This window comes from Halomonas elongata DSM 2581, assembly GCF_000196875.2.
In the GTDB taxonomy this organism is placed as follows: Bacteria; Pseudomonadota; Gammaproteobacteria; order Pseudomonadales; family Halomonadaceae; genus Halomonas; species Halomonas elongata.
On record NC_014532.2, the window covers coordinates 3,707,104 to 3,932,633 of the forward strand.

226 protein-coding genes, 1 other RNA gene, 1 pseudogene and 1 riboswitch (2 of these 229 only partly in view) are annotated in these 225,530 nt (G+C 64.3%); of the genes and pseudogenes, 103 read left to right on the plus strand and 125 right to left on the minus strand.

Features of this window, described 5'->3' with window-relative positions; genetic code table 11:
* The 3 genes in view from HELO_RS17310 to HELO_RS17320 are tightly spaced (at most 1 nt apart) and all read left to right on the plus strand, a layout consistent with a single transcriptional unit that may run on beyond the window.
* Positions 1-936, plus strand: the 3' portion of a protein-coding gene (locus tag HELO_RS17310; RefSeq protein ID WP_013333908.1) for an ABC transporter substrate-binding protein. The gene continues 192 nt to the left of window position 1, outside the view; the window shows 936 of its 1,128 coding nt (coding positions 193-1,128); its start codon lies beyond the left edge, outside the window; its stop codon occupies positions 934-936.
* 1 nt (position 937) lies between these two features.
* Positions 938-2,023: a FecCD family ABC transporter permease gene (locus HELO_RS17315; RefSeq protein ID WP_013333909.1), complete on the plus strand. Its 1,086-nt coding sequence runs from the start codon at positions 938-940 to the stop codon at positions 2,021-2,023.
* Positions 2,017-2,766 carry an ABC transporter ATP-binding protein gene (locus HELO_RS17320; RefSeq protein WP_013333910.1) on the plus strand — a complete coding sequence of 250 codons (750 nt, stop codon included), beginning with the start codon at positions 2,017-2,019 and terminating at the stop codon, positions 2,764-2,766. Before HELO_RS17315 ends, HELO_RS17320 begins: the two co-directional genes overlap by 7 nt.
* Here the strand turns inward: HELO_RS17320 and HELO_RS17325 are convergent.
* The 5 genes from HELO_RS17325 to grpE form a co-directional block, all read right to left on the minus strand.
* Complete coding sequence (locus tag HELO_RS17325) at positions 2,744-3,643, minus strand: DMT family transporter (RefSeq protein WP_041602242.1); 900 nt, start codon at positions 3,641-3,643, stop codon at positions 2,744-2,746. The genes HELO_RS17320 and HELO_RS17325 overlap by 23 nt on opposite strands.
* Positions 3,640-4,272 carry a LysE family translocator gene (locus HELO_RS17330; protein ID WP_041602243.1) on the minus strand — a complete coding sequence of 211 codons (633 nt, stop codon included), beginning with the start codon at positions 4,270-4,272 and terminating at the stop codon, positions 3,640-3,642. Before HELO_RS17330 ends, HELO_RS17325 begins: the two co-directional genes overlap by 4 nt.
* A gap of 157 nt (positions 4,273-4,429) precedes the next feature.
* Positions 4,430-5,569, minus strand: coding sequence for a molecular chaperone DnaJ (gene dnaJ / locus HELO_RS17335; RefSeq protein ID WP_013333912.1), 1,140 nt, complete (start codon positions 5,567-5,569; stop codon positions 4,430-4,432).
* A gap of 91 nt (positions 5,570-5,660) precedes the next feature.
* A complete protein-coding gene (gene dnaK / locus HELO_RS17340) occupies positions 5,661-7,595 on the minus strand; it encodes a molecular chaperone DnaK (protein WP_013333913.1) in 1,935 nt (644 codons plus the stop codon).
* 127 nt (positions 7,596-7,722) lie between these two features.
* Entirely contained in the window at positions 7,723-8,352 is a 630-nt protein-coding gene (gene grpE / locus HELO_RS17345) for a nucleotide exchange factor GrpE (protein WP_041602244.1), read from the minus strand.
* Positions 8,353-8,574: 222 nt separating this feature from the next.
* On the opposite strand from grpE, the gene recN reads away from it, so the two are divergent.
* A complete protein-coding gene (recN, locus tag HELO_RS17350) occupies positions 8,575-10,248 on the plus strand; it encodes a DNA repair protein RecN (RefSeq protein WP_013333915.1) in 1,674 nt (557 codons plus the stop codon).
* Positions 10,249-10,326: 78 nt separating this feature from the next.
* Here recN and fur read toward each other — a convergent pair whose 3' ends face one another.
* Positions 10,327-10,773: a ferric iron uptake transcriptional regulator gene (gene fur / locus HELO_RS17355; RefSeq protein ID WP_013333916.1), complete on the minus strand. Its 447-nt coding sequence runs from the start codon at positions 10,771-10,773 to the stop codon at positions 10,327-10,329.
* 72 nt (positions 10,774-10,845) lie between these two features.
* On the opposite strand from fur, the gene HELO_RS17360 reads away from it, so the two are divergent.
* The gene (locus tag HELO_RS17360; protein WP_049786311.1) at positions 10,846-11,265 is read left to right on the plus strand and encodes an outer membrane protein assembly factor BamE; all 420 of its coding nucleotides are present in this window, start codon (positions 10,846-10,848) and stop codon (positions 11,263-11,265) included.
* A gap of 7 nt (positions 11,266-11,272) precedes the next feature.
* Here HELO_RS17360 and HELO_RS17365 read toward each other — a convergent pair whose 3' ends face one another.
* Positions 11,273-11,566: an RnfH family protein gene (locus HELO_RS17365; protein WP_013333918.1), complete on the minus strand. Its 294-nt coding sequence runs from the start codon at positions 11,564-11,566 to the stop codon at positions 11,273-11,275.
* Positions 11,567-11,576: 10 nt separating this feature from the next.
* Entirely contained in the window at positions 11,577-12,011 is a 435-nt protein-coding gene (locus HELO_RS17370; RefSeq protein ID WP_013333919.1) for a type II toxin-antitoxin system RatA family toxin, read from the minus strand.
* Positions 12,012-12,140: 129 nt separating this feature from the next.
* Here HELO_RS17370 and smpB point away from each other — a divergent pair, with 129 nt between their 5' ends.
* The 5 genes from smpB (at position 12,141) to HELO_RS17400 (ending at position 14,868) form a co-directional block, all read left to right on the plus strand.
* Positions 12,141-12,632, plus strand: coding sequence for an SsrA-binding protein SmpB (gene smpB / locus HELO_RS17375; protein WP_013333920.1), 492 nt, complete (start codon positions 12,141-12,143; stop codon positions 12,630-12,632).
* Between the two features lie 43 nt (positions 12,633-12,675).
* Positions 12,676-13,054: a transfer-messenger RNA gene (gene ssrA, locus HELO_RS17380) on the plus strand.
* Positions 13,055-13,219: 165 nt separating this feature from the next.
* Positions 13,220-13,450: a DUF1654 domain-containing protein gene (locus HELO_RS17385; RefSeq protein WP_041602246.1), complete on the plus strand. Its 231-nt coding sequence runs from the start codon at positions 13,220-13,222 to the stop codon at positions 13,448-13,450.
* A 519-nt stretch (positions 13,451-13,969) separates the two neighbouring features.
* A complete protein-coding gene (locus HELO_RS17395) occupies positions 13,970-14,152 on the plus strand; it encodes a type II toxin-antitoxin system HicA family toxin (protein ID WP_041602248.1) in 183 nt (60 codons plus the stop codon).
* Between the two features lie 38 nt (positions 14,153-14,190).
* Entirely contained in the window at positions 14,191-14,868 is a 678-nt protein-coding gene (locus HELO_RS17400) for a type II toxin-antitoxin system HicB family antitoxin (protein ID WP_013333921.1), read from the plus strand.
* An 88-nt stretch (positions 14,869-14,956) separates the two neighbouring features.
* Here HELO_RS17400 and HELO_RS17405 read toward each other — a convergent pair whose 3' ends face one another.
* The 24 genes from HELO_RS17405 to HELO_RS17520 form a co-directional block, all read right to left on the minus strand.
* Positions 14,957-15,376: a hypothetical protein gene (locus HELO_RS17405; protein WP_013333922.1), complete on the minus strand. Its 420-nt coding sequence runs from the start codon at positions 15,374-15,376 to the stop codon at positions 14,957-14,959.
* The gene (locus HELO_RS17410; RefSeq protein WP_013333923.1) at positions 15,373-17,172 is read right to left on the minus strand and encodes a phage head spike fiber domain-containing protein; all 1,800 of its coding nucleotides are present in this window, start codon (positions 17,170-17,172) and stop codon (positions 15,373-15,375) included. The genes HELO_RS17405 and HELO_RS17410 overlap by 4 nt, the downstream gene beginning before the upstream one ends.
* Complete coding sequence (locus HELO_RS17415) at positions 17,172-18,029, minus strand: hypothetical protein (RefSeq protein ID WP_013333924.1); 858 nt, start codon at positions 18,027-18,029, stop codon at positions 17,172-17,174. Before HELO_RS17415 ends, HELO_RS17410 begins: the two co-directional genes overlap by 1 nt.
* Before the next feature lie 16 nt (positions 18,030-18,045).
* Complete coding sequence (locus HELO_RS17420; RefSeq protein WP_013333925.1) at positions 18,046-19,497, minus strand: hypothetical protein; 1,452 nt, start codon at positions 19,495-19,497, stop codon at positions 18,046-18,048.
* A gap of 6 nt (positions 19,498-19,503) precedes the next feature.
* The gene (locus HELO_RS17425; protein WP_013333926.1) at positions 19,504-19,794 is read right to left on the minus strand and encodes a hypothetical protein; all 291 of its coding nucleotides are present in this window, start codon (positions 19,792-19,794) and stop codon (positions 19,504-19,506) included.
* Entirely contained in the window at positions 19,791-26,915 is a 7,125-nt protein-coding gene (locus HELO_RS17430) for an EF-hand domain-containing protein (protein WP_013333927.1), read from the minus strand. Before HELO_RS17430 ends, HELO_RS17425 begins: the two co-directional genes overlap by 4 nt.
* Positions 26,916-27,008: 93 nt before the next feature.
* Positions 27,009-27,515, minus strand: coding sequence for a hypothetical protein (locus HELO_RS17435; RefSeq protein WP_157953434.1), 507 nt, complete (start codon positions 27,513-27,515; stop codon positions 27,009-27,011).
* A 194-nt stretch (positions 27,516-27,709) separates the two neighbouring features.
* Positions 27,710-28,204 (minus strand): hypothetical protein, encoded by a 495-nt coding sequence (locus HELO_RS17440; protein ID WP_157953435.1) that lies wholly within the window; start codon positions 28,202-28,204, stop codon positions 27,710-27,712.
* 53 nt (positions 28,205-28,257) lie between these two features.
* A complete protein-coding gene (locus HELO_RS17445; RefSeq protein ID WP_041602714.1) occupies positions 28,258-28,767 on the minus strand; it encodes a KilA-N domain-containing protein in 510 nt (169 codons plus the stop codon).
* Positions 28,768-28,971: 204 nt separating this feature from the next.
* Entirely contained in the window at positions 28,972-29,283 is a 312-nt protein-coding gene (locus HELO_RS17450) for a DUF1799 domain-containing protein (protein ID WP_013333930.1), read from the minus strand.
* Positions 29,284-29,339: 56 nt separating this feature from the next.
* A complete protein-coding gene (locus HELO_RS17455; RefSeq protein ID WP_013333931.1) occupies positions 29,340-29,681 on the minus strand; it encodes a hypothetical protein in 342 nt (113 codons plus the stop codon).
* An 85-nt stretch (positions 29,682-29,766) separates the two neighbouring features.
* On the minus strand, positions 29,767-30,714 hold the full coding sequence (locus HELO_RS17460) for a phage tail tube protein (protein WP_013333932.1): 948 nt from the start codon (positions 30,712-30,714) through the stop codon (positions 29,767-29,769).
* Complete coding sequence (locus HELO_RS17465; protein ID WP_013333933.1) at positions 30,707-30,892, minus strand: hypothetical protein; 186 nt, start codon at positions 30,890-30,892, stop codon at positions 30,707-30,709. The genes HELO_RS17460 and HELO_RS17465 overlap by 8 nt, the downstream gene beginning before the upstream one ends.
* A gap of 61 nt (positions 30,893-30,953) precedes the next feature.
* Positions 30,954-31,352: a phage tail terminator protein gene (locus tag HELO_RS17470; RefSeq protein ID WP_013333934.1), complete on the minus strand. Its 399-nt coding sequence runs from the start codon at positions 31,350-31,352 to the stop codon at positions 30,954-30,956.
* Positions 31,349-31,960, minus strand: a complete 612-nt coding sequence (locus HELO_RS17475) for a hypothetical protein (RefSeq protein ID WP_013333935.1) — start codon at positions 31,958-31,960, stop codon at positions 31,349-31,351. Before HELO_RS17475 ends, HELO_RS17470 begins: the two co-directional genes overlap by 4 nt.
* 11 nt (positions 31,961-31,971) lie before the next feature.
* Complete coding sequence (locus HELO_RS17480; protein WP_013333936.1) at positions 31,972-32,271, minus strand: head-tail joining protein; 300 nt, start codon at positions 32,269-32,271, stop codon at positions 31,972-31,974.
* Between the two features lie 2 nt (positions 32,272-32,273).
* Positions 32,274-32,546, minus strand: a complete 273-nt coding sequence (locus HELO_RS17485) for a hypothetical protein (protein WP_041602251.1) — start codon at positions 32,544-32,546, stop codon at positions 32,274-32,276.
* A gap of 57 nt (positions 32,547-32,603) precedes the next feature.
* Positions 32,604-33,635, minus strand: a complete 1,032-nt coding sequence (locus HELO_RS17490; RefSeq protein WP_013333937.1) for a major capsid protein — start codon at positions 33,633-33,635, stop codon at positions 32,604-32,606.
* 63 nt (positions 33,636-33,698) lie between these two features.
* On the minus strand, positions 33,699-34,052 hold the full coding sequence (locus tag HELO_RS17495; protein ID WP_013333938.1) for a head decoration protein: 354 nt from the start codon (positions 34,050-34,052) through the stop codon (positions 33,699-33,701).
* 35 nt (positions 34,053-34,087) lie between these two features.
* A complete protein-coding gene (locus HELO_RS17500) occupies positions 34,088-35,311 on the minus strand; it encodes a S49 family peptidase (RefSeq protein WP_013333939.1) in 1,224 nt (407 codons plus the stop codon).
* A 37-nt stretch (positions 35,312-35,348) separates the two neighbouring features.
* A complete protein-coding gene (locus tag HELO_RS17505; protein WP_013333940.1) occupies positions 35,349-37,004 on the minus strand; it encodes a phage portal protein in 1,656 nt (551 codons plus the stop codon).
* 2 nt (positions 37,005-37,006) lie between these two features.
* Positions 37,007-37,231 carry a hypothetical protein gene (locus tag HELO_RS17510; RefSeq protein ID WP_013333941.1) on the minus strand — a complete coding sequence of 75 codons (225 nt, stop codon included), beginning with the start codon at positions 37,229-37,231 and terminating at the stop codon, positions 37,007-37,009.
* Positions 37,228-39,204, minus strand: a complete 1,977-nt coding sequence (locus tag HELO_RS17515) for a phage terminase large subunit family protein (RefSeq protein ID WP_013333942.1) — start codon at positions 39,202-39,204, stop codon at positions 37,228-37,230. The genes HELO_RS17510 and HELO_RS17515 overlap by 4 nt, the downstream gene beginning before the upstream one ends.
* Complete coding sequence (locus HELO_RS17520; RefSeq protein ID WP_013333943.1) at positions 39,161-39,754, minus strand: terminase small subunit; 594 nt, start codon at positions 39,752-39,754, stop codon at positions 39,161-39,163. The genes HELO_RS17515 and HELO_RS17520 overlap by 44 nt, the downstream gene beginning before the upstream one ends.
* A 204-nt stretch (positions 39,755-39,958) precedes the next feature.
* Between HELO_RS17520 and HELO_RS17525 the strand changes: the two genes are divergently transcribed.
* On the plus strand, positions 39,959-40,729 hold the full coding sequence (locus tag HELO_RS17525) for a hypothetical protein (protein WP_041602252.1): 771 nt from the start codon (positions 39,959-39,961) through the stop codon (positions 40,727-40,729).
* A gap of 98 nt (positions 40,730-40,827) precedes the next feature.
* On the opposite strand, the gene HELO_RS17530 is transcribed toward HELO_RS17525, so the two are convergent.
* The 7 genes from HELO_RS17530 to HELO_RS17560 all read right to left on the minus strand — a co-directional run bounded on the left by HELO_RS17530 (position 40,828) and on the right by HELO_RS17560 (position 45,986).
* A complete protein-coding gene (locus HELO_RS17530) occupies positions 40,828-41,313 on the minus strand; it encodes a hypothetical protein (protein ID WP_013333944.1) in 486 nt (161 codons plus the stop codon).
* A complete protein-coding gene (locus tag HELO_RS19240) occupies positions 41,310-41,639 on the minus strand; it encodes a phage holin, lambda family (RefSeq protein ID WP_041602253.1) in 330 nt (109 codons plus the stop codon). The genes HELO_RS17530 and HELO_RS19240 overlap by 4 nt, the downstream gene beginning before the upstream one ends.
* Before the next feature lie 52 nt (positions 41,640-41,691).
* The gene (locus tag HELO_RS17540; protein WP_013333946.1) at positions 41,692-42,270 is read right to left on the minus strand and encodes an N-acetylmuramoyl-L-alanine amidase; all 579 of its coding nucleotides are present in this window, start codon (positions 42,268-42,270) and stop codon (positions 41,692-41,694) included.
* Between the two features lie 266 nt (positions 42,271-42,536).
* Positions 42,537-42,917: a hypothetical protein gene (locus tag HELO_RS17545; RefSeq protein ID WP_013333947.1), complete on the minus strand. Its 381-nt coding sequence runs from the start codon at positions 42,915-42,917 to the stop codon at positions 42,537-42,539.
* Between the two features lie 274 nt (positions 42,918-43,191).
* Positions 43,192-44,649, minus strand: a complete 1,458-nt coding sequence (locus HELO_RS17550) for a primase-helicase family protein (RefSeq protein WP_013333948.1) — start codon at positions 44,647-44,649, stop codon at positions 43,192-43,194.
* A complete protein-coding gene (locus tag HELO_RS17555; RefSeq protein ID WP_013333949.1) occupies positions 44,649-45,686 on the minus strand; it encodes a PriCT-2 domain-containing protein in 1,038 nt (345 codons plus the stop codon). The genes HELO_RS17550 and HELO_RS17555 overlap by 1 nt, the downstream gene beginning before the upstream one ends.
* Positions 45,687-45,725: 39 nt before the next feature.
* Positions 45,726-45,986, minus strand: a complete 261-nt coding sequence (locus HELO_RS17560) for a hypothetical protein (protein WP_041602254.1) — start codon at positions 45,984-45,986, stop codon at positions 45,726-45,728.
* Between the two features lie 37 nt (positions 45,987-46,023).
* On the opposite strand from HELO_RS17560, the gene HELO_RS17565 reads away from it, so the two are divergent.
* A complete protein-coding gene (locus HELO_RS17565; RefSeq protein WP_013333950.1) occupies positions 46,024-46,350 on the plus strand; it encodes a hypothetical protein in 327 nt (108 codons plus the stop codon).
* A 2-nt stretch (positions 46,351-46,352) separates the two neighbouring features.
* Here HELO_RS17565 and HELO_RS17570 read toward each other — a convergent pair whose 3' ends face one another.
* From HELO_RS17570 to HELO_RS19245, 3 genes are all read right to left on the minus strand, one after another.
* Positions 46,353-46,565 (minus strand): TraR/DksA C4-type zinc finger protein, encoded by a 213-nt coding sequence (locus tag HELO_RS17570; protein WP_049786255.1) that lies wholly within the window; start codon positions 46,563-46,565, stop codon positions 46,353-46,355.
* Positions 46,558-47,061, minus strand: coding sequence for a phage regulatory CII family protein (locus tag HELO_RS17575; RefSeq protein WP_013333951.1), 504 nt, complete (start codon positions 47,059-47,061; stop codon positions 46,558-46,560). The genes HELO_RS17570 and HELO_RS17575 overlap by 8 nt, the downstream gene beginning before the upstream one ends.
* A 173-nt stretch (positions 47,062-47,234) precedes the next feature.
* Complete coding sequence (locus tag HELO_RS19245; protein ID WP_157953436.1) at positions 47,235-47,486, minus strand: hypothetical protein; 252 nt, start codon at positions 47,484-47,486, stop codon at positions 47,235-47,237.
* An 88-nt stretch (positions 47,487-47,574) separates the two neighbouring features.
* Between HELO_RS19245 and HELO_RS17580 the strand changes: the two genes are divergently transcribed.
* The 15 genes from HELO_RS17580 (at position 47,575) to HELO_RS17655 (ending at position 56,813) form a co-directional block, all read left to right on the plus strand.
* Positions 47,575-48,204: a LexA family protein gene (locus HELO_RS17580; RefSeq protein WP_041602256.1), complete on the plus strand. Its 630-nt coding sequence runs from the start codon at positions 47,575-47,577 to the stop codon at positions 48,202-48,204.
* Positions 48,205-48,220: 16 nt separating this feature from the next.
* Entirely contained in the window at positions 48,221-49,117 is an 897-nt protein-coding gene (locus HELO_RS17585; protein WP_041602257.1) for an SDH family Clp fold serine proteinase, read from the plus strand.
* A gap of 315 nt (positions 49,118-49,432) precedes the next feature.
* Positions 49,433-49,618: a hypothetical protein gene (locus HELO_RS17595; RefSeq protein ID WP_041602259.1), complete on the plus strand. Its 186-nt coding sequence runs from the start codon at positions 49,433-49,435 to the stop codon at positions 49,616-49,618.
* Entirely contained in the window at positions 49,615-49,872 is a 258-nt protein-coding gene (locus HELO_RS17600; protein WP_013333952.1) for a hypothetical protein, read from the plus strand. The genes HELO_RS17595 and HELO_RS17600 overlap by 4 nt, the downstream gene beginning before the upstream one ends.
* A complete protein-coding gene (locus HELO_RS17605; RefSeq protein ID WP_013333953.1) occupies positions 49,869-50,210 on the plus strand; it encodes a hypothetical protein in 342 nt (113 codons plus the stop codon). Before HELO_RS17600 ends, HELO_RS17605 begins: the two co-directional genes overlap by 4 nt.
* A gap of 3 nt (positions 50,211-50,213) precedes the next feature.
* Positions 50,214-50,399 carry a hypothetical protein gene (locus HELO_RS17610; protein ID WP_013333954.1) on the plus strand — a complete coding sequence of 62 codons (186 nt, stop codon included), beginning with the start codon at positions 50,214-50,216 and terminating at the stop codon, positions 50,397-50,399.
* A complete protein-coding gene (locus HELO_RS17615) occupies positions 50,396-50,689 on the plus strand; it encodes a phage antirepressor KilAC domain-containing protein (protein ID WP_013333955.1) in 294 nt (97 codons plus the stop codon). The genes HELO_RS17610 and HELO_RS17615 overlap by 4 nt, the downstream gene beginning before the upstream one ends.
* The gene (locus HELO_RS17620) at positions 50,676-51,071 is read left to right on the plus strand and encodes a pyocin activator PrtN family protein (RefSeq protein WP_013333956.1); all 396 of its coding nucleotides are present in this window, start codon (positions 50,676-50,678) and stop codon (positions 51,069-51,071) included. The genes HELO_RS17615 and HELO_RS17620 overlap by 14 nt, the downstream gene beginning before the upstream one ends.
* 43 nt (positions 51,072-51,114) lie before the next feature.
* Positions 51,115-51,468 carry a hypothetical protein gene (locus HELO_RS17625; RefSeq protein WP_013333957.1) on the plus strand — a complete coding sequence of 118 codons (354 nt, stop codon included), beginning with the start codon at positions 51,115-51,117 and terminating at the stop codon, positions 51,466-51,468.
* Between the two features lie 48 nt (positions 51,469-51,516).
* Entirely contained in the window at positions 51,517-52,323 is an 807-nt protein-coding gene (locus HELO_RS17630) for a YfdQ family protein (RefSeq protein ID WP_013333958.1), read from the plus strand.
* Between the two features lie 74 nt (positions 52,324-52,397).
* On the plus strand, positions 52,398-53,150 hold the full coding sequence (locus HELO_RS19305) for a hypothetical protein (protein ID WP_013333959.1): 753 nt from the start codon (positions 52,398-52,400) through the stop codon (positions 53,148-53,150).
* Positions 53,147-53,533: a hypothetical protein gene (locus tag HELO_RS17640; RefSeq protein ID WP_049786256.1), complete on the plus strand. Its 387-nt coding sequence runs from the start codon at positions 53,147-53,149 to the stop codon at positions 53,531-53,533. The genes HELO_RS19305 and HELO_RS17640 overlap by 4 nt, the downstream gene beginning before the upstream one ends.
* Positions 53,530-55,266 carry a DNA cytosine methyltransferase gene (locus HELO_RS17645; protein WP_109637550.1) on the plus strand — a complete coding sequence of 579 codons (1,737 nt, stop codon included), beginning with the start codon at positions 53,530-53,532 and terminating at the stop codon, positions 55,264-55,266. The genes HELO_RS17640 and HELO_RS17645 overlap by 4 nt, the downstream gene beginning before the upstream one ends.
* On the plus strand, positions 55,263-55,472 hold the full coding sequence (locus HELO_RS17650) for a hypothetical protein (protein ID WP_041602263.1): 210 nt from the start codon (positions 55,263-55,265) through the stop codon (positions 55,470-55,472). Before HELO_RS17645 ends, HELO_RS17650 begins: the two co-directional genes overlap by 4 nt.
* 150 nt (positions 55,473-55,622) lie before the next feature.
* The gene (locus tag HELO_RS17655; protein WP_013333961.1) at positions 55,623-56,813 is read left to right on the plus strand and encodes a site-specific integrase; all 1,191 of its coding nucleotides are present in this window, start codon (positions 55,623-55,625) and stop codon (positions 56,811-56,813) included.
* Here HELO_RS17655 and HELO_RS17660 read toward each other — a convergent pair.
* Entirely contained in the window at positions 56,779-57,582 is an 804-nt protein-coding gene (locus HELO_RS17660; protein WP_109637552.1) for an NYN domain-containing protein, read from the minus strand. The two genes, HELO_RS17655 and HELO_RS17660, sit on opposite strands and share 35 nt — an antisense overlap.
* Positions 57,583-57,946: 364 nt before the next feature.
* On the opposite strand from HELO_RS17660, the gene HELO_RS17665 reads away from it, so the two are divergent.
* A complete protein-coding gene (locus HELO_RS17665) occupies positions 57,947-58,393 on the plus strand; it encodes a universal stress protein (RefSeq protein ID WP_013333962.1) in 447 nt (148 codons plus the stop codon).
* Between the two features lie 100 nt (positions 58,394-58,493).
* Here HELO_RS17665 and HELO_RS17670 read toward each other — a convergent pair whose 3' ends face one another.
* Positions 58,494-59,432 carry a LysR family transcriptional regulator gene (locus tag HELO_RS17670; RefSeq protein ID WP_013333963.1) on the minus strand — a complete coding sequence of 313 codons (939 nt, stop codon included), beginning with the start codon at positions 59,430-59,432 and terminating at the stop codon, positions 58,494-58,496.
* A gap of 260 nt (positions 59,433-59,692) precedes the next feature.
* Here HELO_RS17670 and rhmD point away from each other — a divergent pair, with 260 nt between their 5' ends.
* The 9 genes from rhmD to HELO_RS17715 all read left to right on the plus strand — a co-directional run bounded on the left by rhmD (position 59,693) and on the right by HELO_RS17715 (position 68,516).
* Positions 59,693-60,877 carry an L-rhamnonate dehydratase gene (rhmD, locus tag HELO_RS17675; RefSeq protein WP_013333964.1) on the plus strand — a complete coding sequence of 395 codons (1,185 nt, stop codon included), beginning with the start codon at positions 59,693-59,695 and terminating at the stop codon, positions 60,875-60,877.
* Positions 60,878-60,909: 32 nt separating this feature from the next.
* The gene (rhaM, locus tag HELO_RS17680; RefSeq protein ID WP_013333965.1) at positions 60,910-61,233 is read left to right on the plus strand and encodes an L-rhamnose mutarotase; all 324 of its coding nucleotides are present in this window, start codon (positions 60,910-60,912) and stop codon (positions 61,231-61,233) included.
* Positions 61,234-61,238: 5 nt separating this feature from the next.
* Complete coding sequence (locus HELO_RS17685; protein ID WP_013333966.1) at positions 61,239-62,138, plus strand: amidohydrolase family protein; 900 nt, start codon at positions 61,239-61,241, stop codon at positions 62,136-62,138.
* A 32-nt stretch (positions 62,139-62,170) separates the two neighbouring features.
* A complete protein-coding gene (locus tag HELO_RS17690) occupies positions 62,171-62,941 on the plus strand; it encodes an SDR family NAD(P)-dependent oxidoreductase (RefSeq protein ID WP_013333967.1) in 771 nt (256 codons plus the stop codon).
* A gap of 9 nt (positions 62,942-62,950) precedes the next feature.
* A complete protein-coding gene (locus tag HELO_RS17695; RefSeq protein WP_013333968.1) occupies positions 62,951-63,748 on the plus strand; it encodes an HpcH/HpaI aldolase family protein in 798 nt (265 codons plus the stop codon).
* Between the two features lie 60 nt (positions 63,749-63,808).
* Positions 63,809-65,248 (plus strand): aldehyde dehydrogenase, encoded by a 1,440-nt coding sequence (aldA, locus tag HELO_RS17700; protein ID WP_013333969.1) that lies wholly within the window; start codon positions 63,809-63,811, stop codon positions 65,246-65,248.
* Between the two features lie 36 nt (positions 65,249-65,284).
* Complete coding sequence (locus HELO_RS17705) at positions 65,285-66,799, plus strand: purine-cytosine permease family protein (RefSeq protein WP_013333970.1); 1,515 nt, start codon at positions 65,285-65,287, stop codon at positions 66,797-66,799.
* 5 nt (positions 66,800-66,804) lie between these two features.
* Positions 66,805-67,005 carry a hypothetical protein gene (locus tag HELO_RS17710; protein ID WP_041602264.1) on the plus strand — a complete coding sequence of 67 codons (201 nt, stop codon included), beginning with the start codon at positions 66,805-66,807 and terminating at the stop codon, positions 67,003-67,005.
* A gap of 152 nt (positions 67,006-67,157) precedes the next feature.
* Positions 67,158-68,516 carry a GntP family permease gene (locus HELO_RS17715; RefSeq protein WP_041602265.1) on the plus strand — a complete coding sequence of 453 codons (1,359 nt, stop codon included), beginning with the start codon at positions 67,158-67,160 and terminating at the stop codon, positions 68,514-68,516.
* Here the strand turns inward: HELO_RS17715 and HELO_RS17720 are convergent.
* Positions 68,503-71,784 (minus strand): FAD-binding and (Fe-S)-binding domain-containing protein, encoded by a 3,282-nt coding sequence (locus HELO_RS17720; protein ID WP_013333972.1) that lies wholly within the window; start codon positions 71,782-71,784, stop codon positions 68,503-68,505. The two genes, HELO_RS17715 and HELO_RS17720, sit on opposite strands and share 14 nt — an antisense overlap.
* Positions 71,785-72,016: 232 nt before the next feature.
* Positions 72,017-72,268 (minus strand): hypothetical protein, encoded by a 252-nt coding sequence (locus HELO_RS17725; RefSeq protein WP_013333973.1) that lies wholly within the window; start codon positions 72,266-72,268, stop codon positions 72,017-72,019.
* Between the two features lie 100 nt (positions 72,269-72,368).
* Here HELO_RS17725 and HELO_RS17730 point away from each other — a divergent pair, with 100 nt between their 5' ends.
* Positions 72,369-73,187, plus strand: coding sequence for an AraC family transcriptional regulator (locus tag HELO_RS17730; protein ID WP_013333974.1), 819 nt, complete (start codon positions 72,369-72,371; stop codon positions 73,185-73,187).
* Positions 73,188-73,200: 13 nt separating this feature from the next.
* On the opposite strand, the gene HELO_RS17735 is transcribed toward HELO_RS17730, so the two are convergent.
* Positions 73,201-73,530 (minus strand): DUF952 domain-containing protein, encoded by a 330-nt coding sequence (locus HELO_RS17735; protein WP_013333975.1) that lies wholly within the window; start codon positions 73,528-73,530, stop codon positions 73,201-73,203.
* 78 nt (positions 73,531-73,608) lie between these two features.
* On the opposite strand from HELO_RS17735, the gene HELO_RS17740 reads away from it, so the two are divergent.
* From HELO_RS17740 to HELO_RS17765, 6 genes are all read left to right on the plus strand, one after another.
* The gene (locus HELO_RS17740; protein WP_013333976.1) at positions 73,609-74,547 is read left to right on the plus strand and encodes a LysR family transcriptional regulator; all 939 of its coding nucleotides are present in this window, start codon (positions 73,609-73,611) and stop codon (positions 74,545-74,547) included.
* Between the two features lie 109 nt (positions 74,548-74,656).
* Complete coding sequence (locus HELO_RS17745) at positions 74,657-75,700, plus strand: TRAP transporter substrate-binding protein (protein WP_013333977.1); 1,044 nt, start codon at positions 74,657-74,659, stop codon at positions 75,698-75,700.
* A gap of 54 nt (positions 75,701-75,754) precedes the next feature.
* Positions 75,755-76,246, plus strand: coding sequence for a TRAP transporter small permease (locus HELO_RS17750; RefSeq protein WP_013333978.1), 492 nt, complete (start codon positions 75,755-75,757; stop codon positions 76,244-76,246).
* Positions 76,246-77,523, plus strand: a complete 1,278-nt coding sequence (locus HELO_RS17755; RefSeq protein WP_041602730.1) for a TRAP transporter large permease — start codon at positions 76,246-76,248, stop codon at positions 77,521-77,523. The genes HELO_RS17750 and HELO_RS17755 overlap by 1 nt, the downstream gene beginning before the upstream one ends.
* Before the next feature lie 4 nt (positions 77,524-77,527).
* Positions 77,528-78,292, plus strand: coding sequence for a M15 family metallopeptidase (locus HELO_RS17760; protein ID WP_013333980.1), 765 nt, complete (start codon positions 77,528-77,530; stop codon positions 78,290-78,292).
* Between the two features lie 91 nt (positions 78,293-78,383).
* Complete coding sequence (locus HELO_RS17765; RefSeq protein ID WP_193875073.1) at positions 78,384-78,989, plus strand: type 1 periplasmic-binding domain-containing protein; 606 nt, start codon at positions 78,384-78,386, stop codon at positions 78,987-78,989.
* On the opposite strand, the gene HELO_RS17770 is transcribed toward HELO_RS17765, so the two are convergent.
* The 11 genes from HELO_RS17770 to HELO_RS17820 all read right to left on the minus strand — a co-directional run bounded on the left by HELO_RS17770 (position 78,973) and on the right by HELO_RS17820 (position 93,436).
* Positions 78,973-80,781, minus strand: coding sequence for a TRAP transporter permease (locus HELO_RS17770; protein WP_041602266.1), 1,809 nt, complete (start codon positions 80,779-80,781; stop codon positions 78,973-78,975). The two genes, HELO_RS17765 and HELO_RS17770, sit on opposite strands and share 17 nt — an antisense overlap.
* A 120-nt stretch (positions 80,782-80,901) precedes the next feature.
* Positions 80,902-81,852 (minus strand): TAXI family TRAP transporter solute-binding subunit, encoded by a 951-nt coding sequence (locus tag HELO_RS17775; protein ID WP_013333982.1) that lies wholly within the window; start codon positions 81,850-81,852, stop codon positions 80,902-80,904.
* Between the two features lie 159 nt (positions 81,853-82,011).
* Positions 82,012-83,142, minus strand: coding sequence for a Gfo/Idh/MocA family protein (locus HELO_RS17780; protein ID WP_013333983.1), 1,131 nt, complete (start codon positions 83,140-83,142; stop codon positions 82,012-82,014).
* A 72-nt stretch (positions 83,143-83,214) separates the two neighbouring features.
* Entirely contained in the window at positions 83,215-84,717 is a 1,503-nt protein-coding gene (locus HELO_RS17785; protein ID WP_013333984.1) for a CoA-acylating methylmalonate-semialdehyde dehydrogenase, read from the minus strand.
* A 54-nt stretch (positions 84,718-84,771) separates the two neighbouring features.
* Positions 84,772-85,674 (minus strand): myo-inosose-2 dehydratase, encoded by a 903-nt coding sequence (gene iolE, locus HELO_RS17790; protein ID WP_013333985.1) that lies wholly within the window; start codon positions 85,672-85,674, stop codon positions 84,772-84,774.
* A gap of 89 nt (positions 85,675-85,763) precedes the next feature.
* Positions 85,764-87,611 (minus strand): 3D-(3,5/4)-trihydroxycyclohexane-1,2-dione acylhydrolase (decyclizing), encoded by a 1,848-nt coding sequence (gene iolD / locus HELO_RS17795; RefSeq protein ID WP_013333986.1) that lies wholly within the window; start codon positions 87,609-87,611, stop codon positions 85,764-85,766.
* Position 87,612: 1 nt separating this feature from the next.
* The gene (locus tag HELO_RS17800; protein WP_013333987.1) at positions 87,613-89,559 is read right to left on the minus strand and encodes a bifunctional 5-dehydro-2-deoxygluconokinase/5-dehydro-2-deoxyphosphogluconate aldolase; all 1,947 of its coding nucleotides are present in this window, start codon (positions 89,557-89,559) and stop codon (positions 87,613-87,615) included.
* A 96-nt stretch (positions 89,560-89,655) separates the two neighbouring features.
* Positions 89,656-90,453 carry a TIM barrel protein gene (locus tag HELO_RS17805; RefSeq protein WP_013333988.1) on the minus strand — a complete coding sequence of 266 codons (798 nt, stop codon included), beginning with the start codon at positions 90,451-90,453 and terminating at the stop codon, positions 89,656-89,658.
* Between the two features lie 14 nt (positions 90,454-90,467).
* Positions 90,468-91,319, minus strand: coding sequence for an ATP-binding cassette domain-containing protein (locus HELO_RS17810; RefSeq protein WP_013333989.1), 852 nt, complete (start codon positions 91,317-91,319; stop codon positions 90,468-90,470).
* Between the two features lies 1 nt (position 91,320).
* A complete protein-coding gene (locus HELO_RS17815) occupies positions 91,321-92,445 on the minus strand; it encodes an ABC transporter permease (RefSeq protein ID WP_013333990.1) in 1,125 nt (374 codons plus the stop codon).
* 52 nt (positions 92,446-92,497) lie between these two features.
* On the minus strand, positions 92,498-93,436 hold the full coding sequence (locus tag HELO_RS17820) for a sugar ABC transporter substrate-binding protein (protein ID WP_013333991.1): 939 nt from the start codon (positions 93,434-93,436) through the stop codon (positions 92,498-92,500).
* 206 nt (positions 93,437-93,642) lie between these two features.
* Between HELO_RS17820 and HELO_RS17825 the strand changes: the two genes are divergently transcribed.
* Genes HELO_RS17825 through iolB form a run of 3 tightly spaced genes read left to right on the plus strand, consistent with a single transcriptional unit; the run spans position 93,643 to position 96,378 of the window.
* On the plus strand, positions 93,643-94,506 hold the full coding sequence (locus HELO_RS17825) for a MurR/RpiR family transcriptional regulator (protein ID WP_013333992.1): 864 nt from the start codon (positions 93,643-93,645) through the stop codon (positions 94,504-94,506).
* A gap of 44 nt (positions 94,507-94,550) precedes the next feature.
* Positions 94,551-95,546 (plus strand): inositol 2-dehydrogenase, encoded by a 996-nt coding sequence (gene iolG / locus HELO_RS17830; protein ID WP_013333993.1) that lies wholly within the window; start codon positions 94,551-94,553, stop codon positions 95,544-95,546.
* A gap of 28 nt (positions 95,547-95,574) precedes the next feature.
* Positions 95,575-96,378, plus strand: coding sequence for a 5-deoxy-glucuronate isomerase (gene iolB, locus HELO_RS17835; RefSeq protein WP_041602734.1), 804 nt, complete (start codon positions 95,575-95,577; stop codon positions 96,376-96,378).
* Between the two features lie 84 nt (positions 96,379-96,462).
* Here the strand turns inward: iolB and HELO_RS17840 are convergent, their stop codons facing one another.
* Together HELO_RS17840 and gap are read right to left on the minus strand one after the other, a co-directional pair.
* Positions 96,463-97,224, minus strand: a complete 762-nt coding sequence (locus HELO_RS17840; protein ID WP_013333995.1) for a sulfite exporter TauE/SafE family protein — start codon at positions 97,222-97,224, stop codon at positions 96,463-96,465.
* A 57-nt stretch (positions 97,225-97,281) separates the two neighbouring features.
* Positions 97,282-98,304: a type I glyceraldehyde-3-phosphate dehydrogenase gene (gap, locus tag HELO_RS17845; RefSeq protein ID WP_013333996.1), complete on the minus strand. Its 1,023-nt coding sequence runs from the start codon at positions 98,302-98,304 to the stop codon at positions 97,282-97,284.
* Between the two features lie 374 nt (positions 98,305-98,678).
* Here gap and pyk point away from each other — a divergent pair, with 374 nt between their 5' ends.
* The 3 genes from pyk to pgi are packed head-to-tail and all read left to right on the plus strand — an operon-like array spanning position 98,679 to position 102,333.
* Entirely contained in the window at positions 98,679-100,145 is a 1,467-nt protein-coding gene (pyk, locus tag HELO_RS17850) for a pyruvate kinase (protein WP_013333997.1), read from the plus strand.
* Complete coding sequence (locus HELO_RS17855) at positions 100,138-100,614, plus strand: methylglyoxal synthase (protein WP_013333998.1); 477 nt, start codon at positions 100,138-100,140, stop codon at positions 100,612-100,614. The genes pyk and HELO_RS17855 overlap by 8 nt, the downstream gene beginning before the upstream one ends.
* Before the next feature lie 54 nt (positions 100,615-100,668).
* Positions 100,669-102,333, plus strand: coding sequence for a glucose-6-phosphate isomerase (gene pgi / locus HELO_RS17860; RefSeq protein ID WP_013333999.1), 1,665 nt, complete (start codon positions 100,669-100,671; stop codon positions 102,331-102,333).
* Positions 102,334-102,372: 39 nt separating this feature from the next.
* On the opposite strand, the gene HELO_RS17865 is transcribed toward pgi, so the two are convergent.
* Entirely contained in the window at positions 102,373-102,759 is a 387-nt protein-coding gene (locus HELO_RS17865) for a fluoride efflux transporter FluC (protein WP_013334000.1), read from the minus strand.
* Positions 102,756-103,142 carry a fluoride efflux transporter FluC gene (locus HELO_RS17870; RefSeq protein ID WP_013334001.1) on the minus strand — a complete coding sequence of 129 codons (387 nt, stop codon included), beginning with the start codon at positions 103,140-103,142 and terminating at the stop codon, positions 102,756-102,758. The genes HELO_RS17865 and HELO_RS17870 overlap by 4 nt, the downstream gene beginning before the upstream one ends.
* A 231-nt stretch (positions 103,143-103,373) precedes the next feature.
* Here HELO_RS17870 and HELO_RS17875 point away from each other — a divergent pair, with 231 nt between their 5' ends.
* Entirely contained in the window at positions 103,374-105,716 is a 2,343-nt protein-coding gene (locus HELO_RS17875; RefSeq protein ID WP_013334002.1) for a mechanosensitive ion channel domain-containing protein, read from the plus strand.
* A 77-nt stretch (positions 105,717-105,793) separates the two neighbouring features.
* On the opposite strand, the gene HELO_RS17880 is transcribed toward HELO_RS17875, so the two are convergent.
* From HELO_RS17880 to hemC, 7 genes are all read right to left on the minus strand, one after another.
* Positions 105,794-107,200: an efflux transporter outer membrane subunit gene (locus tag HELO_RS17880; RefSeq protein WP_013334003.1), complete on the minus strand. Its 1,407-nt coding sequence runs from the start codon at positions 107,198-107,200 to the stop codon at positions 105,794-105,796.
* A complete protein-coding gene (locus HELO_RS17885) occupies positions 107,193-109,127 on the minus strand; it encodes a MacB family efflux pump subunit (protein ID WP_013334004.1) in 1,935 nt (644 codons plus the stop codon). The genes HELO_RS17880 and HELO_RS17885 overlap by 8 nt, the downstream gene beginning before the upstream one ends.
* Positions 109,127-110,284 (minus strand): efflux RND transporter periplasmic adaptor subunit, encoded by a 1,158-nt coding sequence (locus HELO_RS17890; protein ID WP_013334005.1) that lies wholly within the window; start codon positions 110,282-110,284, stop codon positions 109,127-109,129. Before HELO_RS17890 ends, HELO_RS17885 begins: the two co-directional genes overlap by 1 nt.
* A gap of 209 nt (positions 110,285-110,493) precedes the next feature.
* On the minus strand, positions 110,494-111,747 hold the full coding sequence (locus HELO_RS17895; RefSeq protein ID WP_013334006.1) for a heme biosynthesis HemY N-terminal domain-containing protein: 1,254 nt from the start codon (positions 111,745-111,747) through the stop codon (positions 110,494-110,496).
* Positions 111,744-113,297, minus strand: coding sequence for a uroporphyrinogen-III C-methyltransferase (locus tag HELO_RS17900; protein ID WP_013334007.1), 1,554 nt, complete (start codon positions 113,295-113,297; stop codon positions 111,744-111,746). The genes HELO_RS17895 and HELO_RS17900 overlap by 4 nt, the downstream gene beginning before the upstream one ends.
* Positions 113,298-113,303: 6 nt before the next feature.
* Positions 113,304-114,095 carry a uroporphyrinogen-III synthase gene (locus HELO_RS17905; RefSeq protein ID WP_013334008.1) on the minus strand — a complete coding sequence of 264 codons (792 nt, stop codon included), beginning with the start codon at positions 114,093-114,095 and terminating at the stop codon, positions 113,304-113,306.
* Positions 114,095-115,027 (minus strand): hydroxymethylbilane synthase, encoded by a 933-nt coding sequence (gene hemC, locus HELO_RS17910; RefSeq protein ID WP_225884526.1) that lies wholly within the window; start codon positions 115,025-115,027, stop codon positions 114,095-114,097. The genes HELO_RS17905 and hemC overlap by 1 nt, the downstream gene beginning before the upstream one ends.
* Positions 115,028-115,282: 255 nt before the next feature.
* Here hemC and argH point away from each other — a divergent pair, with 255 nt between their 5' ends.
* From argH to HELO_RS17945, 7 genes and pseudogenes are all read left to right on the plus strand, one after another.
* Positions 115,283-116,701: an argininosuccinate lyase gene (gene argH / locus HELO_RS17915; protein ID WP_013334010.1), complete on the plus strand. Its 1,419-nt coding sequence runs from the start codon at positions 115,283-115,285 to the stop codon at positions 116,699-116,701.
* A pseudogene (lptM, locus tag HELO_RS19475) lies at positions 116,701-116,805 on the plus strand (LPS translocon maturation chaperone LptM); the annotation flags it as partial. The gene argH and the pseudogene lptM, both read left to right, overlap by 1 nt.
* Before the next feature lie 83 nt (positions 116,806-116,888).
* Positions 116,889-118,178: a diaminopimelate decarboxylase gene (gene lysA, locus HELO_RS17925; RefSeq protein ID WP_013334012.1), complete on the plus strand. Its 1,290-nt coding sequence runs from the start codon at positions 116,889-116,891 to the stop codon at positions 118,176-118,178.
* Positions 118,178-119,011, plus strand: a complete 834-nt coding sequence (gene dapF, locus HELO_RS17930) for a diaminopimelate epimerase (RefSeq protein ID WP_013334013.1) — start codon at positions 118,178-118,180, stop codon at positions 119,009-119,011. The genes lysA and dapF overlap by 1 nt, the downstream gene beginning before the upstream one ends.
* A gap of 37 nt (positions 119,012-119,048) precedes the next feature.
* Positions 119,049-119,768 (plus strand): DUF484 family protein, encoded by a 720-nt coding sequence (locus HELO_RS17935; RefSeq protein WP_013334014.1) that lies wholly within the window; start codon positions 119,049-119,051, stop codon positions 119,766-119,768.
* Positions 119,761-120,687 carry a tyrosine recombinase XerC gene (locus HELO_RS17940; protein ID WP_013334015.1) on the plus strand — a complete coding sequence of 309 codons (927 nt, stop codon included), beginning with the start codon at positions 119,761-119,763 and terminating at the stop codon, positions 120,685-120,687. Before HELO_RS17935 ends, HELO_RS17940 begins: the two co-directional genes overlap by 8 nt.
* Positions 120,684-121,436 (plus strand): HAD family hydrolase, encoded by a 753-nt coding sequence (locus tag HELO_RS17945; protein ID WP_041602267.1) that lies wholly within the window; start codon positions 120,684-120,686, stop codon positions 121,434-121,436. Before HELO_RS17940 ends, HELO_RS17945 begins: the two co-directional genes overlap by 4 nt.
* A 182-nt stretch (positions 121,437-121,618) precedes the next feature.
* Here HELO_RS17945 and yihA read toward each other — a convergent pair whose 3' ends face one another.
* On the minus strand, positions 121,619-122,239 hold the full coding sequence (gene yihA / locus HELO_RS17950) for a ribosome biogenesis GTP-binding protein YihA/YsxC (protein WP_013334016.1): 621 nt from the start codon (positions 122,237-122,239) through the stop codon (positions 121,619-121,621).
* 228 nt (positions 122,240-122,467) lie between these two features.
* On the opposite strand from yihA, the gene HELO_RS17955 reads away from it, so the two are divergent.
* From HELO_RS17955 to HELO_RS18000, 10 genes are all read left to right on the plus strand, one after another.
* A complete protein-coding gene (locus HELO_RS17955; protein WP_013334017.1) occupies positions 122,468-123,088 on the plus strand; it encodes a c-type cytochrome in 621 nt (206 codons plus the stop codon).
* A gap of 125 nt (positions 123,089-123,213) precedes the next feature.
* Entirely contained in the window at positions 123,214-123,846 is a 633-nt protein-coding gene (locus HELO_RS17960; RefSeq protein WP_013334018.1) for a thiol:disulfide interchange protein DsbA/DsbL, read from the plus strand.
* A 1-nt stretch (position 123,847) separates the two neighbouring features.
* Entirely contained in the window at positions 123,848-124,669 is an 822-nt protein-coding gene (locus HELO_RS17965; RefSeq protein WP_013334019.1) for an endonuclease/exonuclease/phosphatase family protein, read from the plus strand.
* 165 nt (positions 124,670-124,834) lie between these two features.
* Positions 124,835-125,395 (plus strand): TRAP transporter small permease subunit, encoded by a 561-nt coding sequence (locus HELO_RS17970; RefSeq protein ID WP_013334020.1) that lies wholly within the window; start codon positions 124,835-124,837, stop codon positions 125,393-125,395.
* A complete protein-coding gene (locus tag HELO_RS17975; RefSeq protein ID WP_013334021.1) occupies positions 125,395-126,798 on the plus strand; it encodes a TRAP transporter large permease in 1,404 nt (467 codons plus the stop codon). The genes HELO_RS17970 and HELO_RS17975 overlap by 1 nt, the downstream gene beginning before the upstream one ends.
* 189 nt (positions 126,799-126,987) lie before the next feature.
* Entirely contained in the window at positions 126,988-128,052 is a 1,065-nt protein-coding gene (locus HELO_RS17980) for a TRAP transporter substrate-binding protein (RefSeq protein WP_396251063.1), read from the plus strand.
* 122 nt (positions 128,053-128,174) lie between these two features.
* Positions 128,175-129,005 carry a bifunctional hydroxymethylpyrimidine kinase/phosphomethylpyrimidine kinase gene (gene thiD, locus HELO_RS17985; RefSeq protein ID WP_013334023.1) on the plus strand — a complete coding sequence of 277 codons (831 nt, stop codon included), beginning with the start codon at positions 128,175-128,177 and terminating at the stop codon, positions 129,003-129,005.
* Positions 129,006-129,077: 72 nt separating this feature from the next.
* Positions 129,078-129,923 carry a universal stress protein gene (locus HELO_RS17990; protein ID WP_013334024.1) on the plus strand — a complete coding sequence of 282 codons (846 nt, stop codon included), beginning with the start codon at positions 129,078-129,080 and terminating at the stop codon, positions 129,921-129,923.
* A gap of 95 nt (positions 129,924-130,018) precedes the next feature.
* Positions 130,019-130,459, plus strand: coding sequence for a D-aminoacyl-tRNA deacylase (dtd, locus tag HELO_RS17995; protein ID WP_013334025.1), 441 nt, complete (start codon positions 130,019-130,021; stop codon positions 130,457-130,459).
* A 263-nt stretch (positions 130,460-130,722) separates the two neighbouring features.
* Positions 130,723-132,138: a uracil-xanthine permease family protein gene (locus HELO_RS18000; RefSeq protein WP_013334026.1), complete on the plus strand. Its 1,416-nt coding sequence runs from the start codon at positions 130,723-130,725 to the stop codon at positions 132,136-132,138.
* A 20-nt stretch (positions 132,139-132,158) separates the two neighbouring features.
* On the opposite strand, the gene HELO_RS18005 is transcribed toward HELO_RS18000, so the two are convergent.
* Positions 132,159-134,102 carry an ATP-binding cassette domain-containing protein gene (locus tag HELO_RS18005; RefSeq protein ID WP_013334027.1) on the minus strand — a complete coding sequence of 648 codons (1,944 nt, stop codon included), beginning with the start codon at positions 134,100-134,102 and terminating at the stop codon, positions 132,159-132,161.
* A 54-nt stretch (positions 134,103-134,156) separates the two neighbouring features.
* On the opposite strand from HELO_RS18005, the gene HELO_RS18010 reads away from it, so the two are divergent.
* The 6 genes from HELO_RS18010 (at position 134,157) to HELO_RS18035 (ending at position 139,359) form a co-directional block, all read left to right on the plus strand.
* On the plus strand, positions 134,157-134,675 hold the full coding sequence (locus tag HELO_RS18010; RefSeq protein WP_109637722.1) for a TIGR02444 family protein: 519 nt from the start codon (positions 134,157-134,159) through the stop codon (positions 134,673-134,675).
* Between the two features lie 114 nt (positions 134,676-134,789).
* A complete protein-coding gene (locus HELO_RS18015; protein WP_013334028.1) occupies positions 134,790-135,815 on the plus strand; it encodes a TRAP transporter substrate-binding protein in 1,026 nt (341 codons plus the stop codon).
* 287 nt (positions 135,816-136,102) lie between these two features.
* Positions 136,103-136,684 (plus strand): TRAP transporter small permease, encoded by a 582-nt coding sequence (locus tag HELO_RS18020; protein WP_013334029.1) that lies wholly within the window; start codon positions 136,103-136,105, stop codon positions 136,682-136,684.
* A 30-nt stretch (positions 136,685-136,714) separates the two neighbouring features.
* Positions 136,715-137,998, plus strand: coding sequence for a TRAP transporter large permease (locus tag HELO_RS18025; protein ID WP_013334030.1), 1,284 nt, complete (start codon positions 136,715-136,717; stop codon positions 137,996-137,998).
* A 32-nt stretch (positions 137,999-138,030) separates the two neighbouring features.
* Complete coding sequence (locus tag HELO_RS18030; RefSeq protein ID WP_013334031.1) at positions 138,031-138,474, plus strand: universal stress protein; 444 nt, start codon at positions 138,031-138,033, stop codon at positions 138,472-138,474.
* A 132-nt stretch (positions 138,475-138,606) separates the two neighbouring features.
* The gene (locus HELO_RS18035) at positions 138,607-139,359 is read left to right on the plus strand and encodes an FKBP-type peptidyl-prolyl cis-trans isomerase (protein ID WP_049786258.1); all 753 of its coding nucleotides are present in this window, start codon (positions 138,607-138,609) and stop codon (positions 139,357-139,359) included.
* 73 nt (positions 139,360-139,432) lie between these two features.
* On the opposite strand, the gene HELO_RS18040 is transcribed toward HELO_RS18035, so the two are convergent.
* The gene (locus tag HELO_RS18040) at positions 139,433-140,029 is read right to left on the minus strand and encodes an SCO family protein (RefSeq protein WP_013334033.1); all 597 of its coding nucleotides are present in this window, start codon (positions 140,027-140,029) and stop codon (positions 139,433-139,435) included.
* A 177-nt stretch (positions 140,030-140,206) separates the two neighbouring features.
* Between HELO_RS18040 and HELO_RS18045 the strand changes: the two genes are divergently transcribed.
* Complete coding sequence (locus HELO_RS18045; RefSeq protein ID WP_013334034.1) at positions 140,207-141,121, plus strand: AEC family transporter; 915 nt, start codon at positions 140,207-140,209, stop codon at positions 141,119-141,121.
* Positions 141,122-141,369: 248 nt separating this feature from the next.
* Here HELO_RS18045 and HELO_RS18050 read toward each other — a convergent pair whose 3' ends face one another.
* A complete protein-coding gene (locus tag HELO_RS18050) occupies positions 141,370-142,254 on the minus strand; it encodes a LysR substrate-binding domain-containing protein (protein WP_013334035.1) in 885 nt (294 codons plus the stop codon).
* Between the two features lie 110 nt (positions 142,255-142,364).
* On the opposite strand from HELO_RS18050, the gene HELO_RS18055 reads away from it, so the two are divergent.
* Positions 142,365-143,492, plus strand: a complete 1,128-nt coding sequence (locus HELO_RS18055) for a DMT family transporter (RefSeq protein WP_223248567.1) — start codon at positions 142,365-142,367, stop codon at positions 143,490-143,492.
* Here HELO_RS18055 and trmB read toward each other — a convergent pair.
* From trmB to thiS, 3 genes are all read right to left on the minus strand, one after another.
* Complete coding sequence (gene trmB, locus HELO_RS18060; protein ID WP_013334037.1) at positions 143,416-144,147, minus strand: tRNA (guanosine(46)-N7)-methyltransferase TrmB; 732 nt, start codon at positions 144,145-144,147, stop codon at positions 143,416-143,418. The two genes, HELO_RS18055 and trmB, sit on opposite strands and share 77 nt — an antisense overlap.
* Positions 144,148-144,231: 84 nt before the next feature.
* On the minus strand, positions 144,232-145,029 hold the full coding sequence (locus HELO_RS18065) for a thiazole synthase (RefSeq protein ID WP_013334038.1): 798 nt from the start codon (positions 145,027-145,029) through the stop codon (positions 144,232-144,234).
* Positions 145,030-145,194: 165 nt separating this feature from the next.
* Complete coding sequence (gene thiS / locus HELO_RS18070; RefSeq protein WP_013334039.1) at positions 145,195-145,395, minus strand: sulfur carrier protein ThiS; 201 nt, start codon at positions 145,393-145,395, stop codon at positions 145,195-145,197.
* Between the two features lie 101 nt (positions 145,396-145,496).
* Between thiS and HELO_RS18075 the strand changes: the two genes are divergently transcribed.
* Positions 145,497-145,880, plus strand: coding sequence for a DUF423 domain-containing protein (locus HELO_RS18075; protein ID WP_013334040.1), 384 nt, complete (start codon positions 145,497-145,499; stop codon positions 145,878-145,880).
* Positions 145,881-145,897: 17 nt separating this feature from the next.
* Here the strand turns inward: HELO_RS18075 and HELO_RS18080 are convergent, their stop codons facing one another.
* Positions 145,898-146,311 (minus strand): PaaI family thioesterase, encoded by a 414-nt coding sequence (locus HELO_RS18080; RefSeq protein WP_013334041.1) that lies wholly within the window; start codon positions 146,309-146,311, stop codon positions 145,898-145,900.
* Between the two features lie 107 nt (positions 146,312-146,418).
* The gene (locus tag HELO_RS18085; RefSeq protein WP_013334042.1) at positions 146,419-148,593 is read right to left on the minus strand and encodes a malate synthase G; all 2,175 of its coding nucleotides are present in this window, start codon (positions 148,591-148,593) and stop codon (positions 146,419-146,421) included.
* A gap of 239 nt (positions 148,594-148,832) precedes the next feature.
* Between HELO_RS18085 and HELO_RS18090 the strand changes: the two genes are divergently transcribed.
* From HELO_RS18090 to HELO_RS18100, 3 genes are all read left to right on the plus strand, one after another.
* Positions 148,833-149,813 carry an alpha/beta hydrolase gene (locus tag HELO_RS18090; protein WP_013334043.1) on the plus strand — a complete coding sequence of 327 codons (981 nt, stop codon included), beginning with the start codon at positions 148,833-148,835 and terminating at the stop codon, positions 149,811-149,813.
* Positions 149,810-150,292: a hypothetical protein gene (locus tag HELO_RS18095; RefSeq protein ID WP_041602269.1), complete on the plus strand. Its 483-nt coding sequence runs from the start codon at positions 149,810-149,812 to the stop codon at positions 150,290-150,292. Before HELO_RS18090 ends, HELO_RS18095 begins: the two co-directional genes overlap by 4 nt.
* A gap of 575 nt (positions 150,293-150,867) precedes the next feature.
* Positions 150,868-151,737, plus strand: a complete 870-nt coding sequence (locus HELO_RS18100) for a WYL domain-containing transcriptional regulator (protein ID WP_013334044.1) — start codon at positions 150,868-150,870, stop codon at positions 151,735-151,737.
* 33 nt (positions 151,738-151,770) lie between these two features.
* On the opposite strand, the gene HELO_RS18105 is transcribed toward HELO_RS18100, so the two are convergent.
* Entirely contained in the window at positions 151,771-152,322 is a 552-nt protein-coding gene (locus HELO_RS18105; protein ID WP_013334045.1) for a porin family protein, read from the minus strand.
* A gap of 128 nt (positions 152,323-152,450) precedes the next feature.
* Positions 152,451-154,511, minus strand: coding sequence for a choline BCCT transporter BetT (gene betT, locus HELO_RS18110; protein ID WP_013334046.1), 2,061 nt, complete (start codon positions 154,509-154,511; stop codon positions 152,451-152,453).
* Between the two features lie 272 nt (positions 154,512-154,783).
* Here betT and HELO_RS19300 point away from each other — a divergent pair, with 272 nt between their 5' ends.
* From HELO_RS19300 to HELO_RS18145, 7 genes are all read left to right on the plus strand, one after another.
* Positions 154,784-154,933, plus strand: a complete 150-nt coding sequence (locus HELO_RS19300; RefSeq protein WP_174208846.1) for a hypothetical protein — start codon at positions 154,784-154,786, stop codon at positions 154,931-154,933.
* On the plus strand, positions 154,933-155,667 hold the full coding sequence (locus HELO_RS18120) for a metal ABC transporter ATP-binding protein (protein ID WP_013334047.1): 735 nt from the start codon (positions 154,933-154,935) through the stop codon (positions 155,665-155,667). Before HELO_RS19300 ends, HELO_RS18120 begins: the two co-directional genes overlap by 1 nt.
* Positions 155,651-156,541: a metal ABC transporter permease gene (locus HELO_RS18125; protein WP_013334048.1), complete on the plus strand. Its 891-nt coding sequence runs from the start codon at positions 155,651-155,653 to the stop codon at positions 156,539-156,541. Before HELO_RS18120 ends, HELO_RS18125 begins: the two co-directional genes overlap by 17 nt.
* 20 nt (positions 156,542-156,561) lie before the next feature.
* On the plus strand, positions 156,562-157,668 hold the full coding sequence (locus HELO_RS18130) for a metal ABC transporter solute-binding protein, Zn/Mn family (RefSeq protein ID WP_013334049.1): 1,107 nt from the start codon (positions 156,562-156,564) through the stop codon (positions 157,666-157,668).
* Between the two features lie 15 nt (positions 157,669-157,683).
* Entirely contained in the window at positions 157,684-158,601 is a 918-nt protein-coding gene (locus HELO_RS18135) for a LysR family transcriptional regulator (protein WP_013334050.1), read from the plus strand.
* An 81-nt stretch (positions 158,602-158,682) separates the two neighbouring features.
* The gene (locus tag HELO_RS18140) at positions 158,683-159,066 is read left to right on the plus strand and encodes a DoxX family protein (RefSeq protein WP_013334051.1); all 384 of its coding nucleotides are present in this window, start codon (positions 158,683-158,685) and stop codon (positions 159,064-159,066) included.
* Between the two features lie 54 nt (positions 159,067-159,120).
* Positions 159,121-159,858, plus strand: coding sequence for a dioxygenase family protein (locus HELO_RS18145; RefSeq protein ID WP_013334052.1), 738 nt, complete (start codon positions 159,121-159,123; stop codon positions 159,856-159,858).
* A gap of 84 nt (positions 159,859-159,942) precedes the next feature.
* Here the strand turns inward: HELO_RS18145 and gloA are convergent, their stop codons facing one another.
* Positions 159,943-160,476, minus strand: coding sequence for a lactoylglutathione lyase (gloA, locus tag HELO_RS18150; RefSeq protein ID WP_041602271.1), 534 nt, complete (start codon positions 160,474-160,476; stop codon positions 159,943-159,945).
* A gap of 141 nt (positions 160,477-160,617) precedes the next feature.
* On the opposite strand from gloA, the gene HELO_RS18155 reads away from it, so the two are divergent.
* From HELO_RS18155 to thiE, 5 genes are all read left to right on the plus strand, one after another.
* The gene (locus tag HELO_RS18155; RefSeq protein ID WP_041602272.1) at positions 160,618-160,962 is read left to right on the plus strand and encodes a hypothetical protein; all 345 of its coding nucleotides are present in this window, start codon (positions 160,618-160,620) and stop codon (positions 160,960-160,962) included.
* A gap of 71 nt (positions 160,963-161,033) precedes the next feature.
* The gene (locus HELO_RS18160) at positions 161,034-161,537 is read left to right on the plus strand and encodes a C40 family peptidase (RefSeq protein ID WP_013334054.1); all 504 of its coding nucleotides are present in this window, start codon (positions 161,034-161,036) and stop codon (positions 161,535-161,537) included.
* Positions 161,538-161,815: 278 nt separating this feature from the next.
* Positions 161,816-162,454: a peroxiredoxin gene (locus tag HELO_RS18165; protein ID WP_041602273.1), complete on the plus strand. Its 639-nt coding sequence runs from the start codon at positions 161,816-161,818 to the stop codon at positions 162,452-162,454.
* Between the two features lie 74 nt (positions 162,455-162,528).
* A riboswitch (TPP riboswitch) is annotated at positions 162,529-162,629 on the plus strand.
* 33 nt (positions 162,630-162,662) lie between these two features.
* Complete coding sequence (gene thiM, locus HELO_RS18170) at positions 162,663-163,469, plus strand: hydroxyethylthiazole kinase (protein WP_013334056.1); 807 nt, start codon at positions 162,663-162,665, stop codon at positions 163,467-163,469.
* Positions 163,459-164,088: a thiamine phosphate synthase gene (thiE, locus tag HELO_RS18175; RefSeq protein ID WP_013334057.1), complete on the plus strand. Its 630-nt coding sequence runs from the start codon at positions 163,459-163,461 to the stop codon at positions 164,086-164,088. Before thiM ends, thiE begins: the two co-directional genes overlap by 11 nt.
* Positions 164,089-164,104: 16 nt before the next feature.
* On the opposite strand, the gene HELO_RS18180 is transcribed toward thiE, so the two are convergent.
* The 6 genes from HELO_RS18180 to HELO_RS18205 form a co-directional block, all read right to left on the minus strand.
* Positions 164,105-164,980, minus strand: a complete 876-nt coding sequence (locus HELO_RS18180) for a DMT family transporter (RefSeq protein WP_013334058.1) — start codon at positions 164,978-164,980, stop codon at positions 164,105-164,107.
* 155 nt (positions 164,981-165,135) lie between these two features.
* Entirely contained in the window at positions 165,136-166,569 is a 1,434-nt protein-coding gene (locus tag HELO_RS18185) for a serine hydrolase (RefSeq protein ID WP_321465414.1), read from the minus strand.
* A gap of 149 nt (positions 166,570-166,718) precedes the next feature.
* Positions 166,719-167,486: a sulfite exporter TauE/SafE family protein gene (locus HELO_RS18190; protein ID WP_013334060.1), complete on the minus strand. Its 768-nt coding sequence runs from the start codon at positions 167,484-167,486 to the stop codon at positions 166,719-166,721.
* A 115-nt stretch (positions 167,487-167,601) separates the two neighbouring features.
* Positions 167,602-168,675 (minus strand): proline racemase family protein, encoded by a 1,074-nt coding sequence (locus tag HELO_RS18195; RefSeq protein WP_013334061.1) that lies wholly within the window; start codon positions 168,673-168,675, stop codon positions 167,602-167,604.
* 45 nt (positions 168,676-168,720) lie between these two features.
* Positions 168,721-170,076, minus strand: coding sequence for a 2-oxoadipate dioxygenase/decarboxylase HglS (hglS, locus tag HELO_RS18200; RefSeq protein ID WP_013334062.1), 1,356 nt, complete (start codon positions 170,074-170,076; stop codon positions 168,721-168,723).
* An 85-nt stretch (positions 170,077-170,161) separates the two neighbouring features.
* Positions 170,162-171,415 (minus strand): 2-aminoadipate transaminase, encoded by a 1,254-nt coding sequence (locus HELO_RS18205; RefSeq protein WP_013334063.1) that lies wholly within the window; start codon positions 171,413-171,415, stop codon positions 170,162-170,164.
* 200 nt (positions 171,416-171,615) lie between these two features.
* Here HELO_RS18205 and HELO_RS18210 point away from each other — a divergent pair, with 200 nt between their 5' ends.
* Positions 171,616-172,530: a LysR substrate-binding domain-containing protein gene (locus HELO_RS18210; RefSeq protein WP_013334064.1), complete on the plus strand. Its 915-nt coding sequence runs from the start codon at positions 171,616-171,618 to the stop codon at positions 172,528-172,530.
* On the opposite strand, the gene HELO_RS18215 is transcribed toward HELO_RS18210, so the two are convergent.
* Positions 172,527-173,429 carry a LysR family transcriptional regulator gene (locus HELO_RS18215; protein WP_013334065.1) on the minus strand — a complete coding sequence of 301 codons (903 nt, stop codon included), beginning with the start codon at positions 173,427-173,429 and terminating at the stop codon, positions 172,527-172,529. The two genes, HELO_RS18210 and HELO_RS18215, sit on opposite strands and share 4 nt — an antisense overlap.
* Before the next feature lie 184 nt (positions 173,430-173,613).
* On the opposite strand from HELO_RS18215, the gene amaB reads away from it, so the two are divergent.
* The 4 genes from amaB (at position 173,614) to amaA (ending at position 178,245) form a co-directional block, all read left to right on the plus strand.
* Positions 173,614-175,107: an L-piperidine-6-carboxylate dehydrogenase gene (gene amaB, locus HELO_RS18220; protein ID WP_013334066.1), complete on the plus strand. Its 1,494-nt coding sequence runs from the start codon at positions 173,614-173,616 to the stop codon at positions 175,105-175,107.
* A gap of 104 nt (positions 175,108-175,211) precedes the next feature.
* On the plus strand, positions 175,212-176,663 hold the full coding sequence (locus tag HELO_RS18225; protein ID WP_109637554.1) for a sodium-dependent transporter: 1,452 nt from the start codon (positions 175,212-175,214) through the stop codon (positions 176,661-176,663).
* A complete protein-coding gene (locus HELO_RS18230; protein ID WP_013334068.1) occupies positions 176,660-176,968 on the plus strand; it encodes a hypothetical protein in 309 nt (102 codons plus the stop codon). The genes HELO_RS18225 and HELO_RS18230 overlap by 4 nt, the downstream gene beginning before the upstream one ends.
* The gene (amaA, locus tag HELO_RS18235; protein ID WP_013334069.1) at positions 176,965-178,245 is read left to right on the plus strand and encodes an L-pipecolate oxidase; all 1,281 of its coding nucleotides are present in this window, start codon (positions 176,965-176,967) and stop codon (positions 178,243-178,245) included. The genes HELO_RS18230 and amaA overlap by 4 nt, the downstream gene beginning before the upstream one ends.
* A 45-nt stretch (positions 178,246-178,290) precedes the next feature.
* Here the strand turns inward: amaA and HELO_RS18240 are convergent, their stop codons facing one another.
* The 6 genes from HELO_RS18240 to HELO_RS18265 all read right to left on the minus strand — a co-directional run bounded on the left by HELO_RS18240 (position 178,291) and on the right by HELO_RS18265 (position 184,918).
* The gene (locus HELO_RS18240; protein ID WP_013334070.1) at positions 178,291-179,064 is read right to left on the minus strand and encodes an amino acid ABC transporter ATP-binding protein; all 774 of its coding nucleotides are present in this window, start codon (positions 179,062-179,064) and stop codon (positions 178,291-178,293) included.
* Positions 179,065-179,094: 30 nt separating this feature from the next.
* Positions 179,095-180,189, minus strand: a complete 1,095-nt coding sequence (locus tag HELO_RS18245; RefSeq protein ID WP_013334071.1) for an amino acid ABC transporter permease — start codon at positions 180,187-180,189, stop codon at positions 179,095-179,097.
* Between the two features lies 1 nt (position 180,190).
* Positions 180,191-181,369 (minus strand): amino acid ABC transporter permease, encoded by a 1,179-nt coding sequence (locus tag HELO_RS18250; protein WP_013334072.1) that lies wholly within the window; start codon positions 181,367-181,369, stop codon positions 180,191-180,193.
* Between the two features lie 197 nt (positions 181,370-181,566).
* Positions 181,567-182,595 carry an amino acid ABC transporter substrate-binding protein gene (locus tag HELO_RS18255; protein WP_013334073.1) on the minus strand — a complete coding sequence of 343 codons (1,029 nt, stop codon included), beginning with the start codon at positions 182,593-182,595 and terminating at the stop codon, positions 181,567-181,569.
* Between the two features lie 95 nt (positions 182,596-182,690).
* Complete coding sequence (locus HELO_RS18260) at positions 182,691-184,190, minus strand: sensor histidine kinase (protein ID WP_013334074.1); 1,500 nt, start codon at positions 184,188-184,190, stop codon at positions 182,691-182,693.
* On the minus strand, positions 184,187-184,918 hold the full coding sequence (locus HELO_RS18265; protein WP_041602275.1) for a response regulator transcription factor: 732 nt from the start codon (positions 184,916-184,918) through the stop codon (positions 184,187-184,189). The genes HELO_RS18260 and HELO_RS18265 overlap by 4 nt, the downstream gene beginning before the upstream one ends.
* A 176-nt stretch (positions 184,919-185,094) precedes the next feature.
* On the opposite strand from HELO_RS18265, the gene HELO_RS18270 reads away from it, so the two are divergent.
* From HELO_RS18270 to HELO_RS18280, 3 genes are all read left to right on the plus strand, one after another.
* Positions 185,095-185,382 carry a hypothetical protein gene (locus HELO_RS18270; protein WP_013334076.1) on the plus strand — a complete coding sequence of 96 codons (288 nt, stop codon included), beginning with the start codon at positions 185,095-185,097 and terminating at the stop codon, positions 185,380-185,382.
* Between the two features lie 81 nt (positions 185,383-185,463).
* Positions 185,464-186,306, plus strand: a complete 843-nt coding sequence (locus HELO_RS18275) for a cytochrome b/b6 domain-containing protein (protein ID WP_013334077.1) — start codon at positions 185,464-185,466, stop codon at positions 186,304-186,306.
* Positions 186,287-187,060 carry a molybdopterin-binding protein gene (locus HELO_RS18280; RefSeq protein ID WP_013334078.1) on the plus strand — a complete coding sequence of 258 codons (774 nt, stop codon included), beginning with the start codon at positions 186,287-186,289 and terminating at the stop codon, positions 187,058-187,060. Before HELO_RS18275 ends, HELO_RS18280 begins: the two co-directional genes overlap by 20 nt.
* 37 nt (positions 187,061-187,097) lie before the next feature.
* On the opposite strand, the gene HELO_RS18285 is transcribed toward HELO_RS18280, so the two are convergent.
* Positions 187,098-187,979: a LysR family transcriptional regulator gene (locus HELO_RS18285; RefSeq protein ID WP_013334079.1), complete on the minus strand. Its 882-nt coding sequence runs from the start codon at positions 187,977-187,979 to the stop codon at positions 187,098-187,100.
* A 116-nt stretch (positions 187,980-188,095) separates the two neighbouring features.
* Here HELO_RS18285 and trpB point away from each other — a divergent pair, with 116 nt between their 5' ends.
* The 3 genes from trpB (at position 188,096) to HELO_RS18300 (ending at position 190,823) form a co-directional block, all read left to right on the plus strand.
* Positions 188,096-189,328 carry a tryptophan synthase subunit beta gene (trpB, locus tag HELO_RS18290; RefSeq protein WP_013334080.1) on the plus strand — a complete coding sequence of 411 codons (1,233 nt, stop codon included), beginning with the start codon at positions 188,096-188,098 and terminating at the stop codon, positions 189,326-189,328.
* Positions 189,325-190,146, plus strand: a complete 822-nt coding sequence (gene trpA, locus HELO_RS18295) for a tryptophan synthase subunit alpha (protein WP_013334081.1) — start codon at positions 189,325-189,327, stop codon at positions 190,144-190,146. Before trpB ends, trpA begins: the two co-directional genes overlap by 4 nt.
* 62 nt (positions 190,147-190,208) lie before the next feature.
* Entirely contained in the window at positions 190,209-190,823 is a 615-nt protein-coding gene (locus HELO_RS18300) for a hypothetical protein (RefSeq protein ID WP_013334082.1), read from the plus strand.
* A 15-nt stretch (positions 190,824-190,838) separates the two neighbouring features.
* Here the strand turns inward: HELO_RS18300 and ahpF are convergent, their stop codons facing one another.
* The 30 genes from ahpF to HELO_RS18450 all read right to left on the minus strand — a co-directional run.
* On the minus strand, positions 190,839-192,395 hold the full coding sequence (gene ahpF, locus HELO_RS18305) for an alkyl hydroperoxide reductase subunit F (protein WP_013334083.1): 1,557 nt from the start codon (positions 192,393-192,395) through the stop codon (positions 190,839-190,841).
* Positions 192,396-192,534: 139 nt separating this feature from the next.
* Entirely contained in the window at positions 192,535-193,098 is a 564-nt protein-coding gene (ahpC, locus tag HELO_RS18310; RefSeq protein ID WP_013334084.1) for an alkyl hydroperoxide reductase subunit C, read from the minus strand.
* Between the two features lie 129 nt (positions 193,099-193,227).
* Complete coding sequence (locus HELO_RS18315; protein ID WP_013334085.1) at positions 193,228-193,935, minus strand: RNA polymerase sigma factor FliA; 708 nt, start codon at positions 193,933-193,935, stop codon at positions 193,228-193,230.
* Between the two features lie 25 nt (positions 193,936-193,960).
* Positions 193,961-194,359, minus strand: coding sequence for a flagellar protein FlhE (locus HELO_RS18320; protein WP_013334086.1), 399 nt, complete (start codon positions 194,357-194,359; stop codon positions 193,961-193,963).
* A gap of 3 nt (positions 194,360-194,362) precedes the next feature.
* Positions 194,363-196,444, minus strand: a complete 2,082-nt coding sequence (gene flhA / locus HELO_RS18325; protein WP_013334087.1) for a flagellar biosynthesis protein FlhA — start codon at positions 196,442-196,444, stop codon at positions 194,363-194,365.
* Positions 196,441-197,607 carry a flagellar biosynthesis protein FlhB gene (gene flhB, locus HELO_RS18330; protein WP_013334088.1) on the minus strand — a complete coding sequence of 389 codons (1,167 nt, stop codon included), beginning with the start codon at positions 197,605-197,607 and terminating at the stop codon, positions 196,441-196,443. Before flhB ends, flhA begins: the two co-directional genes overlap by 4 nt.
* Positions 197,608-197,753: 146 nt before the next feature.
* On the minus strand, positions 197,754-198,443 hold the full coding sequence (gene cheZ / locus HELO_RS18335; RefSeq protein WP_013334089.1) for a protein phosphatase CheZ: 690 nt from the start codon (positions 198,441-198,443) through the stop codon (positions 197,754-197,756).
* 40 nt (positions 198,444-198,483) lie between these two features.
* Positions 198,484-198,873: a chemotaxis response regulator CheY gene (gene cheY / locus HELO_RS18340; protein WP_041602277.1), complete on the minus strand. Its 390-nt coding sequence runs from the start codon at positions 198,871-198,873 to the stop codon at positions 198,484-198,486.
* 109 nt (positions 198,874-198,982) lie between these two features.
* The gene (locus HELO_RS18345) at positions 198,983-200,044 is read right to left on the minus strand and encodes a protein-glutamate methylesterase/protein-glutamine glutaminase (RefSeq protein ID WP_013334090.1); all 1,062 of its coding nucleotides are present in this window, start codon (positions 200,042-200,044) and stop codon (positions 198,983-198,985) included.
* 105 nt (positions 200,045-200,149) lie between these two features.
* Entirely contained in the window at positions 200,150-201,013 is an 864-nt protein-coding gene (locus HELO_RS18350; RefSeq protein ID WP_013334091.1) for a CheR family methyltransferase, read from the minus strand.
* Positions 201,010-203,187 carry a methyl-accepting chemotaxis protein gene (locus HELO_RS19430; RefSeq protein ID WP_013334092.1) on the minus strand — a complete coding sequence of 726 codons (2,178 nt, stop codon included), beginning with the start codon at positions 203,185-203,187 and terminating at the stop codon, positions 201,010-201,012. Before HELO_RS19430 ends, HELO_RS18350 begins: the two co-directional genes overlap by 4 nt.
* An 84-nt stretch (positions 203,188-203,271) precedes the next feature.
* Positions 203,272-205,017 carry a methyl-accepting chemotaxis protein gene (locus HELO_RS18360; protein ID WP_013334093.1) on the minus strand — a complete coding sequence of 582 codons (1,746 nt, stop codon included), beginning with the start codon at positions 205,015-205,017 and terminating at the stop codon, positions 203,272-203,274.
* 72 nt (positions 205,018-205,089) lie between these two features.
* Positions 205,090-206,712: a methyl-accepting chemotaxis protein gene (locus HELO_RS18365; RefSeq protein WP_013334094.1), complete on the minus strand. Its 1,623-nt coding sequence runs from the start codon at positions 206,710-206,712 to the stop codon at positions 205,090-205,092.
* Between the two features lie 36 nt (positions 206,713-206,748).
* Entirely contained in the window at positions 206,749-207,246 is a 498-nt protein-coding gene (gene cheW, locus HELO_RS18370; RefSeq protein ID WP_013334095.1) for a chemotaxis protein CheW, read from the minus strand.
* Positions 207,243-209,384, minus strand: coding sequence for a chemotaxis protein CheA (gene cheA / locus HELO_RS18375; RefSeq protein ID WP_013334096.1), 2,142 nt, complete (start codon positions 209,382-209,384; stop codon positions 207,243-207,245). Before cheA ends, cheW begins: the two co-directional genes overlap by 4 nt.
* A gap of 32 nt (positions 209,385-209,416) precedes the next feature.
* Positions 209,417-210,370, minus strand: a complete 954-nt coding sequence (motB, locus tag HELO_RS18380) for a flagellar motor protein MotB (protein ID WP_013334097.1) — start codon at positions 210,368-210,370, stop codon at positions 209,417-209,419.
* The gene (gene motA, locus HELO_RS18385; protein WP_013334098.1) at positions 210,367-211,239 is read right to left on the minus strand and encodes a flagellar motor stator protein MotA; all 873 of its coding nucleotides are present in this window, start codon (positions 211,237-211,239) and stop codon (positions 210,367-210,369) included. The genes motB and motA overlap by 4 nt, the downstream gene beginning before the upstream one ends.
* A 123-nt stretch (positions 211,240-211,362) precedes the next feature.
* Positions 211,363-211,941: a flagellar transcriptional regulator FlhC gene (flhC, locus tag HELO_RS18390; RefSeq protein ID WP_013334099.1), complete on the minus strand. Its 579-nt coding sequence runs from the start codon at positions 211,939-211,941 to the stop codon at positions 211,363-211,365.
* The gene (flhD, locus tag HELO_RS18395; protein WP_223248583.1) at positions 211,931-212,287 is read right to left on the minus strand and encodes a flagellar transcriptional regulator FlhD; all 357 of its coding nucleotides are present in this window, start codon (positions 212,285-212,287) and stop codon (positions 211,931-211,933) included. The genes flhC and flhD overlap by 11 nt, the downstream gene beginning before the upstream one ends.
* 299 nt (positions 212,288-212,586) lie before the next feature.
* Positions 212,587-212,859: an EscU/YscU/HrcU family type III secretion system export apparatus switch protein gene (locus tag HELO_RS18400; RefSeq protein ID WP_013334100.1), complete on the minus strand. Its 273-nt coding sequence runs from the start codon at positions 212,857-212,859 to the stop codon at positions 212,587-212,589.
* The gene (gene fliK, locus HELO_RS18405) at positions 212,856-213,890 is read right to left on the minus strand and encodes a flagellar hook-length control protein FliK (RefSeq protein WP_013334101.1); all 1,035 of its coding nucleotides are present in this window, start codon (positions 213,888-213,890) and stop codon (positions 212,856-212,858) included. The genes HELO_RS18400 and fliK overlap by 4 nt, the downstream gene beginning before the upstream one ends.
* Complete coding sequence (locus HELO_RS18410) at positions 213,887-214,285, minus strand: flagellar protein FliT (RefSeq protein ID WP_013334102.1); 399 nt, start codon at positions 214,283-214,285, stop codon at positions 213,887-213,889. The genes fliK and HELO_RS18410 overlap by 4 nt, the downstream gene beginning before the upstream one ends.
* Positions 214,286-214,287: 2 nt before the next feature.
* Entirely contained in the window at positions 214,288-214,686 is a 399-nt protein-coding gene (gene fliS / locus HELO_RS18415; protein WP_013334103.1) for a flagellar export chaperone FliS, read from the minus strand.
* Between the two features lie 306 nt (positions 214,687-214,992).
* Positions 214,993-215,229, minus strand: coding sequence for a DUF2835 domain-containing protein (locus tag HELO_RS18420; RefSeq protein ID WP_041602278.1), 237 nt, complete (start codon positions 215,227-215,229; stop codon positions 214,993-214,995).
* Between the two features lie 26 nt (positions 215,230-215,255).
* Positions 215,256-219,311 carry an O-linked N-acetylglucosamine transferase family protein gene (locus tag HELO_RS18425; RefSeq protein ID WP_013334105.1) on the minus strand — a complete coding sequence of 1,352 codons (4,056 nt, stop codon included), beginning with the start codon at positions 219,309-219,311 and terminating at the stop codon, positions 215,256-215,258.
* Positions 219,312-219,442: 131 nt separating this feature from the next.
* Positions 219,443-220,393 (minus strand): flagellin N-terminal helical domain-containing protein, encoded by a 951-nt coding sequence (locus HELO_RS18430; RefSeq protein WP_013334106.1) that lies wholly within the window; start codon positions 220,391-220,393, stop codon positions 219,443-219,445.
* Between the two features lie 147 nt (positions 220,394-220,540).
* Positions 220,541-221,434, minus strand: a complete 894-nt coding sequence (locus HELO_RS18435) for a flagellin N-terminal helical domain-containing protein (protein WP_013334107.1) — start codon at positions 221,432-221,434, stop codon at positions 220,541-220,543.
* 254 nt (positions 221,435-221,688) lie between these two features.
* Positions 221,689-223,053 carry a flagellar filament capping protein FliD gene (fliD, locus tag HELO_RS18440; RefSeq protein ID WP_041602279.1) on the minus strand — a complete coding sequence of 455 codons (1,365 nt, stop codon included), beginning with the start codon at positions 223,051-223,053 and terminating at the stop codon, positions 221,689-221,691.
* Positions 223,054-223,177: 124 nt separating this feature from the next.
* Positions 223,178-224,539, minus strand: coding sequence for a flagellar filament capping protein FliD (gene fliD, locus HELO_RS18445; RefSeq protein ID WP_013334109.1), 1,362 nt, complete (start codon positions 224,537-224,539; stop codon positions 223,178-223,180).
* A gap of 107 nt (positions 224,540-224,646) precedes the next feature.
* Positions 224,647-225,530 carry the end of a methyl-accepting chemotaxis protein gene (locus HELO_RS18450; protein WP_013334110.1) on the minus strand. It continues 991 nt past the right edge of the window, so 884 of the gene's 1,875 nt are visible here — the last part of the coding sequence; its start codon lies off the right edge, out of view; the stop codon is at positions 224,647-224,649.

Below are 225,530 nucleotides of genomic sequence, written 5' to 3' on the forward strand. Positions count from 1 at the left end.
TTCGCGCACGTCGTCGGCTGGCGCGAGGACTTCTCCCAGGCCGATCCGGACAACTATGCCCGCTATGCCGCCAAGTTCCCCGAACTGAAAGACATTCCGACCTTCGGTGGCTTCAAGGACGGCACCTTCGATGTCGAACAGGCCGCCGCGCTCGAACCGGACGTCGTGCTGATGAACCTCGAGGCCAAGGCCGCCACCGAGGACGCCGCCTATGACGACAAGCTCGCCGAGCTGGGCATTCCCATCCTTTACGTCGACTTCCGCGAGGCACCGCTCGAGCACACCATCCCGTCCATGCGACTGATGGGCAAACTGCTGGGCAAGCAAGAGGCCGCCGAAGATTTCATCGACTTCGCCGAGGCGCAGATGGCTCGCGTCACCGACACCATCGAGAGCGCCGCCCCCGAGCGCCCGCGCGTCTTCGTCGACCGCGCCGGCGGCTATTCCGAAGACTGCTGCATGAGCTTCGGCCCCGGCAACTTCGGCGAATACGTCGAACTCGCCGGCGGCACCAACATCGCCAAGGACATCATTCCGAACACCTTCGGCTCACTGAACCCCGAACAGATCATCGCCGCCAATCCGCAGCAGGTCGTGGTGACCGGCGGCAACTGGGATGCCTACGTGCCCGGCGGCGACTGGGTCGGCGTGGGCCCCGGTGCCGACATGACGACCGCTCGCGCCAAGCTCGAGGCGCTGACCGAACGCACCGCCATGACCGGCATCGAGGCCGTCGAGAATGACGACGTCCACGCCATCTGGCACCAGTTCTACAACAGTCCCTACTATTTCGTCGCCGTCCAGCGGCTGGCCAAGTGGTTCCACCCAGCGCTGTTCGCCGACCTCGACCCCGGAGCAACGATGAAAGAGCTGCACGACCGCTTCCTGCCGGTGGACTACGAGCCGGGTTACTGGGTCTCGCTGAAGGAACACTGAGATGCACGCCTCGCCTCCCGACCAGGCCGCTGCCGCGTCGCCCACCACGCTCCAGGGCCGCGGCTTCTACCGTCGACTGGTGATACGTCGCCAGTTGACCCTCGCCGCCCTGACGCTGGCGCTGTGCCTGAGCCTGTGCATCGACCTCGCCCTGGGGCCGGCCCGCTTCGGCCTGGGCGAGGTGATCGCCGCCCTGCTCGACCCGGCATCCGCCAGCCAGCAGGTTCGGGTGATCCTCTGGGATATCCGCATGCCGGTGGCGCTGATGGCGCTGGTGGTCGGTGCCAGCCTGTCGGTGGCCGGCGCCCAGATGCAGACCATCCTCAGCAATCCCCTGGCCAGCCCCTTCACGCTTGGCATCTCCGCCGGGGCCAGCTTCGGCGCCGCCCTGGCACTGGCCTTCGGCGTGGTGATCGTGCCCGCCGCGGTCGAGTACGTGATCCCCATCAACGCCTTCGTCATGGCCATGCTGACGGCCTTCGCGATTCATGCACTGAGCCTCAAGCGCGGCGTGACCATCGAGACCATCGTGCTGCTGGGCATCGCCATGGTGTTCATCTTCAATTCGCTGATGGCGCTGATCCAGTTCTTCGCCAGCCAGCAAGCGGTGGCCGCGGTGGTCTTCTGGACCATGGGCAGCCTGACCAAGGCCACCTGGCCCAAGCTAGGCATCGCCGCCGGCGTACTGGCGGTGGTGCTGCCGCTGCTCGCCCGCCACGGCTGGGCACTCACCGCCATGCGGCTGGGCGACGCCAAGGCCGAGAGCCTGGGCGTCAAGCCCCGGGCGCTGCGCCTGGAAGTGCTGGTACTGGTCTCGCTGCTCGCCGCCATCGCCGTGGCCTTCGTCGGCACCATCGGCTTCATCGGCCTGGTCGGGCCACATATCGCCCGCCTGCTGATGGGCGAGGATCAGCGCTTCTTCCTGCCCGGCGCGGCACTGTGCGGCGCCCTGATCCTCTCCGTCGGCTCGGTGCTGTCGAAGATCATCCTGCCCGGGACCATCATCCCCATCGGGATCATCACCTCGCTGGTGGGCATTCCGTTCTTCCTGTTCCTCGTCCTCAACCACAAGAAGTCCGCATGGTAACGCTCACGCTCGACCGCCTGACGGCCCACTACGGCCGCCGCCAGATCCTTTCCGAGATCACCACGCCGCCGCTCGAGGGCGGCCGGGTCGTCGCCCTACTCGGCCCCAACGCCGCCGGCAAGTCCACGCTCTTTCGGCGCATCCTCGGGCTGATCGGCGGCGGTGGCAGCGCGCGCATCGACGGCACCACCCGCGAGCGGCCGCTGGCTTACATGCCACAGGACACCGGCGCGAATGCCGTGCTGAGCGTCTACGAATCGGTGCTGCTGGCCCGCATGCAGGGGCGCAGCCTGAAGGTGCAGGACGAGGACCTCGCCGAAGTCGACCGCGCCCTGCGCGAGCTGGGCATCAGCGAGCTGGGAGAGCGCGACATCGGTGACTTGAGCGGCGGCCAGCGCCAACTGGTGGGAGCGGCCCAGGCACTGGTCCAGGACCCCGAGATTCTGCTGCTCGACGAGCCTACCTCGGCGCTGGACCTGCATCGCCAGATTCAGCTGTTGTCGATCCTGCAGCGACTCGCCCGGGAACGCCACATGCTGATCCTCGCCGCCCTGCACGATCTCGGCCAGGCACTGCGCTTCACGGACGAAGCCATCATGCTGGAGAACGGCCGACTGATCGCCTGCGGCCCGACCGGCGAGGTCGTCACCCCCGAGCTGCTGCGCCGGGTCTATCGCGTGGAGACCCGCATCGAAGCCTGCTCGAGAGGACAGCCCCAGCTCATCGTCGAAGCCGCCACCTGAACCGGCGCCCCTCCAGGGCCGCCAGCCCGGCGCCGCCCAGCACCAGGGGCAGCGCGACCAGAAATCCCGGCGACAGGGGCAGCCCGAAGATCAACAGGTCGGCCAGCACCGGCCAGATCAGCGCGACATACTCGAAGGGGGCCAGGCGCGACACCTCGGCAAAGCGCAGCGCCAGTGTCATGCAGATATGCGCCGCCCCGCCGAAAAGGCCGGCCAGGATCAACAGCGACAGCGTCGTCCCCGACACCCCGACCCAGCCCAGCGGCCAGGTCGCCAACCCCGCCAGGGCAGTGACCAGCACGAAATAGAAAGCGATGGAGGCCGGCGTCTCGGTACGCGAGATGCGCCGTACCGTGACCAGCGCGCCCGCCGTCAGCAGGGCGGCCAGAATGCCCAGGCCATATCCCGGGAGACGCCCTGCCTGCTCTCCGTTGCCCAGATCGGGTACCACCAAGGCCGCCACGCCGCCCAGCACCAGAGCCAGGGCCGCCGCCCGATGCCGGGTGAAACGCTCCCCCAGCAGGAACACGCCACCCACCGCCATGGCCACCGGCGCCAGTTGCGCCAGCAGCGTGGCCTCGGCCACCGGCAGCCTGGCCACCGCGGCGAAGGAGGCGAACATCGCCGCCGCCCCCAGTCCCGAGCGCAACAGGTGCCCGGCGGGACGCCGCGTCGCCAGGGCACGGGGAAACTCATGCCGCCAGATCATGAATATCACGATGGGCAGCAGCGCGAACGCCGAACGGAAGAACACGGTCTGCCCCAGCGGCACCTCCGTGCTCACCACCTTGACGCACACCATCATCCCCGTGAACAGCACACCGGAGCAAAGCCTGAGAAGAATGCCGGCCAGCGGCCGATCCATGGCGTCGGTCATGAAATTCCCTGTCGATAGACCTGTGTCAGGCCATGCGCCCCCAGGCTGGCCAGCAGCCCACCGCCCAGGCGCTGGGCGAGGCGCGTCGAGCCCCGCGGCCCCTGCAACCAGCGACGCAAGGGCGCGGCCAGCATCACCACGACCACGTCGGCCGAGGAGAACAGGAAGTTGGCAGCGATGCCCAGCCACAGCAGCTGCCAGCCCATGGCCATGCCGGCCTCCGGCTGCGCGAACTGCGGCAGGAAGGCCACGAAGAACAGTGCCGTCTTCGGGTTGAGTATCTCGACCAGCATGCTGTCGACCATCACGCGACGGGCACCCTTGCCCGTGCCGTCCGTCGTCTCGGGCGAGCCGATGCCGCGCCGCCACAGGCGCATGCCGACCCACAACAGATAACAGCCGCCGATGATCTTCATCGCCACATAAGCGGGCGGTACCGCGGCAAACAGTGCCGCCAGGCCCAGCGCCGCGGCGATCACATGCACATAGCAACCGAGGTGCACGCCCAGTACCGCACAGAACCCCGCACGTCGACCCCGCCCCAACGTCTGAGCGGCGGTATACAGCATGGCGGGACCGGGCAGATAGGCGAAGCCCAGGGCGGCGATCACGAAGGCGAGCCATTCCATGGCGGGAATTCCTCATCGGCAGGGCGACCCACTACAGTAGAGCGCCGAACACGCAAAGAAAAGCCCCCGCCGCAGAAACGGCGAGGGCGACGGGACGCCTCTCAGCACCGGCGCTTCAACACCAGTGTTTCGACATCAGTGCTTCAACGCCCCGGGTTCAGGGCTTCATATCCTCGAAGAACTTCTTCACCCCGTCGAAGAAGCTGCTCTTCTTCGGCGAGTGATGGCTGTTGCTGCCGTCCAGGCTTTCCTGGAACTTGCGCAGCAGATCCTTCTGTTCTTCGCTGAGCTTCACCGGCGTCTCGACCACTACCTTGCACAGCAGGTCGCCGGCGGGACCGCCACGCACCGGCTTCACACCCTTGCCCTTGAGACGGAACATCTTGCCCGTCTGGGTCTCGGGTGGAATCTTGAGCTTCACCCGACCATCCAGGGTCGGCACTTCCAGCTCGCCGCCGAGGGTGGCGTCGACGAAGTTGATCGGCACCTCGCACTGCAGGTGACGGCCTTCACGCTCGAAGATATGGTGCGGCTTGATCGCCACCTGGACGTACAGGTCGCCGGGCGGCCCGCCGTTGATGCCCGCCTCGCCCTCGGCGTTGAGGCGAATGCGATCGCCGGTATCGACACCGGCCGGAATCTTCACCGACAGGGTGCGCGTCTCGCGCTGCCGGCCTTCGCCGTTGCACTTGTGGCACGGCACCTTGATGTGCTGGCCGCTGCCGTGACAGGTCGGGCAGGTCTGCTGCACGGCGAAGAAGCCTTGCTGCATGCGTACCTGACCGTGGCCGTGACAGGTCGGGCAGGTCTCCTTGCTGGAGCCCGGCTCGGCGCCATCGCCGTCGCAACGCTCGCACTCGATGTGGCGAGGCACGCGGATATCCACGCTGGTGCCCGCCACGGCGCTCTCGAGATCCAGCTCGAGGTTGTAGCGCAGGTCGCTGCCGCGCTGCGGGGCATTCGGGTTGCGACGCGCCCCGCCGCCACCGAAGATGTCGCCGAAGACATCGCCGAAGATATCGCTGAAGCCGCCGGCGCCCGCACCGCCGAAGCCGCCGCCTCCGGCCTGGCCGTCGACGCCGGCATGGCCGAACTGGTCGTAGGCCGCACGCTTCTCGCTATCGGTCAGGACCTCATAGGCCTCGGAAACCTCGCGGAACTTCTCCGCCGAGGTCTCATCGTCCGGGTTACGGTCCGGATGATATTTCTGTGCCAGGCGCCGATAGGCCTTCTTGATCTCTTTCTGATCGGCCCCACGCTCGATGCCCAGCACCTCGTAATAGTCACGCTTGGACATGTGTCTGTCCGCCTCCGTAGCGACGCTGCGGAAACGCCAACGCGGGAGTCGCCTCCCGCGCTGGCGTCAGCCGTGATTCAGACGTCGTGGTTTACTGCTTCTTCTGGTCGTCGTTGACTTCCTCGTACTCGGCGTCGACCACGTCGTCTTCCGTCTTCTTCTGGCCCTCGGCCTGCTCGCCGGCGTCGGCGCCCGCGGCGTCCTCGGCCTGCTCGGCGTACATCTTCTGGGCCAGGTTGCCGGACGCCTCGGTCAGGGCATCGAGCTTGGCCTGGATATCCTCCTGGTCGTCGCCCTTGGCCGCTTCCTCGAGCTCGCTGGCGGCGTTCTCGATGGCCTGCTTCTCTTCATCGGTCGCCTTGTCGCCGGCTTCCTCGAGGGTCTTGCGGGCGGCGTGAACCATGCCGTCGGCCTGGTTGCGCAGTGCCACCAGCTCCTCGAACTTCTTGTCCTCGTCGGCATGGGCCTCGGCATCCCGGACCATCTGCTCGACTTCTTCCTCGGACAGGCCGCTGGAAGCCTTGATGACGATCGACTGCTCCTTGCCGGTGGCCTTGTCCTTGGCGGACACGTTGAGGATGCCGTTGGCGTCCAGGTCGAAGGCGACCTCGATCTGCGGCACGCCACGCGGCGCCGGCGGAATGTCGGCCAGGTCGAAGCGACCCAGGGACTTGTTGCCGCTGGACTGCTTGCGCTCACCCTGCAGCACGTGAATGGTCACGGCCGTCTGGTTGTCGTCCGCGGTCGAGAAGGTCTGGGTCTTCTTGGTCGGGATCGTGGTGTTCTTCTCGATCAGCGGCGTCATCACGCCACCCAGGGTCTCGATGCCCAGGGTCAGCGGAGTGACGTCGAGCAGCAGCACATCCTTGACGTCACCGCCCAGCACGCCGCCCTGGATCGCGGCGCCCACGGCCACGGCCTCATCCGGGTTGACGTCCTTGCGGGCGTCCTTGCCGAAGAATTCGGCAACCTTGGCCTGGACCAGCGGCATGCGGGTCTGGCCGCCCACCAGGATGACATCGTCGATGTCGGAAGCGGACAGGTCGGCATCGGCCAGCGCGGTCTTGCACGGCTTCAGCGAGCGTGCCACCAGCTCTTCCACCAGCGACTCGAGCTTGGCCCGGGTCACCTTGACGTTGAGGTGCTTGGGACCGGTGTTGTCGGCGGTGATGTAGGGCAGGTTGACCTCGGTCTGCTGCGCGCTGGACAGCTCGATCTTGGCCTTCTCGGCGGCTTCCTTGAGGCGCTGCATGGCCAGGTTGTCGCCAGACAGGTCGATGCCGCTGTCGGACTTGAACTGGTCGACCAGATAGTTGATCAGCGCCAGGTCGAAGTCCTCGCCGCCCAGGAAGGTGTCGCCGTTGGTGGCCAGCACCTCGAACTGGGTCTCGCCGTCCACGTCGGCCACCTCGATGATCGAGATGTCGAAGGTACCGCCGCCCAGGTCATAGACCGCGATGGTCTTGTCACCACGGGACTTGTCCATGCCATAGGCCAGCGCGGCCGCCGTCGGCTCGTTGATGATGCGCTTGACCTCGAGACCGGCGATGCGGCCGGCATCCTTGGTGGCCTGACGCTGGCTGTCGTTGAAGTAGGCCGGCACGGTGATGACTGCCTCGGTGACGGTCTCACCCAAGTAGTCCTCGGCGGTCTTCTTCATCTTCTTCAGCACTTCGGCGCTGACCTGGGGCGGCGCCAGCTTGTTGCCCTTGACCTCGACCCAGGCGTCGCCGTTGTCGGCCTCGGTGATGGTGTAGGGCACCATCTTGATGTCCTTCTGGACGACATCGTCCTTGAAGCGACGGCCGATCAGGCGCTTGATGGCGTAAAGCGTGTTCTGGGGATTGGTGACCGCCTGGCGCTTGGCCGCCTGCCCCACCAGCGTCTCACCGTCGTCGGTGTAGGCGATGATGGACGGGGTCGTGCGCGCGCCTTCGGCGTTCTCGATCACCTTGGCGTCGTCGCCGTCGAGCACGGCCACGCAAGAATTGGTGGTCCCCAGGTCAATACCGATGATGCGTCCCATAGGAAATCCTCGAAATATCGATGTTGCAGATTCGTTCATGTGCGCGGCGTTTGCCGCGGGGTTGCCGTCTATCTGGGGGCCCTCGGCGCCTTTTCAAGGGCTTCGGGCCGCTTTTCGGCACGAAATGTCACTCGCTGGACTGACTGACCACCACCATTGCCGGGCGGACCAGACGACCATTGAGCAGGTAGCCTTTCTGGATCACTTCCATCACGGAGTTGGGCTCCAGCTCGGCGTTGGGCACCATGGTCACGGCCTCGTGATACTGCGGATCGAAGGGCTCGCCAGTCGGATCGACCACTTCGACGCCGAACTTGCCCAGCACATCGAGCTGCAGCTTCAGCGTCATCGACACCCCTTCGCGATGGGTCTCGCTCGCGCCTTCCTGCATGGCATCGAGCGCCTTCTCGAGGCTGTCGACCACGGGCAGCAGCTCCTTGACGAACTTCTCCAGCGCGAACTTGCGAGCCTTCTCGGCTTCCTGCTCGGCGCGCCGGCGCACGTTCTGCGCCTCGGCGGCAGCCCGTAGCGACTGATCCTTGGCATCGGCCAGGCTCTGCTCGAGCTCCTCGACCTTGGCGGCCAGGACCTCGGCCTCCGGATTGTCCGTCGACTCGCGCTCTTCCTGCGTCTGCTCGGCGTTCTCGATGGCGTCCTCGAGCTCACCTTCCACGGACTCCGGCTCCACCTGGGCGTCGGCTTCCTCCTGTTGACGAGAAAGCTCGTCGTCCAGCGGTGTCTGCGGATCTTTGGCCATGCGTGCCTCCTGAAATGACAGCCGGCGGCCCTGGGCCGCCTGAAGACATGTTGTCGGGATGAATCGTCGTTGCGAGGTATATGGGGCTGACCTCGCGGAACTCAAGGCATCGAAATACGTGGATTGCAGCCGTGCGTTGTTCCGGGACATGAACTACTGTATAAACGCACAAGGCAATGGATGAATAACCAGTAGATTCAGACAAGCCCCGGGGGAAGCATCATGCTGACAGAGCTCGCCATTCGCGATTTCGCCATCGTCGATCACCTGGCGCTCGAGCTGGAAGGCGGCATGACCGCCATCACCGGCGAGACCGGGGCCGGCAAATCCATCCTGCTCGGCGCCCTCGGCCTGTGCCTCGGCGAGCGAGCCGATGCCGGCAGCGTCCGCCATGGCTGCGAGCGCGCCGATCTCTCCGCCCGTTTCGATATCGCCGAGCTGCCGGCCGCCCGGACCTGGCTCGACGAACGCGAGCTGCCCAGCGACGACTGCCTGTTGCGCCGCGTGGTGACCCGATCCGGCCGTTCCAAGGCCTGGATCAATGGCCAACCCGCCACGGTGGCGGATCTCAAGGCATTGGGCGACCACCTGATCGAGATCCATGGCCAGCACGCCCACCAGGGCCTGCTGCGAGAGGAAACCCACCTGCATCTGCTCGACGACTTCGCCGATCACGACGAGGCGGTGCGCGACATGGCGGCGACCTTTCACGCCTGGCGCGAGAGCCATCAGCGTCTCAAGCGGCTCTCGGAGGACAACGACGAGATCCGCGCCCGCCTCCAGCTATTGCGTTATCAGGTCGAGGAACTCGACCAACTGGCCCTGGCCGAAGGCGAGCTCGAGGGCCTGGAGTCGGAACAGGAGACACTGGCACACGCCGAGGAACGCCTGCGCGAGGCCCAGTTCGCCGCCCAATGCTGCGACGGCGACGAAGGCGGCGCCCTGCCGCTGCTCCACCAGGCGGTGAACCGGCTGTCGGCACTACCCGGCAGCGAGCGCAGCGCCCTGGCCGATGCCCTGAGCATGCTCGGCGACGCCTGCATCCAGGTGGAAGAGGCCGGGCGCGAACTCAATCATTTCGCCGCCGGCGTGGAGCTGGATCCCGAGCGCCTGGCCTGGGTCGAGGAGCGCCTCGGCGAGGTGCATCGCATCGCCCGCAAGCATCAGGTAGCGCCCCATGAACTGGTCTCGCTGCACCAGCACCTCACCGAGGAACTGGCCGAACTGGAAGGTGGCGACGGCGACCTCGACGCCTTGGCCGCCGAAGTCGAGAACCTGAAACAGGCCTGGCGGCAACGGGCCGAAGCGGTGAGCGCCACGCGCCGCAAGGCCGCCCAACGCTTCGGCAAGGCAGTGCAGGAACAATTGGCCTTTCTGGCCATGGGCAAGGCCTCTTTCGATGTCGAGCTGACACCCCGCGACACCCCGTCTCCCGAGGGGCTAGAGCGCGCCCGCTTCACGATCAGCGCCAACCCCGGTCAGCCCGCGCGCCCCTTGACCAAGGTCGCCTCCGGCGGTGAACTCTCCCGGATCAGCCTGGCCATTCAGGTGGTCGCCGCCCAGCACTCCACCATACCGAGCCTGGTCTTCGACGAGGTCGATGTCGGCATCTCCGGGGCCACCGCCGAGGTCGTCGGCCAGCTCCTGCGACGCCTGGGCAAGGGAGGCCAGGTGATGACCGTGACCCACCTGCCCCAGGTCGCCGCCCAGGCCCATCAGCATCTGCATATCGCCAAGCAGGCCGAAGACGAGACCACCCTGACGCACATGGCGCTGCTCGACGAAGCCGGTCGGGTCGGCGAGCTGGCCCGAATGCTGGGCGGCATGAAGCTGACCGACCAGACCCTGGCACACGCCCGCGAGATGCTCGACGCCAGTCAGCGCGCCCATCACTGAGCTTGCACGCACGACGACGCCCCGACCTGTCAGGTCGGGGCGTCGTCTTTGTCCGCTGCGCTCATCGAGCCAGCGCGTTCACTTCTTGCCGGACGGTTCCTGGCGCGTCACCCGGGATCCCTTCGGGCGCACATAGAGCACCAGGGCGTGATCCACGAGTTCGTACCCGTGCTCCTCGGCGATTTCCTGCTGACGACGTTCGATGGTGTCATCGAAGAACTCGATGATCTCGCCGCTGTCCAGGCACACCATGTGATCATGGTGCTCTTCCTGGGTCAGCTCGAAGACGGCATGACCGCCATCGAAGTTGTGACGAGTCACCAGACCGGCGGTCTCGAACTGTGTCAGCACGCGATAGACGGTGGCCAGGCCCACGTCCTCGCCCGCTTCGAGCAGGGTCTTGTAGACATCCTCGGCGCTCAGGTGATGTTGTCCCGTTGCGTTCTCGAGAATGTGCAGTATCTTGACGCGCGGCAGGGTCACTTTCAGACCGGCCTTGCGTAATTCATGGTTCTGGTCGGCCATGGTTGCTCTTCGCAGTATCAGGTAGGGTCGGGTATGATCGACCAAAACCACGATAGTGAAGAACAGGCGCAAATGCAAAAGCTGACTCGCACCGTCACCCTAACCGTCGCCCTGACCCTCGTCAGTGGCTGCAGCTATTTCGGCGTGTACAAGCGCGACCTGGCCCAGGGCAACCTGGTGACCTCCGCCATGGCCGAACAGCTGCAACCCGGCATGACCCGCCAGCAGGTGGTCAATCTGATGGGCAGCCCGATGCTCGAGGCTCCCTTCGACGCCCAGCAGTGGGATTATGTCTATCGCCTGGACAAGGCCTACGGCGGCGTCGAGCAACGGCGCCTCACTCTGACCTTCCAGGGCAACCGCCTGGCGGACATCGACCGGCATGGCGATTTCTCGCGTCCACCCTCGGTCGCCGACGAGCGCGGCATCGGCCCGACGGACTCCACCAACGCACGGGGTAACCTGCTCAACGCTCGCCCCGACGACGAATGACCCGCTCTCAGCCCCGCTTGTCCGCGGCGCGGGACGCCCGTGCCGCCTTGGGATCGATGCGCAGAGGACGGTAGACTTCCACCCGTTCGCCCTCTTGCAATATGTGCCGCTCCGGATCGCGCAATGCCTTGCCGAAGATGCCGAGCGCGGCATTCTCGAAGGTCTCGGGCGGCACATCGGGGAAATAGTGTGCCAGATCGGCCTGGCGCACTGCCTCGCGAGCATGAGTGCCCGCGGGTAGCGTCAACGAGACGATGCGTTGCCTGTTCGGCAACGCAAAGGCCACTTCGACGTGGACCATGCCCTGCTCTTCAGCGTCCATAGAGCTCATCGGCGCGGCGTGTGAAGGCTTCCACCAGTTGGCCTGCCACCTGCTGGAACAGCTTGCCGAACGCCATGCCCAGCAGGCGGTTGGCGAATTCGAATTCCATCTCCAGGCTGACCTTGCAGGTATCCTCGCCCATGGGCATGAACAGCCAGCGCCCACGCAGGCGCTTGAAGGGGCCGTTGACCAGCGACAGGTCGATGCGCTCGGGCTCCTGCAGATCGTTGCGCGTGGTGAAGCTCTGCTCGATACCGGCACGACCCAGCGTCATTTCGCCGACCAGATGCTCGGCGTCCCGTTCAAGCAACCGCGCACGCCGACAGCCCGGCAGGAACTCCGGATAACGTTCGAAATCGTTGACCAGATCGAACATCTGCTGGGGGGTGTGCCGCACCAGGGCGGAACGATTAACCGTTGGCATTGACCTCTCCGCTGACTTCAAGGGGCCCAAGGCGTATCATGAGCGGTTGTTTCAGGCCTTGAATGGTATCACGCTTCCCCCCATATCGGAGGGGCAGGCCATCATCGGCAAGACAGAATATGAGGTTCCATGGCCAACAAGAAAGGTAAGGGCAAGGGTCCAGGCAGCAACGCCATCGCCTTGAACAAGAAGGCGCGCTTCGAGTACCACATCGACGAGACCTTCGAGGCCGGCCTGGCACTGGCCGGCTGGGAGGTGAAGAGCCTGCGCGCCGGCAAGGCACAGCTCACCGACACCTACATCCTGGTCAAGAACGGGGAGGCCTGGCTGCTGGGCAGCCACATCACCCCGCTCAACACCGTCAGCACCCACGAGGTGGCCGACCCGACCCGGACCCGCAAGCTGTTGCTGCATCGCAAGGAGATCGCCAGGATCTTCTCGCGGACCCAGGACAAGGGGCACACCTGCGTGCCACTCAAGCTGTACTGGAAAGGCAGCAAGGTGAAGTGCGAGCTGGCGCTGGTGACCGGCAAGAAGCTCCACGACAAGCGGGCCACCGAGAAGGACCGCGACTGGCAGCGGCAGAAGGGCCGCATCCTGCGTGAGCACAACAAGACATAACGCTGTCACAGCCATAGCCACTCTGTTAGAATGGCGACGTTACGGGGGCGACATGGCTTCGACGCCGATGACAAACCCTGAGGTGCATGCCGAGAGCGTGATGTATCTCGTAAATCCAACATCACGATTAAATAGTCGCAAACGACGACAACTACGCTCAGGGCGCGCTGGCAGCGTAAAAACTGCTAGCTTCTAGTCCTACCCGGCGGTGATGTGCCCATTCATCACCAAAGGGCACGAGCTCAGACTGATGGGATCGCGGTTGGCTTCGTCCTCGCGTCAACCGTTAAACCTTAGAGGAATCGCGTTTCTGGATCCTGGCCGTCGGAGCCAGAAGCGTTAAAGCAAAAGACGGAACTAAGCATGTAGAGCCGATGGGCGAGTGTCGGCGGACGCGGGTTCGATTCCCGCCGCCTCCACCACTCAAGCAATGAAAACAGCCACTTACGAGTGGCTGTTTTTGTTTTTTGGGCCTGAATATGCCTGATTTGGGCATGGTGTGGTCAGCTTTTTGGTCAACATTTGCCATCCCTTTTATCCTTGTTGATACTGTACACATAAACAGTAATCGACAGGGAGGCCCTGCCATGGCCAAGAAGCACCGCCCCACCTCATACGAACTCCTCGGCCAGCGCGTAAAGCAAATCATCGCGGCAGCTACCTGGCGCGAGCAGCGCCAGGTACACCTACAGCCAGCCGAGGGCGATAGCCCTGATGACTGGGATCGCCTGATCGATGAGATCAGCGAGAACGAGAACGTCGACGTGACCCGCACCGACGAGGGTTGGCTGGTCAGCTGGGTGCCTGTCGGAGCGTAACGTGGCCACAAGGCACCAGATCACCCAGTGGCGGAAGCGGCTCGAGCGACGCGGCTGGATCGGTCTGCGCCGGGCAAAGCCCTCTACGGGCGAGTGGATCGAGTTTCACGTCATATGGCGTGGCCGGCTCTACAGTGGCCGGTGCCGGCTGTCGGACCATGACCAGGCCGACTATTGGCGAGTGGGATCGATGACATATCTGCTATACCGGCAGCAGGGCATCATCGACGGGGTCTGGCGGCGGTGCCAGCCAGGTAAGACGGGGATGGTCCGGCGGTAGTGGAGGTGACGCGACATGCCGTCCTTGGCGGCGGCGCACTCCGTGTGCGTCGCATGCTGTGGGCGTCACCACATGGCAAGCATAGCCCATCCCCGGCGGGCTGCTGTGCGACATGAACGACTCGGCACGTGCGAAATCCCCCGCACGCACCCACCATAGAGTTACTGGGGTTATTTTTTCTTGACCATCGCTTCTAATGGGGTTACTATAACCCCATCAACGCAGCAAAGGAGCCGGAGGTGAAAAGCAGTGAACTGATCAAGGAGCTTGAAGCGGATGGATGGCAGCTAGATCGCATCAAGGGCAGTCACCACCACTTCAGACACCCCTCCAAGCCCGGCACCATCACGGTGCCTCATCCAAAGAAGGATCTGAAAAAGGGCTTAGTACAAGGGATCAGAAAGCAAGCCGGCCTCAAGTGAGGCCGGTCACCTCCGGCACTTCACACAGGAGCGACGACATGTACTACCCCATTGCTATCGAGATCGCTGACGAACAGCACGCCTACAGCGTCGTGGTTCCCGATCTGCCGGGCTGCTTCTCCGCCGGCGACACCTTCGACGAGGCGGTCGCCAATGCGCGCGAGGCCATCGAGGGGCATCTGGAAAGCCTGTCCGATCACGGTGATCCAATCCCTAAGACCACTACCATCGAGCAGCATCTGGAGAATCCAGACTATAAAGGTTGGGTATGGGCGACTGTTGAGGTCGATATAACGCCCTACCTGGGCAAGAGCCACAAGATCAATGTCACACTTCCGGAACTATTGATCAAGCGCATCGACACCGCAGTAGCAAAACAGGGCGATGTGTATCAGAGCCGGTCGGGATTTCTGTCCCGCGCCGCGCAATACGAATTGGAGCGCATTACTAATAAGGAGCGAAACATGAACGCCGAGCAAGCACGCCAACAGGCCGAAGCCGCTGACCCGAACCACGAAAATATCGTGAAGCGATTGACGTCAGAAATTAATGCCCAATCCAAGATGGGGCGTCGAAGCGCTTCATCACATTTTCAGACCGACATCTTTAGCCAAGAAGATATTGATACAGCAATCGCCGAACTTGAAAATCTAGGGTATAAAGTCAAATCGGAAAAAATTAACCCCAAATTCTATGTCATCACAGCTGAATGGTGACTCTTTGGAGGAATGAGAAAAGGGGCCACCGCGCCCCTTCTAACAACAATTAACAACAATGCTCCTTCAAAGTTAGATCCAACTCCCGTCACGCCCCCGCCACGACCCCGAACCTATCTGGTGGCGTGACCGTGATCACGCCACCCTGCCCGTCGTCGACCTCCCGGGGCGTTCTGTCGTAGACGCTGTCGTACTTGGCCAACTTGTCCGGGTCGTCGAACACCTGGCCATAGACCGCATCCGCCGTGCCCCGGCCGGTGAACTCGGCTTCCCCGAGGATCTCGATGCCCGGGATCCCTCGCCACTGCGCGGCCTGTGCCTCGCGGAATCGCGCATAGGCCAGCACCGCGCTGCCGTTCTGGACCGACTTGGTTCTCGCGAACCCGTCGATCACCGGCGGCAGCCTGATCTCACCCTGGTCGGTCTGCCGGAGCAGTTCCGGGTGGTTCAGCGAGAGGTACTGTGCCAGTGCGGGGTAGTCCGCCACATACAGAATCGCGTCGATCATTGCAGGGCCTCCAGCTCATCGAGGGGCATGTAATAGGGGTAATAGCGCAGCCGGCGGAGATAGCCATTCAGCACGCCTGACCAGCCCGTATGCTGGGTACCCAATGTCAGGCGATTGATCGTCAGCCGCTTGTCACTCATGATGCCAATATTGCGTGTATCCTCACCCCGGTTGATCGCCATCACGAAGCGGCCTTGTTCTTCGTAAGCCAACGCGTAGGTAGTGGTCTCTGGATAAAGCCTCGGGGAGAAGCTGTGACCGGCGAACGAATTACCGTCGGGAGACGCTACATAGACCTGGCCGCGCTTGGAGATGACCATGCGCTCATCTTGTGAACCGGCCCCCAGAGTCACGATATTGTCGTCATCCGCCCCGCCGCCTTTCATCGCGGCATCAACGAATACCGAGCACTGCCGCCGGTTCTCCCAGCCGTCGGCATAGACATGCACGGCGTCAGCCTCGCGGGCTGCCGATGCCCCCTCGGTCCAGATCGGCGAGGTCGCACTGCCTCGCACCTCAAACTGCCCCCAGTAGAGATCCATGCCACTGGTTTCATCACCGGCAAAGTCCAGGTTGCCGTCATTGTCCTTGAGGAAGATGTGCACCCAGGAGCCATCACTGGTGGCCACCCCAGTGATTTCCACGCGATAGAACCCGTCAGGGAGCGGCAGTACCTTGATCTCCACGGTACTGCTCGCCGTCCAGGTGACCTCACCGGTGGTGCCATCGATCGAAGCCCCGACATCACCGCCATAACCGTTCACCCTGACGTCGAACAGGCTGTAGCCCTGCGGCTTGAAGAAGAAGGCGTACGTAACCTCCTGGCCCTCGTTGTCGATCGGGTTGTTCTGGCGCACGAAGTGGCGCCCCGTCGTCGCGTCCGGCACCACCCGCTGAGGCATGCCGATCCCTCCAGGGAAGGGATCGCCGTCACCGGGAAACAACATGGCCCCGGGATTGGCATCCCAGCGGTTGCACTCCGCGATCTCGTTGGTCGAGTGCGGCTCGTTGAGCACCCCCAGCGGCGCTCCAGTGACCGGATCATACTCATACGCCAGCGTATCGACCGGTACCTCCACCAATTTTCCCTTCGCGTCCCACACCCACTTGGGCGAGGCGCGCAGTACGGTGATGACCTCGCTATCGGAGAGCGCGTGCTGCACACCGTCCATGGGCGAGTCGGTCCAGCCGTACGCCTGCAGCAGGAAATCGGCATGCAGCGACTGGCCCAGGTCGCCCTGGCGCTGCAGGGAGCGCGACAGGCGCACCTGGTCACGCATCCGTGCGTCGACACCGGCCCGGGTGTAGTACTCAGCGATCAGCGTGGCGCTGCCGCTGTCGTTGCGGTAGACATCAATGCGCCGGGCCTCGGGTGCGGCGATGACGCGGAAATAATCGCCATCGCTGGTGGCCCCCAGCCCCGATCCAACGCCCGTGTATGTCGCCGTGGCCTGGGCCACGGCATCGGCCATATTGGTGGCCGTGTCCGCGTAAGCCGAGGCAAGGGACGCTTTCTCCGTCGTCGTCGTCACTGCCGCCTGAATGGTGTCCTGGTCGACATGCACCTCGTTTTTGGCCTGTTCGGCGGCCGCCGCATCATTCGCGGCACTCGAGGCGGAGCTGCTCGCGGCATCCGCCTGGGACTTGGCATAGGCGGCCATGTCGATGGTGCCTGCCATCGCGGGCAGCAGCCGGGTGCGGTGCCCGCCGTTGGCCATGCCGGTATCGGGGTCGGCGTCATCGGTATAGGTCTTGCCGTCGCCGCCGTATTCCGTGGGATAGGTGACCGATGTCATTACAGGATCTCCAGCAAGGAAAGCGAACCACTGTGGGTGGCGTGGTAGGGATGCGAGAGCGCGTCGATCTGCTGCTGCCGCGCCAGAAAGGTGCGTGCGAAATTCTCCGGTGATGGATGCGAGGAAAACGCATAGAGGATCTCGCCGGCGATGCCCTCTGTGCGCTGCAGGCTGTACAGCCGCGTGAACGCCTCCTGCTCGCTCAGGTAATCCAGGGAGAACGTCGCCGTGCGCCGGCGCCGCTTGAGATCGAAATACTCGGTGCGGTCCCCGGCCTCGGTGATCTCGGTGGTGTCGTCGTAGCCATGGGTGATGCCGTACGAGATGTTGAACTCGGGCTGCCAGGCATCGCCGATGAACAGCCGCCCGATCTCGATGTAGCCGTCGGGGTTGGCCGGATCGTCGAATGCGACCCGGATATAGGAGGTCACCTGGACCTCGTCGATGAAAACGGTGAGCAGCGGGGTGAAGGCCGCATCGGCTTCGATCGTGCCGGCCCAGAAATTGTCGTATTCCCACTCGAGTTCGGCGGTGGCGTAGACCGCCGGCCAGACATTCTGCGGGCCGCTATCCCAGGTCACCGTGCCATTCGGTCCGGAGCCGATGATGACGCGATACTGGGCCGAGGCACTCAGGTTATGCGCGGCGAGGGCCACCACCCCGACCGGTCGCGGTGTTCCCAGCTCGATGTCGATGACACCCCCGGCATCGTTCAGCCGGGCCTTCTCCGCGAGCTCGCGGCGCTGAACCAGCGACAGCGGCTGTTCTTCGGACCAGTATGATGAAGACGTGCTCAGGGTGGCGTCGTCGATCAGGTTGGGCCAACACAGAACGATCTTGTTCGGGTCAAGCGGCATGCGTCCTCCTGTCACGTCAGCCCCACAACTCCAAGGTGATACGCCCGGTGCGGGCATTCAGTTCTCGACCGATGATGCGCATGTCACGCCCCTGGCCGTAGCCGAGGCGGGGCGTCGTCACGGTCACGGTGTCGCCAATGGCCCGTTGCCGGGACTGGGCCAGACGCCCCTCGAGCGTGACGCGATCACGCCGCACGCTGAGCAGGTCGGCCAGGCGGTCGGCGACGGCCTGGGCATCCGCGCGCGAGCGCAGGTCGGTCTCGATCGTCAGTTCATCGGCCAGGGGATGGTGGTCCCGGGTGGTCTGGCGCTCGGCCTGGGCATCGCGATACTGCCGGGCGAGGCGCGCCCGGCGGGCATCGCTCACGCTGGCGGCCACGTCGGTCTGGGTCGTCTCGAGGCGATCCGCGCGCACCGTCACCCGCCAAACCGGCAGGCCGTTGTCGCCGGCCCCGGCCGAGGACCGGCCCAGCGAGGTGATCTGGTGATCGGCCAGGGTGGCCACGGGGGTAGCGGGGGCCTGCAGCAGGTGGGCACGCAGCGTGCCCCCTGGCGTCAACCGCCACCAGCCACCCACCGAGACCGCCAGGCGGTCGAGGAGCGCGGCTGTATTGACGGCGTCGGCGATATAGAGGCCCACGGTGCCGACGCCATCCAGGTTGGTGGCATCGCCGGCGTCCAGGGTCTCGCCCGCCTCGGCGGCGATGTCGGCCACCACCGCCCCGGCACCGGTCGACGCCGAGGCCGCATCCACGGTGACCTGCCCCTCCGGCGAGGTGCCCAGTCGCACATAGCCCTCGAAGGCCCGGAACTCACCGGCGGCCGGCGCCGTGGTCTGCAGCGCATCGAGATCCGCGTAGGCCCCGCCGTCGGTGAGTGAAGCACCCTTGTCATAGACGGCCGACACCGCGCAGTCGGCACGGCTGCTGACCTGGTAAATCAGCTTGGCCGAGTTGACCAGCACCGGCTCGGCATTGCGCACATCGCCGTAGACGCGCGGTTTGACCTGGCCGGCGATGTCGTCCTCGGTGCCCTCGAGGCCATCGGGCAGCACGTTGTCGCCGGCGTAGGTCTCATGCGGGTGCGGTGTCTGCAGCAGCGTGCCCGGCTCGCGCAGGCGTACCGAGACCTCGCCCCGGCTGAACGACAGCCCGGCAACGGTGCCGCGCCAGGCTTCCAGGACGTTGCCCGAATCGACCCGTGACAGCACGGCCTCTCGACCGTCCACGGCATAGTCCGCGAGATAATCGAGACCGCCGTCGGCATTGATCAGCGTGGTCTCGCCGATGCCGCTTCGTTTGATGCTGACCAGGTCACCGGCATACATGCCCTCACGGTAGAGGCCCGGCTGGCGGATGCGGGGTGTCCATAGCTGTGCGGTGGGGGCGCTGTAGGCGCCGTCGGAAAACCGCAGCGTTACGGCGTCACCGGCGGCGTCCCGGGCCTCGATCGTCAGTAACCAGGTCATCGCAACCTACATCCCCAGCCAATACGCGAGCGCCGCCACGGCAATGGCGGGCACGATGATGTCGAGTGCAGAATCTCGCGACCAGCCGCGGATGATCGGCTCCCAAGGCTTGACCGGGAGCGACTCTCCCCATTCCCACCCGCGCCGGATGCCGAGCTTGTACTCGTGCTGCGATAGCTCGCGGCCCAGGTAGAACGCTACCGCCAATGCACCGGCGGCGGCGTAACCGATGAGTTGGCCGACGGCAAGCTGGATCGCGATGGCGATGAGGGCATGAGAAAGAGCTGTCTTGATCATCGCTGGGCCTCCAGGCGCTGGCGGTCGTCGATCGCGTCATTGGTCTCGGCAATGCGGGCGGTGTTGCGGTCCACCCGTTTGAAGCCCTCCTGGGAGACGGCAACGCCTGCGGCGGCGTGCTCGTTGTTCTCACCCATCAAACGGTTCAGGTCCTTGCGTAGCTGACGGTTTTCACGCAGCACGTCCCGCAGCGTCTCGGCGATGTCGTCACGACCCAGCAGCGGCAGTTCGGGGATCGGGGGCGTGTCATACAACCGAATACCCAGACCCTCGGGGCCGTTAGCCAGTGGCATGACAGCCTCGGGGCCCGCCTCGCCCATCACGCCCATGTTGAACATCGTGGGCTGATCGACGACGGAGTTGGTGAACACACCGCCCTTGGCGAAGAAGCGCTTGGGTCCGGCGAAGTCCCGGTCCAGCTCCTTGGCGACGCGAATCAGATCGGCATCGGCAATCGGCGTGGTCAGGATGTTGCCGGTCCAGCGATCCCAGTCGTAATCCAGCGTGCCGCGCCAGATCTTCCAGCTGCCGGCATAGTCCGAATAGCGGGTGAAGAAGCTGCGGGCGCGTTCGATGTCCGAGAGCCCCTTCAGCTCTTCCCGAACGCCAGCGAAGTCGGGACGGTCGATACTCCCCGAGTAGTCGTCGCCGGTGATCCCGGCGGCCTGGTCCATCATCTCGTGGTAGCGCGACTGCTTGCGCAGCGACAACGCCGCCGTCTTGGCGAAATCGAGCTCGCCGGCGTTGTACCAGCCCTTGTCACGACGGTCCTTCATGTCATCGAGTGCGGACTGGTATTCCTTCCACGACAGGATGTTGTCGTTGCCCGCCTGATCCATGATGTTGCCGACGATCACGTCGGAGCGCTTGGCGGTGATGCCGTCGAGATTGTCGAAGAGCGTCTTGTCCTGGGCCTGCTGCTCGAGCTGATTGGCCCGATCCAGGTAACTGGCGGCCGCACGCTCTTTCTCCAGGCGCTTCTCCTGACGCTCCTTCGCCTCGCGCCGCTCGCGCTCGATGCGATTCTGCTCTTCCTGCGCCACCCCCAAGGCATTGATGGAATCCCGCAGGCTCACCATCGTCGAGTTCATGTCGACGAACTGATCCGTGGTCCGGGTCATCTCCCCGACCAGGTTGTTCAACTTCTCGAGCTGATTCAGCGATTGCTGCTCGATCGAGGCCGTGTTGTCGCCGACCTCGTCGGTCGAGCCCTTCATCGCCTCCAGCCGCGAGATGGTGCCGTCGCCATTCTTGTCGAGCTGCGCGAAAATTCGCTTGAGCTGCTCATCCGAGGCCATGCCGGCAAAGCTCTTGCCGAACTCGTCATAGTCGATGAGCCCGTCGAGCGACCTATCGATGGTATCGAACATCGGCGAGAGCGCATTGCCGATGCCGGATGCCAGACCATCCAGGCGCTCGCTGGCCATCTCCTGGGCGCTGATGATGCCGTCGCTGTTCTTGTCCAGGCGTGTGATCAGCCGGTCGATCTCGGCATTGGAGGCGATCGGCGACAACGCCTCACGCACCTGGTCGTGGGTCAGTTGGCTGTTGCGCGTCCACTTGATCTGGTTGCGGGTCCATTTCAGCTGGTTGCTCAGGACCTGGGACAGCTCCGACGTGCTGGCATCGCTGGCCAGCTCGGTGGCATCAATGATCCCGTCAGCGTTCTTGTCAGCCCGCCGGATCATCTGGTTGATGCGGTCGTTCGAGGCCTTGCCCTTCAGGGCATCGCGCACCTGGTTGGCCGTGAGCTGACTGTTGCGGGTCCACTTGATCTGGTCACGCGTCCAGCCCAGTTGCTTGGCCAGCACTCCGGAGAGCTCGGAAGTGGTGACGTCACTGGCCAGCTCGGCGGCATCGATGATGCCGTCGGCGTTCTTGTCGGCCCGACGGATCAACTGGTTGATGCGCTCGTTCGACGCCTTGCCCTTCAGAGCATCACGCACCTGATCGGCAGTGAGTTGGCTGTTGCGGGTCCATTTGATCTGATTGCGCGTCCAGCCCAGCTGCTTGGCCAACACCGACGAGAGCTCGGAGGTGGTGACGTCGCTGGCCAACTCGGCGGCATCGATGATGCCGTCGGCATTCTTGTCGGCCCGACGGATCAACTGGTTGATGCGATCGTTCGACGCCTTGCCCTTCAGGGCATCGCGCACCTGGTCGGCAGTGAGCTGCTGGTTACGCGTCCACTTGAACTGGTTGCGCAGCACATTGGCCAGCCGGCTGTCGGTCGGCATGCTCTCGATGACCACCGACTCGAGGCCGCTGATCACCCCATCGGCGTTGACGTCCATCGAGCGCATCAGCGCCTTGAGCTGGGCGTCGGTGGCCATCCCCGACAGCCCATCCTTGAGCTCGGCGAAGGTCAGGTTGTCATCGAGGTTGGCATCCAACTGGTCAAACGAGCCGGACAGCGAGGCCGCAATGCCATCGGCCAGGCCACCCAAGCGGGCATTGCCCACCTCCTGGGCGGTGATGATGCCGTCACCGTTGGTGTCCAGGCGACGGATCAACTGGCTGATCGACTCGTCGCTGGCGATCGGACGCAGCGCCTCCCGCACCTGGTCATGGGTCAGCTGCTGATTGCGGGTCCACTTGAGCTGGTTTCGCAGCACATTGGCCAGCCGGCTGTCGGTCGGCATGCTCTCGATGACCACCGACTCGAGGCCGCTGATCACGCCATCGGCATTGACGTCCATCGAGCGCATCAGCGCCTTGAGCTGGGCGTCGGTGGCCATCCCCGACAGGCCATCCTTGAGCTCATCGAAGGTCAGGTTGTCGTCGAGGTTGGCATCCAACTGGTCGAACGAGCCGGACAGCGAAGCGGCGATACCGTCGGCCAGGCCACCGAGCCGGCTACTGGTCAGCTCCTGGGCCGACAGCAGCCCATCGCCGTTGGTGTCGACACGTCTGATGAGCTGGTTGATGCGCTTGTCGGAGGCGATGGGCCGCAGCGCCTGTCGCACCTGTGCGGCGGTCAGCGCCTTGTCACCGTTCGCCTGCAGCTGTTGGCGTAGCGCATTGGCGAGCGTGGCGTCAGTCGGCATCGATTTGATGATGACCGATTCCAGGCCGGACATGACGCCGTCGCCGTTGAGGTCGACGACGCGCATGACGGCATCGAGCTGAGCGTCCGTCGCTTTGCCGGCCATGACGGTCGCGAGCTGCTCACGGGTCAGCACGTCACCGATGCCGCGCGTCAGATCGTCAAACGAGCTAGCGAGTGCCCCGGCGATGTTGCTCGGCGTGTCGCTGCGCAGTACGTCAGCCAGTTCAGACGTGATGCCGGCGGTCTGCTCGATCAGCGCCTGCTTGATCTCGTCGGCGATGTATTCCTCGGCCGACAACTGATCGGGCAGCGTGCCGAGCTGTCGCTCGATGCGGTCGATCAGCGAGGTGGTATCGCCACCGCTGGCGGACCACTGTTTCTGTGCCGCGATGAAGCGGTCGGCATACTGCGTGATGTTCTGCAAGGCCGTGCGATCGCCACCCCGAGCAGCCTCGAGCTGCTCACGATAGGCCTCACCGGCGGCGGCCAGCTGATCGGCCGGCGAGCCCATGCCTGCGTCGGTCGATTGGTTGCGGTCGATCCAACCGGTGATGTTCTCCAGCGTCGAGCCGAGCCAGGACTGGGCATCCGCGAGGGCCTGGGCATATTCCTTCCCGGCCTGGGCCGCTTCCTCCTGCGCCTTGGCCTCATCCTGTAGGGCCCAGATGCGCTCCTGGAACGGACGCAGGGACTCGTCGATGGTGGCCAGTTCGCGCTCGCGCTGCAGTGCCAGGGCCTCTTCGCTCTTGCCGGCCATCTCGAGCAACGTGATGCGCTGGTCGAATGACTGTTTGTCGAACGTCTCCCAAGCGGACTTCACGTCGTCTTTGAGACCGGAGATCTTGTCGGCGAGATCGGTGGTCTCGTCATTCACCGACGAGGCGGATTCACGCAGACGATCGAAGCTATCCACGAGCTGCATCAGCTGCACATAGTTCTCGCGCCCGGCTTCGGTGTTGAGGTTCTGCGCCTCAACAAGCTGTCGGAAGCCCTCGCGGGAAGTCGGCAGCGACATGCCCATGGCGTTGAGCTGCTGCGTTACGTCAGAGCGCAGCTGGTTCAGACGCTCTTCTTCGCTGTACAGCGTCTGATAGTAGTTCTGCTGCAGGCTCGACAGGTTCTGGACGCCACCCGCTGCCTCGGCCAGTGACGCCGCCGCCTCATAGGCCGAGGCCGTCGTGTCGTTGAACCGCAGATCCAGGCGCTCGGATGCGTCGCTGAGGAAGGTGAACGCCTGCCGGGCGGCGATGCCCTTCTCGAGAACCTGGTCGATGCTGCCATCGAGCCCCTGCATGAATTCGGCGAACTCCGCGTCGAGCGCGCCGAAGGCGTCGTCATAGCGGGAGGTCAGGCGGTCGACGACGTCACCGGGATTGCTGGTCTCGCCATAGTGCCCCTGGATGCCATGGCGGTTCGATGCCATCACCGCGTCGCGCATGGCCGCCAGCTGCTCGGGCGTCTCCGCCAGTGATGCAACAGCGGTGTCCAGTTGCGCGATGCTCTCGACCAGCTGTTTAGCCTCGTCGATGTCCCACAGGTCGGCGACCTCATGCGACCCCTCATCCTGGAAGCCAACAGCCCCCAGTCCACCCTGGGCGACGATGCCGTGATCCCACGTATGGGCGCTCTCGTCACGACCACGGACCATAGCGAGGTCGAGGTCACTGCCACCACTCCCGAACAGGGAGTCCACCACCGAGCCGAGGGCCGAGCCAAGGCCGGCGCCGATCGGCCCCCCGAAGTAGGTGCCGATGGCGGAACCCGCCATCTGCCCCCAGTTGGAGTTGGCTTGCTTGTCCGTGAGGGCACCACTGACAGCATCCCCGACTTCACTGCCGATCATTGAGGCGCCGAGCGACATCAGGCCAGTGGAGCCGCCGAAATTGGACAGGGACCCGCCCATAAAGCCGGACTGGCCAATGCCGCTCGTCGCACTACCTGCCCAGCCGCCGGCATAGGCAGTATTGCTCGCCCCCGTCCACGCGACGCTGCTGAACCCGTCAACGACTCCGCTGTAGACCTGCTTGCCGATGCTTGCGATGTTGCCGAAACCACCACCGCCACCAGCGGTTGATGCGCCCTGACCACCAATGCCGATCTGGGCACCGATGGAGGTGGTGATCTGCCGCGTGGTATAGGCGTGGATGACCTCGGCCAGCGTATCCAGCGCCAGGTTCTTGAAGCTGTCGAAAGCGCCTTCGGAGCCATCGAGGAACGACCGCCACATGTCCACGGCGGCATCGTCCATACGCTCGATGCCACGCTCGAACGCCGTGGCCATGGGATCGACAGAGTCCTCGACCTTCTCCATGGCTTTGCTGCCATCGAAGCCGTACACCTCGGCGGCACTGCCGGCGTTGCGGTACTGGTTCTGGAGCCGACTCAGGGACTCTTCTAGCCACTGGTTGCTCTTACCCTCGCGCTCGGCGTACTGAGTCAGCAGCTCCTTCTGCTCGGCATACTCACGCTGGCTGGCCAAGACGGGGTACAGCTCATCCAGGAGCGACTTGGCGGCTTCCTTTTGTTTTTCGAGTTTCTTTGCCGCATCTTCGGATGCGTCGCCGATATTGGTTAAGACGGGCGGTGTTCTTTCACCTGTAGAGTTGAGGTGTTCAAGGCGATCTCGGACGAGGCCGATGGCTTCTTCGACATTCGCCATCTCTTGGCGAGATTCCTTAGCACCTTCACCAATCTCTTGGATCTTTTCAACTTGTCCTGATACATCGGCCCCAAGAAAACCACCATGGCCAGTATCGTTCTTGCCAACTTCGAGATAAGCCTGTCCGGTTTCCTCAGCTGAGGCTTTGAGGTCAGCAAGTCGATTATTGAGCTCGGTGAGCTTCTTCTCTGCTGCGGCCTTGTTCAGGTCATTGAGCTTCCCAGTCAATTGATGAACCGCTTCAGAAGAAGCATCCGCTCGAGGAATCGTCAGGCCCAACTCTTCACGGAAGGTATAGATACCACCAGCCGCCAGTAGCGCCGCTCCAGCCGGGCCACCGATCAGGGCGAGACTGCTCCGAAGCGCCCTGCCAGCCGCAGCCGTGGCCGCGATACGCCCTTGGGTTACAACCAGCGCTTGATTCAGGCGGCCGCTCGCTCCGACCGCCATGGCGAAGCCTTGGGCGATATTGCGACCTGCTGCCAGTCCCAGGGGGCCAATTTTGGATAGAGGCTTTCGCAAGCGGACAGCCAAGTAGACACTGCCCAACATGGTGATGGTCTGTCCGATGCCTTCGAGCACCTCATCAGCCCCACCCACCTCATCGATGAACTCAGTCAGGCTACGGGTAGAATCCGCGAGACCAGGCCCGAGGTCAGCAATCAGGGTGTTCGACAGCCCTTGGGCCACGCCCTGCAGTTGATCCATGGCTTCGGCGGCTTCAACAGCACGCCGTACCTCAATATCATCCATGGCGATGCCCAAGGCGTCTGCCATGTCAGAAGCTTCTCGCAGACCCTGCGCTCCATTGGCAAGCAGCGGCTGCAGGCGAACCATCTCATCGGCCAGGCTCTCAAAATAGAAGGACCGCTGGCTGGGATCCTCAATTTCGTTGATGGCATCGGCAATGCGCAGAATCTGCTTATCCGGACTGAGTGCCTGCAGCTCACGGATATTGAGGTTGAGGTTCTCGAACAGGTCTTTGGCTTCACCGCCTCCCGTAGCCGCGAAATCGCCTAGTTTATCGCTGACGTCCTTGAAGATGTCGCCGATCTTGTCGGCTTCGAGCCCCACAGAGCGACCGGCAAACTGCCATTCCTGGAGCGTCTTGGTGTTGACCTGCAACGAGTTAGCCAGAGCATCCGTATTACGGATCATCACCGCTTGCTGCGCCAGATTATTAGCAGCAAAGGCACCGGCAATAGCGGTACCCACCCCTAGGGCATGCTGCTTCAGAAACTCGAGCTCACGGGCGGTTTGACGGGTCTCATGGCCATAAGAGCGCGCACGCTTGGAACCCGATTCAAAATCCCTGTTGAGATTTCGGATTTCTGACGAGGTCGCACGCACGGCACGCACACCACCATCGGCGTTACCGGTGATGATCAACCCTGTCTTGAAGTTCTTGTCCACGGCTCACCTAATTTCAGGCACAAAAAAACCCGCTCGAAGCGGGGCTTTTAGAAATAAACTATTTCAACAGATGTCAATTACATCCTGTATAAGCTACTCGACAATCTTAGGTCTTATTACACGCCACCCCTTTTCCTCACAAAGAAGGTGCAGCTTCCCTTCCCGGGACACCTTAGAAAATCCATCCTCATTCATTTTGTCATGCAAAAAATCCCAATCCGCAGTTGTTTCCAACTGGGTAATCTCGCCATCTTTCGCAAGCCTTGTAGCCACAGACATTGCATCAGGATAAGTCGATTCAATATCAATTTTAGCCACACCACTACTTACTTCTACAGACGAAAAAGCAAACTCAAAATTATTCTCCCAAAACTCTTGATAAGTAGAAGAAGTAGAGTGCTCATCAATGTACCCAGCCACAAACTGGCCTTTGTCACCTCGAACGCTACTTGCAGTTAGCTCATACAGCTTACCGGCGTCTTGCTGCAGATGAGCCATCATAAACTTCGTTGCCACGTCATCAGGATTCCCACACTCACCTGAAGCCTGTGCTAACACAGGTAAGAATAAAGATGTTACGAGTGGCACCATTATTTTCATTACCCCCCCTACATGCTTTGCTATGTTTCGCGACATCCCATTAGTCAACTCGACAATAGCTCAAGGGGCATTAAGCTTCTACCCGCCGCATGTCCACAGCGCCCGGCGAAAACAGGCGCACCATCTGATCCCCAGAGGGCGTGATCAAATTGACCATCCCCATCCTGGGGGGACCGGCAAGCCGACCAAAAGGATCAGTTTTCGAAAGGCGCTGGGTCGAGCACCTTCATGACCATAGTGCTCATTGCTTCGTAAACCTCCTGGCGCGAACCGTCTTTGAACACCCGAGCTTCTATAAAGCCGGCCGCTGGGTCGTGGTACGCGCCGAACGTGTAGTGGTAGCTATCGCCGCTTCGCTCCAGGATGGCCTTGAGAGCCACCCAACTGCCATTGATGGCGTTATCTGACTCGCGAATCATGATGCCGATGCAAGTCGAAAACACGGCGTCGCGCATCAGCCAGGCTTCCTGAGACTCCATAGGCTCAAATGTATCGGTAGCCGTGACCCGGCCGGTCGACACCATCGGGCAGGCCTTGCCCGCCACACTGGCGCGCTGGTCGGTCAGCCCAAGATGGGCAGCATATCCCTTGACCGTTTCCAGCAGCTCCCTCTCGAGCTCGGCGTAGTACTCGTGCTGCGCGCTCTGATAGCGCTTTAATGCGTCCTGCATGTCAGCGTAGGTTGCCATGGCCGTTATCTCCGTATGGGGATAGATTGGGCTCATGCTAGATCGACCTCCTTTCATTGGTCCAGCGCCAGCGTCATTTGCAGCTGCTCGCGCAGGCTCTCCACCTTCTGCACCAGCGGTGGTTTCACCCATCGATGTTGCGCCAGCTCGCGACCCGCCGTACTCCCGCGGCGATCCTGCTGCTGTAGGTCGTAGACCGCGACGTCGAACTGGTGCCGGAGGCTGCCCTGTCCGCGCAGTACGTCATCGATGTGCATGTCGCACCAGACGGCGAAGTCGTCATCGAGCCAGCGACCGAACGCCACGGCTAGCTTGGGATGAAGCCATGTGCCCTGATCAGGTCCGCCCTTCTTGGTGATCACCAGACCGATGTCCGATTTTCCGACATCGCCTATTCCAAGCGCCTTGGCGAGCGCCGCCATATAGCTCTTGGTGGTTGGAAGCTCAAGCCATTTCGCCGGGCGCTTCCCGAAGCGCTTGGCAATATCAGTGGCATTGATCCATCCGTCAGTGCTGAAGCGCACCGGCCTACCTTGGTACTTGAAGGGAATGATGTTGCTCATGGCGTCGTCCTTCTGGTGATGAGCCCAGAGTTCACACGGGTACAGGCAGACCATGGAGCTCGACACCACTGCCGACCCCAATGGACTCATCCCGCAAGGGCTCCATGGATATGGCGCCGTGTGAAAGGCGCCCACAAAAAGCCCTGGCACAGGCCAGGGCGATAAAGATCGACTGCCCAACCGGGTCGAGCAGAGCGAAGGTGGTTACGTATTCAGCACCTCCAGGGCCCCGGCCTCGAGGTACTGGATCTGATCCATCAAACGTTCCTGCTCATCGACGTCGAGCCGGGCAAAGCGCGGGTGGCCATAAAGTGCCGGATAGTCGATACCCTGGTACTGGGCACCATCCTTTCGGACAATCACGCGCCACTGCGTCTGGCAGCGCAGGAACGCCTGCAGGGCCTCCCAGTGTTCCTCCCATACTTCATAGGGCTGTGCTGCTTCCTGCTGGTCCTCCTCGAGGCCACGGGGCGTGAATCCCAGCGCTTCGGCGTCCGCCTTGCGGGTATCCTCCACGCGCCCCACACCGGCATGCGTCTTGCCGCCGGCCGCCCACCAGCGACCGGCGCCCTTCAGTTTTTTGCGGCGGCCTCTGCGTGGCCGTTCTGGGCAGCGAACCAGCTCATCACCAGCGGCCGGCGCACGTAGGGGATCTCGAGCAGTTCATTGATCAACTCGGGAGTGAAGGCGCGCTCGTTGCCCGAGGCATCGCCGATGCCTTTCAGACCACGCAGGTCCTGGTGCACAAGGGCGTCGTCGTCGAGATCGCCCTGGCGCTGCTGTTCCATGATCTCGCGGGTCTTGCTGACCGGGTGCAGGCACCAGGTGGCCTGGAACGTGGTGGGTTCATCGTCACCGGGCACGTGGACGGTGACGGGAACGGTGATCTCGGGAATGGCCTTGGGTACGAACATGAGCAGAAATCCTTGTGAAGGGTATAGAAACAAGCGCGCCGCCCGGTGGGCGGCGACTTGAGAGATGGCGCTACTGGCGCCGTTGTTACTTGAACGTCAGGGTGAAGTCATCATCACCCGCGCTGGACGGCAGGAGCCGCAGGTTGATGTCGTAGTGCATGATGCCCTGGTTGTCCGTGGGCGAGATGCTGGCGAGCTGTACCTGGCTGCTCTGGATCTCGACGATGTTGCCGGCGGTCTTGCCGTGGGTGAACACGACCGGCACCAGGGTGACGCCGTTGTGACTCTCGACGGCGGCGAAATAGTCCTTGGTGGCCAGATCCGGCGCCTCGATGTTGGTCGAGCCAGTGACCTGGCGGTCGGAGATCTGCACCGACTCGCAGTTGACCAGGTTGCGATACTCGACCGTGTTGCCGAGATCCAGCGAGAGGCTCGACATGCAGGCCCTGTGGCCATCGATGCTCGCCACGGTGTTCTGCTTGTTGACCGGCAGCTCCTTGGCCTGCACGGCTTGGGTGGCCACACTGGCATCCCCTGCCGGTTCAGGTTTCTGGTAGAGGCCAGTGAACTGGAACTCGATGTACGGCAGGCCCTGGCTGTCGGTGGTCAGCGAGGCCGTCCCGCGCGCGCCAGTGATGTGCTGCATCTGGCCATCTTCCATCCACCACAGCTCGAGCGACTCGTGGCCCTCGCTGGCCGGCTGATAGACCACATCGGTATCGACGTTCACGGTCTCGCTCAAGCCACAGGCTCGCAGCAGAATACCGAACGACGGCACCTCGCCCGCGGTGCCAGAGCCAGATAGCGGCACGCGAATCGTGCGCTCGACATAAGGGCCGGTATTCACCTGCTCGAATGCGCCGAGGCCTTCACGCATGCGTTCGCGATCCACGGTGTTGCCAGCGTAGGGGTTGCCGCCATCGAGCGTTACCACCTCGAGGATGGTGGCCCCCGTCATGTCGGCACTGGGCTCGCCATACGCCGACTCGATCTGGGCCACGGCATAGCGTCGCCGCCACTTCTTGTTAGCCATCGTCCTGCTCCTTCACGTTATCGGATTGCGTGGGCTTGGGATCGGGCGCCGGCTTGGTGGCAGCCTTGGTCGCCTTGGGTGCCGGGGCCTTCGGCTTGGGGTCGGGCGCTGGCTTGGTGCGATGCACAAGCACCCGCTTGCCGTCACGGATCTCGTAACGGCCGCCGTGATTGACCATGGGGTCCTCCAGACATGAAAAGGCCCGCTCGAGGCGGGCCGTTGTGGATGAGCTGTGGGCGTCAGCCGCGCAGCCAGGTGTCGACGTTCCAGAATTCGCGCCACCAGATGAGCTCACCGCGGATGTCGGTGGTCTGGCCGCCGCGATACGCCACGGGTTCGTGTTCCTCGGTCGGCTCCCAGCCCATCAGCGCAGACCGCAGGGCCTGTCGCTGAGGCCGGAAATCGGCACGCTTGGTGACGAGCCAGATGCCATAGCTCAGGGTGATGCGCTGCGTGGGTCGAATGGTTTCCGGCTCGCTGGCGGCGCCATCTTCTGCCAGGTAGATAGCTGCCGCCGGCGTTTGGGCGTCGAAGTTATCGATCGGCTCGGCGAACCAGGCCTCTTCGACAGTCGCCAGCCCAGGGCACTGGTCGCGCACCCGCTGGAGCATGGCGTCGATGATGTCGGGATCGTTCATGACTGCCCCATCTTCTTGCTGAGGAGATAATCCAGGCGCCCGCTGAACTCCTTGGGTAGCTCACGCCTCACCAGGTCTTGCGCGCCCTCGATGGTTGCGGGATGGGCCACCATACCCGGCACTGACGGTCCATACTGGATGCGCGGCTGGCTGGCGTTATCGCCCTGATCAGCACGACGTAATATGTGATTCTTGGCTTGCCAGCCACCGGGGACGATCTGCCTACCCTTATCCTTGCGCACACGGACCGTCACGCCACGCCGACGTGCCAGCTTCCCCTTGCGTGGCCCGCTCTGCACCGTTCGGCGCGGGTTGACCGACACCCAGCGTTGCTTGGGGCTGAACTGCTCTAGTGGTAACCGCTTGCCGGTGTACAGCAACGCGCGAGTCGGGTCCCGGCGAACACGATGGATCTTGAGGTGGCCCTTGATCTCCCGAGCCTTGATCGCATAGGTGCTACGCAAGTCCTTCGATATATAGGTGGCTGCGCGACTGGCCATGCGGTCGGTAGACCAGATCAGCGCCTTCTCGACGCTCTGGGCGCCCTCTTTCCCGAAGCGCTTCTTGAGGCCCTGGAAGTCGCGGATGTCGTACTTGAGGTCCAGCATGTCCTCTCCTATCAGGACACCCAGAGGCGACGCTCGTGGCCGTCGTCCTCGAGCACTTCCTGGACAGTCCAGACGCGGTCAGAGGCAACATCGATCTGATCCCCCTGCCGGGACTCCGGGACGTCGGCAATCATGACGCTGATCGTGGTAACCCGCATGGGCAATTGATCCTTGTCGTAGACCTGCCAGTCGCGATCAATCACGACCAGGATGCCAGTGGCGGACGACGCGCCCTGGTAATCCGCCACGTCACCGGCATCCTGGTAGATACCACCCAGGTCCATGCGGACCTCGTCATCGAAGCGGCTCATGGTCAGCTGCCGAGATTCTGGTCGCCAGATCCTTCACCGCCCTGGCCGCCGTCACCTTGCTGGCCACTGCCGGCGGGCGGCGCTTCGCTGCCACTACCCGAAGAGGCGGCCCGGCCACTGCCCTTGCGGCTGCCTTCCACCTCAACGAGCACACCTCGGGACACGAGTCGGTCGCGCTCGGCCGCATTACTAGGTTTGTACTCCTCGCCCTCCCGGGCGATGACCTTGTTACCGTTCTGGATTTCGCCGCGGGCGACAACATATTGCTTGGCCATGAGGGCCTCCTGTCGAATCGATGGGAAAACACATCACCCCGCCGCAGCGGGGTGAGATCAGGCCACAGTGGCGAAGACGAAAGCGTCCGGCTCGTGGTAGCCCGGCAACGGCGCAGACTGCATCGACAGGAAGCGCACGCCCTCATCGTCCTCGATCCAGCTCTTGGGATAACGATCAACATCGAACAGCGCGCCTTCGATCGCCCGCACGTCCTGGATCGCGCCATAGAGCATGGAACAACGACTGGTGGTCGGGCCGACAACAAGCCCACCCGCCGGAATCATTGGCTGCTCGACTCCATTGTCATCGAGGTACCATTCCTCGTAGGTGTAGAGGTCGATGCCGGGATCGCGCAGATAGCCCAGATAAGTCACACCGTCAGGCAGTTCCTCGGGGCGAATCATGCCCAGGTCGATACGACGCGTATCGAGCTTCTTCCGGAAGTCCTCGTTGTCGAGCATGGCGTCAGCCGCCTCCACACTGAGCACCGCCGCGGCACCGGTGCGGCCGCTGTCCTTGGCAATGAGGCGCTTGTACTTGCGCAGGTTGCCAATCGGATCGCCGCCGGCGTCCGTCCAGGGAGTTGCCTCGGTGATGATGTGGCTGGCGTCCATCTGGAAATCGACGACATCGTCGACACCATCCCCCACCACGTTCACCTGGCCGCTGGTCAGGGCTTGGGCCACCATCCATTCTTCGCGGCGACTGATCTGGTCGTCCAGTTCGTCGAAGTCACGCGCCATTTGCTCACCGGCACGCTGCAGAGGCGTGCGCGCAGAATAGAGGGCCTCCCCCGGTGACCGCTGGTTGAGCAGCAGGCCTGCCGTGGTTTCGAGCTTGGGTTTCACATAGGACGGCGTGTAGGAACGCATCACGCTCCCGGCGCGGTCCACGATGTGGCCCGGTCGATTAGGACGAACGAAGGGCGCCATCTTGCGCTTGCCCTTGATAATGTCGATGTCGACATGCTGGGTCGTGAAGTTGCGCGAGGCGGCACCGAAGAACAGCGTGGTGAGGAAGCGTCGGGAGCGCTTCATCTTCTCCACGGCCTCCAGCATCGTGCGGGTATCAAACAGGTCTACAGACATGAGAGGTTTCCTCGTCGGAAATGTCAGGGAGACAAAGGCTGAGACAGGCCTTGGCCGAGCCGATTAGTCGACGAACAGAGAAAGGGGGCGCAGAGCCTCGCGCACGCTGGCGATGGTGTGGCCGGTACCGATCGTCAGCTTCTCGCCACGGAGGTCCCCGCTGATCTGTACCTCGGCCTCGACGGCACCGCCAGAAGCATCGACGTCGTCGAATAGCACGACGGAGGGCGATTCACTGCCGTCACCGGCAGCCGACGCCGAGAGCTTGTACTCGTTGCTCGCCGTTACTTTTCCGAGTACGGCACCGGCCGGCTGCACCTGGCCGGCTTCGATGGTTACGGTCATGTAGCGACGCGGGAAATTGCCACCGCTGATGCCGTTACGGTCGGGATGATTGGTCTGGGTCATGCCGGGCATGGTCAGGATCCTCTATCGTGATGGGACTGGGCGCCTTAGTCCTTCCAGGCGCCGGTGATGGCAGAGACCGCGGACTTCCGCTCTTCGCCCTCTTTGTCATCCGCGGGAGGCTGGGCGGTGCTGGTCTGCGTACCGTCGGCAGCGATGTCGGACAGAGAAAGGCCCCGGTCCTGAGCGGCTCGGAACAACTTGAGGCCGGTCGCTTCCACGCTCGCGCCTTCATCGATGGCCGCCGCCACCTCCTTCTCGAAGCCCGGCGAAGCCAGTTCGAGAATGCCCTTACAGCGCGCACGCTCGGCCTCGGTGGCCTCGGTCTTGAGCTTGTCGGTATCGACCGCTTCGGGCTCGGCGATCTTGATCGACTTCGGGTCGGTGCCGGCCTCGATCGCAGCCTGCAGCTCGGCCGTGGTCTTAACAGTGGTCATGATGGTGCTCCTCGGTTGGCTGCTGGCGGATGTGCCGGCCAGCTCGGCGATGACGGATTCCAGGGAGCCAAGGCGGTCGGCCATGCCGGCCTCCACGGCGAGGGCGCCAGTGGCGACGCCTCCCTGACGGAACCGATCGTTGACCTCATCGCGTGGGAGGTCCCGGTTGCGGGCGACCTTGTCCAGGAACACGGCGGCCAACTCGTCGGTGCGCGCCTGCAACTGGGCACGGCCGGCCTCAGTCTCGGGGTCGGGCCGTTTGTTGGGTGCGTTGCTGGAAACGATCTCGTAGCTCTTCTCGCCAGGACGGTCCTCGCGCTTGCGCAGGCTGAGCACCACGCCAACGCTGCCCAGCTGGGCGGTGTCGTCGACGATCACCTCGTCGGCAGCACTGCCAACCCAGTAGAGCGCACTGGCCATCTGGCCGCCGGCATAGGCTTTGATCGGCTTCTGCCCTCGGGCGTTGTAGATCAGGTCGCTCAGTTCGTTGATGCCGGTCGCCTCACCGCCAGGACTGTCGATGTTGAGCACGATGCCCTGGATGCTCGGATCATCGAGTGCGGTCTGGATGTCCTTGACCAGCATCTCGGTGCTGACAGCGCCGCTGATCTCAGTGAACAGGTTGGCGTATCGGAACACCGGGCCTGTGATCGGGATCACGGCCACGCCATCGCGCACCGTCACATTGCGGGTGTTGTCCAGAGGTCGACCGAGGCGTGCCTCCAGGGCCTCGACATCACCCTGGCGATCGGCGACGGCAAGTAGGGTGTCCAGCGCCTCGGCGGTCATCAGCCAGGTACGACTGGCCGCCAGCTCGAAGGCGGTGCGGGGCATGGGCGTCTCCTACGAAAAGACCCGCCGAAGTGGCGGGTCAGTCGGTGTCATCATTCTCTCGATTGGGATCCGGCGGCTCAGGATCATGCACCTTGCCGCCGACATAGATCGGCACGCCGTTCTCCCGCTTCCAGCGGATCTCCCGGGCGCGGTCCTGGGCGACGTCGTGCCAGTCTTCACCGTGAAACGCCATGGTTTCCAGGTGCTCATTACTGGTGCCATTGGCGATACGTTCGGTTGCTGCCCTGGCGTCGACCTGCTCATTGAGCGAGCCCAGTGGCTCACCAATCCACAGCGCACGCACGTAGGCACGGCGCTTGGCTGGGTCGCGATAACCAGGCGCCTTGATGCGTCCGCTGGCCACCAGTTCATCCACCACCAGTTCATAGGCCGGCTGGCAGAACTGCACGGTCAGGTGGTGCCGGCGCTGCTTGATGAACTTCCAGAGCTGGTTGAAAGCAGCCCGAGCCGCGGTGTAACTAGTACTGAAGTGCATCATCAGCACTTCGGACGGCTGCTCCAGGGCGGCGCCAATCTCCTTGACGATGGCCATGAAGAACGGGTCGAACTGTGCGTTCGGCCGGTTTGGGCTGATCGATACCGGCTCTGCGCCTTCCTCGAGATCCCAGACGGCCCCCTCGCCCAGGGTCAGGTTGTCACCGTCGGATGTGTCGTCTTGATTCGAGGTGACGACCGGACGCTCGGGTTTGCTCGGGTCGTCACTCTGCTCATCCCACATCGTGGCACCGCCGAGACTCTGGTCACCCTCGGAAGCGTCGTGCTTGATAGCTACGGTGAACATCGCACTGATCACCGCCGCCGTCAGTTCCGCCTGGCTGAAGCGCTCGAGTTTCTGCAGTGCCTCGAGGATCGGGGCCAGATACGGAACACCACGTACCTGGCCCGGACGCCCCTTTTCGTTCATCAGGTGCAAGATGCGCCGACGCCCGGTGCGTTCACCGAATACCGGCACCCATGTCCAGTCCTGATCGGTGGTGTGGTCGCTGGGGTAACCGTCACAGATCCTGACGGCTGTCGGCCGACCGACCGAGTCAACGCGTATGCCGTCCACTTCATTGCGACGCTCCGGACCAGTGAGCGGCGACCCCACTCTTTCCGCCTCGACCAGCTGCAGCTTGGTACCGAAGAGCCCGCCGATTTGGCGCACATTGGGCGTCAGGCCAAAGACGTCGCCGCTGACCAGGGCGCTGATGAATGCCAGGCGTTGGAGCATGTAGAAATCCTGCCCAGCCTCGGCATCGCACTCAGCAGGATCCTCGGCCCACAGGCGAAAGCCCCGGGCCAACTCGTCGTTAAGCTGTGCGGTCTCTTCCTCGGTGAGCCCCAGGGCCTGGCCGTCGACATTCGGCCGGACGGTCAGGCCCATACCGACCACATTGGTGGCTGCGCGGTTGATGGCCGCACGCCCCAGCATGTGATTGCGGTAGGCATCACGGGAGCGACTGATCAGCGTTTCACGCTCGCCCGTCGGGGTATCCTGGCGCGGACTTCCGAGCCCCGGCAACCAGCTCATCATCGAGCGGAGCATGCGACTCGCGCCACGGTGTCGGGTTTCGCTGCCAGTGTTGGCACGAGGTGTCGGTGCCGTTTCAGCTAGTCGCCGCACCTCGTCACGAGCAGCCTGTTCACGCACATCGTTCAGGCTGCGCGACGGAAACAGTGACTTCAGCATGATCAAAACCCGATATAACGAACACGGCTACGACCACCCTTGCCACGGGCAGCAGCCTGTTCCTGGTTAGCGAGCTTGGCGTAGCGCTTTTCCATGTCGTACAGGGTGCTGAGGGTGGCGCGGGTATACTGCTTGTTCCCCAGCATCCAGCTCTGCGAACCGGCCAGGATCTGGTCGATGGCCTCGCGTACCTTGCGCAGGCGCTCGGTATAGGTCTCGGTGCTCATGCGCTGTGGTTCCTGTTCATTCGCCGCCGCCGCCGGCGACCAGACACACCGACCGGGGCCGCAGTCCCAGCCGGGGCATCAAAGAGTGTTGGTTGCGTCAGAGTCTGTTCGAGCGCATCCCAGTCACGCTCGCGCATCACGTGCGTCCGGCTGGAGCGTGCCGCGTGGAGCGCATAAACCTCGCAGTCCAGCGCCTCGTTGTGGACGCCGGATTTTTTCTGCCATACGCGCTTCCGCGGATTGCGTGGATGTGGCGCCTTGACCTCGGCGGTCAGCTGCTGCCAGTAATCGGCGCGAACGCTTCGGTACCAGTGCATCCGTCCAGGGCCTGAGCCATGCAAATGGATGCGGGCCTCGAGGATGAGGTCCTTGGCCTTGTGCGTACCGACGATGAACGGGCGAAGCCCGAACTTGTCGGCTTTGGTGTTGGCCCGGTTGGTGTCGTCGGAGATCTTCGGTCGACTGAAAATCTCGCGATTCTCACTGTTCACCGAGGCTCCCTTGACGGCCATGACCCCATGCCGCTGACGCGCGCGGACGTAGTGGTAGACGGAGTCACTGGTCTGCCCATCCGAGCTGTCGACGCCCACGGCCGCGACACGCAACGTGGCGCCGCTGTCGTGCTCGAACCCGGTAGTCAGCAGGCTGTCCAGCTCATTCCAGACCGGGTCGGCCTTGTCGATGGGATTGCCATAGAGCTCACCCCAGTAGACCAGCCAGCTCTCCTCGCCGCGTCCCCAAGCGCGAATGATCACCGCCAGACGATCGTGTTGGACGTCGACTCCGGCCGTGAGCAGCAACCCTCCACGCGGGACCGTCTTCTCGGCGTAGTCTTCGGCCCGATCCTGCAGCTCGTCGACCTCGGGCGTGTCCCCCTTGAACTCGTAGGGCAAGCCCATCGAGCTGTTGGTGAACACGATCAAGTCGCTGAAGTCGCCCTCGTCCGCCGCGTGCTTGGCCGACAGCCACTTCTCCATGAGTCGCGCGAAACGCGAGTCCGGGAAGGTACTGAGCAACTCATTCATGTAATAGCCGGCAATGCCCCGAAACTGGGCCATGGCCACCCATTCCCCGCGGCGCAGATTGGCGTTTTTCTGCTGATCGTTCCATTCGCCGCCGCAATGCGGGCACGCGTAGATGGTGCGCTCCGGTTGATAACTGCCGTACACCGGGTGCCGTTGGTCCGGGTCCGTCGGGCAGACCAGGTTGTCGAACGACAGTTCGTGGTGTTCGCCACAGTGATGGCACGGCACCATGCAGCGGCGTTGATCGCTATGCTGCATCTCGGCTTCGATCGACGAGATGCCGGCGATGGTCGGCGTGCCTCCGATGATGTACTTCTTCCGGCCTCGACCGTAGGTTTTCCCCCGTTCCTTGAGTAGCAGAATCGAGTCGCCTTGCCCTTTCAGGTTGAGGTTGCAGTCATCTGGCTCTTCGACGAAGCCTCGAGGACTCGGCGTCGACTTCACCGATGCCGGCGAGTTCGAGCCGACCAGCTTCAGAAAGCCGCCAGGGAACCGCTTGAACTGCTGGCGTTGCTGTAACTTGCGCGAACGCAGGTCGATCTTGTTGCGTAGCCGAGGTGTGGCCTCGACCATGGGTTCGAATTTCTCGGCGACGTATTCCTTGGCCGCCCCATCCTTGGGGAACAACCCGATAACCGGTGAAGGGTCGACGTCGATCCAGCGCCCCAGCGCATTACCCAGCACGCCGGATGTCCATGCCACCTGGGCTGATTTCTGGCAGCACACCTCTTCGACATTCGGGTCGTCCAGCGCTTCGAGCGGACCACCTGGGAGTGCCAACGCCGGCGTCACGTGGATGCTGTACTTGCCAGGCCTGGCCGTCTCGACCTCGCTCATCCAGCGATGCTTGTTCGCCCACTCCAGGGTGGTGATGTTCTCGGGCGGGGCAAACTGCCGAGCCAGATTACGAGTCCAGCGCTTCGCGTTCCTCTTCAAGCGTGCTCGCATCTTCGTCTCCAGACGGTTCGCCTGGCTCGATGTCATCGCTTGGGTCATAGTGGCTCAGTGTCGTCAGAGCGGCTTCGACGTGACGACGGATGATCGACACGTCGACCTCGTCGCCCATGATGGCGGTCAGTTCCGCCGCCAGTGCGTCGGGCATGTTGAACAGCATCTCGGCGCGCGCGGCCTCGACCATGGCGGCGTACTCAACATCCAGGTCTTCCGGCATGACCAGAACGGCATCTTCCTTGAGCATGTCGCGTTCGAGCTGGTCGCCACGCAAACGGTCCAGTCGATCCTTGGCCGACTCTCGGCTCGCCTCGGCCGCCCGAGCCAGCATCCACTCAATGGCCTCCCCGACGCTGTACCGGTTGCTACCGCCACGACCGGCAGAGTGCAGCACCGGCATCCCGTCCTTCTGCCAGTCGGTCAGCGACCGCTCGGAGATTCCGAGTATCTCGGCCAGGTTTCGCTTGTTGGCTTCATCGGGATAGCCAGCTTCACGCCAGTTGGTCATCGCCTGGCAGCAAGCCTGGAGCAGTTCCGATGCCGTCATGGGAGATCAACTCGCTGAAAAGTAAGGAAGCCTTGGCGAAAATTCAGCTGCACGAATTCTGCGCTGCTGCGGCCCCGTATAGGCCTGTCCCCTTCCCGGGAGGACCCGTGCCACGATCCGCGCCCGATGAGAGACCGCGCTCGACCCTGCAGCCAGCTGTAGATACGATTAGTTATCATCCATACGCTACGGAAGGCGCAACCTATGCAAGACGGCAACAAATTCGATCCCAGATCCTGGGTACTCTCCAATCTCAGCCTGATCGAACGAGCCTGGGAAGCCCAGTGGGCACTACGGCTGACTCAGGCCGTACTGTTCTTCGATATCGCGATGCGCCTAACCGGTTCACCCGGACTAGTGGACTGGAACTCATCTACACAGACCATCACAGGTCATCTCGGCTTCATCCTAATTACCTTCGCAGCCTTCACTCTCAGCATGTCCATCGTTGTTCCGATCACGATGCCAATCCTCGAGCTACTGCTTTTGATCCCAGGTATCAAATGGCTCTTCACCACCGATGATGAGACATACCATCGACCGGGACGGCCTTACCGATGTGTATCAATCAGCGATCTAGAGAACGAAGCCGGTCGCCGAAATGATCCAGCACTGTATGAGTTGGCCGAAGCGGAAAGCGAAAAACGCACATCACAATCCAGAGCTCAGTTCGGGTTGATAGTAACCCTGACCGGGACGCTGGTACTGACAACCCTTAACGCGTTTCCCTTCCTTATCACTATTCCAGGAGGCACGATCCTCAATGAGATGATGAATTACCTCGGTTATTACAAGGCCGGTTTCGTGATAGGAATTCTCATCGCTAGCATGCTTGGCATAATACTCAACACAATGATTAATCAACATCGCCAGCACTGGGTTCGACATCCGCAATTACATAAAGAACTTGAGGCTAAACGACGAGCCGAACTCGGGGAAGGACTTGCCTTCCGCAACCGATTCACCGAGCAATGAACCAGGGAACAACACGTTATTCTCTCTCAAGCTCGACACCCACCAACTCCACCACGGCAGCGCGGTCCGCGTTGGCCCGCCGCCGCAATGACTCATAGTCAGCGAGTAGCTGCAGCAGATCCCGATTGTGGGTCATCTCCGACCGGCTCGGGGCCGGCAGTGGCTCCACCAGATGCGGCGGCACCTCCGGCGTCACTATCACCGGAACCTTCACCGTCTTCGGCTGGGAGCCGGCGCAGCCACTCACGAGCAGCAGAAGGCACGAACTGATCAGCCCAATCAGCAGTCTCGGCATCGGTACGCTCCAGGTCTCGGGCTGCCTGCCGCATGAGGTCGACGATCTCGCCCTCACGCTGCAGCCGTTCATCGCGATCTCGCAGGGCAGCGGTCATCTGTTCCATCTGCCGCTTCTGCCACTGCTGGTGAGCCAGCAGGATCTCCGCCCGCTCCTGGGCGCGGGTCAGCTGCGCCTCGGTCTCGCTGAGTTGCGCGGCATACTGCCGGGCCTGCATGCCGGCATAGACCGCCACGCCGATCAGCACACCCAGCAGCCAAGGCGTGGCGCTACGGAGCAACGCAATCATTTGCGCCCCCGGAGCAAGAGCGTCTCGAGGATTGTCGCCGCATGGCCCCGAATCCACTCGGTACCGAGGAAGCCGACTGCTGCCCCAACGGTAACGGCCAGCTTCTGGTTCAACCCGAAATACTCCAGCACCGGCACCAGGGCCAGCGTCAGGCAGCCGCACAGCACGGCTTCGAGGATCGACTTGATGGGCTTGCCGCCGCCCTGCAGGCCACGCACCAAAGCCACAATGCACGCCATGCCGGCGGCATAGATCTGCGGCCAAACACTCGCCAACAGCCCGATCAGGGCCTGCCAGTTGTTGGGGTCCTTATCGGGGCCAGGCATATCGCCTCTCATACGTTTCATGGGCACCTCGCGGGCGACCCTGCGTCGTGGGTTATCTCTTATCGTCTCGAGCGTGCTCGGCGATGACCCGAGCCAGCCGGTCAGCCAACACCTCGCGATGCAGCATGTACTGTTGGAGATCGCCGGCGTTGGTGAGGAAGAACAGCTCGTGGATGATGCCGCCACCATCGCTGACGAAGGCCAGTCGGTGGTGCTGGCCGGCGTCCTCCGGCTTTGTTCCACGGCTGGCAATGCCGAGGACCGCAGCCGTTACCTCACAGAGCCGGCCTGCCAACGGATACGCCGAGCGACGCGACAGCGTCTCGGTACCGGTGGCCGCCGGGGTCGCGGCATTGCAGTGGAACTCGATGGCAATGTCAGCGCCGGCGGCGATCTTGACCGCCTCGCGCAACGGCAGGTTATCGCCGGCATCGCCATCGGTAAGATGCCGGATGCCCTGGCGGGCCAGCGCCTGGCTCAACAGGTCGCGGAACTCCAGGACGATCTCCGCCTCGGTCACGCCGCGGGCAACGGCACCGGGATCGGTGTCACTATGGCCCGCACTGATCATCACGGTATGCGCCTGCGGCGCCGTTTTCGGTACAGCCGCAACCTCAGTGACCCAGCCCATGCAACACCTCCAGATAAGTGCCGCCCGAAGGCGGCGCCGCCCACCACGGCGGGAGTAACTCGGTGCGTCAGAGGCGCCCAAACGAAAGCGCCCCAGCGCGAGGCCGGGGCGAATGCAGGGTGCTTCAGGTGAGAGAGACCAATCAGGCGCAACTATCTGACGGTAGCTATATGGTGGGCGACGAGTGCGGTGGCAACAAGCGGGTGGTAATGCCAACGCCGCAATACGCAGGGAGAACGACCGCAGGTCGCCTTAATACGATGTGTTCATGCGCGGGTTTGCTTCCTCAGTTGATCGCCCAGCACCGACTGCAACGCTTCATGCAGGCGGTCCAGCCGGTCATAGTACGTCCGGCGAGCGATCCCAAGCCGACGCGCCTTCTCATCGCTGTACCCATTCCAACGGTAGTGCTCATGGGCCAGCACCTGGTGGCGGTCATCGAGCTGCTGGAGGGCCTGTTCGATCTGCCACGCCAACTCGTCCATCTCGCCCAGGTTGAGCGGGTCGCGGCTGCCCTTCGGGCCGCTCGAGCGTGGCGGAATGCCCCCGAACTCGACCATCTTGCCAATAGGCGAGCACTGGCGCATACCCTGCCCTCGATGCTGGTCGGCCCAGTGCTTCAGCAGCTCGTCCATTCTCGCAATCATGTGGTGTGCTCCTTTCGTGGTGGTCAGGCCTGGTGGGCGGCCTCTGTCGGAACGTCTGACGGTCTGTCGGAATATCTGTCTGATTAATTTCCTATTATCTTTCAGATAGTTACTTCATTATTCAGACAGTCAGACAGAATATATAAGGGGTTAGTCGTGTGCGTACGCGCGCGCATGGGCTACTGGGAAAATCAGCGTCGGACTGTCGGAAACCGCGTGGTTGAGGCAATCCTGCGTCTGAAAGTCCGTCTGATGGTCTGTCTGACTGTCGGACTCACTGGCGAGCGCCCTCGTCGGATTTCAGCTCGAGCTTGAAACGGAAGGTCCTCGCCTGCTCGGCCGCATGGTCAGGCCAGCCTGCCTTGCCAATCCGGTCAGCCTGCTCAGGGGGCACGAACAGCCGAGTCGTCTTGAACTCACCGTTCGTCGCTGGGTATCGAATGTCTCGTCGATCGCGCATCAGATCTCGAGCCACTTCATCGCAGAACCATCGCTGCTTGGTCTTGAACTCATTGGTATTCTCGCACCATCGCAGGAAGGCCTTCCACAGGTCGGCCACCGCCACCACCCCATAGGGCAGCCCCAGGTCACCCGCTCGCCACTCATGGACGAAGAACCGTGCAGGTGACAAGCTCGAATCGATCAGGCGCTGCTTGGCGTCCGACAACGGCGGCTTGGTATGCGGCTTGTAGTCGGCCAGGTCGAGGTCCAGAAGGTAGCGGTAGAAGCATTCCACGCCGCCCTGGTCGATCTCCTCGGCCAAGGCCTCGAAGTACTCCGGTGGCGGCACGTCCTCCACATGGAGCACGAAGTAGCGTCGGTCGCCCAGGTCCAGCTCCAGAGGGACGGTCGAGTTGGAGAGGAACACGAAGTTCACATGGTTGCGCTCGCTGCGCAGAGGCATGTTCTTCTCGTTGATCTGCAACTCCTCCCCGGTCACCACATGCTTGAGCACGCCCTTGTAGTGGGCCTTCTCCGCCCGGCTGACCACCTCCTCGGCCAGGGCGAACAGTCGGCGCGACTGCCAGCCCGTGAACTGGCTCTCCAACTGGGCCTGGCCGATCGTGATGCCGTACTCGCCATAGATGCGCTTGAGGATGCCCTCGAACAGCAGCGACTTACCGGTGCCCTCCGAGCCGTGAACCAGTACCGCCGTGGCCATCTTCGTACCCGGTTTCTGCAGCGGCAGGGCCATCCACTTCAGCAGCCAGAAGAACTCCTCTTGCCGGTACCCGCAAAGCCGCCACACATGGCCGAGGATCCGCTCGCAGCCTGCCCGGCCCCTGGCGTCTGGCTCCATCTTGAAGCCATCGTAGAGGTTCACCGACAGCCGTGGGTCCACCGTCTCGGCGGGATCGAACACCACCTCCTCGGCGATCATCCGCCACGGGTGGTCCTGCCACTCCTTGAATGTCTCGCGACCGACTGCCTCTCGAACGTGCGGCACGCGGATCAACTTCCGCCGCAGCCCATCCCATATCAGGTCGGTGCCATAGATCAGCCGGAAGTGGTTGAGCATGTCCTCCTTGCGGACACGAACTCCATAGGGGCTATCCTCCCCTTCCCCCTCCGGCGGGTGTGGGAGCGCGCTGGGGTCATCCTCAACCTGGTCACCGCACGCCCGGGAGGGGGCCACGGGGAGGGCCGCATCATTGGCTGCCTGGAGAGACGCATTGATCCTGTCACGCACGGCATCCAGCCCTTGCGCGACATGCAGGTCATTAAAATCCATCAGGCTGCCTCCGTGCGCTCAGTCGTCGGGAACACCGCCACGGCACCCAGCGCCTCGGCCACCTGCTCGGCCTTGCGCCGGCCGGGATTGTTGGCCACCTCCGGGTCATCATCCCCGCAGATCACCAGTTGAGCATCCGGGTACAGATTGCGCAGCAGCGCCGCCACCCGAGCCAGGTTGCCGGCATCCAGTGCCACGGCCACCGGCCAGCCCATCGCCGCGTGAATGCTCGCCGCTGTGGCATAACCTTCGGCCACACCGATCAATGGCGCGCCCTCCGGCTCGCCGAGCATGTGCCATAGCCCAGCCTTGCGGCCGTACTTAGGGAACAACTTGGTGCCGTTTTCCTTGATGACCTGCAGCGAGTGCACCGTCCCCTCGACATCGCGCAGCGGGATGATCAGGTCGCTCTGCTGGATGCGCAGGAACGACACGTGATCCGGCCGAGGCTTGGGCAGCTCATCGAAGAAGCGCTTCACTTCCTCGCCGGCCCATACGTTGGTCATCTGAGCCCGGTCGTCGATGCTGATCACCAGCGCGCAGCGCGGGAACCACACGCCGTGCGCCCCCACCTGCTTGTGCTCTAGGTAGGGCGAACGTCCCTGGTCGCGGCAGTGGTGCTGCAGCACATGCCGGCAGGCCATGCCCACCGCCCGCTGCATCGCCGCCCGGCGTTCTTCGTCGGCCTCGATCTCGGCCTCGCGCGCCTTGCGCCGTTCCTCCGCTTCGGCCTTGAGCCGCCGGCGATCCTCGGCACTCATCTCGCGGCGCTCACGCTGCCAACCACCGGCCTGCGCGAGTTTTATGATGGTCCCCAGGCGCACATGGCCGGGTGTCAGGCTGCGCCATACGCTCTTCGCATCCGCTGCCTTGTAGCTCTCCGCCTGCTGACTCCACTCGTCCCAGGCCGCGAAACCGTCGTCGCCATATTCCGTCTTGCAGGCGTTGCCCACATTGACCCAGGTCTCACGATCGTCAGCAGGGATGTACTGCAGGGCCAGGCGGAGCTCGTCGAATGTCAGGGGATCATGCTGCATGGCGCACCTCCTGGCCCATCAAACGATACCCATCTTGCGCTACGCAGCCGGCCGGACCTTCGCCACCATGTCCTTCGCCGCATCGACGTGCAGCCACGTCGCCTCGCCATCTTCCACGACAGTGGTTTCGGCATTGGTCAACACCAGGCACCCACCTGGAATGCTGTCCAGATCCGCGACCGATGGCGATCGACCGTCCCACTCGCCGACGACATAGCTCAAGCGATAAAGACGGGTCAGCGGCTCCACCAGCCTGGATTTGCCCGATCCTTGTTCGCCATACACAATCAGAACGCTCATCGCTATTACCTCCATCGCTCATCGAAAGGAGACCGGCATGCTGGCCGATACTCTGCGTCAAACTCACTTCCCCTACTGCATGCAGCGCCAAGGAGATGGCCGTTACGTCATCACCAACCGCAACTACAAGCCGCTTGGCTTCATGACCGGACAGTTCGTCAGCTACGAGGACCACCCGATCAGCGTCAGCGTCAAGAACCTGACGCCCGAGGTTGCCAGCCAGCTCGACCATCGCGGCCGCGACAACCTGGACGCCATCTACCTCTACGGCGACGGCAACAACCCGGAGCTGGGCAATGCAGAGGCACAGGCGTACTTCGAGCGACTGGGCATCCTGATGTCGCTGGAAATTGAAGAAGACTGAATTCATCGACGCCCCTCCCTGATGGTCTGGCAGGCAACGCACGTCGCCACGCCCGGCAGCCGTTCACGACGGGCGGCGGGGATTTCCTCGCCGCAGTCCTCGCATTCGGTCGGGCCCTGCTGCGTGGCAACCTGAGCGGCTGCCGCCTGGCGGGCGGCCAGCGCCTGATCCATCCGCCAATCGATGTAATCCTGGGCAATATCGGCTTTATCCATCGTCTTCATCCCCCACGTTGACCGCCGCCGCTTCCAGGGCCAGCACCGCCTGCATCAGCTGGCGAGCCCTCTTGCGCAGCTCGGCGCGCTCACGGTCGTCGACGATCCCGTCTCGTGTCGTCTCGCACACGCTGCCGAGCATCTCGCCCAGCTGGTCGTGCAGCACGCCAATCAACTGGATCAGGTCGAAAGACGACTCGCCATGGCAATCATCGGGGCGGATCCAGATCGCGCCCCCAGCCACTTCGCCGACGGAGTCGAGGATTCGATCATCCTGGGTAGCTCCGAGCACAGCCTCGAACGAATCCAGGTCGATCCGGTGCGGCTCATGGGTGGGGCTCAAGCGATGCTGCAGGGTGGTGGGATTAAGGCCAAACAGCGCGGCAATGGCCTTGGCACCGCCGGGATACTCCCGCGCGGCATGGTAGAGAGACAGGTTGAGCGGTAGAACCTCGCGCTGGGCGCGATCTACCGACGAGGGCCAGCGTTTCGACATGGCGTTACTCCCGTATCGTTGCCATGCGCCACGCTTGCCAATGCGTTATCATGCCAAGCGTGCCACATGTGGTGTGCGCACACGCAGAGAGGGCCTGTGGTGGGCATAACCTCTCTGCACCCGCCGGGGAGACGTCTGTGGTGGGCAGATCCCCGGCACCCGCAGGCCGCCGTTTAGGCGGCCTGTTCTTTAAGCTCTTCTGGCGGTACGCCGTAATGGCGAAGCACGTCCAGAAGAGAGACGCGCCCTTCACTAGCTGCAGCCAGACGGCGCATATATCGAAGTGACGCCGGCTTACGAGCGCACAACACATGCACCCGCAAGTAACCAACAGTGGTCCCTGCCCGTTCAGCAAACTGCTCAAGCGGGAGGGAGCCATCAGCCAAGGGCTGATCCAACTCGCGCAGGTATTCGGCAAGTTTCATTGCGGCCTCTCAAATACCAACATGGTATTAACAAACCAATACCTAGATACTCGTTTACCATACGGGTAATGTCAAGGATGCTTTGCGCATGGACATTACGACGACCCGCCGCCAGCGCGTGCAAGCCATCATCAAGGAGCGCAATCTTACCTTGAAGGCCTTCGCTGACCTCATCGACCGCAGCCAAGGCCAGGTCAGCGCCATAGCAGGCGCTTCAGCTCACAAAGGGATAGGCAACAGCCTAGCCCGGCATATTGAGCTATGCCTGAACTTGCCCAACGGCTTCCTCGATCACCCCCTGCACGACGAGAACGCCTCCGTTGTAACTACAACAACGAGACGCCTTCCCGTTCTTGGGCAGGCATCAGCCGGGAGGGTCATGGAGAATATTCAAGAAGCAGAAATCGCTGAGTATGTGCTAGCACCAGGCCCGACCGGGCCAAATGCATTTGCCCTCAGAATCGAGGGTATCAGCATGGAACCTCGATTCAGAGAGGGCGATAAGATCGTAATTGACCCGGATCTGGAGTGGAAAAGCGGCGATTTCGTCTATGCCATGAAACAAGAAGAAAACAGCGGGACGTTCAAGCAACTTCGTTGCGAAGGTGAACACATGTACCTTTGCGCAACAAATGAAAGTTTCGAGCCTCGCTACACTAGGATAAATGGAGAGTGGACAATCGTAGGGAAGGCCCGATGGAGGGTCGAAGATCTATAAAAACAAGGGGATAAAAATGAGGGGAATCGATACCCACATCAAAGAAGTCCTTGACGACACCGCCCAAAGAATAGAGGAATCACCGGAACTAAATTGTGCTGTTATTGCCTATGTCGGCCCAATTCATCCACAAATCATAGACACCTTCATAAGCAAAATAGAGCAGGTAAGACATAGGATCGATCAGCAGGAAGGTCACCCTAATCCACGTCGCCTAGCAATCATGTTAACTACTGGCGGCGGCGTAGTTGAAGTGATTGAAAAGATGGTGCAGGTAACTAGGCGCCACTTTGACGAAGTCTTTTTCATTGTCCCCATGCAGGCTATGTCTGCTGGTACTATATGGTGTATGTCTGGGGACAAGATTTTTATGGATTACACATCATCATTGGGCCCTATCGACCCACAGGTTCAAAACCCAGAGGGACAATTCGTCCCAGCTCTAGGGTATATCGATAAAGTCAATGAGATCATTGATAAGCCACAAGGAACAATCAGTGACGCCGAGGCCATGATGATCAACAGGCTTGACCTTGCCACACTGCGAAGGTACGAGCAGGCTCGAGACCTCTCTATTACCCTTTTAAAAGAATGGCTTGTACAATACAAATTCAAGGACTGGACACATCATCGCACCCACAACCAAGGTAAGCCCGTCACCCATGATGAAAAGATCGAGCGAGCGAGCCAGATAGCTCAGGATCTAAGCAATAATAATATATGGCATTCACATGGACGAATGATCAGTATTGACACATTACGTGACAAGCTCCATCTTGAGATCGAAGACTACACGGACCATACTAACCTGCGCGAGCACCTCAAGAGCTACGCGGGCTTGCTTGTTGAATACATAAACAATACAAATCAAGCATTTATCGTACACTCCACCACTGCAGGAGCCTCGTCATGAAGACTCTCGATGAAAGGGTCTATGAACGGATGAACCAAGAGATGGACTCTAGGGGCGAGCAGAATGCACGCAGAATCAGCCAATTGGGGGAACGGTTCGCTCGAATGGAGCAACAAGGACTCGTCACAAAAGACCGTTACGAAGCTAGCACTCCCACGGCCTTGACCCCCATGACACGCACCTGAGAGCTCAGGTCACAAAAGTGCGGCTATTAGGGCCGCATTTTTTTACCTCCAAATAATACCCAAAAGGTATTGACAAAATACCATTTAGGTACGAACCTTTTGCCATACCCGCCCACCACGGAGTATGGCAATGCACACCACGACCACCACCCCTTGCCGGGTGTACTTGCACCCGGCCGCGGTCTTCGGACCCATCTCCCTGCGTGCCATCGAGCACGTCACCGGCCGTAAAGCCGTCATCGACGACACCGGCTGGAAAGTCCAACTGATCCCACGCGCGGCACACGCCCAGCAGAAGCAGGGAGGTGCCGCATGATGACCACATCCCAGGAACGCGCCCTGCGTCGCCTGCTCAAGGTCGGCGGCAAGCAACAGTTCGCCGGTTTCCTCGCCCCGATCACGGTCCACGTCGAGCGCGCCGATCCGGCCGGTACCGGCAAGGATGTGGCCCAGGCCAGCATCACCGAAGGCGATTTCCTCGTCTGCCGCTTCCACCGCTGGAGCGCCCGCGACCTCTATCCGCTGCTCGCCGACCGGCTCGACGACCGAGTCATGGGAGGTGCGGCATGAGCATGACGTCCCTCGGCACACCGATAACGTCCGGCGTCACCAGCAGCCTGCAGGATTCAGGCCTGACAATCGCCCACCGGGTGGCCATTGCTCGCATCCAGGACCTCGCGCTCGATGTCAGCCTGCAGACCGACCATCACGTGGTCGCCATGTACTACGGCAACACCCACGAATTCAACGTGGCGGTGTTCTCCGACGCCCGACGCGAGGATGGCACCTACCACACCATCTATCGCGAGTTCGTCTATCTGCCGCCTCGGGCGCGCCAGGCCGATGGTGACGCCCTGAAGAGGCTCGGGCTCATCGTCGTCCACCTGCAGGAGCTGCTGGCCAGGTGACCTATGACCCGATTTACAGATCCAGCCGCTGCCATCGCTGAGGCGGAGTTTCTCGCCGCACAGACCGACCAGCCCCAGGCCATCGTCCGCGATGGGGATGGGATGCAGGTGATGGGCTACAACGATGCCTGGCTCCAACGCCTGGATGTCATCGAGACCGTGACCCCGACATGGGAGGACATCGAATGACCCGCTACACCCTCAAACAAGCCGCCGCCCTGCTCGGCACCGGCCGCACCACCCTGTGCCGCGAGCTGCGCGAGATGGGCATGCTCGACAGCCACAACCTCGGCACCCGGCAGCACACCAGCGCCGGTCGCCTGATCGTCGAGCTGCGCACCTACGAACATGTCGGCCTGGGCCAGCCCCGGCCCTACGGCAAGACGTTCGTGACTGAGCGCGGGCTGCTCTATATCGCCAACCGCCTGGGCCGCGATGTCGTCACCCACCGGGAGGCCGCCAACGATGCGCAGGCCTGAGTCGACGAGCATGCCGGCCTGGCTCGATGACGCCGAGCCGGTCAGTACCGCCGCCCTGCTCTACCGCGAGTTCGGCGACGTGCTGATTCCCATCGAGGCCGTGCGGCAGCGCTATTTCCGCAATCGCAAGGCTGAACGTTTCCGCCGCGCCCTGCGCGAGGGGGAGATCCCTCTCCCTGTAGTGAAGCTGGACAGCAGTTACAAGGGGCAGGGCTTTATCTGCCTCTACCAGCTGGCCGCCTACATCGAGCACCAAGCCCGCCAGGCAGCCGCCCGGCGCGAGGTCATGATCACCACCTCGGACAGCGACCGTCGCCTGCGCGACCGCCTGATCGACGCGGTACCACTCACCGATTCCCGTCCGGCAACCGCCGGGGAATGACCGGCCCAAAGGGCCAACCACCACCACGAAGAGGACGCACACCATGGCAGACCAACCCACCACCGACATCAACGCCCTGCTCGACGACCTCGATGCCGGCGTATTCCGCGAGAAGCTGGGCCGCGCCCTGACTGACGTCGCCGCCGGCGTCGTCCAGCACGGCAAGGCCGGCGACGTGACGATCAAGCTCTCGCTGAAACAGATCGCCGACAGCCGCCAGGTCAACTGCGACCACAAGCTGACCTACACCCAACCCACGGCCAAGGGCAAGAAGAGCGAGGAGAACACCACCTCCACCCCGCTCTATGTCGGTCGCGGCGGCACGCTGAGCCTGTTTCCCGAGGAACAGGGCAAGTTCGATTTCGCCCAGCCGCAGGGCACCACCCAGGGCGCGTAAGCGCCCTATTCCACCACCAACCAACGCACACCACATAGGAACTGACACATGGAAGCTCAAGCACTCGAAAGAATCGTCGCCCTCGCCCACGCCAGCCAGATCGGCAACCCGGGCACCGACGTGCCGACCATGCTCGTGCCGAACGGCTACTCGCTGGAATCCCTCGAGGCATTCCAGGACCATCCCACCCACTTCCGAGGCACCTATTCGACAAGTTCGATCGAGGACTACGCCGCCTACGTCAATCACGAAGTCGGCGCCCAGGTGTTCGTCGACACCGACGATATGGACGCCGAGGCGTTTTTCGACCTGGGCGATGCCGACAGCCCCGGCCACGGCAAGCACCGCGCCCGACTGAAACTCCAACGGACCGCGCCGTATACCGCCTGCCTGCAGGCACACGACCGCGCCTTTGGACAGAAAGAACTCGCTCACTGGATCGAGGACTGGCACGCCCACATCACCGGCGAGAGCACCTCGGGCAAGGATCTGACACCCAAGCAGTTGGCCACCATGGTCCGTCGCATCGAGGTGGAGGCCAGCAGCGAGCGCACCCACGAAGAAGGCGATTGGAACACGCAAAGCTCCGGCCTCGACGCCCTAGACGCCCGCACCGGCGAAGACACCCCGGCGTTCATCCGCTTCGCCTGCATGCCCTATGAAGGCTTGAGCTTGCGCACCTTCGACCTGCGCATGTCGATCCTCACCGACGACAGCAAGCCGCGCCTCAAGCTGCGCATCACCGGCCTCGAGGGCATCCAGGAAGAGATCGCCAAGGAGTTCAAGCAGGTGCTCGAGCAACAGATCGACCTGGGCGCGACCCGCGTGTTGCTCGGCAACTTCCGCAAGGGCTAAGCCCGAACCCACCAACACCCCGCCGCTGCCCACCACGGCGGCGGGGCTGACCACCACGCACGGGAGCACACCACATGCACAATCACCAGCTACTCGACCACCCGCTGTTCGAGGAACAGCCACTGCGCGACATCCTCGAACCCTTCGGCTTCGAAGTCAGCATCAAGCTGACCGAACCCCCTATCGATCCGGTCTACGACGTTCCCGAGGCCATCGACGCTTATGCGAACGATCCCACCGCCTACATCGACCGGCTCACCTTCGAACACCCCAGTGGATTCACCGAGATTGACCGGAGCGAAAACGACGACGGCGACATCTACAGCGTGGCCGTGCGCGCCAAGACGGTATTCGCCCAACTGCTGCTCTGCGCCGACTCGAGCTTTGCACAGGAAATGAGGCCTCACGCTCGCTCCTATGCCGACGTCTATCGCGAGCGCATGCGGCAGCTCTCGACCGAGAGCTGGTCACGGGAGCATGACGATACCCACGATGGCGGCGAGCTATCCGCAGCAGCCGGCTGCTACGCCTTTGCTGCGTGCCGACAACTGATCGGCGTGGACGTTGATGGCGCGCGGCAAAGCTGGCCATGGGAGGCGCATTGGTGGAAACCCTCCGATGGCCCTCGCCGCAACCTGGTCAAAGCCGGCGCCCTGATCCTCGCCGAGATCGAACGCCTCGACCGCGCCGCCGAACTGCCGGTAGATGAATCCTGCAGTGCATGTGGCTCAGTACCGGGCCAGTTCCATAGCCCTGAATGCCCAGCGACCAACGCGTTCACTGCCGGCCGCATCCCGAATGACGAGGGTCAGGGAGGTGAGGCATGAGTGTCCAGATAACCTTGCGTAACACTCATCAACTCACTCTCGACGACCTGGTGGGCTTGGTGCCGACTAGCCCTGCAGCCGTGGAGCTGGCTGAGCTACGCGCCCGACCGCTGCCCTGCACCGTGGAATCATTCACGGCTTTGGACTCAATGGCTGAGGGCACGGCTTTGGTGCCTCGCGAAATCACCGCTGAGACCGGGCATAAAGCAGGGATGATTGGCGACTTCCACGAGACCATCACGCTGGAGTGCCTGCCCTGCGAGGGAGAGGGATGCGAATCCTGCCATGGCCCTGGCCAGCACCGGTGCCACATACCGGTCAGCTGGTCCACCATCAAGGCGATCCACCGCAAAGTGGTCGAGATCGCGGAGGGCTGCCAATGACCACCAACCCTCCCTCCGATCTCGCCTGGCGCACCCAGTTCGCCCTCGAATTCGAGGGCGAGATCAACGTCGACCTGTTCGCCGGCGGCGGTGGTGCCTCCACCGGCCTAGAGATGGGCCTCAATCGACCGGTACACGTGGCCATCAACCATGATGCCGACGCAATCAGCATGCACCAGGCCAACCACCCGGGTGCAGACCACTACTTGAGCGACGTCTACGAGGTCGACCCGCTCGCAGCATGCCAGGGCCGACCGGTCGGCCATTTCCACGCCAGCCCCGACTGCACACATTTCACCCAGGCGAGCGGTGGCCAGCCCCGCAAGCAAGCGATTCGCTCACTCAGCTGGGTGGTGCACAAGTGGGCCGGCAAGATTCGGCCACGGGTCATTACCTTGGAGAATGTCGAACAGATCCTCCAGTGGTCCCCGTTGGTCGCCAAGCGCTGCAAACAGACTGGCCGTGTCGTGAAGATCGATAGGACTGTCGCCGCTCCAGGAGAGCGAGTCCCGCTCGAGGAACAGTTCCTGGTACCGGATCGCCGGCGGCGCGGCCACAACTGGCAGCATTTCGTGGCTGGCCTGCGCCGCCTCGGCTATGCCGTGCAGTGGCGCACCTTGCGTGCATGCGACTACGGCGCGCCCACCACCCGCGAGCGCCTGTTTCTGATCGCTCGTTGCGACGGCCGCCCGATCGTCTGGCCCGAGCCTACCCATCACAAGCACCCCAAGCGCGGGCAGAAGCGTTGGCGGGCGGCTGCCGAGTGCATTGACTGGTCGATCCCTACTCGCTCGATCTTCGACCGGCCCCGCCCGCTAGCAGACAACACCCTGCGGCGTATCGCCAAGGGCATCCAGAAGTTTGTGATCGACAGCGGCGACCCTCTCATCGTGCCGATCGCCAACTACGGCGGTACCGCCGACGCCGTCCATCCGATCGACGAACCTCTGCGTACCGTCACCGCCTCACCCAAGGGCGGCGCATTTGCCCTGGCCAGCGCGACCCTGGTGCAAACCGGCTATGGCGAACGGCCCGGCCAGTCACCCCGAGCACTGGACATTCGCCAGCCCCTCGGCACAGTGGTCGCCGGCGGCGGCAAACACGCCCTCGTCACCGCCTTCATGGCCCAGATGAACGGCGGCTTCTACGACGGCGCCGGCCGCGACCTACGCGACCCGCTCAGCACTATCACCGGACGTGGCACCCAGCAGCAGCTGGTCACCGCCCACCTCGCCACTCTGCGCCGCAACTCCCACGGCGCCGACATCCGCGGGCCGCTGACCACCATCGCCGCCCAGGGCGGCCACCACGCCTTGGTCGAGTGCCGTCTCTCACCCGATGACGAGGCCGGAGCGCTGCGCGTCGCCGCGTTCCTGATCAACTACTACGGCAAGGGTCAGCCGCGCGACCTGCGCGAACCGCTCGACACCATTACCACGCGGGACCGCCTGGCCCTGGTGACCGTCACGATCCAAGGCACACCCTATGTGATCGTCGACATCGCCCTGCGCATGCTCAAGCCGCGCGAGCTCTACCGTGCCCAGGGCTTCCCCGACAGCTACATCATCGACCGTGGCCACGATGGTCGCCGCTTCACCCTCACAGCTCAGACCCGCATGTGCGGCAACAGCGTCAGCCCATTGCCCATGGCCGCCATCGCCCGGGCGAATCGGGTGGATCACCCCGCAGTCAGCCGCCGGGCGGCCAACGACGAGACACGGGAGGCATCATGATTCTGTACGCACTCGGATTCGCCTCGGGCGTGATCTCCACACTTGTTTTCGTAGCAATCCTCATCGCCAAGGGTGCGAAGGACCTGAACCATCGGGGCGAGGACGCGCATTCCTACGATCCCGAAGCTGGCATTAACCAGCGCGAGGTGCCAAGCCAAACGACATCCAAGGTGGTACCACAGGAGGATCGCAATGCTCCCCGTTGACCACGTCACAATCGAGCGATTCGCCGAGTTGACTGGCTACACGGCTGGGGCAGTGCGCTCGAAGATCCGCGACGGAAAATGGCGCGAAGGCCATGAATTCATCAAGGCCCCGGACGGCCGGGTGCTCATATCACTGGAGGGATACGCACGGTGGGTAACCAGCGGAGCAACCACGAAGGGGTCCGGATCGCTTCGGCCAGCACTATCGAGATCGACTTCTACTACCAGGGAGTCCGCTGCCGCGAACGCCTCAAGCTCCAGCCCACCCCCGCTAACCTGAAGAAAGCGGCGCGCCACCGCGCCGCCGTCATCGACGCGATCGAGGCCGGCCACTTCGACTACCAGGTGACATTCCCGCGCAGCAAGAACGCCCGCAAGTTCCTGCGCGGGGATCGACTGGACCACTACCTGCGCAGCTGGCTCGACGCCAAGAAACCGACGCTCAAGGCCAGCACCTACCGCGACTACCGCAAGACGATCGAGGGCCAACTGATCCCCGAGTTCGGCCACCTGCTACTGGCCGAGTTGAAGCGTGGCCACGTCCGCGACTGGGCGGCGACGCTCGCCTGCTCGAACAAGCGCATCGCCAACCTGGTCAGCCCGCTGCGTGCCGCCCTCGACGACGCCATGCACGACGAGCTGATCCACGCCAACCCACTGGCCGGCTGGCACTACCGAAAGCAGGAGGACCCACGGGAACGCGACGAACTCGACCCCTTCACCGCCGACGAGCAAGCCGCGATCCTTGCCGCCTGCCCGGACGCCGGCCAGCCGCTGCTGCAGTTCGCATTCTGGACCGGACTGCGCACCTCGGAGCTGGTCGCCCTGGAGTGGGGCGACATTGACTGGCGTCGCAAGCGACTCAAGGTCAGCCGTGCCATTACCCAGGCCTCCAAGGGCCAGGCCGAAGGCCCGAAGACCACCGCCGGCGCACGCACCATCGACCTGCTACCTCGAGCGATCGAGGCCCTCAAGGCCCAGAAAGCGCAGAGTTACTTGCACCCAAGCAGCCGCGTATTCCTCAATCCGCGCACCGGCGACCCATGGACCGGCGACCAGGCCATACGCAAGACCTTGTGGGCCCACGCCCTCAAGCGTGCCGGCGTGCGGTACCGCCGCCCATACCAGACCCGGCACACCTACGCATCGATGATGGTAAGCGCCGGCGAGCCACTCGCCTGGGTATCGCGACAAATGGGCCACACCAGCGTCGTCACCACCGCGCGGATCTACGCGCAGTGGATCCCTAATGCGCATGGCGCCGCTGGAGCCAAAGCAGACGAACTGTATGGGGAAAACCGTATGGCTATGCCTTACGTCGTGAGTGCTTACTTTTCCTAGGAGGCTTATTTGGTGCCTCGTGCTTCCACCAAGATGGGCGTTTCGTAGGCTCAACCCCAGAAATTTTACTAATCTCAGCGACAACGTCAAAGGATCTTACATTGTCTACGTGCTCTTTTAACCCGGCAGTGCAATTTTGCCACATAGGATCAAGAACAAAGTCTATACCATGAGTTCTGGCAAGCTTTGCCGCAGGAACAAAGTCGGAGTCCCCAGCCACCAAGACAATAACATCAGCATGGCCACCTAGTGCTATGGTGGTTATGTCCATCCCGAGTTTAAGGTCAACAGCTTTTTGAGAGAATTGGTAATGAAAATCTTCATTCCCAAGATCCTCCCATCTTCGGCGACCTTTCAGAAGATCCTGCAGAACATCAGCATTCAACTGCCACCCAGCCCCGTCTGAGAGCTCTCCCATTCGCAGAGCTACTTTCCGCATCGACCGCAGCTTTTCATGAAATTCTTGACGAAGCACATAAGGCGGGTGCTTCTTGAAATTTTTTGTTCCTGGAGTCTTGTTCCCAGGCTCTGGCAAAGGATACCTTTTCTGTTCCAAGAAGGGTGGACAATCGTAAAAGTATGTTCTGTAGAGCTCGCGTTGAGGCGTTTTTTGGGTTGATTCAGAAATGTGTTTTATAGTGGCTGAATGAACTAGCTTGCTCAGATGCTCTGAATTCAGAATGAGGGCATCCCCAAAAAACTTTCTAACAAAGTGTTCAACCCGCTGAATGAAAAATCCCCCATCAATCAGAACAGCCGTGCGCTTCATTGACCCACCAAAGAATGAATAGATAACAAAAAGGCCCAGGACAGCTGATCAGGACTTAAAATCTCCTGTGAGCTGTGCTGAGCCGGTATAGACAAACACTAGCTTTGCTCAAACATTTTGTCAACCACTGGCTTCGCCATTCTCGCAACAGAGGGAACGCCATAGTCAATATTTGGTCACACATCAATATAACCCATTGATTTTTTTGCATATACTGCGGGTTCGATTCCCGCCGCCTCCACCAGACACCCCGCAAAAACAGCCACCTACGGGTGGCTGTTTTTGTTTTAGTAATTCCCCTGACGAGACGCGCGACTCCCTCCTAAACTGAAGTGGACATGATCACCGAACGAAGGAGTTCGCCATGTTTCAGTCAATCCTGGTGCCCCTGGATGGATCAGAACACTCCCAGATGGCATTGCGTGTTGCCTGCCAGCTAACCCCGCAAACGGGGGCGCGCGTCATTCTCCTGCACGTTCCCGAACCGCTGGAGCACGAGCCGCTACTGGTCTGGGGCATTGGCGCCGTCCCCATGGGCTCTACCATGGAAGAGCGGGAAAAGGTCGGACAGTCGTTGCTCGACAAGGCCGTCGAAGAGGCCCGTTCCTATGGGCTGGATCCGGATGCCATCACGACCAAGCTCGCCCAAGGTGACCCTCGACAGCTGATCCTGGCCACGGCCAAGGAACAGAATGTCGACGCCATCGTCATGGGTAGCCGAGGCCTGAGCGAGCTCAAGGGGTTGATCGTCGGCAGCATTGCCCACCGCGTCAGCCACGCCGCGGATTGCCGGGTGATCACCGTCTACTGAATCATCAGCCACGGAGCCGGAAAAGCACGAACGCTTTTCCGGCGGCTGCCGCCGCGCTTCCCCTGCCCCGCGCACTCGACAAGCGCCGCGTAGACGCGGCTCACTCCCCGGCGATATCGCGCAGGATGGCGCACAAGTGGCGGACGGGCTCGCTGAGTGCCTCGTTCTTGCGCGTCAGGATACCGAACGGGGAGAGTGTCTTGCCGACCGAGATCGGCAGCGCCTTGATCAGCCCGATTTCGAGATAGTCGCGCAACACCGATTCGGGCATCACCAGCACGCCATCGCTGCGCTTGACCAACTGCAAGGCCGCAAAGATCGACCCGCATTCGATGATATCGCGCGGCGACATCAGGCCCGCCAGCTCGAACTCCTTCTCCAGAACCTGTCGCGCCGGACTCTCCAGCGGCTGCAGGATCCAGGGCCAGGCTTCCAGCAGCGTCGCCAGCGACAACGATGCCTCATCGGCCAGGGGATGGTCGCGACGCACCACGGCCAGCATCGTCTCGTTGCCCAGTGACTCGAAGTCGAACTGGTTATGCTGGAGCGCGGTCACGTAGCGAGCGATGGCGATATCGATCTTGTTCTGGGCCAGCAGCTCCACGAGCTGATCGCTGGTCTCGCCCAGCAATCGTACCTGCAGCAGCGGACGCTGACGCTTCATTTCGATCACTGCCTCCGCCACCAGATCGGGCGCCGCTCCCATGATCGCCCCCAGTACCAGTTGGCCTTGATCGCCCAGTTGATGCCGATGCAGGGACTCGGCGCAGCGGTCCAGGCGGTTCAGCGCGCCATGGGCGAACTCGATCAGCACCTCTCCCAGGCGCGTCGGCTGTACACCGCGCGTGGTGCGCTCGAAGAGCCGGCATTCGAAGGTCGCCTCGATTTCACGCAGCATGCGCGTCGCCGCCGGCTGCGACATGTTCAGAGCCCTCGCCACCTGGTGCAGGTTGCGATGCTCATCGAGTAACGCGATCAACAGCAAGTGCTTGTAACGCAGCCGGTTGAGCAGCGCCGCGTGACGCATCGACTCCGACATGACACCTCTCTTTATTCCTGACACCCGAGCCCACGATAACGGGAAGCTATTTCGTTACGCCCCATTCGACATTGGTCTAATCAAGCTCCATCCCTCCAGTTTCAAGGACTCCCCGAAGAGCCCATGAAGCCTCGTCTCCACGAAAACTGATAATGAAAAAGTATCACACGGGACGAGCTCTGCATTAGCCAGCCGCCGCTATCGCGCGTATCTATTTCCCCACACCTTTTTCATTCGTCATCCATTGAAGGGACAGCATCATGCCGATGCCCACCATCAAGCACATCCGTGCCTATACCGTCCGCGGCGGCGGCGCCGACTACCACGACCAGGGCGACGGCCACTGGATCGATGGCCAGATATCGACGCCGATGAGCAAGTACCCCGAGTACCGCATGACGCGCAAGAGCTTCGGGCTGAATGTGCTCGGCACCCTGGTGGTCGAGGTCGAGGCCAGCGACGGGACCACCGGCTTCGCGGTGACCACCGCCGGCGAGATCGGCGCCTTCATCGTCGAGAAGCACCTGGCACGCTTCGTCGAGGGCCAGCGCGTCACCGACATCGAGCGCATCTGGGACCAGATGTTCAATGCGACCCTCTTCTACGGTCGCAAGGGCGTGGTGCTCAACACCATCTCCGGCGTCGACCTCGCGCTCTGGGACCTGCTGGGCAAGATCCGCCAGGAGCCGGTTCACGCCATGCTCGGCGGCCCGGTACGTGACGAGCTGACCTTCTACGCGACCGGAGCACGACCCGACCTGGCCAAGCAGATGGGGTTCATCGGCGGCAAGATGCCACTCAAGCACGGGCCGGCCGAAGGCGATGCCGGGCTCGAGAAGAACCTCGCCCAGCTCTCCGACATGCGCGAGCGCGTCGGCAACGACTTCTGGCTGATGTTCGACTGCTGGATGAGCCTCGACGTCAACTACGCCACGCGTCTCGCCCAAGGGGCCCGCGAGTTCGATCTCAAGTGGATCGAAGAGGCCCTGCCACCCGACGACTACTGGGGCTACGCCGAACTCAAGCGCAACGTGCCGACCGGCATGCTGGTCAACACCGGCGAACACGAGGCGACCCGCTGGGGCTTTCGCATGCTGATGGAGATGGCGTGCTGCGACGTCATCCAGCCCGACGTCGGCTGGTGCGGAGGCGTTACCGAGCTGATCAAGATCTCGGCGCTTGCCGATGCCCACAACAAGCTGGTGGTGCCGCACGGCTCCTCGGTCTACAGCTACCACTTCGTCGTCACGCGCCACAACAGCCCGTTCGCCGAGTTCCTGATGATGGCGCCCGAGGCCGATGAAGTGGTGCCGATGTTCAACCCGCTGCTGCTCGACGAGCCGGTGCCGGAAAACGGCCGCATGCGCACCTCCCGGCTCGACGCCCCCGGCTTCGGCGTACGCCTGAATCCTGAGAGCCAGCTGGCACGTCCCTACGAGCACTGATCACGACAGACATCGACCGGAGCGCCAACGACATGCCGATCCGAGCCCTTCGCATGACCCTGCACCCCGGCCAGGAAGCCGAGTATCGGCGGCGTCACGCGGCCATCTGGCCGGAGTTGGTCACGGCACTGCGCGAAGCGGGGATCGAGGAATACCGCATCTTCCTCGATCCCGAATCACGCCATCTCTTCGCCATCATGACGCTGGCCGACGATCACCGGGTCGACGACCTGCCGTCACTGCCGGTGATGCAGCGCTGGTGGCACGCCATGGCCGATATCATGGACACCGAACCGGACGCCTCGCCGCAGAGCGTGGCGCTGGATGAAGTGTTCACGATGCTTCCCGAGGAATGACGACCATGCAAGTGATCGATGCCCACGTGCATTTCTGGCAGCTCGAGCAGGGCAACCAACCCTGGCTCGAGCGGCCGTCCCCCAACCTGCTCGGCGACTACAGCCCCATGGCCCACGATGTCGGCCCGGCCGAGTTGCGGCGCCAGCGCGGCGACATCGAGCTGCTCGGCGCCGTCCACGTCGAGGCCGACGCCGTCGACCCGGTCCAGGAGACGCGCTGGCTGGCAACGCTCGACGACGCAGGACATCCGCCGCTGCCTTCGGCGCTGGTCATCGGTGCCGATCTCTCCGCGCCCGAGGCCGCGCGAACGCTCGAGGAACAACTCGAGCACAGCGAGAAGGTGCGCGGCGTACGCCAGATCCTCAACGTGCACGAGGACCCGCATTTCGACTATGTGGGACGGCATTACATGAGCGAGCCGGCCTGGCGAGACAACTTTCGCCTGCTGGCACGCCACGACCTCTCGTTCGATCTGCAGATCTACCCGTCCCAGATGGCACAGGCCGCGGCTCTGGCGGCGGAGCATCCCGACACCCGGTTTCTGCTCAACCACGCGGGCATGTATGTCGACCGCCAGGGTGTCAAGGGATGGCGCGCCTGGCGCGATGGCCTGCGTGAACTGGCCGCACGGGACAACGTCGCCGTCAAGCTGAGTGGTTTCGGCATGCTCGACCATCACTGGACGGTCGGCAGCATCCGGCCACTGATCCTCGAAGCGATCGACGCGTTCGGCGTGGAGCGCAGCCTGTTCGCCTCCAACTTCCCGGTGGACGGGCTCTACGCTCGCTACGCCGACATCTGGCACGCCTACGCCGAGATCGTCGCCGATGCCTCGCCCGATGAGCGTCGGGCCCTGTTCGTCGACAACGCCCGACGCCTGTACCGCCTGGCGCCTCATACCTGACATCGCCGAATTCCCGACCCCTGGAGCCCTCCATGCTTCTCAACGACAAGACCGTCATCATCACCGGCGCCTCGCGCGGCATCGGCCGCGCCGCCGCCCTGGAATGCGCCCGCCAGGGCGCCAATCTGGTCATCGGCTACAGCGGCAGCGAAAGCAGCCGGCCACTGGTCGACGAACTGATCGGGGAGATCCGTTCGCTCGGGCGTGATGCTACCTCGGTGGGCGCCCCCGCCGGCGACCCGGATACCGGCGACAAGCTGGTCGATGCTGCCGTCAGCCACTTCGGCAGCGTCGACGTGTTCGTCAACAACGCCGGCATCTGCCCGTTCCACGGCTTCCTGGACATGCCCCGGGACACCTACCTGGAAACCGTCAACACCAACCTCAATGGTGCCTATTTCGCCGTACAGGCCGCCGCCAGGCGCATGAAGGAACAAGGCAACGGCGGCGCGATCATCGCGGTGAGCTCGATCAGTGCGCTGGTCGGCGGCGCCATGCAGACCCACTACACACCGACCAAGGCCGGGCTGCTCTCGCTGATGCAGTCCTGCGCCGTTGCCCTCGGCCCCTACGGTATCCGCTGCAATGCCCTGCTGCCGGGCACCATCGAGACCGACATCAACAAGGACGATCTGGCCGACCAGGAAAAGCGCGACTACATGATCGGCCGCACGCCGCTGGGCCGACTGGGACGCCCGGAAGACATGGCCGGCCCGATCGCCTTCCTCGCCTCCGACATGGCGGCCTACGTCACCGGCGCCTCGCTGCTGGTCGACGGCGGCATGTTCGTCAACCTGCAGTAGGAGACCGGCATGCAACTTCCGCGCAATCCCTTCAAGCACGCCCTCGATGGCCAGACACGCTATGGCTGCTGGGCCGGTTTCGGCACCGCCTATGCCGCCGAGATCCTCGCCACCACCGGTTTCGACTGGCTGCTGATCGATGGCGAGCACGCCCCCAACCCGGTGCCGGCCGTACTCGGCCAGCTCCAGGCCGTGGCGCCCTATGACAGCGCCCCGGTGGTACGTGCCGTCAATCACGATCCCGCCCTGATCAAGCGGCTGCTCGACATCGGCACCCAGACCCTGATGGTGCCGATGGTGGATACCGCCGAACAGGCCGAAGCCCTGGTGCGCGCCACGCGCTTCCCACCGCATGGCATCCGCGGCGTGGGCGGCGGCCTGACCCGCGCGACACGCTGGGACGCCGTACCCGACTACATCGAAACCGCTCACCACGAGCTGTGCCTGATCGTTCAGGTCGAGTCACCGCAGGGCATCGACAATGTCGAGGCCATCGCTGCCGTGGAGGGCGTCGATGCTGTGTTCATCGGCCCTGCCGACCTCTCCACCGGACTCGGCCATATCGGCAATCCCGGTCACCCCGAGGTACAGGCGATGATCCGCCGCGCCTTCGATGCCGCCCAGGCGGCCGGCAAGGCCACCGGCATCCTCGCACCCGCCGAGCAGGACGCCCGGCGCTATGCCGAGTGGGGCTTCGACTTCATCGCCGTGGGCATCGACATCAGCCTGCTGCGCCAGGCCGCCCTGCAGACCCTGGAGCGCTACAAGCCCGGCGAGTCCCGGGCGACACCTTCCGCCACGTACTGAACCGCAACGCCAACGACACACGCGACAACGGCATAACACCACAACGAGAGGAGTCGATTCATGGCCAGCGATATCCAGACCCACCAGAACTACATCAACGGAGCCTTCGTCCCCGCCCGCGAACACCTCGAGGTACGCAACCCAGCCAACGGGCAGTTGCTCTCGCGGGCGCCGGAATCCTCAGCGGACGACGTCGAGCGCGCCCTGGACGCCGCCCGCGCCGCCCAGAAGCCCTGGTCACGCCTGCCCGCCGTGGAGCGCGCCGCCTACCTGCAGCGCCTCGCCGACGAAATACGCCGCGAGGCCAAGTCCCTGGCGCGGATCATCACCGAAGAACAGGGCAAGGTCTCCGGCCTGGCCGAAGTGGAGGTCAACTTCACCGCGGACTATCTCGACTACATGGCCGGCTGGGCACGACGCATCGAGGGCGAGATCATCGAAAGCGACCGTCCCGGCGAGAACATCTTCCTGTTCCGCAAGCCGCTGGGCGTGGTCGCCGGCATCCTGCCGTGGAACTTCCCGTTCTTTCTGATCGCTCGCAAGATGGCCCCGGCACTGGTCACCGGCAACACCGTGGTGATCAAGCCCAGCGAGGAGACACCCAACAACTGCTTCGCCTTCACGCGCCTGCTCGACCGGATTGGCCTTCCCGAGGGCGTGTTCAACGTGGTCAGCGGCAGCGGCGCCAGTACCGGCAACGCCCTGACGGCGAGTTCGCGGGTCGACATGATCAGCTTCACCGGCAGCGTCGAGACCGGCTCGCGCATCATGCGCGGCGCCGCCGACAACATCACCAAGCTCAACCTGGAACTGGGCGGCAAGGCGCCGGCCATCGTCCTCGACGACGCCGATATCGACCTGGCCGTGCAATCGATCCGCGCCTCTCGAATCATCAACACCGGCCAGGTGTGCAACTGCGCCGAACGCATCTACGTGCAGCGCGGCGTGGCCGACGAGTTCACCGACAAGCTGGCCCGTGCCATGGCCGAGACCACCTACGGCGATCCGCTGGCGCAGCCGGACATCGAGATGGGGCCGCTGATCAACCAGCAGGGGCTGGACAAGGTCGCCGCCATGGTCGAACGCGCCTCCCGGGACGGCGCCGAGACGATCACCGGCGGGCGCGTCGCCGATCTCGGCCAGGGCTTCCACTACCAGCCCACGGTGCTGGCCGGCTGCCACGGTGACATGGAAATCATGCGCCGGGAGATCTTCGGCCCGGTACTGCCGATCCAGATCGTCGACGACCTCGATGAGGCGATCCAGCTCGCCAACGACTCCGACTACGGCCTGACCTCCTCGGTCTATACCCGCAGCCTCGCCCGCGCCATGCACGCCTGTCGCGAGATCGATTACGGCGAGACCTACATCAACCGCGAGAACTTCGAGGCGATGCAGGGCTTCCATGCCGGTACCCGGAAGTCGGGCATCGGAGGGGCCGACGGCAAGCACGGCCTCTATGAGTACACCCACAGCCACGTGGTCTACCTCGAGACCTGAGCCCCGACACCTCAATAACAACAGGAGGGACTCGCCATGGGCGCGACATCCCATGAAACACCGGCCGCCTCGGCCCCGCGCAGCGAGTACGAGCGCCAGCCCGTCCCCGACGAGGCACGCCTGGGATTCAAGAGCTTTCTCGGCATGTATGCCGGCGAACACACCGCCGGCACCGAGCTGATGATCGGCCCGCTGTTCGTCCTGGCGGGCGTGTCGGCCTTCGACGTGGTGGTCGGCCTGCTGATCGGCAATGCACTGGCGGTACTGAGCTGGCTGTTCCTCACGGCCCCGATCGGAACCCGGGCACGGCTGACGCTCTATTACCATCTCGAGAAGATCGCCGGGCGCTACACGGTCATCCTCTACAACCTGGCCAACGGCCTGGCGTTCTGCTTCCTCGCCGGCGCCATGATCACCGTCTCCGCCACCGCCGTGGGCGTCTGGTTCGGCTTCCCGCTGCCGACCCTGGCGGACATGACGCCGAACAGCATCGGCTGGGTACTCAGCGTGCTCGGCGTCGGCATCATGATCACCATCGTGGCGGCCTATGGCTACCGTTTCGTGTCCTGGTTCGCCAACATCGCCGCCCCCTGGATGGTCCTGATCTTCCTGGGCTTCGGTATCGTCTCGCTGAAGTGGTTCATCGACGCCACGGGGACGACCGTCGCCTCGGCCGGCGATCTGTGGCAACTGGCCGAAACGGCGATCTGGACCGGTGTGCACGTGCCCGGACAACCGGACTTCACCATCTGGCATGTCATCTTCTTCGCCTGGTTCGCCAACATGGCCATGCACATCGGCATGTCCGACCTGTCGGTACTGCGTTTCGCGCGCAAGAGCTGGTACAGCATCGCCGCGGCGGCGGGGATGTATGTCGGCCACTTCATGGCCTGGCTGGCGGCCTCCATGCTGTTCGCCTTCCAGATGTACGACGCCGGCCTGAGCAGCGAGGCTGCCGTGGTCGCCGCCGCGGAGGCCGGTCGGATACCGGATCCGCTCCCCGGCCCCCTGGCCGATCAGGCACTCGGCGTGGCGGGCCTGATCTGCGTGATCATCGCCGGCTGGACCACCGCCAATCCGACCATCTACCGCGCCGGGCTTGCCTTCCAGGCCGTCATCCCTCGGGTCTCGCGGTTTCATGTCACGATCGGCACGGGGCTGCTGACCACCTTCGTGGCGATGTTCCCCGGCGTGGCGATGCAGCTGCTGGGCTTCGTCGCCCTGTACGGCCTGCTGCTGATGCCGATCGGCGCGGTGATCGTCATCGACTACTGGCTGCTTCCGAAACTCGGCCTGAAGAGTTTCTACGCCGAATACGCGGGGCATCGACTGACCATCCCGGCACTGGGTACCTGGCTGGTCACCCTGGCGATCTGCCTGATGCTGGTGAGGCTTGCCGACATCGAGATCTTCTTCGTGGCCCTGCCTGGCTGGTTCATCGCCGCCGCCCTGTTCACCGGGCTGAGCTACCTGGCGCAACGGCATCGAACTGAGGCCGCCATGACCACGGCGACCGTCCCGGGCAGTTCGGCCACCACCACGAGGGAGTAACCGCCATGCGCACGATCCTCAAGACCCTCTCGCTGTCGATGCTCGTCCTGACGGTGCTGCTTCCGAGCCTGTACCTGTTCGATGTCCTCGGCGAGATCGCGATGAAGTGGGCGCTGCTGCTCGTCACGCTCGTCTGGTTTGCCGTCACGCCCCTGTGGATGGGGCGTCGACAACCAGCATCCCAGCGCGGGCACCGCGGCTCATGACCCGCTGACCGATGCGGGCGGCTCGGTCTCGGCAATCGCGCCGAGGCTCGAGTTCGCCGCTCCCCCAAGCATTCCCTCACGACATGGAGACCGGTCGCCCCGGTCTTCACGGGCAGGCTCATTCCAACAACGACCACGCGAGAGTTCACGCCATGGAAATTCTGCACCTTGCGATCGCCATATCGCTCATTCTGCTCCTGATTCTCTACGCCAAGCTGAACCCCGCCATCAGCCTGATCATCGGCAGTCTCTATCTCGGCCTTGCCATGGGACTCGGCATGACCGGCACCGTGGACGCCATCAGCGGCGGTTTCGGCGATATCATGGCCGGCATCGGCCTGCCCATCGGCTTTGGCGTCATCATCGGCCAATTGATGAGCGACTCCGGGGCCGCCCACAAGATCGCCCACACCCTGGTGAAGAGTGCGCCACGCGGTGCAGGGCTCTATGCCCTTGGGCTGACCGGTTTCCTGCTCTCGATCCCGGTCTTTTTCGACGTGACCTTCGTGATTCTCGTGCCGCTGGGCGTGGCGCTGGCCAAGACGCTCGGTCGGCCACTGCCCTATGCCATCGGGGCTCTGGTCATCGGGGCCGCCACCTCGCACACCATCGTGCCACCGACCCCCAACCCGCTGGCGGCGGCCACCATTCTGGACTTCGATATCGGCGTTATGACCTTCGCCGGCCTGGGCGTCGGCCTGATCACCGCGCTGGTGGTGATGAAGCTCTACTTCCTGATTCTCGACAGGGGCATCTGGAACGCCCGCACGGACGAACTGGGCGTCGCCACGGTCGGTGGCAGCGACTCGACAGCACCGGCCGATTTCGACCGGATCCCGCTCTGGCAGGCCCTGTTGCCGATCGCCCTGCCGATCCTGCTGATCCTCAGCGGCACCCTCTATGATTACTGCCAGCAGCTGGGGGTGCTGGCCGGCAGCGAGCTCCCCGCCTTCGTGGCCTTCATCAGTGATCGGATCGTCGCGTTGATGGCCGGTGCCCTGGCCGCCTATGCCGTGGCCTCGCGCAGCATGAACCGTGACGAGCGTGACACCGCCGCCGCCACTGGCCTGCAGACCGCCGGCATGGTCCTCCTGGTCACCGGTGCCGGCGGTTCGCTGGGCAGCGTGATCGAGGCCACCCAGATCGGCCAGACGCTGGTCGACAGCGTCTTCCGCGAAACCCAGTCACCGCTCAGCATGATTCTGCTCACCTATGGCCTGGCGGCCATCTTCCGTATCGCCCAGGGCTCGGGGACCGTCGCCGGCATCACCGCCATGACGATCATGGCCGGTGCTGCCTCCACCGGCGTGGTCGACCCGATCTGGATCGCCCTGGCAGCCCTGTCGGGCGGCATCAGCATCGGGCACGTCAACGACAGCGGCTTCTGGATCACGACACAACTCGCCGGCTTCAGTGTTCGGGGCGGGTTCAAGACCTACACGCTCGGCGAAGCCATGGTGTCACTGATGATTCTGGGACTGACGCTGATCGGTGCCTTCATCTGGGGGTAGGCCTTCTTCGCAACTCGCCCAGCAGCGCCTGCAGCGGGTGCGGCAGGGCCTGATCGGAGAGGCGCCGGACCTGGCTGCGGCAGGAGTAGCCGGTCGCCAGCAGGCGGCCGGCATTGGCGTCGTCCTCGACGACCTTCTGCCAGGATTGGCTGTAGATGGTCTTCGAGGTGTCGAGGTTGCGCGCCTCGTGACCATAGGTGCCGGACATGCCACAGCAGCCGGTACTGACCGGCTCCAGCGCCAGGCCGAAGGCGGCAAACACCTGCTGCCAGGCGCCGGGCGAGCCCGGTGCAGTGGTCTTCTCGGTGCAGTGGGCAAGAAGCTTGTAGGCCGTCGGCGTGTCGCCGTCCCGACGTGCCGGGGCGAGGCGCGGGGCCAGGGTCACCAGCCACTCCTGCAGCATCAATACCTCGGGCACGGCATCCGGGCCCAGCGCCTGCACGTATTCCTGGCGATAGGTCAGGGTCATGGCCGGGTCGATACCCACCAGAGGGACGCCGAACTCGGCCAGCGTCTTCAGTCGACCGGCCTGCTTCTCGGCGGTTCGCTCGAAGGCGCCCAGGAAGCCCTGGACATTGAGCGGCTTGCCATTGGGGGCAAAGGGCGCGACGAACACCTTGATGTCGAGACGGCTGAGCAGTTCGACGACATCCATCACCAGCCTGGCCTCGAAGTAGCTGGTGAAGGCGTCCTGGACGAGCACCACACTGCGGGCCCGCTGGGCCTCGGTGAGCAGCCCGAGCGAGGTGGGCGTCGCCTCGGCCACGCCCCAGGCAGCGAGCTGTCGCTTGAGACTGGCGCGGGACAGCCGCGGGCTGTCGACCATGCCGATGGGCCCGGCCAGCAGGCGGTCCACCAGTCGGCTGCCCAGGGCGGCGTTGTAGAGCGGCGCGACCCGGGAGAGCGTCGGCACCATGAACTCCAGCCCGCCGATCAGATAGTCGCGTAGCGGCCGCAGATAGCGACCGTGGTAGACCTCCAGAAAGCGCGACCGGGAGTCGGGCACGTTGACCTTGACCGGGCACTGGCCGGCGCAGGACTTGCAGGCCAGGCAGCCGGCCATGGCGTCGTAGACCTCGTGGGAGAAATCATCTTCCCGGCTGCGACGCAGGGTGTTGAAGGTGCGCTGCGGCAGGTCGCGGACGAAGCCCCAGGCGCCTTCGGCCTTCTTCCTGCGGGACTCTTCCACTAGATCGACGCCGGCCCCGCCCTGCAGGCGCAGCCACTCGCGGATCAGGCTGGCACGCCCCTTGGGCGAGTGGCGGCGATCGCGGGTGGCCTTCCACGACGGGCACATGGCGTCATCGGGATCATAGTTGTAGCAGGCGCCGTTGCCGTTGCAATAGACGGTGGCCGCATGAGCCTGCCAGGCCCCTTCATCGATGGTGCGGTCATGCTGGCCGCGGGTGGGCACGCCATCGATGGCCAGGAGTCCGGGATCGAGCAGCTTGACCGGCTGCGCCTCGCTGGCCTCCGACGCGGCGATACTTTCCGTGCCAGTATCGGGGCCAGGACTGCGCGAAGGCGCTGTGAACCCCTCCCTGGGCGCTACATTTGCCATCCCTGGCAAATGACCTTCGCTACGACCCGCCCCCGATACCCCACTTCCGGAGAAGGGCTGGTCGGGTGTGTCGCCGCCGGGCGTCGCGATCTTGCCCGGGTTGAGCTGGTTGTGCGGATCGAAGGCAGCCTTGACCCGTTGCAGACTGGGATAGAGGGCGCCGAAGAATGTCGGCGCGTACTCCGAGCGCACGCCCTTGCCGTGCTCGCCCCACAGTAGACCATGGTACTTGTGGGTCAGCTCGGCGACCTCGTCGGACACCTCGCGGATCAAGCGCTCCTGCTCTGGATCCTTCATGTCGATGGCCGGACGCACGTGGAGCACCCCGGCGTCGACATGACCGAACATGCCGTACTGCAGGCCGCGAGCGTCGAGGGCGGCACGAAACTCACCGATGAAGTCCGCCAGGTGTTCCGGCGGCACCGCAGTATCCTCGACGAAGGGAATCGGGCGCTTTTCCCCCTTGGCGTTGCCGAGCAGGCCCACGGCGCGCTTGCGCATGCCGTAGACCCGCTTGATGGCGTCGCGGCCGGAGGCCAGGGTGTAGCCCAGCCGCTCGACGCCGGCATCTTCCTCGAGATGACGGCAGAAGGCCGCGACCCGCTCATTCAGTCGTTCGGGGTCGTCGTCGTTGAACTCCACCAGGTTGATGCCACGCACCGGCGTCTCGCCCGACGGAAAGAACTCGGCCACGCTGTCCCAGATGAAGTCGTCCATGGCCAGCAACAGCACGGTGTCGTCCACCGTCTCGATGGAAGTCGGCGAGGCATCGCTGGCCATTAGTGCCTTGGCGTCGCGCAAGGCATCCATGAAGCCGGCATAGCGTACGTTGACCAGCGTCGAATGCGCCGGGATCGGCAGCACCTTGAGCACCGCCTCGCTGGTGAAGGCCAGCGAGCCCTCGGCACCGCACAGCAGGCTGTTCATATCGAGGCGGCCCTGATCATCGCGCAGGTGCGCCAGGTCGTAGCCGGTCAGGCAGCGATTGAGGGGCGGAAAGGTGTCGCGAATCCGCTCGGCCTGGGTGTCGATGATCTCGCGGGCGGTGCGATAGGCCCGGCCGGTGGCATCATCGCGCGCGCACAGCGACTCGAGCTCGCCATCGCTCACCGGGCGACTCACCAGGCGCTCGCCGCCCAGCAGCAGGCTGTCGAGCTCCAGCACATGATCGCGTGTCTTGCCGTACTCGCAACTGCCCTGGCCGCTGGCGTCGGTGGCGATCATGCCGCCGATGGTCGCCCGGTTGGACGTGGAAAGTTCCGGGGCAAAGAACAGCCCGTGGGGCTTGAGCGCCGCGTTGAGCTGGTCCTTGACCACCCCGGCCTGGACTCGCACCCGGCGGTTCTCCACATCGATGTCGAGGATGCGGTTCATGTGCCGGGAAACATCCACCACCAGGCCGTCGGTGAGCGACTGGCCATTGGTGCCAGTACCGCCACCGCGAGGCGCCAGCACCACCCGACGATGCTCCACCTGACCGGCGAGGTGAGCGATGCGTTGGAGATCCTCGCCGTGGCGAGGATAGAGCACCGCCTGGGGCAGGCGCTGGTAGATGGAATTGTCGGTGGCCAGCACCGTGCGATCGGCATAGTCAGGGGCGATCTCGCCCTCGAAACCGGACGACTTGAGGGCTTCGAGGAAGCGCAGGTAGTCGGTCCCCAGCTCCGGAAGGATGGACGAATCGGCGGTATCCAGTCGTGCAATCATGTGTCAGGGCGTTCTCTGAAAAATGAGAGAAGACGGTATGGCGACATTGCCCGGGGAATTGCCAGGCATCATCTCTCAGCACCGGTATGCTACCGATTGTACATGCAGAGGGAGCTGATGATGAGCAGCATGCATGGTCCGCCAGCTCGGGCCGCAAGGGGAGCACCGGTGCGCGCATGACATGCCCGATGCTCTTACCTCGGCCACAAGGTCCGATCGCCCCGGGGCAGGCTCAGCCGGCGTCGAGGAGTCTCTGCAGTGCGGGGTCGCGAACGGCCAGCACCTCGAACAGCCCGAGTGCCCGCAATGCGGGAAATGCCTCCAGAATGTCGCGCTCCGCTGTCGCGCGCTCAGCGGGTGGCGTCGCCGGATCGCTCCAGTGCTTGGCATTGGCCAGGAAGGCCCCGACGCTGCCCTTGCGGATGACGGTGCCATCCTTTTCGATCTGATGCATGTCGTCGGGAAGAATGTCTTCGGCTCGCATGGTCGTTCCTCCTGTCGTGTCGTGGAGATGTCACGTTACTTGAACCCATGCGGCCTTATTGCGTTATATAAGCCAACATATAGCGCATTGGTGCCAACTCATGCCGAGCCCTCTGATTCCTTCCACCCTGGCGGCCTCTCCCGACGGCCCTTCGGTCATCGCCGTCATGCTGCGCTCCGACGCTCTGCGGGTGACGCAGCGCCACCGCCACGCACGCGGACAATTGCTCGGCTCCTCGAACGGTCTGGTATCGGTCGAAACCGACCGGGGGCAATGGGTCGTGCCGGCCACCCACGCCGTATGGGTGCCTCCCGGCATCGTGCACGGCCTGAGGTCACATGGGCCCTTCGCCGGATGGAGCGCCTATGTGGCGCCTGCGTCCTGCACCGCTCTGCCGGACCGGCCGTGCATTCTCCCCGTCTCGGGCCTGCTCCGTGAGGTGGTGGCACGCCTGGCGCAGGTCTCGGATCACCGGCTGACGGCGGCACAACAGCGACTGGCCGAAGTGCTGGTGGATGAAATCGGCACGGCACCTCACGATGCCCTGGGACTGCCGATGCCGACGGATCCACGCGTACGGAAGGTGGCAAGAGCCTTGTCGGAATGCCCCGACGACTCCCGCCGTCTCGAGGAATGGGCCGCCTGGGTGGACATCGCCCCACGCACGCTGTCGCGACGCTTCGTCAAGGAGACGGGCTTCACCTTGACCGAGTGGCGCCAGCGAGTTCGGCTGCTGCGCGCGATGGAGCTTCTGGCGGCAGGATACTCGGTGACACGGGTTGCCCTGGAGCTGGGCTATGACAATACCAGCGCCTTCATCGCCCTGTTCCGGCGGCGACTCGGGACCACACCAGGGCAGTTTGCCTCGACCGGTCGCTTGCCGGCCCCCGGCCAGGGCGACAGCGCCATGCGTTCTTGATGCGGGCGCAGGATCAGCGTTCCAGCAACCCCGCCTCGACGCGACGCACCGCCACCACCGCCTCGGTCGGCAGGCCCTCGATACGCGCCAGGGGCCTCGGCCAGGGCTCCTCGTCGGTCGGCTCGCGCCATTCGATGTGCTCGGCGAAGCCGCTCGGGTCCACTTCGAGTATCAACGGCCGCTCCTCCCTGGCGAAATAGCGGCGCGCCGTATAGGCCACGGCCGCGGCAACATTCAGGTGCACGCCGTCGGCCCGGTGGTCATTGCCACAACGCGACACCACGCCGGAGCGACATGCCGCTTCCCAGGTCGCCTCCGGTAACACGCGATACAATGGCTCCATACCCGCCTCCCTGACCCATGGCTTTCGCCTTGAGCGTAGCGGGTGGCGCTACCATCCACCAGATGTCATGGAGTCCCGATGCTCAACCAGCGTGCCCTGGCCTATCTCAGCGAGGTGATTCGCCGCGGCTCCCTGCGCGGCGCGGCCACGCATCTGCATGTGGATGTCTCGGCCATCAGCCGGCGGATCAAGCTGCTCGAGGAAACGCTCGATGTCGCCCTGCTCGAACGGCATGCCGGCGGCGTCAAACCCACCGAGGCGGGACGCCTGCTGGTCGATCACCATCATGCCCAGCGCAGCGCCGAAGATGCCGTGATCTCCCGGCTTCGTGCCTTGCAGCAACTGGTCAGCGGCCAGGTACGTATCGCGGTGGGCGAGGGCTTCATCGCCGACTTGATCGACGCACCGCTGCAGACCTTCATGACCGCCTACCCCGGCATCGACATCGCCGTGGAAATGGCCGGCGTCAACGAGGCCATGGCGCTGGTCAAGGCCCGCGAGGTGGATCTCGCCCTCCTCTATGCGCCGCCCATCGATCCTCAGTTGCATTGCCATGTGGAGACCCGCCAACCACTGGACCTGATCGTACCGACGGGCCACCCGCTGGCCGATCGCACCACACCAGTCTCGTTGCACGAATTCGCCGACTGGCCCCTGGCCCTGATGGACAATCCCTTCGGCATGCGCCAGATGGTCAACGCCGTGGCTCACCAGGAGCGACTTCACCTGCACGCCCGGCTGCACACCAACTCGGTGGCGGTACTCAAGAACTTCGTCCGCTCGGGCATCGGCGTGACCTTCATGCCGGAGCTGACCGTGGCCGAGGAAATCCAGCAAGGTGACATCGCCGTGCTGCCGCTGGCCCACAAGGTACTGAACGATGCCCGGGCGCAGATCGTCAGCCGCGCCGATCGTGAATTGACCGTGGCCGGCCGCGCCTGTCTGGACCATCTGAGACACGGCATGCGCTTCTTCCAGGACGATGCCCCCAGGTTGCTGAACCTGGCGTTGTCATAAAGGCAACGCCAATGGGTTTGAATAGTCAACGAGACAACGCCTAGTCTCATTTCATGCCGGTCGTTCATCGACACGCGCTATCCCAACAACAACCCCGCTGGAGAATCCCATGGCTGTCTTCCGTCCCACTGCCTTGCGCCCCGCGTCGCTCTTCGCCGCCTGCCTGCTGGGCGCCGCCACCCTGAGCGGTAGCGTCCAGGCCGCCACCACCGTCAATCTCGGCTACAACGGCGCCCCGGATCCCGAGAAGAACGCGGTGCATGTCTTCGCCACCGACCTAAAGAAACGGGTCGAAGAGAAGACCGACGGCGAGATCGAGATCAAGCTCTACCCGAACAGCATGCTCGGCGAGGAACAGGAGCGCATGGAGCAGGTCATGAGCTCGCCCGGGCTCAACATCGCCTCCTTCGCCGGCATGTCGCCGGTCGTGCCCGAAATCTACGTCAGCGCCATCCCCTTCCTGTTCGACGATTTCGACGCTGCCCGCCAGTTCTTCGATGAAGGCGAGTACTGGCAGGCGGTGGAGAACGATCTGCGCGAGCGGGCCGGCCTGGAACTCCTCGCGGTGGTCGAGGAAGGCGGCTTTCTGGCCTTCACCAACGACAAGCGTCCCATCGCCTCGCCGGATGACTTCGAGGGCCTGCGCTTCCGTGCCATGGATCCGAGCCAGGTGGCGCTCTACGAGGCCTTCGGGGCTTCCGGCACGCCGATTCCCTGGACCGAGGTCTACATGGCCTTGAAGACCGGCGTGGCCGACGGTCAGATGAATCCGCCGATGTACATCATTCTCGGCAGCCTCCATGAAGTGCAGGATTACCTGACCCTGGCCAACATCCAGTATTCGGACCAGTTCCTGGTCGGCAACGCCGCCATGATCGAAGGCTGGGACGAAGAAATGCGCAATGCCTTCCAGGAAGCCGTGACCGAGGCCAACCAGAAGGCCCGCGAACACAACGAGGCCAAGGTCGACGAGCGCATCGCCTTCCTCGAGGAACAGGGCATGGAGGTCATTCGTCCCGACGAGGAGCAGTTGGCCGCCTTCCGCGAGCAGGGGCAACCGGCCTATCTCGACTGGCTGAAGCAGCAGGACATCGAGCCCCGCTACATCGACATGGCGCTCGAGGACGCCGGCCTGAACCCGCAAAGCGAATGACGCCTCACTCCGGCCCGGGCGTGCACCGCCCGGGCCTGTCGCACGGAATCCCCTATGCTCCCGCACCTATCCCGACTGCCGGACCTGACCCGGCGGGCCGCCCTGACGCTGGCCGGCAGCCTGCTGCTCATCGACCTTCTGGCGATGCTGTATGGCGTCTTCATGCGCTATCTGGCCGGCGGCGCCCCGATCTGGACCGATGAACTGGCCCGTTACCTGATCATCGGTGCCGTCATGCTGGCGGCCGGCGCCGTCTGGGTCGAGGGTGGCCACATGCGCGTGGCACTCATCGAGAGACTGCTGCCACGCCCCCTGTGTCGACTCCTCAACCTCTATCAATGGCTGCTGACCCTGACGCTGGCCGTGGCCGGCGCGATCTTCAGCTATCGCTATGCGCAATCGGTGTCGATGTTCACCAGCCAGGGGCTCGGCATCAGCCGCACCATCCCGGTGATGGCCCTGCCGACCGGCTTCGCCCTGCTGGCCTGGCAGGCCCTGTGGCATGGCCCGGCACCGCTGCCGACGCTGGAGGAGCCGTCATCATGATGACCTTGACCATGTTCGCGGTCTTCCTGGCGCACGTCCTGCTCGGCCTGCCCCTGTTCATCGCGCTGCTGACCACCGCCGCGGTCGGCTTTCTGTTCGTCGACCCGGCGATGATCCCGCGCATGATGCCCCAGCAGTTCTTCGGCGGCATCAACGCCTTCTCGCTGATGGCCATTCCGCTGTTCATTCTCGCCGGCAACTTGATGAACACCAGCCGCCTCACTGATCGGCTGATGACCCTGGCCCGGCTGCTGGTCGGCCACCTGCGCGGCGGCATGGGCCACGTCAACGTGGTCTCCAGCGTGTTCTTCGCCGGCGTCAACGGCTCGGCGGTGGCCGATACCTCGGCGCTGGGGTCGCTGCTGGTGCCTCCCATGCGCAAGGAGGGCTATTCCACCGCCTTCGCCGCCGGCCTCACCGCAGGCAGTTCATTGATCGGCCCGATCATTCCTCCCAGCATCTTCATGATCCTCTACGCCTCGCTGACCAACACCTCGGTCGGCGATCTCTTCCTGGCCGGTGTGATCCCCGGCCTGCTGCTGGGCGCCGCTTTCATGGCCATGAATGCCTGGTACGCCCGACGCCGCGGGCTCGAGAAGCGAGGCAGCTGGCCCGGCGGCGCCGAGCTGGGACGTGCCACCCTGGGCGCCCTGCCGGCCCTGATCGCGCCTTTCATCATCGTCGCCGGCATCGTCATGGGCCTGGTCACGCCCACCGAATCCGGCGCGCTCACCGCACTCTACGTGGCACTCTACGGCCTGGCGATGGGCAATCTCGGGCCACGCGACTTCTGGCGCGCCATCGTCGAGACCACGCGTCTGACCGGTGCCATCTTCATCATCATGGCCGCCTCGGCCACGGTCAGCTGGCTGCTCTCCTACGCCCAGGTGCCGAGCCAGTTCGTCGAGCTGCTGACGCCCTACATCGAACAGCCCGTGCTGATCCTGCTGCTGCTAAGCGCCATCACCTTCGTCACCGGCATGTTCATGGAAGAGGTCTCGGCCCTGATGCTGCTCACGCCCATCTTCGCGCCGGTGGCGATGATGGCGGGCATCGACCCCGTTCACCTGGGCATCATCATCACTCTCAACATCACCATCGCCCTGATCACGCCCCCCATGGGAGCCTGCGTGTTCGTGGCAGCGGCGGTCAGCCGGCTGGAGATCACCGCCCTGTTCCGCACCATCTGGCCCTTCGTGGTCACCGCCCTGCTGGTGCTGGCAGCCCTGATCCTGTTCCCCCCACTCACCCTGTGGCTCCCGACGATCCTTGGATGATCCCATGACCCGACCCGAGCACGACGCCTCCCTCGCCGACACGCCGATTCCCCATCGGGCCGAACCCGATTGGGCGGCGGTCGGCCGGCTGCCGATCGACGGCAGCAATGAACCCCTGGTGCCGATGAGCCTGGCACCGCCACCGATCAAGGTCTTCCCGGCCTACGCGCGTATGGGCATCCCCGGCGCGGTCGACGAATGCTATGTTCGCGAGGGCGTCTATCGGCGCCTGCTGGCGGTGGCTCGCTCCCTGCCCGAGGGCTTGAGCCTGCTGGTGCTGGATGGCTGGCGGCCCTGGCGGGTCCAGCAGTACCTGTTCGAGACCCTGCAGGCCACCATCCAGGCCAATCATCCCGAGTTCGACGACCAGCAGTTGCTGGTGCGTACCCGCGAGTTCGTCGCTCAGCCCAGCACCGACCCGTCGTCTCCCAGCCCGCATCTGACCGGAGGCGCCGTGGACGTGACCCTGTGCGATGCCGACGGCCTGCCGCTGGACATGGGCACGCTGTTCGACGAGGCCGTCCCCGCCTCCCATGCCGATGCGCTGGAGGGAGATCCAGGGCGGGACGATGCCAGGCGCCAAGCCCGGGACAACCGCCGCCTGCTCTATCACGCCATGCACGCCGAGGGCTTTACCAACCTGCCCAGCGAATGGTGGCATTTCGATCTCGGCGACCAGCTATGGGCCCACTACGAGGGGCACGCCAGCGCGCGTTACGGCCCGGCGGAACTGGATACCATCGAGAATCGCTGGCGACGTCAGCTCTGATGATCCACCGGGGACGGACACCGTCGACGAGGGGCTATACTGGCAGCCTCCACAACGGCACCACGACACCGAGACTGACCCCGAGAGCCTCATGATGCGATTCGCCACCCTCGGCCCCGACGACAGCAATCACGCCCTGATCTTGCGCCGCTACCTCGCGGAACGCGGCCTGGAGCACGCATCGATCACGCTGGTCGACGACTTCCCCTCGGCTTTTGAATCCCTGGTGGCCCGGCGGCTCGACTATGTGCTGCAGGTCACGGCCCACCCTGCTCACGCCGACTGCGTGGGCCGCTACATGCACCGTGCCTTTCCGGTCGACAGCTTCATCGCCGCCAGTCGACCGCTGGCCATCGTGGCACGCCGGGATCGCCCCCACCCGCGTTCGCTGGCATTACAGCCTGCGACTCGACACTACACCGACCTCGCCGACTGGCCGGAACAGCGCGAGATGCCGACCATCGTGGCCGTGGCCGAGGCGGTTCTCGACGGCGAGGTGGATGCCGGTCTCATGGCCGAGGAAATGATCGAGCAGCATGCCGACAGACTGCGCCTGATCAGGCCGCTGGGTGCCGCCCTGGACACCTGGGTGCTGTTCGGCCACCGCCCGCTCGACCGAGGCCCCATGCTATGGCCCGAGGCCCCGATCACCGAGCGTTTTCGCGACGCCTGCCGAGCGCCTAGCCCAGGAAGATGACCGCCAGGCCGGCGCCCACCAGCACGAGGCGCCAGACGGACGAGCGGCGCGCGATCAGCCCATAGGAGATCGCCAGCAGCCCCACTCCGACCAGGCCGGTCTCGGCCAGCGCTCGCCAGGGCGCATCCGCCAGATGGATGATGCCGGGCCTTGCGACCATCGCCAGCGGAATCAGGTACAGCCCGACCCCCAGCGACATCGCGCGCAGGGCGACCTTGATCCAGCTTTCGCCGGCCATGCCGGCAGCGATGAAGACACCGCCGCAGACCGGCGGCGTGATGGTCGAGAGCAGGGCATACCAGAACACGAACAGGTGGGCGAGCAAGGGCGGCAATCCCAGTTCGGTCAATGCCGGCCCGGCCACCGATACGCAGATCACATAGGCCGCGGTGGTGGGCACCTCCATGCCCAGCACCAGGCATGCCAGGGCAGTGAGCAGCAACGCCGGCCACAGGGCGCCCCCGGAAAGCGAGAGGATCGCCGAGGTGACCTTGACGCCCAGCCCGGTCATCGCCAGCACCCCAATGACCAGCGACGCGCAGATGATGATCGCGCCGATGGTCGCCACCTGGCGCCCGGCGAGCACCATGGCCTCGGCCAGTCGCGTGAACAGGCCGCGCCATGACGGCACCAGGCGTGAATCCAGCCACAGCAGCGCCGCCCCGACGAAGATCGCCAGGCTGGCGGCATACTGGGGCGTGTTGCCGGCATGGAAGATCCGCTCGAGCAGCACCGCAAACGGCACGGCGAAGAACAGCCCCGTCATCCACACCTCGCGCAAGGCGGGCCGGTCCTCGTCCGCCACCGGGCGAAGGTCATGGCGCGTGGCATAGGCGTTGATGCCCATCCACACCGTGGCGAAATAGAGCAGCGCCGGCAGCATGGCGGCGGCCATGATGTCGGTATAGGGCGTGCCGGTGAGTTCCACCATCACGAAGGCACCGGCCCCCATCAACGGCGGCATGATCTGCCCACCCGAGGACGCCACCGCCTCGACGGCGGCAGCCAGCGCCCGTGGATAGCCCAGGCGCGTCATGGAAGGGATGGTGATCGCCCCGGTGGAGGCCACATTGGCCGACGCCGACCCCGAGATGGAACCCATCAACGCCGAGGACACCACCGAGACCTTGGCCCCGCCACCGGTCAAGCGGCCGGCGACCAGGCCCGCCAGGTTCATGAAGCCCTTGCCGGCCTCGCCGGCATTGAGGACCGCCCCGAAGATCACGAAGATAGCCACCACCCCGACGCTGACGCCGGTCAGCTTGCCCCAGAGGCCACCCTCGGCGATGGTCAGCGAACCGACCAGGCTGGCCGCCGGCAGCCCCGGATGCCCGAACTCCCCCGGCACATACTGGCCGAAGAAGGCATAGAGCAGGGCTACCGCCGCCACCAGCGGCAATGGCCAGCCGATCGCCCGACGCGCGGTCTCCAGGGCCAGCACGATCAGAAAGCCCCCGATGACCATCTGCAACGGCGTATCGATGAAACCGTACTGCCCGGACAAGGCCTGCTCGTTGACGGCGATCCAGACACAGGCCGCCACGCCGAGCAGGGTAAGCGCCCAACCGCTCCAGCGCTGCCAGGGCGTGCGCGCGGCGAACACCAGCACCCAGGGCAGGATCAGAGCCATGTGCAGCGGACGACTCACCAGTGCCGGAGTCAGCCCGTAGAAGATCAGGCCGAGGTGGAAGACGACCGAGAGCGCACCCAGCCCGACCCAGGGAAGGCGGACACCGGGACTACCGGACGCTGCCGCCTCGGCGGCATGAGATGATGAAGAAGTGGAAGACATGAGGCGTTCAGGACAAGGGATCAATGGGCGGGGTGGAACGCGAGGCGCACGGGACCGTGCCGGCATTCATGCAGCGTTTCCAGAAACGCCGCATGAACCGGGCTCGGGCAAGCACCACGCTCAGGGAACCTCGATACCGGCTTCCTCATAGTAACGCCGCGCGCCGGGATGCAACTCACCCCGCATGTTGGCGAGCATCGAGGGCGACACGCTGCGCCACCAGGGCGAGCTCTCGGCCATGGCCTCGCGTCGTTCCCAGAATGTCTTCGTCAGGGTATAGGCGGTGTCATCGTCCATACCGGTGGTCGTGTAGGCGGCCACCGGCAGCGATGTCGTCATCACCGGTTCGTCGATGCCCGCGTAGGTGCCAGCCGGAATCTTCTGCGGCGTCGCGCCGGTCTCGGCGATCTGCTCCTCGGTCATCGACACCAGCCCCACCGGCATGCTGGCTGCGGTCTCGATCACATTGGGCGCGGGGAAGGAACCGGCTGTGGCGAAGGCATCGATCTGGCCGTTCTTGAGTGCGTCCGGTGCACTGCCCACATCGGCATCGTCGACCTCGACCTCATCGGTGAGACCGAACAGCTCGAGATAGCGCGCGGCCTCACGGGCCCCGAAGGACCCCTGACCGATCAGCAGGTGCTTACCCGCCAGTTCCTCCAGACGCAGAGTGTCCTGTTCCCCGGCCACCACCAGGTGCATGGTCAGCGAGGGGATCGGGAAGAGCCCGCGGATCTCCTGGAAGCGTGGATGCCGACGCTCGGCAAAGGGCCCCTCGCCGGCCACCGCCTTGGCCGCCAGCGAGGGCGGCGTGGTGAACACATAGTTGCCCTGGCGAGCCATCACCTCCATGACGTTCTGGACCGATCCCTGGCTCTCCTCCAGGGTCAGGGTCATGGCACCGTCGGTGCCGGCCTTGATGGCCTCGGACAGTTCCACTCCCATCTGATAGTAGGCCGTGCCGGCGGAGGCAGACTTGTAGGTGATGCGCGTGTCGGCCGACGCCGTCAGAGAGGCGGCGCCCAGCCAGAGGGCGGCGAGCGCCGCGAGAAACCGCGGGAAATGACGCATGAATGTCTCCAGCTGCATGTCGAGCACCGGGCCAGTGCCTCGTTATTGATCGCCCGCAGCCTGCCGCCACGGGCATTGGAAATGCCCGCTCGCCAGCATATTCGACATGACGCAAGGACGCCATGCGACCGCTGCCCTCGAGATGCGTCTGAACAGTGCCTAGCCGGAAACGGATACCCAATTGCCCTCGAGATGCGAACGCTCGATGGCCTCGATCAGGCGATTGACCCGTGCCGCTTCCCGAAAATTCGGGTAGAGGGGCCTGTCGCCCACGATGCCTTCCACCAGGTCGCGAATCTCGATGATCTTCTGGTCGTTGTAGCCCAGACCATGCCCTGGAGCGGGGCTGAAGGCCGCGTAATCCGGGTGTTCAGGACCGATCAGCAGTGTGCTGAAACCACGACGTCCTTCGGGCCCCGTGTGTTTATAGAGCTGCAGCTCACTCATGCGCTCCTGGTCGAAGATGATCGAGCCCCTGGTACCGGTGAGGGTATAGGCCAATCCCATCTTGCGCCCGGTAGCCACCCGCGATGTTTCCAGGTTGCCGATCAGGCCACCATCGAAACGTAACAGCGCCTGGGCCTGGTCGTCGTTCTCGACCTCTTCCATACCACCGCCACCGTCGGGCAACGCTCGCTGGGGGATCACCGTCTGCAGCTGGCCACATACCTCACCGATGCGTTGACCGGTGAGATATTCCGCCATGTTGAGGATATGTGAGCCCAGATCCCCCAGGGCGCCAGCCCCGGCGGTGGCGCGCCGGGTGTGCCAGTCATGGGGCTTGGTCGGATCGGCCAGGTAATCCTCGTTGTGGCGGCCCCGGAAATGAACCAGTTCACCGATCTCACCGCTCTGCACGATCTCTCGGGCCAGTTGGGTGGCCGAATTGCGGATATAGTTGAAGCCCACCAGGGTCTTCACACCGGCGGCCTCCGCGGCCTCGACCATCGCCTGGGCATCGACAGCGGAGAGTGCCAGCGGCTTCTCGGCGTAGACATGCTTGCCCGCAGCAATGGCGGCCAGGGCCATCTCCTTGTGCAGAAAATTGGGTGCGCAGATATCCACCACATCCACATCCGGATCCTCCACCAGGGCCTTCCAGTCTCCGGTGGAGCGAGCGAATCCCAGTTCCCGCGCCTTGCGGACTGCCTGTTCGTCATCGACCTCGGCGAGCAGTTCACAGACCGGGAAGGCTGGCAGGGAAAAGACGGTGGGCGCCGCTTTCAGAGCGATAGCATGGGCCTTGCCCATGAAGCCGGTGCCGATCAAGCCGAACTTGAGGTCTGCCATCCTGTCATCCTCACATGATATGGCGACGCCGGGCTTCCCGGCCCGGCGGCCTGGGGTTGGGAGTGGCGTACTTCAGAGCGTCGGCATGGTGAAGTGATTGGTCTCCTCGCGAATGCCACTCGGCCAGCGCTGGGTGATGGTCTTCATGCGCGTATAGAAACGCACGCCATCGGGGCCGTGCATGTGCAGCGGACCGAACAACGAGCGCTTCCAGCCGCCGAAGCTGTGGAAGGCCATCGGCACCGGGATCGGCACGTTGACGCCTACCATGCCCACCTGGATCTGCTCGCAGTACTGGCGGGCAGCATCGCCGTCGCGAGTGAAGATGGCGGTGCCATTGCCGAACTCATGGTCGTTGATCATCGACACGGCCTCGTCGAAACTCGCCGCCCGGGCGATGGCCAGCACCGGCCCGAAGATCTCCTCGCTGTGGATGCGCATGCCAGGCTTGACGTGGTCGAAAAGCGAGCCGCCCACGAAGAAGCCATCACCGGCCCCTTCGATCGCCGTCTCGCGACCGTCGACCACCAGTTCGGCCCCCTCATCCACACCGGCCTGGATATAGCCCTTGACCTTCTCCAGGTGCTCCCTGGTGACCAGCGGGCCCATGTCGTTGTCCGGGCCATCGACGAGACCCGGCCCGACACTCAGCTTGTCGAGCTCGGCGACCAGCTTGTCGCGCAGGCGTTGCGCGGTCTCCTCGCCCACCGGCACGGCCACCGAGATCGCCATGCAACGCTCTCCGGCGGAGCCATAGGCAGCCCCCATCAGCGCGCCGACGGCCTGATCCAGGTCGGCATCGGGCATGATCACCATGTGGTTCTTGGCGCCGCCCAAGGCCTGGACCCGCTTACCATGTGCGGATGCCGTGGCGTAGATGGTTTCGGCGATCGGCGTCGAACCGACGAAGCTCACCGCCTGGACGCGCTCGTCGGTGAGCAGTACGTCCACCGACTCCTTGTCACCATTGACCACGTTGAACACGCCGTCGGGCAAGCCAGCCTCGGTGAGCAGCTCGGCCAGACGCATCGGCGTGGAGGGATCCTTCTCGGAGGGCTTCATCACGAAGGTGTTGCCGCAGGCCAGCGCGATGGGGAACATCCACATCGGCACCATGGCCGGGAAGTTGAACGGCGAGATGCCGGCACAGACGCCCAGCGGCTGCATCATGGAGTAGCTGTCCACCCCGGTGCCCACGTTCATGGAATGCTCGCCTTTCTGCAGGTGCGGGATGCCGCAGGCGAACTCCACCACTTCCAGGCCGCGGGTCACTTCGCCCTTGGCATCGGAGAACACCTTGCCGTGCTCGCTGGAGATCAACCGCGCCAGCTCGTCGGCATGTTCCTCGACCAGCGCCTTGAAGCGGAACAGGATGCGCGCACGCTTGAGCGGCGTGATCTTCGACCAGGTCGCGAAGGCCTCGTCGGCAGCACGTACCGCCCCGCGAGTCTCGTCGGCGGAGGCGAGGGCTACCTGGGCACTCTGCTCGCCGGTGGCGGGGTTGTAGACCGGAGCGAAGCGCTCGCTGCGCCCGTCGACGCTGCAACCATTGATGTAGTGGTGAATCTGGTTCATGACGTTACCTTCTGACGGATGCGTTATGCCGCGGGGCGCAGCGCGCCCGCACGCTCATTTCTCGATGGTGAAACCGGCCCCTTCGGCCAGGGCATGCAGATTGTTGTAGCCCAGGCGAGCATAGGTCAGCGGATGGGCCACCTCGGGATCCTGTTCGGCTTCGACTACCAACCAGCCCCGGTAGCCGCTCTCGCGGAGATGCTCGAGGGTGGGCAGGAAGTCGATGTCACCATCGCCCGGCACGGTGAACAGACCATCGAGCACCCCGTCCAGAAAGCTCTTGTCACGATTGCGCAGTGCCTCGCGGACCGAAAAGCGCATATCCTTGCAGTGCACGTGCCGAATTCGCGAGGCGTGCCGACGGGCGATGGCCAAGGGGTCACCATTGGCACCCACCAGGTGGCCGAAGTCGAGCAGCAGTCCCACCGAGTCGCGAGTGCAGTCCATCAACCGCTCGACGTCGGCCTGACTTTCCACCACTGTGCCCAGATGATGGTGATAGGCCAGATGCACGCCCTGCTCCTTGAGATAGTCACCGACCACGTTCAGCCCCTCGGTGAGGCGCTGCCAGTCGGCGTCGCCGAGATGCGGCCGACGGGACAGCGGGATGTCCCGATCGCCATGGATGCACTGAGTCACCTCGCAGAACACCATGACCGTAGCGCCGCAGGCCTTGAGCAATTCGAGATGGTCCCTGACCGCCTCGATCTCCTCCTCCGGGCTACGCTCCAGCAGCCGACTGGAGTACCAGCCGGAAACCAGCGACAGATCATGCTCTCCCAGCACCCTGGAAAGGGCGTCCGGGGTCCGCGGGAACTTGTGGCCCAGCTCGAAGCCGCTGAAGCCTGCCTCGCGTCCCTCCGAGAGACAGGTCTCGAGCGGCGTATCCCCGCCCAGGCTCGGCAGGTCGTCGTTGGTCCAGGTCAGGGGATTGATCCCCAGGCGTACGATGGGCATGTATGAACTCCTTCATCGGGCAGGCCACACGGCCCGCCCTCCCTTTTCGAGTAAGCGGAAAAGTCGACGAACCATCAGGCAGTCGGCAATCAGCGGTGCTGGCGTCGCTTGGCCTCGCGATAACTTGCATAGGCCTCGTTGACTGGCTCGCGCGCCGAGACTTCGGGAACTGCCACCTCCCACCAGGCGCCGCCTTCTGAAGTGCTGGGCAAGGGATCGGTGTCCAGAGCAATGACGTAGGTGGTATCGGCCTGACGGGCACGTACCAGCGCGTCTTCCAAGGCCTGGATGCCGCGCACGCTCTCGGCCTCGCAGCCCAGCGCACGGGCATGGGCGGCGAAATCTGTCTTGGGCGCGCCGCCCTCGATAGTCAGGCAATCGTCGAGCAGGTTGTTGAAACCGGCGCCGCCAGTGCCCCGTTGCAAGCGGTTGATACAGCCAAAGCCTCGGTTGTCGAGCACGACCACGACCAGCTTTTGACCCAGCATCACCGAGGTGGCGAGCTCCGAGTTGTGCATCAGGTAAGAGCCGTCCCCCACCATCACGAACACCTCTCGATCGGGACGAGCCATCTTGACTCCCAGGCCACCCGCAATCTCATAGCCCATGCAGGAATAGCCGTACTCCACGTGATAGCTGCCGGGACCGGCGCACCGCCACAGCTTGTGCAGTTCACCCGGCAGACCGCCGGCGGCGCAGACGACAGTACCGTCCTCACCAGCCTGCCGGTTCACGGCGCCGATCACCTGGGCATCGGTGGGTAACTCAGCCCCCTCATCGGCGGTAACACGCGCCACCACCTCAGCCCATTCGCGCTTGAGGTTATCGGCCCTTTCCTGCCAGGCAGCGGAGAGTCGCCAGTCCGCCAAGCCGGTGTCCAGCGCCTCCAGCCCGTCGAAAGCATCGCCGGTCAACGGCAGGGCATGATGTTTCTGGCTATCGAAGCGCCCCACGTTCAGGGCCACCAGGGTCAGATCATCGCGTTCGAAGAGTGCCCGCGAACCGGTGGTGAAGTCCTGCAGGCGGGTACCCACGGCCAGGATCAGGTCTGCCTCCCTGGCCAGATGATTGGCAGCCTCGCTTCCGGTGACGCCGATGGCTCCCACCGCACAGGGATGAGTATCGGGCAAAGCGCCCTTGCCGGCCTGGGTCTCGGCCACCGGCACGCCATGCGTCCGGGCGAACTCGCTGAGGCGCTCGCAGGCGCCAGCGTAGTGCACCCCTCCACCGGCGATGATCAGCGGCCGCTCGGAGCGGGCCAGAGCGACGATGGCCGCTTCCAGCTCGCGGGGATCCGGCTGGGGGCGACGAATACGGTGCACACGCGGCGCAAAGAAGCTCTCGGGGTAGTCGTAGGCAAAGGTCTGGACATCCTGGGGCAACGCCAGGGTCGCCGGACCGCAGTGTTCCGGATCAAGCAGCGTGGCAATGGCCTGGGGCAGGCTGGTCAGCAGTTGCTCCGGACGGGTGATGCGGTCGAAGTAGCGCGACACCGGACGGAAACAGTCGTTGACCGTGATGGTGGGATCACCGAAATGCTCTACCTGTTGCAGTACCGGGTCAGGATCACGGCTGGCGAACGTATCTCCCGGCAGCAACAGGATCGGCAGCCGATTGGCATGGGCCAGGGCGGCGGCAGTGACCATGTTGGTAGCCCCGGGGCCAATGGAACTGGTAGCTGCCATCATGCGGCGGCGGCCGTTGGCCTTGGCGAAAGCGATGGCCGCATGCGCCATGGTCTGTTCATTGTGGGCGCGATACGTGGGGAGTTCCTCGCGGGCATGATAGAGCGCCTCGCCCAGGCCAGCTACGTTGCCGTGACCGAAGATACCGAACACTCCCTCGAACAATGCCACCTCACGGCCTTCGCATTCGATGCGTTGGGCCGCCAGGTACTTGACCAGGGCCTGGGCCATGGTGAGTCGAATGGTGTTCATGTCAGGCTTCCTCCACTCTGGACGTGACGCTGTGCAGACGCCGCCATTCCTCGATCAATTCGGCGTAGTTGTCGGCGACCCGGTCGATCAGCCGGGCGTCGTCGATGGCGCCGGCCAGCCATTCGCGGCTGGGGCCGGCAAACAGGGTTCGCCCCACGGTGAAGCCCTTGCACCGGTCGTTACGGGCGGCGGCCGCGAAACCACGCTTCATGTCGTCCATCGGGGCATCCAGGCCCAGCAACACCACACCACGGCAATAGGGGTCCTTGTCGTCGATGGCCCGGCTGACCGCGTCCCAGGCGGTATCAGACATGGATGGCAGCTTCCACCAATCGGGGCGGATTCCCAGGTTGTAGAGCCGCTGCAGGCTACGCGGCAGAGTGGTGTCGTCCACTGCCATGCCGGCCGGCGGGATCACCTCGATCAGCAGCTCCAGGCCATTGGCGCAAGCCGCCTGATGGAGTTGACGCAACCGAGCTTCCTGTTCCAGACGCAACGGCATCGGGTCATCCGGGTGGTAGAACACCAGACACTTGATGATGTGCTCGCGTGGCCAATGCCGCAGGCGGCTGCCCAGGTCGTCGCCATGCTGGAAACGTAGCGGTCGGGAACTCGGCAATTCCACCGGACGGCCGATCCACCAGCCCTTGCCCGTGGCGTCGTTGAGGGCGTCCTGACCGAAGACGTCATCGACCAGGATCGCCGGCTTGTCGAGCCCGGTACGCCGCGCGCCCTCTTCGGCGGCCCGCACCAGCAGCTGCTTGAGCGCCGGGATGCGCGCCGGGTCGGCCTTGACGTCACGGGCCATGTCAGTCAGCTGGCGGCGATGATCGAAGGCCAGGCCGCAGACCTGGGGCCAGTCGGCGGGCGTGCGGGTGGTGACCCGGTGCAGATGATTGAGGCGTTCGTCCTGGTCGGGCCGAGGCACCGTGTCGCGACGGCTCAGGTAGTCGAACAATTCCTCCTCGGTGGGCATGGCCGGGGCACAGCCATGGCGCGAGACCACCAGGGCGCCGCAGGCGTTGGCGTAGGAGGCGCTGGTCTCCCAGCTTTCTCCCCTCAACCAGCCCCTGAGCAACCCGCTCATGAAGGCGTCGCCGGCGCCCAGCACGTTGAGCACCTCGACTTTGACCCCTTCCACCAGGATGCCATCCTCGATCCGGTCAGGAATCTCATCCTCGAAGACCACGCAGCCCAGAGCGCCGAGCTTGCACACCAGGGTCGCATCAGTGATCCGGCGTATCGCGCGTAGCGACTCGAGGGTGTCGGTGCTGCCGCCGGCGATATGGAACTCCTCCTCGGTGCCGACGATCAGGTCGAAGTCGGAAAGCCAGGCCTGGAGATCGGTGGTCACCTTGTCGTCGGCGATAAAGCGCGTTTCGCCGTCGCCGGGGGAAGTCAGGCCCCACAGCACCGGCCGGTAATCGATATCCAGCACCCGCTTGACGCCATGATCGGCGGCAGCGTCGAGCGCCTTGCGGCAGGCCCGGGCGGGAGTGTCGGCGGACAGGTGGGTGCCGGTGATGGCCAGCGCCTTGGCACGGGCAATGAAGGCCGGATCGATGGCCTCATGATCGATGGCCATGTCGGCACAGTCGCGACGGTAAAACAGTAGCGGGAAGCTGTCGCGATCCTTGAGCGCCAGCAACACCAGGCCGGTGTGGCGCTCCGGGTCGGTCTGCAGGGCGCTGGTATCGACACCCACGCGTTCGAGTTCCTCGCGCACGAAGTTGCCCATCTGCTCATTGCCGACTCGAGACAGCATGGCCGACTCGAGGCCCAGGCGAGCGGTTCCATAAGCCATGTTGCCGGAGCTGCCACCGAGATACTTGGCGAAGCTCGAGACGTCTTCCAGACGGCTGCCGACCTGCTCCGAATAGAGATCAACGGCGACGCGGCCAAGGCAAATCAGATCCAGCGGTCTGTTGTCGGGTTTCATCTCTTGCATAGCGTTTCTCCGCATCGCTTGTCGTATCATGCTCCGACGTGGCCGGGAGGCCTGGCCCACCATCGTCCGGACGTCACGACGCTATCCAGTCAGGGATTAAAGGGTGAAAGCATCCCTGAAACGTCGCAGGGCCTGCTCATCGTCTCCGGAGGCCCAGCTCTCCAGACCCACCGTGCCCCGATAGCCGATTTCCTGCAGTGCACGGGCAATGGCCGGATAGTGGATCTCACCGCTGCCGGGTTCACGACGTCCCGGAACATCGGCAACCTGAACCTCGCCGATATAGGGGGCACAGCGGTGCACCAGCTCGACCAGGTTTCCCTCGCCGATCTGGGCGTGATAGAGATCGAGCATGATGCGTATCTCCGGGCGATCGACACTCTCCACCAATGCCAGCACGTCCTCGACACGGGCAAAGGGCACTCCGGGGTGATCGACCTCGGTATTGAGGTTTTCCAGCACGAACATCACGCCATGTTGCTGGCCGAGATCCGCCAGTCGATGCAACGTATCCGCCGCTCTTATCCACATGGGTCCGGTCATCTCGGCCCCCGGCTGGACCGGCAAGCCCTGACCATCGAGGCCTGTGCCGTGCAGGTTGAGTCGAGGGATCCCCAGTTGCTTGGCCACGGCAACCGACTCTCGGGCCGTTGCCACCAGCCGATCGGCACCCTCCTGGTCCGCCAGGGTGCCCTCGAGATAGCCGGTCATGGAGGAGAACGTCGCTCCGGTAGCTGCCAGCGACTTGATGTCGTGGCGACTCCAGTCCCAGATCTCTACCTGGAAGCCCAGGGCATCGATCCGAGCGACCCTTTCAGTGATCGGCAGGTCGCGAAACAGCATCTCGGCGCAGGCAGCCAGGGTGAAGGGGAGCGTGTCTTGGCATGAGTTCATGGCTGTCGCGCCCCTCACTGGCCGGCAGCAAGACGAGGCCGGACACCGGATGTATCGGCGTCGGCCCGCTCGGTGTCGCTGCGCTGGAACTCGGCCAGCTCGGCGTCCAGACTCTCCAGCTCAGCACCACCGGCCATCATGTTGAGCACTTCCTCTCGGGTGATGTCTTCCTTGCGGAAGGTGCCGAGACTGCCGCCACGCTTGAGTAGGATGAAGGCGTCCGCTACCGGATAGGCGTGATGAACGTTGTGGGTGATGAAGATCACCGCCAGGCCGTCGGCCCGCGCCTTGGCGATGTAGCGCAATACCACCGACGCCTGCTTGACCCCCAGCGCCGAGGTCGGCTCGTCGAGAATCAACACCTTGGCCCCGAAGTAGACTGCGCGAGCGATCGCCACGCACTGTCGCTCACCACCGGAGAGCGTGCCTACCGGCTGGCTGGGGTCTCGCACATCGATGCCGATCTTGCCCATCTCCTGCTTGGCGATACGGTCGGCCAGTTTCCAGTCGATGCGCTTGAGAGGTCCCCAGCCCACAGTGGGCTCGCGACCCATGAAGAAATTGCGAGTGATCGACATCAACGGGATCATCGCCAGGTCCTGGAAGACGGTGGCAATGCCGGCATCCAGGGCATAGGCCGGCGACTTGAAGCGAGCCGGCTCGCCATTCAGGCGTATCTCGCCGTGGGTCGGCCGATGGACTCCCGACAACGTCTTGATCAGGGTCGACTTGCCGGCACCATTGTCGCCCAGCAGGCACATGACTTCGCCGGAATGGACTTGTACCGAGATATCGCTCAGGGCGATGACACTGCCGAAGTGCTTGCTGACGTTGCACATCTCGATCATGGGCGTACGTTCGCTCATCTCACTTGGCCTCCATCGCCTTCTTGCGCATGAAATTGTTGAAGAGCACGGCTACCAGCAGCATCACGCCCAGGAACACCTGGAACCAGTCGGTATTGACGCCGGTGTAGAAAATGCCCATCTGCACCAGGCCGAAGATCAGAGCACCGAGTGCCGCACCGATGGCCGAGCCGTAACCGCCGGTGAGCAACGCCCCACCGATGACGACCGCGATGATCGCTTCCAACTCCTTGAGCAAGCCGCGAATGGTGTCCGCCGAACCGGTATCCATCACCTGGAGGCAGGCGAAGACAGTTGCGGATAAGGCAGTGAACATGAACAGCGAGATCTTGACGCGGTGGACCGGCACACCGGAGTTGCGCGCCGCATTGGCATCCCCCCCGCTGGCGAATATCCAGTTTCCGTAAGGAGTGCAGAGCAACACCCAGGTCGCCAAGGCAGTGAGGGCCAGCCACCAGACGATGGAAACCGGGATGCCGGTCACCACCGGGTTGCCGGCAAAGTTGGTGGCGATCCAGCCCTGCGAGGCCATCCAGGAGAAGAGCCCGGTCGCAACCTCTCCCGAAAAGAGAGCCGCAAACCAGTCACCCGGAATATGGTCGTGGATCCCGCCGATCTGGGTACGACCAGTCAGCAGGCGGCTGATCCCGATCGCCAGGCCCCGCAGGATGAACAGGAACCCCAGGGTCACGATGAACGAAGGCAATCCCGTCTTGTTGACCAGGTTGCCATTGATCCAGCCCACCAGAGCCGCACAGGAGAAAGCCAGTATGATGGCCGCCCACAGGGGCCAGCCGTATTCCACGGCAGGGATGGCGATGAGAATGCCGGCCAGACCGATCATCGAGCCAATGGAAAGATCGAACTCGCCACCGATCATCAGCAAGGCGGCAGCGGTGGCGATGATCCCCAGTTGAGCCGCCACTTCGAGGAAATTGACGATGCCCGCCGGCGTGAACATGCCAGTGCCACTGGCAGCCACGATAAAGAAAGCGAGCACCAGGACAGTACCAGCCAGGGCGCCCAACTCAGGACGGCTCAACGCCCTCTTCCAGAACGACACCTTCTGGATACGCTCATCCTGCGGTGCCACCGCGTCGGTTTGTGGGGATGCATTGGACTTCATGATGGTCGACTCCCGGAGCCCGCCGGGCGGGCCCTTGCATGCATGATGATGTTCAGCGGATTCCCTGCTCGCTCAGTTCGAGGACCTGGGCGGCATTGTCCGGAGTGACGAAACCGGGACCGGTAGGAACGTCGCCGGCCGGCAGCAAGCCATTCCTGGCGAACTGATCGAGGAACATCACCGGCAGGTAGCCTTGCAGGTATTGTTGCTGGTCGATGGCAAAATCCAGCTCTTCAGCCTCGAGAGCCTCGAGGATGCCGGGCGAGAGATCGAAAGTACCAAGCGTGAACATGTCGGTGGCACCTTGCTCGCGCATGGCCTGAATCATGGGTTCGGCAGCCAGTGCCCCCAGCGTCAGGATGCCGCGCACATCGCTGTGCTCGTTGAGATAGGCGACGATGGCATTGCGGATCGACGTCGGATCATAGGTAGTGGCCAACTGCTCGGCATTGCCGTCAAACCCCTCGAGGAAGCCGTCGCAACGCTGGTCGAGGCCCTGGTTACCCTGCTCGTGGTTGACACAAACCGCCTTCTCGACGCCCATCTCCTGCATTCGCTCGGCGGCCTGTTTACCTGCTTCATACTCGCTCTGGCCGACATGCAGACGGCTCCCATACTTCTGCGCGACATCGCCACCGGAGTTGATGGTGATCACTGGAATGCCGTTGTCGGAGGCCTCCTGGACGATGCCTCCCAGCGCATCTTCATCGGTGAAGGAGACAATCAGGCCATCCGGGGCGGAGGCCACCGCCGCCTCGACCAGTTGCTGCATCTTGGCCATGTCGAAGGTAGACGGTGCGCGATACTCCAACTCCGCTCCTACCGTGTCAGCAGCCGCCTCGGCCCCGTTCTTGACTACGGACCAGAAGGGGTCGGAGGGAACGCCATGGGTCACCATGACGAAGCGGTTCTCTTCTTGTGCCTGTACCGTGCCGGCCATGAGCGCCACCGCGGTGGTCGAGGCCAGCAGCCAATGTGATAGACGTGCCATGGATGAAATTCCTCTCTCGATTATCGTTGTGTGGGAGCTACATCTGCGCAATGACGACATGGAATATAGATTCCATTTAAGAGAATTATCAAACTTAATATTCTATACTTTGGTATAAATAGAACATTTATTCCATTTAACCTAGACTGCCCCGAGACGAACGCACCGGAAGTCAACGCCATTGCGGCGAAGACGAGGAACCTCACATGAATCAGACACCCCAGGATTTCGAGGAGTTGGAAACCCGCATAACGGCCGACTACCCGGCTCTGAGCCGCCGTTTGCAACAGACCGCACGTTTCCTGCTCGACCACCCCCAGGAGGTGGCCTTCGCTACCGTCGCCCAGCTTGCCGAACAGGCCGACGTGACACCCTCGACCCTGATCCGCTTTGCCAACAGTTTCGGGTTCACCGGCTTCTCCGAGATGCAACGACTGTTTCGCTCGCGGCTGGTGGACGAGTTGCCCAACTACAACGAGCGTATCCACGCCGTGCGTTCTGCCACCGGCGAGACCCCGGACAGCACCCAGTTGCTCTGGGAATTTGCCGACGCCAATCGCGAGGTACTGGAACAACTGCCGAGTCGCATTGACCCGCGCCACCTGGAGCGCGCCCTGGACATCTTCGAGCAAGCTAGTGCCATCCACGTGATGGGGGCGCGGCGCAGTTTCGTGGTGGCCAGCTACATGACTTATGCGCTGCATCACATCGACAAGCGCACCTTCCTGGTCAATGGCCTGGGTGGAATGTATGGCGAACAACTCAAGGCCATTGGCGATGACGATGCCTTGCTGGTGGTGAGCTTCTCGCCCTATGCCCAGGAAACACGTGAAATGGCAGACGAGGCCCGCAAGCGCGGTGTCCCGCTGGTGGTGATCACCGACTCCAATCTCAGTCCCCTGGCCCGCATCGCCGACGTCTCGCTGGTGGTGCACGAAGCAGAGGTCAAGAGCTTCCGCGGCCTGACCGCATCACTGTGCCTGACCCAGACCCTGGCCATCTCACTGGGCATGCGCCAGGACAAGGCCAGGGATCACCCCTCGTCTGACAGCGATGCGGGGCAAGTGTGATCGGACAGCACACGACCATTCACCGATAACGAGAGGACACCGCCATGAGACTCGCCCTGATCGGCGCCGGGCGCATCGGCAAGGTTCATGCCCGTGCCATCGACGAGCACCCCGAGGTCACCCTGGCCGCCGTGGCTGACTTCCATGCTCCGGCTGCCGAGGCCCTGGCCGCCGAGTACGGCGCCCGGACGCTCGATGCCGATACCGTCTTCGAAGATGACGAGATCGATGCCGTACTGATCGCCTCGAGCACACCGACCCATGCCGACTATCTGGAACGCGCAGCTCGCGCCGGCAAGGCCGTGCTCTGCGAGAAGCCCATCGCTCTCGACCTGGCCCGCACCGTCGAGGCACTCCGGGTGCTGGAGTCGCATCCGGTGACCTGCGCCCTGGGGTTCAATCGTCGTCATGACCCACAGTTCGCCGCCCTAAAGCGCGCCGTGATGGAAGGCCGGATCGGTAATCTCGAGACACTCACCATCATCAGCCGTGACCCGGCACCGCCACCCACCGAATACATCGGCGCCTCTGGCGGCATATTCCGTGACATGACAATCCATGACTTCGACATGGCCCGCTGGCTGCTGAATGAACCCATTGCCGAGGTTCACGCCGAGGGAAGTTGCCTGATCGACCCCGGCATCGGCGCAGCCGGCGACGTGGATACCGCCATGGTCACCCTGATCACCAACAGCGGCCGGCTCTGCCATATCAGCAATTCGCGACGCGCCTGCTACGGCTACGACCAGCGTATCGAGGCCTTCGGCAGCGCCGGCATGCTCCAGGCTCAGAACGAGAGCGACACCCGACTGCGCTTCACCGGCGAGCCCGGCCAGGTGGAAGGCAAGCCCAAGTGGTTCTTTCTGGAACGCTATGCCGAGGCCTATCGCCACGAGATCGACGATTTCGTCGACGCCTGGAAACAACAACGCGCCCCGTTAGCAGGTGCCGACGACGGTCTCCAGGCACTACGCCTGGCCGAAGCAGCCGAACGCTCGCGCCACGAGGGCCGTCGCATCACGCTTGACGAGATCGACTGAGAGCCACGACGACTCGAGGAGAGTAATGATGACTTCGCTACTGGTTCGCCCTGACGAGCCCGATACCCAGGGCAAGGTCCTGGAGGTCACGCCGGCATCCGCCGGTTGGGATCATGTCGGCTTTCGCGTGCACAAACTGACTCAAGGACAGCAGATCGAAGGCAACACCGGCGATCGCGAGCACTGCCTGGTGCTGCTCTCCGGCCGGGCCACCGTGACCAGCGACGAACACCGCTGGGAGGATATCGGTGAGCGCATGGATATCTTCGAGAAGGTACCGCCTTACGCCGTCTATCTTCCCGATGGCGCGGACTTCAGCGTGGAAGCCACCACCGACATGGAATTGGCAGTATGCAGCGCTCCCGGGCACGGCAACCATGAACCACGGTTGATCGCCCCCGACCAGATCAAGCAAAGCACCCGTGGCGGCGGCACCAACACCCGCCACATCCAGGACATTCTTCCGGAGACCGAACCGGCCGACAGCCTGCTGGTGGTGGAGGTCTACACCCCGGCGGGCAACTGGTCCAGCTACCCACCCCACAAACACGATGTGGATAACCTGCCGGAAGAGTCGATTCTCGAGGAGACCTATTACCACCGCCTCAATCCTTCCCAGGGTTTCGCCTTCCAGCGTGTCTATACCGACGACCGCTCGCTGGACGAAACCATGGCGGTGGAAAACGGCAGCTGCGTGATGGTGCCCCGTGGCTATCACCCGGTGGGCGCGCCCCATGGTTACGAACTCTATTACCTCAATGTGATGGCCGGTCCCAAGCGACAGTGGAAGTTCCAGAACGACCCGGCTCACGACTGGATCGTCAGGCAGTAGGCACTCACTCGCGTCCTGTCCAGACGTCTTTTCCCCCGCCCCGGCGGGGGTTCTTGTACCCATTCCACAGCAGCGTCGCCACTCCTACGAAAGCGACTTGACGATCAGCTGCACGCCGACGATGGCCATGGCCAGGATCACCAGCCGATAGAACAACCGCTCGTTGACGCGGCTCTGCAGCCAGAGCCCGCTGCGCACGCCGAACCAGGCCACCGGCACCAGCGCCAGCGAGGCCCAGGCGCTGGTCAGGTTGATCTCGCCGAGCCACAGGTAGGGCGGCAGCTTCATCAGGTTGACCGCGGCGAACGACAGGGTGCAGGTGGCGATGAAGGCTGGTTTGGACAGCCGGCGTGGCACCAGGTAGAGGTTCATTGGTGGCGCCCCGGCATGGGCGAGAAAGCTGGTCAGCCCCACGCCCATGCCCGCCGGCCAGGCCCAGAGCGAATGGATGGGCCGGGCCGCCGCCGGCTTGACGATCATGTAGGCCACGAACAGCAGCGACACCACGCCCAGCAACAGCCGGACATGATCCTCGTCGAGCGAGCCGATCAACAGGGTACCGGCCACGACCCCCAGGGCCATCCCGGGCAGCAGGCGGCGGACTTCGGTCGCGTCGTGCTGCCCCCACCAGGCCCTGACCGCAAATAGATCCATGACCAGCAGCAGCGGCAGCAACAGGCCGGCCGCCTCGATGGGACCGATGGCCAGAGCCATCAGTGGCACCGACAAGGTGCCGAAGCCACCGGCGAAACCACCCTTGGACACCCGGTCAGGTAGGTGGAGAGAATGATCAGCGTCCAGGCCAGCCAGCCGTAATCGGGCAGCATGAATGTCTTCCTTGCACATGACGACGCCGGGGCGGCAAGCGCCCCGGCGTCGGGTCGTTCGATGGCGAACGGAGGATCAGGCGACGTTACGCTCGCCGTTGCTCGCAGCGTGCATGGCCAGCGCGGTATCGAGCATGCGGTTGGAGAAGCCCCATTCGTTGTCGTACCAGGCCATCACTTTCACCAGACGCCCGTTGACCCGGGTATGGTTGGCATCGAATGTAGACGAGTTGGCGTCGTGATTGAAGTCGATGGAGACCAGCGGCTGAGCGTTGACGCGCATGACCGGCGAACTCTTGGCGGCTTCCTCGACGGCGGCATTGACCTCCTCGATGCTGGTTTCGCGGGAGGCGGTGAAGGTCAGGTCGACCAGGGAGACATTGATCACCGGCACGCGCACCGCCAGGCCATCGAGGCGCCCATCGAGTTCCGGCAGAACCAGCCCGATCGCCGCCGCCGCCCCGGTCTTGGCCGGAATCATCGAATGGGTGGCGCTGCGGGCGCGGTAGGGGTCCTTGTGATAGACGTCGGACAGGTTCTGGTCGTTGGTGTAGGCGTGCACCGTGGTCATCAGGCCGTTTTCGATGCCCACCCGCTCATGCAGCGCCTGCGCCAGGGGCGCCAGGCAGTTGGTGGTGCAGGAGCCATTGGAGACCACCTTGTGCTCCGCGGTCAGGACATCCTCGTTGACGCCGTACACGATGGTCGCATCGGCATTGGCGGTCGGTGCCGAGACCAGCACGCGCTTGGCGCCGGCAGTGATGTGCTGGGCCGCCGACTCGCGATCGGTGAACAGGCCGGTACACTCCATGACCAGATCGACACCCAGATCCCCCCAGGGCAGTTTCGCCGGGTCGCGCTCGGAAAGGGCCTCGATACGCTGGCCATCGACACTCAGGCTCGACTCGTCGTGCCCCACCTCAAAGGGAAAATGACCGTGCACCGTATCGTGGCGCAGCAGGTGCGCATTGAGGGCGGGATCCCCCAGGTCATTGATGGCCACGACGCGCACACGGTCGCGATAGCCCCCTTCATATAGGGCGCGCAGAACATTGCGGCCGATACGGCCAAAGCCGTTGATGGCGATCTTGAGTGTCATGATGTCGTCCTCTCGATTCGGTGCCGTCTCATGGATATGGCTGAGCCGATGGGCGGAAGGCGTTTCGGGATGTCCCGACCGGGCAGGCCGACGGCTCATGTCATGTTTCCCCACAATGTGAATCACGAAGGCGCCGGACACAAGCCGTTTTTAGTAACTTTACAACAAAAATGAAAGCTTCCTATATACCACTTCGGCCTTAACGGCTTATGACATAAGGAAAAACCCAAGAATCCGGCGCTATTCCCTTAATTCCTATACCTTAGTCGAAAGACTTGCTCTTAGTAAAAAAACCACACATAAGCTATGGTGACAGGATTCTGCACCACCATGGCCGAACGAGCCCTCCGCCTCGGCCCACAGGAGACCCCGGCATGCCCCATTCCCCCATACCCGCTCGCCGCACCAAGATCGTCGCCACCCTCGGGCCGGCCAGCGACAGGCCCGGCGTGCTCGAACGGATGATCGCCGCCGGCGTCGATGTGGTACGCCTCAACTTCTCCCACGGCTCGGCCGACGACCATCGGCGCCGGCTCGTCGAGGTGCGCGAGATCGCCACCCGACTCGGCCGCAGCGTGGCCGCCCTGGGCGACCTGCAGGGCCCCAAGATCCGCATTGCCCGCTTCCGTGACGGCGCCGTGGAGCTCGAGCAGGGCCAGACCTTCGTGCTCGACGTCGCCCTGGATGGCGAGGCCGGCGACGCCGGTCGGGTCGGCTGCGACTACAAGGCCCTGGCCGACGATGTCGCCCCCGGCGATCGCCTGCTGCTCGACGACGGCCGCCTGGTGGTCGACGTCACCCGTGTGGCCGGCAGCGAGATCCACACCACCGTGGTCCAGGGCGGCCGGCTCTCCAACAACAAGGGCATCAACAAGCAGGGCGGTGGCCTCTCCGCCCCGGCACTGACCGACAAGGACAAGGCCGACCTGGCGACCGCCATCGACATCGGCGTCGACTACCTGGCGGTGTCCTTCCCGCGCAGCGCCGCCGACATGCACGAGGCTCGGGCACTGCTCGGCAGCGCCGGCGCCGAGATCGGCCTGGTGGCCAAGCTCGAGCGTGCCGAGGCGGTGGCCGACGACGCCACCCTGGACGGCATCATCGAGGCCAGCGAGGCGGTGATGGTGGCCCGCGGCGATCTCGGCGTGGAGATCGGCGACGAGGCCTTGATCGGCACCCAGAAGCGCATCATCAAGCATGCGCGCAGCCACAACCGCGCGGTGATCACCGCCACCCAGATGATGGAATCGATGATCGAGGCGCCGCTGCCGACCCGTGCCGAGGTGTTCGACGTGGCCAATGCCGTGCTCGATGCCACCGATGCGGTGATGCTCTCCGCCGAGACCGCCGCCGGCGACTTCCCGGTGGAGACCATCGAGGCCATGGCGCGGGTCTGCCTGGGCGCCGAGCGCGAGCGCATCGCCCAGGAATCCGGGCACCGCATCCACGAGGGCTTCTCGCGGATCGACGAGACCATCGCCCTGTCGGCGATGTACGCCGCCAACCACCTCGCCGGGGTGGCGGCCATCGCCTGCATGACGGCCACCGGCTACACGCCGCTGATCGCCTCGCGGATCCGCTCGGGGCTGCCGATCGTCGGGCTGGCCCACAACCCCGTCGCCCAGCGGCGCATGGCGTTGTATCGTGGGGTGATCTCCCTGCCCTTCGACACCAGCGAGATGACCGCCGGCGAGCTCAACGACCGCGCGCTGGAGCGTCTGGTGGCCCAGGGCATTGCCGAGCCGGGCGACCATGTGATCCTCACCCGGGGCGATCACATGAATGCCCACGGCGGCACCGACACCCTGAAGATCCTGGCCGTGGAGACCCGCCATGCCTGACGCACGACCGCAACGCAACGTTCGCCGCACCCTGCCGGCCCGCAAGCGCATCGCCCTGATCGCCCACGACGGCAAGAAGGCAGAGATGCTCGAATGGGCCGGGCGCTGGCGAGACACCCTGGCCGAACACGAACTGATCGGCACCGGCACCACAGCCAGCCGCATCTCGGGCCAGCTGGGGCTCGAGGTGGAGCCCTTGATGAGCGGCCCCCTGGGCGGCGACCAGCAGATCGGCGCGCGCATTGCCGAGCAGGGGCTCGACCTGCTGGTCTTCTTCTGGGACCCCTTCGCGCCCCAGCCCCATGACCCGGACGTCAAGGCCCTGCTGCGCCTGGCCGCCCTGTGGAACATCCCGGTGGCCTGCAATCCGGCCAGCGCGGACTTCCTGCTCAGCTCGCCCTTGCTCGACCGGGACTACGAAATGACCGTGCCCGATGCCGGCAGCTGGGTCTCGGCCCGCAACCCCTGACATAACGCCACCGATACACGACAACAACGCACGATAACCGAGAGGAACATTGGCATGTTTCAGCTCACTCGCAGCGTCACCTGGCAGGCGCTGAAGCAGCTCCAGGCCCAGACCGCCGACGACCGTATCCGCGACTACTTCACTGCCGACCCGCAGCGTTTCGAGCGCATGAGCCTGAGGGTCGGCGGGCTCTTCCTCGACTACTCCAAGCATCACATCTCCGATGCGGTACTCGACAAGCTGCTCGAGCTGGCCGACCACTCCGCGCTGGTCCAGCGCCGTGCCCAGATGTTCTCCGGCGACATCATCAACGTCACCGAGAACCGGCCCGTATTGCATACCGCGCTGCGCAACCTCGGTGACGATCCGCTGATGGTCGACGGCAAGGATGTGATGCCGGAGATCCACCGTACCCGTGAGCAGATCAGGCGCTTTTCCGAGGAAGTCCGCAGCGGCGAGTGGAAGGGCTACAACGGCCAGCGAATCCGCGACGTGGTCAACATCGGCATCGGCGGCTCCGACCTCGGCCCCAACATGGCCTGCCGCGCCCTGCTCAAGCATCGTCATCCGGAGCTCAACTTCCACTTCGTCTCCAACGTCGACGGCACCCACATTCAGAAGGTGCTGTCGCGCCTGGACCCGGCCACCACCCTGTTCATCGTCTCCACCAAGACCTTCTCCACCCAGGAGACGCTGCTCAACGCCAAGACGGCACGTCGCTGGTTCCTGGAGAATGCCGGCGAGGAGGCCGACGTGGGCGCCCACTTCGTCGCGGCCTCGACCAATCGCAAGGCCGCCATGGAATTCGGCATTCGCGAGGAGAACGTCTTCGAATTCTGGGCCTGGGTCGGCGGACGTTACTCGATGTGGTCCTCGATCGGACTGCCCATCGCGCTTTCCATCGGCTTCGACGGCTTCATGGAAATGCTCGAAGGCGCCCACGAAATGGACCAGCATTTCCTGAATGCGCCCAACAAGGCCAACATGCCCGTGCTGATGGCGCTGATCGGCATCTGGTACATCAACTTCCAGGGCGCCGAGACCCATGCCATCGTGCCCTACGACCAGGCACTGCATCAGTTGCCGGCCTTCCTCCAGCAGCTCGACATGGAGTCCAACGGCAAGTCGGTGGACATCTTCGGTCACCCCGTCGACTACAAGACCGGCCCCATCGTCTGGGGACAGACCGGCTCCAACGGCCAGCACGCCTTCTTCCAGCTGCTCCACCAGGGCACTCGCTACGTGCCGATCGACTTCATCGCCTCGCTGAAGCCGGAACCGGGAGTGGAGGATCACCACTTCGCGCTGCTCACCAACATGCTGGCCCAGGCCAACGCCTTCATGGAGGGCAGTCAGGAAGGCAGCCGACTCGATCCCTACAGCTGCCCGGGCAACCGACCCTCAAGCACCCTGCTGCTCGACGAGCTGACACCGCGCAACCTCGGCGCCCTGATCGCGCTGTACGAGCACAAGGTCTTCGTGCAGGGCGTGATCTGGAACATCAACTCCTTCGACCAATGGGGCGTCCAGCTCGGCAAGCGCATCGCCGGCGAGATCAGCGAGCGCATCGACGAGCAGAGCCAGGACTTCGACGGCTCCACCCAGGGCCTGCTGAAGCTGGTGCGCGAGCATTTCACCGCCCGCCAGACCGGCGATGACGGCGCAACGCCCACCGAGGCACAGGCGAAGAAAGCCGCTCGGAACAAGAAGAAGGCTTGAAGACCGGCCGGCACGCCGCTCCGTGGAGGCTTTATCGAGTCACGACGGTGTGCCGGCCCGCTGCCCCAGCCAGGCCGCGCCCAGCCACAAGGGCACGCTGCCGACGCCATAGGCCAGCGCCAGCCAGGGATGGCCGGTGTTCAGGAGATGGAAGGTTTCCAGGCCGAACAGCGAGAAGGTCGTGAAGCCGCCACAGAAGCCGGCGACCAGGAAAGGCTGCCAGCGAGCCGCATGCCCGCTGATACGCTGCGAGGCCCGGGCAGCGAAGGCGGCGATCAGCCAGGAACCGAACAGGTTGACGATCAGGGTGCCCCAGACGAAGGCGCTGCCCCAGAGCGCCCAGGCACCCTGGGCAACCAGCAGCCGCAGGGCCGCCCCCAGACCACTTCCCAGTCCGACCGACAGATAGCCGCGCCAGCCGGTCATGCACCACCTCCCACGACCCACCAGCCCAGGCCCGCCACGGCGACACCCGGCACCAGAGTGACCACGATGTTGAGCAGGGCGGCGTTTCGCCGTCCCTCCTGGAAGAGCGTCAGGGTCTGCAGGCTGAAGGAAGAGACCGTGGTGAAGCCGCCCAGCACGCCGACGGCCAGGAACGTCCAGCCGAGCGCGCCAGCCGCGGGCCAGCCCGCCAGGGCGGCCAGGACACCGATTCCCAGGGTTCCGCCAAGATTGACGACCAGGGTGCCCCAGGGAAAGGCGCGCCCCCACCAGAGTCCCGTCAGCTCCGTGATGGCCAGGCGTGCCATGCCGCCCAGGGCGCCGCCGAACGCCACCAGCAGCCAATCCAGCGGGCCGAGTGTCATCGTGATCTCCTCCGAATGTGCGCCGTCATGGTAGCGGGGCCGGAGAGCGGCCACAAAGCCATGGCATCATGTTTCGCCAACCAGCCGCCCCACCTCTTTCCCTGCTGCTCTTTCCCTGCTGCTCTCTTGTTCAAGCGCCATGCGCTGCTAGGGTCATATGAGCATGCCCGTCTATGATAATCTGACGGGCTTTTCCCCAACCCCTCTACGCCCTGACACGGAGGCCATAGCGTGAGCAAGACACGACTCCTACCCCTGGCCCTTGGCTGGCTGGTGATCGCCCTGCTGGCGTTTGCCGGCCCGGCCCTGGCGCAGTCGTCGGACCCGGGAGCCAGCGCTCCGGCCAATGCCGCCCTGGCCGACATGCTCGAGAACCCCGAGACGCGCCAGCAACTGATCGACCAGTTGCGCGGCATGGCCGATGCCGCCGAGTCGAGTGGCGAGCAGGCCAGTACCGCCCCCCCGGTGAAGGATCCCTCCCTGCCACGCCAACTGGCAGAGTTCACCAGCCATGTGGCGGGCGATATCGGCCTGCAGGTCGGCCTGCTGTACGGCACCTTGACCCACCTGTTCACCGGGGGCGACGAGGGGGCTTCCATCGACCTGGCCGTGGTGACCAGCGCCGCCATCAACCTGGGCCTGGTCATCCTGGCCACCTTTGCGCTGTTCCTGATCATCCGCCGGCTGGTACGCCCGGTGTTCACGCGCCTGAGCCTCTGGTCGATGAATGGCCCGGCGCTCCAGCCGCTGCTCCGACTGGTCATCTGCGTGGTGCTGGCCGCTCTGGTCGACGTCCTGGTCGTGGCACTGGCCTATATCGGCGGCAACCTGCTGGCCACCTTCGTGGTGGGGGAAAGCGGCGCCCTGACCACTCGCGCCTCGCTGTTCCTCAATGCCTTCCTGGTGATCGAACTGCTCAAGGCCGGCGTGCGCATGCTGTTCGCCTCGCGCTATGAAGGCCTGCGCCTGCTGCCCGTGAATGCCGAGGACGCTTCCTACTGGAATCGCTGGATCGCACGCCTGATCGGCCTGGCCGGTTACGGCCTGATGGTGGTGGTGCCCCTGATCAGCGCCTACCTCTCGCCGACCCTCGGCCAGAGCGTCGGCACCCTGATCATGATCGGCGCCTTCATCTACGCCGTTGCCGTGGTCCTGCGCAATCGCCAGCGCCTGCGTGACTCTCTGCACCGTCAGGCGGCCCGGGCCAGCCTGTCTGCCTCGCGCGTCGCGCTGACCCTGCTGGGACGCACCTGGCACCTGCTGGCCATCGCCTACTTCTTCATGGTGCTGGTGCTGACTCTGACGCGTCCGGCCGATGCCCTGCCCTTCGTGCTGCTGGCCACCCTCGAGACGCTGGCCGCCGTCCTGGTGGGGCTCGGGGCATCGAAATTCCTGACCCAGACCATTGGCCGCCGCATCACCCTCCAGGACGACCTGCGCCAGAAGCTGCCGCTGCTGGAAGCGCGTCTCAACGCCTATATTCCCAAGGCACTGCGGGTCGTGCGCATCGTCCTGCTGGTGCTGGTGGTGATGGTCTCGCTGAATGCCTGGCAGGTCTTCGACCTGGCCGGCTGGTACGCCTCCGAGGCGGGCCGTGGCCTGGTCGCACGCTTGTTCAGCATCGCCGTGATCCTGCTCGTCGCCCTCGCCATCTGGCTGGTGCTGGCCAGCCTGATCGAGCACAAGCTCAATCCGGCCACCGGCAGCGGCGAGCCCTCCTCACGCGCCCAGACGCTGCTCTCGCTGTTCCGCAACGCCATCGCCATCACCCTGATCACCGTGACCATCATGGTGGTGCTGGCCGAGATCGGCATCAATATCGGCCCGCTGATCGCCGGCGCCGGGGTACTGGGCCTGGCCATCGGCTTCGGCGCCCAGAAACTCGTGCAGGACATCATCACCGGCGTCTTCATCCAGGTGGAGAACGCCCTCAACGTCGGCGACGTGGTCACCCTCGGCGGCATCACCGGCACCGCCGAGCGCCTGAGCATTCGCTCGGTGGGGCTGCGCGACCTGAGCGGCACCTACCACATCGTGCCCTTCTCCAGCGTCGACACCGTGTCCAACTACATGCGCGAGTTCGCCTATCACGTCGGCGAATACGGCATCGCCTATCGCGAGAACATCGACGAGGCCATCCAGGCGCTGCACGCGGCCTTCGACGACCTGTCCGAGGACGAGGAACAGAAGGCCAACCTCCTCGAGCCACTGGAAGTGGCCGGCGTGATCGCCCTGGCCGACAGTTCGGTGAACATCCGGGTACGCATCAAGACCACGCCGGGAACGCAATGGGCCGTGGGCCGCGCCTACAACCGTCTGGTCAAGTACCACTTCGACGATGCCGGCATCGAGATCCCCTTCCCGCATACCACCCTCTACTTCGGGGCGGACAAGGAAGGCGGTGCGCCTCCGGCCAACCTGCGCATCATGCAGGAGGACTTCACCATCGACGGCAGCCCCGCCGGTCAGCCGAAGCACCCCGAGACGCCGACGCGTTCCACGTCGCCGGTGTCCAAGGAGGTGCACAACCAGGACGACGATGGTGGCGTCGACAACCCGGGAAGTGGCAACTGACCTCCCGCCAGGCCTCGCCGCATCAGCGGCGGGGCCATCCCTCCAGGCTTACTGCCGCGGAAATCTGCAGAAGCCCGCTAAGCCGAGCCCGGCACCTCGGGGCTCGGCGCCCCCTCAACGAGTGAATCACCGCCTTCGCCGAGCACCCGATAGAGCGTGACACGCGACTGGTACTGGTCGTAGAGCAAGTCCAACCGGCTCTGGCGCGCGCTGTTGAAGCTGCTCTGGGCGTTCAGCACGTCGGTAAGCTCCGTCGCCCCCTCCCGATAGCGTATCCGGGCGATCCGGTAGGCCTCTTCCGCCTGGCGGTAGGCCTCGTCGCGATACTGTTGCTGGTCCGCCAGCGCCTGGACGTTGCCGAGCGCCTGATCCACTTCCTGCAGGGCGGTCAGCAGGGTGCCGGTATAGCCGGCGCGCTGTTCTTCCCAGGCGGCCCTGGCTTGATCGATCCGGGCCTGGCGGGCGCCACCGTCGAACAGCGTCTGGGGCAGCGACAGGGCCAGGTTGTAGAGGGCATCGCCACTGAGCAGCGATGACAGGTCGCTGCTGCTGTAGCCGCCGCTGCCGGTGAGGGTGATCGACGGCCAGTAGTCGGCCCGGGCCGCCGCCACCTGGTGGTCGGCAGCCATCAGCGAGGCCTGGGCCTGGGCGATGTCCGGGCGCCGAGCCAGCACCTGGTCCGGCAGGCCGGGCTGGATGTCGGGAAGCGTCAGCGCCGTGAGCTCGCCGCCGTCGACCCGGAAGCCCTGCGGCATCTCGCCGACCAGCACGGCCAGGGCGTAACGACTCTGGCGCAGCTGCTGGCGCAGGTCGGGCAATCGGGCCCGGGCGTTGGCGACCACGGTCTTCTGCTGGGCCAGATCCTGGGGCGAGACGGCACCGTTCTCCACCTTGGCGCGAACCTGATCCAGCAGGCGCTCGGCGAGCCGCAGATTGTCCTCGGTCAGCGCCAGGCTGTCCTCCAGGTAGCGTACCTGGAGATAGGTATCGACCACGCTGGCGAGCACCGTGAGCCGTACCGTCTCGCGGTCGAAACGGCTGGCCAGCAACGAGGCCTTGGCGGCGTCGCGGCTGTTGCGCAGCGCCCCCCAGAGATCGACCTCATAGCTGGCATTGAGCCTGGCCTCGTAGCTCTCGCTGGAGCCACCGGCGCCGATCGTGCCGTTGCGGCTGGCACCGGCGTTCAGCCCCAGGGAGGGAAACAGCGAGGCGCCGGCCTGGGCGAGCCGGGCGTCGGCCTGCTCCACCCGGGCGGCTGCCGCGAGCAGGTCGGTATTGGCGTCCAGCGCCTGGGCCACCAACCGGTCGCTGCCGAACTGCTCCCACCAGCGGGGATGCTCGACCATGGCGCGGCTGGCCTGCTGCTGGTTGAGCCACTGGGCGGGCAATTCAGGCGACGGCGCGTTCAGTCCGGAGCTCATGGCGCAGCCGGACAGCAGGGTGGCCGCCAGCAACAGGGCGACGCTGCGGGATGGGCTAGTCATTGCTCAATGCCTCCACCGGATTCAGGCGCGCCGCCTTGAGCGCCGGGGCGAAACCGAACAGCAAGCCGATGAGCGTGGCGCACAGGAAGGCCGCCACCATCACCGGCACGGAAAAGACGATCGCCATGCCGAGCCAGATCAGCAGCCCGCCCACCAGCAAACCGACGGTGACGCCGATGATGCCGCCAAGCGCGGAAACCACCACCGCCTCGGTCAGGAACTGCTGCAGGATGTTGCGCTGCCGTGCACCGGTAGCCATGCGGATGCCGATCTCGTGGATACGCTCGGTGACGCTGACCAGCATGATGTTCATCACCCCGATGCCGCCGACCAGCAGCGAGATCGCGGCGATGGAGCCGAGCAGCACGGTCAGGGTGTTCTGGGTCTGCGAGACCATGTCGAGCAGCGAGGCCATGTTGAAGACCCGCACATCCTTCTGCCCGTGGCGCTGGGTGAGCAGTTCCACGGCGGCCTGCTCGGTGGCATCGATATGCGCGACGTCGTCCACGGCCAGGGTGATGGAACGCAGGTAGTTCTGGCCGAACAGTCGCAGCGTGCCGGTGGAGAGCGGCACGAACACCACGTCGTCCTGGTCCTCGCCCCAGTTGGTGGCCCCCTGGACGCTCATCACGCCGATCACCTGGAAAGGGATGCTGTCGAGCATCACGAACTGACCCAGCGGGTCGCTGTCGGTAAACAGTTTCTCCTTGACCGTCTGGCCGATCACCGCCACCGGCGCATAGGCCTTCTGGTCCTGCTCGCCGAAGAAGATCCCCTGCGCCGGCCGCCAGTCGCGCAGGCTGGTGAAATCCGGGGTCACGGCCTGCACGTTGGTCGAGGCGTCCTGGCCGTTGGCCCGCGCCGTGACGCTGCCGGAGATCTCCGGCACGGCGGTGCGCACATTGGGTAGCTGCTTGAGGGCCTCGGCGTCTTCCGGCACCAGGGTGGCGATGACGCCGTCAGCCACGCGCTGCTGGCCGCGGTCCGGTCGAATCACCAGCAGGTTGGTGCCCTGGTCGTTGATGCGGGCCACCACATCCTGCTTGGCGCCCTCGCCGATCGCCAGCATCACCACCACCGCGCCGACACCGATCACGATGCCGAGCAGCGTCAGCAGGGTGCGCAGCCAGTTGGCGCGCAGCGAGCGCAGGGCCATGACGACCGCCTCGCCCACCTCGGCGGCATCGGGCAGGCTCGACTGTGCGGGAGGCTCGGCCACGACCCGGGTCGGGTCCTCGTGAAGGGGTCGATGGCGGCGGTCATCAATCACCCGGCCATCGTGGATCTCCACTACACGGTCGGCGTGGGCGGCCACCTCGGCATCATGGGTGATCACGATGACGGTATGGCCCTGGCGCGCAAGCCCGCGCAACTGCTCCATCACCGCCTCGCCGCTGACGCTGTCCAGCGCCCCGGTGGGCTCGTCGGCGAGGATCACCTTGCCGCCATTCATCAACGCCCGGGCGATGGAAACCCGCTGCTGCTGACCGCCGGAGAGCTGGTTGGGCAGGTGCTCCAGGCGCTCGCCCAGGCCCAGCTCGCCGAGCAGCCGCTGGGCACGCTGCTTGCGCTCCTCGCGGGGCATGCCGGCATAGATGGCGGGCAGGGCCACGTTCTCCCAGGCGCTGGCGGTGCCGACCAGGTGATAACTCTGGAACACGAAGCCGAACATCTCGCGGCGCAACCAGGCCAGCTGCTCGTGGTCCATCTCGGTGACCAGACGGCCGGCGAAGCGGTATTCGCCGCCGCTGGGCTGGTCCAGGCAGCCGATCAGGTGCATCAGCGTGGATTTGCCGGAACCCGAGCTGCCCATGATGGCCATGAACTCACCGGCCTCGATGCTCAGGTCGATGCCGTGCAGCACTTCCACGTCCTGCTCGCCGGCCGGGTAATGCTTGCGGATACCGCTCAGTTCGATCAGCGCCATCACAGCAGTCCTCGACGCCGCCCGGAGCCTCCGCCCTCGGCGGCCTGCCCGGTCGCCGGGCCGAGGATCACCCTGTCGCCCTCCGTGAGGCCATCGAGGATCACGGCACGCACCCGGTTGTCGAAGCCGACCGTCACCTCGCGGGTCTGCGACCGGCCCTGCTCGTCGAGCACCCGGACTTGCGCCTGGCCGGAAGCCGTGCGCTCGACGGCGGCTACCGGTACGCTCAGCGCGTCCTCGGCCGACTGCACCACGAAGAAGGCCTGGGCGGTCATGCCGGACATCAGCCGACCGTCGTCGTTGTCGACGTCGAACTCGGCGGTGTAGAGCACCACGTTGTTGACCACCTCCGGCGTCGGCAGCACCTGGCGCAGGGTGCTGTCGTAGCGCACCTGATCGTTGCCGAGGGTATGGAAGTAGACCGGCATGCCCGGCGCCAGGCGATCCACGTCCGCCTCGGAGACCTGGGTGGACACCGTCATCGTCGACAGGTCGGCGATACGCATCAGCGTCGGCGTGGTCTGGTTGGCATTCAGCGTCTGCCCCTCGCGGGCCTCGAGGCTGACGATGGTGCCGGCGCGAGGCGCGTAGATCCTGGCGTAGCCCAGGGTAGTGCGGTCACCTTCCACACTGGCCTCTTTCTGGCGGATCTGCGCCTGGAGCACCGCGATCTGTGCCTGGGTCACCGCGAAGCTGGCACGGGCCGTCTGATAGGCGTCATCGCTGGTGGCATCGGCATCGAGCAGGCGCTGCTGGCGTTGATACTGCTGGCGTGCGAGTTCCAGTTCGGCCTGGCGTTGCTCGCGCTGGGCGCGCAGGGCCTCCAGTTCCGCCTGACCGGCCTCCACGCGGCTCTTTTGTACCGAGGCGTCGATCTCCGCCAGCAACTGGCCCTGTTCCACGCTGTCGCCCACATCGACGTACAGCTCGGTGAGCTGCCCGGACACCTGGGCGCCCACGTCCACGTAGTCCTGGGGCTCCAGCGTGCCCAACGCCGTGACCACCTCCTCCACATCGCCGCGCGTCACCGGGTCGGTCCGCCACTGCACCGCCGGCGTCGAGGCCAGTCCCCAGTGCCAACCGACCGCCAACGCAGCCATGATGATGATCAGTAACGAAAGAGCCGTTTTCGGGCGACGGCGGATCCAGGGAGGCATGACGTATCCAGTGACCGGCGATGGAGGGATACGACCCTAACGCGCCAAGTTGCAAACAATATGATTTGATTTGTAAACAAGCGATAAACGCGGGCCGGTCGATATCGGCGACGACGTTTTAGGGGAGCTGTCGTGCAACGGCAACCGGCCCCCGCTGCTGACGCAGCGAGGGCCGGTTGCTGGTGTGTTGCCCGGGTTGTCGACGCGCGTCAGGACGCCTGTTTCGCCCTGCGTGACAGCGTGTCTTCCGGTTCAGTGGGTTGCGGCAGCGAGGGAAGCGACTTGTCGAGCAGCTCGACGCTCTGCCGATAATAGAGCTGGCTCTTGTTGTGCTCGCCCAGGCTGGCATAGAGCCGCGCCAGCTCCGCGCAGACCACGCCGCTGGGACGCTGGCGATGACTGGCCTCGAAGTACTCCTGCGCCTTGCCCCAGTAGGCATTGCGCAACGACAGGCGCCCCAGGGTCAGCAGCAGGTCCGGATCATTGGGGCGCTCCTGCAGCCACTTCTCGGCCACCACCAGTTGGCGTGCCGCGTCGACCTCGAGCAGCCCGTAGCGCAGAATCAGGCGGCTATCCCAGTGGTCCTTGAGCGACTGGCGCAGCAGGCGCTCGGCGATGGCCTGCTGGTCGCCACGCACCAGGGCCTCGACATAGAGCACGATCAGGTCGACATTGCCGCGCAGGTGGTCGGGCATATCGGCCCAGAGGGTACGCACCTGCTCGATATCCCCGGCCTCTCTCGCCTCCTGGGCGATCAACTCGCGATAGGCGCGCTGCTCGAGCTGTTCGCGCTCTTCCTGGGAAATCAGCTGCTGGGCGCCCAGGCGGGGCATCAGGCGCCGCAGGCCTTCCCAGTCGCTGACGCTGAGATAGGCCTGCTTGAGCTGCTTGAGCACCTGCGGGTGATTGGGCAGGTGGCGATCCAGGCGGGTCAGGATCGCCAGGGCTTCCTCGTACTGCTGGCGGTCCAGCATCAACTGGGCCTGCATCATGCCCACCGCCGTGTCGGCACCCTCGGTACTCAGGTGGGCCCGCTTGAGCAGGGTATCGGCCTGCTCATAGCGGCCCTGGTAATGCGCCGCCAGGGCGGCGGAGAGATAGTTGACCAGCGGCGTACTGGAATCGTCGGCAGCCTTGACCAGTGCCTTCTCGGCTCGCTTCCAGCGGCCTTCGGCCAGGGCGACCAGACCGCGCACGGTGCGCCGCATGGCGCTGCGATTGCGCGACCGGCTGCTCCAGCCCTTGAAACGGCTGACCGGTCGCGAAAGACGCATGAGCAGCCGCAGCAAGAAATGCAGCACCACGAAGGCGGCGAACAACAGCACCAGGCCGAACCAGAAGGTGGTCTGGAAGGAGGTGTCACCGACCCGTACCAGCCAGTAGCCGGGCACCGACATTATCAACTGGCCGAGCAGCGCCCCGATCGCGAGGCCGACGACCACGATCAGAATCAGCTTCCTCATGCCTCGTCTCCCTGGCCGTCGCCACCCGCCTCGAAGCGGTTCTCGATGAATTTCTGCAGCGCCTGTTGCGAGCCGCTGATGTCCGGCAGCTCAGGACGAATGCTCTGTCCCTTGAGTTCCTCGAGTTGCGACAGGACGCCCTGAACACCGCTGTCATCGGTATCGTAGTAGCCGCGAATCAGCTTCAGCGCCTTGTCGAGGCTGGCTTCATACAGCTCCTGTTCTTCCTTGAGCAGCGCCAGCTGGACCTGTTCCAGGACCAGGCGCACGCTCTGGCGCAGGTAGGATTCCTGCTCCGGCGAGATCAGGGCCTCCAGCGCCTCGTCGTGCTTGCGCACCGTGACCAGGTCCTTGAGCTCCGAGCCGACCTTGGCCAGTTGCTGCTGCCAGCCGCCGGAAGGCGCCTCCTCGATGGTGGCGTCGCCGGTTATCTCCTCGACATCCTGGGCCAGGGGGCGCCCGGCGATCTGCTCCTGCTGGGCATTGAGCGTCAGGAACAGGCCGGTGCGATCGACGCGCGGCACCGACCGCAATGCGGCCAGCTCCGAGGCGATCTCGCGACGCACCGGCATCAACGCCGGATTGTCGGCTTCCTTGAGCCGGGCATCGGCGGTGCGCAGCAGCGCGGCAGCCCCTTCGACATCCCGCTCCAGTTGCAGGCGCTGGTTGGCCAGGCGCAGCAGATAGGCGGCTTCGGCATGCAGCCAGTCCCGCTCGTCGGTCTGCTGCTCCTGTGACAGCTGCTGGAGCACCTTGTCGAGGTTCTCGTCGACATCGCTGCGGTATGTCTCGAATTCCTGGCGCAGCGACTTCGCCGCCGATTCACGCTCGCTTTGGGCGCTCTTCAGCCGATTCGCAAGATCGTTCACCTGCGCCTCGGTGGCCGGCTGCTCGGGCACCGCGGCCAGGCGCTGCTGCTGGGCCTGGAGCCGCTGCCAGCCCAGCCAGCCGAACACGCCGACGGCGATCGCCAGCAGGATCACCAGCACCAGGGCCAGGACCCCGGCCTTGCCTCCCTTGCCGCGCTTGTCGCCGCCATTGCCATCGCTGCCGCTGCCGCTGCCGCCGGATTTTCCGGTGCCCGAGCTCGCCTTGCCACTCGCGGCCTTGCTCGTGTCGGCCTTGCCGCTTGTCGAGCCGGTCGAGCTCTTGTCGGCCGCGCTTTTGCTCCCACTGGCGCTGCCGCTGGCAGTCGTGGCGGTCGCCGTCGAGCTGGACGTCTTGTCGTCCGCCTTCTTCTCGACCTTCCCCGAAGACTTGTCCGTCCGGGTCGAAGAAGAAGCGGCGCCGCTCACGGCATCGGGCTTGTCCGCTTCGGCGTCACCCGAAGAGGCATCGGAAGCGGCCGCAGCACTGGATGCGCTACCGGACTCGGCAGAGGACGTGGACGTGCCACCGCTCTTGCCGCGTCGACGCGAGCGACGCGACGATGAGCCTCCGGTCTTGGCGCTCTCTTCCGGCTGGCGCTCCGTGATCCCTGCATCGGCACCGCCCTGGGCTTCGCCGGAGGGCGCTTGCTGTTCATCCTGATCTTGTGATTGCTTGCTCATCTGTCGCTAGCCCTTTTCGAGATCGTCATGATCGACATCGGTCTCCTCCGGGTCCCTGGCCCGTGCCACGGCGGCCGCGAGTGCGGCAGGCGTGGCTCCCGATGCCACGACGGGAACACGAAACCCCAGTGTGCCGGCCAGTGTAGCCAACCTGTGACTGGATACGATTAACGGTTGGTCCAAGGCGGTACGTGAACACCATCTTGCCAGATGTTCGAGGATTTCTCCGCTACTCACCACCAACGCATGATAGTCGCCTTCCCGCAACCGCCGCTGCAACACCGGCGACGGCTCGAGCAGACGCCGCCGATAGACCGCCAGATGCGTCAATCGTGCGCCGCGCTCGGCCAGAGTCTCGGCCAGCAGCGTGCGCCCGCCCTCACCGGCGACCAACAGGGTACGCTGCCCATCCAGTCGCTGCAGTGACCCCAGCGAGAGCAACGCCTCGCTGGAATGTTCTTCGCCGCGTGGCGGCACATGCACGCGCACTCCCAGGGCTTCGTGCAGGGCGGCGGCGGTACTCGGGCCCACACCGTAATACTCGGTGCCCACGGGGAGTTGCGGCCAGTAACGGTCCAGCGCCTCGGCCAGGCATTCGGCAGCGAAGGGGCTGGTCACTACCACTCGCTGGAACTGATCGAAATCCAGCCAGGCGGAACGCATCGCCTGGCTCTCGGGCAGCGCCTCCAGCGCCATCACCTCGCCGCACTCGACGGCGAAGCCCGCAGCCTCGATGGCCTCGGCCAGCGGTGCCGCACGTGCCCCCGGGCGACAGATCAGGACCGGCGCGCCCACCATCAGTTGGCGCCGTAGACCTCGGCGAGGATGTCTCCCGCGCCCTGGTCGAGCAATTCTTCCGCCACGCGAATACCCAGAGCCTCGGGTTCATGGATGGAACCGCGCCCCTCGGCACGCAGCACCTCGGTGCCCTCGGGATTGCCGACCAGGGCCCGCAGCCAGAGCGTCTGGCCATCGTTCTCGAACACCGCATGGCCGGCGATCGGCACCTGGCAGCCGCCCTCGAGGCGGGTATTCATGGCCCGTTCGGCGCGCACACGGGTCGCGGTGTCCGGGTCGTCGAGCGGCGCCAGCAGGCCGATCAGCTCGGCATCGTGCATGCGGCACTCGATGCCCAGCGCGCCTTGCCCGCAGGCCGGCAGGCAGATCTCGGGCGGCAGTTCCTGGGTGATGCGCTCTTCGAGCCCCAGTCGCTTGAGGCCGGCGGTGGCCAGCAGGATGGCGTCGAATTCGCCGTTGTCGAGCTTGCCGAGCCGGGTCTGGACGTTGCCACGCAGGTTCAGCACTTCCAGATCGGGGCGGCGCTCGCGCATCTGCAGGCCGCGCCGCAGGCTGGAGGTGCCGATTCGGGCGCCCTCCGGCAACTCGTCGAGCGAGGCGTACTGATTGGAAACGAAGGCATCGGTGGGCTCGGCTCCCGCCAGGATCACCGACAGGCCGAGGCTTTCGGGGAACTGCATGGGCACGTCTTTCATGGAATGCACGGCGATGTCAGCCCGTCCATCGAGCATCGCTTCCTCGAGCTCCTTGACGAACAACCCCTTGCCTCCCACCTTGGCCAGCGGCGTGTCGAGAATCTGATCGCCGCGAGTGGACAGGGCCACCAGCTCCACCGTCAGTTCCGGGTGGACCTCCATCAAACGGTCGCGGACGTGTTCGGCCTGCCACATGGCCAACTGACTCTTGCGAGTGGCGATACGCAGCGTCTGCATGGCTTGCACCTGGTTCCCCCGTACCGGTTCGCGCATCGCGGCAGCGCCGCGACCGGACCCAGTGGTGATGACATGATTTTCCATCATCATAAAGTACCGGAGAGAACAGGGAAAATCGCCTCCCCCGGCCAACAACGACGCTGCCTGCCCCTCGCCTGTTCCCCGGACTCTGGTACACTTCCGGCATGTCAACCAGCGCGACCGGGGCATCGCCGGCGCCGTCACCCACCGAACAGTCAGCAGGATGTCAGCCCGATGAGCTCAAGCCCGACGAGCAACAGCACCAACCAGTCCTGGGGCGGCCGCTTCAGCGAGCCTACCGACGCCTTCGTCGCCCGCTTCACCGCCTCGGTCGACTTCGATCGTCGACTGGCCCTGCACGACATTCAGGGCTCGCGCGCCCATGCCACCATGCTCGCCCGGGTGGGCGTGCTCACCGAGGACGAGCGCGACGCCATCCTCGGCGGCCTCGACGAGGTCGCCGCCGAGATCGAGGCCGGCAGCTTCGCCTGGTCGGTGGAGCTCGAGGACGTGCACATGAACATCGAGGCACGCCTGACCGAGAAGATCGGCATCACCGGCAAGAAGCTGCACACCGGCCGCTCGCGCAACGACCAGGTGGCCACCGACATCCGCTTGTTCCTGCGCGACGAGATCGACACCGTGGCCGCCGAACTGGCCCGGCTGCGCGAAGGGCTGATCGAGCTGGCCGACCGTGAGGCCGAGACCATCATGCCCGGCTTCACCCACCTGCAGACCGCCCAGCCGGTGACCTTCGGCCATCACCTGCTGGCCTGGCAGGAAATGCTCGCCCGGGATCACGAACGCCTGCTCGACTGCCGCAAGCGCGTCAATGTGCTGCCGCTCGGGGCCGCCGCCCTGGCCGGCACCACCTATCCCATCGACCGCCACGTCACCGCCGAGCTGCTGGGCTTCGAGCGCCCCGCCGAGAACAGCCTCGACGCCGTGAGCGATCGTGACTTCGCCATCGAGTTCACGAGTTTCGCCAGCGTGCTGCTGATGCACCTGTCGCGGATGAGCGAGGAACTGGTGCTGTGGACCAGCGCCCAGTTCGACTTCATCGACCTGCCCGACCGCTTCTGCACCGGCTCGTCGATCATGCCGCAGAAGAAGAACCCCGATGTTCCGGAGCTGGTGCGCGGCAAGTCCGGCCGGGTCTACGGCCACCTGATGAGCCTGCTGACGCTGATGAAGTCGCAGCCGCTGGCCTACAACAAGGACAATCAGGAGGACAAGGAGCCGCTGTTCGACACCGTCACCACCGTGCAGGACTGCCTCAAGGCCTTCGCCGACATGGTGCCGGCCATCGAGGCCAAGGCGGACAACATGTTCGAAGCGGCTCGCAAGGGCTTCTCCACCGCCACCGATCTGGCCGACTACCTGGTACGCAAGGGCGTGGCCTTCCGCGACGCTCACGAGATCGTCGGTCAATCCGTGGCCCACGGCCTGCGCGAGGGCAAGGATCTCTCGGAGATGAGTCTCGAGGAACTGCAGGGCTTTTCCTCCTCGATCGGCGAGGACGTCTTCGAGGTCCTGACCCTGGAAGGCTCCGTGGCGGCCCGCCAGCACATCGGCGGCACCGCTCCGGATCAGGTCCGTGCCGCCGCCCAGCGGGCCCGCGAAGCGCTCGAGGCGCTGGGGAGCCGGGACTGATGCGCCGCTTCGTGCCCATCCTCCTGCTGCTGGCCATCGCGCTGGCCGGTTGCGGCCAGAAGGGGCCGCTCTACCAGCCCGACGACGAGGCCGCAGCGGAGCGCTACGCCCCGCATGACGAGGCCACCAGCGAACGCGACGACGCTACCCCGCCCGAACGGGCCGCCGACGAGGAAGGCGACTAGACATGGATCATTTCGACTATCGTGATGGCGTCCTGCACGGCGAGGATGTCGACCTCACCAGCGTCGCCGAGGCGTTCGGCACGCCCTGCTACGTCTATTCCAAGGCTACCCTGGCGCGCCACTTTCGCGCCTACACCGAAGCGCTGGGCGGCCATCCGCATCTGATCTGCTATGCGGTCAAGGCCAATGCCAACCTGGCCGTGCTGGGGCTTCTGGCACGCCTCGGCGCCGGCTTCGACATCGTCTCGGTGGGCGAGCTGGAGCGCGTGCTGGTTGCCGGCGGCGACCCCGCCAAGGTGGTCTTCTCCGGCGTCGCCAAGCAGGAAAACGAGATGGCCCGGGCCCTCGAGGTCGGCATCAAGTGCTTCAACGTCGAATCCCGCGCCGAGCTGGAACGCCTCGATGCCGTGGCCCGGGGGCTCGGCAAGGTGGCGTCGGTGTCGCTGCGCGTCAACCCGGATGTCGACGCCGGCACCCACCCCTACATTTCCACCGGCCTGAAGGACAACAAGTTCGGCATCCCGGTGGACGAGGCCTTCGAGGTCTACCGCCAGGCCGCCGGCATGGACAACGTGCGCGTCGCCGGGCTGGATTGCCATATCGGCTCCCAGCTCACCGAGCTCTCGCCCTTCCTCGATGCCCTGGATCGCCTGCTGGCCCTGCTCGAGCAATTGCGCGACGCCGGCATCGAGGTCGAGCATCTCGACCTGGGCGGCGGCCTGGGCGTTCCCTATCAGGACGAGAACCCGCCCCAGCCCTTCGACTACGCCACCTCGCTGCTCGAGCGCCTGTCGCGCTGGCCCGGCAGCGAGCGGTTGACGCTGCTGTTCGAGCCGGGGCGCTCCATCGCCGCCAATGCCGGTGTGCTGCTGACCCGGGTGGAATTTCTCAAGCCCGGCGAGACCAAGAACTTCGCCATCGTCGATGCCGCCATGAACGACCTGATTCGCCCGGCGCTATATCAGGCCTGGCAGGCAATCCTGCCGGTGGATACCCGGCAGCCTCGCGAGACCGATACCTACGACGTGGTCGGCCCGGTCTGCGAGACCGGCGACTTCCTCGGCAAGCAGCGCCGGCTCGCCATCGCCGCCGGCGACCTGCTGGCCGTGCGCTCTGCCGGCGCCTACGGTTTCGTCATGGCCTCGAACTACAACAGCCGCCCGCGTCCTCCGGAGGTCATGGTGGACGGTGATCGCATGCATCTGGTGCGTCGTCGCGAGCGACTCGAGGATCTCTGGGCGGGCGAGACGACGTTGCCGGACGACGCCATGGCCGGGGGAGATACGTCCTGATGTTGCTGCAGTTCACCAAGATGCATGGCCTGGGCAACGATTTCATGGTCGTCGACCTGGTCACCCAGAGAGCCAGATTGCGCGACGAGCAGATCCGCGATCTGGCCGACCGACGCTTCGGCATAGGTTTCGACCAGTTGCTGGTGGTCGAGCCGCCCCGCGACCCGGACATGGACTTCCGCTACCGGATCTACAACGCTGACGGTAGCGAAGTGGAAAACTGCGGCAACGGCGCCCGCTGCTTCGCGCGCTTCGTGCTCGACCAGCGCCTGACCCACAAGCGGGAGATTCACGTCGAGACCGCCGGCGGCCCGCTGACCCTGGTCGTCGGAGATGACGGCCGCGTCAGCGTGGACATGGGCAAGCCGCGCTTCGCCCCGCAGGACCTGCCCTTCGAGGCGGACGGCGATCGCCCCCTTCACGACCTGGAAGTGGACGGCCAGCAAATCTCGATCGGCGTGGCCTCGCTGGGCAACCCGCATGCCGTGCTGCGCGTGGATGACGTGACGACCGCCCCGGTGGCGACCCTGGGGCCGGCCATCGAGGGACATCCTCGCTTCCCCAGGCGCGTCAACGCCGGTTTCATGCAGGTCGTGTCCGCGCACGAGATCCGCTTGAGGGTCTACGAGCGGGGCGTCGGCGAGACCCTGGCCTGCGGTACCGGTGCCTGCGCCGCCGTGGCCTGCGGCATCCGCCAGGGCCTGCTCGAGAGCCCGGTGACCGTGCACCTGCCCGGCGGCGAATTGAGGATCGACTGGCCGGATATCGAGGCTAACCTGATCATGACAGGCCCCGCCGAGCGCGTCTTCGAGGGACGCGTGGCCATCAACTGATGTGCAGGTCCGACCGCCACACCAAGGAGACCCCGTCATGACACGAGCCGTCCCCGAGCCGCGCAAGACCCTGGACCCGGATGTCGTGGCCCAGTGGCTGGCCCGGCATCCCGACTTCTTCGTCGGCCGTGAAGGCCTGTTGCAGCAACTCCGGGTCCCCCATCCCGAGGCCCGGGGCGCAACCTCCCTGCTCGAGCGCCTGGTCATCGACCTGCGCAGCCGCGCCGAACATGCCGAGGGTCGTCTCGAGCAGTTGCTGGACTCCGCCCGCCACAACGAGGCTCAGTATCGTCGCACGCGCGAATTGATCCTGGCGCTGCTGGAAGCCGAGGACGGCGATGCCCTCGGGCAGGCCCTGGCCACCCAGTTGAGCGAGCGTTTCCAGACACCGGCCGTGGCCCTCTGGTGCCCGCCCAGCCTGACCGACCGCGAGCCCCGGCCGCCCCAGGCGCCGCGCCATGTCCTCGACGAACACACGGCACAGCGCCTGTCTGCCCTGCTCGACGATCGCACCAGCCGCTGCACCCGGCTGACGCGCTCCGACTGGCAGCGCCTGCTGCCCCATGCCGCGGCGCCCGAGAAGAGCGGTTCCTGCGCGCTGACGCGACTCGCCGTGGGCGAGCCGCTGGGTTACCTGGTGCTGGCCAGCCCCTCGCCGGATCACTTCCGCGCCAGCATGGACACCCTGTTCACCGAATACGTCGGCGACGTGGTGGCCCGACTGCTGGTGCGGCTGACACCCTCGGATCATGGCTAGGCCACTCGACACCTCGACGCCGCTCGGCCGCGAGGCGGACGCCTTTCTCGAGGCGCTTTCCCGCACCGCCAGCCCGGCCACGGTGGATGCCTATCGCCGCGACCTGGCGGCGCTGCTCGACTTTCTCGACCGCCATGACATCGGCGACCCCGCCGCTCTGGACGCCGCGCTGCTGCGCCGCTTTCTCGGCGGCGAACGTAGCCGGGGCCTGGCCCCGCGCAGCCTGGCCCGGCGCCGTGCGGCCCTGTCGCGCTTCGCCGAGCACCTGATGGCCTGCGGATACCTGGACCATAATCCGGTCTCGCTGGTCCGCACGCCGCGCGTGCCCCGCGACCTGCCCCGCCCCGTGGATGTGGATGCCCTGGCACGCTTTCTCGACACGCCCCATGACGGCTCCCCCCTGGCATGCCGCGACCAGGCCATGCTGGAACTGTTCTATTCCAGCGGCCTGCGCCTGGCCGAGCTGGCCGCGCTCGATCTCGACGACATCCACGCCCGGCGGGTCCGCGTGCTCGGCAAGGGCGGCAAGCCCCGCCAGGTGCCGGTGGGCCGACGCGCCGACCAGGCTCTCACCGACTGGCTGTCGCTGCGTGGCGCCCTGGCCGCCGACGGCGAGCCGGCCCTGTTCGTCGGCGCCCGGGGCAACCGGCTCGGCCATCGGGCGATCCAGCAGCGCATGCGACAACTGGCGCTCACCCGCGGGCTCGCCGAGCACCTGCATCCGCACCGGCTGCGCCACTCCTTCGCCAGCCATCTGCTCGAATCCAGCCAGGATCTGCGCGCCGTCCAGGAACTGCTCGGCCACGCCAACCTCTCCACCACCCAGGTCTATACGCGACTCGATTGGCAACACCTGGCGGCCGGCTACGACGCCGCCCACCCTCGAGCCCGCCGCCGACGCGACAGCGACGACACATGAATCGACACGACACCCGGCTTTGCGCCCTGACCTTCGACCTCGACGACACTCTCTGGGACAACCAGGGCGTGATGGCCCGCGCCGAGCAGCTGCACTATGCCTGGCTCGACGAGCAACTGGCCGCCTGGCTCGCCGCCCATGGCGAGGCACCGCGCCATTTCGCCGAGGCCGTGCCGGTCACCCGCTACCAGGCCCATCGACGACACCTCGCCAAGCAGCATCCGCTACGGCGCGGCGATTTCACCTGGATACGCGAACGCGCCCTGGTCGAGCTGCTGGAGGAGTTCGGCCTGTCACGCGCCTCGGCCTGGCTGTGGGCCTCGCTCACCATGACGCGCTTCCACGCCCTGCGCCTGGAGGTCTCGCCCTATCCCGAAGCGGAGCCGTTGCTCGAAGCACTCACGCGGGATTACCGCCTGGGCGCCATCACCAACGGCAACCTGGCCTTCCATCGACTGGCGCTGTCGCGTCATTTCGAGGTAATCATCGCCGCCGGCGAGATGCCGGCGCCCAAGCCCGATGCCCGCCCCTTCCTGGCGACGCTCAGCCGCCTGGGCGCGACACCGGCGCGAGCGCTGCACGTGGGAGATTCATGGCAGGAAGACATTCTGCCGGCGATCCGGCTGGGCATGCGCGCGGCCTGGATCGCCCCACACGCCCCGGCCGACACGCCGATGCCCAGGGGCGCATATCGACTGGAGCACGTCAGGGAACTACCGGACCTGCTGGAGAGGATGGAGCGGGAGTAGCCATCACCACGGGAGACTAGCTGGCCGAGGAAAACAGCAGGCCAAAAACGCAACTCCTCTGCACGACACCGACCTCCGGAGGCAGGTGTAGTGAGGGTCATCCGCCATGGATGGCGGATGTAGCGCCCAGGGAAGGGTTCACAGCGCCCTCACGAAAGCCTGCCTCCGGAAGCCCCAATGCACTAGCTGGTAGGTGCTTCACTCAGCAGCCAGTCGTCCAGGCGCGCATGCACCTCCTCGATGCCCTGCTTCTTGAGCGCCGAGAACAACTGGATGGACACCAGGTCCTCCCATTCGCGAAGCTGGGAGCGTACCTGCTGCAGGGCGTTCTTGGCGGCGCCGCTTTTCAGCTTGTCGGCCTTGGTCAGCAGGATGTGCACGGGCATGTCCTGCTCGTCGGCCCAGCCGAGCATGGTCTGGTCGAATTCGGTGAGCGGATGACGTACGTCCATCAGCAGCACCAGGCCACGCAACGAGGTGCGACGTTGCAGGTAATCGGCCAGATGGCGTTGCCACTCCAGCTTGACGGAATCGGGCACCTTGGCATACCCATAACCAGGCAGGTCGACCAGACGCAGCTCGGTGTCGTCGCCCAGCGTGAAGAAGTTGATCAACTGGGTGCGACCGGGGGTCTTGGAGGTTCGCGCCAGGGCCTTCTGGCGCGTCAGGACGTTGATGGCGCTGGACTTGCCGGCGTTGGAGCGACCGGCGAAGGCGACCTCGGCTCCCGTGTCCGCCGGGCATTGCGCCAGGGTCGGGGCACTGGTGAGAAAACGGGCGGCCTGGTAATTGAGTCGCGACATGGCAGATCCTGATGTTGGTCGGGGAAAGCGTGAAACGGTGTCGTTTCCGCGTTCCGGGGGCTCCGTTATACTGCAGCATCATATGTCTGCGACCCGGGCATCGCGAGTATATCACCGGGTCCGCGCCGACGACGACCGGCGAGGCAAGTGTCGAATGCATAATAATCCGGGCGCCCCGGCGGCCGGGACAAGACCACGACATGGCACGACAACAACAGTGGAACAGCGATGAGACAGCTACTGGCAAGCCTGATCATGCTCATGGCCGCATGGAACGCCTCCGCAGCGGACACTGTCACGCAAGCGGATACCGACGCCGGTCGCGAGAAGGCGCAGCCCTGTGCCGCCTGCCACGGCCAGACCGGCATCAGCCCCTCCGGCCTGTTTCCCAACCTCGCCGGCCAGAAGGCCTCCTACCTGGTCAAGCAGCTCGAGGAGATCCGTGACGGCGAGCGCAAGGTGCCGCAGATGACCGGGCAGTTGGACGGCTTCTCCGACCAGGACATTCGCAACGTGGCCGCCTTCTACGCCGAGCAGGAACCGGCGCTGGGCCAGGCCGATCCCGACGAGGCACTGGTCGCCCACGGTCGCGAACTCTATCGCGCCGGTGACCTAGAACGCGGGCTACCCGCCTGCAGCGCCTGCCATACGCCCACCGGGGCCGGTATCGGCAGCGCCGCCTACCCGGCATTGTCGGGCCAGAAGACCGACTATACCATCGCCGCCTTGAAGGCTTTTGCCGAAGGGAGCCGCGACAACGATCCCAACGCCATCATGCGTGACATCGCCGCCAAGTTGAGCGAACGTGACATGAATGCCCTGGCCAACTATGTGCTCGGCCTGCATTGACCCCGGCTCCCCCCCGATGACGGCGCATGGCATGGGGAACCCCCGCGCCGCATTGCACTCCAATCCGTCGATGCCACCCTGGTGGCTCCCCTCGGAACCGAATCACGCAAGGAGAGATTCGCATCATGCTCAAGTCCCTGATGGTCGCCCTGGCGGGCCTCGGCCTGTCCACCATGACCATGGCCGCCCCCCTGGTGGAAGGCCAGCATTACAGCACCCTCGACGAGCCGGTGAAGACCCATGTCGAAGACGGCAAGATCGAGGTCACCGAGGCGTTCTGGTACGGCTGCCCGCACTGCTATGCCCTCGAAGACACGCTCAATGCCTGGGTCGATGGACTGCCCGACGATGTCGTCTTCGAGCGCATGCCGGCGACCATGGGCGGCGCCTGGAACAAGCACGCCGCTGCCTTCTATGCCGCCAAGGACCTGGGCATCCAGCAAGACCTGCATAGCGACTTCTTCGATGCCATCCATGAGCAGGGTCGCCAGTTGACCGACCCCGACGAGATCGCGACCTTCTTCAGCGACTACGGGGTCAGCAAGGACGAGGCCCTGGAGGCACTGGACTCCTTCGGCGTGAAGAGCCAGGTCAACCAGGCCCACGCACGCATGCGCAACATGAAGCTGATGGGCGTTCCCGCCCTCATCGTCGATGGCCGTTACGTGGTGACGCCGAGCAGCGCCGGCAGCCTCGACAACATGCCCCGGATCGCCGAAGACCTGGTGGACAAGGTACGCGAGGAGCGGGCGAACTGAGATGAGTTCATCCCTGGCCGAGGCACGGTGGCCGACCCTGGAGGATGGCCATCTCAAGCTGCTGACCTTCAACCTGCAGGTAGGCATCCAGACCTCGGCCTACCACCATTACCTCACGCGTAGCTGGCAGCACCTGCTGCCCCACCCGCAGCGCCTCAAGCGCCTCGACATGATCGGCGAGGTGCTGAGTCGCTTCGATGTCGTCGGCCTGCAGGAAGTCGACGGCGGCAGCTTCCGCTCGAGCCGGGTCAACCAGGTCGAGTACCTGGCCAGCCGCGCCGGTTTCCCCCATCACTTCCAGCAGCTCAACCGCAACCTGGGCCAGCTCGCCCAGCACAGCAACGGCCTGCTGTCGCGGCTTTCGCCTCAGAGCATCGAAGAACACAGCCTGCCCGGCCCGATGCCTGGCCGGGGCGCCATCCATGCGCGCTTCGGCGACGGCCCGGATGCCCTGCACCTGTTCGTCGCGCACCTGGCCTTGAGTCATCGCGCCCGGGTGCGCCAGCTCGACTATCTCAGCGAGCTGGTCCAGCCGTTGCGCCACGTGGTGGTGATGGGGGATCTCAATTGCACGCCGGACCAGTTGCACGCCCATGAGCGCTTCCGCAAGTCGTTGCCGCTGCATCCGGTGCGTCCGCCGCTCAGCTATCCATCCTGGCAGCCACGCCGCGCCCTGGATCACATCCTGCTGTCGGACTCCCTGCAGGCCGATCGCGTCGAGGTGCTCGAGCACCTGTTCTCCGATCACCTGCCGGTGGCGATCGATATTCGGGTACCGGATGCCTGCCGAGAGACCTTGCTGGGCCGCGACACGCCGGCCTGAGCCCGGGTCGCGACGCCGTCGCCCCGCAGGCGCTTTGCAGACCCAGTGTACGACCAATGTTGAGCCGACTCGCCTGACAGAATCTCGCTCTTTCCCGTATAGTCATCGTTGACTGGCCGGCGCATCGCGCCGCGTCAACGCCCATGGCTGCCCAGCGAGAATCCCATGTCACAAACCTGCGAGTTGCCGCGCCTCCTCGCCCGGCTAGACCGTCTCTCCGAATGGCTCGGCAGGAGCCTGTCCTGGCTGATTCTGGCCATGATGCTGATCCAGTTCCTGATCGTGGTACTACGCTACGTCTTCAGCATCAACAGCATTCCCATGCAGGAATCGGTGATGTACCTGCACGCCACGGTGTTCATGCTCGCCGCTTCCTACACCCTGCGCCATGACGGCCATGTGCGGGTGGACATCTTCTACCGGGCCATGTCGGCCCGACGCAAGGCACTGGTCGACCTGCTCGGCACCCTGCTGCTGCTGATGCCGGTGATGATCTTCGTGATCCTGGTCAGCCTCGGCTATGTAGGCAAGTCCTGGGCGATTTTCGAGGGCTCGCCCGACTCCGGCGGCATTCCCGGCGTCTTCCTGCTCAAGACGCTGATCCCGCTGTTCGCCGCCCTGATGATCCTGCAAGGACTGGTGGAAGCCGGCCGCAATGTCATGATCCTGACGGGACGGCTCGACCCCGAGGCAGACGCCCCGAACCACCACGAGGAGCACCTGTGATGCTGGAATTCATGCCGCTGGTGCTGTTCGCGGTGATCTGTACCGTGCTGATGTTCGGCTATCCGGTCGCCCTGTCCCTGGCCGGTACCGCCCTGGCCTTCGCCGGCATGGGCTTCGGGCTCGAAGCCATGGGCATCGATGCCAATTTCGACGGTGGCTATCTATCCGCCTTCCCCAACCGCCTCTACGGCATCATGACCAACCAGACACTGCTGGCGGTGCCGCTGTTCGTGCTGATGGGCGTGCTGCTGGAAAAATCCAAGGTCGCCGAGACACTGCTCGACGCCATGGCACTGCTGTTCGGCTCGCTGCGCGGAGGGCTCGGCATCTCGGTGACGCTGGTCGGCATGCTGCTGGCGGCCTCCACCGGCATCGTCGGCGCCACCGTGGTGACCATGGGCCTGATGTCGCTGCCGACCATGCTCAAGCGACACTACAGTCCGTCCCTGGCCACCGGCACCATCTGCGCCACCGGCACCCTGGGACAGATCATTCCGCCCTCCATCGCCCTGGTCCTGCTCGGCGACGTGCTGTCCTCGGCTTACCAACAGGCCCAGCTTTCCATGGGCATCTTCAGCCCCAAGACGGTGTCGGTGGGTGACCTCTTCATGGGCGCCCTGGTGCCGGGCCTGGTCCTGGTCGTGCTGTATATCGTCTATGTCGCCGTCACCGCCTGGCTCAGGCCCAGCACTGCACCGGCTGCCGATCGTCAGGAACTGATGGCGGAGCTCGGCCATCAGAGCGGGCTGGGATGGCTGCTGCTGAAGGGCCTGGTGCCGCCCATCGTGCTGATCATCGTGGTGCTCGGCTCGATCCTCGGAGGCTTCGCCACGCCTACCGAGGCCTCGGCGGTCGGGGCCTTCGGTGCCCTGACGCTGGCCCTGGCCTATCGTCGCCTGGACCTCGCCACCCTCAAGGATGCCCTGCACTCCACCGCCAACGTCACCACCATGGTCTTTCTGATCCTGATCGGCGCGGCGCTGTTCTCGCTGGTATTCCGCGCCTATGGCGGCGAGGAGCTGGTGACCCACCTGTTCGAGAACATGCCCGGCGGGGTCGTCGGCGCGACGCTGGTCGTCATGCTGGTGATCTTCCTGCTCGGCTTCATCCTCGACTTCATCGAGATCACCTTCGTGGTCGTGCCGATCGTCGGCCCGATCCTGCTGGCCATGGGCCTGGATCCGATCTGGCTGGGCATCATGATCGCCATCAACCTTCAGACCTCGTTCCTCACGCCGCCCTTCGGCTTCGCGCTCTTCTACCTGCGCGGCGTGGCGCCGGACTCGGTGGCGACCTCATCGATCTACCGGGGCGTCATTCCCTTCATCCTGATCCAGTTGGGCATGCTGCTGGCCCTGGCCCTGTTCCCGGAACTGGCCACCTGGCTGCCCGATCAGTTCTGAGCCACCGACGGGACCGAGCGTGGATAAGTCATCGCCGGTCCAACGCTCGAGGCCGACTATAGTGTCCCGAGCAGGTTTCAACGATACGGCAGGGTACGCCCTGCCATGACAATGGCCCATGAGGGCCTCTCCGCAAGGCGAACAACATCAACAAGGGGAGCCATTTACATGCAACCGAAAGTACTCGCCATGGCCATGGCCGGCATCGGACTGAGTCTGGCCGCCGGCACCACCCAGGCCCAGGAAACCTTCGAGTGGAAGCTGGTGACCTCCTGGCCGAAGAACTTTCCCGGTGTCGGCCAGGGTCCCGAGCGCCTCGCCAAGCTGGTCGAGGAAATGTCCGACGGCCGACTGCAGATCGAGGTCTTCGGCGCCGGCCAGCTGGTGCCCGGGTTCGAGGTCTTCGATGCTGTCTCCGAAGGCACCGCCGAGATAGGCCACTCCGCTTCCTATTACTGGAAAGGCAAGGCGCCGGCCGCCCAGTTCTTCGCCGCCGTGCCCTTCGGCATGAATGCCCAGGAGATGAATGCCTGGCTGCATTATGGCGGCGGCCTGGAGTTATGGAACGAGCTGTACGACGACTTCGGGGTCGATGTCATGGCCGCCGGCGCCTCCGGCGTGCAGATGGGCGGCTGGTACAACAAGGAGATCAACTCGGTCGACGACCTGGACGGCCTGAAGATGCGCATGCCGGGTCTGGGCGGCGAGGTCATGGGCCGCATGGGCGTGGCCATCGTCAACATGCCGGGCGGCGAGATCTTCACGTCGCTGCAATCCGGCGCCATCGACGCCACCGAATGGATCGGCCCCTACAATGACCTGGCCTTCGGCCTCCATCAGGCCGCGGATTACTATTACTACCCGGGCTGGCATGAGCCGACCGTGATGTTCGAGGCCATCGTCAACGAGGAGGCCATGGCCTCGCTGCCGGCGGATCTGCAGGCGATCCTGCGCACCGCGGTGCGCGACGTGAACCAGGACGTGCTGGACGAATACACCGCGCGCAACAACGACGCCCTGCAGACCCTGATCGACGAACATGACGTCGAGCTGCGCCGCCTGCCGGACGACGTCCTAGCCGAAGCCAAGAAGATCTCCGCCGACGTGGTCGCCGAACTGGCCGAGTCCAGCGACATGGCGGGCAAGATCTACGATTCCTATCGCGCCTTCCAGGACAAGGTGGTGAACTACCACGCCATCTCCGAGCAGGCCTACTACAACGCCCGCAATCCCGAAGGCGACACCACCCAGTAACGACCGCACGGGCCACCCTCGGGTGGCCCGCTGCATCGGCATGGCCGGCCCCCGCCCTCTTGCAGTATGCTGAACGTCGCCTCCGGCGATTCACGACAGCACGACGACAAGACGACGCGACCATGCCAGCCTCGAATGCCATACCCCACACCCTGACCATCGCCGGCTCCGATCCCTCCGGTGGAGCCGGTCTGCAGGGCGATCTCAAGACGCTCTCCGCCCTGGGTACCTATGCCACCAACGTCATCACCGCGGTGATCGCCCAGAACACCCAGGGGGTGGCGCATGTGCACCCCGTGTCCGCCGAAGCAATTCGCGAGCAACTGGACAACCTGCTCGACGATGTACGCATCGACGCCGTGAAGATCGGCATGGTGGCCAGCCGCGAGGTGGCCGAGACGATCGGCGAGGCCCTGAGCCGCCACCGTCCGCGCTGGATCGTGCTCGATCCGGTGATGGTCGCCAAGAGCGGCGACACTCTGGTGGACAATGCCGGCATCGCCGCGGTGCGCGATATCCTGGTGCCACTGGCCGACGTGATCACGCCCAACCTGCCGGAAGCCGCCGTGCTGCTCGACACCCAGGCGCCCCGCAGCCCCGATGCCATGGAAGCCATGCTGCCCGGCCTGCAGGCTCTGTCGGCGCCCTATGTGCTGCTCAAGGGCGGCCACCTGCCGGGCGAGGCCTGCCCCGACCTGCTGGCCACGCCCACCGACAGCGCCTGGCTGCCGGCCCCGCGCATCGATACCGACAACCTGCACGGCACCGGCTGCGCACTTTCCTCCGCCATCGCCGCACACCTGGCGCACCTGCCGGAGGACGCCGGCCACGCCGAGATCGTCGAAGCCATCGGCGCGGCCAAGCAATGGCTGCACCGCGCCCTGGACGCCAGCCATCGCCTCTCGGTGGGCCACGGCCGCGGCCCGGTGCACCACTTCCACGCCTGGTGGTGACGCCCGTCACTTGCACAGGGCGCCGGGGCCACCCATCCTGAAGGTCTCTCCCGGCATCAAGAGGGCTGTGCCATGACCCGCACCCTGCTGTTCGCCTGCGACCTCTCCGCCGAGAACCGTGCTGCCTTCGCCCGAGCCATCCGCCTGGCCGGCGAGAGCGGTGCGCGACTCGATATCGTCCACGTGCTCGATCCCTACCTGCCGAGGCGGGTACTGCACGACCTGGAGGAAGCGGTGGTGACGGACATCGGAGCGACCCTCACCGATATCCGCGAGGACTACGCCCTGGCCGAGCCGAACAGCCTGATCCAGACCGTGGCCGGCGAACCCTATGCCGAGATCATTCGCGAGGCCCACGAGCGCGAGGCGGACATGATCATCCTCGGCGCCCACCGCAAGCGCGGCCAGCCCGACCTCGTGCATGGCACCACCCTCGCCAGGGTCCTGCGCAGCGCGCCCTGCCCGGTGCTTTCCGTCAGCCAGCCCGCCAATCACGACTGGCACGACATCCTGGTCCCGGTGGACTTCTCGCTGACCTCGCGGCATACCCTGCGCGAGACCCTCAAGCGTTTCCCCGAGGGGCGCCTGACGCTGCTGCACGCCTGGAACATTCCCGGCGAGCAGGAGCTTGGCTCCGGTACCGGCTATGCACGCTGGCGAGACCGCGAGGTTGAACGACTCCGAAGCCATCTGGAGCAGGAAACCGAACAACTGATGGCCGAGCTCGACGACGTGCCGGAACTCAGCCTCGAGCTGCAACAGGGCGACCCGCTGGACGTGCTGATGACGCAGCTACGACGCCAGCCGCCGGACCTGCTGGCCCTGGGCAGTCGTGGCCAGTTGGGCCGGCACAGCCAGATCACCGAGCGCCTTCTGGCCGAGCCGCACTGCGATATCATGCTGTGCCGTTCCTGGTGAGCCCCCAAGCGGCAGGCAGCGGACGCCCGCTAGGCCACGGAAATGGGCCATGCTAGGCTGCGGGCGATTCACCACAGCCGCTCGGAGTGCCTCCCATGAAAGCCTTGATCCAGCGTGTCAGTCAGGCCAGTGTCAGTGTCGACGATGAGTGTGTCGGTGCCATCGAACACGGCCTGCTGGCCTTGATCGGCGTGGAACGGGAAGACGACGAAGCCCGGGCCGAGCGGCTTCTGCACAAGCTGCTGCATTATCGCGTCTTCGCCGACGAAACCGGCCGCATGAACCACAACCTGCAACAGGCAGAGGGTGGCCTGTTGCTGATTTCGCAATTCACGCTCGCCGCCGATACCCGCAAGGGGCTGCGTCCCGGTTTTTCCAGTGCCGCGCCGCCGGACGAAGGCGAGCGTCTTTTCCATCATCTCGTCGAGCGGGCCCGCAATGCCTGGCCCCGGGTGGCCACCGGACGCTTCGGCGCCAATATGCAGGTATCCCTGGTCAATGACGGCCCCGTGACCTTTCTGCTCGAAAGCCACTGATCCTGCCGGTTCCACCCGCCAAGCATCCACCCTCGACACGGAGCCGCTCGAGGGTGCGTTGACGCCTTCCGGATGGCCCTTATTCGCCGCGCGCCACCCCGACTTACCCTCACTCCGAATCCCTTCATCCCTGCAGCACCGGCCGGGTCGATCCCCCGTATAGCCCCTCCGATAGTTGTACACAAAATTTATGGAAATATATTACACAAAGTGGACAATGGATCTGGCGTAATTGTGTACAATAACAAGTGGTGATTGTCCTCATGACAGATTCCGGCCGCAGCACTTCCGTCTTCGAGTTCCGGGGACATCCTCCCTTGGCTCGCGCCCTGCCGCTTTCCCTGCAGCACATCCTGGCGATGATCATGGGCACGGTCACCGTTCCCATCATCGTCGCCGGCACCGTGGGGGCAACCCTCGAGGAAAAGATGCTGCTGATCCAGATCTCGCTGCTCGCCTCCGGGGTCTCGACGTTGTTGCAGCTCTACGGCATCCGCCGCTTCGGCGCCCGGCTACCGACCATCTTCGGCGTCGGCTTCGCCTATGTGCCGACCCTGACGGCAGTGGGCGCCCAATACGGCCTGGAAGGCATCCTCGGTGCCCAGATCATCGGTGGCGGGGCCATGATCCTGGTGGGGTTCTTCATTCAGCGCATCCGCCACTTCTTTCCCCCCGTCGTGGCCGGCACCGTGGTCCTGGTGATCGGCCTGTCGCTCTATGACATCGCCATCAATTACATGGCGGGGGGCATCGGCCGGCCCGACTTCGGCGAACCGCGCCAGTGGCTAGTGGCACTGCTCACGCTGGCCGTAGTGCTGGTCGTCTCGCAGTTCGCCCGCGGCTTTCTCAAGCTGTCGGCGATCATCTGCGGCATCCTGGTGGGCTATGTCCTGGCATTGGCGATGGGCATGGTGGACTTTTCCCCGGTCCGCGAGGCCAACTGGTTCAGCGCACCGACACTGCTGCCCTTCGAGCTGGCCTTCCACCCGGCGGCCATTCTTTCCATGGTGATCATCTGCGTGATCAATTCGGTACAGACCATCGGCGATCTCTCGGCTACCACCGTGGGCGGCATGGACCGCGAACTGGACCGCAAGGAGCTCGCCGGCGGGCTGCTCGGCAATGGCCTGTGCACGGCCGTGGGTTCGGTGTTCGGCGCCCTGCCGACCGCCTCTTTCAGCCAGAACGTCGGCATCGTGGCGATGACCAAGGTGATCAGCCGCACCGTCCTGGCCCTCGCCGCCGTCTTCATCCTGCTGGCCGGCCTGATGCCCAAGTTCGGGGCCCTGATGACCACCATTCCCTACCCGGTGCTGGGCGGCGCCACCATCACCGTCTTCGGCATGATCACCATGACCGGCATCCAGTTGCTGATCCGCGATGAGTTATCGTCCCGCAACATCACCATCGTCAGCCTGGCCCTGGCGATGAGCCTGGGCATCTATGCCGCGCCGGATGCCATCGGCGGCCTACCGCAGATGCTGCAACTGGTGCTGGGCGGCTCGCCCATCGTGGTGGCGGCCCTGGTCTCGGTCTCCCTGAACCTGATCCTGCCGCGGCGCAGCCTCGACGACGAACGCCGCGAGCGGGAAGCGATCGCCGAACAGATGCGTGATGAACCCGCCCGACACGCTGGCGACGCTCCGCCCCGCCGTGAAGCCGAACATCCCCCTTCCTGAAGCAGCGGAGCGAGGAGCGGTCAGGAGGCCTGCAGCTCGGCCTCCAGCCGCTCCAGGGCCTCTTCGGCGGCCAGCCATTGCTGCTCGAGTTCCTCGAGACGCGTCGCCAGCTCTCCACGTTGCGCCAACTGCGCATTCAACTCGTCCTTGCGCGCTTCGTCGGTATACAGATCGGCATCGGCCAGGGCCGCCTCGACCGTATCCAGCGCCGCCTGGGTCTTCTCCATGTCACGCTCCGCCCGGTCGCGATCGCGCTTGAGCGGCCGCAGCTTGTCGCGCAACTCGGCGGCGGCGCGACGCGAGGCCTTGCGGTCCTCCTTCGATCCGGCATCATCGCCCTGGCGTTCGGCCTTGTCGGCGCGGGCTTCGCGACGCTGCTCCTCCAGGCGCGACTTGAGCCAGGCACGATAATCGTCCAGGTCCCCATCGAAGGGCGTCACACGGTGATCCGCCACCCGCCAGAATTCATCCACAGTGGCCCGCAACAGGTGGCGGTCGTGGGAGACCACGATCACCGCCCCCTCGAAGCTGGCCAGGGCTTCGGTCAGGGCCTCGCGCATCTCCAGATCGAGGTGGTTGGTCGGCTCGTCGAGCAGCAGCAGGTTGGGCCGCTGCCAGGCGACCAGGGCCAGCGCCAGCCGCGCCTTCTCGCCTCCCGAGAAGCGCTCGACCTCGGCGAAGACATCATCGCCATGAAAGCCGAAACCGCCCAGGAAGCGTCGAATCTCCGCATCGGCGACCGTAGGCGAGAGGCGCTGAACGTGGAGAAAGGGCGAGGCCGACAGATCCAGCCCTTCGAGCTGGTGCTGGGCGAAGTAGCCGATGGACAGATGCTCGCCGGCCACCCGGTGTCCGGCCAATAGCGGCAGTTCGGTGGTCAGCGACTTGATCAGGGTCGACTTGCCCGCCCCGTTGGGACCCAGCAGGCCGATCCGCTGCCCCGGCTGCAACGCCAGGTTCACGCCCTCGAGCTGTCGCTTCTCGCCCGTGGCATCGCGATATCCCAGCGCGGCGTCATCCAGCACGAGCAGAGGATGCGAGACCTTGTCCGCGGCAGGAATGCTGAAGTGGAAGGGCGAATCGGCATGTGCCACGGCGATATCGCCCATGCGCTCGAGCATCTTCAGACGGCTCTGCGCCTGGCGCGCCTTGGTGGCCTTGTAGCGAAAGCGCGCCACGAAGCGTTCGATCTCCGCCTTGCGCGCCTGCTGCTTGGCGGCCTCGGCCTGTTGCAGGGCCAGTTTCTCGGCCCGGGTACGCTCGAAGGTGGTGTAGTTGCCCCGATAGAGCACCAGGGAACGCTGATCGAAATGCACGATGTGGTCGCACACCGCATCCAGGAAATCGCGATCGTGCGAGATCAACAGCAGGGTGCCGGGGTAGCGGGACAGCCACTGTTCGAGCCACAGCAGGGCATCCAGATCCAGGTGGTTGGTCGGCTCGTCGAGCAGCAGTACATCGGACGGCGTGAACAGGGTGCGAGCCAGATTGACGCGCATCCGCCATCCCCCGGAGAAGGCCGACAGTGGACGATCCAGATCGGCCTGACCGAAGCCCAGGCCAACCAGCAACTGGGCGGCACGGGCCGGCGCGCTGTAGCCATCCAGCGACTCGATGGCGCCGTGCAGTTCGGCCTCGCGATGGGCATCTCCGCGCTGCTGGGCCTCGGCCAGGGCCGCCTCGGCATCGCGCAGCGCTCGATCGCCATCGAGCACATAGTCGACGATGCTCCGCTCGAGCGCCTCCACCTCCTGAGCCATGTGCGCGATACGCTGGCCACCGCTCATCTCCAGCTCGCCGCGATCCGGCGACAACTCGCCCAGCAGCAACCCGAACAGGCTCGACTTGCCCGTGCCATTGGCACCGACGATACCCACCTTGTAGCCGGCATGCAGGGTCAGATCAGCCGCATCGAGCAGGCTCTGAGTGCCGCGTTGCAGGGATACTTGGCGCAATGCGATCATGCTGGCTCCATTCGTCCGCGTGAGATCACCGCCTTGGGCGGCCACCGTGTCGTGATGAACGACGATTCTACCGAATTATCCGCACACTTGCGGTCGCGTCTCGCCGGGAAGTCGCTCTGGGACTTCGCGCTCGACTTCTATGCCCGCGACGGCGTCGAGCAGGCCTGCCTGACGCTGCAGGACGAAGCGGATGTCGAGGTCACCGAGCTGTTGTGGCGTTGCTGGTTGTATCGACATGGACTGCGTGCCGGCGACACGCCCCTCGACGTGCGGCAGTGGCAGCACGATGTCATCTCGCCCCTGCGACGCTTGCGCCGCGACCTCAAGCCGGCCGCACGGGAACGAGCGAACGTGGCCAGCCTGCGGCAGCGCATCAAGCAAGCCGAACTGGACGCCGAACGCGAGTGCCTGCTTCGCCTGGAAGCCCACAGTGGTACTGGCCTCGCCCCTCTTTTCGAGATTTCCCGACCAGGCTCGACCCTGGAAAAAGTTTTGCCGTTCAGCCCTCAACTGCAGAAAAAATCACATCTTTTGGCCCTGGGAACGCTGCAAAGCCAGCTTGACCCCTTATGACCCCCACGCTAGCCTGAAATTACCTGCGTAAACGGCTAGCAAACAACACTTTCGATTTTTCGCCGGTCTATGAGTCATTGATTTTCCGGCAAAACCTGCAGAGGAACCACAAGAATGAAGGCATACAAGCTGCTGACTACCGCAAGTATCGGCGCCCTGATGCTCGGCATGTCCACCGCCGCCTATTCCGACAACTGGCGTTACGCCCACGAGGAATACGAAGGCGACGTTCAGGATGTCTTCGCTCAGGCTTTCAAGGGTTATGTCGAAGATAATTCCGACCATACCGTTCAGGTCTATCGCTTCGGCGAACTGGGTGAGTCCGACGACATCATGGAGCAGACCCAGAACGGGATCCTGCAATTCGTGAACCAGTCGCCCGGCTTCACCGGCTCGCTCATCCCCTCGGCTCAGATCTTCTTCATCCCCTATCTGATGCCCACGGACATGGATACCGTTCTGGAGTTCTTCGACGAGAGCAAGGCCATCAACGAGATGTTCCCGAAGCTCTACGCCGAACACGGTCTGGAACTGCTCAAGATGTACCCGGAAGGCGAGATGGTGGTGACCGCCGACGAGCCGATCACCTCGCCCGAGGACTTCGACAACAAGAAGATCCGTACCATGACCAACCCGCTGCTGGCCGAGACCTACAAGGCCTTTGGCGCCACCCCGACGCCGCTGCCCTGGGGTGAAGTCTACGGCGGCCTGCAGACCGGTATCATCGACGGTCAGGAAAACCCGATCTTCTGGATCGAGTCCGGCGGCCTCTACGAAGTCTCGCCCAACCTGACCTTCACCAGCCATGGCTGGTTCACCACCGCCATGATGGCCAATCAGGACTTCTACGAAGGCCTGTCCGAAGAAGACCAGCAACTGGTGCAGGACGCCGCCGACGCGGCCTACGACCACACCATCGAGCACATCAAGGGCCTGTCCGAGGAATCCCTCGAGAAGATCAAGGCCGCCTCCGACGAGGTCACCGTCACTCGTCTGAACGATGAGCAGATCCAGGCCTTCAAGGAGCGCGCTCCCCAGGTCGAGGAGAAGTTCATCGAAATGACCGGCGAGCAGGGCCAGGAGTTGCTCGACCAGTTCAAGGCCGATCTCAAGGCCGTGCAGAGCGAGAGCGAGGGCTGATCACCAGCCTCTCCCGCACCAATCGGGGGCAGCCTGGCTGCCCCCGAGTTGTTTACGGGCCTCCGTCTGTTTACAAGCATCGCGTGCCTCGGCCAAGAGCCAGGCCCGTTCCCGATGGACCGGGACGTTTTGCCCACTCGGGCCTCGAGATGGGAAGCAGCGAGTTGCAGACAGCCTGCTCAGCGTTCACCCAACGTTGACCTAACGCATACCGCACGCCGTCGGCAGCGGTTACGCTGCTAAACGGGCATCCATATTTCGCCATGTCTGCTGAAGGGAGCGCGGCCATGACCGACGAAGAAGAAGCCGAAAAACACTACCATTCCGGCCTGCCCGGCATACTGGGCACCATCGATACCCTGATCAGCAAGCTGGAAGCGATCATCCTCGCTCTCGGCGTGCTGCTGATGGCCACCAATACCGTCGCCAATGTCATCGGACGCTTCGCGCTCGGCGAGAGCCTGTTCTTCACCGGCGAGGTCAACCGCATCCTGATCATCATGATCACCTTCGCGGGCATCGGCTATGCGGCACGTCATGGCCGCCATATCCGCATGTCGGCGATCTACGATGCCTTGCCGGTGGGCGGCCGTCGCGCCCTGATGATAGTGATCTCGCTGTTCACCTCCCTGGTGATGTTCTTCCTGATGTATTACTCGGTTCACTATGTCCTCGACCTGTACGACAAGGGGCGCATCCTGCCGGCACTCGGCTTCCCCATCTTCATCATCTACGTCTGGGTGCCGTTGGGCTTTCTGATCACCGGCATTCAGTACCTGTTCACGGCCATCAAGAACCTGACGTCGCGCGATGTCTACCTGTCGACCTCGGTGGTCGACGGTTACAAGGATACGGAAACGGAAGTCTGACGCAGGGCGCTTCGCCCGGGGGAATGCAAGATGACGACAATAATGGTTGCGACCATGATAGGCCTGCTGCTGCTGGGCTTTCCCATGATGATCCCGCTGGCCACCGCCTCGATCATCGGGTTCTTCATGATGTTCGGCGGGCTGGGCCAGATGGAGACCCTGATCCAGCAGCTGATGGCCGGCATACGGCCGGCATCGCTGATCGCGGTGCCCATGTTCATCCTTGCCGCGGACATCATGACCCGCGGCCAGTCGGCCAACCGACTGATCAATATGGTGATGGCCTTCATCGGCCACATAAAGGGCGGCCTGGCGGTCAGCACGGCGGCTTCCTGCACGCTGTTCGGCGCCGTTTCCGGCTCCACCCAGGCCACCGTGGTGGCAGTCGGCTCTCCGCTGCGCCCGCGCATGCTCAAGGCCGGCTATTCGGACTCCTTCAGCCTGGCGCTGATCATCAATTCCAGCGATATCGCCTTTCTGATTCCACCCAGCATCGGCATGATCATCTACGGGATCATTTCCGGTACTTCCATCGGCGAGCTGTTCATCGCCGGTATCGGCCCGGGCCTGATGATTCTGGTCATGTTCGCCATCTACTGCGTGATCTACGCCATCGTCCGCGGTGTGCCCACCGAGCCCAAGGCCAGTTGGGGAGAACGCTTCTCGGCCGTGCGCCTGGCCCTGTGGCCGCTGGGCTTTCCGGTGATCATCATCGGCGGCATCTACGGCGGCATCTTCAGCCCGACCGAAGCGGCGGCAGCCTGTGTGCTCTATGCGGTACTACTGGAATTCGTGGTCTTCCGCTCGCTGAAGATCAGCGATATCTACGCCATTGCCAAGTCCACCGGCCTTATCACCGCCGTGGTGTTCATCCTGGTGGCGGTGGGCAACAGCTTCTCGTGGATCATCTCCTTCGCCCAGATTCCCCAGGCTATCCTCGAGGCCGTGGGTATCAACGAGGCGGGGCCGACCGGGGTGCTGATCGCCATCTGTGTCGCCTTCTTCGTCGCCTGCATGTTCGTCGATCCCATCGTGGTGATCCTGGTACTGACACCGGTCTTCGCGCCCGCCATCGAGGCCACCGGCCTCGACCCGGTGCTTGTCGGTATCCTGATCACGCTGCAGGTGGCCATCGGCTCGGCGACACCGCCCTTCGGTTGCGACATCTTCACTGCCATCGCCATCTTCAAGCGCCCTTACCTGGACGTGATCAAGGGCACGCCACCCTTCATCTTCATGCTGGTACTGGCGGCCGCGTTGCTGATCCTGTTCCCGCAGATCGCCCTGTTCCTGCGCGATCTCGCTTTCAGGTAAGCGGCTCTACCGGATACAAGGAGTAAGGTGAGATGTTCAATCGGATCATGGTGCCGGTCGACGGCTCCAAGGGCGCCGTCAAGGCGCTGGAAAAGGGCGTGGGCCTGCAGCAACTGACCGGCGCCGAACTCTATATCCTCTGCGTGTTCAAGCACCACAGCCTGCTCGAGGCCTCGCTGTCGATGGTCCGCCCCGAACAGTTGGACATCCCGGACGACGCCCTCAAGGATTACGCCACCGAGATCGCCGTCCAGGCCAAGACACGCGCCACCGAGTTGGGCGTACCGGCCGACAAGGTGCGCGCCTTCGTCAAGGGCGGACGCCCCTCGCGCACCATCGTGCGCTTCGCCCGCAAGCGAGAGTGCGACCTGGTCGTGATCGGTGCCCAGGGCACCAACGGCGACAAGAGCCTGCTGCTGGGCAGTGTCGCCCAGCGTGTCGCCGGCTCGGCGCACTGTCCCGTCCTGGTCGTCTGACGCTTTCCCGCGCCGGTTCATCGGACCAGATACCGCATCCAGCACATGGATGCGGAACCCGTCCGGCCCTGTTAGAGTCCCATGGGTTCCATACACTCATGGCGCCAAGGCGCCGGACTACAAGGCTTTTCCATGAAGACACTGCTGACTTCCGCGTCACTGGCGGCTCTGTTGACCGCCGCTCCCTTGGCACTGGCCGCTCCCGACTCCGATCAGGAACGACTGGGCTACAGCCTCGGCGTGACCCTGGGCAAGAGCATCCAGCAGGATGTCTCCGACCTCGACATCGACTCTTTCACCCAGGCCATCCGTGACGTCTACGCCGGTGATGAGCTGGCCATGACCGACCAGGAAATGGCCGACACCCTGGCCAAGTTCCAGCAGCAGGCCCAGGAGAAGCGCGCCGCCGAAGCCGAGAAACGTGCCGAGGCCAACAAGGCCGAAGGCGAAGCCTACCTCGAGGAAAACGCGGAAAAGGACGGCGTCACAGTCACCGACTCGGGCCTGCAGTATCGTGAACTGGAATCCGGCGACGGCGCCACGCCGAGTGCTGAAGACACCGTCAAGGTCAACTATGAAGGCAAGCTGATCGACGGCACCGTCTTCGACAGCTCCTATGAACGCGGTGAGCCGGTTAGCTTCCGTGTCGGCCAGGTCATCGACGGTTGGCAGGAAGCCCTGCAGCTGATGAGCGTGGGCGACACCTGGGAGATCGCGATTCCCTCCGACCTGGCCTACGGCGCCCAGGGCCAGGGGCCGATCGGTCCCAACGAAACCCTGATCTTCAAGGTCGAGCTGCTCGACGTCACGCCCGCCGAAGCCGCCGAGAGCGCCAGTGACGAACAAAGCGCCGACACCGAAGGCGACGACGCCTCCGCCGAGTAACGCCTGGACATCACGTCCCTCGCACGGCCGGCTCCATGGAGCCGGCCGTCGTCGTTCAGGCCGGAAGCGTCGCTCACATGGCGTCGAGCGCCTCGTCCAGCGCTGCCTTGAGCGGGCCCGGCGTCGGCGAATGCAGGACACGCCGGTGGATCTCGCCGTGCCGATCCACCAGATAGAGCGAGGCGGTGTGGTCGACGGTATACTCCATGGCCGATTCCGGCGCCTCGACCTTGCGCCACACCACGCCGTAGCGCTCGGCGATCTCCTCGATCTGCTCAATGCTGCCGGTCGCTCCGATGAAGTCCTCGCCGAAAGAGGCGAGATACTCCTCTAGCCTTGCCAGAGTATCGCGCTCGGGATCGACGGAAATCATCACCGGCACCACCCGCTCGCGACGCTCGGCGGGTAGCTGCTGGCGTACCTGACGCACCACCGCCAGGCTCATGGGGCAGACATCCGGGCACCAGGTATAACCGAAGAAGATCACCGCGAGCTGGTCCTCATCCAGCCGGGACAGCGCAAACTCACCCTGGGTCGACGGCAAGACGATGGGGCCGCCCTCCGGTTCACCCTCGCCCTTACCGTTCCACCACTGATGGGCCAGCAGGCCGATCGCCGCCAACAGCACGACTCCCACTACCGCCAGGTATCGCCAACGCCGTGTCACCATGGGTCGCTCCTTGTCCGCTGACGCCACGCCCGCATCACGAGCACTCGAACGGGGCGATGAAGTCACGCCGCCGATGATGGCAAGATAGCCCCTTGGGATAGTCCCTTGAAAGCATCGGCTCCAGGCCTTTGCCGAACGCGGCTGGCCTGTCGCGAGCCGAACCTAGGAGGAGATGTCATGGAAGGCGTGGCGGGAGCCCTGGGCCCCCTCTTTCTGTTGATTCTGCTGGGCGCGCTGCTCGGCCGTCTCGACCAGCCCGGGGGCGATTTCTGGCCACGGATGGAGCGGCTGATCTATTTCCTGCTGTTCCCCGCCATGCTGCTCTCGACCCTGGCCGGCGCCGATATCCATCAGGTGCCGGTAGGCCGCCTGGCCCTGGTACTGCTCGGCACCATGAGCTTGCTGGGAGTGGCGCTCTGGATCGCGAACCGCTGGCTGGGCCTGGCGGCACCGGCCTTCACCTCGGTGTTTCAGGGTGCCCTGCGCTTCAATACCTATGTCGGCGTGGCCGGCGCTGCCGCGTTGCACGGCGAGGCCGGTGCCACCGTCGCGGCGGTGGCCGTGGCACTGATGGTGCCGGTCGTGAACGTCCTGTGCGTCACCAGCTTCGTCGCCGCCGGCACTCTCGGCACCGGCGGCTTGCGCGCGAGCCTGGCGGCCCTGGCCCGCAACCCCCTGATCCTGGCCTGCCTGCTGGGCATCGCCCTGAACCTCAGCGGCATCGGCCTGCCCGGCTGGAGCGCTCCCACGGTGGAACTGCTCGGTCGAGCCGCCCTGCCGCTCGGCCTGGTGGCAGTAGGCGTCGCCCTGCGACCACAAGCGTTATTACGACTCGATCTCGGCGTCTGGGCCGCCAACCTGGCCAAGCTGGTCCTGATGCCGGCCCTGGTGCTCGGCTTTGCCCTGGTCCTGCGCCTGGATCCGGTCAGTCGAGATATCGCCCTGTTGTTCGCCGCGCTGCCCACCGCCACGTCCGCCTATATCCTGGCCCGCCAGCTCGGCGGCGATGCCGAGCTGATGGCCGCCCTGATCACCGGTCAAACGCTGCTCGCCATGGCCTCGCTGCCCCTGTGGCTACGCCTGGTTGGTTGATCGAGCATGGCGGGAGCACTCTAAACAAAGCACTTAATAAAAAAAATTCTCGTTTGCGTTGACAGGTCAAATGAGAATGATTTACTCTTCATCACATGGCGTTGATGAGGCGCCATGCTTGGGCAAGGTTCCTGCCAGTCTCTTGCTCAGGTTTCTCCTCCTCATTGCTAGTCACGGTCTTTTGCCGCCCCGCCCAGGGCGGCTTTCTTTTTTTGGACCTCATCACGCTCGAGCCCTGCCGATGCTCGTCACTGCCGCTGCCCGAGCTGCCGCTTGACCAGTTCACCCAGCGCCTCCACCGCTGGCCAGGATGCCGCGGAAACTTGTCGCCCATAGTGGAGCTGAGCCTCGCAGCCCCGCAGAACAGGCAGGCCTTCCGCTTCCCCCAGCTCCCGCATGGCCGGCGTCAGACGATCACGCTCGAGGATGCTCACCGCCAGCCCCGACTCCACCGCGGTTTCCACCGCATGGATGCTGGTACTGGTGAAGACCGCGTGCCAGGGACGATCAATCGCCCCCAATGCCTCGACCCCCAGCTGCCGATAAGGACAATCCTCGGGGTGGAGCGCCAACGGCAGGGGTTGATCCGCCGTCAACACGAGTTCCCGGGCCCCGGCCCAGACCGGCGTGGAGCGCCACAACGGCTCGCCGCCACTGAGCCGATGGGGCCGATCGAGGGCCACGATCAGTGACAGCTCGCCCCGCTCGAGACGACGTGCCAGTTCGCCACTGGGCGCCGTGACCGCCTCCAGCACCACGTCCGGATGCCGTGCCAGGAAATCCGGCAGCAGGCGTCCGACCAGTCGACTGGCGTAATCCTCCGGCATGCCGAAACGCACCTGCCCGCTCAGCCCTCGCCCACTGATCCTCGCGACCAGGCCATCGTGTCTGCGCAGCAGTTCCCGCGCTTCGCCCAGCAGGGCCTCGCCATTGGGCGTCGGTGTGACGCCCCGCGCCCCTCGTATCAGCAGCGTGGTATCCAGCCGCGCCTCCAGTCGCTTGATCTGCATGCTCAACGCACTGACGGTGCGATGGCGCTGCTCGGCCGCCGCCGCCAGAGTGCCCAGCCGCGCAACCGCCACGAAGCTGCGCAGCGCCTCGAGGTCCAGCGAGTCCGACAAGACTTCAGCCATATTGAATGCTCGCTACAATAAGTTTCGATTCACGAAACACTTTAGACCCGTCAGGCTATCCAGACCAGCGAACCAGACCCACCATCCCAGGCGCCAAGTCCGGAGGTAGCATGACGGGCACCACACATCGACTTCGACACATCGCGCTATCACGCTTTTCACCGGCCATGGGCGGCCTGGCCGTGGCTATCGGTTTCGTGGTGTGCTGGAGCAGTGGCTTCGTGGGCAGCCGGCTGGCGGTCGCCATCGACACGCCGGTCGTGGCGCTCTATGCCTGGCGCTTCGCCCTGGCCACGCTGCTGGCCGGGGGCTGGTGGTGGTGGCGATCCCGCCGGCGCGCCGAGCGCGGTCTGGATCGCCGGGCACTGGCGCACGAGGCACTGGTCGGCAGCCTGACCGTAGGTGGTTACTTGCTGACCATGCTGCTGGCGGTCAAGGCGGGCGTCAGCGCCGAGGTCGCGGCACTGATCGGCGCGCTCCAGCCATTGGCGGCCATCACCCTGGCCAGTGGCTGGCTCGGTGAGCACACCCGCCCCTTGCAGTGGCTGGGCATGACGGTGGCAACCCTGGGCGCCGCTTTGAGCGTCCTGGACGATCTGCGGGATGTCGGCGGTGCACCGCTCTGGGCTTACGGCCTGCCGTTGCTGGCCGTGGCCTGCGTGACCCTGGGCAGTGCCCTCACGGCGCGGCAACCGGTGGCGCTACCGCTGGAAGCTCGCCTGACCGCACAGCTGACGGCCGCCACTGGCGTCTTCTTCCTCGCCGCTATCGGCATGGGCAGCTCCCTGGCACCACCGGCACCGAGCCAGGACACCCTGACGGCCCTGGCCTGGCTGATCGTGCTGGCCACCTTCGGCGGTTACGGTTTCTTCGTGGAAAGCCTGCGGCGCTTCGGCGTGGGACACAGCGCCGGCCTGATCGCGCTGACACCGGCGGTGACGCTCGCCTGGACGGCGCTGATGTTCGGTGAGCTCCCGGGCATGCTGGGGGCCATCGGCATGCTGCTCGGCCTCATCGGCGCCGGTGCCGCCCTGTACGCCGGCCGCCAGCGAGGACGCGGCGCAGGAGGACACGTCGACACGGCAAGTCCGACAGGCCGCTGGAGCGAACGCCCTGCCATGCGTCCCACAGCTCCGGCGTCGACCCTCGACCGCAGTGGCGTCAGCCGTCGTCGCGACGGTGAATCAGATCCCAGACACCATGTCCCAGACGCTCCCCGCGGGCCTCGAACTTGGTGAGCGGGCGATAGGCAGGACGCGGCACATAGGGTGCGGTATCCGCATCGGCGGTATTGGCATAGCCTGGCGCCTCCACCATCACCTCGGCCATCCACTCTGCGTAGGCCTCCCAGTCGGTGGCCATGTGCAGGGTGCCGCCCGGCTTGAGACGGGTGCGAACCAACTCGACGAAGGCCGGCTGGACGATGCGCCGCTTGTGATGCTTCTTCTTCGGCCAGGGGTCGGGGAAGAATAGCTGGACGGTGTCCAGGCTGGACTCGGGCAGGCAGCGCTCGAGCACTGCCAGGGCATCCTCGCGGTAGACCCGCAGGTTGGTGAGACCACGCTTGTCGGCCTCGTCGAGCAGCTTGCCGACGCCGGGGGCATGCACCTCGATACCGATGAAGTCGGTATCGGGATGCGATTCGGCCTGTTCGATCAGCGACGCGCCCATGCCGAAACCGATCTCCACCACGCGGGGCGCCCGGCGCCCGAACAGGGCATCCAGATCCTGGCGCCCCTCATCGAGCGTCATGCCCAGGCGTGGCCAGACCTCCTCGAGGCCGCGGGTCTGGGCGGCCGTCATGCGACCGGCGCGCAGCACATAACTCTTGATGCCGCGACGATGCAGCGGGGCGTCCGGGCTCTCGGGACCGGTGGTATCGGGTTCGTTCATGCGTGGTTCACTATCGGGTCACTGGGTCGGAAAACGTTATCGGAAAACCCCTCCGGCAACGCCGGCACGGGCAATCGGCAGCGATCAGGCGTTGATGCGGCCACTCATGGGCGAAGACGCCTCGGCCTCCTGGCGACGCGGCATGCGACCGGCCAGGAAGGCCTCACGCCCGGCGTTCACCGCCTGTCGCATGGCGCTGGCCATCAGCACCGGCTGCCGGGCATGGGCGATGGCGGAGTTCATCAGCACACCATCGCAGCCCAGCTCCATGGCCTGGGCAGCCTCGGAGGCAGTACCGATGCCGGCGTCGATCAGGACCGGCACGCTGGCCTGTTCGATGATCAGGCGAATGTTGTGGGGATTCTGGATGCCGTGGCCGGAGCCGATCAGCGAACCGAGCGGCATCACCGCGCAGCAGCCCAGGCGCTCGAGTTCACGGGCAACGATGGGATCGTCGCTGGTGTACACCATGACATCGAAGCCGTCGTTGACCAGCGTCTCGGCGGCGGACAGGGTCTCCACGACATTGGGATAGAGGGTCGACTCGTCGCCCAGCACCTCGAGCTTGACCAGGTTGTGGCCATCCAGCAGTTCCCGGGCCAGGCGGCAGGTACGCACTGCGTCCTTGGCGGTGAAGCAGCCGGCGGTATTGGGCAGCAGGGTATAACGCTCCGGGGACACCACATCGAGCAGATTCGGCGCCGACGCATCCTGTCCCAGATTGGTGCGGCGAACCGCGAAGGTCACCACCTCGGCTCCGCTGGCAGCGATCGCCGCGCCGGCCTCATCGAAATCGCGATACTTGCCGGTCCCCACCAGCAACCGCGAGCTGAATTCACGGCCGGCGACCCGCAGCGGCGTATCCTGAATGAAATCGGTCATGCGTGTTGAGACTCCTGTGGCTCGTGAATGACGATGCTGGCGGTGTGCGTCCGGGCGCCGGAAGTCGGCGAGCGAAGGTAGGCAAGAATTGTCGAGAGAACGTACGACTCTTGAGACAATTTTTAACGCCGTATATAGCCGAGCGCAGGCACTTCCCGGGCAGGCCTAGCCGCCGCCGATCGCATGGACGATTTCCACCCGATCCCCATCGGCCAGGCGCGTATCACCATGGACGCTCTTCGGCACGATCTCCTCATTGACCTCCACGGCGATGCGTCGGCCGGTCAGGCCAAGGGTCTCGACCAGTTGCGCGACCGAAATCTCGCTGTCCAGATGTTTCGCTTCGCCATTGAGATGAATCTGCATGGCATCCTCTTGCATCTCGTCAGTGGCTTTCGCGGGGCACTATTGTAGCGCCTCAGTCGCGCGGCGGGTACGGTAAGCGCGTCACCGATGGAGAATCCACGATGCACGACCGACCCTGGTGGTTGACGACGGCGCTGTCCGGCGCCCTGATGGTGGTGTTCGGCGCTTTCGGCGCCCACGTCCTGGCGAACGAACTGACACCGCGCGCGATGGCCGCCTTCGAGACCGGCGTACGCTATCAGGCCTGGCACACCCTGGCGATGCTCGGCGTGCTGGCCTGGCGCGCGGCCGTGCCACTGCCCGGCCAGCGCCTGGTACTGGCCCTCTGGGCGGGCGGCATGCTGTTGTTCTGCGGGTCGCTGTACGGCCTGACACTCTCCGGCCAGAGCTGGCTCGGGCCGATCACACCGCTGGGTGGCCTGCTGCTGATACTGGGATGGCTGGCCCTGGCCATCGCCGTGTTGCGAGCCCGCCCTGGCGCCTGAAGCCCAAGTGGCGAGCTTCAGTCGCTGTCGGGCAGCGCATAGGTCGCCGTCACCAGCGCCACTGGCGCGTCGTCACCGGCGGAGAACAACTGCACCTCGCCAACGGCCAGACGACTGCCCAGCTTGACGAGGCGCGCATTGGCGATGAGATCGCGATCGCCCCGGGCCCGCCGCAGGAAGCGACAATGCAAATCGCTGGTGACCGCCATCGGCTCCGGGCCGATCTGCGCCAGGATCGCCACATAGAGGCAGACATCGGCCAGCCCCATCATGGTCGGCCCGGAGACACAGGCTCCGGGCCGCAGGTGCTCGTCCTCGATGGCCAGACTCATGGTCGCGCACATCTCGTCGACGCCTTCGATGGTACCGGCTCGTTGTGGAAAGACCTCGTCGAGAAACTCCTCGATGGCGGCGGCGGTCATCACGGTCATGGGGCTCTCCCTGCGACGGTTATCAGGCATTGGCCCCAAGATAGCCCAGCGACGCGCATCAGGATATCCCGCGATCCACGTATCGCGTGCCCGTAGCCTGTAACCGATCAGGCGCCCTTGTGAACGGCGCGCCAGTGGTGCAGCAGCGGCTCGGTGTAACCGGCGGGCTGCTCGAGTCCCTTGAAGATCAGATCGGAGGCGGCCTGGAAGGCATGGGAGGCCGAGAAGTCGGCGCTCATCGCCGTATAGTCCGGATCTCCGGCGTTCTGCTCGTCGACGACCTTCGCCATGCGCTCCAGGGTATCCCGCACCCGGGCCTCGTCCACCACGCCGTGGTGCAACCAGTTGGCCACGTGCTGGCTGGAGATACGCAGGGTCGCGCGATCCTCCATCAGGCCGACATCATGGATATCCGGCACCTTGGAGCACCCCACGCCGTGCTCGACCCAGCGCACCACATAGCCGAGGATCCCCTGGCAGTTGTTGTCGAGCTCCTGCTGAATCTCGTCGTCGCTCCAGTCCGGGCGCTCGGCCACCGGCACGGTCAGCAGCTCGTCCAGGCAATCGGGTTCTCCCTGGGTCTCGAGCTCGCGCTGCACCTCGGCCACGCTGACCTGGTGATAATGCAGCGCATGCAGGGTGGCCGCCGTGGGAGATGGCACCCAGGCAGTGTTGGCGCCGGCCTTGGGGTGGCCGATCTTCTGCTCGAGCATCGCCGCCATCAGATCCGGCATGGCCCACATACCCTTGCCGATCTGGGCGTGGCCCCGCAGCCCGCAGGCCAGGCCGGTCTGGACGTTGCTGCGCTCGTAGGCACCGATCCAGGCGCTATTCTTCATGTCTCCCTTGCGGATCATCGGGCCGGCTTCCATGGTCGAGTGCATCTCGTCGCCGGTGCGATCGAGGAAGCCGGTGTTGATGAACACCACGCGCGAAGTGGCCTCGGCGATACATGCCTTGAGGTTCACCGAGGTGCGGCGTTCCTCGTCCATGATGCCCATCTTCAGGGTGTCGCGGGTCATGCCCAGCAGGTCTTCGACGCGCTCGAAGAGCGTATCGGCGAAGGCGACTTCCTTCGGGCCATGCATCTTGGGCTTGACGATGTACACCGAGCCCTCGCGGGAGTTGCGCGGCTCACCCTCGCCCTTGGCCAGGTCGTGCAGGGCGATCAGGCTGGTGACGACGGCATCGAGGATGCCCTCAGGCAGTTCATTGCCCTCGGCATCGAGTACCGCCGGCGTGGTCATGAGATGGCCGACATTGCGCACGAACAGCAATGAGCGTCCCGGCAGGGTCACTTCGCCACCCGCGGGATTACGCCAGGTACGATCATCGTTGAGACGACGCGTGAAGGTCTTGCCACCCTTGTCGATCTGGGTTTCCAGGTCACCCTTCATCAGGCCCAGCCAATTGGCGTAGACCTCGACCTTGTCTTCGGCATCCACCGCGGCCACGGAGTCCTCGCAGTCCATGATGGAGGTCAGCGCCGCCTCCACGACCACGTCCTTGACTCCGGCGGGATCGGTCTTGCCGATGGGATGGCCGGCATCGATCTGGATCTCCAGATGCAGGTCGTGATTGGCCAGCAGCACCGCATCGGGCGCTTCGGCTTCCCCCTGGAAGCCCACCAGCTTGCCGGGTTCCTTGAGGCCGGTCTCGCGGCCGCCCTCAAGAGTGACGACGAGATGCCCGTCGCGCAGGGCATACTTGACCGCCTCGCCATGGGAACCGGTGGCCAGGGGAGCGGCGCGATCCAGCACGCCCCGGGCATAGGCGATCACCTTCTCGGCACGCTTGGGGTTGAAGCTCTCGCCACGCTCGGCGCCTTCCGTATCGGCGATGGCGTCGGTGCCATACAGGGCGTCGTACAGGCTGCCCCAACGCGCATTGGCGGCATTCAGGGCATAGCGGGCATTGTTGACCGGCACCACCAGCTGCGGTCCGGCCTGCACGGCGATCTCGCGATCCACCTTGGTGGTGGTGACCTCGACATTCGCCGGCGCCTCGACCAGATAACCGATCTTCTCGAGAAAGGCGCGATAGGCCGCCATGTCACGTACCGGCCCTGCGTTGTCGCGGTGCCAGGTATCGAGCTCGGCCTGCAGGCGCTCCCGCTCGGCGAGCAATTCGCGGTTTTGGGGTGTCAAATCGTGAAAGAGGGCGTCCACGCCGGCCCAGAAGGCTTCGGGATCGACACCGGTTCCCGGCAGAGCCTGTTCGTTGATGAAGCGGTCCAGCTCGGCGGCCACTTGAAGGCGATGGCGGGTGATGCGTTGGGTCATGGGTCGTTCTCCTTATGCGTGGCAGTTCGGCGCCCCCTGGCACCGAGCGGCCGGACAGCGAAGGGTGACTGCTCGCTAATAATTTTGTGGAAAATCATTCCACATGTAAAGCCGAGGGAGGCGCGTTGCGCCACGATATCGACCAAATGACGAGACGCAGCCGACGCTTTTCCCTCGATATCATGGCTGGCTCCCGCGCCAGCATGACGCTAGCATGGGCGGGCACAGCAGAGGATGCGATGAGCGATTTCACACCCCTACAGGAACTCGGCCCTCTGGCACCGGTCGAGCAGGCCGGCCAGGCGCTGGAATGCTACCTGGATCATTATGGCCTGAGCCCGTTGCTCGCCGGGACGATGGACCTGCACGTGGGTTATGTGGATGCTCACGGCTTTCGGCTCTGGACCCAAGTGTGGACGCCCCAGGACCCCATCGGCACGATCTGGGTGGTGCATGGCTACTACGATCACCTGGGGCTCTACCGCCACCTGCTCGAATGCCTGCTGGAACGCAACTGGCGCGTGGTGCTGTGGGACCTCCCCGGACACGGCCTTTCCAGCGGCCCGCGAGCCTCCATCGGCGACTTCGACGAATACGGCGCCTGCCTGAACGACCTGCGCCAGGAGCTCGAGTCGCGAGAGCTGGTCGCTCCCCCCTGGGTCGGAATCGGCCAGAGCACCGGAGCGGCAATACTCGCCACCGACGCCCTCACGCGAGACGATAACAGCTACTGGCAAGGCCTCGCCCTGCTGGCCCCGCTGGTGCGCCCCTGGGGCTGGTCTCAATCCAGCTGGCTGCATCGGCTGGTGGGTCCCTTCGTGCGCTCGGTGCCTCGGCGCTTCCGCGAAAACTCCACCGACAGCGACTTCGCCGCCTTCCTCCGTGAAGGCGACCCACTGCAGCCGGATCGCCTGGCCATGGAATGGGTCGATGCCATGCGCCGCTGGATGCCACGCCTGCTGGCCCTGCCACCCAGCCGCGTTCCCACACTGATCCTGCAGGGCGAACAGGATTCGACCGTGGACTGGGAATGGAACCTCGACGTGCTCGACCGCAAATTCCCCAACGCCGAGATCTGCCGCCATCCCGAAGCCCGGCACCACCTGGTCAACGAGGCCGAATCGATACGCCGCTCCCTGTTCGCGGACCTGGCGCGCTTCCTCGCCGACCTGGAAGAAGGCTTCGAGGCCCTGCCTCCCGAAAGGCGACGCTGCTCATGACCCAACGCATCCTGACACTGCTGATGCTGTCGGTTCTCCTCGCCGGCTGCGCCGCCGCTCCGGAACGCCCCAAGACCGTGCGTCAGGCGTTGTTCGGGCTCGGTGAACGCGCCGCCGAACAGGTGGCCGCCTCACCGACACTGCCCACGCCCGCCACCGATCAGGTGCTGCTGCTGGCCACGCCGGAGATCGACCCCGACCTGGGACTCTCCGACGAGCGTTTGATGGAGAGCCTGACCCGCGCCCTGCTCGGGCTCGACGACGGCCCCCAGGTGCTCGACTGGCGCCCCGCCCTGGCCGACGCAGGGCGCAACCAATGGCGCCTGGACAGCCGCTTGAACGCCTCGGCACCACGCCTGCAACTCTCCGACCGCGAACTGCTGCCCTACCGCTTGACCCTGACCCTGCGCCGCCCCGGCAGTGACCAGGCACTATGGCAGGCCCATATCGACGGTGCCCTCGACGCTACCGCGTTGTGACACACCGCCTGCCAGGCCGACCATCTCGAGGGTCTTGAGCATTCTTACGCTTCGTCCCCGCGAGTGCGGGGACCGGCTGCTCGAGCACAAGCGTGAACAAGAGGAGTACGGTTCATCCCCGCGGGTGCGGGGACCGGCCCAGGGCGATGCCTGGCACCAGGGCGGCGCGCGGTTTATCCCCGCGGGTGCGGGGACCGGTCCAAGTGTAGCCACTTGTTTTGCAAGCGGAAAATCGCCAATGGAATTTCCACCGGCGATTCTGCTTATTTCTTGATCAGTCTGGATTATTAAAGAGCCAATAAAATCAGCCAGTTGTCTAAAGCAGTAGAAATCGCACCAACCGTGCCCATTCGCCACCCAATAGCAGCGACATCCCAGACCGCGACGCGGCGGCAAATGGCGCTATCACATCATTCCCCTGGCCTCCCTGCCCAGGTGACGCGACACATTCCATCCAAGCACGCTCCTTGCCTTCCCGCCACCTCTGAACATCCATCCACACGACTCTTCAACCCGGCCCCGATTCGAGGCATTATCATCGGGATCGAATATGGCAACCATGGATGGAGGCCGTCATGAATGCGCACACGCCCCTTGCCTGGGATACCCTGGCACGCTATCGGCTGATCGAGATTCTGTCACTGTGGGAAGGTCGGGTAGCCGCCAGTCAGATTGGTGAGGCGTTCGGCGTCGGTCGTCAGCAGGCCCAGAAGGTGCTGCGGCGCTATCGGGATCTGGCCCCGGAGAACCTGCATTACGACGAAACCCGCCATGGCTTTCTGCCCAGTCCCGACTTCCTGCCCCGCTTCACCCAAGGGCGGGCCGATGAGTACCTGCACCTGTTGAATGCCCACGATACCCTGAACTCGCCTTTCGCTGGCCTCAGCATGGGCGCGGCAAACACCGAGTCGCTGCCAATGCCGAACCGGTCGATATCCCCGCAAGTGGTACGGGAGGTGGTCAAGGCGGCTCGGGAGAGGCGCCGGCTGGAAGTGACGTATGCCTCTTTCTCGAACCCGGAGGGCCAGGATCGCATTCTCGTGCCGCACACGTTGGTATTCGCCGCCGGGCGCTGGCATGTGCGCGCCTATTGCGAGAAGCATCGCAACTATCGGGATTTCGTGTTGAGCCGCTTTCGCGGCGTGCCGGAGGATGCAGGCCCCATGCTCGGCAGGCATGATGCCGAGCATGACGAACGCTGGCAGACCCGCGTGGCGGTGCGCCTGATTCCCGATCGGCGTCTTCCACAGGCCGAACGAGATCTGCTGGCACTGGACTACGCCATGCACGACGGCGAACTGGAACTGTACTGTCGCGGCCCTTTGGTGCGCTATGCCCTGCGCGAGCTGGGCGTCAACCCGCACCATGCGGAGGCCAATCCCCGTGCCCAGCAGATCGAGATCGCCAACCGGGAGTCCCTGGCCGCCTGGATTCTCTGGTCCTGAGTCATGGCCTGGCGCCCCGCATCGGTTCTCGGATCAAAAGGTGTAGACCGCGCTGGCCGTCACCATGTCGAGGTCGCCGATCTCGTCGGTATCGAGGCGCTCGAGCTCCAGACGGCCAGTCAGGCCGAATAGACCGAACCTTGCACCCACGCCGTAGACCGGGTCGGTACCGGAGGGGTCGCCGCTGATGCCGTGACCGCGCCGATCGGCATCCCAATCGGCCATGCCGGCCTTGGCATAGAGCCCCAGCGGCCCGAGACTCCAGCCCAGCACGCCGGTGGCCTGGAAGCTCTCGACATCGAGACTGGCCGAGTGGCCATTCGCTTTACCATCGAGCGTACCGGTGTTGACGTAGGCCAGCTCTGCACCCACGTCCAGGAAGGGCAACCAGCCAAAGTTGTAACCGCCGATCAGCTTCCAGTGCTCGGCCTCGTCATCGAAGTTGCCATCGCCATGCGTCTGGCCGACACCGCCGCCGAGATAGAAGCCGGTATCGCCGGTAGCGAAAGCATTGGGCGCCGCCAGGGCCAGCAGGCCAGCCACTCCCAGAGCGCCGAGCGTCGGCAATGTGCGTTCGAGAGACATTTCGTCATCCTTGCGAAAGGAAAGTAAGCCAACAGTCTATCAGGCCGCCCCCGCCGGCATGGCAACAAAAGAAAACGCCGCCGGCCCCTCAAGGGACCGGCGGCGTATCGGTGCCAACCTGAGCCAGGTCAGGCCGGCGGTTGCTCGGGACTATCCGGCATGTTGATATGCCCCGGCTCCATCCGATTGAGGTGCAGGAACTGCATGTGCCGCTCGTACTGATCGAGCACATCCTCAATCACCTGCTCCCGGTTGTATCCCATCAGGTCATATCCCTGGCTACCTTCCATCAGGTAGACCTCGACCCGGTAGTAACGCTTGTCGGCCTGAGGCGTATGCATGGCGAAGCCCGGCGTGGGGAAGCCCTGACTCCACACCTGATAGGTGAAGTTCTGCTCGTCCTGCAGGTCGACATTCAGGGACATGTAATCATAGCCGTTCTGCACGCCCTGATTGACCTCCACTTCGACCCCCTGCTCGCTCAGGGAGTCGCGCACGGCCTCCAGTGCCGGCAGGCAAGTCTCGTTCATGAAACGCTTGGCCTGCTTCTCGTTGGGAAAACTCATGGCACGCCTGATGCGATGCTGCCAGTTGTCACGCTTGTCGCGTCCACCAACGGTACGTCCGGACAGGTTGCTGGACAGGCTGAGCATCCGGCTGTCCTCCTTGAAGGCTTCCATCTTCAATGCCCTGTGCAGCCCGGCGATGATGAAGAACAGCACGATCGAGAATGGCAGACCGGTGATGACCACGGCACTCTGCAGGGCGCCCAGTCCCCCGGCAAGCAGCAAGGAGAGCGTCAACACACCGATCACGGCCGACCAGAGGATGCGCATCCAGATCGGTGCGTCGGAATTGACGTTCTTCAAGATCGACGTGAAGTTCGACAGCACCAGGGCACCGGAGTCTCCCGAGGTAACGAAGAACACGATGGCCAGAATGCTGACTGCCATCGTGGTGACGATGGGTGCCGGATACTCCTCGAGGAACAGATAGATCCCCGCCGGCGGATTTTCCATGATGCGCTGACCGAAGTCGCTGGCACCGTTCATGGCCATGTCGATGGCACTGTTACCCAGCAGGGACATCCACAGGATCATGAAGATGATCGGCAGTGTCAGCGTGCCCAGCACGAAGGTACGGATAGTGCGACCACGCGAGATACGCGCCAGGAAGAGGCCCACGAAGGGACCCCAGGCGATCCACCAGGCCCAGAAGAACAGCGTCCAGGCATTGAGCCAGTCCTCGGGAGGATCGAAGGCATAGGTGTTGAACGACATCTCGACAAAGCCCGAGAGGTAATCGCCGATGTTCATTACCAGGGCATTGAGCAAAAAGACGGTCTTGCCGGCGAAGAGCACGAACAGCAGCAGCAGTACGGCCAGCAGGATATTGAACTCGGAAAGCCGGCGAATGCCACGCTCCACCCCGGTGATGGCCGAAATGGTGGCGAACAGCACGATACCGAGCACCAGCACGACCTGAGTCCAGGTACTCTCGGGAATGCCGAACATGTAATCCAGCCCGAAGTTGAGCTGGATGACACCAATACCCAGGCTGGCCGCGATACCGAATACCGTGCCGAGAACGGCCGCTGTATCGACAGCATGCCCGATAATGCCGTAGATACGCTGCCCGAAGATCGGATACAGGGCGCTGCGAATGGTCAGCGGAAGATTGTGGCGGTAACTGAAAAAGGCCAGCGCCATGCCGATCAGGGTATAGATGCCCCAGCCGGACAAGCCCCAATGCAGAAAGGTCAACTGCATGGCGTGGCGTGCCGCGGCAACCTGTCCGTCGGGGGCTTCCGGTGCGTTGTAGAACTGGGTCACTGGCTCGGCCAGGGCGAAGAAGATGACCCCGATGCCGATACCCGCCGAGAACAGCATGGCGGACCAGGAGAACAGGTTGAAGTCGGGTCGCGAGTGCTCTGGGCCGAGACGTATCTTGCCATAGCGGGAAAAGCCCAGATAAATCACGAAGCCCAGATAGATCACGACGGTCAGAAAGTAGTACCAACCGAAGGTCTGGGAGATCCAGCCCAGCACAGCGCCGATCACGGCATTGGCCTGCTCGGTGAGCAGCATCGTCCACAATGAAAAGGCGACAATACCGACGACGGAGCTATAGAAGACGACCGGATTGAGGCGATCGCGCTCCTCGACCTCCTTGTGCGTATCCGTGGTCATAGAATGAACCCATTTTGTTGAGAAAAGGGAGAAGAATGCGGACTAAAAATAGCCGCATGACCAGACTATACCCGGCCAAGGTCGCTGCATCGCAACAATTTGCCCCATGGATGTCAACGCGGCTTTCCTGACACGAGCGGAGGGCCACCACGCACTCCCTGGCCTCGTCCTGGAACCCCCCGCCTCTGTCCGCCTCGCCAGGGTAACGGATCCGTTTGGCCTCACCCGTTATGTTATGTTATAACCTCTGCGCCTTATCGGAGGTCTTCATCATGGCGCATCGTTCTCACCGTCACCGCCCCGAGGGGCCGTGCCATTTTTCCTTGATGTCGCTTTCCGCGACGCGTCGCCTGCTGCTCGTCGCGGCGCCGCTGGCCCTGCTGTGGCTGGCGGTGGCCTGGGTGCTTGGGGGAATTGGCTGATGGCACGCCTGCAACTCCACGACCTGCAGCTCGCGCGAAGCGGGCAGACCGTCCTCGAGCATCTCGACGGCAGCTTCCAGGATGGCGCCATCACCGCCCTGATCGGTGCCAACGGCGCCGGCAAGAGCACCTTGATTTCGGCGATCATGGGCATGCTGCCGCCGGTGGCCGGCCGCGTGGAATGCAAGGTGCCCAGGGAACGTTGCGCCTGGCTACCCCAGCAGCTCGCCCTGGACCTGACCTTCCCGATGAGCGTCGAGGAACTGATCATGACAGGCACCTGGCCGAGTCATGGCGCCCTGAAGGGATACTGCGCCGCGCATTATCGCCGGGGCCGCGAGATCATGGGCCAGTTGGGCATCTCTCATCTGGCCCACCGCCAGTTGGGCGAGCTCTCCGGCGGCCAGCGCCAGCGCGCCCTGATCGGTCGCACCCTGATGCAGGAAGCCGAACTGCTGCTGCTCGACGAGCCCTTCGCCAACGTCGACGGTGAGACCGTCGAGGTCCTGATGGAGGTGCTGCGCGACATGGCCACCGCCGGCGCCACCATTCTGGTCGTGCTGCACGACATGGAGCAGCTGTCACGCCTGGCCGACGACGTGCTGTTGCTGGCCAGCGGCCATGGCCGCTGGGTCGGCACCGAGGCCCTGCTCGATCATCACACGGGCCAGCCGGCCCGCGCCCCTCGTCTGCCCATCGACTTTTCGGATCTTCCCCATGCTGGCACTGCTTGACGCCTGGCTGCTCGCCCCCTTCGATTACGGCTTCATGAGCCGTGCCGCCGTCGCCGGCCTGGCCCTGTCGCTGGCCGCTCCGCCCCTTGGCGTCTTCCTGATGCTGCGTGGCATGAGCCTGATCGGCGACGCCATGTCCCACGCCATCCTGCCCGGCATCGCGCTGGGCTTTCTGTTCGCCGGCTTCTCGCTGCCGATCATGAGCCTCGGCGGCATTCTCTCGGGGTTGGTCGTGGCGGTGCTGGCCGGCAGCGTCTCGCAGATGACCGGTCATCGCGAGGACTCGGCCATGGCCAGTTTCTTCCTGATCTCGCTGGCCGCCGGCGTCATGCTGGTGTCATTGGGCGGTAGCAGCGTGGACCTGACGCATGTGCTGTTCGGCTCGGTACTGGCCGTGGACACCACTGCCCTGCTGCTGATCACCAGCATCGCCACCCTGATCGTGCTGGCCCTGGCGGTCATCTTCCGCGCCCTGGTGGTCGAGTGTCTCGACCCGCTGTTCCTGCGCGGCCAGGGCGTGCGCGGCGGCCTGGTGCATGGTGTCTTCCTGGGCCTGGTGGTGCTCAACCTCACCGCCGGTTTCCAGACCCTGGGCACCCTGATGGCCGTGGGCCTGATGATGCTGCCGGCCACCACCGCGCGCTTCTGGAGCCAGCGTCTGGAAGGCCTGATCATCATCGCCATCGGCATAGCCCTGTTCGCCAACCTGGGTGGGCTGCTGCTGTCGTATCACTTCAGCCTGCCCTCCGGTCCGGCAATCATCCTGCTCGCCGGCCTGGCATACATCGCCTCGGCACTGTGCGGCCGCCACCACAGCCTAATCGCTCGCCACCGGCGTCGCGCCGCTCCTCTGGGCGCCCCCGCTCCCCACTGACTTTCCAGGAGATTCTCCCGATGCCATTCACCATCCCCTTCAAGCGCCATGCCGCGCTGATCGCCGGCCTCTCCGCTCTGCTGGCCACGCCGAGCGTCCTGGCCGAGGAACGCGTGCAGGTCATCGCCAGCTTCAGCATCCTGGCCGATATGGTCGAGCAGGTGGGCGGCGAGCATGTCGAGGTCGACGCCCTGGTCGGCCCGAATGGCGACGCCCATGTCTATTCGCCTCGTCCCGACGATGCTCGCAACCTGGCGCACGCCGACCTGGTGGTGTTCAACGGCATGCACTTCGAGGGCTGGATGGAACGCCTGCTGGAAGCCGGCGACTACGAGGGCCCCAAGGTCGTGGCCACGGCAGGCATCGCGACCCAGGAAGAAGCAGCAGACAGTCAGGACCACGCTCACGCGCGCCACGACCATGCCGATCATGACCACGGCGAGCACGATCACTCGGGACACGATCACGCCGAGCATGACCACTCGGACCATGATCACGCAGCGCACAATCATGCCGAACATGGCCACTCAGGGCACGATCATGACCATGCTCATCACGGCCATGGCCACCTGCATGATCATGGCGGGCAAGACCCGCATGCCTGGCTGGACCCGATGCTCGGCAAGACCTATGTGTCCAATATCCGCGACGGCCTGATCGCCGCCGATCCGGCGCATGAAGCGGAATACCGCCAACGGGCCCAGGCGTACATGGCCGAGCTGGAAGCCCTGGACGCCGAGATCCGCGAGCAGATGTCAGCTCTTCCCGAATCCACCAGCATCATCACCGGCCACGATTCCTTCGGGTATTTCGCGAAGGCCTATGGCGTCAGCTTCCTGTCGCCGGTGGGCCTGTCGACAGCCTCCGAACCCAGCGCCGCCGGCATGGCCGAGTTGATCGACGTAATCAAAGCCAACGACGTCCGCGCGCTGTTCCACGAGAACATGACCAGCCCGGCGCTCATCGACCAGTTGGCCGAGGAAACCGGACGTCCGGTGGCCGGCACCCTCTACTCCGGTGCCCTGGCGCCCGAAGGCGAGGCCAGCACCTATATCGGCATGATGCGCCACAACGCCCACGTGCTGCACGATGCCCTGGCCGAGCCGGAGCATGACCACGAGCACTGATCACCGGGGAGCCCCATGAACCAGCTCGATGCCATGACGGCCTTCGTGCGTGTCGCCGAACTGGGCAGCTACACCCGGGCGGCCGAAGCGCTCGCCTTGTCGCGCACCCGAGTGTCGCGGCTGGTCATGGAGCTGGAAGAGCACCTGCAGGCACGCCTGCTGCAACGCACCACTCGGCGCCTGCACCTGACCGAGGTCGGTGAGCGTTATCTGGCCCATGCCCAGGGCATCCTGCAGGCACTGGAGGATGCCCGGGCCGAAGTCGGTGCCGATGTCCACGCCATGCATGGACATCTGCGCCTCAATGGCCCGATGAGCTTCGGCATTCGCCACCTGTCGCCGCTAGTGGCGAGCTTCATGGTCCAGCATCCCGAATTGCAGGTTCGCCTGGATCTCAACGACCGACGTGTCGATCTGCTGGAGGAAGGCTACGATCTGGCCATTCGCATTGGCGATCTGCCCGACTCCACCCTGGTGGCTCGCCGCCTGACGCACTGTCGGATGGTGCTATGCGCCTCGCCCGAGTACCTGGCAACTCATGGCGCACCACGCCGTCCGGAGGAAATCGCCGGGCACCGCTGCCTGCGCTATCTGGGCGCCTACAGCGGCGATTGGCAACTGGGAGGACAACAGCACGATATTTCGGGTCCTCTGGAAAGCAATAATGGGGATGTTCTCACTCCGGCCGCAGAAGCCGGTCTCGGCATCGCCCACCAGCCCAGTTTCCTGGTAGCCGACAGCATCCGTGCCGGCCGCCTGGTACCGATTGGCACCGACTGGCCGCCCCAGATACTTGGTGTGCACGGCATCTATCCGGCAAGGCGGCACCTCCCGACCAAGGTAGCGCGCTTTCTGGATTTCCTCGCCGATGCCTGGGGCGACCCTCCAATTTGGGAACATGACCTAGGATTGTCGCCAATATCGCAACAGTGATGTTCATGTACTGCTGATTATCCCGGTGAAGTATCGAGATAGAGTGATCCCCATCATCACACGCTCTATCGGAGGACAATCATGCAAGCATACGCCATCACTCTGTTGCGGCTTTCCCTCGGCACCCTCGCCCTGGCTCACGGCCTGCTCAAGGTCTTCGTCTTCACCGTGCCTGGCACCGTAGGCTACTTCGAGTCTCTGGGCCTGCCGGGATTTCTCGCCTACCCGACCATCCTCGCGGAGGTGGGTGGGGGCTTGCTGCTTATCCTGGGGATATATACCCGCTGGATCAGCCTGGCACTGGTCCCTGTTCTGCTTGGCGCCACCTGGGTTCACTCAGGCAATGGGTGGATGTTCTCCAATGAAGGCGGAGGCTGGGAATTTCCTGTCTTCTGGACTCTGGCCCTACTGGTTCAGGCAGGGCTCGGTGGAGGACGCCTGGTCCCGAGCCGACGCCTCGCCTGATCCTGGATTCCATGCTGGTCACGCGCCATGAGGCGTGACTCGGAGGTATCAATCATGCTCCCCAGCCTCTTCATTTCCCACGGTTCGCCGATGCTGGCCCTGACCCGCACCCCGGCCCACGATTTCCTGCGCCAGCTTGGCCGAACGCTTCGCCCTGCCGCGGTGGTGGTCGTCTCGGCCCACTGGGCCAGCCGGCGTCTAATGGTCAGCACCAGTGCCCACCCCGAGACCATCCATGACTTCGGTGGCTTTCCCCGCGAACTCTTCGAGTGCCTGTACCCTGCGCCAGGAGAACCCGAGCTGGCCATGCGCCTGGCCCGCGAGCTCAACGCGGTGCCGGTGGAACGCGGCCTGGATCACGGTGCCTGGGTGCCACTGTCGCTGATGTATCCAGAGGCCGATGTGCCGGTGGTATCGCTGTCGCTGCCCACGGACTGGTCCAGTACCGAACTGGCCGCACTCGGCGAGCGACTCGCCGCATTGCGCGAGGAGAATATCCTGGTGATCGGCTCGGGCAGCCTGACCCACGACCTGCGTTCCGTGAGCACCCTCGACGCGCCGGTACCCGACTGGGTCCGTGTATTCGCCGACTGGGTGCACGAACGATTGATCGATGACGACCGCGACGCCCTGCTCGACTGGCAACAGGCGCCATACGCCCGCGCCAATCACCCCACCCCGGAACATTTCCAGCCATTGCTGGTGGCCATGGGTACCGGCAGACACGCCGAACGGCAACACCACAGCGTGGAACACGGCGTGCTGACCATGGATCTCTATGCCTTCACCTGATCCTTGTGGTCAGGCGCCTGAACTGCAGAGGCCGCCCTGTCGGGCGGCCTCTGCAGTTCTGGATTACGGGGTCGGGGTTCGTCGCTAGTCCCCCTTGTCGGCCATCCGCGCAGCCTCGACCACCTCGATCCAGTAGCCGTCCACGTCCTTGACGAAGACCACATCCGGCATCTTGCCCTGATCCGAACGCTTGATGAATTCGACCTCATTGGCATCGAACCAGGCCTCGGCGGCGTCCAGATCCGGCACCGAGAAGCAGATGTGTCCGAAGCCCTGGGGCTCGGCGTTGCCATCATGATAGGCAAAGTCCGCCTGATCCTCGGTTCCCCAGTTGTGGGTCAGTTCCAGCAGCCCCTTCTGGCTGAAGGTCCAGACGCTGCGCCGGGCCTTGTCCTCCGGCACCTCATCCCCTGCCTCGAGCTTGGCCAGGAAGTACAGGGAGAACTGCATCTCCTCGAAATCCAGCCGGCGCAGCACCTGCATGCCGAAGACACGCGAGTAAAAGTCCAGCGCCGCCTGCGGATCCTTGATCCTCAGCATGGTGTGGTTCAGGCGGAAGCCATCGGTCTCGGCGGCCGGCGCCTTCACGCCGGGGTACTGCTCACCCTGAAAGCTCATGGCGTTCTCCTCTGCTCGTATGGGCTCAGGGTGCCTGCATGGGGGCGAGACGTCGGAATTTCCACCCCACCGGCCGGATGGCGGCGTTTCCTGCGGGCTTCTACATTGATAGAAGCGACCGTCACGTGAAGGGGGCTCGTCATGGCCACCACCGACTTCTCCCCGGGTGATCGCATCACCTACAAGCAACTCTCCCACGCCCTGGCCCACGGGTTCTCGCCCATCGTCGAGGTGGAATCCCAGGATGGCATCTATACGGTGCGCTTCCACCATGCCAGCGGCGTCTCCACCCTCACCGACAAGGCCGGAAATACCTGCACCTACCTGGGTACCGGCGAGATTCGCGAACGCCTCGGCGAACTGGGCCTGACCCACGGCGTATTGACCTGGGACGACCAGTGCGGCGACGAGATGATCGGCGTTCCCGGACACGCCATGACGCCCGAAGAACGCTTGACCCATGGCACGCGTATCGCCTTCCGCTGATACTCGCCAGCGCCAGCATCACGGGCTAGGCTGTAGGCGGGAGAGGGATTCCTTATGCCATGGAGCCGCGCATGCCGCCACGACTTGCCTGCCATCGCCACGTCACGCCCCTGATATCGAAATGGCTGCTGGCAACGCTACTGCTCTCGTGGCTGGCCGGCTGTGCCGGTCCCGACCTGGCGACCCGGGACGGTGGCAATCTCTCCATGGAGCGCACCATGATCCTCGCCGAAGCACGCCAGACGCTCGGCACGCCCTACCGTTTCGGCGGGGACACCCCGAGCGGCCTGGACTGCTCGGGGCTGGTGCAGCTCGCCTACGCCCGGGCGGGCATCAAGGTGCCCCGGACTTCCCGCCGGCAGTTCGAGAACCTGCCGCCGATCGACAAGGCCCGCCCGGGGGATCTGTTGTTCTTCGACACCGCCGGCCGCGGTGATGCCAGCCATGTCGGCATCTACCTGGGGCATGGCCAGATGATCCACGCCCCGGGCCGGGGGCGGCGCGTCACCACCTCGGCGGTGGATCTGGATTACTGGCGGGAGCGGTATCTCGGCGCCGCCGCTCCAGCCCCCTAGAAGACACTGCTTGAGAGCGAATGGCCAAACGTTCAATGGCAGTAGGCGCCGGGGACAAGACGAAGCGAGGGTCATCCGCCATGAATGGCGGATGTAGCGCCCAGGGAGGGGTTCACAGCGCCCTATCGATGGTCCGCTCGAAGCCCGAGCTAAGCGTAAATTCGACTGAGCATATGGCCAGCGGTTGTTTCCACACGCGCCATCATCGTGCAATGCTTGAAACCGTCGAACCGGCACCGCGCCCGCGATGCCACTTACCCATCCATCAGGAGGCCAACATGGCACTGCAACTCGGCGATACAGCGCCCGACTTCACCCAAGAGAGCACTGCCGGCACCATCAATTTCCACGAGTGGGCCGGAGACAGTTGGGTCATTCTGTTCTCGCATCCCAAGGACTTCACCCCGGTGTGCACCACCGAGCTCGGCGAAGTCTCGCGACTCAAGCCGGAATTCGACAAGCGCAACACCAAGGCCATCGGCCTTTCCGTGGACCCGCTCGAGGATCACGAAGCCTGGGCCGGGGATATCCAGGAAACCCAGGGGCAAGGCTTGAACTTCCCGCTGCTGGCGGACGGCGACCGCAAGGTCAGCGACCTCTACGGCATGATTCACCCCAACGCCAACGACACCCTGACGGTGCGCAGCGTCTTCATCATCGATCCGAACAAGAAGGTGCGCCTGACCATCACCTATCCGGCCAGCACCGGCCGCAACTTCGCCGAGGTGCTGCGCGTACTCGACAGCCTGCAGCTCACCGACGAACACAAGCTGGCCACGCCGGTGAACTGGCAGGATGGTGATGACTGCATCATCGTGCCCGCCGTGAGCAACGAAGAGGCCAAGACCCTCTTCCCCGAAGGCTGGGACGAGCAGAAGCCCTACCTGCGCCTGGTCAAGCAGCCCAAGCGTTCCTGAGGCAAAGGACGGCGGCGACGGCAAGGCTCGTCGCCGCCTCTTTACAGGTGCCAACCGGGCACGGATAGTAGAAGGCCTGACGACAGGGGCGCCGGACGCCATGCCGCCCGGCTGAGACGCACCCTCATCACCTGACCCGGATAATGCCGGCGGAGGGAGTCGTGCCGGCCATCCCGAGGCCAGCACCTCCCGCCGCCCGGGAGGCGCCATGCACACCATCGACCTCGCTCGCCACCTGAACCGTGTGCGCGAGACCTGCCCGCTGGTTCACAACATCACCAATCATGTCGCCATGAACACCATGGCCAACGTCCTGCTCGCCCTGGGCGCCTCACCGGCCATGGCCCATGCCCGCGAGGAGGTCGAGGAGTTCGCCGCCCTGGCCGGTGCTCTGACGCTCAACATCGGCACCCTGTCGCCCGACTGGGTGGACGCCATGGACGCTGCCGCCCGCGCCGCCAATGAGGCCGGCACACCCTGGGTACTCGATCCCGTGGCAGTCGGCGCCACGACCCTGCGCCGCAAGGCCGGCGCCCGCCTGCTGGCGCTTTCGCCGACGGTGGTGCGCGGCAATGCCTCGGAAATCATGGCTCTGGCCGAGCAGGGCGGCGGTGGCCAGGGTGTCGACAGCACCGATACCACCGAAGCGGCGGAACGTGCCGCCGTGGACCTGGCTCGGCGCACCGGCGCCGTGATCGCCGTCACCGGCGAAACCGACCTCGTCACCGATGGCGAGCGCCTGGCACGCGTGGCCGGCGGGCATGCCCTGATGCCGCGCGTCACCACCCTGGGCTGTGCCCTGACGGGCGTGGTGGGCGCTCACCTGGCCGTCGCCGAGGACCCATTCGAGGCCTGCGTGGCGGCGTTGGCCGGCTATGCCGTGGCCGGAAGCATTGCCGGAGAGAGCGCCCGGGGGCCGGGCAGTTTCGCCGTGGCCTTCCTCGATGCCCTGCATGCCCTCGACACCGACACCCTGACCGCCCGCGCCCGACTGGAGATCACCCATGCGCGTTGACCTTTCCCTCTATCTGGTCACCGACCCCGAGCTATGCGCCGAGCGTGGCCTGGAGGAAACCGTCGTCGCCGCCGTGCGCGGTGGCGTAACCCTGGTACAGCTACGCGACAAGCACGCCAGCGATGCCGAACTGGTACCCGTGGCGCGACGCCTGAAGACCGCCCTGGCAGGCAGCAGCGTGCCCCTGCTGATCAATGATCGACTGGAGGTGGCCCTGGCCAGCGGCGCCGACGGACTGCACATCGGCCAGGATGACGGCGAAGTCGACGATGCCCGGGCCGCCCTCGGAGCGGACGCCATCCTCGGCCTCTCGGTGCAGACACCCGAGCAACTCGCCCGAATCAATGCCGCCAAACTCGACTATCTGGGGCTGGGGCCAGTCTTCGCCACTCCCAGCAAGCGCGACCACGCCCAGCCTCTCGGCTTCGACGGCCTGGCGGAACTGGCCGGCGCCAGCCCGCTGCCGACCGTGGCCATCGGCGGCCTCAAGGCCGAACACGTCGAGGCCGTGCGTCGCGCCGGCGCCGATGGTTTGGCCGTGATCTCGGCCATCTGCGGCACGCCGGACCCGGAAGCCGCGGCCCGCAGCTTTCACCAGGGCGTTGCCCCGAGGCGCTGAAGGCTGAATCGGCTCATCAGGCGGAGGGGCGCCGGTTCAGGGCGACACGCCGCTCGTGATAAGCGATGGCCAGGCCACTGACGATGATCAAGGTGCCGCCGACGAACACCCACAGGTCCGGCACCTCGTCCCACAGCCACCAGCCCAGCAGCACGGCCCACAGCAACGCCGTGTAGTCGAAGGGTGCGGCGAGCGCCGCCGGCGCATAGCGAAACGCCAGGGTCAGTCCAACCATGGCGCCCACACCGAGCACACCGGCCAGCAGGAAGAAGGGCCAGTGGATGGGTGCCGGCATCTGCCACACCCAGGGCAGGGTTAACGCCGACACTAGCATCGGCACCAGGGTGGTATAGAAGACCATTGCCCAGAGGTGCTCACGGCCGCCATAGCGACGCGCCGTGATCATCATCAGAGCGTAGAAGACCGCCGCCCCGACCACGATCAGGGCGGCCGGCTGGAAGCTGCTGCCTCCCGGCCGTACCACCACCAGCACGCCGATGAACCCCAGCATGGTAGCCAGCAGCGTGGTCCGATCGACCCGCTCGCCAAGCAGTGGCACCGACAACAGATTCACGAACAGCGGCGCCGCGAAGGCGATAGCGGTGGTCTCGGCCAGCGGCAGCAGGGTCAAGCCCCACATGAAGCAGATCATGGTGCCGGTGAAGATCAGGCCGCGCAGCAGGTGAATGCCCGGACGGCGCGTCGCCAGCTTGCGCAGACCGCCGTTGAAACGGGCAATCAGTGCGATCAGCGGCAGCGACACCAGGGTGCGAAAGAAGATGATCTGCAGCGGCGAGTGCGTCTCGCCGAGCCACTTGGTAATGGCATCGCCCAGCGCCAGGCACAGAACCCCGCCACACATGCACAGGATGCCCTTGAACGATGATGACATCTTGCCTCCAGACACTTTGCCCTGCCGCCGAGCTTCAAGGATGAACCAAAAAAACCACCCCACCGGCGAAGCGGCAGGGTGATGCATGTAGAACTATCAAACTAAGGGCTTTGACGAGTGGCGACAACCCCGTCCCTGGCGGATCAGCCTTCGATCTAGAGGGCGGCCTGCACGACCATGCAATCCATCCCCTGCGCCTGAAGGCGTCGACAGGCGCTGCGCGCCTCGCCTTCCTGCATGTCCACCAGTCGCGCACGATAAACGCCGGCCTCGGCGACATGCGGCACCGCCACACGGGCATCGGCCAGCTCGGCGGTCAGGCGTTCGGCAGCCCGGGCGGCCAGGCGCCGCGCATGATCGGCATCACTGAAGGCACCGACCTGAACTCCCCAGGTACCGGGCGTCGCCGTTTCACGCTGATCGACGACGCGACGGATCGGATCGGGCTCGCTGCTCGATGCCGCCGAGGCAACAGCGGTCGTGGACATCGGCTGTGACGAGACGGGCTGCGCGGGTGTCGACGTCACGGTCGGCTCAGCGGCCGAGGCCGGTTCGGGTGTCGGCGTCACCGACCCCATGCCGGCATCGGCCGTCGCGATGACTTCATCCCGGGAAGGCGAGTTGACGGGCTGCGATGCCGGCTCGGGCGTAACGGCCGGCGCGGTATTGCCAGCGCTTGCCAGCATCTGGCCGGACGGCGGCGACATCGGGCGCCGTGCCTCGGGCAGCAGGTAATCCTCGGAGATCCGGGTATTGGCCAGAAAGCCTCGGCCGTCGACCAGCGAAGCCCGCAGGAAACCACGGTCCAGCAGGTTGGCCATGTGCTCATCCCGGGAGGAAGCGGTATAGCCGCCCATGACCACCGAGAGAATGCGTCGGCCGCCGCGCTTCGCCGAAGTCGCCACGTTGAAGCCGGAGGCACGGATGAAGCCGGTCTTCAGGCCATCGGCCCCCGGATAACTGTCCAGCAGATTGTTGTGGCCCGTCAGGGTCTTGCCGCGCCAGGTGAAGCGATCCAGAGAAAAGTAGGGGTAGTACTGGGGGAAGTCGAGCATCAGCCGCCGGGCGAGCAGCGCCATGTCGCGAGCCGTGGTGACCTGTCGGTCATCCGGCAATCCGGAGGCATTGCGGAATGTCGTGTTGCTCATGCCCAGCTCATGGGCGCGCGAGGTCATCATCCTCGCGAAGTGCGATTCGCTGCCACCGAGCGCCTCGGCCACCACGACCGCCACATCGTTGGCGGAACGAACGATCAGCGCCTGGATGGCCTTCTCCACCGGAATGCTGTCGCCCGGTTTCAGCCAGAGCTTGGTGGCCGGCATTTCGGAGGCGGTGGCCGACACAGGCAACCGTTGTCCCAGCGTCATGCCGCCCTGATCGAGCCTCTCGAACAGCATGTAGAGCGTCATCATCTTGGTCAAAGATGCCGGATAGCGCGGCGCATCGGCATTTTCGGCGTAGAGAATCTCGCTGGTATCGGTATCGACGACGATACCGGCATAACGCGGATTGTTCGCCTGGGCGGTGCCGGCCAGCAGCGTGGCGGCCAACAACAGAATGAGAGCGAGGCACCATCGCCGTGTCATCATGAGCCCCATGGGTGTTCCCCTGATATTTGTGACTTCCCTACACAAGCGCATTATGACCCACTATAGCGCCCTGTACAGGGGAAAAGGCCACAAAAATCGGCTTTTTCGTGACACCCTGGCTCGATAGTTCCTCAGAATCATCGTCAGGCTCAACCGATGACGCCGAGACGCTGCAGCCCCAACCAGATCAGACGCAATGCCAGCAGGGTCAGGCCCCAGCGAAACAGGCCGTCGAAACGTCGCTCGGAAAGCCGGCCCAGCAACCGCAATCCCAGCCAGGTGCCGACCACACCGGCGGCGATCATCAACACGATCAGCCCGAGCCAGTCACGGAACACAAAGCCGGCGGCGCCGAACACGAAAGCCTTGGTGAGGTGCTGCAGGGTCATGCAGGCGGCGAAGGTGGCCACGGTGGCCTGTCGCGAGCCGCCGTGCTGCTTGATGAAGGCCGCGACCATTGGCCCGCTGGCGCCGACCAGGCTCGAGAGAAAGGTCGTGATGCCCCCTGCGACAACGGTGCCAAGGCTGCCCAGGCTGCGCTTGGGCAGACCCGGCCCCCACAGGGTGAACAGCACGAAGCCGGCGATGGCCAGTTCCAGCAGGCCGGTCGGCAGGCGCACCAGCATCCAGCTGGCCGCCAGGGCACCGAGCAGCGCCCCGGGCACGAAGGCCGCCAGAATCGGCCAGGCCAGGTGACGCAGCGTCATCAGCGCCCGCCCACCGTTGGAGCCCAACTGCACCATGCCATGCACCGGAATCAACGCCGCCCCGGGCATCACCTGCGCCATGGTCATGATCAGCAAGGTCCCGCCGCCAACTCCCATCGAGGCACTGATCATGGAGGTCAGGACCGAGAGCAGGATCAACAGGGATTCGACACCGCCATCGAGCGGCGACAGACTGTCCAGTAGCAGCATGACACGTCCTTGCGAAGTACTGTATCAGCCGAGCATCTTACCAGGCCTCGAATGCCGGACACTCGAGATTTCAGGCGACGAAAGACGACTGGAACAGCCCGCCTGAAAAGCAGCGTCAGCCAACCCGCTCATCGCCGGGCGGCGTTTCAAATAGCCGCCGGAATCCTTGCGCTTCGCAGGACAAGGCCTCCTCGTCCAGAAAGACCTGACTACGCGCCAGGACGCGAGGGTGTCCCCGGATCGACGTTCTCACTCCAGTGACATCGCCGATTCGCGCACTCCCCAGCAGCGTCCCTTCAAAGACATTGCCGAACGGCGAGACCGTGCGAACGGTCGTGCCGGGCGGAAGCTCTCCACGCTTCATCAGATGGGCAAGCAAGGCCGTCGTCCCTGTGCCCGTCGGTCCGCGACAGATCACGCCGGGATGCATGTAAACGGCAAGAGGCACACTCATCCCCTTGATGGGGGAGCGTTCCGGAGCACCCGCCAGCAGGATCATGGAGGGGGGCGGCAGGTCGCCGAGCAGCGGATGATGGATGCACCACGCAGGATCCAGGCTCGCAAAGAGCGCCGCACAAAAGCGTTGAAGCGCCTCGATGGAGGCCGTGGCGGGATCGATGCCCATCTCTGCACCACGCACCATCACATAGGACGTGCCACCATATACCAGCTCGAGTGGCACAGAGCCCCAACCCTCGACCTCCAGGCGATGCTCGCCGGTCGCGACGAACCCCGGCACGGCTTCATACGTCACCGTTTCCACTCGCGCATTCCGACAGCCGATATCCAGCGTGGAAAGGCCTGCCGGCGTCTCCAGTACCAACCGCTGCTCCGCCTCCGTGGTCGGCAGTCTCCCCGCTTCGGCCAGAGCGGCCACGGCACACATGGCATTCGACCCCGAGAACCCCGGATACCCCATGGTGCCCATGATGATCAGCCCGGTATCGGCCCGTGCATCGGACGGCGGCACGATCAGGTTGAGACAGTGGGAAGGCCTACCGTGAGGTGGCGATACGAAGCATCGTCTCAGCCCGTCGGCCTCATGCTGCAAGAACTCCGCACGCCCAACGACAGTGTTTCCGGGCAGGTCGGTCACACCATCCATGATGACACGACCGACATCCCCTCCCGCCTGTGCCTCCACCACATCCAGCGAGATCCTGCTCGCCGGTGCCTCGCTCCGGACCATCCTCGCCTCCGACCTCATGCCGACATCTGTCGACAATATAGTCGATCAGACGTCGAGCGCCTCCAGTACCGCCTCGCGGGAGGCGCGTTCGCGCTCGCCGTAGAGAGCCAGCTCATCGGTCACCTCGGCCCCCAGCGCCGCCTCGAAGGCCTCCCGATTGGCATGACCGGCGTAGGCGTCATTGCTGCCGCCTCCGAGGTTCGACTGGAAGATGCCAGCCGCGCTGACCGGCAGGAAATCTTCATAAGTGATCGGCCGTGCGCTGACCAGCCCCTGCTCGATCAGTGCCTCCAGCTCGGTCTCGGCGACCGGGCCTGCCTCGTGCCCTGCCTCGGTCAGCCGATATTCGAAGAAGGCCAGGCCCTGGCGACGCAGTTCGTCCTCGGTATCCGGAAACTCGGCGAACACCTCGGCCAGGACGCGCTGGTGCTCGGCATTGGGCAGCCCATTGGTACGCCGGCGCGATTCGGCGAGCAGCCGGTCGTAGAGTGCGCGGCCCTCGGCGGTCAGCGCCACGCCACGCTGCTCGATCTCGCCGAAGCGCGCGGTGTGGGTCCCCTGCCGCTCACCGGCGAAGCGGGTCGGCTCTTCCAGGGCCTTGAAGCTGGTCTGGCGCAGCAGGATCGGACAGTCGCGACGCGGCGGCCCCTCGATGACCTCCTTGGGATTCATGCCCGCCGCCGGCATGCGGCGCTGCACTTCGTCGATGTCCAGGGTGCGCGGCGTCAGGTGATTGATGTGCGGCCCGCGGAAGCAGACCACATCGGCGATCAACCGATGCTCGGCATGCAGTGCCTCGTAGGTCTCCAGATCCACCGTGGCGTCATGGTGCCAGCGAAAGGTTTCCAGCGCCTCGGCCACGAAGCGATCGGCCTGCTCGTCGGTCAGCCCGCCCTGCCGCTCGCTGAGTTCGATCAACTCCCGGGCTCCGGGCGTGAAGATGTCACGCTTGGCGAGGATACCGGCGGCGCGTTTGCGCAGCTCGGCGCTTTCGATCAGTTCCAGGCGCAGCAACGAGGTGAAAACACGGAAGGGATTGCGCGCCAGGGCCTCGTCGTCGACGGGCCGGAAAGCGGTGGAGTGCACCGGCACGCCGGCCTCGGAGAGATCGTAGTAGCCCACCGGGTACATGCCCATCACCGCGAACAGCCGACGCAGCATGGCGAGCTCCTCGGCCGTACCGACGCGAATGGCACCGTGCCGCTCGACGCCGAGCCGGTTCATCTCGTCATGAGCCTCGAGCCGCGCGGCCAGCTCGGGGTCGCGCGCCAGGGTCTCGCGGTTCACCTCCGCGACCAGTTCGAGCAGGGTCTCGTACTGGGGCACCTCGGCCTGATACATGGCCGACATGGCCCTGGAAAAACGATCACGAATCTCGTGATGGGAAACGGGGGACGTCATCGGATAATGCCTCTCGATATTCAGTCGTCATGGATTCGGTTGATGCGTCGCGCAGGACGGTGCAGAACACTACCGGGCCCGGCGATCATGGCTGCAGCCGTCCCAAGGCTCTCTCGAGTCTCGCCAAGCCTTCTCCCAGCACCTCGGGTTCAGTGGTCAGCGGAGGCAACAAGCGCAGCACGTTGCGCCGCCGCCCGCTGGGCATCAACAGTACGCCCTCCTCGCGGCCGGCGGCCAGCAGAGCCGCTAGATGTTCGGCGCCGGTGGCACCAGGCGTATCTTCGAAGACGATACCGCGCATGGCACCCACGCCGGTCATTTCGCCAAGCATCGGATAGCGGCCGGATGCCCTCCAGTCACGATACGCCTCCAGCATCATCGTCTCCTGGCGCTCGCTCCAGCCGGCCAGGCGATCCTCGCTCATCACCTCCATCACCGTCCGGGCCGCGGCGCAAACAACGGCATTGCCCGAATAGGTGCCACCCAGGCCGCCCTTTGGAGGAGCGTTCATGATCTCTCCCTTGCCGGCCACAGCCGCCAGCGGCAGCCCGGCGGCCATGCTCTTGCCCATCAGCAGCAGATCGGGTTCGACACCCAGATGGGAAAAGGCGAAACGCTTGCCGGTGCGCCCGAAACCGGACTGGATCTCGTCGAAGATCAGCAGGATACCGTGGGCCTCGCACAGTGCCCGCAAACGCACGGCGAAATCGGCACACAGCAGACGAAAGCCACCCTCGCCCTGAACGGGCTCGACGATGATGCAGGCGACCTCGTCGGCGGGTATCTCGACGTCGAACAACCGCTCCAGAGCTGTCATGGCGGTGTCGGCATCGACTCCGCCGTCGCGACTCGGGAAGGGAAGATGCTGCACCGGTCCCGGCAAGACACCGAGTCGATTCTTGTAGGGCTTGACCTTGCCGTTGAGGTTCAGCGCCGCCAGCGTGCGACCATGGAAACCGTCGTCGAATGCGATCACTCCCTGACGCCCGGTGGCAGCGCGAGCGATCTTGAGGGCGTTCTCGGTGGCCTCGGCTCCACTGTTGGTGAGCATGCAGGAAAGCGGATACGACACCGGCACGAAAGTATCCAGAGCCCTGGCCACTTCGAGATAGCCACGATGCGGCAGGGCATTGAAGGCGGAATGCATCAGGGTGTCGACCTGAGTCTTGACCGCCTCGATTACGGCGGGATGACCATGCCCCAGGTTGAGCACGCCGATACCGCCGACGAAATCGACATAGTGATTGCCCTGCTCATCCCAGACTTCGGCGTTCCGGCCTCGTTCAATGCAGACGGGATGAACGATGCCGAGAGAATCACTGATGTACGGGAGATCCATGTCGCCTTCCTGTGGGATGCGTATGGCCAGATGAGAACAGAGTCGCGTTTCGGGCTTCAAACGAAAAAAAGCGCGCTATCCATTCCTTTGACTCATGCATTATCCTGACCCACGACAAGAAGCACGATTTTGCGGCTTACGGCTCAGCTCGACACATCATTGCATGACTATCAAGAATCCATGAATCCCGGAGCCCTGGCATGACGACACGCCACCTGCCCTCGACCATCACCATGCAATGCTTCGAGGCGGCCGCACGCCACATGAGCTTCACCCGCGCCGCCGCTGAACTGAGTATCACCCAGAGCGCCGTCAGCAAACAGGTGGCGCAACTCGAAGCGTATCTGCAGCACAAGCTGTTCCGGCGCGTGCGCCGCAGCCTGGTGCTGACACCGGAAGGCTCGCTGTACCTGACCGAGGTGCGCAAGATCCTGGCCCAGATCGAGATGTCGGCGAACACCATCATGACCTACGGCGGCCAGAGCGAGGTGCTGCGGGTGGCCAGCCTGCCTACCTTCGGGGCCCGCTGGCTGGCCCGCCAACTGCCCGACTTCCTGGATGCCAACCCGCGTATCGACCTGAGTGTTCGCGACCACGTCGAGACCTTCGACCTGGATCAGGAGGATATCGACGTGGCCATCTTCCATGGCCACGGCAGCTGGCCAAACCTGGAATGCCACAAGCTGTTCGACGAGGAAGTGGTCGCGGTCGGCTCGCCCGCCTACCTGGCCCGGCAGCGTCCCTCGAGCGCCGCCGACCTGGCCGAATGCCGCCTGCTGCACCTCTCGACACGCCCTGATGCCTGGCACCGCTGGTTCGCCGATCAAGGCATCACCACCGATCGCAGTTACCACGGCACGCGCTTCGAGACCTTCCAGATGCTTATCCGCACGGCGATGAGCGGCGGCGGACTCGCCCTGGTGCCGCGCTTCTTCGTCGACGCCGAACTGGCCGAGGGCCGGCTATCATTGGCCTGGTCGCACGTGCTCCAGGGCCCCGACGCCTACTACCTGGTTCACCCGGAACATCTCGGCGACCTCTCCCGCGTGCGCCGCTTCGTCGACCATGTACTGGCCCGTGCCGAGGCGGACGCACCGGACGGAGCATCGCGCTAGCTGCCATCGGGCGCATCCCGATGTTCGAGTATCCAGTCGATGAATCCTTGCACCTTGGCGACCTCTCCCTTGTGCTCGGGATAGGCCAGGTAATAGGCATCGCGGCTGGTCAGGCCGAACGACCAGGGAAGCGTCAGCAGGCCAGCCTGTAGTTCCTCCTCGGCCAGGAAACGTGGCACCAGGGCCACGCCACACCCGGCCCGAGCCGCTCTCAGGGCCATATAGAAAGTATCGAAGCGCGGCCCATGGTAACTGTGCTCGGTATAGCATCCCTGGGCTTCGAACCAGTCGTGCCAGGCCTCGGGGCGCGTTGCGCTCTGCAAGAGCACCAGCCGAGTCAGCGCCAACGGCTCCCGGACGCCGCCGACCGGCAGGACTGACGGCGCACAGACCGGCACCATCTCCTCGTCGAGCAGCCGGATGCATTCGGCCCGAGGCCAGGCACCGTGGCCGAAGAAAAAGGCGACATCGACACGCTCCTCTTCCAGATCGAAGGGCTCCGAACGATTGGCGATGTTCAGGTAGACCCTCGGATGTCGGAAGCGGAATCCATTGAGCCGCGGAATCAGCCAACGCGCCCCGAAGGTCGGCAGAGTGGTGACATTGAGCACTTCGCTCTGACCACCGTAGGACTGCATGTAGCGCGTAGACATCTCCACCTGCGCCAGGATCTTGCGCACTTCGGTCAGGTACAGTGCCCCCTCCGGAGTGACCTGAAGCCGCTTGCGCACCCGCCGGAACAGCGGATGCTCGAGCACCGATTCGAGCTGAGCCACCTGCTTGCTGACGGCACTCTGGGTCAGGTTCAACTCATCGGCGGCGCGGGTGAAGCTCATGTGCCGCACCGAAGCCTCAAAGCACTGCATGGCGGCCAGGGTGGGCAGGTGTCGCCGACTCATTCGCTTCTCCTTTCCATGGCCTGCTCCTTGTCATGAAGGGTTCCTTGCCATGATTTTTCATCGCAGGGGCTATAACCCGAAAAAAAGGAATGATCTTCGTATAAAACGTCGTTTGAGGGGCGTCAACTACCGCGTCAATACTGATTTCGTTTTCCGCACCCAGAAACGAACAGTAGGAGGAAGAATGATCGAGCCCCTCATGCAGCGACTCGGTGTCGCCGCGGAAGCCTATCGCCAGGGCGACCTGGCGGTTACCTCCCCCACCGACGGCCGCGAGATCGGCCGGCTCCGTCTCGAAGGCGCCGATGCCGTCGAGGCCCGCGTGACACGTGCCCAGGGCGCCTTCGAACAATGGCGTCGGGTACCCGCACCGCGCCGCGGCGAATTGGTTCGACTGTTCGGCGAGCAGTTGCGCCGTCACAAGGAAGATCTCGGTACCCTGGTCACTCTGGAGTGCGGCAAGATCTACCAGGAAGGCCTCGGTGAAGTGCAGGAGATGATCGATATCTGTGACTTGGCCGTCGGTCAGTCGCGCCAGCTATACGGCCTGACCATCGCCTCCGAGCGGCCCGGCCACCACATGCGCGAAAGTTGGCATCCACTAGGACCGATCGGCTTGATCACCGCTTTCAACTTCCCGGTGGCTCCCTGGGCCTGGAATGCCGCCCTGGCACTGGTATGCGGCAACAGCCTACTGTGGAAGCCTTCCGAAAAAACCCCTCTCACCGCCCTCGCATGCCAGGCGCTGCTGGAACGCGCCATTGCCGAATTCGGCAATGAAGCCCCGGAAGACCTCAGCCAGGTGATCCTGGGGGATCACGAGGCTGGCGAGCGCCTCGCCGACGACCCTCGTGTGCCACTGATCAGTGCCACCGGCAGCACGCGCATGGGGCGCGAGGTTGCGCCTCGGGTGGCCGCCCGCTTCGGTCGCAGCATCCTCGAGCTCGGCGGCAACAACGGCATGATCCTGGCGCCCAGCGCCGACCTGGACATGGCAGTACGCGCCATCCTGTTCTCCGCCGTGGGCACTGCCGGACAGCGCTGCACCACCTTGCGTCGTCTGATCGTCCACGAATCGATCCGCGACGAGGTCGTCGAGCGCGTGAAGAAAGCCTATGCCGGCGTGACCATCGGCGATCCCATGGAAGGCAATCTGGTTGGCCCCCTGATCGATGCCCAGGCCTTCGACCAGATGCAGTCCGTACTCGACCAGGCACGCCAGAAGGGTGCCAATATCTTTGGCGGCGAACGCCAGCTCGCCGATCAATATCCCGATGCCTACTACGTGACCCCGGCCATCGTCGAGGTCGAGCGACAGGACGACCTGGTCAAGAACGAGACCTTCGCCCCGATCCTCTATGTCATGAGCTACCGCGACTTCGACGAAGCCATGACCCTGCACAATGACGTTCCCCAGGGACTTTCGTCGTGCATTTTCACCAACGACGTGCGTGAAGCCGAGACCTTCATCTCGGATGTCGGCAGCGACTGCGGCATCGCCAACGTCAACATCGGCCCGAGCGGCGCGGAGATCGGTGGCGCCTTCGGTGGCGAGAAAGAGACCGGCGGTGGCCGCGAGTCCGGCTCCGATGTCTGGAAGAGCTACATGCGCCGCCAGACCAACACCATCAACTATTCCCGCGAGCTGCCATTGGCCCAGGGAATCAAGTTCGACTGAGAGCGAGCGGTCCTGCAACAGGGCTGCGATGCGCTGTACGGGCGTGCCCGATATCCCGGTTTCCGGCACGCCCGACCATTCAGGACGTGTCATGGAGTCCAAAGATGACAACAACAATTTCTCGCGAACAGTGGGGTAGTCGTTTCGGCTACCTGATGGCCGTCGTCGGCGCCATGGTCGGGGCCGGCAATATCTGGCGCATGCCCTACGTGACGGGTGAGAACGGCGGGGGGGCCTTCCTGATTGCCTACTTCCTGCTGCTTTACCTGATCGCAGTGCCAGGCCTTATGGGCGAAACCAGCCTCGGGCGCTATACCCGGCAAGGACTGGTCGGAACCTTCCGCAAGCTCTACGGCAACAATCGCCTCGTCGGTCTGGGCCTGGTGATCCTGATCTTCAACATCGTACTGATGTCCTACTATTCATCGATCGTCGGCTGGTCGATCTACTACGCCTTTCATGCCGTGGCCGGCACCTTCACCCAGACCGACTTCGACACCGCTGCCCTGTGGCAATCCTTCAGCGGTAATACCGCTCTGAACGTCGGCATGCACAGCGTCGCCATGCTGCTGGTCACCGGCATCCTGCTGTTCGGCATCAAGGGTGGCATCGAACGTCTGGCCAAGTGGATGATGCCCATCCTGACCATTGCCTTGATCGCAATCGCCATCCGGGGCATAACGCTACCGGGTGCCATGGCCGGTCTGGAGTTCAGCTTCTCGCCCAACTGGAGCTATCTGGCGCGGGGAGAAACCTGGCTGGCGGCACTGGGCCAGGCCCTGTTCTCTACCGGGCTAGGCTGGGGCATCGCCCTGACCTACGGCAGCTACCTTGGCCGCAACGACGACATCCCCCTAGGCGGTGGCATCTTCACGGCAATTGGCAACACCAGCTTCGGTCTGCTTGCCATCTTTGCCGTCTTTCCCATCGTCTTTGCCTTCGGCATCTCACCCAGCTCCGGGGCCGAACTGGCCTTCGTGGCCCTCGCCAATGCCTTCGGCAGCATGACGGGCGGTTACGTCTGGGCCCTGCTGTTCTTCATGGGCTTCTTTTTCGCCAACCTGACCACCGCCATTGCCATCACCGAGGTCGGTGTCACGACCTATCGGGAAGAGCGCAACACCAGTCGTACCAAGGCCGTACTGGCCATCTGCGGCATCATCTGGCTACTGGGTATCCCGAGTGCCATGAATGCCGACATTCTCGGCTATCTGGATTTCGTGGTCGGCAACTGGGGCCTGCCGCTGGCGACCTTCATCATCATGATCGCCATCGGTTGGAAGTTCGATGCCCACCGGCTGCGCGTGCTAAGCCTCAACCGGGGTGCCGACCTTTACGTGCCGCGCGTCTGGGAGCTTGTCATACGCTACCAGATCCCCGCCATCATGCTCGGCATCATGGTCTACTTCCTCTACACCAACCTCGGGCAGACGCCCTGGAAGACGGTCAGCGGCCTGGTCATCCTGACCCTGATGATCCCGCTGTGCATGTGGATCATGAACCGTAGCTCTGAAGCGCCCCATGTCGCCACATCCACAGGAGGTCAGTCATCATGAGTCCATCTGCCATCGTCGTCATGATCGCATCCATCATCGCCTTGTGGGGCGTGGCCGGCGGCGCCCTGATCGTCTCGATGCGTCGCGAGGAACGCAAGCTGGCCTTGCTCCACTCACAGGGCGATTTCGAACCCTACTCGCCACGCGCCTTCCGGGACCTCGAGCGCTGGCTGACGCAACATCCCGATAGCGAACATGCCCCTGAGATCCGGGAGTGGCAACAAGCACAGCGCCAGTCTCTGCAGCACAACCCTCAATGCTTCTACGACTGGTCGAGCGCCACCGACACCAGGGAGGCACCATGAAATCGGCCTGTATCTGGATATCCACATCTCCCGAGCGACAACGGGAATACCCACGCCTGGAAGGCAAGGAGAAGGCCGATGTCGCCATCATCGGGGGCGGTATCACCGGGCTCAGTGCTGCCCTGCACCTCGCCGAATCCGGTGTCGCGGTGACGCTGCTGGAAGCAGGCGACATCCCCAGTGGCGGTTCCGGACGCAGTGTCGGCCTTGTCAACGCGGGGATGTGGATACCGCCAGACGACATTCTCGAGACTCTGGGCCCGGAAAACGGCGAGCGCGCCAATGAGGTGCTCGGCCACGCCCCCGCCGAAGTCTTCGCTCTCATCGACCGACACGGCATCGACTGCCAGGATACCCGGACCGGCACCCTCCACCTCGCTCACAACGGCAAGGGTGCCGAGGAACTAGCGCGACGCTTCGAACAATTCTCGAGGTGCGGCGCGCCAGTCGAACTGCTCGAGGGCGAAGCGTGTCAACGACGTATCGGCACCCACCGCATCCAGCGAGCCTTGCTCGACCGGCGGGCCGGCACCCTCAACCCGACAGCCTATACCCGTGGGCTCGCCCGGGCGGCCCATGGCGCAGGCGCCATTCTCCACACTCACAGTGCCGCCCAGGGCATCCAGCGCGAAGGTGATCATTGGCGGGTCGATACACCGGGCGGCAGCGTCGAGGCACCACACCTGGTGATCGCCACCAATGCCTACACCGAAGGACACTGGAACCAGGTGCGCAATGTCTTCTTCCGCGGGCATTTCTATCAGGTAGCCTCTCCGCCGCTGTCCGACGAGATTGCCGGCGACATTCTGCCCGAAGGCCAGGGGGCCTGGGATACCCGGACAGTACTCAGCAGCCTGAGGCGCGATGCCGAGGGTCGCTTGATTCTCGGCAGCCTGGGCTGCGGCGACACCAAACCGGCCTCTTTCCTGCGCTGCTGGGCCGACCGGATCCAGCGCCATTACTTCCCGCAACTGGGACGGGTGGACTGGGAATGCACCTGGACAGGCCAGGTCGGGTTCACGCCGGACCACACCTTGCGCCTGTTCGAACCGGCGCCGGGTATTCTGGCCGCGGCAGGCTACAACGGTCGCGGCATCACCACCGGCACGATTGTCGGCAAGGGCTTTGCCCATTACCTCACCAGCGGCGACGACAGCCTGCTTCCCTTGCCGGTCTGCCGGGCCCGACCGCTGCGTGCCAGGCCGCTCTGGAGCTCCGTCTACGAGGGCGGCTTTACCCTCTATCACGCCGGCCAGTGCCTACGGATCGTCGCCTGAGACGCAAGCCACGCCGTGCCACCAGCAACCGATGGCACGGCGCTTTCAATGCCCGAGGATCTGGCTCAGGAACAACTGCGTGCGCTCGGATTCCGGGTTGTTGAAGAAGGTCTCGGGCGGTGCCTGCTCAATGATCTGGCCCTGATCCATGAAGATCACCCGGTCCGCCACCGTCTTGGCGAAGCCCATCTCGTGGGTCACGCAGAGCATGGTCATGCCGTCGTGGGCCAGCTCGACCATGACGTCGAGCACCTCCTTGATCATCTCCGGGTCGAGCGCCGAGGTCGGCTCGTCGAACAGCATCACTTCGGGGCGCATGCACAGCGCCCGGGCGATGGCCACGCGCTGCTGCTGCCCGCCGGACAGCTGGCCCGGGTACTTGTGGGCCTGATCGGCGATCTGTACCCGCTCGAGGAATTCCATGGCGGTCTTCTCGGCCTCGGCGCGGGGCTTCTTCTGCACCCAAGTCTGGGAAATGCAGCAGTTGTCGAGCACCGATAGATGTGGAAAGAGGTTGAAGTGCTGAAACACCATGCCGACGTTGCGGCGGATCTGCTCGATGCGCTTGACGTCCTGGGTCATGGTCACGCCATCGACCACGATGCGCCCCTGCTGGTGTTCCTCCAGGTGATTGAAGCAGCGAATCAGTGTCGACTTGCCCGACCCCGAAGGGCCGCAGACGACGATACGCTCGCCCCGCGCCACCGTCAGATCGATGTCGCGCAGCACGTGAAAGTCGCCGTACCACTTGTTGAGCCCCTCGACCTGGATCATCGGAGAATCCGGGGAGGACGCACTTGCCGAATTGCTTGCCGTCATGACGATATTTCCTTGTTATTAGGGGCTGAATTAGTGACCTGTATGCAAGCGCCGCTCGATATACTGGCTGTATCTAGACATGCTGAAGCAGAACACCCAGAACATCAGCGCGGCGAACACATAGCCTTCGGTGGCGAAGCCCAGCCAGTTGCTGTCGGTGAGCCCGGCGCGGATGATCGCCAGCAGGTCGAACAGGCCGATGATCAGCACCAGCGAGGTGTCCTTGAACAGCGCGATGAAGGTGTTGACGATCCCGGGGATCACCAGCTTCAGCGCCTGCGGCAGCACGATCAGCCCCATGCGACGCCAGTAGCCCATGCCGAGCGCCTTGGCGGCTTCCTCCTGGCCCGAGGGAATCGCCTGCAGTCCGCCGCGCACCACCTCGGCCATGTAGGCGCTCCAGAAGAACATGATGCCGATCAGCGCGCGCAGCAGCTTGTCGAACTCCACCTCGGTGGGCACGAACAGCGGCAGCATCACCGAGGCCATGAACAGCACCGTGATCAACGGCACGCCCCGCCAGAATTCGATGAACACCACGCACAAGCTACGCACCAGCGGCATCTTGGAGCGCCGCCCCAGGGCCAGCACCACACCGATCGGCAACGAGCCGACGATACCCACGGTGGCCACCGTCAGGGTCAGCATCAGCCCGCCCCATTGACGGGTCGGCACCGCCTCGAGGCCGAAATGTCCGCCCAGCAGCAGGACGAAGGCCAGGATCGGGAAGCCGACCAGGGCGAAGAGCCCGGCCCAGCGCTTGGCCGGCAAGCGCGGAATCGCCAGCCAGGCGATCAGCAATGCCATCATGGCCAGGACGATATCCACCCGCCAGCGCTCGGCGTGCGGATAGAAGCCATAGATGATGGTTTCGAAACGGGCGCTGATGAACACCCAGCAGGCCCCCTCGCCGGTGCAGGCCTCGCGGGTAGATCCCAGCCAGTCGGCATCGATCAGCGCCCACTTCGCCAGGGGCCAAAGCGCCATGGCCAGCAGCACGATGGTCACCAGACTGAGCGCACTGTTGAGCGGGCCATTGAAGAGGTTGGCGTGCAGCCAGCCGACCACACCCCGACGCATGTCCGGCGGACGACGCGCCTCGATCATCTCGGTTCGTGTCGCCATGTCATCGCTCCTTGAGCAGGGTGCGCGCGTTGTAGAGGTTCATCAGCGCCGATACCACCAGGCTGATCAGCAGATAGACCGCCATGGTGATGGCGACGATCTCGATGGCCTGCCCGGTCTGGTTGAGGGCCGTCCCGGCGAACACCGCAACCAGGTCCGGATAGCCGATGGCGGTGGCCAGCGACGAGTTCTTGGTCAGGTTCAGGTACTGGCTGGTGAGCTGCGGCACGATCACGCGCATCGCCTGGGGGATGACGATCTTGCGCAGCGTCACGTCGCCGGGCAGGCTGATCGCCCGCGCCGCCTCGACCTGCCCCTGGGGCACCGACTGGATGCCCGAGCGCACGATCTCGGCGATGAAGGAGGCCGTGTAGATCGACAGCGCCAGCCACAGCGCCACCAGCTCGGGAATCACCGTCACCCCGCCTTTGAAGTTGAACCCGGTCAGCGCCGGCACCTCCCAGGCCAGCGGTCGTCCGGTGACCAGAAAGACCGCCAGCGGCAGGCCGATCAGGATCAGCGCTCCCAGGCGGAAGACCGGCAGGGGCTTGCCGGTGCGAGACTGCCGACGCCGCGCATAGACGCTCAGCACGACCACCAGGATGACGGCCAGCAGCAGCGCCCAGAGAGTCGCCGAGAATCCCGGCAACGGATCGGGCGCCGGCACCACCAGGCCGCGCACGTTGAGAAAGAAGGCTTCGAACAGCGACAGGCTCTGGCGTGGACTCGGCAGAGCCTGCAGGACCGCGAAATACCAGAACAGGATCTGCACCAGCAGCGGAATATTGCGGAATATCTCGACATAGGCGGCGGCGAGCTTGGCCAGCAGCCAATTGCTCGACAGCCGCGAGATGCCCACGGCGAAGCCGATGATGGTCGCCGCCACGATGCCCATGCCCGAGACCAGCAGGGTATTGAGCAAGCCCACCACGAAGGTGCGCGCATAGCTGCTGTCGCCGCTGTAGTCGATCAGGGTCTGTGGAATGGAAAAACCGGCGCGCTCCTGGAGAAAGCCGAAGCCCGTGGTGATGCCACGTGCCTCCAGGTTGGCCAGGGTGTTGGTCACGATCATGGCGATGAAGCCCAGCAGGGCCAGCAACAGGATCGCCTGGATCACCAACGCACGAACGGCGGGGTCACGCCATAGCGGCCCCCGTTCGGTAGTAGAAGAACGCTGCATGTCGAGCCTCGAGCGGGATATCACGATCCGCCGCTACCCATCAGGGAGGGGAACGGCGGATGCAGGAATCAGCCGGCCTGACGCGGCGAAACCGTTGCGACGGCCCCGGCAACTTGCCAGGGCCGCAGAATAGCCGCCATGCACGGGCGGCTATTGCGCAACGATCAGACCGGGCAGGCCATATCCAGAAGGTTGGCTCAGCGAACCGGCGGCGCGTAGAGGATGCCGCCCTCGTTCCACAGCGCATTCATGCCACGGCTGATACCCAGCGGCGAATTCTCGCCCACGGTATCGGCAAACACCTCGCCGTAATTACCCACCTGGGAGATGATGTTGTAGGCCCAGTCGTTGCCGAGGCCGAGCTGCTCGCCATAGGTGCCGTCGACACCGAGCAGGCGCGCCACTCCGGGATTGGGCGGATCCTGTTTCATCTCGTCGACGTTGTCGCTGTTCACGCCCATTTCCTCGGCGTTGACCATGGCGAAGATCGTCCACTTGATGATGTTGAACCACTGGTCATCGCCCTGGCGCACCACCGGGCCCAACGGCTCCTTGGAGATCAGCTCGGTGAGGATCTCGACGCTGTCCGGCTCCGGCAACTGCAGGCGCAGGGCGCTGAGCTGGGAGGTATCGGAAGTCAGCACATCACAGCGACCGCTGGCGAAGCCCTGGGCCGTCTGGTCCGGGGTGTCGAAGGTCACGGTTTTGATGTCGATATTGCGGGAGGGGAAGTAGTCCGCGAGGTTGAGTTCGTGGGTGGTGCCGGACTGGATGCAGATCGAGGCGCCGTCCAGGTCCTCGAGGCTCTCGATGCCCAGTTCCTTGTCGACCATGAAGCCCTGGCCATCGTAGAAGGTGGTGGCGGTGAAATTCAGCCCCAGGGAGTTGTCCCGGGTCGCCGTCCAGGTGGTGTTGCGCGAGAGGACATCGATCTCGCCGGATTGCAGCGCGGTGAAACGCTCCTTGGCGGTCAGCGGAGTGAAAGCCACCTTTTCGGGATCGCCGAAGATAGCCGAGGACACCGCACGGCAGGTCTCCACGTCCAGGCCTTGCCAGGTGCCGTCCTCGTCCGATGACGAGAAGCCGGCCAGCCCGACGTTGACGCCACAGTGCAGCTCACCGCGTTCCTTGACCTCGTCCAGGGTCGCCGCCGAGGCGGAAGCGGCCGTTCCAAGCGCCAGGGTGGCGAGGGATAGTGCCACCAGTGCCTTGTTGTTATTGCGCATGACCAGAAACTCCATTGTTGTCTTGTAATGTGCATGCATCGCAATGCGACGCCTGCGAATTTAGCAACCCCCTCGTCATCGCGGCAACGCTGCCATTAAACGTTTGTCCCGACGCTGGCGGCACGCGGCAATGTCAGGGCCACGGTGGTACCCGTGCCTTCCTGGCTATCGATCTCCAGCGTTGTGCCGTGCCGCTCGCAAATATCCCGCACGATGGACAATCCCAGCCCCGACCCCTCGCCCCCGGCCCGGCTCGATGCGGTTCGATAGAAGCGTTGCGTCACCAGCGGCAAGTCGGCAGCAGCGATGCCGTCGCCATCATCGCTCACCGCGATGCGCACGCCCTGTCCGGATGCCTCACCTGCCAGCCATACCCGGCCCTGAGGCGCGGCGGCGATCAGGGCATTGTCGATCAGGTTGGAGAGCGCGCGATCGACAAGCCCCAGATCAGCCTCGACCCAGGGCAGCGCCGGGTCGACGTCGACCCTCAGGGACACCCCGAGCCGCTCGGCCTGGGGCTGAAACTTGCCGACGATGTCGTGAACCAGCTCGGCGAGCGCGAAAGGTTCACGCCGCAACGGCTGGTCATAGGCATCGAGCCGGGCCAGGGTCGAGAGCTGCCGGGCCAGTCGCGTCAACCGCTCGGCGTTGTCGAAAATCGCTGTCAGGGCCACGCGCCGCTCCTCGTCCGACAGCGACTCGCGGCGCTGCAATTGCTCGACGTAGCCACGCAGCGAGGTCAGAGGAGTCCGGAAGTCGTGGGAAAGGTTGGCGACCAGCTCGCGACGCTGACGATCCGTCTCGCGCAGCGCCACCAGTTGCGCCTCGATGGTCCCGGCCATGTCGTTGAAGGCGCGCCCCAGTTGACCGATCTCGTCGCTGCGGGGCTCGGCGATGCGGGCCTGATATTCACCCGCGGCGAAACGCTGCACCACCGACGTCAGATGCGAGAAGCGTCGGGTCAGCAGAGCGAACCACAGCAAGCCGAGCAGGCCGGAGAGCGCCAGTGCCAGCAGGCCCGCGGCCACCAGCGTCCGGGTGATCGAGCTGGTGCGCAGCATCGCGGTCATGGAGGTGTGACTGGCGTTATTCAGATCGGCGTACAGATAACCGCGGGCGCCATCCGGCCCGTACTCGATCCGGGCCACCGAAAACACGCCGGGTTGTCCACTGCAGGGTGAATCGGCCAGCACCGGCAGCATGGGATCCTCGCCAAGCAGCGCCTCGAGGGATGACAGCGCCACCCGGCTGCCCAGGGCGCAGGCCGGCTCGGCGTAATCGGCGATGACGCGTCCGCCCTCGTCGAGCACATAGAGCGACAGGGAAGGGTTGATCGACACGATGTGCCGCGCCATCTCATGGGCGACATCACTGTCGACACCGCTGCGCAGGGCCGGCGCCATGACCTCGGCCAGGTTGTCGGCCAGGTCCGCTTCCTGGCGCTGCTGGAGCTCGCGCCCCAACTGGTCGAACTGACTGATGGCGAACCAGGCAACGACCACCGAAAGCAACAGCAGTCCCGTCAGATAGACCAGCGCGATGCGCGCATAAAGGCTGCCCCCCAGGGACACCAGCCGACGCCAGAGTGAACTCACGATAGGTCTCTCTCCTCGTCGGCGAATCGATAGCCGATCCCCCACACGGTCTGGATGAATCGGGGGCGGGCCGGATCAGTCTCGATCTTGTTGCGCAGGCGATTGATATGGGTGTTCACGGTGTGGTCGTACCCATCGAATTCCTCGCCCCATACCCGGTCGAGCAACTCGCCTCGGGTGAAGCTGTGCCCCGGATGACGAGCGAACAGGGCCAGCAGGGCGAACTCCTTGGCGGTCAGTTGCAGGGCATGCCCCGCCAGAGTCACGCGATGCCGATCGCTATCGATGACCAATTCGCCATGGACCATGGGCGGCGTCTCGACGATGCCATCGTCGCCCGCGTCCGGATGTCGATGGCGCCTCAGCAGGGCCTGGACCCGAGCCAGCAGGATCGACATGTGGAAAGGCTTGGTGACATAGTCGTCGGCGCCAATCTCGAGCCCCAGCACCACGTCGCGGATCGCCGCCTTGGCGGTCACCATCAGCACCGGCGTGCGGCTGTCTTGGCGACGCAATCGCCGACATACCTCCAGGCCATCTAGGCCGGGCAGCATGAGATCCAGCATCACCAGGTCATACCCCGCCACAGACGCCCCACCCTCCAGCGCGATCAGGGCCGACTCGCCGTCGCTCACGCGGTCGCAATGATGCCCCTCATCGGCCAGGCGCTCGACGAGCATCCGCCCGATCTCGGGATTGTCCTCGACACACAGGATTCGATAGGTCATGGCACCATCCTCGTCGTCTCTGATACAGGACACTAGTGCCGGAATCCCTGCCATGCATCACGAAAAGATCCCGGCGATGTGATGATTTCGTGATGAATGCCATCCCGGCGACCACTAGCTTGATTCATGCAGTCCCGGCATTCCGCCGGCGACCGTCACAAGATCGGAGGTGCACGATGTTGACCACGACGCCGAACAAGACCCTGCTGTTCGCCGCCCTGCTCGGCGGCGCCCTGCTGCTGCCCACCGCTGCCCTGGCGGATCATCATGAAGAGGACGCCATGTCCAATGGCGGGGGCATGGAGCAGTCCGGCGACGCCATGTCCGACGACAGCATGCAGGAAGGTGCCATGAAAGAGGATGCCATGCACGCGGGCGACGCCATGGAAGAGAAGCCCATGCACGAAGACGACGCCATGAAGGAGGATGGCGACACCATGATGGAAGGGGAAGGCGAGATGTGACATTCGCCTCCATGAGCGGCCGGCGAGCGCTCGCCTTCGTCGGCCGACCCCATTATTTCCCCGCTTTCTCAGGGTGGTGCCATGCCTACGACATCCAAGGCCCCGATCGTCATCAAGCGGCATGCCCTCTTCACCCGTCTCTGGCACTGGGTGAATGCCATCTGCCTGGTCGTGCTGTTGATGAGCGGCCTGCAGATCTTCAACGCACATCCCGCGCTGTACTGGGGCAAGGACTCCCACTTCGATACGCCGGCCCTGTCGATCGGTGCCATACGCACTGCCGAGGGCGAGTTGCGGGGCATCACCCGCCTCGGCGGCTACCGTTTCGATACCACCGGCGTGCTGGGCGTCTCCGGCCCGCGGGACGACCGCGAGATCCGTGCCTTCCCCGCCTGGTCGACCCTGCCTGGACCACGCTGGCTCGCCATGGGCCGCCAATGGCACTTCCTGGCCGCCTGGATCTTCGCGCCCCTGCTCGTCGGCTACCTGGCCTATCTGGTGATCAGCGGGCAACTGCGCCGTCGCCTGCTGCCCCGTACCCACGAGTGGCGCCACGTCGGCCGGCTCGTGATCGACCATGCCCGTCTGCGTTTCCCGCGCGGCGAGCAGGCCCGTCACTACAACCTGCTGCAGAAGCTGACCTATCTGTTGATTCTGTTCCTCGTCACCCCGCTGATGATACTCACCGGCCTGACCATGTCACCGACCATGGATGCCGCCTGGCCCTGGCTGCTGGATCTGTTCGGCGGCCGACAGTCGGCACGTACCCTGCATTTTATCTGCGCCTCGGCGCTGCTGGTCTTCTTCATCGTCCATGTGCTGCTGGTGCTGGCCTCCGGGGTCTTGAACAACCTGCGCTCGATGATCACCGGCCGCTACGTCCTGCCGCCCGAAAAGGAGCCCCATGATGACGCGTCCCGATGACCCGAACCGCCGACGCTTTCTCGGTCGCTCCCTGCTGGCGGGCGGTGCTCTGTTGCTCGGCGGTTGCGAGCGCGTCACGCGCAGTGACGCCATGCAGAGCCTGTTCGATGCCAGCGGCGCCCTGACGCAGAAGGCACATCGACTGCTGGCCTCGCAGGAATCGCTGGCCCGGGAATACACCCCGGACGATATCGCTCCCGAGTTCCGCGCCAACGGCACCACCGACCCGACCTCGGCTGACTACCGGCACCTGGCGGCGAACGACTTCAGCGACTGGCACCTGAGCGTCGATGGCCTGGTCGACCACGCCAGCCGTTTCTCCCTCACAGCCCTGCGGGACATGCCGGCGCGAACCCAGATCACCCGACACGACTGCGTCGAAGGCTGGAGCTGCATCGGTCAGTGGACCGGCGTGCCGCTCGGCGACGTGCTCGACCGGGTCGGAGTGCGCGATACCGCCCGCTTCGTGGTCTTCCACTGCGCCGACCGCTATGGCGGTGGCGATCCCTACTACGAGAGCCTGGACCTGCGCGAGGCCTATCACCCCCAGACGTTGCTGGCCTACGACCTCAACGGCGCCGCCCTGCCCATCGCCAACGGCGCACCGCTGCGGCTGCGCGCCGAGCGGCAACTGGGCTACAAGATGGCCAAGTACGTCATGCGACTCGAACTGGTGGAAAGCTTCGACCACATCGGACGCGGCCGAGGCGGTTTCTGGGAGGACAGGGGATATAACTGGTGGGCAGGTATCTAGGCCCCCCAAGACCGGGCGGCCAGCTACACCGTCCCGCTCACCGAGCTTCCAGTTCGAGGCGGAGCCATTGGATCAACCGCTCGATCTCCCTGCCCGGCTCACCCGGCGGCAGCCACAGGCCGAGCCGGGCCGAGGTGTCGATGAAGCCCCAGGGTGCGACGAGACGCCCGGCCCGCAGGTCCTCCTCCACGAGATAGGCCGGCGCGATGGCAACGCCCAATCCCACCAGGGCCGCTTCCAGCATGTAGTTGAGATGCTCGAACGATTGGTCCCTGCGCACCTGCGTCACATCCAGCCCCTGGGCGGCGAACCAGCGTGGCCATGCCTGTTCCCGGGACTCGGTGTGCAACAGCGGCAACCCCAGCAACTCGCCGGGGTCCGGCGCTGCCACCTCGATCAGGCCGGGCACCATGACCGGCCCGATGCGCTCCGGCGCCAGCTCGATCACCTGGGCGTCGGCCGGCCAGGGCGGCTCGGCAAACCGCATCACGGCGTCGACATCGGCTCCCAGCGGCCACTTCTCGCCCTCGTCGGCCGTCAGATGCAGGTTCAGGTCCGGATACCGCGCCTTCAGGCGATGCAGGCGCGGAATGAACCAGCGCGCCAGGAAGCTTCCCGAACAACCCAGCACGACGGGCGCTCCCGTCGCGCGACGCCTCAGGTGGCCGCAGGCATGGGTCAACTGCTCGAAGGCCTGTGAGGTCGACGCACGAAGATATTCCGCCTCCGCCGTCAGCGCCAGCCCTCGTCCTTCGCGCCGAAAAAGTCTCACCCCGAGCTGATCCTCGAGTTGGCGAATCTGCCGGCTCACCGCCCCATGCGTGACATTGAGCGCCTCTGCCGCGCGCGTCACGCTCAGTGTCCGGGCGACTTCATTGAAGGCCCTGAGGGCATTCAGCGATGGTAGTGACTGGCTCAACGCCTTCTCCCTCCTGTCAGCTTTTCTCACATATTAGCGCATAATCATCGATTTTCACCGTCTCGTCGGCTGGCTAATCTGCATGCCACTACACCTGCCGCGAGAGAGTGATCGCCATGGGCTTTTCCACACCGAGGCACGACCCCGTCCCCGATGCCAATGGCTGCTTCGGCCATTTCGGGGGCCGCTTCGTCGCCGAGACCCTGATGCCACTGACGCTCGAGCTTCAGGCGCAATATGCGGCGGTGAAGGACAGCGCCTCATTTCGTGCCGAACTGGCAGCCTTGCAGCGGGACTTCGTCGGCCGTCAAAGCCCCCTGTATTTCGCCGAGCGCCTGACCGAACGACTGCAGGGCGCGACGATCTACTTCAAGCGCGAAGACCTGATGCACACCGGCGCGCACAAGATCAACAATTGCCTGGGCCAGTTGCTGCTCGCCCGGCACATGGGCAAGCGGCGGATCATCGCCGAAACCGGTGCCGGCATGCACGGCGTGGCGACAGCCACCGTGGCGGCCCGCTTCGGAATGGACTGCACCGTCTACATGGGCAGCGCCGATATCGACCGCCAGCGTCCCAATGTAGAGCGCATGCAATTGCTCGGTGCCGAGATCGTGCCGGTGAGTCACGGTACGGGCACCTTGAAGGATGCAATGAACGAGGCGATGCGCGACTGGACCACCAATGTGGCCTCCACCTTCTATGTCATCGGCACCGTGGCCGGTCCCCATCCGTATCCGAGCCTGGTCCGGGATTTCCAGTCCGTCATCGGCCAGGAGGTTCGCGAGCAGATGCTCGAACGGGAGGGACGGCTGCCCGACTCCCTGCTGGCCTGCATCGGTGGCGGCTCGAATGCCATGGGCCTCTTCCACCCCTTCGTGCAGGAGCCCGACGTACGCCTGATCGGCGTGGAAGCGGCCGGCCAGGGCCTCGAGACCGGCCGGCATGCCGCCAGCCTGCAGGGCGGCACGCCCGGCGTCCTGCACGGCAATCGCACCTACTTGTTGCAGTCCGCAGAGGGGCAGATCCTCGATGCCCATTCCATCTCGGCCGGGCTCGATTATCCGGGCATCGGTCCGGAACATGCCTGGCTGCACGAGACGGGACGCGGCGAGTATGTCGCTGTCACCGATGACGAAGCGGTCGACGCCTTCCATACCCTCTGCCGGCTGGAAGGGATCATTCCCGCCCTGGAGTCCTCCCATGCCATTGCTCACGCCATCAAGCTGGCGCCGACTTTGCCGCGCTCGCACCGCATGGTGATCAACCTGAGCGGACGCGGCGACAAGGACATGGCGAGCGTCGCCGACTACATGACCGCCAAGCCCAACGACCGAGGAACGCAATGATGGCCCCCACGCGAAACCGCATCGCGCGCCGCTTCGCCGAGCTCCAGGCGGCCGATCGCGCCGGGCTCGTCACCTTCATCAGCGCCGGCGACCCCGATCACGACACCAGTCTCGACACCCTGCTGGGCCTGCCGGCGGCCGGTGCCGACATCATCGAGCTGGGCATGCCGTTCAGCGACCCGATGGCCGACGGGCCGTCGATCCAGCGAGCCTCTCAGCGCGCGCTCCAGGGCGGGCAGGACATGCACAAGACCCTGGCCATGGTCCGCGCCTTTCGCGAGCACGACAACGAGACGCCATTGGTGCTGATGGGCTATTACAACCCGATCCATCGCCTGGGCGTGGCGCCTTTCCTGGAGTTGGCGTCCGCTGCCGGTGTGGACGGGCTGATCGTGGTCGACCTGCCGCCGGAACACGATGAGGAGATCCGCCGGCCGGCACGGGAACACGACCTGCACGTCATCCGGCTGGCCACGCCAACCACCGACGAACGCCGCCTGCCGCGGATCCTGCAGGATGCCGCCGGCTTTCTCTATTACGTCTCCGGCACCGGCGTGACCGGCGCGACCCAGGCCAGCCCGGAACGAATCGCAGCCCAGTTGAGCCGGATCCGCCAGCAGACCGAGCTGCCGATCGGTGTCGGCTTCGGCATCCGCACGCCCGACCAGGCGCGATGCATCGCCGAATTCGCCGATGCCGTCGTGGTCGGCTCCGCGCTGACCGACTGCTTCCAGCAAGCCGAGCGACCGGCCGACGGCAAGCAGGCCGTGCTGGAGCGGGTCCGTTCGCTGGCCGCCGCCATCGCCGAGGCGCGTTGAGCCCCCGGACAGCCGGGCGGGCGACATGCTAGCCTGCGCGGATCACGGTTGTGGAATATCCCATGCGTCTTGTCACCATCCTCGCGAGCGGACTGCTGCCGCTCGCCGCCCTGTTCGTCACCCCGACCCTGGCCACCAGTTTCAATACCGGCGATGTCCAGACCCATGGCGACTGGCACTCGCTGAGCCTGACCCTGGGCGATGAGCGCCACGTCCGCGCCATCGAACAGCACAGCTACGGCGACAGCGTGTTCAGCGTCAACGCCACGCCCGGCGCCTGCGCACACCCCTGGCTGGAAATCCGCGTGGCGCTCGACGAGCTCCAGTCGCGCAGCGCCACCTGGAACCGGGTGCCGGTGGACATGCTGATCGACCGCGACGATGTCCACAGCGGCGAGGCCGCCTTCATCACCGAGCGCGGCGACGATGGCTTCTACGTGCGCCTGTCGATGCCGGACACCGATGCCCTGCTCGACGACATGCGCCACGGTGAAACACTGCGCCTGCGCATCCACCGGGCACCGGAGGACTACTGGTTCCTGGTCTTCAGCTTGAACGGTGCCGAACAGGCGCTCGCCCGCATGAACCGCCTGTGCGAGCAGCCACCCAAAGGCACCGGCCCAAAAGACAACGCCCCCGCCGGTAAACCGACGAGGGCGTCATCCGCCACGGGATGATGGCTTGGCTAGGTGTTACTGGCGGATCAAGTAGTCGAAGGCGCCCAAGGCCGCCCGCGAGCCTTCGCCCAGCGAGATGACGATCTGCTTGTAGGGCACGGTGGTCACGTCGCCGGCAGCGAAGATACCCGGCACCGAGGTCATGCCGCGCTCGTCGGTGATGATCTCGCCATGCGCGGAAAGCTCGATGGACGAGTCGCGCAGCCACTCGGTGTTCGGCACCAGGCCGATCTGCACGAAGACGCCTTCCAGCTCGATATCGCGGAGTTCGCCGCTGGCGCGCTCCTCATAGGTGAGGCCGGAAACCTTCGCCCCATCACCATTGATCTGGGTCGTCCGCGCGCCCTTGATGATCTCGACATTGGGCAGGCTGGCGAGCTTGTTCTGCAGCACCTCGTCGGCGCGCAGCTCGTCCATGAACTCGATCAGGACGACTTCCTTGACCAGGCCGGCCAGGTCGATGGCCGCCTCGACGCCGGAGTTGCCGCCGCCGATCACCGCCACACGCTTGCCCTTGAACAGCGGGCCGTCGCAGTGCGGGCAGTAGGCCACGCCCTTGTTGCGGTACTCGGCCTCGCCCGGCACGTTCATTTCCCGCCAGCGGGCACCGGTGGCCAGTACCAGGGTACGGCTCTTGAGGCTCGCGCCCGAGGCGAAACGCACCTCGTGCTCACCGCCGGGCTCGCTGGCAGGCACCAGCTCGACGGCCCGCTGGAGGTTCATGATGTCGACGTCGTACTGCTTGACGTGCTCTTCCAGCGCCGCGGCCAGCTTGGGGCCTTCGGTATAGGGCACCGAGATCAGGTTTTCGATACCCAGGGTATCGAGTACCTGGCCGCCGAAACGCTCGGCGGCAACGCCAGTGCGAATGCCCTTGCGCGCCGCATAGACGGCCGCCGCGGCACCCGCCGGGCCACCGCCCACGGTCAGCAGGTCGAAGGCCGGCATGGCGTTGAGCTTCTCGGCCTCGCGCTCCTGAGCGCCGTTGTCCACCTTGGCCAGGATCTGCTCGAGGCTCATGCGGCCCTGATCGAAGGGCTCGCCATTGAGGAAGATGCCGGGTACCGACATCACCTCGCGGGCCTCGACCTCGTCCTTGAACAGGGCGCCATCGATGGCCACATGGCTGATGCCGGGGTTGAGGACCGCCATCAGGTTCAGCGCCTGCACCACGTCCGGGCAGTTCTGGCAGGACTGCGAGAAATAGGTCTCGAAGTGCAGGCCCTCAGGCAGCGACTTGATCTGCTCGATCGTCTCGTCGCTCGCCTTGGGCGGGTGTCCGCCCACCTGCAGCAGTGCCAGGACCAGCGAGGTGAATTCGTGGCCCATGGGGATGCCGGCGAACACCACGCCGGTGGACTCCCCCTCGCGGTACAGGGCGAAGGACGGCGCACGGGCATCGTCGCCATCCTCGCGGAGTGTGATCTTGTCGCTCAGGCCCGCGACTTCCTGCAGCAAGGTGTGCAGTTCTCGGGACTTGTCGCCGTCATCGAGGGTGGCGACGATCTCGAACGGCCGCGTGACCTTCTGGAGATAGGCATTGAGCTGGGATTTCAGATTGTCGTCCAACATAACGGCGATATCCTCGTCGCGGATCCTCAAGACGCAGCTCGCCCCTCACGCTCGCGAGGGCGGCGCGTCCTGCATGAAATTCGGCTGAGAGAAGCCCGGGCGACGCCCGGGCTCACCAGGAAGGTGTCGGCAGTATGGCTTAGATCTTGCCGACCAGATCCAGGGACGGCGCCAGGGTCTCTTCGCCTTCTTCCCACTTGGCCGGGCAGACTTCGTTGGGGTTGGCACGCACGTACTGAGCGGCCTTGACCTTGCGCAGCAGCTCCTCGGCGTTACGGCCGATGTTGCCGGCATTCAGCTCGATGATCTGGATCTTGCCGTCGGGATCGACGACGAAGGTGCCACGATCGGCAACGCCGTCTTCCTCGATCAGCACGTCGAAGTTACGAGACACGACGTGAGTCGGGTCGGCCAGCATCGGATACTGGAGCTTGCCGATGGTCTCGGAGCTGTCGTGCCAGGCCTTGTGAGTGAAGTGGGTGTCGGTGGAGACGCTGTAGATTTCCACGCCCAGCTTCTTGAACTCTTCGTAGTTGTCGGCCAGATCGCCCAGCTCGGTGGGGCAGACGAAAGTGAAGTCGGCCGGATAGAAGAAGAAGATGCTCCACTGGCCCTTCAGGCTCTCATCGGTGACGTCGATGAATTCGCCGTTGTGATAGGCAGTGGCCTTGAACGGCAGGACTTCGGTATTGAGCAGTGACATCGATGATGCTCCTTGCTGTCATGGGTGTACGGGCATGAAACGGCGACTAGGATATCCACCAGCGTTGCATAAAGTAAATTGAACTGTCTGATCCAGCCGATAGAGGTTTCCTAAGAGGCCTCGTGCCGCTCACCCGGCCTCTCTCAGACGCCCGCGCAGACGACTCACCGCCTGGCTGTGCAACTGACAGACGCGCGACTCGGTGACACCCAGCACGGCGCCGATCTCCTTGAGGTTGAGCTCTTCCTGATAGTACAAGGCCATCAGCAGTTTCTCGCGCTCCGGCAACGCCTCGATGCCCGCCGTCAGCTGCCTGCGGCGCTCATCGTCGACCAGCAGCGAAACCGGCGTCTCGGCCGTTTCGTTGTCTCGCAGGCGTCCCTCGCCGCCCTCGCTCATCAGGTCCTCGAAAGGCAGCAACTGGCCGCTGTTGGTGTCGCTGAGCAGGCGACGATAGGCATCGATGTCCATGTCCAGCGCCTCGGCGATTTCCGCCTCCTCCGGCGGTCGTCCCAGCGACTGCTCCAGGCGCCTGACCGCCTCGTCGGCGGCCCGCGCGCCACGCCGCACGCTGCGCGGCAACCAGTCACGGCTGCGCAGTTCATCGAGCATGGCACCACGAATGCGCTGGCTGGCGAAGGTCGAGAAACTGGCCCCCTGGGCAGCATCGAAGCGCCCGAGGGCCTCGAGCAGCCCTACGGTACCGGCCTGGATCAGGTCATCGAGCTCGATGCTCGCCGGCAACCGTACCTGCAGCGCCAATGCCTGGCGGCGTACCAGTGGCAGGTATTCCTCCAGCAGGTCGCCTTGTTCGATCTTGCCTTGTGCTGTGTACATGCTCATGCCTCGCGGCTCATCGACCTCACCGATAGTTCACGATCACCTGCAGCCCCTCCACGCTCAGCGGGGCCTGCCCCGCCTTCAGCGCGAAGCGAAACCGCAATGGGACGTCCGCTGCCAGCCCCTCCAGGGCCCGGGTCATGCCGCGCTGCCCGGACAGGGGCACACAGCCGCCGGGATGGCAGAGTCGTGCCGCCACGGTGCTGCCCGGCGGCAATTGGAACCGCCAGCGCACATCGCCGATGACCCGACCGGCCGCCGACTGGCCATGGCTCTCCAGGGGAGCGCTGATGGCCTCTCGGTCGACCAGGCCGACGTGCAGGGACGGCGCTCGCTCCACCCAACTGCCGGCCGCCTGCGCCATGCCGCTCACCAGCCACAGCAGCAATGGCCATGCCCGGCACCGGCGCCTGCCGTACATCACTTACTGTCCTCCCACCACGGTCGTGACCCTCAGGGTGCGATCGTCGGGAATCTCGGCCTGGGACATCACCACCAGTTGACGCATGCGGCGGCGCAGGAAGCGCGCCAGCACGGCGCGCAGGCCATGCTGCACGACCAGCACCGGCGGCTCGCCGCTGGCCTCGTGGCGTGCCAGGGCCTGTTCGGTCTGTTCCATGAGGGTTTCCGCCAGCCCCGGCTCCAAGGCGCCGCTGCCGTTCATGGCCTGGGTCAGCACCTGTTCGAGCTGGCCGTCCAGGCCGATGACGTTGAGCGTCTCGTGTCCGGCGAACCACTGCTGGGTGATGGCGCGCCCCAGGGCCAGTCGCACCACGGCCGTCAGTTCGCCCGGATCCTGCTGCTGCGGCGCATGCTCCGCCAGGGTGTCGAGGATGGTACGCAGATCGCGAATCGAGACGTCCTCCTCCAGCAGGTTCTGCAGGATGCGCTGCAGCACGGTGAGCGAAATCGCCTTGGGCACGACCTCTTCCACCAGCCCTTTCTGATCCTCGCCGAGCTTGTCGAGCAGCTTCTGGACTTCCTGGCGCCCCAGCATCTCGGCGGCATGACGATGCAGCAGGTGGTTGAGATGCGTCGCCACCACCGTGCTGGCATCGACCACCGTATAGCCGTACACCTGGGCATGTTCGCGCTGCTCGGTCCCGATCCATACCGCCGGCAGGCCGAAGGCCGGATCCTGGGTCGGCGTGCCGTCCAGCTCACCGGACACCTGGCCGGGATCGATGGCCAGCCAGCGTCCGGGATGTGCCTCGGCGCGACCGATCTCGGCGCCCTTGAGCGTCAACAGATAGGCATTGGGCGACAGCTCCAGGTTGTCGCGGATGTGCACCACCGGCGGCAGAAAGCCGACCTCCTGGGCGAATTTCTTGCGCACGCTCTTGATGCGACCCAGCAGCTCGCCCTGCTGCTGGGCGTCCACCAGGGGAATCAGGCGATGCCCGACCTCCAGCCCCAGGGTGTCGACCAGCTGTACATCCTCCCAACTGGCCTCGGGGGCCTCCGGTGCGGGCGGGGGAGCCTGCCGGTCCTGCTCCTCGACCACTCGACGCCGTTTCTCGCGCATCAACCACCAGGCGAGCCCACCGAGCAGGGCGGTGAAGATCAAGAACACCAGGTTGGGCATGCCCGGGACCAGGCCAAGCATCCCCAGAACGCCGGCGGCGAGCACCATCACCTGGGGATTGACGAACAACTGGCCGATCATCTGCTGGCCGACATCCTGATCGGTATTGACCCGCGAAACGGTGACACCGGCCGCGGTGGAGATCACCAGGGCTGGAATCTGCGCCACCAGGCCGTCGCCGATGGTCAGCAGCACATAGGTACGTCCCGCGCTGCCGAAGTCCATGTCGTACTGGAGCATGCCGATCAGCAGGCCGCCGATGATGTTGACCACCATGATCACCAGGCCGGCCATGGCGTCGCCGCGCACGAACTTGCTGGCGCCATCCATGGAGCCGTAGAAATCGGCCTCCTGGGAGATGTCGGAGCGTCGCTGGCGCGCCTCGTCCTCGCCGATCAGACCGGCATTGAGGTCGGCGTCGATAGCCATCTGCTTGCCCGGCATGGCATCGAGCATGAAGCGGGCGCCCACCTCGGCGATGCGCCCCGCTCCCTTGGTGATGACCATGAAGTTGATGATCACCAGGATCCCGAACACCACCAGGCCGACGGCGAAGTTGCCTCCCACCAGGAACTGGCCGAAGGCTTCGATGACCTTGCCTGCCGCGTCGCCGCCCTGGTGGCCCTCCATCAGTACCACCCGGGTGGAGGCCACGTTGAGCGACAGCCGCAGCAGGGTGGTGAACAGCAGCACCGCCGGGAAGGCGGCGAAGTCCAGCGGCTTCTGGGTGAACATGCTGACCAGCAGCACCATCACCGCCAGGGCGATGTTGAAGGTGAACAGCAGATCCAGCACGAAGGGCGGCAACGGCAGGATCATCATCGCCAGGATCATGATGATCAGCAGCGGGCCGGCCAGCACCTTCATGGGCACGTCGGCCATCCAGTTGCGTCGCGGCAGGTAGTGGCTCCAGGCCTTCATCCTCGTGCCTCGTTCGTTGCATCGCGGTCCGGCGCCGCCATGGCGTCCGGTACCGACAGATTCTCGGGAGTCGGTGGTGCTTCGCTGCCTTCGGCGGCGGCCCGTTTCAGGCCGAAGGCCCAGGCCAGCACCTCCGCCACCGCGGTATACAGGGCAGCGGGTATCTCGGCCTCGAGATCGACATGGTGATAGAGCGAGCGCGCCAGCGGGGCCGCCTCCAGCAGCGGCACTCCCGCTTCCTCGCCCAGCTCACGGATGCGCGCGGCGACGGCATCGGCCCCCTTGGCCACCACCCTGGGCGCGGCCATGCCGGTCTGTTCATAGACCAGGGCCACGGCATAGTGCGTGGGGTTGGTAATGATCACATCAGCCTCGGGTACCTGGCTCATCATCCGCCCGCGCGCCATGGCCTGCTGCTGCTGACGTATGCGTCCCTTGACCTGGGGGTCGCCCTCGGACTCCTTGTGCTCGCGCTTGACCTCGTCCTTGGTCATGCGTAGCTGCTTGGCGTGACTCCACAACTGGTAAGGCACGTCGATCAGGATCACCACCAGCAGGGTCAGCACCATCAGGCCGCAGGCTTCCGCCGCCATGCCCATGGCGCGGGCCAGCGCCTGGTGGATGGGCTGGCTCATCAGCGCCATGAACTCGCCGCGATGCAGATAGAGATAGGCCATGCCCACACTGCCGACGAGTACCGACTTGGCGATGGCCTTGGCCAGCTCGACCAGTGCCTGGGTTCCGAAGATCCGCTTGAGCCCCTTGAGCGGATTGAGCTTGGAGGCCTGGGGCTTGAGCGACTTGGCGGAAATCAGCCAGCCCCCCAGCAGGGCCGGCGCCACCAGGGCGACCACCGTCAGCAGCAGGAACAGCGGCAACAGGCTGATCAGGGTGTGACGTCCCAGCATCAGTGCCTCGGCCAGCATCGGCGAGGTCTCCATTGCCTGGCGCCGATCGAACAGGAAGGCCTGCTCCATCACGCCGCCGATCTGGTCATAGAGCGTGCCACCCAGGGAGGCCAGCCCAAGGACGCCGGCCAGCAACAGCATGAAGGTCGCCAGCTCGCGAGAACGGGCCACCTGGCCTTCCTCGCGCGCCTTCTCCAGCCGTCGCGGCGTTGCATCTTCGGTCTTTTCTTCGTCGCTGCTGCTATCGTCGGCCATGGCCAGTTACCGGGCACTCTTGCGCACCCTGGCCATTATCCGGGGATCGGGGAAGGAACGGTCACGCGAAAAGGGCCGATTTTCGTGGGCTTATCCACGTGTATCGGCTATTTCACGTCCGTAGGCGGGCAAGCGATGGTGACGGATCAAAAACCCAGTTGGTCGAGCAGATCGTCCACCTGATCCTGATCGGCGACGATGTCATCGCCCTCGGTCTTGACCTGCGGGCCATTGAGCAGTTCGTCCTGGCGACGCCGCGTATCGCTTTCGCGCCGGTCGTCGGCGCGACGCTGCATGTCCTCGCGGGCCTCGCCCTGAGGTACGCTGTCGATCAGCACCTGTACCAGCTGATGCTCGATCTCGCGGATCACCTCCATCATCTTCTTGATCACCTGGCCGGTCAGGTCCTGGAAGTCCTGCGCCATCATGATCTCGAGCAGTTCCTTGCCGGTGGCCTGGGTCAGGTCGGGCACCTCGCCGAGATAGGAACGGGTGTCCTGAACCAGCTCGCGAGCCTCGTCGAGTTCCTTGGGCTCGGCGAACCACTCGGCCCAGCGCGCATCGAGCTGCCGGGCCTGTTCGCTCAGCCGATCCTGCATCGGCTGCGCGCGGTCGATGGCATTGAGCGCGCGCTCCGCCGCCTGCTCGGTCATGACCGCGACATAACTCAGTCGATCGCGGGCATCGGGGATCGCCTCCGCCGCGCGTTCGATCTCCTTGTCCAGCCCCAGCTCGCGCATGCTGTCACGCAGCATGCGGGTCAGATGGCCGATCCGCTGGACCAGTTCGTCACCATTAGCCTGGGGATCCTCGGGCCGATTCTCCATGCTCATCATCGCCTCTCCTGGTGGCCGGGCTCCAAGGCCCGACGCGGTGTCACATGCCCAGCTTTTCGAAGATCTTGTTGAGCTTTTCTTCCAGGGTCGCCGCGGTGAAGGGCTTGACCACATAGCCGCTGGCACCGGCCTGGGCCGCCGCGATGATGTTCTCCTTCTTCGCCTCCGCCGTGACCATCAGCACCGGGAGCTCCTTGAGGGCCTCGTCCTCGCGGATCTGCTTGAGCATCTCCAGACCGTCGAGGTTGGGCATGTTCCAGTCGGAAACCACGAATTCGAAATTGCCCTCCCGAAGCTTGTTCAGTGCGTCCTGGCCGTCCTCGGCCTCCTCCACATTGGTGAAGTCGAGCTCCTTGAGCAGGCTGCGCACGATGCGCCGCATGGTCGGAAAATCATCCACCACCAGGATGCTCATGTTCTTGTCCGCCATCGGGGTTCCCCTATCTTTTTGAATAACATGCTCTTTGAACAACATGCTCATTGAATGACATGGCAAGCGGCCGGCATCGCCGACCCGTTGGGCATGGCCCGCAACGTCACTACACTCGCTGGCTCCGGCCGGAAGCGGCGACACGCTTGAGCAGCCGGGCGGCCATGTCGTCGAGCCCGACCACTTCCTCGGCGGCACCCAGGGCAATGGCCTCGCGCGGCATGCCGAAGACCACGCAACTGGCTTCGTCCTGGGCCAGGGTGGCCGCGCCCGCTCGACGCATCTCCAGCAGCCCGGCGGCCCCATCCTTGCCCATGCCGGTGAGCAGTACGCCGATGGCGTTGCGCCCCGCCTGGTCCGCCGCCGAACGAAACAGCACATCCACCGAGGGCCGGTGGCGGTTGACCGGCGGCCCGTCATCCAGGCGCACCACATAGTTGGCGCCGCTACGTACCAGCCGCAGGTGGGCGTCACCGGGCGCCACATAGGCATGTCCCGGCAGGACGCGTTCGCCGTCCTGCGCCTCCTTGACCGCGATCCTGCAGAGCCGGTCGAGGCGCTCGGCGAAGGAGCGCGTGAAACCGCCGGGCATGTGCTGGGTGATCAGGATCGCCGGGGCATGGGCCGGCATCGGCTCCAGCACACTGCGAATCGCCTCGGTGCCACCGGTGGAAGCCCCGATGATGATCAGCTTCTCGCTCGACACCATTGGCGCTTCCAGCGTCCGGGGCGCTGGAGTTTCGCGTTGGCGCGCGCGTCGCGGCCGCGAGCGCGCCGCCGCACGCAGCTTCTCGGCGATCTCCTCGGCATAGGCCTGCATGCCGCTGCGAATGCCCAGCGACGGCTTGGCCACGAAATCCAGGGCACCCAGCTCCAGCGCCCGCAGGGTGACCTCCGAACCGGCCTGGGTCAGCGAGGACACCATCAGCACCGGCATGGGCCGCAGGCGCATCAGCCGCTCGAGGAAGTCCAGGCCGTCCATGCGCGGCATCTCGACGTCCAGGGTCAGCACGTCAGGGTTGTGCCGCTTGATCAGGTCCCGGGCCACCAGCGGGTCGGGGGCCGTGGCCACCACCTCCATGTCGGGCTGCTCGTTGATGATCTCGCTCAGCAGGTCGCGTATCAGCGCCGAGTCATCGACGCACAGCACCTTGATCCGGGGTGCACTCAAGGGTATCTCCTTTACTGGGTGACCGACGCGCCAGGCCGACGACACCAGTCATGTTCGAGGTATCGGCCGGAATGCACGCAACTTTAGCGCCGGCCTGCTCGCGCCTTACGTGCGTCGGACATAGACCGTCTGCCCTCGCAGTCGGAAGGTATCGGTGATGTAGGAAAAGTTCTCCGAGTGCCCGGCAAACAACAGGCCGTCCGGCTTGAGCAGTGGCGCGAAGCGTTCGAGGATTCGCGCCTGGGTCGGCTTGTCGAAGTAGATCATCACGTTGCGACAGAAGATCGCGTCGAAAGGACCCTCGACGGACCAGGACGGCGCCAGCAGGTTGAGCGGCAGAAAGCGCACCATCGACATCAATTCCGGGCGAACCCTCGCCAGCCCCTCCTGGCGCCCCCGCCCGCGCTGGAAATAGCGCTTGATCCGCGCCTCGTCGAGCTTGCGGACCTGGTCCAGGGCATAGACGCCGGCCCGGGCACGCGCCAGGGCCTCGGTATCGATATCGGAGGCCAGCACCTCGACGTTCGCGGTGCGCCCATCCAGGGCCTCGTCCAGCGTCATGGCAATGGAATAGGCTTCCTCGCCGCTGGACGCCGCCGCGCTCCAGATACGCAGCGGGCCACGCCGCTGGCGCGCATGCTCCGCCAGCAGCGGGAAGTGGTGCGCCTCGCGAAAGAAGGCGGTGAGGTTGGTGGTCAGGGCATTGGTGAAGGCTTCCCACTCGGGAGATGCCTGGTTGCCCTCCAGGCGCGACAGATAGTCGGCAAAGCGCACCAGGCCATGGTGGCGCAGCCGCTTGGCAAGCCGGCTGTAGACCATCTCCCGCTTGTGCTCGGCCAGCACGATACCGGCACGCTGATAGATCAGCTGGCGAATCCTGGCGAAATCGGCATCGGTCAGTTCGAGGTCGCGCTCGACACCCGCCCACTCCCCGAACTCGGGGGTGGGCACTTCACGGGACTGGGTCAAAATGCTTCCCACTCCTCGGTCGCCGCCGCGTCGGCCCGGCGCTCGCGACGTGGTGTTTCCGTCGGCTCATCGGCGGGCGTCGATGTCGGTGCGGTCTCGGTTGAGGGCGTCGCCCCGTCCTCGCCGCGCGAAGGTATCGTCTCCAGGCCCGCACCGCGCAGGCGGAAGGCCGAGGCGACGAGCGTCAGTCCCTTGGCCTGCCGGTCCAGCTCGGCGGCTGCCCGGGCCGAGGATTGCACCCGAGCGGCATTGCGCTGGGTCACCTGATCCATTTCCGCGACGGCCTGGTTGATCTGGCCGATGCCGTTGGTCTGTTCCTCGGAAGCGGCGGTGATCTCGCCCATGATGTCGTTGACCCGGGTCGAGGCTTCCATCACCTCGCCGAGCGACGCCTCGGCGCGTTGCACCAGCGCCGCCCCGCCTTCCACCTGCTGCGAGGAACCGTCGATCAACGCCTTGATTTCCTGGGCCGCCGAGGCCGAACGGCCGGCCAGGTTGCGCACTTCCCCGGCGACCACCGCAAAGCCACGCCCCTGTTCGCCGGCGCGGGCCGCCTCGACGGAGGCGTTGAGCGCCAGGATGTTGGTCTGGAAGGCGATGGAATCGATGACCTCGATGATCTCGGTCATCTTGCGCGAGCCCTCGGTGATCTCGCCCATGGTCGCGACCAGTTGCTGCATCAGCTCGCCCGCCTCGCGGGTGCGGGAGGCGTTGTCCGAGGCCAGGCCACTGGCCTGACGGGCATTGTCGGCGTTGTGACCCACCGTGGTGGTCATCTCCTCCATGCTGGAGGCGGTCTGCTGCAACGAGGCGGCCTGCTGCTCGGTGCGTGCCGACAGTTCCTCGTTGCCGGTGGCGATGTCGCGGGCGGCCGGGGCGACCCGTTCGATCCCGGAGCTCACGTCGCCGACGATGCTGCCCAGGCTCTTGCGCATCAGGTCCAGCGCATCCAGCAGGCGGCCAAGCTCGTCACGCTGGCGGCTCGGAGATTCCGCCGCCAGGTTCCCCGCAGCGATCTGCAGGGTGAAGGCCTCGGCCGTGCGCAACGGCCGCAGCAGCGAACGCAGGATCAACCCGCCCAGCACGCAGAGCAGCAACAGGCCGACGCCCAGGGTGGCCGCCAGCACCGTCAGCATGCGCTGGTGAGCCTTGCTGGCCTCGTCGGCCAGGGTCGCGGCCGCCTCGCGCTTGTCCTTGATCAGCGCGTTGACCTGACTCGACAGCTCGCGGCCCTGGTCGCGCATCTGCTCGCCATGCGACGGGAGGTCGGCGAAGACCCTGAAATTGTCCTCGCTGCCCAGCAAATCCAGGGCCTGATCCATGCCCTCGTGGAGATAGGTGCCCAGGCTGTCGCTGAACGCATCGGCCTTGTCGCCATGGTTGAGCGCGCGTTCACGATAGGCCGACCACAGCGAATCCAGCGACGTCTCGATATCATCGAGCCGTGTGATCAAGGCCCCACGTTGCTCGAGCAGCTCCACCGGTGCCCTGCTGGTCAGCATCTGGTGGCTGCGGGTCACCAGTTGGTCGATCTGCTGCAGGCGCGCCACATCCTGCAGGCCGTCGCGGTCCAGCGCCTGCAGGCGCCCATCGGCCCGCTCCAGCCCCAGCAGGCCGACACCGCCGCTGGCCAGCAGCAGCACGCCGGCCACCAGGATCATCGCCATGACCTTGGCGCGCATGCTGCGCACGTTGAGGCGTCCCAGCCAACCGGTCAGCCCCTTGCGCACCAACTGGCCACGAGCGAGGGCGTAACGGGTCGAACGGCCCTCGTTCATCCGCGCATAGACCGCCTCGGCACGCTCGACCTCGGCTTGCGAGGGCTTGGTGCGCATCGACACGAAGCCCACCGTCTTGCCGTCCTCGAGGATCGGCGAGACGCTGGCGTTGACCCAGTAGTGATCGCCGTTCTTGCAGCGGTTCTTGATCACGCCCCGCCAATGCCGGCCGGCCTTCAGGGTCTTCCACAAGTCATCGAAGGCCGCCGGCGGCATATCGGGATGACGCACCAGGTTGTGCGGCGCGCCGATCAACTCATCGTGATCGAAACCGCTCACCTCCACGAAGGCCGGATTGGCATAGGTGATGCGGCCCTTGAGGTCGGTGCGGGAGATCAGGAAGTGATCGTCCTTCAGGACATGTTCTCGTTGCGTGACGGGTTGGTTGTTGCGCATAGGGCTCCCCACGACGGCGCGAGGCCGTTACCGATGGCATTGTTATCGATCGGCGCCGGCACGCTGGCCGGCGCATCCGGCCGCTCAGAAGGATTCCCACTCCTCGTCGCGACCCGTATCACGAGTCTTGCTCGAGGCGTTGGCACCCTTGGCGTCCTGCTCACGGCCTGCCGGCATCAGCGCCGGCATCCAGCGCGCCAGGTCGTTGGTCTCGTGCTCCTCGTCCGCCCCGGAGGCCGACGCCCGGACAGTGCCGGTGTCCTCGCGCAGACGGAAACGCTGGGTGGCCTCGCGCAGGCGTCCGCTCTCGGCCTCTAGCTGCGTCGCCGCGCTGGCCGCCTGCTGAACCAGCTCAGCATTCTGCTGGGTGACCTGGTCCATCTGGGTGACGGCTTCATTGACCTGCGAGATGCCGTTGCTCTGCTCGGTGGAGGCAGCGGCGATCTCGTCCATGATGTCGCTGACCCGCTGGACGGACTCCACCACCTCGGTCATGGTCCGGCCCGCCCGGTCGACGCTGCCGGTACCGGCGTCCACTTGCTTGACCGAGGCCTCGATCAGTTCACGGATCTCGCTGGCGGCGGAGGCCGAGCGGCTGGCCAGGCTGCGAACCTCCTGGGCCACCACGGCGAAGCCACGGCCGTGCTCACCGGCACGGGCCGCCTCCACCGAGGCATTGAGCGCCAGGATGTTGGTCTGGAAGGCAATGGAATCGATGGTGCCGATGATCTCGGCGACACGGTGGGAGCCACGGCTGATCTCGTGCATGGTCGAGACGACCTCGCCGACCACCTGGCCGCCCTGCTCGGCGGTGCGCGAGGCCTCGGCGGCTAGTTGGCTGGCCTGCTGGGCGTTCTCGGCGTTCTGCCCCACCGTGGAGGACAGCTCTTCCATGCTCGACGCCGTCTCCTCCAGGGAAGCGGCCTGCTGCTCGGTGCGCGACGAGAGGTCGTTGTTGCCGCTGGCGATGCTCTGGGTGCCCTGGTGAATCGACTCGCTGCTGGCGCGTACGGTGCCCACCGTCTCGGCCAGGCCGGCCTGCATCTGGCCGAGCGAGCTGTACAGGCGACCGATCTCGTTGTTGCCCCTGACCGGAATGTCCTGGGACAGGTCACCTTGCTCCATGCGCTCGAAGTAGCCGATCAGCCGGCCGAGCGGACGCACGACATTGGCGGTCACGCCCCAGAGCACCAGGATGATGGTGAGCACCGCGACCACCAGCACCACCACCATGGACGTCTCCAGCACATGGGCCAGCTCGAAGAAGTCGTCGTACAGGTCGGAACCGTGCTGCTCGGCCGCGCTGAAGAAGACGACGGCATCGTCATAGAACTGGCGGGTGAGCTGCTCCACCTCGGGCAGGCGATCCGTGAAGGCCTGGGCACTGCCCTCCATCAGCGCCTGCCGCTGGGGACGCAGACCATCGCTCATCAGCGCCTCGAAACTGGCCTTGACCGCTGCGATGCGTGGCTGCTGCTCCTGCTGGCGGGGCAGGCCCAGGAATTCCTGGAAGGTCGCTTCGACCTCGTCGAAGGTCTCGCTCAACGCCTCGGCTTCGGCCTTCACCGTCTCGCGTTCCTCCGGCCAGACGGCCTGGGCCAGGCGCGCCTGGAGATTGCGCAGCTCCAGCTGGGTGAACAGCATCTGCGAGTTGGCGCGGTTGAGGGTCGACTGCTGGTCGACGTTGACCTGGTTGAGGGTATGCAGCGAATCCTCGCTGTAGCGAATGGTGTAGAGGCCAAGGGCGCTCAACACCAGCACCAGTGCGGCGAACACCGCCAGCACCAGACTCCAGCTGACCCGAACGGTCATGTTATCGAGAAGCTTCACGACTCTCTCCTGTCATCGGGCAGCTCTTCGCCGCCCGCTTGTTCCAACGGTCTTTCCGCATCGTCATCCCCTTCAGCAGGTTTCGGCAGGCTCAGGCGAGCTGGCGCGATGCGACGCGCCCTCGGCATCCGGGGCGCCGTACTCGCCCCGCTCGACGGCGATCCGAAAGCGTGCCACGCGCTCGCGCAGCCGATGGCTGCGCTCCACCAGCCGCCGGGAAGCATCGCTATGCCCTTCCACCAGGCCGGCGTTCTGCTGTGTCATCTGATCCATCTGGGTGACGGCCTCGCCGACCTGCTCGATGCCCTGGCTCTGCTCCCGGGTGGCCGTCGAAATCTCGCCGACCAGCGCGGTGAGCTGCTGAATGTCGGCGGCCATGCCGGCGATGATCTCGTCGGTCTCCTTGACCCGCCGCGTACCCTCGACGACCTTGCTGTCGGAGCGCTCGATCAGCGTCTTGATCTCCCGGGTCGCCGATGCCGAACGGCTGGCGAGCTGTCGTACTTCCTCGGCCACCACGGCAAAACCGCGTCCGTGCTCGCCGGCACGAGCCGCCTCCACCGAGGCATTGAGCGCCAGGATGTTGGTCTGGAAGGCGATGGAATCGATGGTGTCGACGATGCCGTTCATCTGACTGGCGCTGTCGTTGATCTCGTCGATCGCGGCCACCACGTCCTCCATGGCCGCCCGCCCGCGCGCCGCATTCGAGGCGGTCTCGCCGGACAGGTTGCGGGCCTGCTCGGCATGTTCGGCGTTGTGGCGCACCGTGGTGGTCAGCTCTTCCATGCTCGACGCCGTCTCGGTCAGCGCCGAAGCCTGCTGCTCGGTGCGTGTGGCCAGTTCGTCGTTGCCGGCGTCGATTTCGTCGACCACGCCACTCACCGCGTCGACATCTCCACGAATGTTGCCGATGGTGGTGCTCAGGGCCTGGCGCATGCGCTCGATATCGAACAGCAGGCTGCCTTGATCGCCATCGCGCAGCCGCACGGCCCGGGAGAGATCGCCATCGGCGATGGAGCGCGCCACCTCCACGGCATAACGGGGATCGCCGCCCAGGCCGCGCGTGATGCCCCGGATCACCAGCATCATCATCAGGCTGACCGGCACGCCGATGACCAGCAGCGCCAGCAGGCTGCGGCTCAGCGAGGCCACGAAGGCGGCATCGATGTCGTCGATATAGACCCCGGTACCGACGATCCAGCCCCAGTCATCGAAGCGCGCATGGTAGGAGGACTTGGGCGCCGGCTCGCTGCCTTCCTCGTGGGCCCACAGGTAATCGACGAAGCCGTCGTCCTCGACCACATCCTTGGCGAACTCGCGGAACAGGTAGCGTTCCTCGACGTTCTGGAAGTCGGCGACGGATGTCCCCTCCGGCAGACGCGGGTGGCTGAGCATCACCAGGTCGCCGTTGAAGGCATAGAAATAGCCCCGCCCCTCGTGATAGCTCATCCCCTTGATGATCTCGGCGGCGCGCTGCTTGGCCTGCTCGGTGCTGATCTCGCCGGCCTCGGCACGCTCGGCCTGCTCTTCGATCACGGCCATTGCCAGGTCGATATAGACTTCGAGGCCGGCACGGCGCTCTTCGAGCATGGTCTGGCGGTTCTCCCAAGCTCCCCAGCCCACCATCAGCAGCATGGCCAGCCAGATGAGTCCCAGGGAGGCCCACAGTTTTTGTGTCGTTGTCAGTCGGCGCATAGCTCCCCCTACGGCTTTATCGTTATCGATCGGCGATCACTCGCCGACGGAATCCACCAGTGCCATCTCCTCGCTGGTCAGCAACTTGTCGATGTCGACCAGCACCAGCATGCGGTCTTCCAGGCTGCCGAGGCCGCTCAGGAAGTCGGAAGACAGGGTGACGCCGAACTCCGGCGCCGGCTTGATCTGCTCGGGCGTGAGGGTCATGACGTCGGAGACGCCATCGACCACGATGCCGACGATCCGCTCGCCGACGTTGAGCACGATGACCACGGTCTGGCCGCCGTACTCGACCCTCTCCAGGCGAAACTTGATGCGCAGATCGACGATCGGCACGATCACGCCGCGCAGGTTGGTCACGCCCTTGATGAAGTCGGGCGCGTTGGCAATGCGCGTGACGTTCTCGTAGCCACGGATTTCCTGCACCTTGAGGATATCGATGGCGTATTCCTCGTCGCCCAGCGAGAAGACCAGGAACTCGCGGTTCTGCGCCTCGGTGGCAGCCAGGGCGACATCGGTGTTCGGGGTGCTCATGACGGCTCTACCTCCTTGGGGTGGGGAGTCGGTACGTCGCCGGAATGCTGGCCGCGACGCGCCTCCTTCTTGGTGCGGTTGAGACGGTGCAGGTCGGCGATGTCCAGGATCAGGGCCACGCTGCCATCGCCGAGGATGGTGGCCGCCGACACGCCCGGCACCTTGCGGTAGTTGGTCTCCAGGTTCTTCACCACCACCTGCTGCTGGCCGATCAACTCATCCACCAGCAGGGCATATCGGCGCCCCTCGCCCTGAACGATCACGGCGATGGTCTCGTCGAGCTCGGTGCGCGCGCCGGTCACGTCCAGGGCCTCGTTGACGGGCACCACCGGCAGGTATTCGTCGCGGACCTTGAGCACCACGTCGTCGCCGGCCATGGCGTAGAGGTCGCGCTTGTCCGGCTGCAGCGACTCGAGCACCGCCGACAGCGGCAGGATGAAGACCTCGCTGCCTACCTTGATCGACATGCCATCGAGGATCGCCAGGGTCAGCGGCAACACGATGCGCGTGGTGGTGCCCTGGCCGGTCACCGAGGCGATCTCCACATGGCCGCCCATGTTCTGGATGTTGCGCTTGACCACATCCATGCCGACGCCACGCCCGGACACGTCGCTGACTTCCTGGGCCGTGGAGAAGCCGGGCGCGAAGATCAGTTGCCAGACCTCGTCGTCGCTCATGCTCTCGCTGACCGGCAGGTCGTTGCTGCGCGCCTTGGCCAGGATTCGGTCGCGGTCCAGGCCGGCGCCATCGTCGGAGACCTCGATCAGGATGTTGCCGCCCTGGTGCTGGGCCGACAGGGTCAACCGGCCGGTGCGCGGCTTGCCGACCGCCTCGCGCGCCTCCGGCGATTCGAGGCCGTGATCCAGGCTGTTGCGCACCAGATGGGTGAGCGGATCGATGATGCGCTCGGTCAGGCTCTTGTCGAGCTCGGTGGACTCGCCCTCGGTGACCAGCTCCACCTCCTTGTCGAGCTTGCCGGCCAGGTCGCGCACCAGGCGCGGATAGCGGCTGAACACATAATCCATCGGCACCATGCGCACCGACATCACCGCTTCCTGCAGGTCCCGGGCGTTGCGCCTCAGCAGGTTGAGGCCGTTGTTCAACCCAGCGTGGTTGACGTCCTCCAGTTCGCTGACCGTCTGGTCGAGCATCGACTGGGTGATGATCAACTCGCCGACCAGGTTGATGATCTGGTCGACCTTGTCCACGGCGACGCGGATCGAGGACGACTCCCCGCCACTCTTGGCCTTGGTCTTCGGCTTGTTCGATGGTTTGGACTGGCCGCTCCCGCCAGGCACCCCGGAGGCGCTGGACCCGCCGGCAGCCTCGGCGGCAGCGGGCCGGGCCGGCGCCGCTTCCTCGGCGGGCGCATCGCTGGATGCCGCCGGCGCTGCCGTCTCGACCGCGGCGGCCTCGATGCGAAGCTGTGCGGGCTCGATGATGAAACACATCACCGCCTCGATGTCCTCGCGACTCACCGAAGTCTCGAGGGTCACCCGATAGCAGCTCGCATCGCCGTCCCGTGACTGGATCTCGCCCAGTTGCTCGAGCTCGTCCACCAGCAGCTCGCGGTCCTTGTCGCCGACACCGAGCAGGGAAACCACCAGCCGGCCGTCGTCCGCTGCTGCCCCGTTGCCGGCGTCGGGCGCCAGCGATGATTCGTCGTCGGACGACGAGGACCGCTCGCTCGCCGACGGCTCGGGTTCGGGCGACGTGCCTTCGGCTCCCTCGGCACCATCGAGCGCCTGACCGATCTCCTCCAGCGCCAGTTGCTGCAAGGTCCGGCAAATGCGCTCGAAAGCGGCCCGGTCGGGCTCGTCATCGTTGCGGTAGGCGTCCAACTGGTCGTGGAGCATGTCCTTGGTTTCCAGAAAGGTATCGACGATGTCCCGGCGCAGCGTCAGCTCGCCACGCCGGGCATGATCCAGCAGGTTCTCGAACAGATGCGTGGTCTGCTGCAGCACATCGAAGCCGAAGGTACCGGCACCGCCCTTGATCGAGTGCGCCGCGCGAAAGATCGCGTTGAGCTGTTCGACATCGGGGTCGTCGACATCGAGTTCGAGCAGGTGGCGCTCCATGTCGGCCAGCAGTTCTTCGGCTTCCTCGAAGAAGGTGTCGTAGAAATCGGTGATATCCATGCACGTCTCTCCAGCCTGGATGTTGGCGGCCCTCAGGATTCGGGCGGCTTGCCGAGCATCTCTTGCAGGCTCTCGTTGAGTTCCTCCAATGGCGTCGGGACGCCGGAGGAGCCGTTGCGGGAGGGCGCGGGCACGCCCGTATCCTCGAGCGCCCCGGGCGAGCGGATGCGCTCGGCTACCCGCTCGAACAGCACCAGCAGCTCGATGCGTCGATTGACCGGATCACTGGGCTCGGTGTCCGGCATCACCACCTGATCGGCGAAGCCCGCGACCCGCAGCAGCTTGGCCGAATCCAGGCCTCCGGCGACCAGTTCGCGGCGTGAGGCATTGGCCCGCGCGGAGGACAGCTCCCAGTTGCCATACCCCTGAAAGCCGTTCAGATAGGCCAGGCTATCGGTGTGGCCGCTGATGCTGAGGTCATTGGGAAGCTCGTTGAGCAGCGGCGCCATCAGGCGCAGCAGGTCGCGCATATAGGGGGCGACCCGGTCGCTGCCGAGCTCGAACATGGGGCGCTGCTCGGTATCCACCAACTGGATGCGCAGCCCCTCCGGCGTCATGTCGAAACGCAACTGATCGCGAAGCTGCTTGAGGTCCGGATCGGCGTCGATGGCCATCTCGATACGCCGCTGCAGGTCGCGGAAGGCTCGACGCTGCCGTTCGCTGGGCCGCGAGCGCTGGCGCAGGTCGACCCGGGCGCGCTCGCCCTCGGTGTAGACGGGATCGGGCCCCCCGCCGGGGATGACCGTCTCGCTCATCGAGACACTGTCGCCGCCGGCGATGGCGGCCACCAGCGGCGTGCTGAAATACTCGGCGACTCCCTCGCGCTCCTGTCGGCTGGCCGTCGAGAGGATCCACATGACCAGGAACAGGGCCATCAGCGCCGTCATGAAGTCCGCCAGGGCAATCTTCCAGCTACCGCCATGATGACGATGAACGACCCGCTTGCGCCGAATGATGATCGGTCGTCTATTGTCACCCTGACTCATGCACTCCCCGCCACCGGCTTGGCCTGTCGCATGTACTCTTCCATCTCGGTGAAACTCGGCCGGTCGGCGGTATGCAGCGCCTTGCGACCGAACTCCACGGCCAGTTGCGGCGCATAGCCATGCAGGTTTGCCAGCAGGGTGACCCGAATGCAGTGCAGCATCTTCTCGGCTTCCTTGGCCTGCCGCTCGATGCGGCTGGCCAGGGGGATGATGAAGCCGTAGCCGATCAGAATGCCGAGGAAGGTGCCGACCAGGGCGTGGGCGATCATCTGGCCCATCTGTTCGGGACCCGCGGCGACGGTGCTCAGGGCCTTCACCACTCCCATCACCGCGGCCACGATACCGAACGCCGGCATGGCATCGCCGATTCGTCCGATGGCATCGATCGGTATATGCGCTTCCTGTTCGAAGGCCTCGATCTCGTGGAGCATCAATTCATCGAGCTCCATGGGATCCATGCTGCCGCTGACCATCAGACGCAGGTAATCGGTCAGGAAGGTCATGATCATGGGATCGGCCAGCAGCCTGGGATGCTCGTTGAATAGCGGGCTTTCCTGCGGGTTGTCGATGTCCCGCTCGATGCCGAGCATGCCGTCGCGGCGAATCTTGGTCAGGATCTTGTACTGCAGCGCCATCAGATCCAGGTACATCGCCTTGTCATACTTCTTGGAGCGGCGCAGCCGGGGAATGATGCGAAAGGAAGCCTTGAGCGCCTTGCCGTTGTTGGAGGCCACGAAGGCCCCGATCCCTGCACCACCGATCATCAGCAGCTCCGTGGGCTGGAACAGCGGCCCGAGACTGCCGCCGGCCAGCACGAAGCCGCCGAAAACGGAGAGCAGAACGATCAAGTAACCTATGGGGATCAGCACGGCCGATATCCTTAGCAGGAACGTGAATGACGTAACTGCTTTGGATATCGGCCTCGTCGGGGCAGGACTTGAGGGTATGGCGCAAAAAAACCGTCGAGTGCGGTTTTTGACGTCGTTTGGCCCTCAGGCCTGGTTCGGGGTCCCCAGAGGGGAAGTCACACGGGATACCGCGTCGACCCTTTCGCGGCGCTTGCGACTCTTGCCGGCCCGCGAGGGCGGCTGACAGATCCCGCAGACATAGTCCCGGGTGGGGCTGTGGGCGTGCGCCACGAAACGGCCACGGCAGCGCGTGCAGCTTGAGAGCTGCAGTTGCTCGCTCTCGAAGAAGCGCACCAGGGTCCAGGCACGGGTCAGCCCCAGCACGGCTTCGGCATCATCGATCGCTACCTGTTCCAGATAGAGGCGGTAGGCCTTGATGAAGCCTTCCATGCGCGAACAGCCATGGTCCGTACGCAGTCGCAGGTAAATGTTGTAGAACAGCGATGAATGGATGTTGGGCATCCAGGTGATGAACCAGTCCGTCGAGAAGGGCAACATGCCCTTGGGCGGCGACATCCCGCGCACTTCCTTGAAGAGCCGGATGAGACGGGCACGACTGAGATCGGTTTCGGTCTCGAGTACCTGCAAGCGGGCTCCCAGTTCTATCAGGTCGATGGCGAGACGCACCTGTCGCCACTCATCCAGCAGGCTCTTAGCCGACATGATCGCATCCCTCCCCGGGTGATAGGGCATGAGAGGCCATCAATAACGATGAGTGAAAGTGGGCCAATCCCTGTTCGCGTGGATTATCAACCACTTGGCGTAACGGCTCGACTTCCTCGTGCCCGAGCCGACACAGCAGCTGGTTAGTGTTCGCCAACCTGGACACCTGCTGGACGCTCAATGAGGCAAGAAAGTCGGCCATGGCTTCATCAACCTTGAGCCGGAACATGGCCTCCTCCCGGTCGGCATGCAAAAGCCGTTGCGCCAACAGGAGATAGGAAAGATTCATTTCACGAATCTCGTCGATATACTCGTTAGTTTTCATAATTCCCTGCTTTTGCTGCATTTATTTATCTCATACGATTTTTATTTACCGTACCTTTCGCAGCACCTGCATCGCTCGAAAAGTACCGTAACAACCGTTTTTTCTCATTCCTGCAACATTGCCGATGCCCCATCCTGCTGCCGCAGGCACGCTACCAAACCCCCGGATTCCAGGGCTTTCTATAGTGAACAATGCCTCGGGAAAGCATCACCGAATCTTCTTATTGAGGTGACGCCGTTCGAGCACGATAGATGCATCGACAGACAGACAAATTACAAAAATTCACAAAATATAACAAACCATTCAATAAACGGGCGGCGTCATTCAACGCCGGCCCCGGAGCGCTCGTGCAGCCACACCAGGAGCTCGGCGACGATTCGATACAATTCAGGGGGAATCGCTTCATCCAGATCGAGCTGCATCAACAGACCCACCAGTTCCGGCGCATCATGAACATGAATGCCATGCTGCTTCGCCTGTTCAACGATCCGCTCGGCCAACTCGCCATAACCACGCGCCACGACCTTCGGCGCCGTTTCATCATCGCCATAGGCCAACCCCACGGCCCGACGACGTTTCCGCTCATCGCTCATGTCCCCTCCTCTCGCCAGGGCGCCAGAGACAACCGAACATGATCGAAACCATGGCGCTCCAGGCGCTGACGCAGTGTCGCCAGTTCCGCTTCCAGGTCCGCCAGGATCGTCTCGTCACGCGCCCGCAAGGTCACATCGAGCGTCGTCGCTCCCATTCGCAAGGCCACGCTCACAGCCCCCAAGCCCTCGACATCCAGCGTCAGCTCGGCGCTCAAGGTTCCCTTATCATCATCTGAGCGCGACTCGTCATCGCCGCGGCGGCGCTCCTGCTCGTCGTGCGGCAAATGCACCGCCAGCGCCATGAACATGCCGGCCCAGACATCGCCTTCCCAGCGCAACGTCGGTGACACCAGCATTTCCAACTGATGACGCACCAAGCCCTGCAGGTGCGGGTCGACAGGTTCGCGCCGCTCGGTCATCACATCGGCCAGCGCCGAATGCAGTACCCTCGCCTCGCCAGCATCCGTCGCAGGGCCGAGCAAGGGCGCGCCGCCCGTCCGTGAAGACGGCGCCGGCGTAAAGATCAGGGTCCGCCACATCTGGGGCTCGCGCTCGAGCTGCTGACGCGACAGCCCTCCGGTGAACCAGCGGGCCAGGTGCGACTCGTAGAAGAGCCCGCTGTCTCGCACGCTGTTTTCGAGCCGTTGGGCCAACAGGCCAGGAGAGATGGGGCGATCGATGCTCAACAAGGGCGTGGCGGGTGTCACCGCCGAGGTGGGCGCGGGAAAGCGCAGCAGGAGGTCGGCGATGGTCCGCGCCGTCGTACTGAAGTGGGTATGTGTCGAGGAGGGAGAAGCGGTATCTGCACCGGGCACAGGCGCGGCAGCGCGTCGAGGATCCTGGGCCACGAGCCCCGCACGCCCCGGTGGCGCACGGGCATCGAGTCGCGAATCACTGTGCAGGGCGCGGGGCGCGTCGCCGGGCGACACTGGCTTGACCGGCTGATTCAACTCACGGGGTGGCGGTACATCGGCACGCTTGCCCAGCACCTGATGCAGGAGCGTGTCCAGCAGCGGCGTGATGCCGCTCACGACGAACCCGCTCCGAACCGAGAGCCGGCATCGATGACACTGGTACCGGCCCCATAGGCACGCTGCAGGTCACGTTGACGCTGCGAGACGCCGATCAGTTCGCCCAGCTCATCGCGGCGCTGGATGAGATGGCGGCGTATCTCCAGATCGTTCTCGAGAATGTCTTCCAGCAGCTCGGCCTTGCGTTGCCGAGCCTCGCGATCCAGAGAGGCTTCGGCGTCGAGCGTCGACAGCCGTTCCACCTGCTGCACATAGTCGGCTTCCTGGGCCACCAGGGTCTCCCAGTCGGCGGCCAGGGCGGCTTCCAGCATATGTTCGCTGCGCACCAGCAGGCGCGTGTAGCCATCGAGCACGGCCTCGCCCGATGCTGAGGTATCACCGAGAAACTGTCCCATATTCAAGTTCCCGCGACCTGAGGTTCGATGTCCCGCCAGGCCGAGGCGATGTCATCCAGCAAGCGCTCTGCCTCGTCCAATGCCTCGACATCGTTGCGGGCATTGGCCGCCAGCAGACGCCGGGCAATATACTCGTAGAGCGACGCCAGATTGCCCGCCACCTCACCGCCGCGCTCGCCATCCAGAGCGGCCAGCAGGCCATTGTTGACGATATCCAGCGCCTTGGAGATCGACGCTCCCTTCTCGGCAACATGCCCCTCGTTCATGTGTATCCTCGCCGCGCGCATGGCTGTCCGGGCGCCATCGAACAGCATCACGATCAACTGATGAGAACTCGCGGACATCACGCCGCTCTCCACCCCAACCTTGGCGTAAGCTCCCGCCCCTTGCATAGCCGCCATGGCCTTTGACTCCTTCGGTCGATGAAACCGCTCAGGGCTCACTTGTCCGGCCCTGAACCGTGTTCGAAAAGTTCTGCGTTGTCGCCAGTCTGACAAGTACCACGCACCGCGATGTGGCAAGCAGGCCCTGTCGAATGGGTCATTTCCTCTTTTATCGGCCTGATACCCAAGAACTTTATGCACCCGCGTTCACCCGCTCACCCGATGTCCGTCGGCGCATCCGCCGGCGGTCCGATCGGTCACGTCACATGGCGCTCGCGAAACGCAACACGACGATTTACCCGAACAGGCATGAACCGTGTTTCCTTAACTCGAGTGGTGAGGCGGCAAAGGGTGAATTCCCTCGAAACGCCCCTCGGGCGAGACATGCAAACGAAAGACGCCATGCACCCCATCCCGCGTTATCACCCGACGCAACGCCTCGGCAGGAAACCGCACGCTACGTCCATCCAGACTGAGGGTATGCACCATGCCCGCCCGACCCTCGTAGTGGGCCAGGCAGGCAGCATGGGAAAGCTCGATGATGATGTCGATGGAGGGCATCGATACGCCTGAAATCACACCAATTGCTATACGGGAACCCTGGAGAAATTTTCCCATAGGCGGGAAAGGCGCTGCATATCGAATTCATGCTTTACTCGAAAGACTCCAGCCGTTTCAGCTCGTTCGACTTCTTCCAGAAACTCGAGAAGCACATGATAATGAGGTCTATTCCAGAAATCGTGAATAAAAATTCTAGCCGCGAAAGGATCCGGGTGATGCTTCATAACATGCTCAATCGCCGAGAGCGTGGACGCGACCCTGAAACGCCCATCCACCAGTACCCTATCGAAAGGCATATCATGATGGTGGATATATCGGCTGTATTTCGGGAATGCCTCTTCCGCACCGGAAGACACGGGAAAGCCCCATTCTTTCGTCGGCCCTATATCCACAGCCTCAACTTGACAGAGCTCTCCCAGGCGACTCTTCAGCGATTTCACCCATTGCCAGTCACTTTCCACACCGTAAACCGTCAACCCCTTTTTCGCTGCCCATACGGTCGAGCCTCCACTACCAAACTCGAAGTACTGCATCCCATTTTCTAGGAAGCGATCGAAAAGAGCCCTCTCGCTTTCGCTCATAAAGGGAGAATCCGGAATTCCCACAGGAGAGGCCGAGTTCTCATTGGCAACTCCCCACCAGGCCAGATCGAAACCTATTCGCTCTTCAATCGCTCGTGGCGCAAGCTCATCCTCGATATCTATCTCCAGGAAATTTTCATCCCCTAAAAAATAATCTCGAGACTTTTCAAAGTGCTTCTCCACCCACTCGACAATTTCTTCTTGTCCTCCCAGCCCGGACGGAAGCCCCGGGATGTCACTGACCCGTATTCGCTCAGCAAGGTCTCCCCACCTTCCTATACTGGATGCAATTTTCTTAGGATCCCTATAATTCAGCAAGAACAAGCAATCAGGATAAAGTCGTCTAATCCTTCCTATGATTCGAAAATCCAAATTTGGCCAACAGTTATTTCCATCACCTGGAAGACACACATCAGACTGAGTAATGGCTTCATACTCTTCCAGATAGTGCCAAGGATCATCGTGATCGAAAAAACCACGATACATCAACTCTCCTACGTACCCCTCCTTAACCTTCCAGTGAGCCGCAGAATAGCCGCTTTTTTCCAGAGCCTTATGGATTGTCGATGTCCCCGACTTCGGAAAGCCGATAATAAACACCTTCCTTATTCCTCTTCTTGTATTAGAAGTCGCCTTAACGGGCTCTTCGCTCCGGCCTTCTTCCAGATAACTGTCCGCCAGTCGCTCATCAATTCCCTGCAAAATTTCATATGCCATATCTCGAATTCCGTATACCATTTCCAAAAGGAAGGCGAGTCGGATCTTCTGGTTTTCAGAAAGCGCCAGCATACGCTCATTACTGGGTAGAAATATGGCATCGGCACTTTCCAGCTCCGTCGCCTGACGCTTATCGGCTGGCATGCTAGTCGGAAGATGGCTACGATGCCGTTCATCGTTAAAGCAGTAGAAACGAAACCCATGACGCACCATCCAGTGTTGCAGCTCGGCAAGGTTGGGCTGACGTCGATGCGTGGGCTGAAAAGTCACCCTGACCTGAATCAGCAGGGTGTTTTGCAAGGCCTTGGCACCATGTTCGAGGACTGTTTGACTGTCGTTATTGGCATCCAGAACCAGCCAGTCGACCGAGGGCAAGCCCTCGATGCTGTCGATCTCGAGCGTGCTGATCGGTAGCCTGGCAAGAACCTGGTTGCCGCTGGCAATGGCCTCGGGCAACCAGGGCTCGTTCAGTGGCTCGAGTGTGGCACTCTGCCGGGCATCCAGGCAGGCATGCAGCGTGGCGGGCTGACCATCCCCCAGAGAGGCATTCGGATAATAATGGATGCCGTCCTTGTCCTTTCCGGGATGTTTCAGTGAATTGCTGGCCGGGTCGAACGCGATGAGTTCCATGGTGTCATCGTCGACCAGCCGCTGCGCCGCTTCGTTGTGCAGCAACTGCCCTCCGTTATCGATGGCGACGATCTTGCCATCGAACTTCCAGCGAAATTCAGGCTTGTCCGCGTCCTCTTCTCGAGCCTTTACCCACTCCACGGGTTCGGCGTCACCGGCGAACCAGGCCTCGCCCTCCTGGTTGAAGGTCAAGGCTTCCGGTTCCTTGTCGTCACAATGGCGCTGCCAGATGGCACGCAAGGCATTGTTGAAGTGGGTGGCGAAGCGTGGCGCATCGCAGACCGACGAATAATGCAGGATGGTACGCAACCCGGCACGAATCACCGCCAGATTGGGCAGGTCATTGGCCAGCTCCAGCACCCGCTGACGGTATTCGTCCCAGCTGCCGGCCACCAGTTCCTGCAGGCCGGCGTTGATCAGGTGGGTGGCACTGTGGCGACCCGCAAACGTCGGTCCGGGCAGCGTCACGACAGGCACACCCATCAGCATGGCCTCGCAAGTGGTCAGGCCACCGGAGTAGGGCCAGCTGTCCAGGGCGATGTCGATGCGCTGATAGGTCTCGAGAAACTCCGCATGCCTGGCTGGTCCTTCGAGCAGGATGCGATAGTCCGCGATGCCATGCTCGGCGAGCGTTTCACGGATCCAGCGGCAAAAGTCTTCGCTCTCGTACTGGGCGCCACGCAGCAGCAGGCGACTTTCCGGCAATTCATGCATCAGCTTGGCCCATTCGGCCAGCAACGTCGCACCGACCTTGGCCGGATTGTTCAAGCAACCCAGGGTCACGTATCCATTCTTGATGGCCGGCAGCGATGAAGTAGCCGGCGCATAGGGGCACGGCATATAGCAGATATAGTCATCCGGCAGGCGGATCAGCTTCTCGGTGTACTGATCATCCACGCCTTCGGGTGTCTCGATGGAATCCGAGAGCAGATAGTCAATGGACGACAATCCCATGCTATTGACCAGGCCGCCGACCCATTTGATGCAGAGCGGGGCTGGCCGCATGGAGATGGCCTGCAGGCAGCTACCATCCCCATGGCCCGAAAGGTCGATCAGGATATCGATGCCATCGTCGCGGATCCGCTGGGCCAGCGCCTGCTGATCCAGGTGACGGACCGGGCGCCAGACGCGAGTGGCCTCGCGAATCTTCCGGGTCACGTAATCATCGTGATCATTGGTGCTATAGGCATAGAAGTGGATGTCCGGCCGGCTATGCTCCATGGCCGTGGCGATCATCTGCCCTACCGGATGGAGGCGAAACCCGGAAGAGATCATGCCGACACGCAACGGCTTGGCCGGATCGCGCGGATTGCCAGGTGCGGGCATCGGCGGCAAGGCAAAGTGCCGATCCCAACTCTTGGCGAAGTCGAGGATCTCCTGCTGACTGACCTCGGGGTTGTAGTGTTTGGAAAAGAAGATATTGGAGTAGGCCATGACGTAATCCGGCCGCTCCTCCAGGGCTCGCTGGTAGTAGCTCTCGGCTAGCTGGTACTGACCGATGTCCTTGTAGAGATTGCCCAGGTTGTTATAGATGGGCGCGTGGCCTGGATAGTCGCGCTCTAGCTGCTTGTAGATATCGAGCGCCTGGCTGAAATACTTGGTCTGATACAGCAGGGACCCCACGAGTACACCGCTGCGAAAAGCGTCATACCCCAGCTCCCGCGCCTTGCTGGCATGTTCCAGTGCCTGAACGTGCTTACCCGCCGATTGCAGCATCTCGGCCAGGCGATACTGGGCCGGGGCATAGTCGGGCTGGAGCTCCACGGCGCGTCTCTGATAACGAACGGCCTGATCGTGATCCCCCTGCCGATAGTAGACCGCTGCCAGGCTGGTCAGCGACAGGGGATCCGAAGCGTTGATGTCGACCGCACGATGCAGATGCTCCAGCGCCTCCTCGACCCGACCATCCTCGAGCAGAGTGGTGCCCAGAGCCTTCCAGGCGAAAGCACTGTCCGGATAGCGCTCGGTCATGGCCCGGGCCGCACTCTCCGCCTCTGCCAAGCGTTTCCCCTCGTAGAGTCCCATGAAGCGATCGACTTCCGGCCTGGGTACCCCCAGATTCGCGTTGCGAGGCATGCTGTCCTGCTTTCGACGGGTACGCTGCCTCGATGACTTGTGAACCGATTTCTTCTGGCGGGATGTCTTGCTGGCCATGGAACCCTCGATGAACTGATGTAGCCGGGATTTGCGATTGCAGCCAACCTAGCAAGCCCAGGCTACCGAGCAGGCAAGAAAAACCCGGGCCAAAGCCCGGGTTATCTTCGGTTTGAAACCGGTGAACTGGCTTAACCCAACAGGGAAAGCACGCTCTGAGGGCTCTGGTTGGCCTGAGCCAGAATGGAGGTGCCCGCTTGCTCCAGAATCTGTGCCCGCGTCATGTTGGAGACCTCCTCGGCATAGTCGGCATCCTCGATACGCGAACGCGCCGACTGCAGATTGGTCGAGGTGGTCTCGATATTGTCCAGGGCCGTCTCGAAGCGGTTCTGCATGGCACCCAGGTTGCTGCGGGCCTCGTCGACGGCGGCCAGACGGTCATCCACGATAGACAGCGCATTGCTGGTTCCACCGGCGGTTTGCGACAACACATCGAAGCCGTCCGCATCGACCGTACGGTCGACACCAGCGATGGTGTTCACATCCATGCTGCCTGTCGCAATGCCACCGTCATTGAACATATTCCAGCCACCAGACACGGAGGTATCTGTCGCGCCTGCCGTCAGGCCACCAGCGGCACCCCGTGCGCTATCGATGCTGATATCGATAGTCTCTCCATCCTTGGCGCCCACCTGGATGCTGAAGCTGGTCGCCGTGCCACCAGTATTTTCAAAGAGGTCACGACCGTTGAACTGCGTCTGACTGGTCACGCGATCGATTTCCGACAGACGCTCGTTGACCTCTTCCTGGATGGAATCGATGTCCTGAGCGGTATTGGTGTCGTTCTGGGCCTGAACGGTCAGCTCACGGATGCGTTGCAGGTTATCGTTGACCTGGTCCAGGGCACCTTCGGCCGTCTGGGCCAGGGAGATACCGTCGTTGGCGTTGCGCGCGGCCTGATTCAAGCCGGTCACGGTGCTGGTCATGCGGTTGGCGATGGCCTGGCCGGCGGCATCGTCGGCAGCGCTGTTGATGCGCAGACCTGAAGACAACCGCTCCTGAGCCTGTTGCAGGGAATTCTGGGCACTACCCAGGTTGTTCTGCCCGATCAGGGCCGTGATATTGGTGTTGATAACGGACATATCCGATCTCCAAAACGCTATTCATGATGCCTTGTGGCGGTTATCGGCCGCTCACGACATGTCTTGAGGCCAGCGACAAGACAAGCCGTGATTCAAGGGGAGTCGTACGATCTCGCACCTGCGTCACTCTCTCCCCCGAAAACGGACTTAGCCCAGCAGGGAAAGCACGCTCTGCGGGCTCTGGTTGGCCTGAGCCAGAATGGAGGTGCCCGCCTGCTCCAGAATCTGTGCCCGCGTCATGTTGGAGACCTCCTCGGCATAGTCGGCATCCTCGATACGCGAACGCGCCGACTGCAGATTGGTCGAGGTGGTTTCGATATTATCCAGGGCCGTCTCGAAGCGGTTCTGCATGGCACCCAGGTTGCTGCGGGCTTCATCGACGTTGCCGATATGATTATCCAGAACGGCCAGCGCATCGGTCTCAAGCACATCAAACCCGAAAGTGGATTCAGAACGCGCTTCACCGCCAACGGTCTGGGCCGACACATCTACCCCGGTGCTGGTGTGCATGTTCCACCCACCACTCGTCGTGCTGGTACCGTCACCGGCTGAATCGGCAATGGAGATACTAATGGTCTCACCGTCTTTGGCGCCGACCTGGATACTGAATGATGTGCCGGCACCGTCACCAAAGAGACCTCGACCATTAAACTCGGTTTGTGAGGTCACCCGATCGATTTCCGACAGTCGCTCGTTGACCTCTTCCTGGATGGAATCGATGTCCTGAGCGGTATTGGTGTCGTTCTGGGCCTGAACGGTCAGCTCACGGATGCGCTGCAGGTTATCGTTGACCTGGTCCAGGGCACCTTCGGCCGTCTGGGCCAGGGAGATACCGTCGTTGGCGTTGCGCGCGGCCTGATTCAAGCCAGTCACGGTGCTGGTCATGCGGTTGGCGATGGCCTGGCCGGCGGCATCGTCGGCAGCGCTGTTGATGCGCAGACCGGAGGACAACCGCTCCTGAGCCTGTTGCAGGGAATTCTGGGCGCTGCTCAGGTTGTTCTGCCCGATCAGGGCCGTGATGTTGGTATTGATCACAGACATGGGATCGTTCCTTTCAAGTTGAGGGCTCCATCGGCCACCCCACGCATTCGGTGGGGCCTGCCACCACGGCACCATCGGCCGTTATGTTGTTTAACGGCCGACCAGGCGCTTGACTTTAGGGTTGAGCGATAATTCTTCGGCCTTGAACCGACCGGTCAGACGCCATGGGTTTTGCTCGGGCAAGCCGGGAAAGCTCGCATCGGCGTGACGCTCCACGCATCACAGTGCGCCGATGGACAGGGGGCATCTGTGAATCAGTTCTGGTTGAACTGGCTGTCGAGCATGGAAAGTTGTTGTCCCAGATAAGCACTGACGGAGTTCATCCGGGCCACCACGCTGTCGAGCTGGCTGAACTGCTGGCGGTAACGTGCGATGCTGCTGTCGATGCTTTCTTCCATGCGGCTATAGCGGCGTTCCAGGCTGCTGACCCGGGTCTCGGAGCCGCTGATGGCGCTCTGGATCGTGCCGTCATCACCGAGCATGAGCCCGAGCGTTCCTGCCAGGCGCCCCGCCATCCCGGCATCCTCGTTGTCTCCTGCAAGGAAATCCCGGAGTGCCTGGGGATTGTCCGCCATGACGGCATCCAGCTTGTCGACATCCAGTTGCAGGCGCCCGTCGGCCTGCAGAGAGATCCCCAACTGGGACATCATGGTGACCTCACCGCCGCCGACCGGGTCGACCAGGTTACGGCTCAGACTCGATTCGATGTTGCGAACCGTACGATCTCCCACCAGCTCCCCGGCGCTCGCGGCATCTCCGGTCACGGCCGTCATGCGTCCCAGGGTGGACTTCAGTTTGTTATAGACATCGACAAGGGCCGTCACCGCCTCCTTGACCGACGCGTTGTCCTGCTCCACCACCAGACTCAGAGTCTCGCCGGAGGCAGTAGGATCGAGTTCCAGCGTCACCCCCTGAATGGCACCTTCGACGGTATTGGAGGCACTGGTGATCTGGATACCGTTGATCTCGAGCTCGGCATCACGCCCGGCCTGATGCGTATCGGCGTCTTCCTCAAGGGCCACACCACCGGCCAGATTGTTGAACGACATCTGTGTGACACCGGCATCGGCACCGCTCTCGCGAGAGTTCAGCACCAGTCGGTTGCCCGTACCGTCGTGAATGATGGAGGCATCGACGCCAGCATCGGGATCGGCGTTGATGGTGTCGCGAATGTCCTCGAGGGTAGCGCCTTCCGCCAGAGCGATACGGGTCGTGCTGCCATCGCCGAAGGTGAGGTCCAGGCTGGCATTCGCCCCGGTCAAGGGCGCTGCGATGTCGGCCACCCGAGTGCTGGCCAGGCTTCCGGCACGTGCGGTGTGAGTCACGGCGATTTCATAACGCCCGGGATCGGCATCCTCGGTGGTGCTGGCAGTCAGGCCCTCACCCTGCACGCTGGCCGCCAGGCCTTGATAGAGCGCGTCATCGTTGAGTCTGGCCACCGCCTCCTGGAACTCGCTCACCCCGGATTGCAGCCGACCATAGGCAGAGATTCTTGCCTGCTCCTGCGTCTTGCGAGACATGATGGGATCGAGCTTTTGCCGTTCGGCGGAACGCAACTGATCGAGCAGATCGCCAAGATCGAGCCCGGAACCGACACCGAGTGATGAAATACTAGCCATGGAGGTTGTCTCTGCATGATCGCCAATAACGGCCCTGCAGAGGTTTATCGGCCATGGAGGGGAAAGCTTTACACAAAAAACCCGGCCATCGAGCCGGGTATCGGGAAGGCAAGGAGCAAGAGAGTTACAACAGTCCGCCATTGCCGGAGTTCAAGCTGCTCAACTGCTGCGAGAGATAGTTACTGGTGGAATTCATCCGGGCCACCATGCTGTCGAGCTGACTGAACTGGGTACGGTAGCGCTCCACCGTCTGCTCGATGCTCGCCTCTATGCGGGTGTAGCGGTCATTGAGGCTGTCGATGCGGTTTTCGGCGCCATCGATGGCATTGTTCAGAGTGCCGCTATCGCTCGTCATTTGCTCGGCGGTCTCCGAGATGGTCCCTGCCAGGCCAGACGTAGCATCGTCCCCGGCAAAAAAGGCCTCCACGGCGGCCGGATCTGCGGCGAGGGCATCATCCAACGCGTCCTGATCGAGCTCCAGCGTGCCATCCACGCCCATCGAAAGACCCACATCGCCGAGCAGCGAGAGCTCGCCGTCCTGCTGCACACCACTGGAAAGATCGTTGCGCAGGCGGGATTCGATGGTACGCACCGCGTTGTCGCCGATCAGCGTACCCGCCCGACTATCCTCGCCATTGAAGGCTGTCAGGTCATCGGCGGTCTCTTTCAGGGCGTTGTAACTCTCCACGAAGCCAGTGACCGCCTCCCGAATCGCCTCGTCGTCACGGGCCACGGTCAAGGTGCTCGAGCCTTCTTGCTGCAGATTCAGGGTCACGCCCTGAATGGCACCGTCCACCTGGTTGGTGGAACTGGTGATGGCGATACCGTTCACGTCCAGGCTGGCATCCTGCCCTGCCTGCGTCACGGCGGCATCGGTGAGACTGGCCTGGTCGGCCATGGTGGCAAAATTGGTCCCGGTGATGCTGGCCTCCTGGCCGGTGTCCTTTGCCATCAGCGCCAGACGATAGCCTTCACCATCATTGACCACTGAAGCGTTCACGGCCGCATCCGGGTCAGCGTTCACCGCATCGCGCACGTCTTCCAGGCTACTGCCGGCGGCGATTGCCACGCTGTGATCCAGACCGGCATCCTGGAAGCTGAGATCCAGCGTCGAATCGCTGCTGGTGAGCTCGGCTTCCGGATCCGCCACTCGCTGGGTGGCCAGGCTACCGGCCGTCGCCAGGTCATTGACCGTGACATTGTACTGCCCTGCAGCCGCGTCGCTATCCGCCGAGGCCTCGAAGGCATCGCCACTGACACTGGCCTCGTGCCCCTGGAAGAGCGAGGCATCGCCGAGCTTGTCGGCCGCATCCTGAAACGAGGACAGCGCGCTGCGCAATTCTCCGTAGGCGGAGATTTTCACCTCCTGCTCCTGGATGCGCTGCTGAACGGGCTCGAGCTTACTCTCCTCGGCCTTCTGCAGCTGATTGAGCAGGCCGTTGAGATCGAGTCCGGACCCGACCCCGAGAGAAGAAATGCTGGCCATACGTGCTGCCTCCGGATGATGAATGTAAAGCCTTTGACAGGCATATCGGCCGCGCTCGCGAGAACTTTAGCGAGCCACGATAGCTTCATGTCAGCGGCTCCACCGCCTCACGCTGGCTCGGCATCTTCCTCGACGCGACGCTGCGGAGACTCCCGGCGAGCCGAAGCCTCGTCGGCGCGTCGCCGACTCAGCGTGAAGCCGCCCACGGCAGCGGACAGGCGGTCGGCCTGATCCTTCAACTGCTCGGCGGCGGTGGTCGATTCCTCCACTAGGGCGGCGTTCTGTTGGGTCATGCGATCGAGTTCGGAGACCGCCACGTTGACCTGGCTGATGCCCTCGCTCTGCTCCCCGGTGGCGGCGGTGATCTCGCCCAGCACATCGGTCACCCGAGTGACGCTCTCGACGATCTCGGCCATGGTCTGGCCGGCGGCGCGAACCTGGTTGGCGCCTTCCTCGGTACGCTCCACGGACGTATCGATCAGCCCCTTGATCTGCTTGGCGGCCTCGGCACTGCGGCTCGCCAGTTGGCGGACCTCACCGGCCACCACGGCGAAGCCACGGCCCTGCTCACCGGCGCGGGCCGCTTCCACCGAGGCGTTGAGCGCCAGCAGATTGGTCTGGAAGGCGATGCTGTCCATCACACTGACGATCTCGCTGATCTGCCGCGAGGAATCGGTGATGCCTTCCATGGTCTCGACCACCTGGTTGACCGCCTCACCGCCGCGCCGGGCGACATCGGAGGAGGATTCGGCCAGGCCGTTGGCCTGACGCGAGGACTCGGCGGTGTGCTCCACGGTGCTGGTGATTTCCTCCATGGAGGCCGAGGTCTGCTGCAGGCTGGAGGCGGCGTTCTCGGTGCGACGCGACAGGTCCTGCCCGCCGGTGGCGATCTCGGTGGCGGCGACCCGCACCGACTCGCTGCTGTCGCGGATGGTGGTCATCACCTCTTCCATGCGCGACACGAACTGGTTGAAGGAGGTGGCGATCTGCG

Bases quoted from the DNA above. Each gene is read 5' to 3' on its own strand.
- iolG (WP_013333993.1), top strand. From the start codon at position 94,551: ATGAGACTCGCCCTGATCGGCGCCGGGCGCATCGGCAAGGTTCATGCC.
- HELO_RS17525 (WP_041602252.1), top strand. From the start codon at position 39,959: ATGCAAGACGGCAACAAATTCGATCCCAGATCCTGGGTACTCTCCAAT.
- flhB (WP_013334088.1), bottom strand. From the start codon at position 197,607: ATGGCCGACGATAGCAGCAGCGACGAAGAAAAGACCGAAGATGCAACG.
- HELO_RS18210 (WP_013334064.1), top strand. From the start codon at position 171,616: ATGACGACACGCCACCTGCCCTCGACCATCACCATGCAATGCTTCGAG.
- HELO_RS17330 (WP_041602243.1), bottom strand. From the start codon at position 4,272: ATGGAATGGCTCGCCTTCGTGATCGCCGCCCTGGGCTTCGCCTATCTG.
- HELO_RS17365 (WP_013333918.1), bottom strand. From the start codon at position 11,566: ATGGTCCACGTCGAAGTGGCCTTTGCGTTGCCGAACAGGCAACGCATC.
- HELO_RS17480 (WP_013333936.1), bottom strand. From the start codon at position 32,271: ATGAGCCGCTTCGATGACGAGGTCCGCATGGACCTGGGTGGTATCTAC.
- HELO_RS17545 (WP_013333947.1), bottom strand. From the start codon at position 42,917: ATGATTGCGAGAATGGACGAGCTGCTGAAGCACTGGGCCGACCAGCAT.
- HELO_RS18065 (WP_013334038.1), bottom strand. From the start codon at position 145,029: ATGACCGATTTCATTCAGGATACGCCGCTGCGGGTCGCCGGCCGTGAA.
- HELO_RS17460 (WP_013333932.1), bottom strand. From the start codon at position 30,714: ATGGCTAACAAGAAGTGGCGGCGACGCTATGCCGTGGCCCAGATCGAG.
- HELO_RS17960 (WP_013334018.1), top strand. From the start codon at position 123,214: ATGCTCAAGTCCCTGATGGTCGCCCTGGCGGGCCTCGGCCTGTCCACC.
- HELO_RS18195 (WP_013334061.1), bottom strand. From the start codon at position 168,675: ATGGTCCGGAGCGAGGCACCGGCGAGCAGGATCTCGCTGGATGTGGTG.
- HELO_RS18250 (WP_013334072.1), bottom strand. From the start codon at position 181,369: ATGCAGCGTTCTTCTACTACCGAACGGGGGCCGCTATGGCGTGACCCC.
- HELO_RS17540 (WP_013333946.1), bottom strand. From the start codon at position 42,270: ATGGGCTGGGTCACTGAGGTTGCGGCTGTACCGAAAACGGCGCCGCAG.
- HELO_RS17465 (WP_013333933.1), bottom strand. From the start codon at position 30,892: ATGGTCAATCACGGCGGCCGTTACGAGATCCGTGACGGCAAGCGGGTG.
- lysA (WP_013334012.1), top strand. From the start codon at position 116,889: ATGGATCATTTCGACTATCGTGATGGCGTCCTGCACGGCGAGGATGTC.
- HELO_RS17500 (WP_013333939.1), bottom strand. From the start codon at position 35,311: ATGCCCCGCACCGCCTTCGAGCTGGCGGCCAGTCGTACCTGGCTGATG.
- HELO_RS17735 (WP_013333975.1), bottom strand. From the start codon at position 73,530: ATGGAGCCATTGTATCGCGTGTTACCGGAGGCGACCTGGGAAGCGGCA.
- HELO_RS17550 (WP_013333948.1), bottom strand. From the start codon at position 44,649: ATGGATTTTAATGACCTGCATGTCGCGCAAGGGCTGGATGCCGTGCGT.
- HELO_RS17745 (WP_013333977.1), top strand. From the start codon at position 74,657: ATGGCTGTCTTCCGTCCCACTGCCTTGCGCCCCGCGTCGCTCTTCGCC.
- HELO_RS19305 (WP_013333959.1), top strand. From the start codon at position 52,398: ATGCACAATCACCAGCTACTCGACCACCCGCTGTTCGAGGAACAGCCA.
- cheY (WP_041602277.1), bottom strand. From the start codon at position 198,873: ATGGCGGACAAGAACATGAGCATCCTGGTGGTGGATGATTTTCCGACC.
- hemC (WP_225884526.1), bottom strand. From the start codon at position 115,027: ATGCAGACGCTGCGTATCGCCACTCGCAAGAGTCAGTTGGCCATGTGG.
- HELO_RS17660 (WP_109637552.1), bottom strand. From the start codon at position 57,582: ATGAAGCGCACGGCTGTTCTGATTGATGGGGGATTTTTCATTCAGCGG.
- HELO_RS18275 (WP_013334077.1), top strand. From the start codon at position 185,464: ATGCCTACGACATCCAAGGCCCCGATCGTCATCAAGCGGCATGCCCTC.
- HELO_RS17455 (WP_013333931.1), bottom strand. From the start codon at position 29,681: ATGTTCGTACCCAAGGCCATTCCCGAGATCACCGTTCCCGTCACCGTC.
- HELO_RS18280 (WP_013334078.1), top strand. From the start codon at position 186,287: ATGATGACGCGTCCCGATGACCCGAACCGCCGACGCTTTCTCGGTCGC.
- HELO_RS17580 (WP_041602256.1), top strand. From the start codon at position 47,575: ATGGACATTACGACGACCCGCCGCCAGCGCGTGCAAGCCATCATCAAG.
- HELO_RS17720 (WP_013333972.1), bottom strand. From the start codon at position 71,784: ATGATTGCACGACTGGATACCGCCGATTCGTCCATCCTTCCGGAGCTG.
- HELO_RS17750 (WP_013333978.1), top strand. From the start codon at position 75,755: ATGCTCCCGCACCTATCCCGACTGCCGGACCTGACCCGGCGGGCCGCC.
- HELO_RS18155 (WP_041602272.1), top strand. From the start codon at position 160,618: ATGGCCACCACCGACTTCTCCCCGGGTGATCGCATCACCTACAAGCAA.
- HELO_RS17890 (WP_013334005.1), bottom strand. From the start codon at position 110,284: ATGCCTCCCTGGATCCGCCGTCGCCCGAAAACGGCTCTTTCGTTACTG.
- HELO_RS17315 (WP_013333909.1), top strand. From the start codon at position 938: ATGCACGCCTCGCCTCCCGACCAGGCCGCTGCCGCGTCGCCCACCACG.
- HELO_RS17755 (WP_041602730.1), top strand. From the start codon at position 76,246: ATGACCTTGACCATGTTCGCGGTCTTCCTGGCGCACGTCCTGCTCGGC.
- HELO_RS17410 (WP_013333923.1), bottom strand. From the start codon at position 17,172: ATGACATCGGTCACCTATCCCACGGAATACGGCGGCGACGGCAAGACC.
- HELO_RS17905 (WP_013334008.1), bottom strand. From the start codon at position 114,095: ATGGTGGGCGCGCCGGTCCTGATCTGTCGCCCGGGGGCACGTGCGGCA.
- motB (WP_013334097.1), bottom strand. From the start codon at position 210,370: ATGAGTCAGGGTGACAATAGACGACCGATCATCATTCGGCGCAAGCGG.
- HELO_RS17370 (WP_013333919.1), bottom strand. From the start codon at position 12,011: ATGCCAACGGTTAATCGTTCCGCCCTGGTGCGGCACACCCCCCAGCAG.
- HELO_RS18055 (WP_223248567.1), top strand. From the start codon at position 142,365: ATGACGGGCACCACACATCGACTTCGACACATCGCGCTATCACGCTTT.
- HELO_RS17840 (WP_013333995.1), bottom strand. From the start codon at position 97,224: ATGTGCAAGGAAGACATTCATGCTGCCCGATTACGGCTGGCTGGCCTG.
- HELO_RS17555 (WP_013333949.1), bottom strand. From the start codon at position 45,686: ATGCAGCATGATCCCCTGACATTCGACGAGCTCCGCCTGGCCCTGCAG.
- cheZ (WP_013334089.1), bottom strand. From the start codon at position 198,443: ATGATGAGCATGGAGAATCGGCCCGAGGATCCCCAGGCTAATGGTGAC.
- HELO_RS18080 (WP_013334041.1), bottom strand. From the start codon at position 146,311: ATGACCGTGATGACCGCCGCCGCCATCGAGGAGTTTCTCGACGAGGTC.
- thiD (WP_013334023.1), top strand. From the start codon at position 128,175: ATGCCAGCCTCGAATGCCATACCCCACACCCTGACCATCGCCGGCTCC.
- HELO_RS18230 (WP_013334068.1), top strand. From the start codon at position 176,660: ATGAGTCCATCTGCCATCGTCGTCATGATCGCATCCATCATCGCCTTG.
- HELO_RS17565 (WP_013333950.1), top strand. From the start codon at position 46,024: ATGCTGGCCGATACTCTGCGTCAAACTCACTTCCCCTACTGCATGCAG.
- smpB (WP_013333920.1), top strand. From the start codon at position 12,141: ATGGCCAACAAGAAAGGTAAGGGCAAGGGTCCAGGCAGCAACGCCATC.
- HELO_RS18045 (WP_013334034.1), top strand. From the start codon at position 140,207: ATGGAAGGCGTGGCGGGAGCCCTGGGCCCCCTCTTTCTGTTGATTCTG.
- HELO_RS17505 (WP_013333940.1), bottom strand. From the start codon at position 37,004: ATGCTGAAGTCACTGTTTCCGTCGCGCAGCCTGAACGATGTGCGTGAA.
- argH (WP_013334010.1), top strand. From the start codon at position 115,283: ATGAGCTCAAGCCCGACGAGCAACAGCACCAACCAGTCCTGGGGCGGC.
- fliD (WP_041602279.1), bottom strand. From the start codon at position 223,053: ATGGCTAGTATTTCATCACTCGGTGTCGGTTCCGGGCTCGATCTTGGC.
- flhD (WP_223248583.1), bottom strand. From the start codon at position 212,287: ATGCAGCAAAAGCAGGGAATTATGAAAACTAACGAGTATATCGACGAG.
- HELO_RS17400 (WP_013333921.1), top strand. From the start codon at position 14,191: ATGTACTACCCCATTGCTATCGAGATCGCTGACGAACAGCACGCCTAC.
- HELO_RS18300 (WP_013334082.1), top strand. From the start codon at position 190,209: ATGCGTCTTGTCACCATCCTCGCGAGCGGACTGCTGCCGCTCGCCGCC.
- HELO_RS17765 (WP_193875073.1), top strand. From the start codon at position 78,384: ATGATGCGATTCGCCACCCTCGGCCCCGACGACAGCAATCACGCCCTG.
- HELO_RS17515 (WP_013333942.1), bottom strand. From the start codon at position 39,204: ATGCGAGCACGCTTGAAGAGGAACGCGAAGCGCTGGACTCGTAATCTG.
- HELO_RS18255 (WP_013334073.1), bottom strand. From the start codon at position 182,595: ATGCGCAATAACAACAAGGCACTGGTGGCACTATCCCTCGCCACCCTG.
- HELO_RS18025 (WP_013334030.1), top strand. From the start codon at position 136,715: ATGACGACAATAATGGTTGCGACCATGATAGGCCTGCTGCTGCTGGGC.
- iolE (WP_013333985.1), bottom strand. From the start codon at position 85,674: ATGCCCATCGTACGCCTGGGGATCAATCCCCTGACCTGGACCAACGAC.
- thiM (WP_013334056.1), top strand. From the start codon at position 162,663: ATGCACACCATCGACCTCGCTCGCCACCTGAACCGTGTGCGCGAGACC.
- HELO_RS17420 (WP_013333925.1), bottom strand. From the start codon at position 19,497: ATGACCTGGTTACTGACGATCGAGGCCCGGGACGCCGCCGGTGACGCC.
- HELO_RS19430 (WP_013334092.1), bottom strand. From the start codon at position 203,187: ATGCGCAACAACCAACCCGTCACGCAACGAGAACATGTCCTGAAGGAC.
- HELO_RS18410 (WP_013334102.1), bottom strand. From the start codon at position 214,285: ATGGGACAGTTTCTCGGTGATACCTCAGCATCGGGCGAGGCCGTGCTC.
- yihA (WP_013334016.1), bottom strand. From the start codon at position 122,239: ATGTCGCGACTCAATTACCAGGCCGCCCGTTTTCTCACCAGTGCCCCG.
- pgi (WP_013333999.1), top strand. From the start codon at position 100,669: ATGTTTCAGCTCACTCGCAGCGTCACCTGGCAGGCGCTGAAGCAGCTC.
- HELO_RS17670 (WP_013333963.1), bottom strand. From the start codon at position 59,432: ATGTCGGAGTCGATGCGTCACGCGGCGCTGCTCAACCGGCTGCGTTAC.
- HELO_RS17705 (WP_013333970.1), top strand. From the start codon at position 65,285: ATGGGCGCGACATCCCATGAAACACCGGCCGCCTCGGCCCCGCGCAGC.
- HELO_RS17630 (WP_013333958.1), top strand. From the start codon at position 51,517: ATGGAAGCTCAAGCACTCGAAAGAATCGTCGCCCTCGCCCACGCCAGC.
- HELO_RS17360 (WP_049786311.1), top strand. From the start codon at position 10,846: ATGCAAAAGCTGACTCGCACCGTCACCCTAACCGTCGCCCTGACCCTC.
- trpA (WP_013334081.1), top strand. From the start codon at position 189,325: ATGATGGCCCCCACGCGAAACCGCATCGCGCGCCGCTTCGCCGAGCTC.
- dtd (WP_013334025.1), top strand. From the start codon at position 130,019: ATGAAAGCCTTGATCCAGCGTGTCAGTCAGGCCAGTGTCAGTGTCGAC.
- fliD (WP_013334109.1), bottom strand. From the start codon at position 224,539: ATGGCCAGCATTTCTTCTCTCGGGGTCGGGTCCGGACTCGATCTCAAC.
- HELO_RS17495 (WP_013333938.1), bottom strand. From the start codon at position 34,052: ATGCCCGGCATGACCCAGACCAATCATCCCGACCGTAACGGCATCAGC.
- HELO_RS18130 (WP_013334049.1), top strand. From the start codon at position 156,562: ATGCCATTCACCATCCCCTTCAAGCGCCATGCCGCGCTGATCGCCGGC.
- gloA (WP_041602271.1), bottom strand. From the start codon at position 160,476: ATGAGCTTTCAGGGTGAGCAGTACCCCGGCGTGAAGGCGCCGGCCGCC.
- HELO_RS17855 (WP_013333998.1), top strand. From the start codon at position 100,138: ATGCCTGACGCACGACCGCAACGCAACGTTCGCCGCACCCTGCCGGCC.
- gap (WP_013333996.1), bottom strand. From the start codon at position 98,304: ATGACACTCAAGATCGCCATCAACGGCTTTGGCCGTATCGGCCGCAAT.
- HELO_RS17990 (WP_013334024.1), top strand. From the start codon at position 129,078: ATGACCCGCACCCTGCTGTTCGCCTGCGACCTCTCCGCCGAGAACCGT.
- HELO_RS17770 (WP_041602266.1), bottom strand. From the start codon at position 80,781: ATGTCTTCCACTTCTTCATCATCTCATGCCGCCGAGGCGGCAGCGTCC.
- HELO_RS18180 (WP_013334058.1), bottom strand. From the start codon at position 164,980: ATGTCATCATCGTTCAAGGGCATCCTGTGCATGTGTGGCGGGGTTCTG.
- HELO_RS17620 (WP_013333956.1), top strand. From the start codon at position 50,676: ATGCGCAGGCCTGAGTCGACGAGCATGCCGGCCTGGCTCGATGACGCC.
- HELO_RS17615 (WP_013333955.1), top strand. From the start codon at position 50,396: ATGACCCGCTACACCCTCAAACAAGCCGCCGCCCTGCTCGGCACCGGC.
- HELO_RS19300 (WP_174208846.1), top strand. From the start codon at position 154,784: ATGGCGCATCGTTCTCACCGTCACCGCCCCGAGGGGCCGTGCCATTTT.
- HELO_RS17740 (WP_013333976.1), top strand. From the start codon at position 73,609: ATGCTCAACCAGCGTGCCCTGGCCTATCTCAGCGAGGTGATTCGCCGC.
- HELO_RS18160 (WP_013334054.1), top strand. From the start codon at position 161,034: ATGCCGCCACGACTTGCCTGCCATCGCCACGTCACGCCCCTGATATCG.
- HELO_RS17815 (WP_013333990.1), bottom strand. From the start codon at position 92,445: ATGAAGTCCAATGCATCCCCACAAACCGACGCGGTGGCACCGCAGGAT.
- HELO_RS18315 (WP_013334085.1), bottom strand. From the start codon at position 193,935: ATGTACACAGCACAAGGCAAGATCGAACAAGGCGACCTGCTGGAGGAA.
- HELO_RS17955 (WP_013334017.1), top strand. From the start codon at position 122,468: ATGAGACAGCTACTGGCAAGCCTGATCATGCTCATGGCCGCATGGAAC.
- HELO_RS18190 (WP_013334060.1), bottom strand. From the start codon at position 167,486: ATGCTGCTACTGGACAGTCTGTCGCCGCTCGATGGCGGTGTCGAATCC.
- HELO_RS18020 (WP_013334029.1), top strand. From the start codon at position 136,103: ATGACCGACGAAGAAGAAGCCGAAAAACACTACCATTCCGGCCTGCCC.
- iolB (WP_041602734.1), top strand. From the start codon at position 95,575: ATGACTTCGCTACTGGTTCGCCCTGACGAGCCCGATACCCAGGGCAAG.
- HELO_RS18265 (WP_041602275.1), bottom strand. From the start codon at position 184,918: ATGACCTATCGAATCCTGTGTGTCGAGGACAATCCCGAGATCGGGCGG.
- HELO_RS17560 (WP_041602254.1), bottom strand. From the start codon at position 45,986: ATGAGCGTTCTGATTGTGTATGGCGAACAAGGATCGGGCAAATCCAGG.
- HELO_RS17490 (WP_013333937.1), bottom strand. From the start codon at position 33,635: ATGTCTGTAGACCTGTTTGATACCCGCACGATGCTGGAGGCCGTGGAG.
- HELO_RS18015 (WP_013334028.1), top strand. From the start codon at position 134,790: ATGAAGGCATACAAGCTGCTGACTACCGCAAGTATCGGCGCCCTGATG.
- HELO_RS17415 (WP_013333924.1), bottom strand. From the start codon at position 18,029: ATGCCGCTTGACCCGAACAAGATCGTTCTGTGTTGGCCCAACCTGATC.
- HELO_RS17895 (WP_013334006.1), bottom strand. From the start codon at position 111,747: ATGAGGAAGCTGATTCTGATCGTGGTCGTCGGCCTCGCGATCGGGGCG.
- HELO_RS18365 (WP_013334094.1), bottom strand. From the start codon at position 206,712: ATGCGCCGACTGACAACGACACAAAAACTGTGGGCCTCCCTGGGACTC.
- flhA (WP_013334087.1), bottom strand. From the start codon at position 196,444: ATGAAGGCCTGGAGCCACTACCTGCCGCGACGCAACTGGATGGCCGAC.
- HELO_RS18120 (WP_013334047.1), top strand. From the start codon at position 154,933: ATGGCACGCCTGCAACTCCACGACCTGCAGCTCGCGCGAAGCGGGCAG.
- HELO_RS17470 (WP_013333934.1), bottom strand. From the start codon at position 31,352: ATGAACGATCCCGACATCATCGACGCCATGCTCCAGCGGGTGCGCGAC.
- grpE (WP_041602244.1), bottom strand. From the start codon at position 8,352: ATGGCCAAAGATCCGCAGACACCGCTGGACGACGAGCTTTCTCGTCAA.
- aldA (WP_013333969.1), top strand. From the start codon at position 63,809: ATGGCCAGCGATATCCAGACCCACCAGAACTACATCAACGGAGCCTTC.
- HELO_RS18075 (WP_013334040.1), top strand. From the start codon at position 145,497: ATGCACGACCGACCCTGGTGGTTGACGACGGCGCTGTCCGGCGCCCTG.
- HELO_RS18435 (WP_013334107.1), bottom strand. From the start codon at position 221,434: ATGTCTGTGATCAATACCAACATCACGGCCCTGATCGGGCAGAACAAC.
- HELO_RS17780 (WP_013333983.1), bottom strand. From the start codon at position 83,142: ATGGCAGACCTCAAGTTCGGCTTGATCGGCACCGGCTTCATGGGCAAG.
- HELO_RS17445 (WP_041602714.1), bottom strand. From the start codon at position 28,767: ATGAGCAACATCATTCCCTTCAAGTACCAAGGTAGGCCGGTGCGCTTC.
- HELO_RS17935 (WP_013334014.1), top strand. From the start codon at position 119,049: ATGACACGAGCCGTCCCCGAGCCGCGCAAGACCCTGGACCCGGATGTC.
- HELO_RS17825 (WP_013333992.1), top strand. From the start codon at position 93,643: ATGAATCAGACACCCCAGGATTTCGAGGAGTTGGAAACCCGCATAACG.
- HELO_RS18185 (WP_321465414.1), bottom strand. From the start codon at position 166,569: ATGATGACACGGCGATGGTGCCTCGCTCTCATTCTGTTGTTGGCCGCC.
- HELO_RS17870 (WP_013334001.1), bottom strand. From the start codon at position 103,142: ATGACACTCGGCCCGCTGGATTGGCTGCTGGTGGCGTTCGGCGGCGCC.
- HELO_RS17405 (WP_013333922.1), bottom strand. From the start codon at position 15,376: ATGATCGACGCGATTCTGTATGTGGCGGACTACCCCGCACTGGCACAG.
- trpB (WP_013334080.1), top strand. From the start codon at position 188,096: ATGGGCTTTTCCACACCGAGGCACGACCCCGTCCCCGATGCCAATGGC.
- HELO_RS18100 (WP_013334044.1), top strand. From the start codon at position 150,868: ATGAATGCGCACACGCCCCTTGCCTGGGATACCCTGGCACGCTATCGG.
- HELO_RS18165 (WP_041602273.1), top strand. From the start codon at position 161,816: ATGGCACTGCAACTCGGCGATACAGCGCCCGACTTCACCCAAGAGAGC.
- ahpC (WP_013334084.1), bottom strand. From the start codon at position 193,098: ATGTCACTGCTCAATACCGAAGTCCTGCCGTTCAAGGCCACTGCCTAT.
- thiE (WP_013334057.1), top strand. From the start codon at position 163,459: ATGCGCGTTGACCTTTCCCTCTATCTGGTCACCGACCCCGAGCTATGC.
- fur (WP_013333916.1), bottom strand. From the start codon at position 10,773: ATGGCCGACCAGAACCATGAATTACGCAAGGCCGGTCTGAAAGTGACC.
- cheW (WP_013334095.1), bottom strand. From the start codon at position 207,246: ATGAGCACCCCGAACACCGATGTCGCCCTGGCTGCCACCGAGGCGCAG.
- HELO_RS17425 (WP_013333926.1), bottom strand. From the start codon at position 19,794: ATGATCAAGACAGCTCTTTCTCATGCCCTCATCGCCATCGCGATCCAG.
- HELO_RS17760 (WP_013333980.1), top strand. From the start codon at position 77,528: ATGACCCGACCCGAGCACGACGCCTCCCTCGCCGACACGCCGATTCCC.
- HELO_RS17640 (WP_049786256.1), top strand. From the start codon at position 53,147: ATGAGTGTCCAGATAACCTTGCGTAACACTCATCAACTCACTCTCGAC.
- HELO_RS18000 (WP_013334026.1), top strand. From the start codon at position 130,723: ATGACAGATTCCGGCCGCAGCACTTCCGTCTTCGAGTTCCGGGGACAT.
- HELO_RS17650 (WP_041602263.1), top strand. From the start codon at position 55,263: ATGATTCTGTACGCACTCGGATTCGCCTCGGGCGTGATCTCCACACTT.
- HELO_RS17645 (WP_109637550.1), top strand. From the start codon at position 53,530: ATGACCACCAACCCTCCCTCCGATCTCGCCTGGCGCACCCAGTTCGCC.
- dnaK (WP_013333913.1), bottom strand. From the start codon at position 7,595: ATGGGACGCATCATCGGTATTGACCTGGGGACCACCAATTCTTGCGTG.
- HELO_RS17730 (WP_013333974.1), top strand. From the start codon at position 72,369: ATGCCGAGCCCTCTGATTCCTTCCACCCTGGCGGCCTCTCCCGACGGC.
- HELO_RS17820 (WP_013333991.1), bottom strand. From the start codon at position 93,436: ATGGCACGTCTATCACATTGGCTGCTGGCCTCGACCACCGCGGTGGCG.
- HELO_RS17880 (WP_013334003.1), bottom strand. From the start codon at position 107,200: ATGACTAGCCCATCCCGCAGCGTCGCCCTGTTGCTGGCGGCCACCCTG.
- HELO_RS17945 (WP_041602267.1), top strand. From the start codon at position 120,684: ATGAATCGACACGACACCCGGCTTTGCGCCCTGACCTTCGACCTCGAC.
- HELO_RS17510 (WP_013333941.1), bottom strand. From the start codon at position 37,231: ATGAGCACCGAGACCTATACCGAGCGCCTGCGCAAGGTACGCGAGGCC.
- HELO_RS18420 (WP_041602278.1), bottom strand. From the start codon at position 215,229: ATGCCCTCCATCGACATCATCATCGAGCTTTCCCATGCTGCCTGCCTG.
- recN (WP_013333915.1), top strand. From the start codon at position 8,575: ATGCTGACAGAGCTCGCCATTCGCGATTTCGCCATCGTCGATCACCTG.
- HELO_RS18425 (WP_013334105.1), bottom strand. From the start codon at position 219,311: ATGGCCAGCAAGACATCCCGCCAGAAGAAATCGGTTCACAAGTCATCG.
- trmB (WP_013334037.1), bottom strand. From the start codon at position 144,147: ATGAACGAACCCGATACCACCGGTCCCGAGAGCCCGGACGCCCCGCTG.
- HELO_RS17900 (WP_013334007.1), bottom strand. From the start codon at position 113,297: ATGAGCAAGCAATCACAAGATCAGGATGAACAGCAAGCGCCCTCCGGC.
- HELO_RS17690 (WP_013333967.1), top strand. From the start codon at position 62,171: ATGCTTCTCAACGACAAGACCGTCATCATCACCGGCGCCTCGCGCGGC.
- HELO_RS17320 (WP_013333910.1), top strand. From the start codon at position 2,017: ATGGTAACGCTCACGCTCGACCGCCTGACGGCCCACTACGGCCGCCGC.
- HELO_RS19240 (WP_041602253.1), bottom strand. From the start codon at position 41,639: ATGCCTGGCCCCGATAAGGACCCCAACAACTGGCAGGCCCTGATCGGG.
- HELO_RS17575 (WP_013333951.1), bottom strand. From the start codon at position 47,061: ATGTCGAAACGCTGGCCCTCGTCGGTAGATCGCGCCCAGCGCGAGGTT.
- rhmD (WP_013333964.1), top strand. From the start codon at position 59,693: ATGCCGATGCCCACCATCAAGCACATCCGTGCCTATACCGTCCGCGGC.
- HELO_RS18105 (WP_013334045.1), bottom strand. From the start codon at position 152,322: ATGTCTCTCGAACGCACATTGCCGACGCTCGGCGCTCTGGGAGTGGCT.
- HELO_RS17440 (WP_157953435.1), bottom strand. From the start codon at position 28,204: ATGGCAACCTACGCTGACATGCAGGACGCATTAAAGCGCTATCAGAGC.
- HELO_RS17485 (WP_041602251.1), bottom strand. From the start codon at position 32,546: ATGGCCAAGCAATATGTTGTCGCCCGCGGCGAAATCCAGAACGGTAAC.
- HELO_RS17715 (WP_041602265.1), top strand. From the start codon at position 67,158: ATGGAAATTCTGCACCTTGCGATCGCCATATCGCTCATTCTGCTCCTG.
- HELO_RS17435 (WP_157953434.1), bottom strand. From the start codon at position 27,515: ATGAAAATAATGGTGCCACTCGTAACATCTTTATTCTTACCTGTGTTA.
- HELO_RS17980 (WP_396251063.1), top strand. From the start codon at position 126,988: ATGGCCATGGCCGGCATCGGACTGAGTCTGGCCGCCGGCACCACCCAG.
- HELO_RS18400 (WP_013334100.1), bottom strand. From the start codon at position 212,859: ATGAGCGATGAGCGGAAACGTCGTCGGGCCGTGGGGTTGGCCTATGGC.
- dnaJ (WP_013333912.1), bottom strand. From the start codon at position 5,569: ATGTCCAAGCGTGACTATTACGAGGTGCTGGGCATCGAGCGTGGGGCC.
- HELO_RS17725 (WP_013333973.1), bottom strand. From the start codon at position 72,268: ATGCGAGCCGAAGACATTCTTCCCGACGACATGCATCAGATCGAAAAG.
- HELO_RS17385 (WP_041602246.1), top strand. From the start codon at position 13,220: ATGGCCAAGAAGCACCGCCCCACCTCATACGAACTCCTCGGCCAGCGC.
- HELO_RS18145 (WP_013334052.1), top strand. From the start codon at position 159,121: ATGCTCCCCAGCCTCTTCATTTCCCACGGTTCGCCGATGCTGGCCCTG.
- HELO_RS17775 (WP_013333982.1), bottom strand. From the start codon at position 81,852: ATGCGTCATTTCCCGCGGTTTCTCGCGGCGCTCGCCGCCCTCTGGCTG.
- HELO_RS18270 (WP_013334076.1), top strand. From the start codon at position 185,095: ATGTTGACCACGACGCCGAACAAGACCCTGCTGTTCGCCGCCCTGCTC.
- HELO_RS17810 (WP_013333989.1), bottom strand. From the start codon at position 91,319: ATGAGCGAACGTACGCCCATGATCGAGATGTGCAACGTCAGCAAGCAC.
- HELO_RS18030 (WP_013334031.1), top strand. From the start codon at position 138,031: ATGTTCAATCGGATCATGGTGCCGGTCGACGGCTCCAAGGGCGCCGTC.
- thiS (WP_013334039.1), bottom strand. From the start codon at position 145,395: ATGCAGATTCATCTCAATGGCGAAGCGAAACATCTGGACAGCGAGATT.
- HELO_RS17685 (WP_013333966.1), top strand. From the start codon at position 61,239: ATGCAAGTGATCGATGCCCACGTGCATTTCTGGCAGCTCGAGCAGGGC.
- HELO_RS18090 (WP_013334043.1), top strand. From the start codon at position 148,833: ATGAGCGATTTCACACCCCTACAGGAACTCGGCCCTCTGGCACCGGTC.
- HELO_RS17625 (WP_013333957.1), top strand. From the start codon at position 51,115: ATGGCAGACCAACCCACCACCGACATCAACGCCCTGCTCGACGACCTC.
- HELO_RS17970 (WP_013334020.1), top strand. From the start codon at position 124,835: ATGTCACAAACCTGCGAGTTGCCGCGCCTCCTCGCCCGGCTAGACCGT.
- HELO_RS17585 (WP_041602257.1), top strand. From the start codon at position 48,221: ATGAGGGGAATCGATACCCACATCAAAGAAGTCCTTGACGACACCGCC.
- HELO_RS17520 (WP_013333943.1), bottom strand. From the start codon at position 39,754: ATGACGGCATCGGAACTGCTCCAGGCTTGCTGCCAGGCGATGACCAAC.
- HELO_RS17940 (WP_013334015.1), top strand. From the start codon at position 119,761: ATGGCTAGGCCACTCGACACCTCGACGCCGCTCGGCCGCGAGGCGGAC.
- HELO_RS17785 (WP_013333984.1), bottom strand. From the start codon at position 84,717: ATGAACCAGATTCACCACTACATCAATGGTTGCAGCGTCGACGGGCGC.
- betT (WP_013334046.1), bottom strand. From the start codon at position 154,511: ATGACCACGGATACGCACAAGGAGGTCGAGGAGCGCGATCGCCTCAAT.
- HELO_RS17885 (WP_013334004.1), bottom strand. From the start codon at position 109,127: ATGGCGCTGATCGAACTGAGCGGTATCCGCAAGCATTACCCGGCCGGC.
- hglS (WP_013334062.1), bottom strand. From the start codon at position 170,076: ATGACGTCCCCCGTTTCCCATCACGAGATTCGTGATCGTTTTTCCAGG.
- HELO_RS18320 (WP_013334086.1), bottom strand. From the start codon at position 194,359: ATGTACGGCAGGCGCCGGTGCCGGGCATGGCCATTGCTGCTGTGGCTG.
- HELO_RS17570 (WP_049786255.1), bottom strand. From the start codon at position 46,565: ATGGATAAAGCCGATATTGCCCAGGATTACATCGATTGGCGGATGGAT.
- rhaM (WP_013333965.1), top strand. From the start codon at position 60,910: ATGCCGATCCGAGCCCTTCGCATGACCCTGCACCCCGGCCAGGAAGCC.
- HELO_RS18085 (WP_013334042.1), bottom strand. From the start codon at position 148,593: ATGACCCAACGCATCACCCGCCATCGCCTTCAAGTGGCCGCCGAGCTG.
- HELO_RS17325 (WP_041602242.1), bottom strand. From the start codon at position 3,643: ATGACCGACGCCATGGATCGGCCGCTGGCCGGCATTCTTCTCAGGCTT.
- HELO_RS18125 (WP_013334048.1), top strand. From the start codon at position 155,651: ATGCTGGCACTGCTTGACGCCTGGCTGCTCGCCCCCTTCGATTACGGC.
- HELO_RS17530 (WP_013333944.1), bottom strand. From the start codon at position 41,313: ATGATTGCGTTGCTCCGTAGCGCCACGCCTTGGCTGCTGGGTGTGCTG.
- HELO_RS18245 (WP_013334071.1), bottom strand. From the start codon at position 180,189: ATGGCGACACGAACCGAGATGATCGAGGCGCGTCGTCCGCCGGACATG.
- HELO_RS17965 (WP_013334019.1), top strand. From the start codon at position 123,848: ATGAGTTCATCCCTGGCCGAGGCACGGTGGCCGACCCTGGAGGATGGC.
- amaA (WP_013334069.1), top strand. From the start codon at position 176,965: ATGAAATCGGCCTGTATCTGGATATCCACATCTCCCGAGCGACAACGG.
- HELO_RS18225 (WP_109637554.1), top strand. From the start codon at position 175,212: ATGACAACAACAATTTCTCGCGAACAGTGGGGTAGTCGTTTCGGCTAC.
- dapF (WP_013334013.1), top strand. From the start codon at position 118,178: ATGTTGCTGCAGTTCACCAAGATGCATGGCCTGGGCAACGATTTCATG.
- HELO_RS17975 (WP_013334021.1), top strand. From the start codon at position 125,395: ATGCTGGAATTCATGCCGCTGGTGCTGTTCGCGGTGATCTGTACCGTG.
- HELO_RS18035 (WP_049786258.1), top strand. From the start codon at position 138,607: ATGAAGACACTGCTGACTTCCGCGTCACTGGCGGCTCTGTTGACCGCC.
- HELO_RS17605 (WP_013333953.1), top strand. From the start codon at position 49,869: ATGAGCATGACGTCCCTCGGCACACCGATAACGTCCGGCGTCACCAGC.
- HELO_RS17475 (WP_013333935.1), bottom strand. From the start codon at position 31,960: ATGCTGGACCTCAAGTACGACATCCGCGACTTCCAGGGCCTCAAGAAG.
- cheA (WP_013334096.1), bottom strand. From the start codon at position 209,384: ATGGATATCACCGATTTCTACGACACCTTCTTCGAGGAAGCCGAAGAA.
- HELO_RS17610 (WP_013333954.1), top strand. From the start codon at position 50,214: ATGACCCGATTTACAGATCCAGCCGCTGCCATCGCTGAGGCGGAGTTT.
- HELO_RS17695 (WP_013333968.1), top strand. From the start codon at position 62,951: ATGCAACTTCCGCGCAATCCCTTCAAGCACGCCCTCGATGGCCAGACA.
- HELO_RS18050 (WP_013334035.1), bottom strand. From the start codon at position 142,254: ATGGCTGAAGTCTTGTCGGACTCGCTGGACCTCGAGGCGCTGCGCAGC.
- HELO_RS18010 (WP_109637722.1), top strand. From the start codon at position 134,157: ATGAACGACGATTCTACCGAATTATCCGCACACTTGCGGTCGCGTCTC.
- ahpF (WP_013334083.1), bottom strand. From the start codon at position 192,395: ATGTTGGACGACAATCTGAAATCCCAGCTCAATGCCTATCTCCAGAAG.
- fliS (WP_013334103.1), bottom strand. From the start codon at position 214,686: ATGGCGGCTATGCAAGGGGCGGGAGCTTACGCCAAGGTTGGGGTGGAG.
- HELO_RS18095 (WP_041602269.1), top strand. From the start codon at position 149,810: ATGACCCAACGCATCCTGACACTGCTGATGCTGTCGGTTCTCCTCGCC.
- HELO_RS17595 (WP_041602259.1), top strand. From the start codon at position 49,433: ATGCACACCACGACCACCACCCCTTGCCGGGTGTACTTGCACCCGGCC.
- HELO_RS17710 (WP_041602264.1), top strand. From the start codon at position 66,805: ATGCGCACGATCCTCAAGACCCTCTCGCTGTCGATGCTCGTCCTGACG.
- HELO_RS18005 (WP_013334027.1), bottom strand. From the start codon at position 134,102: ATGATCGCATTGCGCCAAGTATCCCTGCAACGCGGCACTCAGAGCCTG.
- HELO_RS19245 (WP_157953436.1), bottom strand. From the start codon at position 47,486: ATGAAACTTGCCGAATACCTGCGCGAGTTGGATCAGCCCTTGGCTGAT.
- HELO_RS17800 (WP_013333987.1), bottom strand. From the start codon at position 89,559: ATGCAAGAGATGAAACCCGACAACAGACCGCTGGATCTGATTTGCCTT.
- flhC (WP_013334099.1), bottom strand. From the start codon at position 211,941: ATGTCGGCTAAGAGCCTGCTGGATGAGTGGCGACAGGTGCGTCTCGCC.
- HELO_RS17665 (WP_013333962.1), top strand. From the start codon at position 57,947: ATGTTTCAGTCAATCCTGGTGCCCCTGGATGGATCAGAACACTCCCAG.
- HELO_RS18040 (WP_013334033.1), bottom strand. From the start codon at position 140,029: ATGGTGACACGGCGTTGGCGATACCTGGCGGTAGTGGGAGTCGTGCTG.
- HELO_RS17865 (WP_013334000.1), bottom strand. From the start codon at position 102,759: ATGACCGGCTGGCGCGGCTATCTGTCGGTCGGACTGGGAAGTGGTCTG.
- HELO_RS17805 (WP_013333988.1), bottom strand. From the start codon at position 90,453: ATGAACTCATGCCAAGACACGCTCCCCTTCACCCTGGCTGCCTGCGCC.
- HELO_RS18140 (WP_013334051.1), top strand. From the start codon at position 158,683: ATGCAAGCATACGCCATCACTCTGTTGCGGCTTTCCCTCGGCACCCTC.
- HELO_RS18240 (WP_013334070.1), bottom strand. From the start codon at position 179,064: ATGACGGCAAGCAATTCGGCAAGTGCGTCCTCCCCGGATTCTCCGATG.
- HELO_RS18205 (WP_013334063.1), bottom strand. From the start codon at position 171,415: ATGGATCTCCCGTACATCAGTGATTCTCTCGGCATCGTTCATCCCGTC.
- HELO_RS17600 (WP_013333952.1), top strand. From the start codon at position 49,615: ATGATGACCACATCCCAGGAACGCGCCCTGCGTCGCCTGCTCAAGGTC.
- HELO_RS18215 (WP_013334065.1), bottom strand. From the start codon at position 173,429: ATGAGTCGGCGACACCTGCCCACCCTGGCCGCCATGCAGTGCTTTGAG.
- pyk (WP_013333997.1), top strand. From the start codon at position 98,679: ATGCCCCATTCCCCCATACCCGCTCGCCGCACCAAGATCGTCGCCACC.
- amaB (WP_013334066.1), top strand. From the start codon at position 173,614: ATGATCGAGCCCCTCATGCAGCGACTCGGTGTCGCCGCGGAAGCCTAT.
- iolD (WP_013333986.1), bottom strand. From the start codon at position 87,611: ATGAACACCATTCGACTCACCATGGCCCAGGCCCTGGTCAAGTACCTG.
- HELO_RS18430 (WP_013334106.1), bottom strand. From the start codon at position 220,393: ATGTCCGTTATCAACACCAATATCACGGCCCTGATCGGGCAGAACAAC.
- HELO_RS18135 (WP_013334050.1), top strand. From the start codon at position 157,684: ATGAACCAGCTCGATGCCATGACGGCCTTCGTGCGTGTCGCCGAACTG.